Source organism: Mycolicibacterium arenosum (genome assembly GCF_024320865.1).
GTDB classification, from domain to species: domain Bacteria; phylum Actinomycetota; class Actinomycetes; order Mycobacteriales; family Mycobacteriaceae; genus Mycobacterium; species Mycobacterium arenosum.
Genome location: NZ_JANDBD010000006.1, coordinates 1 through 230,686, shown reverse-complemented (window position 1 = coordinate 230,686; position 230,686 = coordinate 1). Strand labels below are relative to the sequence as shown.

Sequence of the window (230,686 nt, the reverse complement as noted above, 5' to 3'; positions counted from 1 at the left end):
TTGCGTCCCTCGGCCACCGACGCGCCCACGGCGTAGGGAAGGCCGGTGCCGATGTGGCCGAAGTTCTGGTTCCAGACCACGTCGTGCGGCTTGGCCTGCGAGTAGGTCCACTGGAAGATCACCGTGGCGCCGCCGTCGCGAACCATGATGCCGTCGGACGGGAACGCCTTGGTGGCCTCGACGACGAACGTGGCGGTGTGCACCGGGGTGCCCGACGGCGCGTCCTCGGCGAGCTTCGCGATGCGCGCGGCGTCGTCGGAGATCCAGCCCGCCAGTTCGGCGCTGGCCTGCCGCGGCGAATCCTTGAGGGCGTCGACGAGTTGCGGTACGACGGCGCGCAGGTCGCCGACGAGTGGCACGTCGATGCGGCGGTTGACGCCGATGGCCGTCGGGTCCAGCTCGATGCTGATCCACTTGCGGTTGGCCTCGTTGTCCAGCCAGTGCCTGCCCTTGCCGTAGTGGACGGGCTCGCCGAGTTCGGTGCCGATCGACAACACCAGATCGGACTTCACCACGGCGTCGACGGCTGACGGCGAGAAGCCGTAGGGGAACGTGCGGTCCTCGAGGCCCTTGATGAACGACGTGCCGCCCGACGTCTGAATCACCGGGCAGTTCATCAGCTTCGCCAGGGCCTCAACGGATTCCCCTGCGCGGTTGGTGTGCACGGCGTGCCCGACGAGCAGGATCGGCTGCTGTGCCTTGCGGATCAGCTCGACGGCCTTCTCCACCATCTGCGCGCTGGCGCCCTGCTGCACCAGCCGGTACGCGTCCGGCGGCAGCGGGGCGGGAACGTCGAGTTCGGACTGGATGACGTGCGCCGGGTACTCGACGTAGCAGGGTCCCGGCGTGCCGGTCTGCGCGATGCGCAGAGCGTGCCGGATGATCTCGTCGGTCTGGTCGGCGTACTCGATGCTCGCGGAGTACTTGACCGACGCCTCGATCATCGGCGCCTGCTTAACGAACTGGATGCGGCCGCGGCGGACGCGCTGCTCGGTGATGCGCGCGCGCTGGCCGCCGAGGAAGATCACCGGCGAGTTCTCCACCTTGGCGCACTGGATCGCGCCCGCGAGGTTGGCGAGTCCCGGTCCGAGGGTGCCGATGGCGAGGCCCGGCCTGCCGGTCATCCGCGACACGGCCTCGGCCATCATGCCCGCGGCCTCTTCGTGGTGCGGTGCGACGACGCTCCAGCCGCGCTCCTCGGCGGCGTGGAACATGTGCACGAAGTTCGGGTCGGGAATTCCGAACAGCGTGTTGATGCCCTCGGCCTCGAACAACTGCAGGATTCGCTCGTACACCTTTACGGCCACTGTCGGTTCTCTCCCATGTCTCTAACCAATTGTCCGGACAAGACAACGGCGTGCATTACATTGAGAACATAGTTCTCCTACGATCAGCCGCACGTCAAGGCCGCCCCCTGAAACCGTCGGGGTTATTGTCTGGACTAATACGAGTTGCTATCGTCCGACCGGTGGCTCCCATGTCCTCCCCCGAAACCCGCAGCCGCTACCCCGGCAACCCGCAGGCCGAGGTCGCCGACGGCTGGCGGCTCGACCGACTGACCGCGCCCAGCCGACTGTTCGGAGCGAACGGTCTGCGGACCGGCCCGGACGGCCGCATCTACATCGCCCAGGTCACCGGCAGCCAGATCAGCGCGCTCGACGTCGATACCGGGGTCATCGAGACCATCAGCGCCAAGGGCGGCGACATCATCGCTCCCGACGACATCGCGTTCGACTCCCGCGGCAACATGGTCGCGACCGAGGTGATGGAGGGCCGGGTCAGCCTCCGCGACCCGGCCGGCCGCTCCAGGGTGCTGCGCGACGACATCCCGTCGGCCAACGGCATCACGTTCCATCAGGACCGACTGTTCATCAACGAGTGCCGCGACGGCGGTCGCCTCATGGAGTTCGACCTCGACGGCGGACCACCGCGCGTGCTGCTCGAGAACATGCCGTCGCCCAACGCGATGGAGGTGGGCCCCGACGGGATGCTCTACTTCCCCGTGATGACCGCCAACGAGATCTGGCGGATCGATCCCGACGCCGCGGAACCCGCGGTCGACGTCGTCGCCACCGGCCTCGGCGTGCCCGACTCGGTGAAGTTCGACGCCGAGGGACTCATCGTCTCGACCCAGGTGGCCAGCGGCCAGGTCCTTCAGATCGACCCGCGCACCGGTGAACAGCGGGTGATGGCACAGCTCACCCCCGGCCTCGACAACTGCACGTTCGTGGGCGGACGGCTGTTCGTCTCCAACTTCACCGGCGAGATCACCGAGATCGTCGGCGCGGGCCGCACGCGCACGACGCTGCCCGGCGCCCTGAACTGGCCGCTGGATCTCGCCGTGGGCGACGACGGCAGGCTGTACGTCGCCGACGGCACCTACCTCTACACGATCGCCGCCGACGGCTCACTCGAGACCGTCGCGATGCTGTTCTCCCCCGGCTACCCCGGCTTCCTGCGCGGGCTGGTGCCGTCCGGCACACCCGGTGAGTTCGTCGTCACCACGTCCGGCGGTCAGGTCGGCCGGTACCGCCCCGAATCCGGCGAAACCGACTATCTGGCAGACGGTTTCGATCAGCTGTACGGGGTGGCGGTGGGGCCGCGGGGCATCATCGCTGTGGAGCAGGGCACGGGCCGGGTCCTGGGCATCGGCCCCGGCGACGTCGAGGTGCTCGCCACCGGACTCGACACCCCCGTCGGCGTGACCGTCACCCCCGACGGCACCGTGCTCGTCTCGGAAGCCGGCCGGGTGGTGCGGCTCACCGGCTCGGGCACGGAGAGCGTCGTCGACGGACTGATCAGGCCTCAGGGGCTGCTCGCGACCGCTGAGGCGCTGTACATCGTCGACGCGGGCGCACAGGCGGTCCTCGCGGTGGATCCCGTGACGAACACCCGCACCACGCTGGCGTCCGGCCTGCCCATCGGGCCGCCGCCGGGCGTGGACCCCAAGCCGCTCAAGGGCATGCCGCCGTTCTCCGGACCGCAGGGGCCGTTCGCCGGGATCGCCGCGGGGCCGGACGGCACGCTCTACGTGTCCTGCGACGGCGATGGCAGCGTGCAGGCCCTGCGCAGGGTGGGCACGTGACTTCCCAGCGAGAAGCGAAGCGGGATCGCGCATGACCGTCGAGCGGGAGGCTCCCGCCGACCACCGCTATCTGCAGGTGGCGCGCACCCTGCGCAAGGAGATCGTGGAGGGCGTTTACCCGGTGGGCAGCCAACTGCCCACCGAGCACGATCTCTGCGAGCGTTTCGGGGTCAGCCGGTACACCGTGCGCGAGGCGCTGCGCCGGCTGCGCGACGACAACCTGGTCTCGTCGCGGCCGCGGGCGGGCACGCTGGTGGTCGCCCGCACCGCGTCGAATTCGTATGCGCAGGAAGTGATGTCGATCAACGACCTGCTGGCGTTCGCAGCGGGCGCGGAGTTCGCGATCGAGTCCAACACCATGGTGACTCTCGACGAGGACCTCGCCGCGCACACCGGCCTGCCCGCGGGTTCGGAGTGGCTCGTCGTGCGCGGCACCCGCACGGCGGAGGGTTCACCGGAACCCATCTGCCGGACCGAGTACTACGTCAACCGCACGTTCGCCGCGGTCGGCAGGCTCCTGCAGCGTCACAACGGGCCGATCTTCCCCCTGATCGAGGACCTGTTCGGTGTCAGCGTCGTCGAGGTGCACCAGGAGATCGCGGCGGTCGTCGCGTCACCGGGGTTGGCCGCCGACCTCAAGGTCGACGCGGGTACCGCCGCCCTGGAGATGCGTCGCACCTACACGACGTCCGACGGGGAGATCGCACAGGTCACGATCAACACCCACCCGGCGGCGCGGTTTCGCTACTCCATGACCATGCGCCGCGTGAAGGCATAGGCTGCGAGCGTGGATGCGATGACACCGACGACGGAGTCCGGACCGGCTGTCGGCCGGAAAATCGTTGAGGGACGGTCAATCCGGTGGGATGACGACCACGCTGCGGCCGCCTACCACGCCGGCCTGTGGGTCGACACGACGCTCGCCGACGCGTTGCGCGAGGCCGCCCGCGTCGCCCCCGACCGCGTGCTGGTGGTCGACGGCGACGTCGCGCTGACGTGCCGTGAACTGCACGCCCGCGCCACCGCCCTGGCCGCCGCCATGACGTCGCGGATGCCGACGGGCAGCGTCGTGTCGTTCATGCTGCCCAACTGGCACGAGGCCGCCGTCGTCTACCTCGGGGCGACGCTGGCGGGCATGGTGGTCAACCCGATCCTGCCGTCGCTGCGCGACCACGAACTGGGGTTCATCCTCGACGACTGCGACAGCCGGATGGTGTTCATCCCGAACGAGTTCCGCGGGCACGACTACGCCGCGATGCTCGGCAGGGTCACCGCGAACCTCGACACGCCGCCGGAGGTCGTGGTCGTGCGCGGGGAGGCGGGCGGGCACACCGGCTACCACGAACTGTTCGGCACGGCATCGGTACCCGGACCCGACCTGAACCCGGACGCGGTCCGCATGATCATGTACACGTCCGGCACCACCGGGCGCCCGAAGGGTGTTCTGCACAGCCACAATTCGCTGCACGCGCTGATCCGGCAGCTGGGCCAGCACTGGCGCATCGATCCCGGCGACACGTTTCTGGTGGCGTCGCCGATCGCGCACATCGGCGGATCCATCTACACCTTCGAGATCCCACTGCTGCTGGGGGCCCGCGCGGTGTTGATGGAGTCGTGGAACGCGGACGACGCCGTGACGCTGATGGGCGAGCACCGCTGCACCCACATGGCGGGCGCGACCCCGTTCCTGCAGCACCTCCTGGCGGCCGCCGAGCGCGCGGCCACCCGGCTACCCGATCTCAAGGTCTTCATCTGCGGCGGCGCGTCGGTGCCGCCGTCGCTGATCCGCACCGCCAACGACTACTTCGAGCGCGCCGTGGTCTCGCGCGTCTACGGTTCCACCGAGGTCCCCGTGACAACCGTTGGCGCACTTGACGATCCCGAGGCCGCGGCGGACACCGACGGCCGCCCCGGCATCGCCGACGTGTGGCTGGTGGCGCGTGATCCCGGCGGAATGGGCGGCCAGATCGGCGAGGTGTGCGCGCGCGGCGCACAGATGCTGGTCGGGTACCTGCACCCCGAGGACGAGGCCGACAGCTTCGATCGCGACGGGTACTTCCGGTCGGGTGATCTGGCGCGCTGGCAGGCCGGCGCACTGGTGGTGACGGGGCGCGCGAAGGACGTCATCATCCGCAACGGCGAGAACATCTCCCCCAAGGAGATCGAGGACGCGCTCGTCGGCCATCCCGGTATCGCGGAGGTGGCCGTCGTGGGTGTGCCCGACGCGCGCACCGGCGAACGGGCCTGCGCGGTGATCGTGCCCGCGGGTGACGCGGCGCCGGACGTCGCGATGCTGCGCGACTACCTTCAGGCACTCGGCATGGCCGTGTTCAAAGTGCCCGAACGGGTTGAACTGTGGGACGCGCTGCCCAAGAACGACGCGGGCAAGGTGCTGAAGCACCGCATCCGCGCGACACTGACTGACCAGGGCGAGCGAAGCGACGGGGAAGACAGAGGATAGGCAGATGCAGGTAGCGATCGTCACCGGAGCGAGCAGCGGGATCGGCTTCGGCACCGCGTTGAAGCTGGCGGAGGCGGGCATGTCGGTGCTCGGCACCGGACGCGACGAGGCACGCCTGGCCGATCTGGCCGCGCAGCATCCCGCAATCGCAACGCTCGCCGTCGACCTCACCGCCGACGACGGTCCCGCGCGGATCGTGGCCGCCGCTCTCGAGCGCTGGGGCCGGATCGACTTCCTGGTCAACAACGCGGGCATCGGCAGCCCGAAACCGTTGCACGAGACCGACGACGAGACCCTCGACCACTTCCTCGGCATCATGCTGCGGGCGCCGTTCCGGCTCGCGCGGGACGTCATCCCGCACATGCGGTCCGGGTCGGGCATCGTGAACATCACGTCGACGTTCGCCGTCGTCGGCGGTCTGCGCGGCGGCGCGTACTCGGCGGCCAAGGGCGGGCTGACCGCGCTGACGACCCACATCGCCGCGCAGTACGGGCCGCAGGGCATCCGCTGCAACGCGGTGGCGCCGGGGGTCACCGTCACGCCGATGGTCGAGAAGCGTCTCGACGACGACCGGTTCCGCAAGATCAACACCGAGATGACGCCGTATCCGCGACTGGGCCGCGTCGAGGACATCGCGAGCACGATCGCGTTCCTGTGCTCGGACGGCGGCAGTTTCATCAACGGGCAGACCATCGTCGTCGACGGGGGGTGGACCTCCACCAAGTACCTGTCCGATTTCGCGTTGAACTCGGAGTGGGTGCCGCGGTGAACCTCTTCGCGCTGCTGGACCAGGCCGCGAGCAGGCACGCCGACCGCGGCGCGGTGTTCGTCGGCACCCGGCAGTTGCACACGTGGGCGCAGGTGCGGGACCGCGCGCTGGCACTGGCCGCGACCCTGCGGGCCGCACACGAGCCGGGCACCCGCATCGCCGTCGCGAGCGAGAACCGCCCCGAGATCGTCGAGCTGATGTTCGCGACGTGGGCGGCCGAATGCGTCATCGTCCCGATCAATTACAAGCTGCACGCTCTCGAGATGAAGCAGATCCTCGACGACTCAGGTGCGGCAACGGTTTTCGCGTCACCCAAGATCGCGGCGGGGCTCACGGACGTTGCGGTGGAGGTACTGGACTCCGCGGAGTACACGGCACGGCTGGCAGCGGAGCCGTCGGCGCCGCCACGCGACACCGACCCCGACGCCCTCGCGTGGCTGTTCTACACAAGCGGCACCACCGGCAGGTCGAAGGGCGCGATGCTGTCGCACCGCAACCTGATGGCGATGACAGTGTCGCACCTGGCCGACTTCGACGATCCCGACGCCGACTGCAGCCTGGTGCACGGCGCCCCGATGTCACACGGCTCCGGCCTGTACATCGCACCGTACGTGTTACGCGGGGCGCGACAGGTGATTCCGGAGTCGGCGGCGTTCGAGCCCGATGAGTTCCTGGACCTGTGCGAGCAGCATCCGGGCTGCAGCAGCTTCCTGGCGCCGACGATGGTGCAGCGGCTGGTCGCGACCGGACGGCCGAGGCCGGCCAACCTGCGCACCGTGGTCTACGGCGGCGGCCCGATGTACGTCGACTCGCTCAAGAAGGCGATGGCCGCGTTCGGCCCGATCTTCGTGCAGTTGTACGGCCAGGGTGAGGCGCCGATGACGATCACCGGTCTGCGCCGTGCCGACCACCTGAATGCCGACGATGCGACGCTGGGCTCGGTCGGTTACGCACGGTCGGGGGTCGACGTCGCAGTGGTCGACGCCGACGGTGCTCCGGCCGCGGTCGACGAGATCGGCGAGATCGTCTGCCGCGGCGACGTGGTCATGTCGGGGTACTGGCGGAACCCGGACGCCACTGCGGCCACCCTGCGGAAGGGCTGGCTGCGGACCGGCGACATGGGCTCGTTCGACGCGCGTGGGTACCTGACGTTGCGCGACCGGTCCAAGGACGTGGTGATCAGCGGAGGCAGCAACATCTACCCGCGTGAGGTCGAGGAGGTGCTGATCACGCACCCGGAGGTGACCGAGGCGTGCGTCGTGGGGGCGCACGACGAGGAGTGGGGTGAAGTGGTCGTGGCGTTCATCGTGGGTACCGCGGACGCCGCGGAACTCGACGCGCATCTGCTGGAGCGGATCGCCCGGTTCAAGCGACCCAAGCGCTACCACCACGTCGACGAGCTGCCGAAGAACAGCTACGGCAAGGTGCTCAAACGGGCACTGCGGGAGCAGCTGGCCAGGTAGCCACCCCGCTCCATCCGCGAGCGTGCGTGTCTGCACGCCAACACGCGCGAGTTTCCGTCAGTCCACGCACGTTCGCCACCCGATCGGCTCACTCGCTTGGCCCGACTAAGTTCGACCGCATGGACATCGAAGGCAGCATCGCCGTCGTCACGGGCGCGGGTTCGGGAATCGGGCGGGCCCTGGCCACGGCGTTCGCCGCAGCGGGTGCGGCCGTCGTCGCGGGTGACGTCGACCAAGCGGGGCTCGCGGAGACGGTGCGGGGGCTGGACTCCGCGGTGGCGGTCACCACGGATGTCAGCACCACCGACGGCATCACCCGGCTCATCGACGCGGCTCCCGGTCCCGTCGATCTGTACATCGCGAACGCCGGCATCACCGGGGCGCCGGGGCTCGGCGACGACGAGTCCGACTGGGATCGCATCATCGACGTGAACCTGCGCGCGCACGTCCGGGCGGCCAAGCTCCTGGTACCCCAGTGGGAGGCGCGCGGACACGGGTACTTCGTGGCCGTGGCGTCGGCGGCCGGCTTGCTGACGCAGCTCGGCGCCGCGGGCTACGCCGTCACCAAGCACGCGGCGGTCGGCTTCGCCGAATGGTTGTCGATCACCTACGGCGCGAAGGGCATCGGGGTGTCGTGCGTGTGCCCGATGGGGGTGGACACCCCGCTGCTGAACGGCATGGTGTCATCGGACGACCCGGCGACGAAACTCGCGGCTGCCGCGGTTCGGCAGGCCGGCGAGGTGCTCGGTCCGGAGCGGGTGGCCGAGCTGACCGTGGAAGCCGTTCGCGCCGAGCGCTTCCTGGTCCTACCGCACCCGGTCGTGCTCGACATGTACCTGCAGAAGGGCTCCGACTACGAGCGCTGGATCGCGGGGATGCGGCGCTACCAGACCGCACTCGAGGGCTGAACCCGCAAGTGGGTGTCCGTTCGGCGCCGATGAAGGAGAATGGTGTGGTGCCGAATTCACCGCTATCCGAATCAGCCAGGGAAATGCTGAGCAAGGCCAATCCGGCGGTCATCTGCACCGTCCGCAAGGACGGGCAGCCCGTGTCGGCCGCTACCTGGTATCTGCTACGCGGCGACCAGGTGCTCGTCAACATGGACGAGGGCCGCGTCCGCCTGAACCATCTCCGGAACGATCCCCGCGTCTCGCTCACGGTCATCGACGACGGTGACTGGTACACCCATGTGACAGTCATCGGGCGGGTCACCGAGATGTACGACGACGAAGGCCTCGCCGACATCGACGCACTGTCCCGCCAGTACACCGGCGAACCCTACGGCAATCGCGACCGCGCTCGCGTCAGCGCGTTGATCACCGTCGACCGGGTCAGCGGATGGGGCGCGCAGAAGAACAACGACCAGGCGACGGGCCGGCCGACCGACTGACCGCCCTGACATAACCTGAGGGCATGACAGCCGATACGTCGGTCGCCGTCATCGGCCTCGGACCGATGGGGGCACCGATCGCCCGCAACCTCGTCACGGCCGGCTTCGACGTCGCGGTGTGGAACCGAACGCGTTCGGTGGCAACGGCGTTCGAGCCCGACGCCCGCGCGCCGGAACGTCTCGAGGACCTCGACTCGACCGTGATCCTCTCCGTGCTCCCCGACGTCGACCACCTCGAGTCCCTGGCGACGGCCAACGTGCTGACCACGTGGCAGACCGCGGGCACCCGCCGCCTGGCGATCATGAGCACCACCTCGCCGGACAAGGTGAAGCGCTTCGCGTCCACCGCAGCGCCGTACGGGATCGACGTCATCGACGCGCCGATGAGCGGCGGCGACAAGGGCGCTCGCGACGCGACGTTGAGCGTCATGCTCGGCTGTTCGGAGGAGGCCCTGGTTTCGATGGAGCCGATCCTGCGCGCGACGGCGCGGACCATCGAGCGGATGGGGGACGTCGGCGCGGGTGCGGTCGCGAAGCTCTGCAACCAGGTGATCGTCGCGTCGAACCTGGCGGCCATCGGTGAATCCCTGGCGATCGCACGAGCGTACGACCTCGACCTCGATAAGCTCGTGCGGATCTTCGACGGCGGACTCGCCGGAAGCACCGTGCTGACGCAGAAAGCCGACAAGTTCCTCGGGCGCAGCTATGACCTCGGTGGGAGCGCCGAGAACCAGCTCAAGGACCTCGGGTACGCACACAGCGCGGGAGACGCGGTCGGCGTCCGCAGCGACATGCTGGCGGTCGTGCACGACCTCTACGCGGAGGCGGTTCGTGCTGGCTTCGGCGATCGGGACCACTCGGTTGTTCAGGAGCTGTTCCTCGGCGAGTCGACTTAGTCGAGCAGCTCGCCGTCCCTGTCGCACGCATCGGCCCGCTCGATGAGTCGCGCCAGGATCGGCAGCGCCACCTCTGCAGCGAGCCACAGCGCCCTCCCCTCCTCCGGCGGCAACGTGTCGAGGAACTCGTCGAGACGGGCGCGGCGCACGTCCCTGCGGTCGTTGAGCAGGGCGGTTCCCGCGGCACTGACTGCGACGAGTGCCACCCGGCCGTCCTCCGGATCCTCATGGCGCACAACGAGACCCTGACGTTCGAGCCGCTGCACCAGCTGCGTCATCGACGGCTGACTGACGCCCTCCCGCGCGGCCAGCGTGGTGAGGCGGGCCGGGCCTTCGCGGTGCAGCCGGTTCATCGCGTAGGCCGCGGCCGTGCTGAGCCCCGCCCGGTCGGCGAGGTACCGGACGGTCAGGTCCGTCGCGTGATCCAATGCGTCACCGATGCGTTCGACGCGCTCTGAAGGCTTCCTCGTCATAGGTCCTTCAATGTAGGCGGCTACCGCGCGACGGGGGGCGCCGACGGCGACAGGAAGTGGTGGTCGCCGCGCGGATAGACGATCTGCGGCCACCAGAACCACCTGCCCAGCATGGTGGCGATCGAGGGCATCAGCAGCGACCGCACGATGAAGGTGTCGACGAGGAGGCCGATGGCGATGGTCGAGCCCATCTGAGCCAGCACGGTCAGATCGCTGAACATCATGCCCGCCATGGTGGCCGCGAACACCAGGCCTGCGGATGTGACGACACCGCCGGTGCCCGCCATGGATCGGATGTAGCCGGTCTTCAGGCCCGCGTGGATCTCGTCCCGGAACCGCGACACCAGGAGCAGGTTGTAGTCCGAGCCGACGGCCAACAGGATGATGACCGACATCAGCATGACGAGCCACTGCACCTGGATGCCGAGCAGGTCCTGCCAGATCAGCACCGAGATGCCGAACGACGCGGCGATCGAACTCCCGGCGGTGCCGACGATGACCAGCGACGCCACGGCGCTGCGCGTCAGGATCAGCATGATCATGAAGATCAGCGTCAGCGCCGACACCACGGCGATCATCAGGTCGTACCTGGCGCCGTCGGACATGTCCTTGTACGTCGCCGCGACGCCGCCGAGGTGGATCTTGGCGTTCGACAGCGAGGTCATCTTCAAGGCGTCCTGCGCTGCCTTGCGTTCGGACTCGACGCGCGCGATGCCGTCCACGGTCGCGGGGTCCGTCTCGTGGGTGATGAACATGCGCGCCGACTTGCCGTCCGGTGACAGGAACATCTTCAGGCCGCGTTCGAAGTCGGGGTTCGTGAAGGCCTCCGGCGGCAGATAGAACAGGTCGTCGTTCTTGGCGTCGTCGAAGGCCGCGCCCATCGCCAGCGCGGTGTTGTTGGACGCCTCCATCTGGTCGAGGAGCGTCTTCTGCGAGTTGTACGACGCCAGCGACATGTCCCTACTGGTCTTCATCGTCGCGATCGTCTGAGGCAGCAGCGCCGTGAGCTTCGGTGCGAGGTCCGCCAGCTGATCCGTATTCGTCTGCACGCCTTCGGTTTCGTTGGTCACCTCGTCGATGCTGTCGAGGGAGTCGAACAGTGACCGCCCGGCCGCGCACAGGGGGATGTCGAAGCAGTGCGGCTCCCAGTAGAAGTAGTTGCGCATGGGCCGGAACGTGTCGTCGACGTTGGCGATGTTGTCGCGCAACTGCTTCGTCGTCTCCAGCAGCGCCGCCGACTTGGCCGCCGAGTCCTGCGTGAGCTGGGTCTGCTGCAGCGACAGCTGGTACTGCTGCTCCATGATGGCGATCGACTGGTTGGTCGCGTCGATCATCTTGAGCTGAGTTGCCAGCTGATCCCGCTGGAACGGCAGGTTCAGGTTGCTCGTCTGCCCCTGCACGCTCGTCTGAAAGGGAATCGAGCTGTGCTGGATGGGGATTCCGAGCGGCCGCGTGATGTTCTGCACCATGGCGATGCCGTCGGTGTGCATGACGTTGCGTGCGATCGAGTTCAACACCAGCATGTCGCCGGGATTGCGCATGTCGTGGTCGGCCTCGACCATCAGGATGTCGGGATTCATCCGAGCCTGGGAGAAGTGCCGGTCGGCGGCCTCGAATCCGACGTTCACCGGCGCGCTGTCGGGCAGGTAGTAGCGGTCGTTGTAGGCCGGCTTGTAGCCGGGGATCGCCACGATGCCGATCAGCACGATGAACAGACTGGCCACGAAAATCGGTGCGGGCCAACGGACCACGGCGGTGCCGACCTTGCGCCAGAACCTGCTCTGCGGCGGCCGCTTCGATTCGTAGAGGCCGACCTTGCTGCCCAGGTACAGCACCGCGGGGCCGAGCGTGACCGCGATCAGGACCACGACGACCATACCGATCGCGACGGGTGCGCCCATGGTGCTGAAGTACGGCAGCCGGCAGAAGCTGAGGCAGAACGTCGCGCCGGCGATGGTCAGGCCGGAGCCGACGATGACGGGCGCCACGGATGTGAAGGTGGCGTAGTAGGAGTCGTCCCGGTCCAGCCCCATGCCGCGGTCTTCGCGATAACGGCCGAAGAGGAAGATGCCGTAGTCGGTCGCCGCGGCGATCGCGAGCATGGTGAGGATGTTCCCGGCGAACGTGGTGAGGCCGAAGGCGCCGTTCGTGGCCAGCACCGAGACCACGCCGCGTGCGGTGAGCAGCGCCAGGAACGTCAGGAACAGCTGGATCAGCGTCGTGACGATCGAGCGGTAGACCACCAGCAGCATCAGCGCGATCGCGGCCAGGGTGATGATCGTGATCTCGGCCAGGCTCTCGTTGCCGATGACGTGGAGGTCGTCGGTCAGCGCCGCCGGACCGGCGACGTACGCCTGCACGCCCGGTGGGGATGTCGTCTCCGCGATGACCTTGCGGACTGCGTCGACGCCCTCGTTGGCTAGCGTCATGCCCTGCTCGCCTGCCAGGTTGATCATCACGTAGGCGGCTTTGCCGTCGGCGCTCTGCGCTCCGGCCGCGGTCAGCGTGTCACCCCAGAAGTCCTGGATGTGCTGGATGTGTTCGGGGTCCTGATGCAGCTTTCTGATGATCTCGTCGTAGTACCGGTGCGCGTCCGGGCCCAGCGGCTGCTGGCCCTCCACCACGACCATGATCGTGCTGTTGGAGTTGAACTCCTGAAAGTTGCCGCCCATCAACTTCATGGCCTGCATCGACGGCGCGTCCTCGGGAGCCATTGGGGCCGCGTGCAACTCGCCGACGACCTCCAGTTGAGGGGCGACGACGTTGACGACAACGGCGAGGGCGATCCAGAAGATGACGATCGGGATCGACAGGATGCGCAGGAGGTGCGCGAAGTACGGCCGGTGGCCGCGGGCGGAGTCCGGCGCTGCGGTGTGGGTCATGCGGACTTCACCAGGCAGTACGTCTGGGCGTTGACCCCACTGGCCGACTGCTCTTCGCGGACGGTTCCGTTCACGGTGACGCGGCATCCGATCTGGTCACCGTCCGCCCGCGCCATCAGGCTGGCGAAAACGGTGGGCAGCGTGGTGGACACGGTCACCGTCCACGGCAGCGGAGCGCTGACCTCGTGCACCTTGGCGTCCGGGTCGAAGTAGCCGATCTGGGCGGTGTCCCCCTGTGCGCCGTACACCTCGTACGTCACGACTTTGGGGTTGAACTGCACGATCTCGATACCGGCACCGGCGTTGGCGTTGAGGTCCCGGGACGCGAACTCCCCGTGCAGTCGCGACACCACCAGGCCCGCCACCGCCAGCACCACGACGAGCACCAGCGGGATCCAGATCTTCGCGAGACCCGACAGGCCGCGTCCCGCCCATCGCCCCGCGGGCACCGATTTCACCCGCACACCAGGCCTATGCGCACCACGGGGATATCTATATCACTATGGCTATATACATGCCAAGACGGGCGCGCACCACGTCGTTCCCGCCGGAGCCCGCGCAACTCGCCTAATTCACAGCATCTTTCAAGGTTTCATCGAGCAGACTGACGGCCACCGTGCAGCTTCAGTGCATTGGTCGGTTTGTCCCATATGCATAAGCAACCGCATGCGATTGGCTAGCGTCGGCGCAGTGCGAGCCTGAATCCGTCGGGCATCAGGGTCAGCCGTTCGGCGACCTTCAGCTGATATCCGGGGTCGGCGAGCAGGTCGTAGCGGCGCACCAGGACCGCCAGCATGAGGATCGCCTCGTGAATCGCGAACTGCCGCCCGATGCACGACCTCGGACCGGTGCCGAACGGCTTGTACAGTCCGGCCGGCCGGGTGCGGACCCGCTCGGGCTCGAAGCGATCCGGGTCGAACTCGTCGGGATTCGTACCCCAGCGCGGGTCGCGGTGCAGCACCGGGGTCAACGCCAGCGCCCAGTCCCCTTTGCGCATCGGGTACCGGCCCGCCAGCAGGGTGTCCTCGCGGGCGCCGCGGTAGTACCCCGGCACCGTGGGCTGCAGTCGCAGCGCCTCGTCGAACACGCGCCGCACGTATCGCAGCTTCGTCACCTGCTCGAACGACGGCCGGGGCTCGTCACCCCACACGGTGTCGATCTCCGCCCTCGCCTTCTCCACCGCCTCCGGGTGTCGCGACAGGAAGTACAACGCGAACGACATTGCGCCCGAAGTGGTTTCGTGTCCCGCAACGAGGAAGTTCAGCAGCTGGTAGCGGATGTTCGCGAAGTCGAGTTCCGAATCCAGCATCAGATCGAGCAGGTCCGGCTCGGCGGCGTCCCGGCCGCGGGCGCGCTCGCGCAACCGGACGGCGATCACCTCGTCGGCCACCGCGGACATCGCCTGCGCGTGCCGTCGCACCGGAATCTCGGCCAGTCGGGCGAACGCCTTCGGCAGATAACTTCCCCGCAGCGCCCCGAGCCGGTCGCACCCCTTGAGCCCCTTGACCATGTGCCCGACGAAGGGGTGCATCTCACTGCGGGTGAGCGCATCGAAGGAGTACCCCGCCGCGCACCGCCCGATGGTCTCGAGGGTCACCCTGGTCGTGTCGGCGGAGACGTCCACCGTTGCGGTGCCGACGGAGCCGTCCCACAGCGCGGTGAACTCGTCGCCCACGTCGAGCATGGTGGCGTGGTAGCGGCGCATCGCGGATTGGCTGAAGGCGGGCATCAGAAGCTGATGTGCGACATGCCAGTTCGGCTCGTCGTTGTACGCGGTGAACAGACCGTCACCGCCGATGACGCGCAGCGCCTCGATGTCGGTGCCGAGGTGCTTGCAGAACCGCGTCTCGTCGTTGAGGTCGATGACGTACTCGGCGCCGGCGGCGACGACGTACCGAACCCCCAGCGCCTCCAGCTCGAACAGCGGACCGAGTTCGGCGGCCAACGCCACGGCCGATTGCGTCGGCGTGTCGAAGTCGAACGCGAAGAGATCGCCGATTACCGGAACCCGCCCGCGCGGATGAGGCAGCGGCGGACGCGTCGGGGCGCGCATCGTCATGACGCCAGCGTCCGCCCTTATTCCACATGTGTCAAGTAAGTGCGTGCCCCGCCTGAAGCGACCGCGCTCATCGATCCGCGGGGAAGTCGACGGGATACGGTTCGGCGAAGTCAGCCGACCTACCCACCTCGGCCCAGATGCGATCCTCGGCGAGCAGGGATTCGTCCTGGCGGATCGAGCCGTCGACGGCGTTGACGCCGAGCGGGAGGTGGTACGGCAGGTGCGTGCGCCGTGACATGCGGACCAGGATGTCGGCCGCGCGGGCCGGATCACCCGCGGCGACGGCATCGCTCGTCCGCACCGTGTTCATCGCGCCCACCGTGTCGGCGTAGATGTCGGGAACGTCGGCGATCTCCATGGACGAACCCGCCCAGTCGGTGGCGAAGCCACTGGGTTCGACGACGAGGACCCTGATCCCGAACGGCGCCGTCTCGGTTCGCAGGACGCGGGAGAAGCCGTCGATCGCGAACTTCGCCGCTTGGTAGGACGCGATGCCCGCCGATCCCCCGACCCGCCCGCCCATTGAGGAGAACTGAATGATCAAGCCGCCCTGCTGTTCTCGCAGCACGGGAATGGCGGCCTTCGAGACGTTGTAGACGCCCCAGAAGTTGGTCTCGAACTGCGCGCGGAAGTCCTCCTCGTCACCGGTTTCGATCGGCGCGACGTTCGCGTAGCCGGCGTTGTTGACGATGACGTCGATCCGGCCGAAGCGCTCCCGCGCCGCCAGGATCGCCGTACGGGCCGCAGCGGCGTCGGTGACATCGAGCTGCAGCGGCAGGATGAGATCCCCGTAGACGTCGGCCAGGTCCGCGAGCTGATCGGGGCGTCGTGCGGTCGCCGCGACCGCATCGCCCGCCTCCAGCGCGGCTCGGACCAGTTGGCGGCCGAATCCCCTAGTGGACCCCGTGATGAACCACACCTTGCTCATGTTCTCCTCCACTTCACTGTGCGACGGCGCGCTGGTGCGCGGCCGTGTATCGATCCCCGACGATGCGGCCGGGCGCGAACATCGAACTCAGGTAGGCGGTTTCGTCGGCACTGATCGCCACCGACGTGGCGGCGAGGTTCTCCCGGACGTACTCGACGCGCTTGGTCCCCGGAATCGGGACGACGTCCAGCGGCTGAGCCAACAGCCAGGCCAGCGCCAGTTGACCCGGCCGGCAACCCTTCTCGGCCGCCAGTTCGGCGAGCGCCTCGACCGGTTCGAGGTTCGTGGCGAGATTGTCAGCCGAGAACCGCGGATTGGTGGCGCGGAAGTCGTTCGCCGCGAACGTGTCACCGGGCTTGATCGCACCGGTGAGCGCCGAGCGGCTCAAGGGACTGAAAGGGACCAGGGTGATGCCCAGTTCGCGGCACGTGGCGGTGATCCCCTCTTCGACACGTCGTTCCCAGAGCGAGTACTCGCTCTGCAGCGCGGTGATCGGATGGACCGCGTGCGCCCGGCGGATCAGGTCGGACCCGACCTCGCTCAGTCCCAACGCACGCACCTTGCCCGCGGTGACCAGCTCGGCCATCGCCCCCACCGTGTCTTCGATGGGGACACCCGGATCGAGCCGGTGGCAGTAATACAGGTCGATGACGTCGGTGCCCAGGCGGCCCAAACTCGCCTCACACGCCGCACGGATGTACTCGGGGCGCCCGTCGAACGTCACGCCGTCACCACCGGCGTTGACCTTCGCACCGAACTTCGTGGCGAGCACGACGCGGTCACGGCGCCCCTTGATCGCCGTTCCGATCAACCGCTCGTTGTGCCCGAACCCCCGGACGTTGTCCGCCGTGCCGATGTCAGCGGCGCCGTAGACGTCGGAGGTGTCCAGGAAGTCCACGCCGAGGTCGATCGCCTCGCGAATCGTTCCGACGGACTCACGGTCATCGGCATCGCCGTAGAACTGCGACATCCCCATGCAGCCCAGACCGATCGGGCGCACCACCAGATCCGAATGCCCGAGGTGCACCCTGGCCGAGCCGTCGATCGCTGCGGACACCATGTCCACCACCATCCTCTCATAAGTGAGAGTTATACTCTCAGAAGAGTCAACCCGGAGGCGGGGCGCAACATTCCCGCACGCGATGACCAGGAGAAAGCGGGGCGAGGCGATGCGTCGTGATGCCGTGATCAACCGCGAACGGCTCGTCAGTGCCGCTGAAGCCGTGTTCGCCGACCGTGGGCCGGAGGCCACCCTCGACGACGTCGCCAAGGCAGCCGATGTGGCGCCCGCGACGCTCTACCGCCGGTTCGCCAACAAGGACGCCCTGGTTCGGGAAGTCCTCACCGGATTCTTCGGCCGATTGATCGGTGCCGCCGAGACCGCCGCTCTCGCACCGCCGGAAGCCGGCCTGCAGCTATTCCTGGAGACCGTGGGCGTCGAGCTGGCCGAGAAGGGCGGCCTCTCCGCGCCCCGATGGGGCGAACTCGCGCCGCGGCACCTCGTCGAACAGCTGCGAGACCTATCGACTGAGTTGCTCGTTCGCGCCCAGCGGCAAGGGTCGATACGCGACGACGTCACCCCCGACGACATCACCACCGCCGTGTGGGCGCTGCGCGGGGTCATTCACTCCGAACGCTCCGACCCGGAGCGACGCGGACGCGAGTTGTGGAGGCGCCACTTGGAGACGATCATGCGGGGCTTCCGTACCGCATCTCCAGCTGCGCCGACGACGTGACCGGGTGTCGGGATCCGAGCCGCAGATGCTTAGTTGAGGTAACGTTCAGGGGTGAATCTCGGTCCGTGGGGTGATCTCACGATTCTCGCCGCCGTGATGGAGGTCGTGTTCGCCACGTGTGTGTTCGTGTACATCGGTCGGCTGGACAGGCGAACCTCGCACCCGATGGGTGAGCAGGTCGGCGCCCACAAGGCGGTGCTGGCGAAAGTCCGCAGGCGCGAACCGCTTTCGCAGGACGAGTTCGACTACGCGTCGGAACTGGTCGCCGACGCCCGCTCACCACTCGCGTACGCCATCCCGGCGGCGCTGTTCACCATCGGCTTCTTCTACGTGGTCGGCTGCCTCTTCATGCTCCACCTCGACGGCGGCAACCCCTCGTTCCGGACCTTCATCGGCGGCATTCCGATGCTGACCTCGATGAACATGGCCGTCCAGCTGCGCAAGGTCGCCGCCTTGAAGGGCAAGCTGGCGCAGCCCTACCTCTGCGGTACCGGGCGCTGACGGACGTTCAGCGGCCACCAGAACCACCGGCCCATCAGTGCCGCCACCGCCGGGGTCATGAAGGACCGCACGATCAACGTGTCGAACAGCAGGCCGAGGGCGATCGTCGTGCCGATCTGTCCGAGGATCAGCAGGTCGGCGAAGATGAACGACGCCATGGTCGCCGCGAACACCAGACCCGCGGCAGTCACCACCGACCCGGAGCCCGCCATTGCGCGGATGATGCCGGTGTTCAGCCCGGCGCCGATCTCCTCCTTGAATCGGGAGATCAGCAGGAGGTTGTAGTCCGAACCCACCGCCAGTAGCAGGATGATGGCCAGTGCCAACACGATCCAGTACAGGTCGACGCCGATGATCTCCTGCCAGATGAGCACCGACAGCCCGAACGAGGCGCCGAGGGACAACGCCACGGTGCCGACGATGACGATCGCGGCGACGATGCTGCGGGTGATGAACATCATCACCAGAAGGATCAGGCTGAGTGCGGCGATCGCGGCGATCACGAGGTCGTACTCGGCGCCGTCCTGAATGTCCTTGTACGTGGCCGCGGTACCGGCGATGTAGAGCTTCGAGCCGGCGAGCGGCGTGCCCTTGACCGCTTCCTGCGCCGCGTGCCGAATGGGATCGATGTGCGAAATGCCCTCGGGCGTAGCCGGAATGCCCTCGTGGGTGATGATCATGCGCGCGGCCTTGCCGTCCGGCGACATGAACAGCTTGAGGCCGCGCTGGAACTCCGGGTTGGTGAACGCCTCCGGCGGCAGGTAGAACGAGTCGTCGGTCTTCGACGCGTCGTACGCCTGGCCCAGTGCCGTCGAGTTCTGCAGCGCCTTCTCGGTCTGGTCGTCGATCCCCGTCGTGGTGGCGTAGTTGGCCAGCAACAGGTCGCGGTTGACGTTCTGGAACCCCGACTGCGGCGGAATCAGCGCGACCAGCTTGGGTTGCAGCGCATCGAGTTTGGCGAAGGCGTCCGCGACGTTGCTCAGGTTGTCGGTCAGCGCGCTGATGCCGTCGAGGGCGTCGAACAGCGACCGCAGCGCCCAGCACGCCGGGATGTCGAAACAGTGCGGCTCCCAGTAGAAGTAGTTGCGCATCGGCCGGAAGAAGTCGTCGAAGTCGGCGATCTTGTTGCGGAGGTCCTGCGTCGTCGCGACGGTCTCCTGGAACGCCCTGGTCTGCTCGTCGATGACCGTGGCGGACTGCTGTTGCAGTGCCAGCTGCTGCCGCAGGATGTCGACCGAGCTGTTGATCACGTCCACCTGTTTGAGGAGGTCGGCGCCGCGGGCCTGTTGGAACGGCAGATTCTGGATCTGCGACGCGCTGCCCGCGCTGATCTGGAACGGGATCGACGTGTGGTCCAGCGGCGTGCCCAGCGGCCGGGTGATCGACTGCACCTGCGCGATGCCGTCGGTGTGGAAGACCGCCTTGGCGACCCGCTCCAGCAGGATCATGTCGGTGGAGTTGCGCAGATCGTGGTCGGCTTCGATCATCAGCAGTTCCGGGTTCAGCCGCGCCTCCGAGAAGTGGCGTTCGGCGGCCGCGTAGCCCACGTTCGCCGGAGCGCTGGCGGGCATGTAGGGCCTGGTGTCGTAACTGGTCTGGTACGCGGGCAGGGTGAGAAGGCCGATCACCGCGATCCCCACCGTCGCCACCAGGATCGGGCCCGGCCAGCGGACGATGGCGGTGCCGATGCGCCGCCACCCTCGGGTGCGCATCGGCCGGGCGGGCTCGAAGAGACCGAAGTGTCGCCCGATGACGAGCAGCGCCGGCGCCAGGGTGAGCGCCGCGATCACCGCGACGACGATGCCGATTCCGGCGGGCACCCCCAGACTGTTGAAGTACGGCAGCCGGGTGAAGGTCAGGCAGAGCACGGCTCCGGCGATGGTGAGCCCGGAGCCCAGGATGATGTGCGCGGTGCCGTGGTACATCGAGGTGAACGCCGAGACGCGGTCCTGCCCGGTGAGCCGCCCCTCGTGGAAGCGGCCGAGCAGGAAGATCGCATAGTCCGTGCCCGCGGCGATGACGAGCAGTGTCAGCAGGTTCGTCGAGTACGTCGACAGTTCGATGACGCCGGCGTTCGCGAGGACGGCGACGACGCCGCGGGACGCGGTCAGTTCGATCATCACCGTGAAGATCACCAGGAAGACCGTCGTGAGGCGCCGGTACAGCACGAACAGCATCACGGCGATCACCGCTAGTGTGATCAGCGTGGTTTTCAGCGTGCCCTGGCGGCCGACCTCGAACTGATCCGTGACAAGGGGCGCGGCACCGGTGACGTAGGCCCGCACGCCGGGAGGCGGCGGCGAGTCGTTGACGATGGCGCGCACGGAGTCGACGGATTCGTTCGCCAACGACTCACCCTGGTTGCCCGCGAGATACAACTGCACCAGCGCCGCTTTGCCGTCGGGACTTTGCGAGCCCGCGGCCGTCAGCGGATCACCCCAGAAGTTCTGGATGTGCTCGACGTGCGTGGTGTCCTTGGAGAGTCTGTCGACCAGGCCGTCGTAGTAGTGGTGTGCGTCGGCGCCGAGCGGTTCGTCGCCCTCCAGGACGATCATCGCCGAACTGTCGGAGTCGAACTCCTCGAACTTCCGGCCGATGTGCTTGCTGGCCTGCAGCGACGGCGCGTCCTGTGGGCTCAACGACACGTTGTGCGTTTCGGCGACGGTCTCCAACTGCGGCACGAAGACGTTCGTCACGACCGCCAGGCACAGCCAGAACAGCGCGATCAGGACCGCGAACCGCCGGATGACGTCCGGAACGCGGTGCATCCGTGACCCTTTCGTGCGGCGGCGTGCTGACCGAGTCGGCGATCCCGTTAGGAATGCTTATCAACTAGGTTGACGGTACGACACGTCACCCGCCGTCACAACACCGGCCGCTTTGCTGGGAGTCGGCTGTGATGCCAGGGCTCGCTAGCCGCCGCTGGTGATCGAGGAAACGTCCTTGGCCGGGATCGGCGCCGGCTGCCCGAGCTGGTCGACGACGAACTGAGCCGCCTGGTCGGCGGTCCCGTTGCTCGCGTAGGCACTGTGCGCGGCCCGGTTCAGCCCACCGGGCGAGCAGATCGGGTCACCGTCGTCGCACAGTTGGATGGTCTTCGCGGCGTAGGCGGCGCCGACGGTGATCGGCGGAGCGGAGTGATCCAGCAGTCCGAGGATGTAGGGCTGAGGCGTCCCGAACAGGACGACGGCGGCGATGTGTGAACCGACCGCGGCGGGAATCGGGCCCGAGATGCCCTGTGGCAGTGCGTATCCGGCGGGCACGTCGTCGGTGACCGTGTATCCCGCCACGGCGGCGCCCTGCGAGTACCCGCCGAGCACGATCTTGGTGTTCGGGCAACCGGCCGCGATCGACTCCACGCGATCGGTGGCGTCCACGACACCCTGCGCCGCGTCCGGAAACGACAGTGACGCCGGGTAATTCACGCCGTAGACGTCGACGCTCCGCCCCGGTACCCGAGCCTCGAGGGCGTTGACGAACGCCTGCCCGGTGACGCCGACGCCGGGCGCCTCGTTCGTGCCGCGTGCGAAGACCACCTCGATGTCGGAGCACGCCGGCGTCGTGTCGGCCGAGGCCACCCCGACGGCCTGCCATCCCGCGGCGGTCACGGACGCCAGGGCGGCTGTCGCCAGCGCCGCGCGGGTCAGGTTGCGGTTCATGTCGTGCCCCTTAATCGAGTCGTCAACTTGTGGCTCAAGCCTTTCGCGATCAACCCTCGGGCACATCGCTGCGGACCCCCACGGGCGGCTACCGGGTAGCAGGTACGGGCGTCGCGTCTTGACGTGCGCCCTTCGCGAAGCTTAGTGTGACCCCACTCACGAATTGAAACGTTTCAACGCAGGAGGTGGCCATGAGCGTGGCGGCGGGACCGCAGCGGGTGTGCTTCCTGCTGCATCTGCGGCCCGACCGCATCGAGGACTACCTCCGTGCGCACGACGTGGTCTGGCCCGAGATGCTCGACGCTCTGCGGGCCGCGGGCTGGCACAACTACTCGCTGTTCCTCCGACCCGATGACGGCCTGGTCGTCGGGTATCTCGAAACCGACGACTTCGCCGCCGCGCAGCAGCGCATGGCCGCCACCGACGTCAACGACCGCTGGCAGGCGGACATGGCGCAGTACTTCCGCAGCAAAGGCGCCACTCCCGATCAGCTGATGCAGCCGCTTGCCGAGTACTTCCATCTCGACTAGAACCAACCCACCGCTCAAAGGACTGTCATGAAAGTAGGGGCCCGCTCCACGACCGGCTGGCGCGCGACGATCGCGGTCGCCATGTCGAACTACATCGAGGCCGGATCGATCATCGCCATCGCGACCAGTCTGGCGTTCTGGCAGGCCGAATTCGGTCTCGGGAACTTCGCCGTCGGCCTGCTGGCAGCCCTGAGCGCCAACGCTTTCGGCGCGGCGATCGGCGCCATCCTCGGGGGCCCGCTCTGTGACCGCTTCGGCCGCAAGGCGATCTACACCTATGACCTGCTGGTCTACATGGTGGGCGTGCTGCTGGCCACGTTCGCCGTCAACTACACGATGCTGCTCGCGGCGTTCGTCATCACCGGGATCGCCGTCGGTGCCGGCGTCCCGGCGTCGTGGACCTACATCGCTGAGCAGGCGCCGTCGGAGGGACGAGCCAAGCACGTCGGCACCGCCCAGCTGGCCTGGTCGATCGGACCCCTGATCGGTTTCGGGCTCGCCGCCGCCCTGGCGCCGATGGGCCTGCTGGGGTCGCGGCTGATCTTCCTGCACCTGTTCGTCGTCGCCGCCGCGGTGTGGTGGGTCCGCCAGGGCCTGCAGGAATCGCAGATCTGGGCGGACGAGGCGAAGGGGAATGTCGACGTCACGTCCGCGGTCGGCCTGCGCGGCCTGAAAGGCCTGTTCTCCCGCAGGGTCAACATCACCGCGCTGCTGTTCCTCGGCGGCATCTACCTGTTCTGGAACACGGTCGCCGGCCAGGCCGGCATCTTCATGCCCCGCGTGTACGACACCGCAGGCCTGCACAGCCCCGTCGCGCAGAACCTGCTCCAGGTGCTGGTCTGGGGTTGTACCGTCGCGGCGACCTACTTCGGGTTCATGCGCTACGCCGACCGGGTGTCCCAGCGGTGGTTCTACGCGGGCGGCGCCGCGCTCGGCATCGCCGGGTGGGCCGTGCTCGTCGCGTTCACCGACGGCGGCGTCCCGACCATGCTGATCTTCGCCGTGCTGTGGGGCGTCTCCAGCGGCATTGGCGCACAAGCCTTCTACAGCCTGTGGGCCAGCGAGATGTTCGCGACGCCGTACCGGGCCAGCGCGCAGGGCGTCATGTTCTGCGTGGTGCGCACCTTCACCGGCCTGCTCAGCTACTTCTTCCCCACGCTCCTGGTCGCGATCGGCTTGACCGGCGTCGGCTTGCTGCTCATCGGCCTGCTCGCCGTCGCACTGGTGATCGGCGCGGTGTGGGCACCCTCGACGCGGGGAAAGACGCTGCGCCAGATCGAGATCGAGCGCTACGGTGAGACGATCGATTCCGCAGCCGCTCAGTCCAAGGCCGTCGCATGAGCCACTCCCTGCTCGACAATCTCAGGATCGAACTCCCGTCCTGGGCCTTCGGTAACTCGGGCACCCGGTTCAAGGTGTTCGGCACGCCCGGCACGCCGCGGACCGTCGAGGAGAAGATCGCCGACGCCGCCACCGTGCACCGGTTCACCGGCCTGGCGCCCACCGTCGCGCTGCACATCCCGTGGGACAGGGTCGACGACTACGCGGCCCTCGGCACCTACGCCGCCGACCACGGCGTGCGCCTGGGCACCATCAACTCCAACACCTTCCAGGACGACGACTACAAGTTCGGCAGCCTGACGCACACGGACAAGGCGGTGCGCCAGAAGGCGATCGACCACCACCTGGAATGCATCGAGATCATGGGCGCCACGGGATCGCGTGACCTCAAGATCTGGCTCGCCGACGGCACGAACTACCCCGGCCAGGGGGACATCCGCGGTCGGCAGGACCGCCTGGCGGAGTCGCTGGCCGCGATCTATCAGCACATCGGCGAGGGGCAGCGACTCGTCCTGGAGTACAAGTTCTTCGAGCCCGCGATGTACATGACCGACGTGCCGGACTGGGGCACGTCCTACGCCCAGGTCAGCGCCCTCGGTGAACGCGCCGCGGTGTGCCTGGACACCGGCCACCACGCCCCCGGCACCAACATCGAGTTCATCGTCGCTCAGCTGCTGAGGCTCGGGAAGCTCGGCTCGTTCGACTTCAACTCGCGGTTCTACGCCGACGACGACCTCATCGTCGGGGCGGCCGATCCGTTCCAGCTGTTCCGAATCATGTTCGAGGTGATCCGCGGCGGCGGCCTCGACGAGTCATCCGATGTCGCGCTGATGCTCGACCAGTGCCACAACGTCGAGGCCAAGATCCCCGGCCAGATCCGTTCGGTGCTCAACGTGCAGGAGATGACCGCCCGCGCGCTGGCGGTCGACACCGACGCGCTGGCCGTCGCTCAGGAAGCCGGAGACGTGTTGGGCGCCAACGACATCTTCATGAACGCCTTCTACACCGACATCCGCCCCGCGCTGGCGCAGTGGCGCACCGAGCGCGGACTACCGGCCGATCCGATGGCCGCCTTCGCCGCATCGGGATATCAGGACACCGTCAACGCCGAGCGAGTCGGCGGAACTCAATCGTCGTGGGGAGCATGACCGGCATGACCAACAAGACCGTGACCGACCTGATCGCCCGATCGAACCGACTCGGGTCGGATCCGAAGAACACCAACTACGCGGGCGGGAACACCTCGGCCAAGGGCACCGATGTCGACCCGGTGACCGGGAAGCCCGTGGAGTTGTTGTGGGTCAAGGGATCCGGTGGCGACCTCGGCACCCTGACCGAGAGCGGCCTGGCCGTCCTGCGGCTGGACCGGATGCGTTCGCTGGTCGACGTGTACCCCGGCGTCGAACGTGAGGACGAGATGGTCGCCGCGTTCGACTTCTGCCTGCACGGCCGTGGCGGCGCCGCACCGTCGATCGACACCGCGATGCACGGCCTCGTCGACGCCGCGCACGTCGACCACCTGCACCCCGATTCCGGGATCGCGCTCGCCACGTCGGCCGACGGTGAGGCGCTGACCAAGCAGATCTTCGGCGACCGCGTGGTGTGGATCCCGTGGCGACGGCCCGGTTTCCAGCTCGGACTGGACATCGCCGAGATCAAGCGGGGTAACCCGCAGGCCATCGGCACCATCCTCGGCGGCCACGGCATCACCGCATGGGGTGACACCTCCGACGAGGCCGAGGCGCGGTCTCTGGAGATCATCGACACCGCCCAGCGCTACATCGAGGCCAACGGCGCGTCGGCGCCCTTCGGTGCTCCGGTGGCCGGTTACGGCGCACTGCCGGAGGCGCAGCGCGTGAGCAGGGCCGCGGCGCTGGCCCCGTTCGTCCGGGGTCTGGCATCGGCGGACCGGCCACAGGTGGGCCACTTCACCGATGACCCACGTGTGCTCGAATTCCTTGCCTCCGAGAAGCATCCGCGCCTCGCCGCGCTGGGCACCAGCTGCCCCGACCACTTCCTGCGCATCAAGGTCAAGCCCCTGGTCCTGGATCTGCCCGCCGACGCGCCGATCGATGACGTGAAGGCGCGGCTGGCCGAGTTGCATCAGGCGTACCGCGCCGACTACCAGGCGTACTACGACCGGCACGCGAGCCCGGACAGCCCGGCCATTCGCGGCGCCGACCCGGCGATCGTCCTGATCCCCGGCGTCGGCATGTTCAGCTACGGCAAGGACAAGCAGACCGCGCGGGTGGCGGGCGAGTTCTACCTCAACGCCATCAACGTCATGCGCGGCGCCGAGGCCATCTCGACGTACGCACCGATCGAGGAGTCCGAGAAGTTCCGCATCGAGTACTGGGCGCTGGAGGAGGCCAAGCTGGCACGGATGCCCCAGCCCAAGCCGCTGGCGACCCGCATCGCGCTGGTCACGGGCGCCGCCTCCGGTATCGGCAAGGCCATCGCCACGCGCCTGGCGGCCGAGGGCGCGTGCGTCGTGATCGCGGACCTCGATGCCGCCAAAGCCCAGGCGGCTGCCGAGGAGATCGGCTCGACCGACGTCGCCGTCGGGATCGCCGCCGATGTCACCGACGAGCGGGCCGTGCAGGCGGCCGTCGACGCGACCGTACTGGTCTTCGGCGGCATCGACATCGTCGTGAACAACGCCGGACTGTCGCTGTCGAAGTCGCTGCTGGAGACCACGGCCGCCGATTGGGACCTGCAGCACAACGTCATGGCCCGCGGATCCTTCCTGGTGTCCAAGGCGGCCGCGCGGGCGCTGATCGACCAGAAGCTGGGCGGCGACATCATCTACATCTCGTCGAAGAACTCGGTGTTCGCCGGGCCCAACAACATCGCCTATTCGGCGACGAAAGCCGATCAGGCGCACCAGGTTCGGCTGCTGGCCGCCGAGCTCGGCGAACACGGCGTCAAGGTCAACGGCATCAATCCCGACGGCGTGGTCCGTGGGTCGGGCATCTTCGCGGGGGGTTGGGGCGCCAAGCGCGCCGCCGTGTACGGCGTGGACGAGGAGGATCTGGGCGAATTCTACGCGCAGCGCACACTCCTCAAACGCGAAGTGCTGCCGGAGAACATCGCCAACGCCGCGTTCGCGCTGTGCACGTCGGACTTCTCGCACACCACCGGTCTGCACGTGCCGGTCGACGCGGGCGTGGCGGCCGCGTTTCTGCGATGAGGGGTCACCTCGCGGCGGTCGACCTCGGTGCGACGAGCGGACGGGTCGTGGTGGCCGGTGTCGGTCCGGGAGCGCTCGGCATCCGGGCGGTGGCCAGGTTCGCCAACGATCCGGTGTACCTGTGGAACGGCCAGCGCTGCGCGATGCACTGGGATGTGCCGGGGCTGTTTCGCAACGTGTGCTCTGGCCTGGCCGAGGCGACGCGGCAGCATCCCGACCTCGTCGGCATCGGCGTCGACTCGTGGGCCGTCGACTACGGGCTGCTGCGGCGCGGGACGCTGGCGGGGCTCCCCCACCACTATCGCGACGCCCGCTGCGAGCAGAGCGCCGACCGCGTGCACGAGCGGATATCCCATCGGAGCCTGTACGCCCGCAACGGATTACAGTTCCTGCCGTTCAACACCCTCTACCAGTTGGCCGGCGACACCGCGCTGGACGCGGCGGATCAGGCGCTGCTGATCCCCGACCTGATCGGCTACTGGCTCACCGGGCGGGCGGTCACCGAACGGACCAACGCGTCCACCACCGGATTGCTCGGCGTCGACGGCCGCTGGGACGACGAGCTGATGGAGCTGCTCGACATCCCGGCCGGGCTGTTCCCCGGCGTCGTCGATCCCGGCACCGAACTGGGCCCGGTGCTGCCCGACCTCGCCGCGCTGACCGGCATCGCGGGCCGCCCGCACGTCAGCACCGTCGCGTCGCACGACACCGCCTCGGCGGTGGTGGCCGTGCCGATGGCCCCGGAGGCCGGCGTCTATATCTCGTGCGGAACGTGGGGACTCGTCGGCGTCGAACTGGACCGGCCCGTGCTCACCGAGGCGGCGCGGGCGGCCAACTTCACCAACGAGGTCGGCGCAGACGGCCGAATCCGATTCCTGCGCAACACCATGGGCCTGTGGTTGCTGAGCGAGTCGATCAAGTACTGGGAGCGCGACGGTGCCGCCATCGACCTCGCCGCTCTGCTCGAGCAGGCCGCCGCCGGCCCCGCCCCCGGCGACGTCTTCGACACCGACGACCCCGTGTTCGCGGCACCGGGAGACATGCCGGGTCGTATCGCGACGTGGTACACCACCCGCGGCTTGGCACCGCCGAGCACGCAGGTCGAAACGGTGCGCGCGATCATCGAGAGCCTCGCCACCGCCTTCGCCGACCGCGTCGCGACCGCATCGCTGCTGTCGGGCACACCCGCGCGCACCGTGCACATCGTCGGCGGCGGCGCGCAGAACCGATTGCTGTGCCAACTCATCGCCGACCGGGTGGGAGCCCCGGTCATCGCCGGGCCGGTCGAAGCCACCGCCCTCGGGAACGTTCTGCTCCAGGCGCGCACGCACGGGCTGTTGACTGGCAGTCTGGAGGCTCTGCGCGGAAACGTCACCGATGACCTGCTGGTCGGCCGGTACGCGCCTCGCGTGGCGTCGACAGGAAGGGTTCGAACATGAAACGCCGGATGCCGAAGGCCGCCGACCTCGCGCCGCTGATGCAGTTCAAGAAGCCGCAGCTGAACGCCAAGACGCGGCGGCTGGAGAAGGCCCTGACCATCGAGGACCTCCGCCGCATCGCCAGGCGGCGCACGCCCAAGGCGGCGTTCGACTACACCGACGGCTCGGCGGAAGCCGAGCTGTCGATTGCCAGGGCGCGACAGGCGTTCTCCGACATCGAGTTTCAGCCCGCGATTCTGCGCGACGTGTCGACGGTCAGGACCGGCTGGGAGGTGCTCGGCGGACCGGTCGCCCAGCCCTTCGGCATCGCGCCGACCGGATTCACCCGGATGATGCAGACCGAGGGCGAGATCGCCGGTGCGCACGCGGCGGGCCGGGCGGGCATTCCGTTCTCGCTGTCGACCATGGGCACGTCGTCCATCGAGGATGTCGCCGAAGCGAACCCGCAGGGCCGCAACTGGTTCCAGCTCTACATGTGGAAGGACCGGGACCGTTCGATGGCCCTGGTCGAGCGGGCGGCGGCCGCCGGCTTCGACACCCTGCTCGTCACGGTCGACGTCCCCGTGGCGGGAGCGCGGCTGCGGGACAAGCGAAACGGCATGTCGATCCCGCCCGCGCTCACCCTGGGCACCGTCGTCAACGCCCTGCCGCGGCCGCAGTGGTGGATCGACTTCCTGACCACCGAGCCACTGGCCTTCGCCTCGCTGGATCGCTGGTCGGGCACCGTCGCCGAACTGCTCGACACGATGTTCGACCCGACCGTCACCTTCGAGGATCTCAGCTGGATCACCGCGCAGTGGCCGGGCAAGGTCGTGGTCAAGGGCATCCAGACCGTGGCGGATGCGCGCCGGGTCGTCGACCTCGGCGTCGACGGCATCGTGCTGTCCAACCACGGCGGCCGCCAACTCGATCGCGCACCGGTGCCGTTCCACCTGCTGCCCGACGTGGTCGCCGAGGTCGGCAACGACACCGAGGTGCTATTGGACACGGGCATCATGTCGGGTGCCGACATCGTCGCGTCCATCGCGCTCGGAGCCCGGTTCACGCTGATCGGGCGGGCCTACCTGTACGGGCTGATGGCGGGCGGCGAAGCCGGCGTCGACCGGACGATCGCCATCCTCTCCGAACAGGTGGCCAGGACCATGCGACTGCTCGGCGTCACATGCCTCGAGGAGCTCACGCCCCAGCACGTCACCCAGCTCATCCGCCTCGCGCCCCGGCCCCGGCTGGTAAACCATCTGGTGAGATAGGACGCCGGACGAGCAGAGGGGGCGCAGATGGCAGCGGGGATCCGTGACGTCGCCGCCGCCGCGTCGGTATCGGTGGGGACCGTGTCCAACGTCCTGAACGCCCCGCACAAGGTCGCCCCGGCCACCGTCGAGCGCGTGCACGCCGCCATCGACAGGCTGGGCTTCGTCCGCAACGACGCGGCCAGGCAACTCCGGGCGCAACGGTCCCGCTGCGTGGCGCTCATCGTGCTCGACATCGGGAACCCCTTCTTCACCGACGTCGCCCGCGGCGCGGAACGCCGTGCCTCGGAACTCGATCTGACCGTGCTGTTCGGGACGTCCGACGACGACGCCGCGCGCGAACGCTCCTACCTCGACGCCTTCGACGAACAGCGGGTGTTCGGGCTGCTGGTCTCCCCCGTCAGCGAGGACCTGAGCCGGATGATCACGCTGCACGCCCGCGGAACCCCCGTCGTGCTGGTCGACAGGGACGCCGCGGGTACGCCGTTCTCCTCGGTCGCCGTCGACGACGTCGCCGGTGGTCGGCTCGCCGCGGAGCACCTCTGCTCGACGGGCCGGCGCCGACTGGCGTTCGTCGGCGGGCCGCGGACGCTGCGGCAGGTGCGCGATCGGCTGCAGGGCGCTCAGTCGGCGGTCGCCGAGTGCGCGGGCGCGAGCCTCGAGGTCATCGACACCGACGAGCTCAGCGTGCTCGCAGGCCGCTCGGCGGGAGAGGGGCTGCAGGCGCGGGCTCCCGAGGAGCGGCCGGACGCCGTGTTCTGCGCCAACGACCTCCTCGCCATCGGGGTCCTTCAGGCGCTGACGCTGATGGGCGACGTGCACGTGCCGCGCGACATCGCGCTGATCGGTTACGACGACATCGACTTCGCTCGCTCCGCGGTGGTGCCGCTCTCGTCGATTCGGCAGCCGAGCACGCAACTCGGCACGGCGGCAATCGATCTCCTCGCGGCGGTCTCCGAGGGCGCGGAGCCGCAACGCATCGTGTATCAGCCGGAGCTGGTCGTCAGGGCGTCGACGACGGTGCCGTAGCGCCGTTTCAGGTTCGGAGATCGGACGATCTCGTCGCCCCGCCGTTCGACCAGCCCGCGCTCCTCGAAGGCATCCAGCCAGCCGGTCATGGGCCACCTGCCCCACCGCCTGCGGAAGATCGCGGCGTTGCGCACGATCGCGTCGAGGTGTTCGACGGGCGGATCCGACACGGGGTGGTGTTGGTGGTACGCGTACGCGCCGCCGACCCACAGGAACGGGATTCCCGCGGCCGCGGCCGTCGCGGCGAAGTCGGTGTCCTCGGCTCCGTATCCGACGTAGTCCTCGCAGAATCCGCCGATCCGCTGCCACGTGCGGGCTCCGACCGCGAAAGACAGTGACCAGAACAGGTTGTAGTCGTCTGCGGGTAGCAGTGTTCCGGGTTCGGGGTCGGGACGCGCCGGGTGCGGCCGGCCGAGACCGGCCAGCGTCGCGAGCCGGTACCCGGACTCCGGGGCGGGCGGCAGGTAGGTGACGGGTCCGCTCAGGACCGCACCGAACCCGCTGTCGTGGTGGGCATCTCGGTAGCGGCTCAACAGCTCCGGGGCGGGTAGGCAGTCGACGTCGAGGAAGACCAGCAGCTGCGCACCTCGCTGCAGCGCCCAGTCGGCTCCCCTGTTCCGCGCCGCCGCCAGCGGTAGCCCGTCGGCGGTGCCCGCGTGATGCACTACCGCACAGCGGGTTCCGGCGGCCGCGGCTGCGTCCGCGTCGTCGATCGCCACCACGCAGCGCAGTTCGGGAGCGACGGTGGACAGCCGCCACGCCTCGGACTGCAGGGCCAGGTGCTGATGCCGGCCGTGGACGACGGTGATCACCGCCGTGCGCGGAACACTCACGCCGCCAGCACCTCGGCGGCGCGCGCCGCGGCACCGCGCACCTCCATCGACTCCCAGCGCCGGTCCAGGGCGAAGGCGCGTGCGACCACCGCGGGCCAGCGGTCGGCGGCCGGCCACTCGGGCAGCGTGACGGCGAGGCCGGCCCGGCCGATGGCGTCGGCGGTGGCGTGCTGCTCGCCGAACGGGCGGTCCTGAGCGATGACGACGGCGGCGGCCCCCGACAGCGCGACGTCCGCCAGCGCGCTCTGACCGGCATGCGTCACGACGACGTCGGCGGTGCTCAACATCGGCCACACGTCCTCGACCCACGCCGACCCGCCGCCGACGGCCTGCCACCGAAGGTCCGGTGTCGCCTGCCGAAGCTGATCCAGGGCGTCGTCCGGCATATCGGTTCCGCCGGCTCCGGCCAGGAGTAATCCGCCGCCGATCCGCTCCGCGTGGCGAGCGCGTCCGTCGAAGCGGCTGATGCTGCCGACGTAGTGGGTGCGGGTGTCGTGGCGGCTCAGCCAGCGCGGCTCGTACGTGCGCGCCGACCACGGTGCCAGGATCTGGTCGGCGACGTCGTAGCCCAACTGGTGGGCGGCGTCGTCTCGCCGACCGGGTTGCGCCACAACCGTCACCGGGAACCCGGCGAGTCGGCACAGCAGCGTGACCTCGACCGAGCAGTCCACGACAACCCTTCTCGGGGAGTGCTCGGCGAGCGCGTCGAGGATGCGTGACGACCTGTCCGCCAACCCTTTAACGTGCACCGGAGCCCAGTGCAGCCGACCGTTCGCGGTGACGTCGAGCGCGGAGTCGTCGACGTCCATCGGCAGTCGCACCCATCGGTCGACGTCCCTCAGGGCCTCGGGCGGCGGGAGCGAGGAGAGGAACACCACCGGTTCGTCCACCCGTTCGGCGATGGCCATCGCCCGCATCAGATGACCGCGGCCGTGGTGGTGCACGTAGTAGGCGATCACGCCAACTCCCTGCGCATCCGGCGGGCCGCCCACGTGTCGGTGAGTTCGCGGAGGAGTTGCTCGTAGCCGTCGAGCATCTGATTCCAGTGCAGTGTTCGGCGCGCGTGCGCCGCGACGAACGCCCGATCCACTCGCACCGCCTCGTCGACGGCGGCGGCGAGGCCCGCGGTCACGTCGCCGCCGGGGTCGACGAGCCTGCCGCCGGGTCCTGTGACGACCTCGGGCAGGCCGCCGCGGCGGATGCCGGCGACGGGGGTTCCGCACATCTGGGACTCGGCGGCGACCAGACAGAACGGCTCCTCCCAGCGCGGGGTGACCAGGGTAGCCGCACTGCTGCCGTAGAGCGCCGCGACGTCGGGCCCCGCCAGCGGGCCGAGGTAGCGCACGGTTCCGCCCAGCATCGGCCGGATCACGGCGTCGAACCAGTCGGGATCGCTGACGGGACCGGCCAATCGGAGTCCGCGGCCGGCGCGGTGCGCCGCCCGGATCGCCAGGTCGGCGCCCTTCTCGGGAGTGAGTCGCCCGACCCAGGCGAGATCGGGGCCTCCGGTCGACAGCGGCAGCGGCTCGGGGTCGACGCCGTTGAGGATGACGCGACTCGACACCCGGCCGGCCCACTGTGCTCGCAGCGCGTCGCTCACCGCGACGAAGTGGCCGCTGTCGGCGGCCAGCCAGGCGCCGAGTTCCATCCACGGGAACGGTGGCGTGTGCAGCGTGGTGAGCACCGGGACGTCCAGGACGGGACCGAACGCGAGCGGCAGCTGGTGCAGGCTCTCGTTGAGCACCGCGTCGACGTCGTCGCGGCGCACCAGATCGCGCATCGCCGCGAGGTAGACGAACTGGTCGTGCATGAACTGCGGCTCGGGGAGGTTGGGGTCGGCGGACGCCACGTCCGACAGCGGGGGCAGCCGGGGCATCGGGTGGAACCGGTCGGCGATCGACGCGTCGCTGCCCGTCAGGGCGTGCAACTCGACGTGGTGGCCGCGCATGCGCAGACCCCGCGTCAGATCGGCGGTGAAGCGTTCCAGTCCACCGGCGAACGGCTCGACGACGGGATGGTGTGAGGGGCCGAGGATCACGAGGCGCACGATGCGTCTCCTGTGTCGAGCCCCGCGATGTAGCTGGCGAATCCACCGTCCACCCGCGACGCGTCGCGACCCGACGTCGTCACCGACGTCCGATGAGTCGCCACCCACCTCGGGGTGATGGCCCGGACCCGCGTCACGATGTCGAGGTCCTCGTGCACCGCGACGTCCGCGAAGCCGCCTGCGGCCAGGTAGGTACTCAGCCGCAGTCCGAGATTCGCGCCGTGCACGTGCGAATGCCCCTCGCCCAGAACGTGATTGCGGTGCCACCGACTGTCACGGGCGGGATCCAGACCCGCTGGCGTCACGGTGCCGACCACCATGTCGACACCCGCCGCGGCGAAGCCCACCTGACCGGTCAGCCAGGTGTCGGGCACCTCGGTGTCGGCGTCGGTGTTGGCGAGCCACACGTCGCCGGCGGAGATCCCCCGTCGTCGGACGTGCCGGTGAGCCCGCAACGCCCCGAGGCGCCGCGCCGAACCGACCCGGCCCGCATCGCTGCGCAGGGTGGACGCACCGTGCGCCGACGCCACCGCAGCGGTGCCGTCCGTGCAGCGGTCCAGCACCACGAAGACGTCGGCGGTGACGTTCGGGTGATCGCGCTGCAAACGGTGCACCGCCGCGTCCAGACGCTGGAGGCACACCGCGATGGTCCGCTCCTCGTTGCGCGCCGGGACCACCACCGCAACGTGCCTGGGCACCCCGCTCACCGGTGCGCCCCGTACACCGAAACCGGTTGGCCCCACACGTCGATGACGAGGTCGACATCCTCGTAGTGCGCGCGCAGCGGTAGGTCGAGCATGGCCGCGGCCTGCTGCTGCACCGTCTCGCCGTCCAGTGGGATGTTCTCGGTCGGGCCGCGCCAGTTGGCCACGACGAGTTCGCCGTCGGGCCGCAGGCGCCTGCGCAGGGCACGCAGGGTCGTCAGCAGGTCGACGCCGTCGAGGAAGTAGCCGATTTCGGACATCACGATCAGGTCGTAGTCCCCGTCGGGGATGTCCCGTGGTGCGGCACCGAGCACCCAGCGCACGGCGTCGCTGCGCTCCTTCGCCACCCGCAGCGCCGCCGCACTCGCGTCGAGCGCGACGACCTCAGCAGCCCGATCGCACAGCCTTGTCGCCAGCTGACCTGTGGCGCAGCCGATCTCGAGCACGCGTCCGTAGCGTTCGCGTCCAAGGCAGGCCGCGACCAGCTCGAGTCGGCGCCGCTCGTACACCGAGCCGTCGAACTGCCACGGATCGTCGTCGCCGGTGTCGTACATCTCCTCGAAGGGGCGCGCCACCTCGCTTCTGCCCCGGCTCGACTCGGCGACGTCGTCGGCCACGCGGCCGGCCAGTCCGGGCGGAAGCGGGACGATCACGGTTTCGGCGACCCGCCGGGCACGCGCGAGGACGCCGGATCCGACGATGGGATGGCCGTCGGCGGAGACGAGTTGGCTTCGGTGGCAGTCGATCGCGTCGCGCTTGGCCTGCAGCGCTCGCAGTGACGGCGCGAGCGTGCGCAGTCGTGACCAGTCGAGGTCCGCCGGAGTGGCCCAGTGCCACAACCACACCGGATAGAGGAGCAGCGCCGCCGACCGGTCGAGCGCAACGGCCTCGGCGGCACGCGCCACCGCCTCGTGGTCGGAGTGCCCGTCGCACTCCACGGGGGCGAACAGCAGCGTCGACTCGTCCACCAGTTCCGCCAACCCGGCGCGCAACGCGTCCTGCGCGTCGGCCAGCCCGCCGTCGGGAAGATCCCACCAGATCACCTCGATGCGGGTGCTCAGCGTGCGTACCGCCCGGTCGCCCTCGCGGCGGCGCACCGTCCCGCCCGGTGATCCGCCTCCGTGGGTGGCCACCACCACAGTCACCGCGACGCCCGCGTCGGCGAGGTCGGCGAGCGTCGCGCCGAGTGCCAGGCTCTCGTCATCGGGATGTGGCGCGACCAGGACGACGCTGGCGTACCTGCGGAGCAGTGCCGCCGTGTCCAACCGCGGCACGTCGTCCCACTCGGCGCTCATCAGCCACGTCGGTTCATCGGTCCCACCGTCGCGGTGGGTGAACGGTCTGGCGCGCACAACAGCGTCCGGCAACGACGACATGGGACGACTCCGCTGGTCTCGGGTCGGTCACCCGCGGGGCTGGCGGGGGGTCCGAATGGCTTCGTGGTACCCCAGTCGGCGCGCTTGAATCCGCCGGCCGCGGCTGTCGGCTACTCGGCGGGTAGCTCGCCCGTCCCGGCGACGGTCTCGGCGATGTCCACCAACTTGCGGTTGTGCACCTGGGACGCCCGTTTGAGCACGTCGAAGGCCTGCTCGGCGGTGATGTGGTGACGGCACATCAGCACCCCCTTGGCCTGCCCGATCAGGTCCCGGCTCGCGATGGCGCGTTGCATCTGCTCGGCCCGCTGCGCCTCGAGCAGCGCGAGTGCCGCGTGGGTGGCGTACAACTCCGCCAGCCGACGCGCGTTCCCGTCGAACGCCGCGGGCGATCCCGCGTACAGGCTGAGCGATCCCAGCCGCCGCTCATCCACCCACAGCGGCACGCACAGCATGGAGTGGACTCCCAGTTCCACCGCAGCATGCGCGAACTCGGGCCAACGGGTGTCCGTCCGCATGTCGGTCACCTCGATCGTGTCCTGCTCGCGGGAGGCGTCGATACACGGGCCGGTGCCGTTGCGCTGTTGCAGCGCGTCCAGCTTCGGCGGGGCAGCGCCGATGGTGGCCTGCGGCTGAAAGTTTCTTCCTATCAACAGGTTCAGTCCGGCGTGGTCGGCCGCGGGCACGGCCACCGTGGCCGAGGTCAGGATGGCCTCGAGCGTGACGGCCAGGCTCGGATCGTTGACGTGCAGGGCGCGGCACAGCACGTGCAGCGCTCCGAAGGTCACGTCGTCGAGCACGTCGAGACCGTCCAACTCCGACAGCGCGGCGACCATGTGCTGATCCTCGTACTCCATCTGAGTCATCGCCGCCTCACCCGGCGTACAACCGGGCCGGCGGCAACGCCTGCAACCCGCCCCCGCAGTTCGACGCGGCGAATCGCAGAGCGGCGTCCTCGGTCTCATCGCCGAGGATCAGCCGACCGATGTCGGTGAATCGCGAGACCGCGCTGGCGATGAGGAAGTCCACTCGGTCGCCGGACGCCACGTCCGCGTCGGACTCGGCGACGCGCGCCCCGAACACCACCGGTTTCACCCCCGCGAGGTAGAGCCAGAGCGACGAGTACAGCCCGCCCTGCGCCGAGCGGGAGACGACGGCGTGATGCCACGGGATCCCGTCGAGCGAGGACGCCAGCAGGAAGTCCTGGTCCTCGTCGGGACCGTAGGCGTCCGGCACCTTGATCGACACCGTCCGTGCGACGTCCTCGCCAGCGGGCGGCCCGAAGCGGACGAGCGCGGGCACGACGCGGCCGGCCTGCAGCAGCGTGGCGCCACTCGGTACCGGCGCACCCGCGTCGATGACCAGTTCGGCCTCGAACAGGCGTCCCGGACCGCGGAACAGGTCCCCGGTGATTCCGCAGGCGGCCTCTATCGACGATCTCACCGATGACAACACGTTCGCGGCATTCACGGCTTCGGTAGTTCCCAGCCGAGACGAAACCCAATCAGCACCGTCTCGGTGGGGTGAATCTGACCGACTGGTGACGTCACGGCGATTCGCCTGGCACGAGGTGGTGCGGCGCTGTCGTGACGCGCATGCTGGCCATAGGTTTGGAGGAGTAGCCCACATGAGCTCGAGTTCGCCCTCGATCGCGGCCCGCCAGGGCAACGCGATCGACTCCCGGTATCACCCGTCGGCGGCAGTACGTCGACAGCTGAACAAGGTCTTCCCGACGCACTGGTCCTTCCTGCTCGGCGAGGTCGCGCTGTACAGCTTCATCGTGTTGCTGATCACCGGCGTCTACCTGACCCTGTTCTTCGACCCGTCGATGGCCGAGGTCACTTATCACGGTGTCTATCAGCCGCTTAACGGTGTGCAGATGTCGAAGGCCTACGCCTCGACACTCGACATCAGCTTCGAGGTGCGCGGCGGCCTGTTCGTTCGCCAGGTCCACCACTGGGCGGCGCTGCTGTTCGCGGCGTCGATCATGGTGCACCTCGCGCGCATCTTCTTCACCGGCGCGTTCCGACGACCGCGAGAGGCCAACTGGGTCATCGGCTCGCTGCTGCTGATCCTGGCGATGTTCGAGGGCTTCTTCGGCTACTCGCTTCCCGACGACCTGCTGTCGGGCACCGGAATCCGGGCGGCGCTGTCGTCGATCACCCTCGGCATTCCCGTCGTGGGCACGTGGCTGCACTGGGCGCTGTTCGGCGGCGAGTTCCCCTGTGGCGATCTCGGCAACCAGTGCTCCGAAGCGGGTTATCTGATGCCGCGCCTCTACGCGCTGCACATCCTGCTGATCCCCGGGATCATCCTGGCGCTGATCGGCGCACACCTCGCGCTCGTCTGGTTCCAGAAGCACACCCAGTTCCCCGGCCCCGGCCGCACCGAGCACAACGTCGTCGGCGTCCGCGTGATGCCGGTGTTCGCCGTGAAATCGGGTGCCTTCTTCGCGATGACCCTCGGCGTGCTCGGCCTGATGGGCGGCCTGCTCCAGATCAACCCGATCTGGCAGTTGGGTCCGTACAAGCCGTCTCAGGTGTCCGCGGGAAGCCAACCGGACTTCTACATGATGTGGACCGACGGGCTGATCCGGCTGTGGCCGGCGTGGGAGCTCTACATCGGCAACTACACCGTCCCGGCGGCGGTGGCCGTCGCGCTCATCATGGGCCTGGTTTTCACGCTGCTCATCGCGTGGCCGTTCATGGAGAAGAAGTTCACCGGCGACGACGCCCACCACAATCTCCTGCAACGGCCGCGTGACGCACCGGTCAGGACCGGGATCGGCGCCATGGCGATCTCGTTCTACATCGTGCTCACCTTCAGCGCGATGAACGACATCATCGCCTACAAGTTCCACGTGTCCTTGAATGCGACGACCTGGATCGGCCGCATCGGCATGGTGGTGCTGCCCGCGATCGTCTACTACATCACCTACCGGTGGGCTATCGCCCTGCAGCGCAGCGACCGCGCGGTGCTCGAGCACGGCATCGAGACCGGCATTCTGAAGCGGCTGCCGCACGGTGCCTACATCGAGCTGCACCAGCCGCTCGGCCCGGTCGACGAGCACGGCCATCCGATCCCCCTGGACTACCAGGGTGCGGCGCTGCCGAAGCGGATGAACAAGCTGGGCTCAGGCGGTACGACCGGTACCGGCAGCTTCCTGTTCGCCGATCCCGCGACCGAGAGCGATGCGTTGAGTGAGGCCGCGCACGCCGCCGAGCGCAGGGCGATCGTCGCTCTGAAGGAGTATCAGGACGGCGAAAGCTCGAACGGCAACGGGTCCAACGGCAACGGCCACAACGGGAACGGGTCGAACGGGAACAGGTCGAACGGGTCTCACTGACCGCGAGGGAGGGCGGCCTCGGCCACCATGCCGCGATGCATGGTGCGCCGGCCGACCACTCCCGAGTGATCGGCCCTGTGCATGACGCATCTGTTGTCCCACATCACGACGTCACCGGGGGCCCACTTGTGGGCGAGGACGTTGTCGGGACGAGTCGAGTGCTCGAACAGGTAGTGGATCACCGCCCGTGCCTGCCGCTCCCCCAGCCCGCTCACCGACGCACAGCGGTCGGGCGTGGTCAGATACAGCGACGTGCGGCCGGTGATCGGGTGGTCGCGGAACACCGGATGCCGCGCCGACCTCTCGTCGCCGGCGTCCAGCTCGACACCGGTGACGACGTGTTCGATGCACCGACCGACGAGGTCCCGCCAGAGTTCGTCGGACAGCGTGTCGTGCGCCCGGTACTGGTTCGAGAAGAGCGTGCGGCCACCGCGTTCGGGCACCTCCACGGCACGCAACGCCGTGTAGGCCGGCGGTTTTCGGACATAGCTGGTGTCCACGTGGAACGACGACCGCGGAGGTGTCGTGCGGCCGACGTTCGTGACGAGGTTCAGATCCGGATGGCCGTCGACAGGCGTCTCGCCCTTGGTGAAGACGAGATCACCGAAGCTCCGCAGGAATCTGGTGAAGGCCTCGTCGTCGACGTGCTGGCCGCGCATGACGAGCACTCCGTGCTCAGCGAGAAGACACTGCAACTCCCGCACTCGTCGCCGGGGCAACTCGTCGACGGTCACTCCGTCGACGGTCGCACCGAGTGGTTTCAGTGGTGTGACGCGCACGCCGGGGTTCCCTCCTCCGAATCCAGTTCAGCCAGCGCATCGGCGAACAGCCGATCCACCGGAGTTCCTGCCGCCGCAGCCATCACGGCGATGACGCTCGACGCGGAAAACGAGCAGTACAGGCCGGCCTCGAGGAACCACGGGTTCCCCGCCGGGTCGATGCGGAAGTCGAAGAGACTGTAGTGCCTGCACCCGAGCGCGACGTGGCACCTCCGGGCCAACGCCCAGACGCGTTCGGTCACGGGATCGTCGGCAGGGACGATCCACGCGTGCTCGGCGTCCTTGGCGACCAGGTAGAGGTCATCGGCGGCGGAGCGGGCCAGTTTGTCGTCGCGACCGCGAATGGGCTTGGTCGCAGGGTCGATCGCGTACTCCTCCAGCGGCAGGCATATCAGCTCACCGTGCCGAACGACGATGCCGCAACGGACTTCCCGGCCGGCCTCGACGTAGGTTTCGACGAGGGCGGCCGAACTGAAGGCCAACGCGCGTCGAACCGCGTCACCGTACTCCGCGGCATCGCGCACCAGCGAGACGCCGTCGGAGTTGTCGGCGTCCGACGGTTTCACCACGACGGGGTACGGCACGTCGATGGGACGGTCATCGCGAACGGTCCTGCCCGCGGGGACGGGAACGCCTGCCGCAGCGACGATGTCGCGCGTCCTCGCCTTGTCGGCGGTCGCGGCCATCACCGATCCGCGGTTGCCCACGTAGGGGATCTCCAGCGCGTCGAACATCGATCGGTACGTCGTCATCCCCGGCAGACAGAACATCTGCGGCACCACCACGTCGACACCGAGTGCCGCGATCCGCGACATCGCCTCGGACGCGTCCATCGGCGGCGCCGCCGTCAGCGCCGCTGCGGAGAGATCGGCGGGGAATCGCCACTGCCCGTCCGGAGACACGTACGCCACCGTGGTCCGGTAGCGCATCGGATCACGTACTGCGGACAGGCAACCGTCGGCGTACAGCCGAGACAGTTCGGCGTGGAACTCGTCGACGGGAGACCCGACGAGGTGGAGGACGGAACGCAGCCGGGCCGACACGTCAGTCCCCGCCCGACTCGACGAGTTTGCCGATGTTGAAGTCGATTCGCGTCCAAGTGCCGCCGCGCCGCAGGTTGCGCCACAGCAGCGACGGAATCTGCAGATGGTGAACGGCGAGGAACGGCAGCGGATCCCACCGGCTGAAGATCGCGTCGGTGCCGCGCACGATCGTGGCGATCCGGCGGCGCCGGTTCGGCTGCGTCACGAGTCGCCACAGTTCGTGGTAGATCCAGTACGTCGGCCGTGCCGACGGAGTCGGCGTGATCATCCGGTGGCCGTCCTCCAGGTAGGCCGCGGCAACCTCGGGATGGTCGTAGAACATGGTGATCGCGGAGTGCGTTCGCGGATTGCACTCGATCGCGTACGGGTGCCCGTCGTCGCCTTCGATGAAGTCGAACGACAGCTGGCCGGTGACGGGGAAGCCGGCGACGAAACGCTGTACCCAGTCCAGGATCTCGGGCTTGTCGATCTGCTCGTAGTTGATCTGGAACGCCGAGGACTCGCAGCACGCGTAGACCTGCAGCCGACCCTCGCGCACCGTCCCGTGCGTGCAGTACTCCTGGCCGGCGATGAACTCCTGAAGTATCCACGGGTCGTCGGCGGTCATGCCCAGCGTCCGCGCGAACGCGACGTTGCGCTCCGGGGTATCCCTCGACAGCGGGGTCAGGTCCATCCGACCCACCGGGTTGTACGCGATGCGCTTGAGGATGTAGCTTCGCCCTTCTGGGAAGTCGAACTCCTCGATCTGCCTCGGATCGGTGATGCGGTGCGAGTCGGGTACCCGCAGTCCCAATGACCGTGCCATGTCGGAGAACTCGGCCTTGTCGTCGAGCCTGCGAACCGTCGCGGCGTCGACGTGCACCACCTCGCACACCCCGTCCAGGAGCCGGCCGGCGTCGGCGTCGGGCACGCTGGACGCCGGGCTGGAGACGGGCACGTAGACGTTGGCGCGCTCAGCACGCGCGATCTCGAGCAGCGCCTCGCCGTAGCCCGGCGCGGTGGGTTCCGGCACGACGTGGAAGGCGTCGACGGCGCGGGAGAAACGGTGGCCGGTGAACCGGTACTTGGCCGACTCGACGAGGACGACGCGGTGGCCGGCGGAGTGGAACGACCGAGCGAGTTGCAGTGCCTTGGTCATCTTGCCGCCGCTGATGAGCACGGTGCGCCTCGCCGACGGCGCGCGACTCCAGGCGGGCTCCGGTGTCGTGGCCGCCTGTGCGATCGCCACCGCCGCGAGGTTGATCGGGGCGGCGACGCAGAGTCCGGCGAGCGCCAGCAGCGTACGCCCGGCGGCGAGTTTCACGGCGATGCGCGTCGGATCAGCGTGACACCGTCGCGCAGCGGCAACAGGACCTGTTCGACGCGGGGATCGTCGGCGACCGCCGTGTTGAATGCGGCGATGGCCGCGCCGTTTCCCGTTACGCCCTCACCCGTGTACGGCTGCCCCTGCATCAGCGTGTTGTCCACGGCGATCACCGCATCCGGCGCGAGTAACGCGCTGTTCAGCAGCAGGTCGAGATAGCCCGCGTAGCCGGCCTTGTCCGCGTCGATGAAGACGAAGTCGAACGGCGGCGTCTCGGGATCCGACGCCAGCCTGCGCAGCGTGTCCAGTGCCGGGCCGACCTCGATGCGGATGCGGTCACCCGCCGGTGAGTCGTCGAAGCAACCCCGAGCGAACGCCGCAACCTCCGGATCGATCTCGCAGGCCGTCACCGTGCCGCCCTCGGGGACCGCCTCGGCCATGGCCAGTGCGGAGTAGCCGGTGAACATCCCCACCTCGAGGACCCGGCGGGCCCCCGCGAGTCGGATCAGGAACTTCAGCGCCTGACCTTCGACGTGGCCGGACAACATCTCCTGTTCCAGGGTGCCCGACGAGTGCGTGACCCAGTCGGTGTCGCGCGTGCGCTGCGCCAGCCGGGCGAGTGCCGGCGATTCGCTCGTGGTGCACCGATCGAGGTAGGGGTCGAGGCCCCCGGCGAGGTCGCGCGCCCGCCGCAACTTGTCCAGCAGCGTTGCGGGCACACCTCCCCACGCCTCGAGTTCAGCGCAGACGTCGACGAGTTCGGCGGCCACGATGGTCGTCGGCGTCACCGGGCGCGGTGGTGGCAGTCGCGTCGCCTGCCGGCCTGCGGCCTCAGGCATGACCGTCGGCGGGTGTCACGGGAGCGAACACGTCGACGCCGTCACCACCGCGGTCGAATTCGAGACACACCTTCTTGTGCAGTGTCAACGCGTCCGCGAGTTCCTCCACGGTGACGTCGTTGAGGAACCGGCATCGCCCGATGGGATCCGGCACGGCCGCGCGCAGCAGTCCGTCGCGCGTCTTGAGAATGGACGCGGTGGCATCGGCCAGCAGGTCCGCCGTCAGGTAGTCGCTGTCAAGGGACAGCCCGAGTGCGCTCATCACGTTCAGCACCCGATCCCGGTCCCCCACCGACAGCAGCCCGCGCTGCTCGGCGAGCGTCGTCGACAACGCCATGTCGATGCTTATCGCGTGGCCGTGGAAGAACGGCGCGGGCGGGGTCAGCTCCAGCGTCGGACTCCAGGTGTGGCCGAACGCGATGACCCGGTCGAGGTCGATCTCGTGCAGGTTGGGTGACTCGAGCTCGAGCATGGTCGCGATCGCCTGGTACGTCAGCCGGTCCGCGACCCGGCGCAGCTCGTCGGACCCGTCGAGGTGCCCGAACCTGGTCCGCAGCAGATCGGGTCCGTGTGCTTCGAGCAGGCCGAAGATCTCGGAGTTACCGACCACGGCGATCTTGATCAGCTCCGCCATCCCGTTGCGCACCTGATCCTCGGGGAGGGTGCCCAGGAAGGAGAAGTCGAGGAACACCTTCTGCGACGCGTGGTAGGCGCCGAGGCGGTTCTTGTGCTTCCCGTAGTTGACGGCGACCTTGATCGACACGCTGGCGTCGATCAGTCCGATCAACGTGGTGGGGATCCTGATGTACGGAGTGTTCCTGCGGTAGCTCGCACAGGCGTAACCCGCGACGTCCGTGGTCAATCCGCCGCCGACGACGAGGACCGGTTCGGTCCGCACCAGACCGAACGCGTCGAACTCGCCGACGATCCGTTCGAACGTCTCCAGCGACTTCGCGGTCTCGCGAATCTGGATCGGCACCACCGTCAGCGCGATGTCGTGGTGTCGGAAGTAGGCGCGAATCGAGTTGCCGTAGATCTCGTACACGGTCTCGTCGACGACCATCAGGGCTCGTCCGTAGGGTCGGTAGCAGTCGGCGAGTGCGCTTTCGCCGATGTCGAAGATCCCTTCGACATAGAGCAGGTCGTAGTCGATCCTCTCGTACCCCTCGACGTGAAATGCTCTGTCGTACTGGGTCACACGGGCTTGCATGGTGCTCATCGGTGGTCTCCTGGAGGTTCGGGGTCAGGACCGGGACAGCTCGACGACGTGATCGGCGTCGAGTGCCTCGACGGTCTCGACCGCGGCACTGAAGTCGCCGGAGGAGGTGTTCTGGTTCGGGAAGGCGATGCAGGTGATGCCGGCCTCGACCGCTGCCGTCACACCGCCCACGTTGTCCTCGATCGCGACGGCGGTGCCGGCATCCTCTCCGAGTCGCTCGAGCGCGAACAGGTACGAGGCGGGCGCGGGCTTCGGCTCGTCGACCGACGAGCTGTCCACGACGACGTCGAACTCACCGGCGTCGATGTTCAGCGCCGTGAGCAGTGCGGCGACGTTGGCGGTGGACGTCGTGGTGACGAGACCGAGTTTCCCTCCGTCCCGCTTGGCACGCGCCATGGTGTCGACGACCCCCGGCCGGGGCGTGACCCCCTGGTCGGCCAGTAGGTCCTGGAAGATCGCGGACTTGGTGGCGTGGATCTGCGCCGCGTCGACGTCGTCACCGCGGGACGCGGCGAAGTCGGCGACACGCTGCGCGCCGCCGTTTGAGCCGAGCATCTTGGTGTAGTCCGCACGCGACCACTCCCAGTCGAGGCCGTGTGCCGCGAAGGCCTCGTTGAAGGCACGTCGTTGCAGCTCAGAGGTGTCGGCGAGGGTGCTTATGGAGCCGAAGAGGATTGCGGGCACGGGATGACCTTTCGGGAGCGGGGGGCTGGTAGGGCGCCGAATCCCCCGTTCAGTAGTGGTCTAAACGCACATTTTTGCACTTTACTGACACTATTGAACCAGATGTTCATTAGATAACTTCTGATGCGTTGACGGCCCGCGACGGTGAGGAGGTGCCGATGTGACACCTCCCGACCGTTCGGAGGACGCGACAGAGGACGCCCGTGTCGGCCGCACCCGCGCCGACGTGTCACGCGCGGCGTTCCAGATCCTCACCACCGAAGGCGCGGACGCCCTGACGCATGCCCACGTCGCCGAGGTCGCGGGCTACTCCAAGACGACGCTGTACACCCACTGGCCGGCACGGGTGGAACTGCTCATCCTGGCCCTGGACGGCCTCGGCGACATGCCACACCGAGAGCCCACCGGCGACCTGCGCGCCGACTTGATCGGCGAACTGCAGATGTTCCGGCAGGCGGTGACCGAGTTCCGCCTGGACCAGATCCTCTCGGTGATGGCGCAGTGGGCTTCCGTCGACGAGATGGCGCAGATCCGCGACCGCATCAACACCGACGCACAGCGGCCGATTCGCGGCATGCTCAGTACGGCGTTCGCCGGCCCGGAACTGGAGGCCGCCGTCTCCATGCTCGCCGGTTCCGTCGCCTGCCCGACGCTGATGTTCGGGTCGCTTCCGGACGACGACGTCCTCGCCGCCGCGGTGGATGTGCTCTTACGAGGTGTGCCGTCGAAGCGAGGGCGATCCACGCGGCCCGATTCCAAAACCGCCGAGACGTAAGGAATTCGTCATCATTCGGTAGCTCCCCGGTGCGACTTGCGACTCCACTGGCGGTCGCTGGATTGCGTGTTACTTTCAAATCTGAAGGGACTCCTTCGACCTCAGGACGAGGAAGGGCAGGCGCGTGGACGTACGAGCGCAGTTGTCACAGATGGATACCGAGACGCGACAGGCCCTCGCGGAAAGCATCAAGCGCCGCCTGGCCGAATCGACGCCGCCGGAGGTCGCCACCGATCACGACGTCAGCATCGTCGGCGGTGGCGTCGCCGCGATGACCCTCGCGCTGGAACTGCACCGCGCACGCCCCGGCACGCGGATCCAGATCATCGACCCCAATCCCCACCCCGTGGCCGAGGTCACGCACACGGTCGGCGAGTCGACCGTTGAGGTCTCCGCGATGTACCTCGGGGAGCGACTCGGCCTGACCGATCATCTGCAGACTGCCCAGCTCCGCAAAATGGGTCTGCGAATGTTCTTCTCACACAACGGGAATACCGACATCGCCCAGCGGGTGGAGCTCGGGGGCTCGGTGTTCGTCCCCCAGCCCACCTACCAGATCGACCGCGGCAGGTTGGAGAACGAACTGCACCGGCGCTGTGTCGCCGCCGGTGTCGACGTCGTCACCGGACGCGTCAGGTCGGTGGACCTCGGTGCTCGAGACGGCGAGCACACCCTCTCGATTCAGCGCGGGGAGGACGTGACGCACACGACGGCCCGCTGGGTGGTCGACGCGTCCGGCCGGAACCGCACGCTGCCACGCGAACTCGACCTCAAGCGGGCCAACGGCCATGACTGCAATGCCGCCTGGCTACGGATCGCGACCGAGATCGACGTGGGCCGCTGGACCGATGATCCGGCCTGGCACTCGCGTCTGGTCGAGGGCGACCGGGCCTTCTCCACCAATCACCTGATGGGCGAGGGCTACTGGGTGTGGCTCATCCGGCTCGCGTCCGGCGCGACGAGCGTCGGCATCGTCGCCGACCCGAAGTTCCACGCCTTCAACGACTTCAACACTCTGGAACGCGCCAGAGCGTGGCTTCGCAAGCACGAACCGCAGTGCGCCGACGTGCTCGACGCGCACGAGGACCTGATCCGGGACTTCCGGGTCATGAAGCGGTACAGCCACACCGCGGCGCAGGTGTACGACGGCGACCGGCGCTGGTGCGTGACGGGTGATGCGGGCATCTTCCTCGACCCGCTGTACTCCTCCGGGCTGGATCTCGTCGCGATCGGGAACGGACTCATCACCGATCTGGTCATCCGCGACCTCGACGGCGAGAACGTCACCGCCCGTGCCGGAATCAGCGACTCGCTCTTCCGATCGCTGACCGACATGTGGGTCGCCATCTACCGCGACCAGTACGTCCTGATGGGCTCGCCCACGGTCATGTCGGCCAAGGTCATCTGGGACATCGCCTTCTACTGGGGCTTCGTGGGTTTCCTGTACAGCAACGATCGGTTCGTCACCGTCGCCGACGATCCCCAGGTGGTGCCCCACCTGCAGGGACTCATCGACCTCAGCAATCGCATGCAGGCGTTCTTCCGCGAATGGGCCGCGGTCGACGTGGACGACTCCTCGGGTCGTTTCGTCGACCTGTTCGCGCCGCTGAACTTCATGATGACGCTGCACGTCGCGATGATGGGACGGTCGGACACGTTCACCGAGCAGTTCGAGGCGAATGCGCGGCTGTTGCGCCAGATCGCCGGCCAGGTGATCGAGACGGTCCTGGCCGATAAGTCGTCGAACTTCTCAGACGACGACGTCATCCGGCAGGTTCAGGCGTGGCAACGGGATTCGCTGTTGCGGGACCTCCGCTCGATCTACCGCAACGAGCAGTCGACCAATCCCATCACCGAGGATTGGATCCTGAGTCCAGTACCGGCGCAGTGAGTCCGATGACTGGCCGCGAGCCGTTGGCGATCGTCGGTATCGGCTGCCGCCTACCCGGTGACGTCACGTCGGCGGACGACTACTGGGACCTGCTGTGCAGCGCGACCGATGCGACCAGGACGGTCCCCGAAACCCGATGGAATGCCGAACGATTCCACGACCCCGGTGCGAGCAAGGCCGGCAAGATGTCGACTCGTCGCGGCGGATACCTCTCCGAGATCGACACGTTCGACGCGCAGTTCTTCGGCATCTCGCCGCGCGAGGCGAACCTGCTGGACCCACAGCAACGCCTCCTGCTGCACACCACGTGGGAGGCTCTGGAGGACGGCGGCCTGCCCGCCGACGAGCTGGCGGGTACCGAGGTCGGCGTGTTCATCGGCGGCTTCACGCTCGACTACCAACTGTTGCAGAATCAAGGGCGTACGAGTCGTTTCCGGTTCAAGACGCACTCCGCCACCGGAATGATGATGACGATGCTGGCGAATCGCGTCTCGTTCGCCTTCGACTTCCGCGGGCCGAGCATGGCGATCGACACGGCGTGCTCCAGTTCGCTCGTCGCAGTTCACCTGGCCGCACAGAGCATCTGGAACGGCGAGTGCGCGCTGGCGCTGGCGGGCGGGGTGAACGTCATCGTCGGGCCGAACACCGCCATCGCCGAATCCAAGAGCGGGTTCCTCAGCCCCGACGGCCGATGCAAGGCCTTCGACGAATCCGCTGACGGTTACGCCCGCGCGGAAGGCGGCGCCGTCGTCGTCATCAAGCCGGTGTCGCAGGCGCTGCGTGACGGTGATCGGATCTACGCCCAGATTCTGGGCTCGGCGGTGACCCAGGACGGGCACACCGACGGCATCACGGTGCCCAGCGAGGACGCGCAGAAGTCGGCGATCGTCGAGGCGCTGCGAAAGGCCGGGGTGTCCGCGACCGAGGTCGGCTACGTCGAGGCGCACGGCACCGGAACGCCGGTGGGTGACCCGATCGAGGTGCGCGCACTCGCGGGCGCACTGGCGGCCGATCGTCCCGCCACCGCCCCCCTGCTCATCGGGTCGGTGAAGACGAACATCGGTCACCTCGAGGCGGGCGCCGGGGTCGCCGGTCTGATCAAGGCGGCGTTGGTGCTGAAACACGGGCACATCCCCGCGCACCTGAATCTCGAGAACCCCAGCAGCCGAATCCCCTTCGCGGAGCTCAACGTCGACGTCCCGCGCACCGGACGTCCCTTCCCCGGTGTGGGACGTCGGATCGCGGGAGTCAACTCCTTCGGCTTCGGCGGGACCAACGCTCACGTCGTGCTCGCCGAGCCGCCCGCGCCCGCCGAGGGCCCCCGGTCACCGTCCGAGCCGCCGCTCGCGCTCCTGCCCATCTCGGCGCGAAGCGAGGAGGCCCTGGTCGCGGTCGCGCAGCAGCTGGTCGAGCACGTGGGCACCCACGATGAGCTCACCCTCCCCGATCTGGCGTACAACCTCAGCCAGCGTCGCGCGCATCTCAACCACCGGCGCACCCTCGTCGCGACGAGCCTCGACGACGCACGGGAGCAACTCGAATCCCTTGCCGCCGGCGCCGGGCAGGTGTCCGCGGGCCGCTTGACGGGCACCGGCACGAAGCTCGCGTTCGTGTGCACCGGCATGGGCCCGCAGTGGTGGCGGATGTGCCGGGGTCTGCTGGACGCGTATCCAGCCTTCACGGAGAGCATTCAGCGCAGCGATCGCGAGTTGTCCCGCTACGCGGACTGGTCGCTACTCGACGAACTCACCCGCGACGAGGCGAGCTCACGCATGGCGGAAACGGAGATCGCGCAGCCCGCCAACTTCGCCGTCCAGGTCGCGCTGGCCGAGCAGCTGGCGCACTACGGCATCGCCCCCGACGCCGTCATCGGGCACAGCGCGGGCGAGGTGGCCGCACATCACCTGGCCGGACTGCTGACGTTCGAGCAGGCGATTCACGTGATCTACCACCGCAGCCGGCTGCAGCAGCGAACGAGCGGCATGGGACGGATGCTCGCGGTCGGACTCAATTCCGAAACGCTGATGCGGACCATCGACCGCGGATCTCTCGACGAGTTCGGCCGACGGGTGTCCGTCGCGGCGATCAACAGCCCCAACGCGGTGACGATCGCCGGCGACGGCGACGTGCTCGACGACATCGCCCGCCAGTTGGACGAAGCGGACGTCTTCAACCGCTACCTCGTCGGCAAGGTCCCGTACCACACGCACTACATGGATCTCGTGAAGGACGACCTGCACACCGCATTCGCGGGGCTGTCGTCGTCGGCGGCGAAACTCCCGCTGTACTCCACCGTGACCGGTGAGCAGCTGACCGGATACCCCGACGGGGCCGCGTACTGGTGGCAGAACACCCGTGCCACGGTGCTTTTCGAACCCGCTGTCCGCCGGATGCTGGAGGACGGCTACACGCACTTCGTGGAGTTGGGCCCGCATCCCGTACTGGCGCCGTCGATTCTCGAGACCGCCGGCTCGCAGACCGTGACGGTCGTGCCGGCGCAGCGCCGCAACGACGACGACAGCCGCACGCTGCTGAATTGCGTTGGCACATTGCACAGCAACGGGTTCGACGTCGACTGGCGGACGTTGAATCCGCGAACCGAACTGGTCGCGCTCCCGTCGTACCCCTGGCAGGCCAAGCGGTTCTGGAACGAACCGCCCGAGGCGACAGAGGATCTGCACTACCACCCCGTCCATCCGCTGCTGGGGCAACCGGTGAGCGGCGTCCACCTCGCCTGGGAGGTCGAGCTCAGCACGACGGCGATTCCGTTTCTGGCCGACCACCGGGTCCAGGGCAGCGTCGTGGTACCGGGAGCCGTGTTCCTCGAGATGGCCATGGCCGCTGCCACGGAGACCTACGGATCGCGCCACGGTGTCGCCGACCTGGTGCTGCACCGCGCCCTGATCCTCGACGACACCTGCGACCCCATCGTGCGGACCACCCTCAACGAGGACAGGGGCACCGTGGAGTTCGCTGCCTTCACCCCGACGGGTGACGGGGACTTCGCCTGGACGCTGACGGCGACGGCGGAACTGACCACGCTCCCACCGATACCGAACCGGCCCGCCGCTCCGACGGATTCGACGTCAGCGAGTTCGATGCACGGCGAGGACTTCTACAGCCGCACTCGCGACATCGGCTTCGATTACGGTGATGCCTTCCAGACCGTCTCCCGCATCGTCGCCGGAAGCGGTTGGGCGACAGCTGAAATCACCGTTCCCGTCGCGATCGTGGACGACCTCGGCGACTTCGGCTTCCACCCGGCGCTCATCGACGGCGCCTTCCAGACGCTGTTCGGCACGACCTTCACCGACGACGGCGGGGGTGCCGGCACCTACGTGCCCAGCAGGATCCGGCATGTCGCGGTGTACGGCCCGCCCGAGAAGGACATGACCGTCCACGTCACGGTCGGGTCGGCCACCGCGGAGCAGATCGAGTGCGATATCAGCATCGCGAATGAACTCGGCGAACCGCTCGTCATCATCGACGGCTTCACGGTGCAATCGCTGAGCGCCACCTCGGCGCTGTCGACTCAGCGAATCGACAAGGGCCTCTACGAGATGCAGTGGATCAGCCAGCCCGACGTCGAGCGGGAAGCACCCGAGAACGGTGCCGAGAGCCGGGCCTGGCTGGTGCTCGCCGACAGTGCCGGATTCGGCCATCTCGTCGCGACACAGTTGCGCAGCCGCGGCCACCGCGTCGAGGAGGTGACCCACGAGACCGTCGATTCGCCCGGGCCCGAGTGGTTTCGGCATCGGCTCGAGTCGCTCCTGCAGACCGAAGGCGACCTCGCAGGCATCGTCGACTGTTGGCCCCTCGACATCGCCGAAGCCGGGGACCGAGTCGGTGTGTTCGCGATCCTGAACCTGGTCAAGGCGCTCGTCGACCTCGACGCCAAGTCTCGACTGCACCTGGTCACCGCGAACGCGCAACCCGCGCTCGCCACCGAGTCGTGCGCGGCGGACCAGTCCGCCGTATGGGGGCTGGGCCGCGTCATCGGCCATCAGGAGTTCGCCGACTGCTGGGGTGGGCTCATCGACATCGACGGCGCCGACGATCTCGCCCGGACAGCGGACCGCGTCAGCAGACACGTTCTCGACGAGTTCGCCGAGGACCAGATCGCCATCCGCGGCGATGAGACGCTGGTTCCACGCCTCCGGCCGTGCGCGGGCTTGACCAAGGCGTTCCCCACCAAGCTCACCGCCAACGCGACCTACGTCGTAACCGGTGGAACCGGCGCGCTGGGTCGCACGGTCGTCAGCTACCTGGCCGAGCGCGGTGCGCGGAACATCGCGCTCCTGAGCAGGCGCGCCGTACCGCCGAGATCCGAATGGGGACAGCTGGATCCGGCGCACCCGCACTACGCGACCGTGCAGACGATCGAGAGGGCGGAGCGCCTCGGCGCCGACGTCGTCTGCGCCAGTGTCGACGTCACCGACGCCGGGCAGGTCCGGGCCTGGGTGGAGGACCACTCCCGAAACGGGCGTCGCCCGATCCGCGGCGTCATCCACACCGCCGGATCCGTCGACGACCGGCTGCTCCTCAACATGAGCGAGGACGACTTCACCGCGGTGATGGGCCCTAAGATCACCGGCACCCGAGCACTGCACGACGCCCTCGCCGGGCACGCCCTCGAGTTCTTCGTCATGTTCGGGTCCGCCGGGTCGGTCGTCGCCTCGCCCGGCCAGGGCAACTACGCGGCCGCCAACGCCTTCCTCGACGCCTTCGCGCACTACCGTCGCGCGCACGGGCTGCCCGCCCTCACCATCGGGTGGGGTCCGTGGTCCGTCGGCATGGTCGAGGAGCTCAAGCTCGAGCGGATCTACGCGCAGCGGGGAATCGAGCTGATCACGCCCAGCGCGGGCGCGCGGATCCTCGACCGGTTGATCAACCAGAGCACCCCGGCGGTCGTCGCCATCACCGCCGATTGGGGCCGCGCGCGCCAGATGGGGCTGGCCGGCCAGCTGCCGCCGATGTTCTCCGAACTCGAGACCAACGAGGCGGCGGACGGCGGTACCGAATCGGGGACGTCGATACTCGACGCGCTCAGGGCCACTCCGGAAGCGGACAGGCTCGCCGCGATCGCGGGTCACCTGCTCACCACCGTCGCAACGATCTTCGACTGCGCTGTGACCGATGTCGATCCCGACGAGACTCTCGACGACGTCGGTTTGGACTCCCTGATGGCGATGGAGTTCAGGGTGCGGATCAACGCCATGTTCGGCATCGACCTGCCGGTGCTCGAGATCCTCAGGGGGGTCAGCGTCAACTCACTGGCTGCTCGGGTGCTCGCCGAGATCACGCTGCCCGACGAGGACGCGACGGTCGACCCCGAGAGCTCGGCGTTCGACGGCGATGCCGACGTCGACCGACTCATCGAGCAGATGTCGGAGACCGATTTGCGAAAGCTGCTCGCCGAACTCGAGGGACAGTGACGGGCGTACCGCAGTCGGCCGTCCACGTCCGCGGCCTGTGCAAGTCCTACGGACCATTACAGGCTGTTCGCGGGCTGGATCTCGACGTCGGCTACGGCGAGGTCGTCGCGATCCTCGGGCCCAACGGCGCGGGCAAGTCGACGACGATCGAGATCCTGGAGGGACACCGCAGGCGCGACACCGGAGACGTGCACGTCCTGGGCGAGGATCCGGGGACGGCGGACCGCCGATGGCGAGCGAGGATCGGCATCGTGCTGCAGGAGGCCAGCGATTTCGGGATGCTGACGGTGGCCGAGACCGTGCGGATGTTCTCGAAATGCTATGGCAGGACCCGAGACACCGAGCAGCTGCTCGAACTCGTCGGCCTCTCGTCGACGTCCCGTTCGCGGGTGCGCACGCTGTCCGGTGGACAACGCCGACGGCTCGACGTCGCTCTCGGCATCATCGCCGTGCCCGAATTGCTCTTCATGGACGAACCGACCACGGGGTTCGATCCCGAGGCCAGACGGCAGTTCTGGGATCTCATCAGGCTGCTGGCGAACGACGGCACGACGATTCTCCTCACGACGCACTACCTGGACGAGGCAGCCGCGTTGGCCGACCGCGTCGTCGTCATCGCCGATGGCCGAGTGGTGGCCGTGGATTCACCGGAAAGGCTGACCGCACAGGCGGCGTCGGTGGCGACGGTCCGCTGGGTGGAGGGCGGCGAAGCCCACGTGGAGCAGACCGAGCACCCCACCGAGTTGATCAGGCGGCGGTCGGCGGACGGGAGGGAGATGACCGACCTGACGGTCACCCGCCCCACCCTCGAGGATGCCTACCTGCGGCTGATCGGTAGCGCATGATGGCCACCGACGCCGTGGCGGCCCGGCACCGCACCGACTCGTCGGCGCTGCCCTCCGCACTGCGCATCGGGTTGTCGCGGGTGGTCCCCGAACTGAAGATGTTCTATCGGCGACCCGAACAGTTGATCATGACCTTCTCGTTGCCCGCGATCATCTGCATACTGCTCGGGTCGATCTTCTCGGACCGACTCCCCGGTAGTCCCACCAGCACCGGTGCCGTGATCGCGGCGAGCATGCTCGCCTACGGCATCCTCTCCACCTCGTTCATCAACCTCGGCATCAGCGTCGCGGCCGACCGCGAAACCGGTGCGCTGCGGCGCCTTCGGGGCACGCCGGCGACCGCGACGTCCTACTTCGTCGGCAAGATCGCGTTGGTCGCGATCGTCAGCCTCGCCGAGGCGATCCTGCTGCTGGTGGTCGGCGTGTGGATGTTCGATCTGCGGCTGCCCACCGGCGCCTTCGAATGGTGGACGCTCACATGGGTGTTCGCCCTGGGCATCGTGAGCTGCTCGCTGCTGGGCATTCTCATCAGCAACGTCGCGAGCAACGCGGTGTCGGCTGCCGCACTGACCAACGGGCCCGCGGTGGGGCTGCAGTTCGTGTCGGGCACGTACGTGCCGCTCGTGGTGCTGCCGGCCTGGATGCTGGCCATCGGCTCCGTCTTTCCCGTCAAGTGGATGGCTCAGGGGTTCCGATCGGTGTTGTTGCCACCGCAGATGGTGGCGTTCGAACCGGCGGGCAGCTGGGAACACTGGCGGATCTTCCTGGTGCTGTCCGCGTGGATCGTCGGCGGATTGATCGCGTGCCTCAGTGTGTTCCGCTGGTCGGATAGGAGTTGATCCCGTGCCCCCGCTACTCACCATCGCCTACCACTTCTTCCTGCAGATCGCCGTCATCCTGCTGACCTACCGGCTGCTATGGCCGCTGTTCCGCCGGCTCGGTCAGGTGCAGGTGGTCGCGATCATGGTGGCCGGATTCCTGCTCGGCCCTTCGGTTCTGGGCTGGGTCTGGCCCGCCGCGCAGCAGTGGCTGTTCCCGTCGAAGCTGACCATCGGTGCCGAGACGTTCACCCATCCGAACCTCACGGTCATCTACGTCGTCGGCCAACTCGGGCTGGTGCTCTACATGTTCCTCGTCGGCGCCTCGTTCAAGCTCGACATCCTCAGCGCGCACACCCGACAGGCCGGTGCCACCTCGGCGGCGGGTATCGGTATCCCGTTGATCCTCGGCGGTGCCGTCGGATGGTGGATGGTGGGTCTCGGCGGCTACTTCACCGACAAGGTGGAGCACTGGCAGGGCGGGCTGTTCGTCGCGGCCGCCGTCGCGATCACGGCCTTCCCGATGCTGGCGTGGATCGTCTACGACTCCGGGCTGCTCAACACCCGGCTGGGCACGATGTCGCTGTCGTGCGCCGCCGTCGACGACGCGTGCGCCTGGGTGCTGCTGGCGACCGTGGTGGCGACGTCCAAAGGCAGCCTCTTCGGCGCGTTCCTGGCCATCGGCGGCGGACTGATCTACCTGCTGTTCATGGTGTACGTGGGCCGTCGACTGCTCGCGAAGCTGAACACCTGGACACCACGGCGCGCCGATGTCGAACAGACCGGCGGTGTCCCGATCACCCAACTGAGCATCATCCTGCTGGTGGTTCTGACAGCCAGTTGGTTCACCGATCTCGTCGGAATCTATTCGGTCTTCGGTGCTTTCGTGGCCGGCGCGGTGATGCCGCGGGGCGCGCTACTGGATACGATCCGCGATCGTCTCGAACCGTTGACCGCCTACCTGCTGCTGCCGGCGTTCTTCATCTACTCGGGGCTGAACACCCAGCTCAGCCTGATCCTCGACGGGCCGACGCTGGCCATGGCCGCGGTCGTGATGGCCGTGTCGTTCGCGGCGAAGTTCGGCGCCGTCGGGCTGGCGGCGCGCTGGCAGGGCATGAGTTGGTACGAGGCCGGGTCCATGGGTGCACTGGCCAACGCCCGCGGCCTGATGGAACTCATCCTGCTCAACATCGGGCTCGAGGCGGGCCTGATATCGGGGAAGCTCTACACCATCCTCGCGCTGATGGCCATCGTCACGACGTTCGCCGCGACTCCCCTGCAGAGGGCGATTCAGCGCCGGCTCAGGAACACGGGATCGAAGTTCGGGCCGACGGGTGTCGAGCCGCTCGACGACGTCCCCGAGAGGTCGCCGGCGACCTAACCCGCTGCGCCGGACACCAACGTGTCGGCGGCACCGGCCATGTGGTCGAAGACGGCTGCAGCGGCCTTCTGATCGTCGCCGGACTCGATGGCGTCGACGATGTCGTGGTGTCGTTTGGCGTTCATGTTCTTGATGGCCCGGTCGACACCGGCGAACATGATCGACATCCGGATGCTGCCTTCCAGAGACGTCCACTGGTGCAGCAGGGTGACGTTGCCGGTGAGTTGGCACATGGTGCGGTGGAAGCGCAGGTCGGCCTCGATGCGGTCCTCGAGATTGGATGCCGCCCAACGATCCATCTCGTCGACCGCACTTCGCAGCGCGCTGACGACGTCGGCGCGGTCGGGCTTCAACGCCAATTCGCGGGCGGCCAACGACTCCAGGGCGGCACGAACATCGAAGATGTCACGGATCTCCTTGGTGTCGAGGTGCCGCACGGACAGCCGCCCCCGCGCCCCGGCCGAGATGAGGCCCTCCTGCTGCAGTTGGCGCATCGCCTCCCGCAGGGTGCCCCTGCTGATCTGCAAGGCCTCCGACAGCTCCGTTTCGACCAGGTGCGTCCCCGGCCGCAACTGTCCCGAGGTGATGGCTTTGCGCAGCGCGGTCAGGGCCTGCTCGCGGAGGCTCGTCTTCTCCAGTCGCAGCAGCGAGGTCGGCTCGACCGACATGGAGCGCTCCTTGATTGTCGACATTCGCTTGTCAACAGCCAACCCTACAGCCGGTCCAGCACGGTGGCGACGATCCGCGCCGTCGACAGGCCGTAGCGTTCGTGCAGCGTCGGCAGGGCGCCGGCGGCGAGGAACTCGTCGGGAAGCCCGATCGGCGTGATCTGCTTGGCGACTCCGCGTCGCACGGCTGCCGAGGCGACGGTCTCGAACAACCCGCCGACCACCGTGTGGTTCTCGAGTGTCACCACGAGCCGATCCGTATCCACCTGTCCGAGGACGGTTTCCGCGTCGAACGGTTTGATGGTCGGGGTGTGGACGACCGCGACGTCGACGTTGTGCGCGCTCAGCGCGTCGGCGGCCTGCAACGCCCGCATCGTCATCAGGCCCGACGAGATCAGCACGACGTCGTTGCCACCGCGAAGCACCTTGGCCCTGCCGAGTTCGAACGTGTAGTCGTACTCATCAAGAACACAGGGCACCTGCCCTCTGAGTAGGCGGAGGTACGTCGGCCCCGGATGCTCGGCCAACTGCGGGACCGCCTGCTCGATGTCCACCGAATCACACGGGTCGACGATCGTCAGGTTCGGCATGCCTCGGAAGATCGCGAGATCCTCCGTCGCCTGGTGCGACGGTCCGTATCCCGTCGTCAGTCCCGGCAGTCCGCCGACGACGTTCACGTTGAGGTTCGGCTCGGCGATGTCGAGGCAGATGAAGTCGTACGCGCGCCGGGCGGCGAACACCGAGTAGGTGGACGCGAACGGCACCAGGCCGGTTTCGGCCATCCCCGCGGCGGCGCCGAAGAGCAGCTGCTCGGCCATCCCCATCTGGAAGAACCGGTCGGGGAACTCCTTGGCGAAGATGTGCATGTCGGTGTACTTGCCGAGGTCGGCCGTGAGCCCGACGATGCGCGGGTCGGCCTGCGCGGCACTCACCAACGCGTGCCCGAAGGGCGCGGGCGACGTCTTCTGGCCCGGGTCGGCGAACGATGCGATCATCGCCGACGTCTTCAGTGGCGCAACGGATGTCATACCAGTACTCCTTCACGGCCCGCGGTGAGCTGATCGCGACAGATCTGCCACTCGTCGGCGTCGATGCGCATGAAGTGCGCCTTCTCGCGGTTCTCCAACATCGGCACACCCCGACCGACCCTGGTGTCGCACAGGATGACCGACGGCGCACCGACCGGCTCCGAGCACACGTTGTCGAACGCGTCCAGCAGTGCGTCGACGTCGTTGCCGTCGACACGCTGGGTGTGCCAACCGCATGCGGTCCACTTGTCGGCAACGGGCTCGGTGCGCAGCACGCCGACGGTGGGGCCGTCGGCCTGCAGCGCGTTGATGTCGACCATCGCGATCAGGTTGCCCAGCTGATGGTGCGATGCGCCCATGGCCGCCTCCCACGTCGAGCCCTCGTCGAGTTCGCCGTCGGACAGGAAGTTGATGACGCGGGAGCCGGACCCCTGGTGCCGCAAACCGAGGGCCATGCCGACCGCCACCGTCAGGCCGTGACCCAGTGATCCGCCCGAGATCTCCATTCCCGGTGTGTAGCTGGCCATTCCGGACATCGGGAGACGAGACTCGTCGGAGCCGTAGCTGTCCAGTTCGGCCACCTCGATGATGCCGGCTTCGGCCAGCGCGGAATAGAGCGCGATGGCGTAGTGGCCCGTCGACAGAAGGAACCGATCGCGGTCGGCCCAGTGCGGGTCGTCGGCGCGATAGCGCAACTGGTCGGCGTAGACCGCGGCCAGCATGTCGGCCGCACCCAGCGCCTGCCCGACGTAACCCTGCCCCTGCGCCTCACCCATGTTCAGCGCATGGTGGCGCATCCGGTAGGCCGCTGCGGTGACCTTCTCACTGCGCGTCACGCCGCCACCCCGTGCGCCGCAGGGGTTTCGGCCGACGCGCGGTCCGCGAGCTCGCGCTCCCTGGCACCCCAGGTTTCGCGGGTGAGAAGCGCCGCGATCAGACCGATGGCCATGTAGGTGCTGAACAGCAGGGCCGGGCCCCACCATCCGTAGGCCTCGTACAGCAGCGTGGTGATGAAGGGCGTGAATCCCGATGCGATGGCCGAGATCTGGTACGCCAGCGACGCACCCGAGGAACGCGTGTTGGCGTTGAACAGTTCAGGGAACCAACCGCCCTGGGACGCCGCCAGCGCGTTCTGGAACACCCCGTACGCGATGACGAACGTGGCGAGGATGAGGAGGAACACCCCGGTGTTCACCGTGACGAACATCAGCACGCCGAAGGGAATGCCCAGCGCGCACACCCATAGGTACAGCGGGCGACGACCGATCCTGTCCGTGAGCTTGGCCCAGGCGAAGGTGGCGAAGATGCCGATGGCCGATGCGACGCAGAGTGCGCCGATTGTCTGCGACCTGGTCGCCAGCTCGGCGCTCTTCAGGTAGGACAGCATGTAGGTGATGGACACGGCGTAACCGGCGGTCTCGGCGATGCGAAGGCCGATGCCGCGCAGAATGTTTCGCCAATCCGTCTTGACCACCTCGACGATCGGCGATTTGACGATGTTGCCCTGTTCCTTGACGTCCTCGAATACCGGGGACTCGGGCACCTTGGCGCGGATGATCAGACCGACGATGACGAGGACGGCGCTTGCGAGGAAAGGCACCCGCCACGCCCAGTCGCCACCGAGGTGGATGCTGAAGAAGAACACCAGGTTGGCCATGAGCAATCCGACGGGGAAGCCGGCCTGGACGATGCCGGTGTAGCGACCCTTCTTCTTCCACGGGGCGTGCTCGTAGCTCATCAGGATGGCGCCGCCCCACTCGGCGCCGAAGGCGAGACCCTGGATTATGCGCACGGTCACCAGCAGGATCGGCGCTAGCACGCCGACGGTCGCGTAGGTCGGCAGCAGTCCGATGGCGAACGTGGCCAGACCCATGAGGATCAGCGACGCAACCAGGACCGGCTTGCGCCCGACCTTGTCGCCGAGGTGACCGCCGATGACGCCGCCGAGCGGCCGCGCGACGAACCCGACGCCGAGCGTCGCGAAGGCCAGCAGGGTGCCGGTCACCGGACTGGAGTTCGGGAAGAACGCGGTGCCGAAGTAGAGCGCGGCCGCGGTACCGAACCCGATGAAGTCGTACGTCTCGATGACAGCCCCGACACCGGAGCCGATCGCTACTCGCTTGGCGTCCTTGGTGCCGTGCACCGGACCCCGCATCGTCAGAGCGTCGTCGCTCATGGTGGCCATCCTTTCAAATGAGGATCTAGCTGGGCAATCCACATCACTGTCGACGGTTGACAGTGCGTTGCGTCACCCAGTGTGACGCCGCGCACACGCTATGTCAACAGTCGACATCAATTGACCGTTACCCGTTGACTGTTAACAGTCGAATAGTTAATGTGGTCGTCATCACGAGGCGCAAGGGAGGCGAGCGGATGCTGCACTACGACAGCCGACTGGGCTGCTCAACCATCAGCTTCAGACATCAGCCGCTGTCCGAAGCGCTGGCCACGATCGCCGGACTCGGGTTCGCCGAGATCGACCTCGGCGCGCTGCCGGGCGTATGCGACCACGTCCCCTACGTCCTCGACATGCACGCCGTGGAGGACGTTGCGCGCACCGTTGTCGCGTCGGGCCTGCGGGTCCGCTCCATCAACGGCGACATCGGCAACCTCAACGCGAACCTCGCCGACGAGGCTCGCGCCGAGCGTCGTCGCCACCTGGACATGCTGGTCGCGCTTGCCGTCGCCACCGATGCCCGCGCACTGGTTCTTCCGTGCGGCGCGATCGACCACACGCCGTTCGAGACCCTCGAGGCGGACGTGACACGGGTCGCCGACGAGCTCGCTCAAGCAGCAGACGTGGCCGCCTCACGCGGCGTGCGGCTGTGGACCGAGTCGCTGCACCTGCATCGCCTCTGCTGGAATCTCGAGCGCGCGCAGTTACTCACCGACCGTCTCGCCGACGTGGTCGGAATCGTCATGGACTTCAGCCACATCGTCGCCTCCGAAGCCGACCCCGTCGAGTTCGTCACCCGATTCGGACCGCGTATCGAACACGTTCACATCCGTGACGCGGTGCCGGGGAACATCAACCTCTCCGTCGGCCGAGGCACCGTCGACTTCGCCGAGGGGCTGAAGGCACTCGCCGACGACGGATTCGCGGGCCACTTCTCGCTCGAACTCGAGACCCGCGACATCACTCACGAGCAACGGCCCGCAGCGGCCGCCGCAGCCGGCCGGCTGATTTCCTCGCTGATCTAAAAGGAGAACCATGAGCACCACCCGAACCGCCGTCCTGACCGGAGCCACCTCCGATCGCGGTATCGGCATGACCACCGCCCAGCGCTACGCCCGAGAGGGCTGGGCCATCGTGATCCTCGACCTCGACGGCGAGAAGTCGGCGAAGGTCGCCGCCGACATCGGAAACCAGTTCGCCGTGCCGGCTTTCGGTTACGCGCTCGACGTCACGTCCGAGGAGTCGGTCACCGCGGCGCAAACCGCCGTCGCCGCGGAGGTCGCCGCAGGAAATCTGCCCCCGGTCGGTGCACTCGCGAACATCGCGGGCATCACCTCACCGGTGCCGTTCCTCGACACCACCCTCGAGCTCTGGAACACGGTCATGGCGGTCAACGCCACCGGCACCTACCTCGTGACCAAGGCCTTCCTGCCCGCGATGCTGGAGAACGGCTTCGGGCGCATCGTCAACATGTCGTCGGTGTCCGCGCAACGCGGTGGCGGCGTCTTCGGCAAGGTCCCCTACTCGTCGGCGAAGGCCGCCATCCTCGGATTCACGAAGGCGCTGGCGCGCGAGATCGCCGACAGCGGAGTCACCGTCAACGCCATCACTCCCGGCGCGGTCGACACCAACATCAGGGTCGGCGCCACGGCGGAGTCCGAGGCCGCACTGGCGGCGGGTATCCCGATCGGGCGGACCGCCACCACCGAAGAGGTGGCCGCCGTCATCACCTTCCTCTCGAGCGACGACGCGAGCTACCTCACCGGAACGACCGTGGACATCAACGGCGGCAGTCACATGCACTGACTTGTGCGGACTTCTCGTCTCCCGGAGGGGGACCGGACGATGACGAGAAAGGGAAGCAGGCCAGCGATCCGATCACTGGCCTGCTTCTTCTTATGCAGCTGCGCCGACACGAAGCGTGACCGTGCGCGGAACGGGTACTGCAGGCACATGGCCGACATCATCGAACTCGTCTACGCCGACCACGATTGGCTGCGGCGCCAGTTCTTCCTCCTCGACGACGCGAAGACGAGCGTGGAACAGGCAGCGATCTGGGATCAACTCAGCACGCGACTGGACGCCCACGCCGACGCCGAGGAGACCGTCTTCTACCCCGCTCTGCTGAAGCACGGCGGGCGCGACGTTCCCGGTAACCCCGAAGCCGACCCGGAGGACGAGACCGAGGACGCGATCACCGACCACAACGCGATCCGCGACGCGATCCGCCGGTCCCGCCAGCTCGAGCCGGGCAGCGAGCAGTGGTTCGAGGCCGTCATCGAGGCGCGCAAGGAGAACGGCGAGCATCTCGAGGAGGAGGAGCGAGAGGCGTTGCCGGACTTCATCAAGAGCGCGTCGCTGGAACTCCGTCATGAACTGGGCATGCGCTGGTTGCAGTTCTACGCCGAGCACGACACGACCCAGGGCATCGACAACAGGGACAAGGACGCCGAGGACTACATCGAGGAGCACGGCAGCGGCGACTAGGCGGTGAGCGCGTAGAGTCGCATCATCGGGACCAGCCAGGCCCCCTTTACAGTGAGGGCAGGCAATGGCAGACAAGTCGCCTCGTCAGGGTATGACCAAGAAGTCCGGTAAGTCGCTCAAGGAGAAACGCGCCGACAAGCGCGCGGCCGGGAACACCGCCTCGGGCACCGAGACGTTGATGAACGGCAAGAAGAAGCACTAACCGCCACGACTACGGCACCGCCCCGGCCAGGTGGCGGAGACCGCGAAAGACAATCTGGTCGTTGATCCGTGGATCCTGCGGCGGGCTCGCGACGACGGGCACATCCGTTCGGTTCCCGACAACCGCCGCGCGACATCCGATGCGGAATACCCGCCGACGAACTCACGTTGCCGTGGCGAGGGTCGAGAACTCTCACACGGAGGCGATGCATGAAGATCGGAATCATCGGAGCAGGGCAGATCGGTGGAACGCTGACGCGCCGACTACGCGCACTCGGCCACGAGGTGGCCGTGTCGAACTCTCGCTCACCGGAAACACTCTCCGATCTGGTGAAGGAGACCGGCGCAACGGCCGTGTGGGCGAAGGACGCCGCGGCCGATGCCGACCTCGTCATCGTGAGCATCCCGCAGAAGAACGTGCCCGACCTCGCCGACGGGATCGTCGACGCGCGAAAGCCCGACGCCCCGGTGATCGAGACCAACAACTACTACCCGCAGCAGCGGGACGGCGAGATCGCGGGAATCGAAGACGGTCAGGTCGAGAGCGCATGGGTCGCCGAGCAGATCGGCGCACCGGTGTTCAAGGTGTTCAACGGGATCTGGTGGAAGCACCTGCTCGAGAAGGGCACACCGAGCGGCACCCCCGGCCGCATCGCCCTTCCGATCGCCGGGGCGGACGGGCCGGGCCGAGCGCTGGTCAGCGACGTCGTCGACGAACTGGGATTCGAGCCCGTCGACAGCGGACCGATCTCCGAGTCGTGGCGTCAGCAGCCGGGAACGCCCTTGTACGGCAAGGACTTCGACGCGGAGAAGACACGCGAGGCGCTCGCCGAGGCGTCGCCCGAGCGAACAGCGGAATGGACCGCGCGCTCGGCCTAGCCCGCCGCCACTCCCCCATGCGAGCGGGTGATCACTGACCGTCGAGGCCGTCGAGGAGCGGTGACAACGTCTCCCAGTTCTGCCGGGTCGCCTCCGCCGCGGCGTCCGCGTCGCGTCCGCGGCAGAGCTGGATGATCCGTCGGTGCTGCGCTATCGAGTGACGGCCGGAAAGTGAAGAGAAGCGCAGGAACTCGACTCGGCGAAGCACCGGAGTGACCTGTTCGAGAACCACCGGGATCGCGTTGTTCCGGCTGGCCTCGACGGCTACGCCGTGGAACCGATCGTCGGCGCGGATGGCGGATTCGGGGTCGCCCGCGGATAACGCGTCGGCGAACTCCTTGTTCGCCGTCACCATCGCGGCGAAATCGGGCTTACCCATCAGCGGAACCGCGACACGGACCGCCAACGCGTGCATGGCCGCCGCAACGGCCTGCGCGTCGAGTACCGCATCGCGCTCTATGGTCGAGACCACCGTCGAGCGACCGGGCAGGGTGCGCACCAGTCCAGCGGTCTCCAGACGCGCGATCGCCTCCCGGATCGGAGTGCGGCTGATGCCCAGCCACTGCTCGAGTTCGGGGTCGCGCAACGTCTCGCCCGGTGCCAGCGTTCCGTTGACGATGGCATCCCTGATCGACTCGTATGCCTGCTCGCGCAACAGCGATCGTCGATGTCTTCCGCTCTCCTCCGGCACCGGCATGCGGAATATCGTATGTCAGCCGGCGCCTGACCTCGGTCAAAGCGATCGCCCGCGGATGAGGTCGGCGGCGCCTTCTCACCGATCATGATCGTCGCTGCGTTGGTGTTCACGGCGACGATCCTGGGCATGACGGACGCGTCGGCGACCCGTACGCCGGTCAACCCGTGCACCCGCAACTCGGGATCGACCACCGCCTCGAGCCCCGTGCCCATCGCGCAGCTACCGACGGGGTGGTAGTACGTGCCGGTGCTGCGCGCAACGAACGAACGCAACGCCGCGTCGTCCGTGACGCCGGGTCCGGGGAGCACCTCGCGGGCGCGCCATGGCGCGAACGGTGCGGTGGCCGCGATGTCGCGGGCCACGTGGACGCCGTGGATCATTCGTCGCACGTCGGACTCCGCTCCGAGGTAATCGGGATCGATCAGGGGCGGTGTCGACGGGTTCGGCCCGGCGAGGCGGATCGAGCCGCGGGCCTCGGGAACCGCGGCGATCGCGAAGGTGAAGGCGTTGGCCGGGGCCGCCAGGTGCGGCGGGTGGAACGGTACGTGGATGAACATCAACTGCATGTCCGGCCCCGCGAGCGACTCGTCGCTGCACCACAGCATCGACGCTTCGGCCAGATTGGTCCGGCCGGCGGGGATCGGCTGCGCCGCCTCGTAGACCACACCGCACAGCGGGTGATCGTGCAGATTGCGGCCCACGCCGGGCAGGTGGTGCACGACGGCGACGCCGGCCGCTTCGAGCTCCTCGGCAGGACCCACCCCGGACAGGAGCAGGAGCCGGGGTGAGTCCACCGCACCTGCGCTGAGCACCACCTCGGCATCCGCGTACGCGGTCACCGGCACGCCGTCACGCTCGAAATCAACTCCGATGCAACGGGTCCCGTCGATGCGAAGCCTCGCCGCCCTGGACCGGGTGAGGACCGTGAGATTGGGTCGGCGACCGCTTACCGGGTGCAGATAGGCGGCGGCGGTGCTCTGCCGGGTCCCCTGCGAGATCGAGAGGTCGTGCCAACCGGCCCCTTCGCTGCGGGGTCCGTTGAAATCGTCGGTGACCGGGAACCCCGCCGCGGCGGCGCCGTCGAGGAAGACCCTGGACAGGGGGTTGGCGACCTCACTCGACGCGGGAGCGGGGCGCATCGGTCCGTCGCTACCGCGGTAGTGCGGATCCCGGTCGCCGACCGTCTCCATGCGACGGAAGTAGGGCAGCACGGACTCGTAGTCCCAGCCCGTGCAGCCGTCCTTGGCCCAGGTGTCGAAGTCGTTCGGGTGGCCGCGCAGGAACACCATCGCGTTGATGCTGCTGCTGCCGCCGAGCGTGTGGCCGCGAGGCCAGTTGTGCACGAGGCCCACCGTATTCGCCTGCGAGACGGTCACATAGCCGTAGTCGACGTCGGTACCCCACAGCGCCGGCCAGGCGGGTGGCGTGGCGATCTCGGGTGTCGAGTCGGCCGATCCGGACTCGAGCAGCAGCACACGAACGGTCGGATCCTCGGACAGCCGGGCGGCCAGCACACAGCCCGCCGATCCGGCGCCGATGACCACGTAGTCGTAGTTCCGGGTTGTCACGTCGCGCATCTCCTCTTCGCGGTTGGTGGTCAGGTGCGCGTCGCGTCCGCCGCCTGAACGATCAGGTCGGCCACCGCCCCCGGCTGGGAGACGGTGACGGCGTGGGACGCCTCGATCTCCACCGTGTGGGCGTCCGCTCGGTCCCCCATGAAACGCATCGACTCCGCGGGGATGGCGAGATCCTCGGTGGTGACCATGTTCCAGGACGGGATGTTCTTCCACGCGGCCTTGGTGGCCGGTTCCTCCAGTGCGGCAGCGGCGATGGGTCGCTGAGTAGCGGCCATCAGCGCGCTGACGTCCTCGGGCACATCGGCGGCGAACACGCGGTGGAACTCGTCCTGCTTGATGTAGAGGTCGTCTCCCGAGCCGCCGCCCGACAGCGGGAACGACACGGTGTCGAGGGCGGCTCCGAGTTCGGCGCCGGGGAACTTGGCCGCCAGCTGCCCCGTGCTCTCCCCCGACTCGAGAAGGAAGCTGGCGATGTACACCAGGGCCTTGACGTTGGGAAGCCCGTCGACGGCCTGACTCATCACCGAGCCGCCGTAGGAGTGCCCGGCCAGCACCACAGGCCCGGACACTCCGTCCACCACACTGCGCACGTACGCGGCGTCACTGGCAAGGCCCCGCAGTGGATTGGCGACGGCGACCACCGGATACCCGTCGGCCTCCAACTCCTCGATCACGCCGTTCCAGCTCGACGAGTCCGCGAACGCTCCGTGGACGAGAACCACCGTGGGCCGCTCCGCCGCAGTGCGCGGCTCCGCGACCGCACCCGCACAGCCCGCCGAGAGTCCCGCCACGGCAAGGCCCGCCGTCATCGTCGTGAACACAGAGTTGACCATCAGCCACGCCTCCGGATAGGGACGGCGCACCCCTGGGCACCGTCGGATTGTGATACCGCAATATATTGCATATCGAATACCGCGACTGTCAAACGGCGCTCTCGCGACTCGCATTGTCGATGCCGCCGACGCGCTCCTCGGCGCAGCGCACGGCGGCCTGCACAGCGCCGGGATCGGTGACGCCCGGGGGTACGGCGTGGACTCGGGCGCCGCAATCGACTGCCCGGGTGGTCAGCTCCTGCTGATCAATTCGTCATCCACGGCGAACCGGTAGTGCAGGTCGGCCACCCCGCCGGGGAAGTCGCCCTCGAGTCGTTGGAGGACGTCGACGGTGAGCCAGGCCTCGATCTGCTCACGGCCCACGCGGTGGTGGCCCTAGTCGGTGACGAGGGCGTCGATAGCGCATCCCGCGACGTCGGCGTGTTCTTGCTCTGATGAGGTGTCATGACCCCACCGTGCAGTCTCCCGCAGGGGGAGAGTCAAGCGTCCGATCGAGCTAGCCGGTCAGCTCGACATCGATCCGGTCGGCCAGCGACGCCACGCTGGCACCGAACGTCTCGAGCACCCGGACGGCGCCTTCGCCGTCGGGGTCGATCTCGAAGATCGCCTGATCGGTGTAGACGCGGCTGACGCAGCGCAACCCGGTGAGCGGATAGGTGCAGTCGCGGACGAGTTTGGCGGTGCCGTCCTTCGCGAACAGCGTCATCATGACGAACACGCGCTTCGCGCCGATCGCGAGGTCCATGGCACCGCCCACGGCGGGGATCGCGTCGGGTGCGCCGGTATGCCAGTTCGCGAGGTCGCCGCGCCGACTGACCTGGAACGCGCCGAGCACGCAGACGTCGAGGTGGCCGCCGCGCATCATGGCGAAGGAGTCGGCGTGATGGAAGTAGGACGCGCCCGGTGTTTCGGTCACAGGAATCTTGCCGGCGTTGGTGAGGTCCGCGTCGATGGCGTCGCCGACGGCTTCGCCGCCCATCCCGAGCATGCCGTTCTCGGTGTGCAGCACGATCTCGGACTCCGGGCTCAGGTAGTCGGCGACCGTAGTCGGTTGTCCGATACCGAGATTGACGTAGGAGCCGGCCGGGATGTCGCGGGCGATCATGGCGGCCAGTTCGCGTTTGTCGAGCGGTCCCCGATCGACGTGCTCGACGACGGTTCCGCTCGGTGTGCTGAGCGTCATGATGCGGCCTCCGTTCGGGTGGCGGGTCGCGCGGACAGGTCCAGGATGCGGTCGACGAAGATGCCCGGCGTCACGACGTGCTCCGGGTCGATGTGACCGGCGTCGACCACCGACGACACCTCGGCGATGGTGAGTTCGGCCGCGGTGGCCATCACCGGGCCGAAGTTGCGGGCGGTCTTGCGGTACAGCAGATTTCCCGCCCGGTCGCCGACGTGCGCCCCGATGAGCGCGACGTCGCCCCGGATCGGGTACTCGAGCACGTAGTCGCGACCGTCGATGGTGCGAGTCTCCTTGCCCTCGGCCAACGGGGTGCCGACGCCGGTGGGGCAGAAGAACGCGCCGATACCCGCGCCCGCGGCCCTGATCCGTTCGGCCAGGTTGCCCTGCGGGACGACCTCGAGGTCGACCCTGCCCGCTCGGTACAGCTCGTCGAAGACGTAGGAGTCGGCCTGGCGCGGGAACGAGCAGATCACCTTGGCGACACGGCCGGCGGCCAGCAGTGCGGCCAGTCCGGTGTCGCCGTTGCCCGCGTTGTTGCTGACGATGGTCAGGCCCGTAGCGCCCTGGTCGATGAGCGCGTCGATCAGGGCGGTGGGCATCCCGGCCATCCCGAATCCCCCGACCAGAATCGTTGCGCCGTCGGCGATTCCGGACACCGCGGCACCGGCGTCGACGCAGATCGTGGTGCGGCTCACGACGGCGCTCCGCCGTCGTAGTCGGATAGCACGTCGGCGGCGATGCGGAAGGCCGTGTTGGCGTCCGGCACCCCGCAGTAGATGGCGGTCTGCATCAGTAGTTCCTTGATCTCGTCGTTCGTCAGCCCGTTGCGGCGTGCCGCGCGCAGGTGCATGGCGAGTTCCTCGTGGTGACCCCGCGCGACCAGTGCGGTGAGCGTGACGAGCGAGCGGCTGCGCCGGTCCAGGCCGGGGCGCGTCCAGATGGTCCCCCAGGCGTATTCGGTGATCATGTGCTGGAAGTCTTCGGTCAGGTCGGTGGTCGCGGCCACCGCTCGATCGACGTGCGCGTCGCCGAGCACCTCGCGGCGCACGGTCATGCCCGCGGCGTACACCTCGGCGGTGGTGATCGGCTCGGCCGACACGCCGACGTGCTCGCCGATCAGCCGGGCCACGCGGTCCGGCGCCTCGGCGGGGGCCAGGTGGCCGACGCCGTCGAGCACGACGATTCTGCCGTCCTTGACCCCGGACGCGATGCGCTGCAACGACTCCGGCGGGGTCGCGGCGTCGTCGGCACCCGCGACAGCCAGGACCGGCGCGACGATGTCGGCCAGCCGTCCGGTGACGTCGAAGCCCGCCAGTGCCTCGCACGTGCGCGCGTAGGACTCGGCGTCGGCGTGCCGGAGGGCGTCGAAGAGGGCGGCGCTGACACCCGGCCGCCGGTCGGTGAGGCCGGGGGCGAACCAGCGTTGCGCGGCGCCCGCCAGCATGGTCTCGGTACCGCCGGTTCGGACGGTCGCGGCGCGTTCGCGCCAGCCGTCGGGCGTCCCGATCACCGCGCCGGTGCACAGTACGGTGGCCGACGCGACCCGCTGCGGGGCGTCGAGCAGCAGTTGCAGGCCCACGCAGCCGCCGACGGAATCGCCTGCGTAGTGGAATCGTTCGACTCCGAGTCCGTCCGCCAGGGCCAGCACCGCGGCGGCGAGGTCGGCGACGGTGAACGGCTCGGATGGAGCACCCGCACCGTGGCCGGGCAGGTCCCAGCCGACGACCCGAACGCGCTGTGTGAGCCGCTCGGCGACACCGCTCCACAGCGTCGCAGCCGATGTGCCGAGCGACGGGCCGACGAGCAGCAGTGGGCCGTTGGCGGGTCCGCCGAAGTCGACCGGGGCGAGTGCGATCACGGGATCTCCTTGGCGAAGCGGCGGGCCCGCTCGAGCGTGGCGTCGACGAGCCTATCGGCGGCTCCCAGATAGTCGGGACGGGCTGCACGCCCTGTTAATTCGGTCATCGCGCGCTGCTCCGCTCCGAGCCCCTGGGCGGCTGCGAGATTCGCCGCGGCGCGTGCGGTGTCGACCCGCAGCCCCGAGACGAGCTGTGAGCAGTGCGCGGCGGCGACGACGCTCTGCCGGGCCAGGGTGCGCACGGTGGCCCACTCGGCGTGCCAGGCTCCGTCGGAGCGTTCGTCGACGCTGGTGGCCGACGCGGTGTGCAGGGTCGACGCCAGCGGGCCCGCCGTGAGCGCGGCCCGGCGGATCAGCACCGAGCGCACCGGGTTGGCCTTGTGCGGCATGGTCGACGATCCGCCGCCGCTGCCCTCCGCCAGTTCGCCTATCTCCGTGCGGCTTCCGGTCGCCACGTCGGCCGCGAGGTGCCCCCAGGCGTCGCAGCACGTGACCAGCGCATCGCCGATGCGGGTGACGGTCGAGCGGGTGGTGTGCCACGGCGGGGCCGGCGCGAGGCTCAGCGCGGCGGCCAGTGCATCGCTCAGCGCGATCGCGCCGTCGACGGTGCCGGCCAGTTCGGTGCTGGCGGCCAGCGTTCCGACGGCGCCGCCGACCTGCACGGGCAACTGCGCCCGCAGCCCCGCCAGCGGCTCGGCGGCGTCGAGCAGACCGGTGAGCCAGCGGGCGAACTTGACGCCGAGGGTGCTGGGCAGTGCGGCTTGGGTGAGGGTGCGGGCGAGGGCCGGTGCGTTGCGGTGCTTGTCGGTGAGGTCGGTCAGCGCCCGGACCTGGGTGTCGAACTCGGCGCCGAGCCGCACCAGGACGTCGCGGACGCCCAGCATCAGCGCGGTGTCGACGGCGTCCTGACTGGTTAGGCCGCGGTGCAGCCAGCGCGCCGTCGCCTCGGGGGTGCGTTGCCGCAGCAGCGCGACGAGCCACGTGACGGGGTTGCCGTCGGCGTCGGCACCGCGGGCGATCGTCTCCAGGTCACCGTCGGCGAGAAAGCCGGTCAGGTCGGTGGCCGCCCGCGACGGGGCGATGCCCGCGGCGACGAGTCCGTCCAGCCAGGCCTGCTCGACCTCGATCAGCGCGCCGAGGAAGGCCTCGTCGCTCATCAGGGTGCCGGCCAGGTGATCGCCGGGCCAGAACAGGTCCGTCATCGCTGCTGCCCCGGATACCGCAGGAAGACCGTTTCCGGTGTCGTTGGGCTGCTCTGCAATTGGATGTCGAAGCGCAGCCCGTGTTCGTCGGGGGTGGCGATCAACGTCTCGCGGCGCTCGGCGGGCAACGAGGCCAGCAGCGGGTCGGCGGCCAGCGCGTCCGACGGCACGTAGGCGCGGGTGAACACCCGGTTCAGCAGGCCGCGCGCGAACACCGTCACCATGACGAACGCGGCCCGGCCGGGCGCCGTCGGCCCCGGCACGACCGTGGTGAAGCAGTAGTGACCGGCGTCGTCGGTGCCGGCCCGGCCCCACCCCGTGAAGGTCCACCCGTCGCGGCGCAGGGAGCCCGCCGCAGTGGGCACGTTGCCGTCGGCGTCGGCCTGCCAGATCTCCAGCAGCGCATCGGGAACGGGCCGGCCGTCTCCGTCGGCGACGACGCCGGTCAGCCGTATCGCACCCGGTGTGCCGGGCGGGACGAGTTCGTGTCCGCGCTCGAACGGCAGGGCGTAGCCGTAGAACGGGCCGACGGTCTGCCCTGGAGTGGCGGTCAGCAACGTGCTCATCAGTGGTGCGCTCCGTGATCGTCGGACTCGGTCGGGGTACGCGCCGCGCCCGTCAGCACGATGTCCCATCGGTATCCGGTGGCCCACTCGTGCGTGGTGACGTCGTGGTCGTAGGTGGCGACGAGCCGGTCCCGCGCCTTCTGATCGGTGATCGCCTGGTAGATCGGGTCCAGGGCGAACAGCGGATCACCGGGGAAGTACATCTGCGTGACCATTCGCTGCGTGAATTCGGTTCCGAACAGCGAGAAGTGGATGTGCGCGGGACGCCACGCGTTGTGGTGGTTCTTCCACGGGTACGGGCCGGGCTTGATGGTGGTGAAGCGGTAGAGCCCGTCGTCGTCGGTCAGGCACCGGCCGACCCCGGTGAAGTTGGGGTCGATGGGCGACGGGTGCTGGTCGCGCTTGTGAACGTAGCGCCCACCCGCGTTGGCCTGCCAGATCTCGACGAGTTGACGCCGCACCGGCCGCCCGTTGCCGTCGACGATGCGACCGGTCACCACCATCCGCTCCCCGATCGGCGCTCCACCGTGCTGGATGGTCAGATCGGCCTCCAGCGGATGCACGTCGCGCTCGGAGAAGCACGGCGTCCACAGTTCCACCCCCTCGGGATCCGCGTGCACGAGGTCCTTGGTGGGATGGCGCAGCAGGCTGCTGCGGTAGGGCGAGTAGTCCAGCCGCGGTTGCGTCTCCTCGACACCCGCCCGCTGGTAAGCGGATTCGATCGCACCGATCTCGGCGCTGACGGACGCCTGGCTGGCGGCTGCGGCGTCGGGGTTGGTGTCGACTGGCGCTGTCATGGTGTGCCCCTTCATCGCTCAGTGATCGACGAGTTCCCGCGGCGACCTCGGCGAGGCGCCGCCGAGCTCTGCGGTCGGCACGTCCTTCGTCTCCTTCGCCGTCAGCGCGGCCAGTGTCGCGATCACGCAGACGACGGCGGTGAAGACGCTGATGACCACCCATCCGCCGTCCGGCACGCCACCGAGCGCGGTGACGATGGCGGGCGCGAAGCCGGCGACGAGGAAGCCCAGTTGCGTGCCGATCGCCAGGCCCGAGAAGCGCACGCTGGTGGAGAACATCTCGCCGTAGAAGGACGGCCAGACGGCGTTGGCGGCGGCGTATCCGAAGGAGAACGTGGCGATCGCCAGCGCGAACATCAGCACGTCGTTGCCGCTCGTCATCGACAGCAGGTACAGCGGCATCAGCGCAGCTGAGGACAGTGCCCCGTAGATGAACACGGGTTTGCGACCGATGCGGTCGGCGAGCTTGCCGAACAGCGGTTGGGTGCCGAGGGCCACGATGTTCGCGATGACGACGAGCCACAGCGTCTCGTCCGCTTCGAGGCCCATCTTCTTGCCGTAGGCGATGGCCAGGTTGGCGAAGACCGTGGAGACCGCGGCGATGAAGGCGCAGAAGATGACTCGGATCACGTCGCGCCAGTGGTTGCGCATCAGCGGCATCAGCGGCATCCGGGCGATGGTGCCGGTGGCCTTGGCCTCTTCGAACTCGGGCGTCTCGTCGAGCCGGCGACGGATGAAGTAGGCGACGACCACGACGACGGCGCTGAGCCAGAACGGCACCCGCCAACCCCAGGAGTACAGCGCCTCGTCGGGCAGCGCCACGATCGGGATGACGACGAGCGAGGCCAGGATCAGCCCGCCCTGCGTGCCGGTCAGCGTCCACGAGGTGTAGAACGCCCGCTGGTTGTCCGGCGAGTGCTCCAGTGTCAGCGAGCTCGCACCCGCCTGCTCACCCGCGGCCGAGAAGCCCTGCAGGAGGCGGCATGTCACCAGCAGAACGGGGGCCAGCACCCCGACCGCGTCGTACGTCGGCAGGCAGCCGATCGCGAAGGTCGACGCGCCCATGAGGAGCAGCGTGAACATCAGCACGTTGCGGCGCCCGATCCGATCGCCGAAGTGTCCGATCACGAACGCCCCGACCGGGCGGGCGATGTAGGCGACGCCGAGCGTGGCGAACGACTGCGCGAGCGCTACGGTCTCGTCACCGGCGGGGAAGAAGATCTTCGGAAAGACCAGCGCGGCAACGAAGCCGAAGACGAAGAAGTCGTAGTACTCGACGGCGCTGCCCATGAAGCTGGCCAGCGCGGCCTTCTTCGGCGTCCGTGCCGGAGTGGCTGCCGCCCCCCGGTCGGGTGGATTGTTGTCGATGACGCTCATGGGTTCCTCCTAGTGTGCTTCTGACGTGCGTTCTGTGAGTTGAGTTGAGTAAAGGGGCGCGATTTCACCCTGCGAGCGTGCGGAAGTGCCGCGACATGCGGTCGGCGTCCGGGGTGATCCCGGTGATGAGTTCGAATGCGGTGGTGGCCTGGTGCACGGCCATGTGTCCGCCGTCCAGCGTGCGGCAGCCCGCGGTGCGGGCGGCCGCCAGCAGGGCGGTGTTCAGCGGTCGGTAGACGATGTCCGCGACCCACAGTCCGGGATGGAGCAGGGCCGCGTCGAAGGGGATGCCCGGATGGTCCGCCATACCGGTCGGGGTGCAGTGCACGATGCCGTCGCTGCCGGGAAGCAGCACCGACAGCTTGTCGAACGCGCTCGCGTCGACCCGTGCATTGGGATGCCTGCCGGCCAGATCGTGGGCGAGCACGGCCGCGCGGTCCACGTCCAGGTCGACCACGGCCAGGTGCTCGACACCGAGGTCCAGCAGGGCGTGGCCGACGGCGGCGCCCGCTCCCCCGGCACCGAGCAGGACCACGTTGGCGACGTCGGCTCCCGGCAGTCCCTCGGCGAATCCCGTGGCGAAGCCGGGTGCGTCGGTGTTGTAGCCGACCGTCTTGTCAGCCCCGAAGATCACGGTGTTGACCGCGCCCAGCGCCGCAGCGGCGTCGTCCAGGTCGTCGAGGTGCGGGATCACCAACTGCTTGCACGGATGCGTCACGTTCAGTGCGTCATAGCCGAGGGCCCGGGCCCACTCGAGGATCTCCCCGATCCGCTCGGGAGCCACGCCGATGACGTTCAGGTCGATCGTGCGATACAGGTAGTCGAGGCCGTGGGCGCGCCCCTCCGCCATGTGCAGCGCGGGCGTCAGAGACGGGCCGACGCCCTGTCCGACCAGCCCCACCAGATAGGGATTGGATGCCACGCTCCACCGTCCTCGTTAATGTACTAACTAGTACGTACCTGAGAAGTAGAGCACTGTGTCCCAGGTCTCGTCAAGAGGTGGGTGTGAGCCGGTTCGCTTATCGGGTGGTGAGCCAGCCGACGACGACGTCGCCGATCATCCGGCGCATGTGCGCCCGCTGGCCGAGTTCGGTGAAGTCCACGTCGAAGAGAAAGCCGAACGTGTACCGGTTGGCCACCTGGAACACGCAGTACGAACTGATCACGATGTGGACGTCCAGGGCTTCGACGTCGGTCCTGAACACGCCCTTCTCCCGCCCGCGGGCCAGGATCTCGTCGAGCACCGAGGTAGCCGGTCTCGACAGCGTGCGCAGGGAGTCGAGTCGGCCGATGTACTCGCCGCGGTGGATGTTCTCGATCGACACCAGGCGGATGAAGGCCTGGTGGTCGAGGTGATGGTCGAAGGTCAGCTCCGCCAGCCTGCGCATGGCGACGACCGGATCGACGTGGTCGACCTGCAGCCGCTGTTCCGCCTCCCGGATCCCGCGGTAGGCGTTCTCGAGGACGGCCATGTAGAGCTGCTCTTTGCCGCCGAAGTAGTAGTAGATCATCCGCTTGGTGGTCCGGGTGCGCTCGGCGATCTCGTCGACTCGCGCGCCGGAGTAACCGGACTCGGCGAACACCTCCGTGGCCACGGCGAGCAACTCGGCGCGGGTCCGCTCCGCGTCGCGCTGCATGTCGGGACGTGGCTGGGTGGTCACCCCGCTGAGCTTAGTGGCGACGGGCCCGATTCCCGCGCGACTCTTCCGGAATAAGTAACCATTTGGTACATTACCGATCGAAAGGGGGCGCTCATGTTGACGTCCATCGCCACCGTTTCGATCAGTGGAGCCCTCACCGAGAAGCTGCACGCGTGCGCCGCCGCCGGTTTCGACGGAGTCGAGATCTTCGAACCCGACGTCATCGCCAGCGATCACAGCCCGGAGGAGATCCGCGCCCTCGCGCAGCGTCTCGGCCTCTCGCTGGACCTCTACCAACCGCTGCGCGACATCGAGGGCGTCGACGAGCAGACCTTCGCCGAGAACCTGCGCCGCGCGGAGGCGACGTTCAGGACGGCCAGCCGGCTCGGCATCGGGACCATCCTGGTGTGCAGCAACGTCGCGACGGCGACCGTCGACTCCGACGAGGTGTCCGCCGACCAGTTGCGCCGGCTCGGCGACCTGGCGGCGACGTACGACATCCGGGTCGCCTTCGAGGCACTGGCCTGGGGCCGGTTCATCGACGACTACCGCCGGTCCTGGACGATCGTCGAGCGAGCGAATCACCCGAAAGTCGGTCTGTGCTTGGACAGCTTCCACGTCCTGTCCCGCGGCCATGACCCCGCGGCCATCCGGGACATTCCCGGCGACAAGATCTTCTATCTGCAGCTCGCCGACGCACCGGCCCTCACCATGGACGTGCTGTCCTGGAGCCGGCATCACCGGCTGTTCCCCGGCGAGGGCAGCTTCGACCTGGCCGGGTTCGTCGACCATGTGCTGGCCACCGGCTTCGACGGTCCGCTGTCCCTCGAGGTGTTCAACGACACCTTCCGGCAGACCGATCCCGACCGGACCGCGGTGCACGCGCTGCGCTCGCTGGTGTGGTTGCAGGACAAGGTCGCCGCGCTGCAACCGGAACTCGCCCGCGGCCGACTGCATGCGGTGGCGGAGGCCAAGCCGCCCAACGGTTTCGACTTCGTCGAGCTCAAGGCCGAGGACACCAGCGACATCGAGATCCTGCTCGAGCAACTCGGCTTCACGCCCAGCGGACGGCACCGCACGAAGCCGGTGACGCTGTGGGTGGCGGGTGACGCGCGGGTCGTCCTCAACGAGCAGCAGGCTCGCGATCTGCGCCCTCACGTGTCGGCGATCGGCTTCTCGGTGCCCGACGCCGCAGCGACCTCTCACCGTGCGGCGGACCTGATGGCTCCGATCGCCTACCGTCGCACCTACGCAGACGAACAGGAACTCTCGGGCGTGGTGGCCCCTGACGGGACCGAGATGTACTGGGTGACCGCCACGGGAGGTCAGCCGCCAGGGTGGATCGCCGAGTTCCACAACGGCATGCCCGCGGCAGCGTCGCCGGTCCGCGGCATCGACCACGTCAATCTGCTGCAGCCGTGGCAGACGGCCGACGAGGCGGTGCTGTTCCTCACCAGCGTGTTCGGCCTCAGCGCCGACGCGCCCGCCGAGGTTCCGGGTCCCACCGGGCTGGTGCGCAGCCAGGTCATGCGCACCGCCGACGGTTCGATTCGGTTGCCGCTCAACGTCGCTCCACACGTTCTCGACGGCTCGTCCGTACCGCAGCACATCGCCTTCGCGTGCCGCGACGTCGTCGCCCTGGCGCGCGCCGCACGTGCGCGCGGCCTCGACTTCCTACCGGTGCCGGACAACTACTACGACTACGTGGCGGGCCGCTTCGGGGTGGACGCGGACACGGTGGCGGAACTGCGCGAGTTCAACCTCCTGTACGACAGGAGCCCCGAGGGCGAGTTCGTACACTTCTACACCCGGACCGTGGGTTCGGTGTTCTTCGAATTCGTCGAGCGCCGAGGTCATTACGACGGTTACGGTACGGACAACGCGCCGATTCGACTGGCCGCCCAGCGCCAGCGTCAGACCGAGCGGGTCAGATCCCGGGTGGCGGGCCCCTCGAGGAGAGTGCCGTCGGGCGCGAACCTCGAGCCGTGAAGTGGGCACTCCCACGCGTCGTCGGCGTCGTTCCAGTTGACGATGCCGCCCAGGTGCGGGCACACCGGTGACACCACATGCTCCACGCCGCCGACGGTGCTCCTGGCCTGGAGATGCCAGGGCGGCCCGCTGACCACACCGCAGCCTTCGGGAGCGGGGTCGGACGACGCGGCCACCGGAGTCACCCATCCCTTCGCGAGGTTGAAGCCGACCTCGAGATTCGCATGCGCCGCCGTGGCCAGGCCGGAGAGCTCGTGCGGGCTCCAACTGGCGAAGGCGTCGGCCCAGTCCATCCGTCCGCCGAGGATGCGACTGCTCAACGCCAGCGCGGCAGCGGGCCCGTTCGACATCCCCCACTTGTCGAAACCGGTTGCGACGCAGATGCTGTCGAAGCCGGGAAGGATCGGACCCACGTAGGGCAGTCCATCGGCGGGTGAGTAGTCCTGCGCCGACCAGTAGTGCGTTCGAGTCGCGCCGGGATAGTGCAACGTCGCCCACTTCGCGAGTTCTTCGACCGCCGCGGCCGGACTCTTCTCCCGACCCACCGGGTGACCCGCGCCCCCGACGATCAGCACGTCACCGTGGTCGGTCGGCGCATAGCGCACCGATCGGGTTGGCGAGTCGGTCGAGATGTACATCCCCCGCGTGACATCGCCCGGCACGTCGAAGGCCATGCAGTACGACCGCTGCGCTTCGACCCGCGCGAAGAATCCGCCGCGGTCGAGAATCGGAACACCCGTCGCAAGCACGAGTTGCGTTGTCCGAACCGTGATCTCGTCGGTGTCGGCGCCTCGGACTCGCAAGCGCAGCACCCTGCCGAGACGCGAAACGCGCTGGACGCGCGAGTCCTCCCAGATCCGTCCGCCGTGTTCCAGGAGTTCGACGACCAGGCTGTCCAGCAGTGCCATCGGGTCCAGTTGAGCTTGGTCGCGCAACCGCACTCCGCCGCTGAACGGGAAGGGGACGTCCGCCTCGTCGACCCAGTCGACGCCGAGGCCCGCCGACCTGGCCGCGTCGAACTCGCGCCGCGCCGTCTCGACCCCGTCAGCCGACTGCGCATAGGTGAACGCGTCCTCGCGTTGCACGTCGATGCCACGACTCTCGCAATGACGCAACACCCACGCCTGCCCCTCGCGGTTGCCCTCGAGATACTTCGCGGTGAGATCGGGCCCGTGTTTGCCGCCCACCTTGGACAACTTGCTGCCCTGCAGCAGACTCAGCTTGGCGGTGGTGTTGCCCGTGGCCCCCGCTCCGACGAAGCGCGACTCCAGGACTAGAACGTCCTTCCCCGCTCGGGCCAGCAACACGGCCGCGATCAATCCGGTGATACCGGCGCCGACCACCACGACGTCCGCCGACGGTTCGCCGCTGATGGAATGTCGAGAAGTCGGGGTTCGAGCCCTGTCGGCTAGCCACAGTGAGGTCATTTCGCGGCGATACCCTCGCACGATCCGGCAAAACGAACGCCGCCACCGGCCGGCCTCCCACGCCGCTCCAGGCACCTGCTGACGCCTCGCTGACCGCGGCGTCACGTGGTTGCCGATCCGTCGGCGACGTATCAAAATGTGGAACGTGGAAGAGGGAGACCACAGCGACCCACCTGGCGGAGGACGCCTGCACGAAGCGCTCGAACAGCTGGTCAGCCTGCAGCGCGACGGCGTTCAGCCCGAGGACGCGCTTCGCGAACTGATCCACTCGGCGGCCTCGTCGGTACCGGGCTCTCAGTACGCGGGTATCACGCTGGTCGACGACGCAGGCAAGATCACCTCGGTCGCGGCCACGCACGATTACGCGATAGTGCTCGACGAGATCCAGAGCCAGGTGACCGAGGGGCCGTGCCTGTCGGCCGCCTGGGAGAACCACACCATCCTGGTGAACGACCTGGAATCCGACGATCGGTGGCCGCAGTACCGAACGGCGGTCCTCGAACGGACGCCGGTACGAGCGATCGCGTCCTTTCAGCTCCACACCGAGGGCCGGAGTCTGGCGGCGTTGAACTTCTACGCCGAGGCCCCCAACGCCTTCGCTTCGGACGCAGTGGAGATGGGCTTGATCTACGCGGCTCACACGACGGTCGCGTGGAACTCGGTGAGGCGCGAGCAGCAGTTCCGCACCGCGCTGTCCAGTCGCGATGTCATCGGACAGGCGAAGGGCATGCTGATGGAGCGGTTCAACATCGACGCGGTCGCCGCGTTCGAACTGCTCCGGCGACTGTCGCAGGATGCCAACGTCAAGCTCGCGCAGGTCGCTGAGCGCGTGGTCGCGGAGGGAAACGACAGCACGTAGCCGCTGCGCCGACGCATTGCGTCCCTCACACCGTCCGAGCCGGGCGATTAGGCTGGGGCAACCGGCGGGTCCAGCGTTGACCCCGCCCTCTTCCGATTCTGCGCTAGGAGAGTTATGCGTCGGCGGCTGCCGCAATGGGCGATGACGAGTACGGCGATCGTCGGTGTCGCGCTGCTCCTCAACGGGTGTGAGGCACAGGTCTGGGGCGCGCCACCCAGTGCCGAGGCGCCCCCGCAGGCGACGATCGTCGCACCGCAGGCCCCGCTTCCCGCGCCGCCCGAAGCCCCGCCCGGCCGGTCGGCGGCACCGTTCGACGGACTCGACGCCCGGATCCGGCAGGCCACCGCCACCGCGGGCGACTCCGGGGCTGACATCGAGACCGTGGTGATGGATCGCACCACCGGCCAGATCGCGTCCAACGGGGACAACAGGTCCTTCCCCATCGCGTCCGTGGTCAAGCTGTTCATCGCCGACGACCTGCTGCTGCAGGAGTCGGAGGGCAAGACGAAACTCTCCGCCGCCGACCGCCAGTCGCTGGACGTCATGCTGCGTTCCTCCGACGACAGCGCGGCCCAGAACTTCTGGGACCGAAGCGGCGGGAACGCCGTCATCGCCCGCATCAAGGCACGGTACGGCTTGGCGGGTACTACGGCGCCCTACAACAGCCACTGGGACGTAACCACAAGCACCGCAAGCGATCTCGTTCGCTACTACAACATGCTGCTGAACGGCGGCGGAGGCCTGCCGGCCGCACAGGCCAACATCATCATCGGCAACCTCGCGCAGTCCACCCCGACGGGAACCGACGGTTACCCGCAGCGGTTCGGCATCCCCGAGGGCCTGTACGCCGAGCCGGTCGCGGTCAAGCAGGGCTGGTTCTGCTGCTGGAGCGGTGCCAATCAGTTGCACGTGTCCACCGGCATCATCGGACCCGACCGCCGCTACGTGATGGCGATCAGCTCGCTGGACCCCACCGATGACGCCACCGCCCGCGCGAACATCACTGCGGCCGTGAAGACGATGTTCCCCGGCGGCAGGATCTGATCGCCGGTCGGAAATTTGCCGTGGCCGAGCAATATCCTGCTCCAGCTGTTTGACGGGCGGATCGACGAATAGCTAGATTCGACGGTGGGCGACGAGTGGAGCGCTACGGGTCCCACTCCTGAATGCTGAGGCCGAGCGATGTCCGCCAGTACATGCCGAGTGGCCCTGCTGGGGGTCGGGTGCGTCGGCGTCGTCTGGCTCCTCGGCGGATGGGGCGGGCCGCGGGTCACCGAGGTGGTCAGCGCGGGCGCGTTCTTCGTACTCGGAGTCAGCGCCCTCGCGGTATCCGGTGTCGCCGCTCGTCGGTCGCATGGTCGGCGCCGCATCGCGATGGTCCTGCTCGCGGCGGGTCTGGCCGGCTGGGTCATCGGCGACGCGGTGTCGAACTACCAACGCCTGTGGCTGCAGGATGTGCTGCCCTTTCCGTCGCTGGCCGATGCCGGCTACCTCGCCTTGCCGATCGCCGTGGGTGCGGCCGTCCTCGTCCTGCCGATCGGGCACGCCGGCACGTTCCGGACGCGCCTGCTGCTGGACGGCGTGATCGTCGCGGGGTCGGTGTTCCTGGTGTCGTGGGTCGTCGTGCTGCGGCGCGCGGCCGACGGTGAACGGGTCGGCCTGCTCGCCGAAGCCGCCGCACTCGCGTACCCACTGCTGGACGTCGCCGTCGTCACCATCATCATCGTGCTGCTGATCGTCGCCCGACCCGGACGCCGTGCGACGTTGGCCCTCCTTCTCGCCGGCATTCTGCTCATGGCGGCGTCCAACATCGTGCTGTTCTACTTGATGGTGCGGAACGCGTACGAGCGAGGCGATGCGCTCGACGCCGGTTGGGTGGCGTCGCTGGTGTGCTTCGGGCTCGCAGCGACGTACAACTGGGGTCACTCGCCGGCGGATTCCGATGTCCTGGAGGCGCCCTCACGTCTGGGCACCTGGTTGCCGTACGTCCCGCTCGTGCTGGCCGCCGTGGCCGGGTCGGTCTACCTGTTCGATTCCACTGCCGCCGTGGTGCTCGTCGTCGCGTTCGGACTCGTCGCCGCGATCCTCAGTCGACAGTTCCTGGCGCTGAACCAGAACCGGCAACTCGCCACAGCGTTGGCTCAGCAGGTCAGCCGGGACGGCCTGACCGGTCTTCTCAATCGGCGACGGTTGGTGGACCGAATCGACGAAGCGCTCCACGCGAACCGGCGGCCCTCGTCGCTGGCGGTTCTCTCGATCAGCGTGGACCATTTCCGGCTCGTCAACGACGATCTCGGCCGGTCGGTTGGCGACGCGGTACTGATCCAGATCGCCGAGCGGCTGACCTCCTGCGTTCCGGTCGCCGACTGCGTTGCGCGGTTGGACGGTGACGAGTTCGCCGTCTTCGTCGAAGATCTCGGCACCACACCCGATGCCGCGGCGCGAAAAGTGTTGGAGGCCTTCGACTCTCCGTTCACCGTCGGCGATGTCGACGTCACGCTTCGTCCCAGCATCGGCGTGGGCATCGCATCGCAGGCCGGCGATCTCGACGGCGAAGCCCTTCTCAACCGGGCCGACACCGCCATGCGCATCGCGAAGGCGGAGCGAGTCAGTGCGATTCGGATCTGCGACACCGCTTCGGCGTCACCGTCGGGTGATCGACCTCAGCAGGTGGTGGTCGATCAGCCGGGGCCGGAGGGCGACCTCGTACCCGCACAGGCGATCGGACTGCTGCGCAGAGCCATCGAGCAGGACGCTCTCACCGTCGTCTACCAACCCCAGTTCAGCCTGCCGGAGCACCGGATCACCGGCGTGGAGGCCCTGGTGCGCTGGCCCCAACCGGACGGCACCGTACTGCTCCCGGACCGGTTCCTGCCGTTGGCGCGACGACACGGACTGATGTCGGCACTCGGCGACGTCGTCGTCCGACGAGCACTCAACGACGCGGAGCTCTGGCACCGGTTCGGTTTCGACGTACCCGTCGCGGTCAACACTCCGGCGACGTCGCTAACCGATGCCCACTTCGGCTCGCGACTGGCATCGACCGTCGAGGCCCACGGCCTGCCTGCCTCGGCATTCGTCGTCGAACTGACCGAAGACTTCGCACTCACCGACATGGATCGAGTGCACACCGTCCTGAATCTGCTCAGAGACAAGGGCATTCGCGTGTCGATCGACGACTTCGGCACCGCGTACTCCGCGTTGAACTACTTGCGAGATCTTCCGTTCGACGAGCTGAAACTGGACCAGACGTTCATCTCGCCGTTGGTGCGGGAACCGCGTGCCGCCGCCATCGTGGAAGCCGTCATCGCCTTGGCACACCAACTCGGCGTGGCCGTGGTCGCCGAGGGAGTCGAAGACGCCGACACGGCACAGCGCCTCACCGAGTACGGGTGCGACACTGCGCAGGGGTACTTCTTCAGCCCTCCGCTGGGCTTCGACCAGCTCCTCGCGTTCCTCGCCGAGAACAGGCAACTCGCGCGCGACGGCGTCGATCTCGCCACCCCGACTCACTAGCTCGAACGTGTCGTCCCGTCCTGGGCAGCGCCGAGGTCGCCCATCCAGATCGGCTCGGTCAGATCTTCGAACATCAGCACCAGGGTGTCGGATCCGGCACCGAGAACGAGCGGCTGGCTGATGTGGGCATAGGCGAGCGGGGCTGTCGCGTGGGAGATGGCCACGGTGCGACCAGCCAACCGCTGCCACCCCCTCAGCGAGCCCGCGTTCGGGTCGATGTCGTCGAGGATCAGCCAGTCGGCGCGCCGCCCCAGCATCTCGTCCACCGTGAAGCCCGTCATGTCGCTCATCGCCGCGTTGGCCGCCACGATGACACCGGCGACGTCGATGGCCAGAAGTGGCACCGGCAGTTGTTCGAAGAGCGCCGACGCCGGAACGAACCCGAGAAGAGCGTCGGATCGGCGGGCACCTTCGTCGTCGTTCATCTCGCATAACCTCCCTCGCACACCATGTCGGTCGGTGCGAGCCGGGTAAACCGAACGCCGGATCGAGAGGTTTTCTGAAGATGCCGCTACACACACCGGCCCCCACTGGCGGATGCCAGTGGGGGCCGGTGTGGTCGTGTCGGGTACTACTCAGCAGCCTTCTGGCGAGCTTCTGCGGCACTTGCTGCAGCGCGTGACGCCTCCGCCTCGGCTTCCTTCTTGGCGACGTCGCGCTCCGCTTCGGCCTTGTCCTGCTGGGCCTCACCGGCTTCTTTCAGGCCGTCGTTGCCGGTCACGATGCCGGCCACTTCCTTCGCCTTGCCCACGACGTCTTCCACGACGCCCTTGACGGCGTTCTCAGGTCCGCTGTCGCTCATGACGACTCCCTTCACTCATTGGTGGCCTCCAAGTACCCGATGCGCACCCGAGACAACCCCGCAGTGGCGAGCGTCACGCGGTCGGGATCGGCGCTGGCGGTGCGGGCTGCTCGGCGCGACCGCGGTCCGGTCCGGGTCGATCCTGTGGGCCTTCCGGCGCTCCCGGTGCTCCCGGCGGCGCGCCCTCGGCCGGCGGACGGGGGCCGGATCCGGGTCCGCGCTCGCCGGGCGGCGGAGGCGGCCCGGCCGGGCCGGGGCCGCGTTCGCCGTCCCCGTGTTCGTGCGGTGCGGGGGGCGGTGCCGCCCCTGGACCCGGCGACTGCGTGGCGTACGGCGCCGTACCGACGGTCAGCGACATCATCGGGTGGGCGTCGATCGCGATTCCGCCGAGCAGGCCCACCACCAGCCCGACGCCGGCGGCACCGAGCGCAGCTCCGATCGGATGACGCTTCGCGGGTTCGCGCAGCCCGCTCCACCGGCCGCGCCGCAGCTCGGCGTTCGCCGCCGGCGGCTCGGTGGCGTTCAGCGGCTCGGTCGGTGAAGCGGACTCCATCGGCTCCGGTAGGGGTCGTTCTTCTGATGACATCAGGTGCTCCTCGTCGAATGCGGTGTGACCCGGCCGACGCTAAAGCCGCGGCGTGAAGCCAACCTGAAGACGATCGGCGACACTCGTCTTCTTCAGGCCCACTTCAGGGACCGACGGTCAGAATGGGTGGTGTGTCACCGAAGCCGACGATGCAACCCGCCCCGCGGGTGCTGGTGATCGAGGACTCCGACACCATTCGCGAGATGGTTGTCGAGGCCTTGAACGGAGCGGGTTTCGCAGCGGTCGGCCGCGCTGACGGCAGTGCCCTCGAAGACGTCCTGGACGGGCACCGGCCGGACGCCGTCATTCTGGATGTGATGATCCCCGGACGGGACGGGTTCGCTCTCATCGACGTGGTGCGCGCGTGGGGCGACGTCGGTGTCCTCATGCTGACCGCCCGCGACGCCCTGCCGGACCGGCTCCGCGGACTCGACAGCGGGGCAGACGACTACATCGTCAAGCCCTTCGAGATGACCGAGTTGATCTCGCGCATCGGAGCGGTCCTCCGGCGACGCGGACACGTGGCGGCAACCGTCGAGGTCGGTGACCTCCTCGTCGACCGAACCGCGGGCGTCGCAACTCGCGCAGGTCACCAGTTGTCCTTGACCGCAACGGAACTCAAGGTTCTCGATTTCCTCCTCGATCAACGCGGACGAATCGTCAACGCCGCCCAGATCCTCACCGCGGTCTGGGGCTACACGGCGTACGACGACAATCTCGTGCACGTGCACATCAGCAGTCTGCGGCGCAAGCTGGAGGCTCACGGGCCGCGGATCGTGCACACCGTTCGAGGTATCGGATACCGGCTGCAGGCGACTGCGTAGTGAGCGAGAGCACCCCGACGCCGACCCCCTCGCTTCGGCTCCGCGTGGTCGTCGCAGCCGTCGGCCTGCTCGCCGTGTTGCTCGTCGTCCTGGGGGTGGCGATCGATCAGCTGGTCGGCCTGCAGGCTCGCCGCGACCTGCACGACCGCCTCATGGCGACGGCGACCCGTGCCGACGCGCTGGTGACCTCGGGCGAGCCACCGTCGCAGCTGGTGGCCGAGGTCCAAGGTGGTGGCATTCGAGCCCAGGTCATCGATCCCGACGGCATCAGCTACGGCGACGCCACGCTGCCCCCGACACCCCCCGGCGAGGTTCCCCCGCCGCCGTCGCGGCCACCCCGTGACGCCCCGCGTCCAGCCGGTCCACCCGATCCACCGGGTCCGCCGCCCGAAGACGGCCCGGCGCCCCCGCGCCCACCGCCACCGCCGGAACCGACGTCGACGCGGGTCGAGCACCGGCTCCCCGACGGCGGTCGACTCGTTCTCGTCGCCGACACCACCGCGACCACCGCACTGCTGGGACAGTTGCGCACGATTCTGGTGGTGTCCGCCGTGGCGGTGCTGCTGATTGCCACCGTCGGTCTGATCGTGCTGGTTCAGGTCGCGATGAGACCGCTTCGTCGACTTGCCGGTGTAGCGGAATCCATCACGTCCGGAAACCGCGGGCGACGCGTGTGCGCTGATCGGCCCGGCACGGAACTCGGCCGTGCCGCAACGGCATTCGATATGATGCTCGATGCCTTGGAGCATTCGGAGCGTCGCTCTCAGCGCGCCGCCGACGATGCCGAACGCGCCGAGGCCGCAACCAGGAGCTTCCTCGCCGACGCCGCTCACGAACTCCGCACCCCGATCGCGGGCATTCACGCCGGAGCGGAGCAGATCGTCAGCGCCGCATCGCAGCGCTTCGACGATCCGACCGAGCGTGCCCAGCGGCACCGCGCGGAACTCGTCCTCGCCGACGCCCGTCGCGCCGGCCGGCTGGTCGCCGACATGCTCGACCTCAGCCGAATCGACGCGGGCCTTCAGCTGGACACGCTCGCCTGCGATCTGGTGGTGCTCGCCGAATCCGAACGCGAGCGGACCGCGATGCTCGCGCCGTCGCTCGTCGTGACCCGGACGGGTGTCACCGCGTTAACCCTGACCGTCGATCCCGTCCGCATCGGCCAGATCCTGAGCAATCTCGCCGACAACTCACGTCGCCACACCCGCGCCGGTGGGTCGATCAACATCGACGTTCAACGATCGGATACCACCGCCACCCTCGTCGTCACCGATACCGGCGTCGGTGTCCCCGCGGCCCAGCGGGAACGGATCTTCGAACGTCTCGTGCGGCTAGACGACGCGCGCTCCCGCGACCACGGCGGTGCCGGTCTCGGCCTGCCCATCGCCCGAGCGCTGGCCCGCGCGCACTCCGGGGACCTCGTCTGCACCGAATCGGCTACCGGAGCGCGCTTCGTGCTCACGCTGCCCGTCACCGTCCGGTCGGCTGGCGGCAGCCGCTAGACGCACCCGCACGAGTTGCGGTGGTGGAACGTCGTCGGCACCCGAATCCGCTGCGGCGTCGCCTCCTCACCCCTGATGCGGCGCAGTAGCAGCTCCACCGCGGTCGCGCCGATCGTCTCGACGTCCTGCGCCGCGGCGGTGAGCTTGGGCTCGAACAGATCCGACCACTCGAAGTCGTCGTAACACACGAAGGCGACGTCTGCCGGAATGGACAAGCCCAGACTGCGAACAGCTTTGAGCGCTCCGATCGTCATGGCGTTGTTCAACGACACCAGCGCGGTGGGCCGGTCCTCACCCGACATCAGCGCGCGCACCTCGTGTTCCGCCACGTCGGTGTTGGAGTCGCCGTCGAGGACCAGGGCCGCGTCGACGGCGATGCCGCGGTCGGCCAGTGCCGCCACGTAGCCGTCGAATCGCTCGGTGGTGGAGGATATCCCGGCGAGTCCGCGTACCACGCCGATCCGCCGGTGTCCGAGATCGAGAAGGTGCTCGGTCAGCGACCTCGCCGATGCGGAGTTCTCGGGGCCGACCTGGTCGCAGCCGATATCGACGCCGCGGTCGATCAGGACCAGAGGTGTTCGTGTACGGCGGATTTCGGGGAGGGTGGCCCGTTCCGAGCCTGCCGCGGGCGCCACGATCATCCCGTCGACCTTCCGATCGAGCAGCGAGTCCGTGACCCGTTTCTCGGATGTGACGTCGTCGTGGGAGTCTCCGACGATCAGCACGTAGCCGGCGTCCGACAGCGCCCGCTCGACGGCGTGCACGAGGCTGCCGAAGTACGGATTCGTCAACGCGGAGATCGAGAGACCGACGGTGTGCGTGCGTCCGGCGGCGAGCGACCGGGCGACGACGTTGCGGCGATAGCCGGTCTCCTTGATGGCGGCCTCGACACGCGAGCGGGTCGAGGCGTCGACCTTGCGAGTGCCGTTGATGACGTGCGAGACGGTGGACGTGGAGACTCCGGCGATGCGCGCGACGTCGCCCATCGTGGTCACGGGAGACGCACGATCCGGTCCGCGCGACCGGCGGTCGACTCGATGAGCTCGGCGTTGCGCTCATCGGACCCGAGGGCCCAGAACCTCGCCTCCTCCGGCGACCTGCCGTACGCCTCGTGTCGGCTCAGCAACCGGGTGTGGCGAACCTCGTTGTCGGGGGCCAGAAACCAGACCTCGTCGATGGCCGACCGCGCTGCGGGCCACGCCCCGGATTCCAGCAGAAGGTAATTTCCCTCGGTGACGACCAGCGGCACCGTGGGCGGAACGGGGATGGCCGACCCGATCGACTCCTCGATCTCGCGATGGAAGCGCGGAGCGTACACCACCGCGTCGTCCGCGCGCTGCGCCCGAAGGCAGGTGATGAGCCGCGCGTACCCGCCGTCGTCGAACGTGTCGTGGGCCCCTTTGCGATCCCGGCGGCCCAGGTCGATCAGGACGTCGTTGGCCAGATGAAAGCCGTCCATGGGTACCAGCACGGCGGTGTCCGGACCCAGGGCCGTGACGAGTTGCTCTGCGATGGTGGACTTCCCGGCTCCCGGAGCACCCGTGAGACCGATGATGCGGCGCGCGCCCGGAACCACCAGCGCCCTGGCCCACTGGACCAACTGGGCGAGTGTGACGTCCTGCACGTCGCGCTCGATCGTCACCGTTCCCGCCTCTGCTCACTACCGAGTCGGCTCAGCCACGCCCTCGGCCCGACCACCGAACACCGAAGTCCCGCCACGCCGGCGGAGCGTTCGATGCGCTCGGCGACACCACTGCGGTGCCGAGTCGAGAAGTACGAGTATGCACCGTGGAACGCATCGCCGGCCCCCAGAGTGTCCACCACCACCACGGGATCCACCGGGACGGAGCCGGAGTCGCCGTCCGACCACCATTGCACGGGATCGCCGCCGCGCGTCACGACGACGGTGCGGACCCCGCGGTCCATCATCGCTGCGGCCATCCCCCCCGTGCTGTCGGTGCCGGGCATGCGGAAGTCGTTGGAGCACACCATGTCGGTGGCACACGGGATGAGGTCGGTCATCACCGGTTTCCAGCGGCCGGCATCGACGACGAGCGTGGTGGATCGTGCTGCGGCGGACCGGGCCGCGGCACGGGCGATCACCGGGTGGTGGCCGTCGACGAGCACGACGGCGGCATCCGCCATCAGATCGTCGAGATCCCCCGGTGGTGACGCGGTGGAGTGCACCGCGTCCAGCGAGACGACCGATCGGTCGCCCGTGGATTCGAGCACCGACACCGCGGATACGGGGACCTGCGGGCTGGTGCCCGCCGCCGCGTCGACGACGCGGACGCCGAACGCGGCGAGGTCGGCTCGGACGAGGTCGGCAACGGGATCGTCGCCCAGTGCGGTCACCAGGATCGCGTCGCCGCCCAGGGCCGCGAAGGTGACGGCCGCGTTGGCGGCGGGTCCGCCCGCGGCCACGAACTGTGCGGCCGCGGTGCTCTTCTGGTTCGCCCCCGGTACTTCGGCGACGCGGTGGATCACGTCGAGGGTCGCCAACCCGACGAAGACTCCGACCGGAGTCTTCTCAAAGACCGGCGCGTTCCTCATCGGTCGGCTCCTCCGCACCGGTCATCAGCGCCACCACCTCGGACATCGACCGAGTCTTCGGATCGACCACGCCCGCGCGCTGCCCGAGTCGGTGGATGTGGATCCGGTCGGCCACCTCGAACACGTGCGGCATGTCGTGACTGATGAGCACCACCGGGACACCGCGGTCGCGGATGGACCGGATCAAGTCGATCACCTGTCCCGACTCCCGGACGCCGAGAGCAGCGGTCGGCTCATCCATGATGATCACGCCACGGCCGAACGCGGCGGCCCGCGCCACCGCGACGCCCTGCCGCTGCCCACCGGACAGCGTCTCCACCGCCTGGTTCACCGACTTGATGCCGATCTTGAGGTCGGCGAGGTGCTGAGCCGCCTCCTCGCGCATCCTCGGCATGTCCAGCCGGCGGAACAGGCTGCCCGCGATGCCTTTTCGTCGAATCTCGCGACCGAGGTAGAGATTCGACGCGATGTCGAGTGCCGGTACCACGGCGAGGTCCTGGTACACCGTCTCGATTCCGGCCGCCCTGGCGTCTCGAGTGTTCTTGAACGACACCGGCGTTCCGTTCATCAGGATCTCGCCCGAGTCGGGGATCACAGCACCTGCCAATACCTTGATCAGGCTGGACTTCCCGGCGCCGTTGTCACCGATGACCGCCAGCACCTCACCGTCGCGCAACTCGAAGTCGGCCCCGTTGATCGCGGTGACGTTGCCGTACTTCTTGACCAGCCCGCGTGCCTCGAGAACGGGTGCGTCGCTCATCGCGACCTCCTGCGGGTGAACTGATCCACCGCCACCGCGACGATCACCAGGATTCCGGTTGCGATGTTCTGATAGAGGCTGTCGACGCCCGCCTGAGTGAGACCGTTGCGCAGCACGCCGACGATCAGCGTGCCCACCAGCGTTCCGCCGACGCCACCCCGCCCACCGAACAGGCTGGTGCCGCCGATGACCACCGCGGTGATCGTCTCGAGATTGGCGTTCTGGTAGGCGTTCGGGTCGGCGTTCGGGATGCGACCGAGAGCAGCCCACGCCGCGATGGCCGCGATCACCCCCGTGGCGAGGTAGACCGAGAGCAGCACCCGCCCGGACTTGATACCCGACAGATCCGACGCCTGCGGATTCCCACCGACGGCGTAAATGTGTTTGCCCCAGGCTGTTTGGGACAGGGCGTACCACGTCACCAGGTAGACCAGCAGCATCGCGACCACGCCGTAGGTGGTCGAGAACGATCCCACCCGGAACGACGTGCCCAGGAAGGTGAGCGGCCCCTGCTCCACCCGGTAGGTCTCAGAGCCGGCGAGCAGCCGGGTGGCGGCCAGTATCGCGGTGAACGTTCCGAGGGTGACGATGAACGGCGGCAGTCGCAGGACCGTCACCAGCCCGCCGTTGATCGCACCGAACACGACGCACACCAGCAGCGTCAACCCCAGTGCTACAACCGGCCCGTTGGCGCCCGCGCTCTGCGCCATCACGATGGTCCCGAAGACGGCGACCGCGCCGATCGAGAGGTCGATGCCGGAGGTGAGGATGATCAGCGTCTGCCCCACCGCGAGGATGCCGACCACTACCGACTGCTGAAGGATCAGCGACACGTTCTGCGGATTGAGGAACGAATCCGCGATGGAACTGAAGATGATGACGGCGACGACGAGCGCGACCAGCGGGCCGAGCAGCGGTTCACGCAGGAGGTTGCCTACGTTGAGCCGGCTCGACACCGATGGCTTCGCCGTCGACGGCGACGTTGCGGGAGTGCCCGTGGCCATGGAACTAGCTCACCAGCAGTTCTGCTCGCCCCATGCGGTGTCCTTCGACTCGATGCCGGGGAAGGGCTTGTCCGTGACGAGCATCGAACCCGTGTCGTTGAAACCGCTCGGCTTGGTGCCGTCCTTCGCGAACTGAACCACCGCCTGCACTCCCAGCTCCGCCATCTTCGCCGGGAACTGCAGCACTGTGCCGCCGACCTTCCCGGACTTCACGTCCGCGATGCCGGTGCAGCTGCCGTCGATCGAGCCGATGGTGATCTGCGCGGTGCGGTTGGCCGACGAAATCGCCTGGTACGCACCGGCGGCCGCCGGCTCGTTGATCGTGTAGAGCGCGTTGATGCTCGGAGCTCGCGACAGGATGTTCTCCATCGCGGTCTGCGCCTTGGTCTGGTCGCCGTTGGTGTTCTCCTGGCCGACGATCTCCGGCGAGTCGTTCGTGATGCCGAAGCCCTCGAGGAAACCGTCGTGACGGAAGGTGTCGACGGTGCCACCGGGGGTTCCGTCCAGCATCACGACCTGGGGCGGTTTCCCGCCGAGAGCGGCTCTCACCCACTTGCCCTGGCTGACACCCGCGGCCTTGTTGTCGGTCGCGAACGTCGCGTCGACGGCGTCCTCGGGGTCGGTCGCGGTGTCGAGGGCGATGACCACGACACCGGCGTCGCGCGCCTTCTTGATCGCGTCGAGTACGCCGGTGGACGAGTTCGGGGTGATCAGGATGCCCTTCACGCCCTGGCCGACCATGTTCTCGATGGCCGCGACCTGGCCCTCGTTGTCGCCATCAAAAGCTCCTGCAAGCGCCACCAATTCGGCACCGTCCTTGTCGGCCTGAGCCTTGGCGGCCTCGCGGATCTTCACGAAGAACGGATTCGAATCGGTCTTCGTGATCAACCCGACCTTGACGCTGTCCGAACTCGAGCCACCGCAGGCGGTCATGCCGAGCACCACGGAGCCCACCATCAGGATCGCCCCAACCGCTCGGATGCTTGCGCGCTTGTCCAACATCTGGACTCCCTTGTCCCGATGCGACGCCGCTTGCGCCGCGTGTTCTTCGGACACTAGGACCGCGCAAGCGCTTGCGCATGCGCTTTCGCGAAAGAAATCCGAAAGCATGCGTCAGGGTGAACCGATTCACCACCGCACTCAGCTCAGGGCCACGCCCAGCTCCTGGGCGAACACGCGGATCATGTGCTGCACACCGATCTCGTTGCGGCCGATGATCATGTGGTCGTGCTGGCCGCGGCGGACGCCCTCTCCGCACTGCGGCAGCATCACGAAGTCCTCGTCGCGCACCGCAGCGTGGACGGCGTTGAAGATCATGTCGTAGCCGGCGCGGGTGGCATCGTCAGGCGCGGGCACGCGGGCCAACCAGCTGTGCCGCACGGTGCACCGCGTGGGCGAACCGGCGGGCAGGATGTCGATGACCTCGACCCCTACATTGCTGTTGGCCAGCACCAGATTCGGATAGATCCAGTAGATGACGCCCATGTTGTCGCGGACGTCCCAGGAGGCGCTTTCGTCGGACTGCAGATTGGCGATCCAGTTGAACGGAAAGCCCATCCGATGATGCTTGCCGTAGCCGTCGTGGATCGACGTGTTCGCCAGCGCGTTCTGCCCGATCAGGCTCTCGCCGTGAACGAATGGAAAGTGGTAGCTCTCGGCGAAGGCTTCCAGCGCCCCCTTCCAGGACACCTCGGACTCGAACTCCCGGACGTCGTGATAGCCGAACGACGCGTAGTCCAGTGCCGCCAGATCCGGCCCGAGGGGCCCGAGATGTTCGTCGACGTCGATGTCCGCATCGGCGGTCAGCACCGCCCAGATGAACCCGTGCCGCTCCTGATTGGGCAGCTCTACCAGTCCGTAGTCGGCCTTGTCGACCCCCGCGAAACCCGTGGCGCCCGGCACCGTGAACAACGTCCCGTCGTTCCTGTAGGTCCACGCGTGATACGGACACGTGAAACGCGTCGAGTTGCCCGACCCGCACGCCGGCATGGCGCCGCGGTGCCGGCAGTAGTTCAGGAAGACGTGACTCCGACCGTCCTTGTCGCGGGTGACCAGAAGTGAATCGCCCAGCACCGTGCGCACCACGTAGTCGCCTGCGCTGGCGACTTGGGCGCTCGAGACGATCGCCAACGGGGTCCGCCGCAGAATCTGCTGTTCCTCGATCTCGGTGATCTTGGGGTCGCGGTAGTAGTGCAGCGGCACCCTGAGAACGTCATCGGCCATCTCGGTGGTCTTGCCGAGAACCAACTGCAGAGCCCGCCTGGTCAGCTCGATGTCCGCCACTCCCGTTCGCACGGGCCCGTCAATGGTCACTGCCACTCCCTCGTCGCCGCCACACGCTGACCATACACTTGTCACTGTATGGATGGTCGAGATATCCAGTGGTCGGCGACGGTAGCGTTTTGGACCATGCACTCCAGGGATTCCGATCACTGATGCGCACGCACGGGTGGTCGGGGGCCAAGCCGGCTGACGACGAGGAGGCGATCGCACGCATCCTCGCCGCCGCCAAACGCCGAATCGACCGGCAGGGCAAGGAATTCGGCGTCTCCGATGTGGCCAAGGACGTCGGCGTCACCAGGCAGACGGTGTATCGCTACTTCCCCAGCACCGAGGCCCTGCTGTTCGCCACCTCCGTGTCCGAGGTCGGCCCCTTCCTGGACGCGCTGGCCGAACACGTCCGCGGGATCCACGATCCGGCCGACGCCGTCGTGGAGGGCCTCGCCCACACGCTCGAACGACTTCCCCACGAGAAGTACCTGGGGCTGTTGCTGACCCCTGGAAAGGCCAGCGCCTTCTCCGCGGGGGTCACCTCCGACATGGCCATGTCCTTCGGGCGTTCGCTCCTCGAACGGTTCAACGTGGACTGGAGCACGGTCGGCATGGTCGACGACGATCTCGACGGACTCGTCGAGTTCATGCTGCGGATGTTCCAGTCGCTGATCATCGATCCCGGACGCCCGCCACACGAAGGCGAGGAGTTGCGCGCGTTCCTGCACCGCTGGGTTGCGCCCGCGATCTCCGAAGCAGCTGCTGGGACCGCTCAGCGACCGGCGGGCGGACGGTAGGCCCGCCGGCCTGGCGTGGCCCTGCGCCTTTTACGTCAGCGGGTTCCGTTCTTCGCGTACTCGGCGATGGCGTCGATGTTCGACGAGTCGATGAACGCCGGCCCGGTCAGCGTCGGCATACCGCCGCCGATCGTGTTGCGGTTGTTGAGGAACAGCCATAGCGAATCGATGGCGAGGTAGCCCTGCAGGAACGGCTGCTGATCGACTGCCCACTGCACGTCGCCGCCCTTGATCGCATCGACGAGTGCGGCGTTCGTGTCGAAGGTCGCGATCTTTGCGTTGCTTCCCGCGTTGTCCACCGATTCGACGGCGGCGAGCGCGATCGGTGCGCCCAACGTGATGACGGTGTCGACGCTCGGATCCTGCTGGAGTTTGGCGGTGATGGTCGACTGGACCGACGGCATGTCGGTCCCGTTCACGTTCAGGATCTCCATCCCGCTGCCGCCCAATCCGGAAGCAACACCGGCACAGCGTGATTCGAGTGACACGTTGCCCTGGTCCTGGATGACGCAGACGACCTTCTTGGCCCCCTCCGTCGCGAGCCGCTGGCCCGCGGCTTCGCCGGAGATCCGCTCGTCCTGGCCGAAGTACGCCTTGACACCCATCGCCTTCCAGGAGTCGATTCCCGCGTTGAGTCCGACCACCGGGATGCCCGCGTCGACCGCGGCCCGCACGGACGGCTCCATCGCCTCCGGCCGGGCGAGGGTGACCGCTATAGCGGCGACGTCGCTGTCGATTGCGGACTGCACCAGAGTGGACTGCTCCGGCCCGGACAACGCCGACGAGTACTTCAGGTCGATGTTGTCCTTGACCGCGGCGGTTTCCGCACCCTTGCGGATCAGATCCCAGAACGTGTCACCGGGCGGGCCGTGGGTGATCATCGCGACGGTGAACCGGGGAGTGTCGGCCTGGCCGGCGTCCATTCCGCCGCCGGTGCTCCGCGGCTTACCCCCGGTGGCGGAGCACGCCGTCAAAACCAGTAGTGCGCTGACCGCGACCACCGCGATGCGGACACTGCCTCGCGTACGTTGAGTATTCATCTTCGTCTCTTTCGGTTAGCCGACGCTGGCTGAATTGGCGGTCTTGAGTGTTTCGGCGGCGACCTTCAGGCCCTCCAGCGGCCCGAATGCCACGTCCTCGTGCTCGATGTTGACCCACATGTCCGGGTCGACGGCTTCCAGCGCCTGGAGGAAGCGCGCCCAGAACCGAGTGTCGTGTCCCTGGCCGACGGCCACGAAGTCCCACGCGGAGTCCTCGGGCCACTTGTTCACGACGTGCCGTCCACCGAGCCCGGTCGGGTTCTGCTCCAACGGGATTCGGGTGAAGCGGTCGTCGAGCACACCGTAGATCTTGCAGTTGTCGTTGATCCGGGTGTCCTTAGCCGCGGCGTGGAAGACCAGCGGACCCAGCCACTCGATCGCCGCGACGGGGTCGATGCCCTGCCAGAAAAGATGGGACGGATCCATCTCCGCGCCAACGTGCGTTGCTCCCGTCTTCTCGACGAGGCGCTTCATCGTCGGCGGATTGAAGACGAGGTTCTGCGGGTGCATCTCGATGGCGACCTTCACCCCGTTCTCGCGGGCGAGTGCGTCGATCTCGGTCCAGAACGGGACGGCGACGTCGTCCCACTGGTAGTCGAGCGAGTCGAGGTAGCCGGAGTCCCAGGTGTTGACATGCCACGCCGGCCACTGTCCGCCGCGGTGCGCCTGCGGTAGACCGGACATCGTGACCACCCGATCCACCCCGAGCAGGCCTGCGACGCGGATCGCGTTGCGCAGATCGTCGGCGTCCTCGGACCCCACCTCGGGATCGGGGTGCAGCGGGTTGCCATTGCAGTTCAGTCCGGCGATCGAGACCCCGGTGCCGTCGAAGGTCGACAGGTATTGACGCGGCGTGAGCTCACCGGACAGCAGGTCCCTGACCGGCAGATGCGGGGTCGGCAGGAATCCGCCTGCATTGATCTCCGCGCCGGAGAGCCCGAGTGAGGCGATCACCTCCAGGGCTTCACGCAGTGGCTTGTCGTGCAGGATCGCGGTGTAGACACCGAGCTTCATCGTTCTGATTCCTCTCTCGTCAAACGACTTTGACAGTGGCGCCGCCCGACTGGGCGGACTCGGCGATGGCGGCGACGACACGTAGACCGTGCAGTCCGGCGTCGAAGTCGGGCAGTGGACCCATGTCACCGATGCCCGCGATCTGGTCGAGGAAGGCGCGGGTCTGGTACACGAACAGGTCCGCGACCCCGTGTCCGACACCGCCGGCGTCCATCGGCAGGCCTCCGCGGATGTACGGGTGGTCGGGTCCGACGATCACCCGTCGCGGGCCGCCGAGTTCGGCGCGGCCCTCGACGGTGGAGATCTCGAATTCGCCCGGCCGGTGCAGATTCCACGCCGCGGAACCCGTGGAAGCGAATAGTTCGAAGCCCAAGCCGTCGGGGAGGCTGTGCGCGACACGCGATGCCGAGAACGTCCCGACCGCGCCGTTCGCGAACGTCGCCGTGAAGGTCGCCACGTCCTCGTTCTCGACGGGTGCCAACTCGTCGCTCACCGCACCCTTGGTGTGTCCGTACGTGACACCGAGTGGCAACGGCCGCTCCCTGATGACGGTGGCAAACGCCGCACCGCCCACCTCGGTGATCGGTCCGCAGACGAACTCGCCGAGGTCGATCAGGTGACTGCCGACGTCGGCGAGGGCACCGGTGCCGGGCCCACCGCGGTATCGCCAGGTGATCGGCGACGTCGGGTCGAGGGCGTAGTCGCACCAGTAGTGCCCGTTGAAGTGCACCAGTTCGCCGATCGTGCCAGCGGCGAGCTCGCGGCGGATCTGCTCGACAGCCGGCGAGCGCCGGTAGGTGTACCCGACGGCCGTGACCCGGTCGGATCCCTCGGCCGCGGTCACCATGGCCTCCGCGTCGGCGAGTGATCCAGCCAGTGGCTTCTCGCACAGCACGTGCTTGCCGGCGGCGAGCAGTCCTTCGACGATCTCGCGGTGCAGGTGATTGGCGACGACGACGCTGACGGCGTCGATGTCGGACGCCTCGGCGATCGAACGCCAGTCGTACTCGGCTCGCTCGTACCCGTACCGCCGTGCGGTGTCGTCGGCGACGGCCTCGTTGGTATCGGCGATGGCCACCAGTCGGACGTTGGGCCGGTCGGTACCGAAGACGGTGGTGGCGGAACGGTAACCGGCGGCGTGCGCCCGCCCGGCCATTCCTCCACCGATGACGGCGACTCCGATCGATGGCTTTGTCACTCGCACTGCTCCTTGTCATGTCGGGAGGTGAGCCCTTTGTGGACTCCTCCAGCGGATGCGTGTTGTCCGGTCTATTAGACCGGTCTAGTTCCGCTACTATGAGCGCTGTCACACCCGGCTGTCAACCCCCCGCCGGCGTGAACCGGAGGAGGCGCAGGTGCCCAGGAATCGCGATCGGCCGACCATGCAGGACATCGCCGACAAGGTCGGTGTGTCCAAAGCCCTGGTATCGCTGGTGTTCCGCAACGCTTCCGGTCCCAGCGCTGAGACCCGCCAACGCGTCCTGGCGGCTGCGGACGAGCTCGGCTACCGGGTGAATCGGAACGCCGCACTGATGACCGCCCGCCGCACGCACCACATCGGTGTCACGATCAACATTCGCAACAGCTTCCACACCGAGATCGCCGAGCACATCGTCGCTGCCGCCGATCGCGCCGGCTACGAAGTGGTGCTCGGCGCCGTCACTCCTACGCACGGCGAGGCAAAGGTGATCGATACCCTCCTCGACTTCCGTTGCGAGGGAATACTTCTGATCGGAACCGAGCTACCGGCGGGCGAGTTGAACGACCTGGGAGGGAAGGTGCCGTCGGTCGTCATCGGACGACGTATTCGAAGCGACGCACTGGACGTCGTCCGCACCGCGGACGGCCGCGGCATCGCCTCGGTGGTGGACTACCTCGTCGGGCTGGGCCACCGCCGCGTGGTACACGTGTCGGGCGGCTCGGGTGTCATCGCCACCGATCGCCGCACCGGCTACCTGCGCGCGATGCGCAGGCACGGTCTGGAGAACACCGCCGAAGTCATCGACGGCGACTTCACGGAGTCTGCGGGAATGGCCGCAGCGCAACGACTGCTGTCGGGAGACCTCCCCACCGCAGTCGTCTGCGCCAACGACCGGCTCGCGGCCGGCGTTCTGGACGCGCTGCGACGTGCTGGGGTCGACGTCCCCGGACGGGTCTCGATTACCGGGTACGACGACAGCATGCTGGCGCGTCTCGGTCACATCGACTTGACCACGGTCAGCCAGCAGCCCCTGCAGCAGGCCGACCACGCGGTGGCGGCCGTGATCGACCGCCTCGACAGCGAGCGCACGGAACCACGATCCTCAGTCCTCACCCCGGAACTCATCGTGAGAGCCACTACCGCTCCGCCGCGCTGAGTCCTTCGCCGCGACGAGTAGTCAGGATGTTCCAGCGGACTCGGCGAGGTCGTGGAGGTCCGCGTAGTGCTCGTAGAAGGTCGACCGGCTGCGCCCGGCGGCACGGAGGCCGTCGGCGATCGACAGCGTAGCCTTCACCTGTCGGATGGAAGGGGCGTCACTGTGGACATGCCGGATCGCGATCTGACCGCACTGACGGCGCGGGTGCGCCGCCTTGAGGACGAGTCGGCGATCACCCGACTGATCATGTCCTACGGTCCCGCAGCCGACGCCGGGCTGACCGCGTTCGCCGGCCAGCTGTGGACTGAGGACGGCGAATACGACTGGGACGCAAACGGTACGCCCCACCATGGCGGTGCCGGCGTCGATGCGATGCTGCAGAGCGACGGCCACCAGAACCTCATCGCCGCCGGCGTCGCGCACTTCGCCGGACCCCTGCTGATCGATGTGGACGGCGACGCCGCCACCGCACTCAACTATTCGCTGATCATGCGGCGCGACGGTGGTCGCTTCTACCTCTGGCGCGTCAGCGCGGTCCGATGGGACCTCGTCCGGCTGGATACGGGATGGCGGGTGCAGCGTCGCACCAATCGGCTGCTCGACGAGACCGGCGCCGGCCGGGAGTTGTTTTGCCACAGCCTGACCGAGCTCTTCGCCGGGGCGGCGGGGACATGAGTCACGGCCGACTGGCGGGCAAGGTCGCCATCATCACCGGCGCCAGCACGGGACTCGGACCCGTGATGGCGAGGATGTTCGTCCGCGAGGGCGCCCGCGTGCTGCTCGCCGCACGCCGCGAGGAACTGGTGCAGCAGGCTGCGCTCGATGCCGGCGAAGGCGCCATCGCGATGCGCGCCGACGTCACCGACGAGGATGACGTCGCGGCGATGGTCACCCGCGCGATCGACGAGTTCGGCTACGTCGACGTCATGTGCAACAACGCCGCCGCACCGGGTGAGGACCTCTACATCTGGGAGCAGACGCTGGAGAACTGGAACTCCACCATCGCGATCGACGTCACCGCAGCGATGCTCTGCACCCGTGAGGTGGTGAAGCGGTCGATGCTGGAGCGACGCTCCGGGGTCATTCTGAACTTCTCCTCGACCGCGGGCTATCAGGGCGTCCCTCGCAAGACCCACTACGTCACCGCGAAGGCGTCGCTGCGGGCGTTCACCAAGGCCGTCGCACTCGAGGTCGGCGAGTACGGGATCCGGTGCAACTGCATCGTGCCCGGAGGAATCGACACCGAACTGTGGCGCAACTGGGTCAGGCGCACCGCGGCGGAGCGGAACGTCGATTACGAGACGCACCGCGCACACATCCTGAAAGGCGTGGCACTGCGCGACATCTCCACCGCGGAGGACATCGCCAACACGGCGCTGTTCCTCGCCAGCGACGAGAGCCGAACGATCACCGGACAGTCGATACCCGTCGACGCCGGCGGATTCATGCAGGGCTGAGCGCGACGATGGTGAAGCTCTCGATATCGAGTCCCGTCGTCACCCTCAATCCCGGCGCGCACGGACCGTGGGAATTGAACGCCACGATCGACGACCTCGTACGGGTCGCCGAGACCGCCGACCGTCTCGGGTACCACCACCTCACCTGCAGCGAACACGTGGCGCTCCCGGCAGCGGAACTGGATCGCCGGGGGGCCCGCTACTGGGATCCGTTGTCCACGCTCGGTTACCTCGCGGCGCGTACCGAACGCATCCGGCTCGCCACCCACGTCCTGGTGCTCGCCTACCACCACCCGCTGGAGATCGCGAAGCGTTACGGCACTTTGGATCTGATCAGCAACGGCCGTCTGATCCTCGGAGTGGGAGTCGGGACGCTCAAGGAGGAGTTCGACCTCATCGGCGCCCCCTACGACGACCGCGGGCCCCGCGGCGACGATGCGATGCGAGCCCTGCGCGCCTCGCTGTCGCAGCCCCAACCGGCGTATCACGGCGAGTTCTACGATTTCGAGGGCATGGTCGTGGACCCGTGCGCCGTACAGGATCGGGTTCCGATCTGGACCGGCGGACGTACGCTGCGGTCGCTGCGTCGGGCTGCTGCACTCGCCGACGGCTGGACACCGTTCGCGGTGTCACCCGATCAAGCGAACCGATGGCTCGGCCAGGTGGAGCTGCCGGAGCCCTTCGACGTCGTGCTACCGCCCGTTGCGCCACTGGACCCGATCGCGGAACCCGCTCGGGCGCAGGACATCCTGGCGGCTACCGAGAAGGCGGGAGCGACGATCATCTCCGTCGGCCGGGTCCACGACACGCTCGCGGAGTATCTCGAGTACCTCGAGGCGCTCGCGACCGTCGCGTCCGCCTGAGCACCTGCCGCTTTACAATTATCTGATACTTTGTAATGCTGATGCGATTCGGGGCCGTCCCGACCGAGGGAGGTGGACATGTCGCCGGACGTGACGCCGTTCCTCGGCTTGGCCGCACATCTGGGCCGTGGCTTCCGGCGGTTGGCGACCGATACCGTGACCGGCGCCCGTCGGGCGTTCCCGAGACGCGTGGGCGACCTCGACGCGGCGGCACTCTCGAAGGTCATGGGCCGCGCCGTGACGTCGGTGACGGTCCTGGACGGCTCGGCGGGGACGTCGTCGCGTGCCCGGCTCGCCCTCACCGGTGACGACGTCCCCGACTCCGTGTTCGTGAAGATGTCCGCGGAGTCCTCGGCTATCCGAATGCTCGGGGAGCTCGCGAATCTCGGCGAGAACGAAGCACGCTTCTACAGTCAACTGGCGCCGGAGCTCTCCGGGGTTCCCACCGCGTTCGGCTCGGCGTTCGACCCGCTCACCGGACGGTTCGTGATCGTGCTCGAGGACATGGCGAACGACTCGTGCGACTTCTACGACACGCTGCGCCCCATCGACAGGGACGGCGCAGCCCAACTCGTCGAACTGCTCGCCCACGTGCACGGCACCTTCTGGGGTCGCCTGCCCGCCGCGCGAGGGACCGGACCACTGGGGTGGCTGACCGCCACCTCCGATGAGCGCAGTCTCCCGATCTCCCGACCGCTCATGCGGCTCTCGGCGAAGCGTCTCGCGGACAAGACCGACATCCCGATCGAGACCGGCCGGTTCGTCATCGAGAACTACCCGGCGGCCGTGCGACTCATCGACGACGGCCCCCACACCGTCCTGCACGGTGACTCCCATCCCGGAAACGTCTTCTTCCGCGACGGAAGGGCCGGCCTGCTCGACTGGCAGGTGGTCAAGCGCGGTCACCCGACGCGCGATCTCGCCTACAGCCTGGTGACCGGCATGACCACGGAGGAGCGCCGCGCGAATCAGCGTGACCTGCTCGACGTCTACCGCCGGGCGCTCGCAGCCGAAGGGGGTCCCGATCTCGACGGGGACGAGCTGTGGGACCGGTACCGGCAGTCGGCCGTTCAGCCGTTCCTCGCATCGCTGACCACAGCCGGGTTGGGCGGCATGCAGTCGGAGCAGATCGCCTACGAGGGCCTGCGCCGAGCCGTCGACGCGTTCGAGGACCTCGAAACCGTTGCGGTGCTGCAGAAGTCCCTGTGACCTGCCATGTCGACCAACACCGACACCTCGACCAGGGATCGCATCCTGGCAGCCACCGCGGAAGTGCTCAGCCGTAGCGGCTCCAAACTGAGCCTCTCGGAAGTTGCGATGGAGGCGGGACTGTCACGTCCCACGCTCTACCGGTGGTTCGCATCCAAGGAGGAGCTTCTCAGTGCGGTCACAGAGCACGAGCGCACGCTGTTCAGCACCGGCATCAGCAACGTGACAGCCGGCCTTCGAGGAGCCGAAAAGCTCGACGCCGCACTGCAGTTCATAGTCACCTATCAGCAGTCCTACTCGGGTGTGCGGGTTGTGGACGTCGAACCCGAGATCTCGCTGGAACAGCTCTCGAAGGCGATGCCGCCCATGCGCGAAAGCCTGCAGCGCTTGTTACCCGGACCGAACGGCGCCGTGAAGGCGGCCGCTGCCGTCCGGGTGGCGATCTCGCATTACATCGTCCGAAGCGACGACGCCGACCAGTTCCTCGCGCAGCTGCGGCACGCGGTGGGAATCACCTCGGCGCTGGCCACCGATCCGACGTGAAGCGCCCGACTACTTCGCTCGAACGACGTCACCACAGCACGTGGTCGTCCAGCGCGACGCTCCTGGTCATCTGCCAGTAGTCCACCAGTCGCCACGGGCACAGTACGTACACGTTTCCGTCGGCGGCCTTGTACCAGGAGTGCTCTATCGAGGGGTGTCCCCACATCAAGGTCGCGACTTCGGCGAGCAGGTCGTCGCGGTAGCGCTCGTAGGCGGCCGCGGTGGGCTCGATCGAGCGGTGGCCGCCCTCGATCAACGTGCGCAACGCCTCTCCGATGTAACGCATTTCGCATTCGGACATGGCGATCACGCTGCCGGCGTGGGCGAGCCCGGTGCCGGGGCCCGACATGATGAAGAAGTTGGGGAATCCGGCTACCGACACCCCGTTGTAGGCGGCCGGCTTGCCGTCCCACACGTCGGCGATGGACACTCCCCCGCGGCCGACGATCTCCATGGGCCACAACACCTCGCTGGCCCGGAATCCGGTGGCCAACACGATGACATCGGCCTCGAAACGTCTGTCTGCCGTACTCACCGCCGACTCCCCGATGTCGGTGATCCCGTCGGTGACGAGTTGCACGTGTGGACGCTTGAGGCAGCGCAACCAACTTCCGTCGTCCTGCAGCATCCGCTTGGCCATCGGCGGATAGCTCGGGGTGACCTTCGCGATCAACTCCGCGTCGTCTCCGAGTTGACTCTCGATCCACGTAGCGAAAAGCTCTCGGCGCGCTGCACTCTGGGCGTTCGCGGTGCGGGGGAAGTCGTGCCACTCGGGGTCGGCGCGCACCATCTCCAGCAGTTTGTCGCTGGACTGGAACATCAGCATGAAACGGAACCAGCGCGAGTACCCCGGCAGGTTCCTCATCGCCCACCGCTCCCCCTCCTTCAGCGACGCCCGGTAGCGCGGATTCGGGGCCATCCACTGCGGGGTGCGCTGGAACACCGTCAGCGCCGCGACATCGTCGACGATCGCCGGGCCGATCTGAAAACCGCTGGCCCCGGCCCCGATCAGCGCGACGCGCTTACCCTTCAGGTCCACCGAGTGGTCCCACTGCGCGGCGTGAAACACCGGCCCGGCGAACCGATCCAGGTTCGGCAGATCGGGGATGTAGGGGCGGCTGAGGATGCCGACACCGGAGATCACCGCGTTCGCCGAGCGCGTCCGAATCGCGCCGTCCGCGCCGCGCGTCGTGACACGCCACAGCCCGGCGTCCTCATCCCACTGCGCGCGCTGGACCTCCTGCTGCCACGAGACGGACTCACCGATGCCGTGGCGCTCCATGATGTCGCGGAGGTACCGGTACAGCTCGGGCTGCTGGGTGTAGTACTGAGTGAAGTGATCGTTGGGCTCGAACGAGTACGAGTAGTAGTGGCTGGCGACGTCGACCCGGCAGCCGGGATAGCTGTTCTCCAGCCACGTCCCGCCGACGTCGGCGTTCTTCTCCACGATCTCGAACGGAATCCCCGCTTCCTTGAGGCGGATACCCGCGAGCAGCCCGGACTCGCCCAGCCCGATGATCAGAACCGAGAACCGTTCACCGTCAACCGATCTGCGTAGCGGCGGAATGGCACGGGGATTCGAGCGGTCGAGATCCATCTCCTCGACGTACATGGCGGCGTAGTCGTCCGGTATGTGCTCACACGCGATCCAGTCCATCGCCTCGCGCACGACGTCCGTGCTCAGCGGTTGTGGCGGCGGACTTCCCGCATCACGCCACCCGCAGATCGCCTTGAGCGCGTCGCGGCGGAGTTGAGCCTGCTCGTCGGCGTCGAGCGTGCCCTGAAACTCGTTCTGAACGAACTGGCGAGGGCGGATCGGACCCCGGAGGTATGACGCGTCACCGGTGATCTGGACCACCGAGGCGATCAGTGCCGACACCGAAAGATCCTCCAGGGCGAGCGCGATCGTCTCGTCGTCGTCCGTGATCGACGCCGTCTGCGCACGCTCACCGGCCATCGTCGACACCTCCTCGGCCACGCGCCCGTCGCATGACACTCATGAGTGTCATGAATGGCACTCATGAGTGTCAACCGCTAGTCTGATCTTGTGGTGGAGCAGATGCTGAATCCGGTCACCGAGGCGAAACGCCAAGCAGGCATCGACCACATGCTGAAGGCGGCCAGGCGCTTCGTCATGGCCAACGGGCTCGACGCCACGATGGATCAGTTGGCCGAAGCCACCGGCGTCAGCCGCCGCACCTTGTTCCGTCACTTCACCAGTCGTGAGAAACTGCTCGCGGCCGCCTTCGCGACGGGCATGGACGATTACCGCCACCGGTTGCCGGATTATGACGGCGACCTTGACGGCTGGCTGCGCGAGACGTGCCAAGCCGCGCACCGGATGAACGCGGTTATCGGCCCCGGCTTCTTCGAACTCGCCTCACGATCCGACCTGCCGACCGACCTCGCCGACGTCGAGCACCGGCGTCGCCGCGAGTTCCGCGACGCCATGAGCGACATAGCCCGCACAGCCTGGGCGGCCGCGGGCCATCGAGGCAGACCACCGAAATCCTTCACCGGCACCGTCACCGCACACCTGAGCCCGCACTTCACCGCCGCACTCGTCATCGATGCCGGCGAAACATGGCAGACGGCAGCCGAACTCGCCTACGCCGCGATCATCGCGGCGCTCGAGGTGCCAGCGCTCTAGTGATCGGGCGTCGCCAGACCGCGCCCCACAGTTCGCGTAACCCCCTTGGACAGTTCCGCAGCCGAGACGTCGCGGGCCGTTGAGAACGCCATCATCGCGGTGCCCCGCAACAACCCGATGATCCACACCGCTGTCGAATTCGCGTCCACCCTCGGCGCGATCGATCCGTCGGCTATCCCGTCTCGGATGTGCTGCGCGACGAAATCCCGAAACGACGCGTCGCGCTCGGCGAACAACGGGGCCAGTGACGGGCCCGCCCCGCTCGACTCGGACCACAACTTCAGGAACGCCTCCGAGCGCGGCGACCGCCGGTGCATCCCACCCAGGTAGGCCTCGATGAACTGGGTCAGTCGACCCAACCCGGTCGGCGAATCGGTCGGCACGTCGAACTGCTGCGTGTATTTGATGAGTTCTTCGAGCAGTCGCGCCTTACTGCCGAAGTGGTGGTTGACGATGCCGCGGCTGTAACCGGCAGCCTCGCCGACGGCGGCCAGGGAAACCGCGCGCGACCCGTGCGCGGCGACCAGATCGGTCGCGGCGTCGAGTACTCGGCGCCGCGTCTCCGCTCGGCGTTCGACCTGGGTGCGGCGCACCGGCTGCGGGTTGGTCATGGCGGTCATTGTCCTTCGAGGGGGAATTGTCGTTGCGTCCCGCTATGTTGCGTGACGTACAGCAAGTATCCACGAAAGGAACGTCCCATGTCCTTCCTCGATCCCTCCGACCTCGAGCGTTTCGTCGCCGCCGACCCGACCGGACCGGTGGTGATGCTTAATCTGATGAGGTTCGCGCCGGGCGGCGACTCGAAGTACATGCAGTACATCGAGCGCTTCTCCAGTTCGGGGGTCAACGAACGGTACGGGGTGACCATCGTCTACGGCGGAACCGGACACGCGTCGCTCGTCGCAGCGGACGGGGGCGACTGGGACATGGTGGCCCTGGTGAGCTACCCCAGTCGGCGGCACTTCGTCGACATGGTCAACGACCCCGACTATCAGGCGTTCGAGCACCTGCGGGCCGAGGCGGTCGCGACTGCGGTGCTTCAGCCCACCACCCCGGCCATCTGAGCGCGGTTCGCCCGACGACGCGACAACGTCGTCGGGCGAACGGGTCCGCAGATGTCAGCGAACCGCTCGCCGCAAGCGGATTGCCGCGCTGACGATCAGAGCGATCACGGCACCGACAACCGCTGCGCCGAGCAACGAAACACCCTGTGCCAGATCGAAGTTCCACGCAAGGAAGTTGATCGTCGTGTGCACGGTGTTCTGCAGTACGAACACGACCAGGGCCGTGAGGAGAACGATAGCGACGATCAGCGACAACGTGCTGATGAAGCCGCCCGATCGACGGGTCGGGGTGCGGTCGGAGGTCGATTCGGTGATCATGGTCCTGCTTTCTCGAAGAGTGAGTTCGGTAGACGGGTGTCGGTGCCGGCTGGTCATCGGCTGCGCTTCGCGCTCATGATGTGTCCTGCTTTCTGACGCGTACCGATGTGACATCAGGTGGACGCTGGGTTCGCGGGAAACCGCACTCGCGCTTCGAGTGATGTGTCGCACACGGCAATCACGCGCGCGGCGGCGGACGAATTTACCGGCCGTCAACCCTGTTGGGCGTCGGCGGGTTCGTCGTCCGGATCCCACCAGCGCTCGTTCGAACCGTAGGCGTCGACCCCTTTGGCGCACCCGAAGAGAAATCCCTGTGCCCGTTCGAATCCGACATCGGCGAGCACGTGCATCTGCCGGCGGGTTTCCACCCCCTCCACGGTGACGGGCAGCGCTAGCGCCCTCGCCATCGCCGCGACCGCCCGCAGCAGTGCCGGAGTCTCGTCACTCGACGGTCGAACGGAATCCGTGATGGACTTGTCCAGCTTGAGCATGTCGACAGGGAGAGCCTGCAGTCTGCTCAGCGACGAGTAACCCGTGCCGAAATCATCGACCGCGATCCGAACACCCCGAGTTCGCAACCGACGCAGCGTCTCCACGACGGCTCCGCCCCTGAGATCCAACATCTCCTCGGTGATCTCGATCGTGAGTTGCTCTGCAGGCCAGTCGGTGTCGGACAGCGTCGAGTCGATCCTCGCGACGAGGTCGCCGTCCACCAGACTGATCGCCGACAGGTTCACATTCAGCATCAACTCGGCATCGAGCATGCGCTGGATCGCTCCCGCGTCGCGACACGCCCTGCTGAGGACGTAAACGTCCAGCGCAGCAGCCACACCGCTCCGCTCGGCGACGTGCACCGTCTCCGTCGGCGACAGCGCCGGTCGGACCGCGTCGGGCCAACGGAGCAGCGCCTCGATCGCAACCAGCGGATGGCCCGGCACGTTCGCGACGATGGGCTGGTACCCGATCTCCAGAACGCCGTCCGCCAACGCGCGCCTCAGCAGGCTCGCGTCGGAATCGACGTCGGCTACGTCCGCGACGGTACGACCGTTGCCCGCCAGTTTCGCGCGCAACAGTGCCGCTTCGGCTCGAGCGATCAACCGGGCGGCCGAGTCTCCCTCACGCACCGTTGTCAGACCTGCTGCGCAGTCGGCCGTTGTGACCCCGCGCAACCGATCGACGAGCGCGTGCGCCTGGCGGCCGGTCGTCCCCGGCTGGAAAATCGCTATCTGGTCCGCATCGCGTCTACCCAACCTCTCTCCGCTGTTGAGAAAGGGACGCCAGGAGTCGAGCACCGCGATGAGCGTGGCATCGGCATCGATCGACACGCCACGGTCGGCCGGAGTCACCGCGCTGACCAGGATGAGGGCCGTGCCGTCAACCGCCTGCGCGCGGGCGAGCCACGATGCGAGGTGACGGTCGAACCCCCGCCGGTTCGGCAGACCGGTGAGTGCGTCGAATTCGGCTTCGACGGCCATGTCCAGGAACAACTTGTTGATCACGGTCAGTGCGGCGACGAACGAGGCGATCGCCGCACCGGTCTGCCACGGAACGGCGGGATGCGCCGCCATGGCCGTGATCATGCAGATCGCGACGAAACCCACGTGGCCGGCGAGTTGGGGCCAGGCGAAGAAGAACGCTGCGACGGCGACGAACACGGATAGCGTCGCCAGCAGGATGGCCGCGAACGGATCGGTTGCGACGATCGCCTCAGCGGCGATCAGGAGCGTCGCGAACACGAGTAGCCCGTGCAGCAACAACGGCGAGAGCCGCCCTCGACGCAGGACGAGCCACAGCCCGGTCGCGGCCGACGCTGCGGCGAGAGCCACACCGGCGGCGAACGATCCGGGCGAGTCCCCGACCAGCACGACGATGTTCACCGCTCCGCCGAAGAGGAACAGAGTACCGGCCGTTCGGCTCATCAACGCATCCCGCGCCAGCACGGACGACCCGCGGGCACCGACGGCCCGGTCGCGCTTCGATCGCCGCGGCATCACCGTAGAAATGTATCTAGCAAACGCCGGTTGCACGCGAGAACCGGGAATGAACTGCTGCAATACGTGACGCCCACGTGAGAGGTTACGGCGGGTTCATTGCGGGGCGGGTGAGTATCAGCGCGTGACGCCGGGCCGAATGCGGCACGGGACCCCGTTGACGACGTGCGTATTGCTCGGCACGTCAAGGACATTCACGGGATTGAGCAGATTGGAGTTGATCCCCGGATGCGCGTTGGCCACCCCGAGCCGCGTTCCCGGCAGGCCGTGTCCCCAGCCGTGCGGCAGGGAGACCACCCCCGGCATCATCTCGGCGGTGATCTTCACCAGCACGTCGACCGAGCCGGCGTCCGTCTCGACGGTGGCCATCTCCGCGTCGGCCAGACCCAGCGCACCGGCGTCGGCGGGATGGACGAGCAGCGTGCAGCGGTCCCTGCCCCGCATGAGTGTGGGCACGTTGTGCATCCAGGAGTTGTTCGAGCGAAGCTGCCGTCTGCTGGTGAGGAGAAGCGGCTGCGACTCCCGCTCCATCCGCGCGGCGAGCCGTGGAATGTCGGACACGATGTGCGGGTGGATCAACTCGATGCACCCCGACGGCGTCGATACGGCATCGGTCAGCCGCCCCTCCTCCAGGTCGGCCAGCCGGAGACCGTCCGGGTGCCGTCTGACCTCCTCTAGCGTCAATCCCCCTGGGCGAGAGCCCAAGTCGTCACCCCACGGACCCAACCGGATTCCGAGGTCCACCAGGCGCTCGGGCCCGCGACCGGCGAGGGCGGTGAAAGCGGCGCCCGCGTCGCGGCCGGTGAGCGGCGTTCCCTCGGTCGCGCACACGGTGGCGAGCAGGCCCTGCACGTAGAGGTCGTCCATGGCCGTCACGTCGACGTCGGGAACCGGTGTTCCCAGCGCCGCACCGGCGATGCGCAGCAGCAGTTCCCATTCACCTGGCCGGTCGGACGCGCTCGCGAACAGCGGCTCGGACCACTTGATGCACGACGCGATCGCGTACATCCAGTACAGATCGTCGGCGTGCGCCCGCTCCAGCGGTGACAGTCCGGGCAGGATGACGTGGGCGTGCCGGGTCGTCTCGTTGAGCCAGTTGTCGATGCAGATCATCGCGTCCAGTTGCGGCAGCGCCTCGTCCAGTCGCCGCGCTCCGGGGGCGGAGATGACGGGGTTTCCCGCCACCGAGATCAGCGCACTGATCCGGCCCTCTCCCGGCGTGTCGATCTCCTCGGCGAGGCAGCCGAGCGGGAACTGGCTGAGGACTTCCGGTGCTCCGCTGACGCGGCTGCGGAATCGTCCGAACTCCCATCCCGCTCCGGTCTGGTCCGGGGGCTTCATGAACATCGGGGACGACACGGCGGGTTTCGGGAACAGCGCGCCGCCCAGTCGGTCGACGGCGCCGAGCGCGACGTTGACGACGAACACCAACCAGGTCGCCAGGGTGCCGAACTCCTGGGTGCACACGCCGATTCGGCTGTACAGCACGGGATTCCCTGCCGACGCGAGGTCGATGGCGAGCCTGCGGATCGTTGCGGCGTCGATTCCGGTCGCCGCGCTGACCCGTTCCGGGCTGAAGGGCTCCGCGAGGGCGATCGCCTCGTCGAGGCCCAGAACCCTGCCGTCCAAGTGCGCTGGGCGCGAGACCAACCCCTCCTCGGCCAGCGTCCGCAGCAGCGCGAACAGCAACAGGGCGTCCGTTCCCGGCCGGATCGGCACCCACTCCGACGCGCGCGCCGCGGTCTCGGTGCGCCGCGGATCGACCACCACCACCCTGCCGCCCCGCCGCGTGATCGCGGTCAAGCGACCCGTCACGTCCGGAGCCGACAGCATGGAGCCCTGGGAGACCGCCGGATTGGCGCCGAGGATGACGAGGTGATCGGTTCGATCCAGGTCGGGAATCGGCGCGTTCCACATTCCGCCGAACACCAGGGTGCTCACCACGTTCAGTGGCCACTGATCGACGGTGCCCGGTGAGTAGTACGCCTGCATCCCCGCGGCACCGGCCATTCCGACGAGCGCACCGATGTACGAGGCGAGTCCGAGGTTGTGGGCCACCGGATTTCCGACGTACACCGTCATCGCCCCTGCGCCGTGCTGGTCGAGCACCGGGCGCAGCACCCGTTCGACTTCCTCGTAGGCCTCCGTCCAGCTGACCTCCCGGAACGTTCCGTTCGCCGTTCGCACCAACGGCACCCGCAGGCGGTCCGGATCGTCGTGCAGGTGACCGAGCGTGGTGCCCTTCGGGCAGAGGTGACCTTGCGACCACGCATCGTCGGGATTGCCGCGGATACCGGCGACCCGACCCTGCTCGACCGTCACGCGGAGACCGCACATCGCCTCGCACAGCGGGCATGTCACTCGATGCTCGTCGGGGGCACTCACCGAGTCACCCAATCCTGCTCACCGTACCGAATCACGCCACGAATGAGTTTGCCTTCCAACATGTCCCGAAATCCGTCGTTGATCTCGTCCAGCCGGTACTCCCGCGTCACCATGCCGTCGAGATCGAGTTTGCCCGCCAGGTACATCGACGCGAGCAGCGGGATGTCGTGGTGCGGATCACCGCCACCCAGCAGGCTGCCCTGCAGTCGCTTCTGCAACAGGATGTTGATCGCCAGGTTGGCGGTCACGTCGGTGGCGGTCGCGTCACCCAGAGCGGCCAGCACGCACGCACCTCCTTTGGCTGTCAGTATCAACCAGGTGTCGACGTCCTTGCCGTCGACGTGCCCGACGGCCACGACCACCTTGGTCGCCATCAACCCCTGCGTGACATCGGCCATGCCCACCATCGCCGACTGCGTGTCCGGGTACACGTGGGTCGCACCGAAGGTCAGCGCTCTGTCGCGTTTCCACTCGACGGGATCGATCGCGAAGACGTGCCGTGCTCCGGCGCGGGCCGCGCCCTGCACCGCCGACATGCCGACGCCACCGAGACCGATCACGGCGACGTCGTCACCCGGCCGCACCCCCGCTGACCGGGTCGCCGCGCCGTGTCCGGTGAGCACTGCACACCCGAGCAGACACGCGACCGTCGACGGAACGGTCGAATCGACGGTGACCACCGACCTCTCGTTCACCACCGCGAACGGTGCGAAGGTGCCGAGCGGCGGCGGGTAAGCGTTCCCGGACCCACCGGGCGTCAGCACGACGTGGTCTCCAACGGAGACCCTTTCGACGCCCGGACCGACGGCGGTGATGGTCCCCGCGCCCTCGTGACCGCCGAGTACGGGGAAGCCGGCCGACGGCAGGCAGCCCGTCAGCAGATGATGATCGGAACGGCACAGGCCTGCCGCCTCCAACTTCACCGCCACCTCGCCCGTCAGCGGCTCGCCGATCTCGACGTCTTCGACTGACCACGGCCGACCGACGCCCCGCAGCAGAGCACCTCTGGTCCTCACCGGGCGCCTCCACTGCGTCGCAGGCGTCGGCGGAACGCGGTCAGCTGGAGGTCCACCAGTCGGCCGTCCCGACGACCGAAGGGCGGCGCCATCATTCGGGCCAGGCTGACCGGCCACCGGGAGAAGGCCACCCCGCGGGCGTGGGTGAAGGTGTCGAAGCCGGCGCGTCCCCGGTAGGCCCCGGTACCGCTGCGTCCCACTCCGCCGAAAGGCAGCTCACTGCCGATGAAGTTGAGCGTGAAGTCGTTGGCGTTGACCGACCCGGAGCGGGTGGCGTCCTGCAGTCGGTGGAAGCGGTCGTTGTCGGCGCCGTACCAGTAGACGGTGAGCGGATGCGGCGATGCGTTCACGTAATCGACGGCGTCGGACAGCGTCTGGTACGGATGAATCACGAGCACCGGACCGAAGATCTCCTCCCGGTTCACCCTGGCGTCAGACGGAACGCCGGTGAGGATGGTGGGCGCGATCTTGCGGGTCCCGCGGTCCGGAAGTGTCTCACCGTGGGGGATGTGCTGTCTACGTTCGGCGCCGCGGGCGACGGCGTCGTCGACGAGGCCGACGACGTGGTCGAAATGACGTTCACTGATGACCGAGGTGTAGTCACCGTTGTCCACGATCCGCGGAAAGGCACTGCGCCACTGGCTCATCACCTCGTCGACGAAGGTGTCGAGACCCTCCTCCTGCACCAGCACGTAGTCCGGGCACATGCACACCTGTCCGCCGTTGACCATCCGCGACGCGGCGATCCGCGCAGCCGCCTTCGGCAGATCGGCGCTGCGATCCACCACCGCCGGATTCTTGCCGCCCAGTTCCAGCGTCACCGGTACCAGATTGGCACCCGCGGCCTGCGCGACGCGCGCACCGACAGTGGGCGACCCGGTGAAGAACAGGTGGTCGAACGGCTGCGCCGCGAACGTCGGCCCGTCTGCCTGTTCGTCGGTGAGTACCGTGAGCTCTTCGACCGGGAAGTACTGCTTGGCGAGATCGGCCAGCAATGCGGTTGTGACTGCTGTTATCTCGGATGGCCGCACCATCACCCGGTTTCCCGCTGCCAGCGCCGTTCCCGCGGGGAGCATCGTCAGTTGCACCGGGAAGTTCCACGGACCCATCACCCCGACCACGCCGAGCGGGTCGCGCCGGATCTGTTGCCGCAGCCCGGAGCCGCTCAGCAGTCGGCCGCGGGAGCGGGTTCGCATCCAGGACCGCAGATGCTTCTTCTGATACTCCAGATCACCCATGCACCCGATGACGTCGGCGAGCATCGACACCTCGCGCGCCCTGGTACCGAAGTCCTCCGCCAGCGCCGCGACGAGTTCCTCCGCGTGATCGAGCACCATCGCCTGAAGCCGACGGACTCGGTCGATGCGGGTGGCGGCGTCGGGGATGCCGTCCGTGACGAAGGCGGTGCGCTGACTGTCGAGGATCTCCTCCACCGTCGCTCCCGCCACCGTCGTCACGACGAGGTCCCCGACAGCACCGCCGGCGCGTAGGTGGTGCCGCGGTCCTCGCGCGCCCACAGGGCGCCGTCACCACCCGAGACCCCCTCGGTGATCAGAGTGCGCTTGAGCACCTTATTGGTCGCGGTCTGCGGGAGCACGCGGTTGATGCGCACGTATGTGGGCCAGGCCTTCGGGGACAGGTCCGGTTGTGCGGTAAGGAAGTCGGTCAGCTCGGCGGGTGTCAGCGTCTGCCCTGCGTTGAGAACGAGGGCCGCCATCACCTGATCCCCCACCTGTGGATCGGGCACCGCGTACACGGCGGCCTGGTTCAGGCTGTCGTGGCGCAGCAGGATGCGCTCGATCGGGGCCGCAGCGAGGTTCTCGCCGTCGACGCGCATCCAGTCGCTTGTGCGGCCGGCCAGGTAAATCCAGCCGTCGGCGTCGCGGTAGGCGAGGTCTCCCGACCAGTACATGCCGTGGCGCATGCGCTCGTTGGTCGCGTCGGGATCGTTGTAGTAGCCACCGAACGCGCCGCCGCCCGTCGTGTTGACCAGTTCACCGACGGCGTCGTCGAAGTTGGCGAGGGCACCGGTCTCGTCGAACTCCGCTCTGGCGCACTCGGTCAGGGTCTCGGCGTCGTAGACGGCGACACCGTCCCAGCCCTTGCCGATCGAGCCCGGCGGGGTGCCGTCCTCGCGGACGACGATCACCGCGAACTCACTCGAGCCGAATCCGTCCATGACGCGGCAACCGAATCGGCGGGCGAACTCGTCGATGTCGCGGTCGGCGGCCTCGTTGCCGAACGCGACACGCAACGGGTTGTCGGCGTCGCCCTGTTGTTCCGGTGTGCCCAGCACCAACGCCAACGGCTTGCCGACGTAGTTCATGTAGGTCGCTCCGTGGCGCCGGACGTCGTCGAGGAAGCGCGACGCGGAGAACTTCGCGGGCACCATCGTCGCCCCGCTGCAGACGGCGACCGACCAGCCGCCCGCCACACCGTTTGAGTGGAACAGGGGCATCGACAGGTAGCACACGTCGTCCGGGGTGACGTCGAGTTGCAGCACCAGACTGCTTCCGCTGAGCACCGCCATCACGTGCGCGAACGGAACAGCCTTGGGGTTGCCGGTGGTGCCCGAGGTGAAGATCAGCATCAGCGGGTCGGTGGCGACCACCTCGCGGTGCGGCACCAGCGCCTGCGCGGACGTCACCGCCTGGAGATAGCCCGGCGATGTCACGTCCAGCACCGTCACGCCCGAGAGATCGAGCCCGTCCAGCAGCGCTCGATGATCCGGATTGACCAGCAGCAGTTGGCAATCCGAGCGACGGATGTCGGCGAGCAGCCCCGCGCCGCGACGGGTGGTGTTGATGCCGCACAGGACGTAGCCGCCCAGCGCCGCCGCCGCCATGGATCGCAGCATGGCCGGCGTGTTGCCCAGCAGCACGCCGACGTGCAACGGCCTTGTGGGGTCGGCCATCCCGATGAGCGCCGACGCCTCCGCGGCGGCCTCGGCCAGGTGTTCGCGCCAGGTCCACGTCTGGTCGTCGTACCGCACGGCAACGGTGTCGTCGTGTACGCGATCACGCAGGACCTGCTGAATGGTCTCGTGCACCGGGCGCCTCCTTCTGTGTCGATGTGGTCATGCGGTCGCACCGCCGTCGACGACGAACTCCGCGCCGGTGCAGTAACCGGCGGCGTCACCGGCGAGGAATGCGACCACCCGCGCGATCTCCTGCGGCTGAGCGGCACGTGGGATCGGAAGGTGCGAGAGGTCGAGGGCGTCGGCGTCGATCATCGGGGTGTCGACCGCACCGGGTACCACGCAGTTCACCCGGATGCGCGGTGCGAGTTCGATGGCCGCCGACCGGCTGGCACCCCGAAGGCCCCACTTGGACGACGCATACGGCAGCGCTCCGCCGAAACCGCGCATCGCGGCGGTGGAGGCCACGTTCACGATGACTCCGCCGCCGGGCATGACCGGGCTGACGGTCTGCATGCCGAGGATGGGCCCGACGAGGTTGACGTCGAACATCGTGCGGATCTGCTCAGCCGTCCAGTCTTCCAACGGCGCTCGCCGGTAGACGCCGGCGTTGTTGATGAGGACGTCGATCCGACCGTGCTCGGCGACCACCTCGTCGACCACAGCGGCCCAGTTCCGCGACTCGGTGACGTCGAGGTGGCGGTACCGGACGGTGTCGCCGAGCCGGTCGGCGAGTGCGGCGCCATCCGTGTCGAGCACGTCGCACGCGATGACACGGGCGCCCGACTCCGCCATCACCTTCGCTTCTGCTGCGCCCTGGCCGCGCGCCGCGCCGGTGATGAGGACGACCTTGCCGTCGAGGCCGTAGGAAGTCATCTCGACGTGAACACCAGACCCGCGTAGTCGTTCTCGGCCACGTCGTCGCAGTGGGTGCGATAGGTTCCGAACCCGCCGACGTAGGGCATGAACACCCGCTTCTTGCCGTCGATGTTGGCGCCCAGGTACCACGACGAGTCCGCGCGGACGAACAGCGTGTGCTCGGCGACCTCCGCGACGTGCCGGGTCCACGCATCAGCGGCATCCGGGCGCGCCTCGACCTGCGTGGCCCCTTCGGCACGCGCCGCGGCGATGAGCGCGAACACCCAGTCGACCTGAATCTCCGCGTGCAACACCATGTTGGCCAACACCGACGGGCTGCCCGGCCCGCTGAGACTGAACAGGTTCGGCAAGTGGGGGATCATCAGCCCGAGGAAGGTCACGGGGCCGTCCGCCCACAGGTGACTGAGCCGGTCGCCGTCGGGGCCGACGGGATCGATGCGGGTGAGCGCCCCCGTCATCGCGTCGAACCCGGTCGCGAACACCAGTGCATCGCAGGGATACTCGGCAATCGTCGTGCGAACCGAATCGGCGGTGACGCCGATGATCGGCTCGCGGCGCAGGTTAACCAAGCTCACGTGGTCGCGATTGAACGTCTGGTAGTACCCGGTGTCGGTGCAGATGCGCTTAGTGCCGATCGGATGGTCCACCGGGATCAGGTCCTCGGCGACCACCGGATCGACGACCAGTTCCCTGATGCGCGCCTCCGCGAACTCCCGCGCGACGTCGTTGGCGGCCAGATCGGTCAGCTGGTCGGGAAAGGTCTTGCTGAACAGCACGCCACCCTGAGACCATCGCTGCCGCAACGCTTCCGCGCGCTCATGGGGATCGACTTCGGCGGCGGGCTTCGTCTGACTGGTGTGCGGGGTGCCCGCCGGCGCGTAGGCCGATCGGCGGCGGCGCTCCGCGTAGCCGGCCTTGAGCCGTCGGATCTCGTCGTCGGTCCACGGCCGATTCGGCATCGGCACGCTGTAATTCGGCGACCGCTGGAACACGGTCAGCGATGCCGCCGAGTCGGCCAGCAGCGGTGCCACTTGGATGCCGGATGAACCGGTGCCGACGAGTCCGACGTGCTTCCCCGTGAAGTCCGGCGCCTCGTCCGGCCAGGCGGCGGTGTAGTACACCTCGCCCGCGAACTCCTCGATACCCGGCAGGGCAGGCCGGTTGACCGCGGAGAGACAGCCGGTGGCGCACAGCAGGAAGTCCGCCCGATGCCGCATGCCGGTCGAGGTGTGCACCTCCCACGTCCCCGAGTCTGCGTCGAACGCGGCGGAGGTGACCGAGGTGCCGAACGCGTAGTGGCGGCGAAGGTCGAAGCGGTCGGCGACGTGTTCGAGGTAGGCCAGAATCTCGGGCTGCGCCGCGAAGCGCTCGGTCCAGGTCCACTCCCGCTGGAGGTCGTCGTCGAACGAGTAGGAGTAGTCGACGCTTTCGACGTCGCACCGCGCTCCCGGATACCTGTTCCAGTACCAGGTTCCGCCGACGCCGGCCGCGGCGTCGATGCCGAGGACGGTCAGCCCTGCGGTCACGGCGCGATGCATCGCGTACAGGCCCGCGAAGCCCGCACCGATGACGATCACGTCGTGCCGCATCGCCGCCGTCACGACGCCACCGCCGCAGTCCGCGCCGACAGCGCTCGACGCATGTCCGACCACAACAGGTCGCGGACGGTGATCGCGGGCGGAAAGTCGAGCATGGTGAGGAAGCCGTGGAAGAGGCCGCGGACGTCGCGGTGCACGACCGGCACACCATCAGAACGCAGCCGTCGCGCATAGGCCACACCCTCGTCGTGCAGCGGGTCGAGCGTGGCGGTCACGACGATCGCCTGCGGCAGTCCGGCGAGAGTGTCGGCGCGGCACGGCGCGACGAGGTGGGCGGGCTCGGGCAGCTCCGTGCCGCCGAGGTACTGACGCCAATACCATTGCAGCGCCGCGTGGGTGGTGAAGTACCCGGTGGCCCGTCGTCGGTGACTGACGGTGTCGCACGCCGGATCGATCACCGGGTAGAGCAGGATCTGGGCGACCGGCGGGACCGTGCCCCGCTCCCGGCACAGTATCGACGCCACCGCAGCGAGGTTGCCGCCGGCGCTGTCCCCCGCGACCGCGATGCGCTGTGGGTCCACGCCGAGCTCGCCCGCGTTGCGGACGACCCAGTCGAAGGCAGCGTGCGCGTCCTCCGCAGCGGCCGGCGCCGGGTGCTCGGGTGCGAGCCGGTAGCCGACCGAGACGACGACCGAGGACGTGCGCGCCGCCATCCTCCGGCAGAAGCCGTCGTGGCTGTCGATGTCGCACAGCACGAAACCGCCGCCGTGCAGGAACACCACCCCGGGAGCAGCGGTGCCGCCGATCCCGCGGGGCCGATAGACGCGCACGGTGATGGGCCCGACGGCGTTGTCGACGACCCGGTCCTCGGCCGTCGCGTCGTCGAGGTTGGATACGGGCATTCGGCGCGCGGCGACCGCTGCGCGCGCCTCCTGCGCGGCCATCCGCTCGACCGCCGGAAAGGCGTCGTTGAGCGTCTGCAACATCGCCGCTACACCGTCGTCCATGGGCTCCTCGTGGCTGGTGATCTGTTTCTATCAGGAATAGAGACGCGGTCGCACGGTATTGCCGGCATCGAATCCCCGCTGTTCTAGTGTGTCGCCATGGCCGACGATCGAGCGGACCCGCAGACGCGCCTGCGGCCGACGAGCTACGCGGTGCTGGGCTTACTGTCCTTCGGTCAGGAACTGTCCGGGTTCGACATGAAACGCTGGGCGGACTGGAGTCTGAAGTTCTTCTACTGGGCACCGTCGTTCAGTCAGATCTACGGCGAGCTGCACAAGCTGGAGACGCTGGGGCTCGTCGAGTCGCGGTTGGACGAGAACAAGCGCCCGCAGCGCAAGCGGGGCGAGCGCGAGAAGCGGGTCTACCGCATCACCGAAGAGGGTGAGCGGGCGGTGACCGAATGGACCACGGAGGCGGAGCCGGAGCCCGCCGTGCTCAAGCACGGCATCATGCTGCGAACGTGGTTGGGCCACACGGCGGATCCGGCCAAACTACGCGAGATGGTGCTGGCGCACCGCGCGCAGTCGGAACGCATGCGGGTGCTGGCCCTCGATCACGCCGAGGGCGCGGCACCCGTTGAAGAGTGGGCGTATCCCGTCGCGGTGCTGAACTGGTCGGCCCAGTACTACGCCGACGAGTGCGCACGCGCGGACACCCTGCTGGCCGAGCTGGATCGCCTGGGCGCGCAACGCAAGCGGAAGAAGAAGCGCAAGACGTGACAGTCAGGCGGGCCGGTAGCGCAACAGTGTGACGTCTTCGCCCGGCACGTCGTGGAACACGGGGGCGACGCGCATTCCGATGCGGATGTCGTCGGGCGCCACCTCGACCAGTTCGGTGCTCACGCGGGGGCCGACGTCCCACTCGACGACCGCGAGCAACTGGGGCAGCGCCCCGGCCCACGGGGGTCCCGTCGGCCGTTCGGCGACGGTGTAGGTGAACAACGTTCCCGCGCCGTCGATCTCGCGCCATTCCAGATCGTCCGCAAGCGTGCCGGGAGCGAGCGTCCTCGGGTAGAACACGTAGCGTTCCGACGACGGGCTGTACTGGATCTCGATGCGGTGCTGCCGCAGTGCCCGCCAGAACGGTGCGGACACCGGCGTCGGCTCGGGCAGTGGCATGGGTTCGGCTGTCTCAGAGGTCATGTCACTCGCCCTCCAGTACCAGTGCGACTTGCTCGCTCATGATGCCGCCGGTGCCGGTCACGAACGCCACATCGCAGTCGGTTACCTGAGCCGCCGCGGCGCGCCCCATCACCTGGCGGGCGGCGTCGACCACGTGGTGCATGCCGCCGGCCATCCCGGCCTGCCCGAAGGACAGCTGGCCGCCTGCGGTGTTGAGCGGGAAGTCGCCGCCGAAGGTCAGGTCGCGATCGTGGATCCAGGCGGCACCCCCGCCCTTGGGGCAGAAGCCCGCGTCCTCGAGGCTCATCAGGACGGTGATCGTGTAGCAGTCGTAGATGGATGCGACGTCGACGTCGGACGGGGTGAGGCCGGCCATCGCGAACGCACGCGCGGATGACCTCGCGACCGGGGTGACCATCAGATCCTCGGCGTAGGTGGGCGTCTTGAACGAGATGTGCTCCCCGAACCCCTTGACCCGCACCGGACGATGCCGCGACCGGGCCGCCAGGTCGGCGTTCGCGATCAACACGCCCGCGCCGCCCTGCACGCGCATCACGGTCTCCAGCATGTGGATGGGGTCGGCGATCATCGGGCTGGCGAGGACGTCGTCGACGGTCAGCGGCCTGCCGTGGAACACCGCGTCGGGATGGGCGCACGCGTTGGTGCGCTGATCGACGGCGATCTTGGCCAGCGCGCTCGGGTCGTAGCCGTACAGCGCGCCGTACCGCTGGGCGATCTGCGCGTAGGGCGCGTTCTGTCCGACGTTGCCGTACGGGATCTCGTACTCGGCCTGGGGTGAGCCGAACCTGTTGCTCGACGCGCCGTACCACGCAGGCGGTGTCGCAGGTCGGCGCTGCGACTTGGGCAGCGTCGTGGAACCCGGCACGACCGCGAGTACCGCGTTGCAGAGCCCCATTTCGACCGCGACCGCAGCCCGCCACACCATGCCCGCCGACGTCGCGCCGCCGAGATCGACCCGTTCGCCGAAGTCGATCGGCAGGCCGAGGTACTCGCTCAGGGTGGCGGGCGCGAACATCTCGGACTCCGCCACGCCGTGACAGATCAGACCGTCGATCACCGACGCGTCGAGGCCCGCGTCGGCGATCGCCGTCGCGGCGAGCGCGGCGTACTGATCGATGGTGAACAGCGCCGGGCGGGTCTGCTTGCGTTGGGCGGGCAGTTCGGCGATGCCGACGATCGCGGCGGTGCCGCGCAGCGACATCAGGGCACCCGGGTTCGGGTCGGCAGTGCGACCGTCGCGGTCCCCGGCATCAGCACGGTGTCGCCGCGGCGTCCGGCGATATCGACGTCGACCAGCCCGACGCCGTCCTCCATCCGGGTGGCGGTGACCACGCCGGAGAACGTCAGCTCCTCACCGGGGTAGGCCACCGCCCGGTTCTGCACGGAGTATTGGATGAGCCGTCCGCGCCCACCGACCCAGTCGGTGACCGCGCGGGCCAGCAGCGCCGACTGCAGTGGACCCTGCACCAGCACGTCGTCGTACCCCTCCACCGTCGTGGCCCAGTCCTTGTCGTAGTGAATCCGGTGGCCGTTATAGGTGGCGGCGCTGAAGAAGAACATCTGCGTCACGTCGACGGTGACGAGCAGCGGAGGAATCTCGTCGCCGGGGTGCACGTCGTCGTAGTACACCTGCGTGGTCACGGATGCCTCCTCACGGTCGGGCGATCATCGACGTCGTGGCCTCGGCCACTAGCTCAGCGCGCTGATTCCGATAGGTCGTGTGCCACGTCACCAACACGAAACGGCCTGACCTGCCATGCTTCTCGACGATCGAGGAGATGGTGCGCACCATCTCCACCTCGTCGCGGTGATAGGAGGGCAGGTGGAAGGTGGTCGACTCACCACCGGCCATGCGCCGCGGTGCACGCGGGAACGCCAGCCCACCGGACACCGCCCCGGACGAGCCGTCAGGGCGCAGACCCTCCAGCGACGCGACACCGAGCACCGCGTACTGAAGGTAGAGCGGTGGGCAGATCACGTCGTCGTAGTCGCTGGCCCGAGCGTAGTCGGCGTCGAACCAGAGCGGATTGTGATCGCCGACCGCCGCGGCCCAGCGCTGCCACTGGAGTCGATCCACGTCGCCGGTCGCCCTCGCCGCCACACTTCCCACACGGGCGGCGGAGTCGGCGTCGATCAGACTGTCGTCGGTCATCCATCCATCTCCAGCCAGGTCGCGGCGATGTCCGCGCCGCCGCCGAGTGTCGAAAGCACCCGCGCGCGTTCGGAATACCTGTGAAGATCGGTGTCGACCACGTAGCCCATGCCGCCGTGCAGTTGGTGCGCGTCGAGCGTGATCAGCTTCGCGGCGCCGGCCGAGCGCATGCGGGCGACCGCCGTCTCACGCGTTGCGACCTCGCCCGTCTCCAGCACCGACACCGCAGCCCGCGCCGCCAGCCGAGCAGCGGCCAGCGCGATGTGCATGTTCGCGACGAGATGCTGCGCCGCCTGAAACGACGCGATCGGGCGGCCGAACTGCTGGCGCATCACCGTGTAGTCGACCGTCCGCTGCAACGCCGCCTCACCGACCCCGACGAGGTCCAGTGACAGCAGCGTCGTCGCGGTGTTGGCGAGCCACCGCAGCCGTTCGTCGGAAACCCCGTGGTCGGCACCCAGGACGAGGCTCTGGTCGACGGTGACGCCGTCGAAGTGCAGGCGGGCCGCGGTCTGGCCGCCCATCAGGGTGACCGGGTCGGCGCGCAGCCCGCGCGAGTCCGCGGGCACCACGGCCACGAGGTGGTGCCCGGTGGCGGTGTCGCCGGCCGAGACCACGACGGCGTCAGCGCTGTCGGCGTCGAGCACGAAGTCGACGCAGCCGCTGAGCACCCAGGCGGCTCCGGTCGGTTCGGCCCGTAGCGTGGGCGTGATGCGGCTCGCGTCCACCGGCGACCACAGCGCGGTTGTGGCTCTTGACTTTCCGGATGCGAGGGCGGGTAGCAGGTTCGTCCGCTGCTCGGCGGTACCCAGTGCGTCGATGGCCATGCCCGCCTGGATGGTGCCGTGGACCAGCGTCGGGCACAGACCGCGCCCGGCCTCGACGAAGAAGACCCCTAGATCACGGAGACGCCCTCCCGAGCCGCCGTGACACTCCGGCAGTACGAGACCGAGCACGCCGGCCTCGGCCAGGGAGTTCCACACACCCGTGTCGTCCCGGTCGACCGCGAACAACCGGCGCAGGGTCGCCGCGAAGTCTCGCTCGTCGTCGTCGGGCAGCAGTTGCACGGAGGTCACCGCCCGTAGGAGGGCATGCCGTGGCCCCGTCGGGCGATGACGTCGCGGAGGACCTCGTTGGTTCCGCCGCCGAACCTCATCAGCGGAGCGGCGCGGTACAGCCGCTCGAAGACGCCGTCGGCGGGGGCTCCCGTCGACCGGTGCGCCAGCAGACCGTCGGGTCCGAGCAGGTCGATGGCGAGGTCGGCGATCCGCTGCCGCAGTTCGCTGGTGAAGATCTTCTCGACGCTGACCTCCACCGTCGGGACGATTCCCGTGTCGAGCAGCGACGCGGCCTCCACCCCCATCAGCATCGCGACGTCGACGTCGGCCTCGGCCTGTGCGAGGCGACGGGCGAAGGACGGGTTGTCGAGGGGAGCCGAGCCGTCCCGTCGCGACGTCCGGGCCAGGTTCTGCAGTTCGTCGAGCGCGCGCCGCAGATCACCGGCGTTGGTCAGGGCGCCGCGTTCGAGATCCAGCGCTCCGGTGATGTAGGTCCACCCGCGGTTCTCCTCACCGATCAGATTCGTTGCGGGAACACGGACGTCGCGGAAGAACACCTCGTTGGTGCGGTAGCCCGACCACGCCGTCAGCGGGCGGATCTCGATGCCTGCGGACTCCAACGGCACGATGATCACCGAGATGCCGCGGTGGCGTCTGGCGTCGGGATCGGTGCGCACGCAGAGCCATTCGTGGGTGCTCCGCTGCGCGCCGCTGTTCCAGATCTTCGCCCCGTTGATGACCCACTCGTCGCCGTCACGAACCGCACGGGTCCGCAGGCTCGCCAGGTCCGTTCCGGCATCCGGCTCCGAATAGCCGACCGCACAGGTCAACTCACCCGCGGCGATCGGGGGTAGGAACTCTCGCTTGTTCTGTTCGGTACCGTGCCGCATGATCATGGGCGCCACCGACGTGACGGTGAGGTCGGGCCCCGGAACGCCGCGGTATTCGAACTCCCGCGTCAACAGGTGCTGGTGCATCGCACTGAGACCGAGCCCGCCGTACTCCTCGGGCCAGGTGACGCCGAACCAACCCTTCTCGCCCACCCGGCGCCGAAACGCCGACACCTCGCCGCCGATGCGCTCGAGGCCGTGTTCGGCAAGCTCGGCCTCGAGGGCCGGGGTCACGGTGTCAGCCAGGAACGCCCGCACCTCGTCGACCCAGGCCCGTTGAGCCGCGTCGAGACCGACATCCACGAACGCTGAGCTTAATCCCGGCGCCGTACCCGCGGACTATTTCGAAAAGAAAGAGTTCTTGCCGAAAGTCACCACGGCGGGTGCACGGGGATGTGATCCTGTGCGAAGCACGTGCACGAGGAGCTCCGATGGTCGCACCAGAACTGCCTGCGGGTTTCGATTTCACCGACCCCGACATCTACGCCGACCGGTTGCCCGTCGACGAACTCGCCGAGTTGCGGCGCACGGCGCCCGTCTGGTGGAACCGCCAGGCGACCGGTGCCGAGGCGTTCGGAGACGACGGCTACTGGCTGCTCACTCGCCACCGCGACGTGCGTGAAGCGTCGCTGCGCGACGACGTGTTCTCGAGCGCCGCGAACTGCATCGTGCCGCGTTACCCGGACGCGGAGTCGGGCCGCGGCCAGATCGAGGCGGGCCGGTTCTCGATGATCAACATGGACGCACCGCAGCACAGTCGCCTGCGCAAGATCATCTCCCGCGGATTCACACCGCGCGCGGTCGAGCGACTGCGCGACGGACTGCGTGACGCGGCACGTGACATCGTGGCGAGGGCCGCGGCGGCGGGGACCGGCGACTTCGTGCAGCAGGTCGCCTCCGAGCTGCCCATGCACGCCATCACCAATCTGCTCGGCGTCCCCGACGAGGACCGCATGAAGCTGTTTCACTGGACCAACGAGATGGTCGGCGACGAGGATCCGGAGTTCGCGGAATCGCAGGCGCTGATGTCGGCAGGCGAATTGGTGTTCTACGGAATGCGTTTGGCCGCATACAAAGCCGACCACCCTGGCGACGACATCGTCACCAAGCTCATCGAGGCGGACGTCGACGGCCAGAAGCTCTCCGACGAGGAGTTCGGGTTGTTCATGATCACCCTGACCGTGGCCGGTAACGAGACCACCCGGAACTCGATCACTCAGGGCATGATGGCGTTCCTCGATCACCCCGACCAGTGGGAGCTGTTCAAGACGGACCGGCCCCAGACAGCAGCCGACGAGATCATCCGGTGGGCGACTCCGGTCACGTCGTTTCAGCGGACGGCGCTGATCGACGTGGAACTCGGTGGGGTGCAGATCAAGAGGGGCCAGCGAGTCGTGCTCGCCTACCGATCGGCCAACTTCGACGACGAGGTCTTCGTGGATCCGCTCCGGTTCGACATCATGCGAAGCCCCAACCCGCACGTGAGCTTCGGCGGGACCGGTGCGCACTACTGCGTCGGCGCGAGCCTGGCCCGGCTGACCATCAACCTGGTGTTCGCGGCACTGGCCGACGCGGCGCCCGATCTGAAGGCGCTCGCCGAACCGGAGCGGTTGCGGTCGGGCTGGTTGAACGGCATCAAGCACTGGCAGGTCGACTACTCGGGCGGTCTGTGATCTGCGTGTCGCAACCCGCGCTCACCGCGGATTTCGACACGCAGCAGCTAGGAATCCCTCGAATAGATCCGCGCGTCCCAGCCCACGAGGTCGAGGATCGCCGACGTGGAGGTGGTCGGGGTCCCCAGTAGGTTGCCGAGCAGCAGTGCGGACCCGATCCAGTCCGGGCAGATCTCCATGCTGCGGGGTTCGCGTCCGCAGTTGGCGACGACGAGCAACTCCCGCTCCGGGAGGGTTCTCGTGTACACCCAGAGCTGCGGATCGTCCTCCAGCAGCGGGGTGAAGACACCGTCCCGCAGGATGGGCAGGTCGTGTCGAAGCCGGATGAGGTCCCGGTAGTGGGCGAAGACGGAATCCGTTGTCCCGACTTGCTCTTCGGCGTTCAACCAGGTGTGATTCGGATTGACCGGAAGCCACGGCGTACCGGCGCTGAACCCCCCGTTCGGCCCGCCGTCCCACTGCATCGGGGTGCGGGCGTTGTCACGACTCATCGCGGCCAACCCGGCCAGGGCCGCTTGCGCGTCGCCGCTCGCCGCGACGACGTCGTCGTAGTGGTTCACGGCCTCGAGATCCGCGTGATCCTGCGGAGTTCGGAAGGGGTAGTTCGTCATTCCGAGTTCTTCGCCCTGATACACGAACGGGGTGCCGCGCATGCCGTGCAGGATCGTCGCGAGCGCCTTCGCCGAGGCGGCCCAGTACGCCGGGTCGTCGTCGCCGAACCGAGATACGACCCGCGGCTGGTCGTGGTTGTTCCAGTAGAGGCTGTTCCACCCGGTATCGGCGAGTGCGGCCTGCCACCGGTGCAGCGCCTTCTTCAGCACGACGAGATCGAGGCCGCGGTAGTCGAACTTGCCCCCGGCGCCGTGGTCGACGGACACGTGCTCGAACTGGAAGACCATGTCGAGCTCACCGCGTTCCGGGTCGGTGTAGAGCCGGGCCTGTTCGGGCGTCACACCGGGCATCTCGCCGACGGTCATGAAGTCGCCCGCCCGGTTACCGAAGACCGCGAGGGTCGTCTCGGCCAGGTAGTCGTGCACGCGCGGCCCGTCGGCGAACTCCGCGAAGGCGACGACGAAGCGCCTCCCTGGGATCGCCGGCGCGTCCGGCAGTCCCGACGTCTTGGAGATGAAGTTGATGACGTCCATCCGGAAGCCGTCGACACCGCGGTCCAGCCACCAGGACATGATGTCCTGCACTGCCTTTCGCACCGGCGGGTGTTCCCAGTTCAGGTCCGGTTGTTTGCGGTCGAACAGGTGCAGATAGTACTGCTCGGTCGCCTCGTCCCATTCCCACGCCGAGCCGCTGAACAGCGACCCCCAGTTGTTCGGCTCGGCACCGTCGCGGGTGTCTCGCCAGATGTACCAGTCCCGCTTGGGACTGTCGCGCGACGAACGCGATTCGACGAACCAGGGATGTTCATCCGAGGTGTGGTTGACGACGAGGTCCATCACCAGCTTCATCCCGCGGTCGTGCACCTCGGCGAGCAGCGCGTCGAAGTCGGCGAGGGTACCGAACAGCGGATCCACGTCGCGGTAGTCGCTGATGTCGTAGCCGTTGTCGACCTGTGGCGACGGGTAGATCGGCGACAACCAGAGCACGTCCACCCCGAGCGCAGCGAGATGGTCGAGCCGTCCGATGATCCCCCGCAGGTCGCCGATCCCGTCGCCGTCCGCGTCGGCGAAGCTGCGCGGATAGATCTGATACACCACGGCGGACTGCCACCACGGCGGATCATGTTGCGGTGTCATGTATTCCATCCGATGACGTCGCGATACACGTCGACGTACTTGTCGACCATCGCGGAGATCGTGAACCGTTCGCCGGCGATCCCGGCGATCCGGGCCCTGTCCAGCGTGCCGGCGGCGGCGACCGCGGCCACCGCCGAATCGACGTCGTCGACCAGGAATCCGGTCACCCGGTCGTCGATCAACTCGTGCATCGAGCCTCGCGCGTTCGCGATCACCGGCGTGCCGCACGCCATCGCCTCGACGACGCTGTAGCCGAACGGTTCGTCGAAGTCGATCAGGTGCAGCAGCGCGTGCGCACCCCCCAGCACCTCGGCCCGACCCGCGGCGTCGACGGCGCCGAGGTAGCGCACGTGCTCGCCGTCGACGTGCGGCGCCACCTGCTCGCGGAAGTAGTCCTCGTCCTGGATAATCCCGGCGATGTCGAGTCGCCGGCCGCACCGACCGGCGACCTCGATGGCCTGGGCCGTGCCCTTATCGGGGTGGATCCGGCCGAAGAACAGCAGGTGCTCGCCGGGGCTGGGGTGCACCGCGAAACCGGCGACGTCGATCCCGTGGTGGATGGTGGCGGCGTAGTGCAATGCCGGATGCCGGTCCGCGTCGCTGATCGACACGTACGCGGTGCTGCCGTCGTAGCGCTGGTACACGGGCACGATCCGGTCCGACGAGAACCCGTGGATCGTGGTGACCACCGGCGTGGAGACCAGGTCGCTGTACGTCAGTGGCAGGAAATCGAATCCGTTGTGGATGACGTCGAACTCGTCGGCGCGCTCGAACACCGACGCGATGTGCAGGCACTCCGCGACCTTGGGGTCGATGGTCGGGTCCTCCGACCAGCCGCACGGTGCGGTGGCGTGCAGCCGGGCCGCGGTGATCGAGTCCGCGGTGGCGAACAACGTGACGTCGTGGCCGGCCGCGACCAGGCCCTCGGTGAGCAGCGACGCGAACTGCTCCCACGGACCGTAGTGCCGGGGCGGCGTCCTCCACGCGATCGGCGCGAGCACCGCCACGCGGATGGGGGCACCAGCCTGAATGGGAATGAGTTCAGGCTAGCCCGGGCGCGTACGCCGCGGAGCGAGGCGTGTCACGGTTTCAACCACCGCCACTGGCCTGACAGCCACCCGTGCGCGTCGGGCAGTTCGTCGCCTACCGCGGCGACGACACCCGGCCAGATGAGACTGTCGTAGTCGTCGCCGGACAGCCAGCCGCCCGGCCGGACCTTGGGCGCCCACGCCCTGATGTCGTCGACGACGCTGTCGTAGTCGTGCCGGGCGTCCAGGTGCACCCACGCCACGGACTCGTCGGCGAAGAAGCCCGCCGCCCTCGGCGAGGAGCTGATGAGGACGTCGACGACGTCGGCGAACCCGCATGCGATCACGTTGCGGTGCAACAACCCTGCGAACGTCCCGCCGCCGTATTCGACCGCGTGACCGTGTGCGTCCTCGTTCGACAGTCCCTCCGCGCCACTCCCCCGGCACGTGTCGACGCTGACGATCGTGTAGTCCCGCCCCGACGTGCGAACGACGTCGGCGAGTGAACACAGACTGCGGCCCAGATACGAACCGACCTCGACGAACACGCTGCCATCGCCGAACACCGTAACGGCCTCCTCCTGGCCCGCACGCCAGTGAAACCAGCCGGGGATGTCCGACCACTGCGCCACTTCCGCTGAGAACGTCTCCTGCGATGGCGAATTCACCACTCTGCTCCTCTCGTCGTCGCCGGTCACGCGCTCATCTCGTGCGCCTCGCCGACCGAGTCCCCGAGCGCGCAGCGGTACAGCGCGAGCGTCGCGGCGCGCACCCGCCGCCGTTGCTCGACCCGGTGCGCACGCCGGTGCTCGTCCACGGCGGTCGACGCGTCCCGCGCCGACTGGACCGCCGCAGACACGGCGTCGATGAACCCGTCGGCATCGAAACGATCTGTGCCGTAGCCGAACACGGGTAGTGGATGCTGTTCGTGGAAGTATCCGCAGTCGGGGACGACCGCCTGGACGCCCGCGTCGTGGCAGGCCTCGACCCAGCCCGAGTGCGAACCGTGCCGATAGGGCAGTACGAGAACGTCGACGTCGGTGAGGTAGTCGGTGAGTTCGTCGTCGCTGAACGGACGGTGCACGCGGACGTCGACACCCGCTCGACGGTACCGGTCGAGTCGCTCCGGACGGGCCTCGTCCGCGCGGGGGGCGTCCAGCACCTGGTCGTCGAGGTCGAGCCGCAACCGCCAGTCGGTGCCGTGCTGGTCGGCTAGCCGGTCGAGCAGCGGCCACGGGTCGACGTTCGCACGGAGGCTCTTCGCGTGGATGGCGACGACGGGACGGGTTCGTGCCGCTCGCGCCGCACCGATCGCGTCGACCGGCAGAACGTGCGGATGCGGCAGCACTGTCGCCCGTCGGCCCCACCGCCGCTCGATCTCGGCCGCCGCGCCGTCCGTCAGCGTGACGACCGCCGACGCCGCGGCCAGCAGCACGCCGAGCCGTTCCGCGTGGGCGGACTGAGCGGTGAAGTGCGGGTTGTCCAGATCGTGCACCGTCACGATGAGCGGAACGCGGCGCGCGTCGAGTATTTCGGCGACCTCGGCGAGGTCCGTGGGCGTGTTCGTGTCGAAGCCGAAGTGGACGTGCAACAGGTCCAGCCCCGCGACTCGGTGCCGCAGGTAATCCGGTTCGAGCAGCCGCGGCGGCCACCATTGGCCGGGTTGACTCACACAGCGGGGAACGGGGTCGGGGAGCAGCGTGACCGCTCGGGGGTCGACGACCGCACCGACGTAGGGGTGGGCGGCGGGAACGGACGCGACGAACAATACTCACCTGCCTGTCGAAGACGTTGTGGGCAACCGGCATCGCCGGTAGGCGAAAGAGGTTGCGCGCCGCACATACCCGCGATGCCGGCGTCTACGCTCGCGGGAGTGAGTGATTCGGGCCGCATCCGCCACTACGCCGACTTCTACGGACGCGAGGCGGACGCCGCACCGCACCTACCGCTGTGGCTGGTGATCGGCAACTGCCAAGCCGAAGCGCTGCGCAGCGCTTTGGACACGGTCCCCGACTCGCCCTACCGCACCGTCCGCGTGCCGCCCGTGCACGAACTCGAGTCCGCCGACCTGCCCTACCTCGCCGCGCTGCTGAGCCGAACGTCGCTGCTGCTCAGCCAGCCGATCAGGGACGACTACCGCGGGCTGCCGGTCGGCACCGCACAGCTGGCCGAGCGACTGCCGGCCGGAGCCGCGGTGCTGCGCTGGCCGGTGATCAGGTACGCCGGCCTGTACCCCTTCCACGTGATCGTTCGCCGTCCCACCGACCGCTCCGTGGTCCCGCCGGTGGTGCCCTATCACGACCTGCGAACGGTTGCCGCGGCGCTGCACGGATTCTCGCCGCTGGATCCGTGGGACGTCGAGGTCACGCCGGCCGCGTTCCGCGCGGTGGCCGAGTCGAGCATCGCCGCGCTGGCGGAACGGGAGCTCCGCGACTCCGACGTTGCGGTGTCGGACGTGTTCGCGACGGCCGGCCGGGATGCGGCCCACGCGATCAACCATCCCGGCAACACGGTGCTCACCGTCCTCGCCGACCGCATCCTCGAGGCACGCGCGGTTGCGGGCCGCGTCCGGCTCGACGGAACTCCCCTGCTCGGTTCCGTGTACGCCCCGCTCGAGCAACGCGTACTCGACGCGTTGGAGATCGCCGGCGAGGCGCGTGACACGTGGTGTTTCCACGGTGAGTCGATCGACCCCGAACGGGTACATCGCGTGCACATGGAGTGGTATCGACACAACGACGACTTCCCGGTGCTCGCCGTGCAGCGGCACGGCCCGACCTTGGAGCAGCTGGGTTTACCGCGGTGAGCGACCCGATCGCGCACGTCGTGGTGGGGCCGGCGCGGCACGGTGTCGTGCGGTTCGGCGTCGCACTTGATCAACGGCTGCGTAGCAACGGGTTTCCGATCGAGTTGCGTAGCGCTCTGGGCCGTACGGCTCAGGGGCGGGGCGTACACGTGCAGTTCACCGACCGATTGTTCGGCGCCGATGCCGTGCAGGCCGCGGTCGCCGTCTCGGAGTTCGCGGCGATGGTGCACTGCAGTGGGGCGCGGATCTCGGCAACCCTGCACGATCTCCCGCAACCGTCGGACGGTGAGCACTACTCGACCCGCGCACACGCCTACGCCTCACTCGCCTCGACGTTGGACGCCGTCGTCGTGAGCAGCGATCACGAGCGTGAACTGTTGTCGACCATCGGATTTCGCGGTCGGACGTCCGTCATCCCGCTGCCCGTCACCCCACCGGTGCACGGTCCGTCCCCGTCGTCGCACCCACCGTCGGTCGGGATGTTCGGCTTCGTCTATCCGGGCAAGGGCCACGCGGAGGTGCTGGACGCCATGGAGCGCCTGCCGCCCGGAGTCGCCATGACGGTGATCGGCGAACCGTCAGCGGGGCACGAGGACCTCATCGAGCACCTCGCCGCGACGGCCCGCGCGCAAGGGCGGCGATTCGAGGTGACGGGGCACGTGACCGACGGTGCAGTGAACCCACTGCTGCACGGCGTGTCCGTGCCCGTCGTCCATCACCGGCACGTGTCGGCGTCGGGATCGTTGAACTCGTGGCTGACGGCGGGGCGGCGACCGCTGGTGGCGTCCACCAGGTACACCCGCGAGATCGCAATCCGCAATCCCGGTGGACTACTGCTGTACGAGGACGACCCCGACAGCCTGGCCGCGGCGCTGCGGGCGGCCCTCGACGAACCCGAGTCCACCTGGCTGCCGCCCGGCTTCGCGTGCTCGCCGACACCCGACCAGGTCGCACGCTGCTACGCGCGGTTCCTCCGTGGGGTGCACCGGTGAGCGACACCACGCGGGCGTTCCCGCTCACGGACGGTCGGTTCGCGGTTCCGGGCAATCGGTGGGATCTGCTGAATGATGCGGACTTTCGACCTGCTCCTGTCGCCGTTGTCATCCCCCACTACGAGCAGCCGGGTCAGCTGGCGCTGGTGCTGCGCGCCATCGAACTGCAGGATTTCCCCGCCGACCTCGTTGAGGTGGTGGTCGCCGATGACGGTTCGACGGTCGCGCCGGACGTGACGGCCTCGCGACTGAACGTCACCGTGGTGCGGCAGGAGGACAGGGGCTTTCGGGCCGCGGCCGCGCGCAATCTCGGCGCGGCCGCCACCACCGCCGAGGTGCTGTGCTTCCTGGATGCCGACACCGTTCCCGAACCCGGCTACCTCCGCCACCTCACCCGCCTGCCGGCCCGGCTGCCCGACGCCGTCGTCGTCGGCCGTCGCCGCCACGCCGACCTGTCCTGCTGGCGTCCGGACATGCTCGAGGACTGGTGGTTCGGGGCGACGGCGCCGCCCGTGCTGGCCGAGCCGCGCTGGCTGCGAGACGCCTACGATGCCAGTGCGGATCTGCTGCATATCGACCAACGGTCCTACCGCCATGTCATCAGCGCCGTGATGTGTTGTAGCCGAGAGCTGTTCGACGACATCGGGGGGTTCGATGAGTCCTTCCGCGGCTACGGCGGCGAGGACTGGGAGTTCACGCACCGAGCCGTGGTCGGCGGAGCCGTGCTGCACCATGCACGGCAGGCGGTGGCGTGGCACGACGGTCCCGACTGGGCGGACCGTCCGGTCGCCGACCGGCTCGCGGTCAAGAACCGCGAGGCGCTGGCCCTGGCACGGTTGATCCCCGATCCGAACGCGCGCCGGTCGGGACTGCGTTACGCCGTGCCGGCGGTGGTCGTCGAGCTCGATACGAAAGAGCACGACGCCGCCTCCCTGACCACGACGCTCGGCTGCTTCCTTCACGAAGACGTCGGCGTCTGGCTGCACGGGGCGCGCAGTGCGGACCTGCTCGCCGAACTGGGCGTCGACGACCCCCGTGTGCGCGTCGGTCCGGTGCCCGACCTCGTCGCGCGAAGATGCCATTCGACGGTGGTCGGCACCGGGCGTCCCGCGCTGCCCGCGAAGTCCTTCACCGAGTTGCTGCGGCGCTGCGGCGACGACGGCGTGGCCACGGTGCGGGTCGCGGGGACGGGCGCAGGCCTCGTCGTGTGCGCGTCGTGGGCGACGAACCGGCTGCGGCGCTGGACGCGAGGACGTGTCGTGTTCGCGAAACCCGCTGACGCGCAGCGCATCGGGGAGGTGCTCGAGGTTCCGGCGGACTCGGTGGAACTGCGGTGCGTGGAACCCGACGTCGATCTGTCCTGGTGAGGACGGACACCGGTGCGTTTCGGCTCCGCTCGAAGGGGGTAGTGCGGGCGGTTGGACCGATGAGGAGGGCCGATGACCGAACACCCGCCTGAAGCAGACAGCGCCTTGACCGTGAAGCGCGACACCACCGCCACCCGCGCACAGGTGTGGGCCGTGCTGGCCGACGGCTGGACCTACTCGCAGTGGGTGGTCGGCAACAGCCGGATGCGTGCCGTCTCCCCCGACTGGCCGACCGCCGGCGCCACCATTCACCACTCGGTCGGTGTGTGGCCGTTGCTGCTGAACGACGTGACCGTCGTGGACTCCGTTGTGCCACAAGAGCAATTGGTCCTTCTCGCTAAGGGCCGACCCTTCGGAAAGGCCCGAATCACGCTGCGGCTGTTCGACATCGACGACGGCGGCTGCCGAATCGAGATGGCCGAGACACCCGTCGGTGCCCCGATGGGATGGGTACCCGATCGGCTGGCCCTCGCCGCGGCGATCCCCCGCAACCGCGAGTGCACCCTGAGGCTTGCTGCGATAGCCGAACGCCGGGAATCAGAAGGAGCCGAGTAGGCCGGGTGGGCGAGGGCGCATCAGGAGTCCTCACCACGGGTGCGGCGTAATCGGCCGGCCCGCTTGATGTCCTTGGCCTCGGCGGCCTCGTTCTTCTCGATCACTCGCGTATCGCGCGGCGGGAGTTGGAGCTCACGTTCGGCGGGAAGCCCGGCCTGAAGCTGCCGTCCTCGTTCGAGCTCGGCGTCGAGCTCCGCGCCGAACAGCAACGCCAGGTTGGTGATCCAGAGCCACAGCAGGAACACGACCACGCCGGCCAACGCACCGTAAGTCTTGTTGTAGCTGCCGAAGTTCGACACGTAGACCGCGAACCCCACTGAGACGACGATCCACGTGATGATGGCCAGCCCCGCGCCGATGCTGATCCAACGGAACTTCGGCTGCTTGACGTTGGGGGTGGCGTAGTACAGCATCGCTACCGCCAGGACGACGGCCAGCAGGACCAACGGCCAGCGGATCACGTTCCACGCCGTCAATGCGACGTCGCCGAGCCCGATAGCGTCACCGATCGCACTGGCGACGGGACCCGACACCGCCAGCAGGAACGCCACGACGGCGGCGAGGATCAGCCCCACGAAGGTCAGCAGCAGTTGAAGCGGACGCAGTTTCCACACGGGTCTGCCCTCGTCGATCTCGTACATCCGATTCATCGCCCGACCGAAGGCGCCGACGTAACCGGAAGCCGACCACAGTGCGGTGGCCAAGCCGAGCACCAGGGCGAAGCCGGCCGAAGGGGTGTTGACGAGCTGTTCGATCGTGGGTCGCAGCGAATCGACTGCCGATGACGGGGCGACGTCGTCGACTATGTCCAGGACCGCATCGGTGGTGCGCCGCCCCTGCCCGAACACCCCGAGTAGGGACACCATCGCCAGCAGGGCCGGAAAAAGCGACAGAACCGCGTAGTACGTCAACGCGGCGGCGAGGTCGGTGCACTCGTCGCGGCTGAACTCGCGGGCCGTCTTGCGCACCACGAACAGCAGGGACGGTTTCGTGAGGTCGCCCGGCGATTCCGGCTTTCGCGGGTCGTCGGGATCAGGCGCCTGACGCCGGGCGGCGTCGTCCCGATAGTCCGAGAGATCTCCGTCAACGCTCATCATCCAGCCGTACCCTCCGCGGCGACCACGAAACGACGCCGATCGGCAGCGCCGGCAGACGACAACCCCGGCTACGCGCCCGTCTTCGCGTCCTCCACCTTGGCCGGATCTGGGATCGTCTGGGTGTCGCCGTCGAGGGTCGAGGTGATGTAACCCGTCACCGATTGGGTGGGCAGGAGGGTGAACAGGGCGTTGGCGTCCAGGCTGCCCCTGTCGGCTCCGCTGGCGTCGGTGACGTCCACGTCGGCGAGGTAGGTGACACTGAGTTGGCTCGGGCCGTAGATTCCCGTTTCGGTGCCGTTGAGAATCAACCCGTCCTCGTTGACGTAGTTGGTGTACTGCACCGTGCGGGTCGTTTGGAACGTCGCCGGGTTCATCACCTCGGTAACCACTGCGGTGCCACCGCCTACGCCGTTGTACGTTCCGGTCGGCGGCAGCGGGGTCGTCTTGGCGACGTAGGTTCCCAGCGCCGGGAACGCCGACGGATCGATAACCGTCGTCGTATCCCCCACCGGCCCAACGCTCGTCGTGTACTTCAGATTTGCGATGACCAGTCGTGATTGCGTCGGCGCGATTCCGTGCTCGTCGCCGTTACCCGACTCCCAGAACGTGACTGCGGTGCCGTCGGGATTCCAGCTGGGCATGCTTCGGGAAATCCAACCGTCGCCCTCGTCCACCCCTGCGGTGGTCGGGTCGTCCTGAACGAAGAGCGGGATCCCGTTCTCGCGGTTGAGGTCGTCCTCGATGGCGACCGCCCAGTTCTGGTTCGAAATGTTGCGCACCTGCCCGTCCGCGTACTGGTCGTAGATCGCCGCGCCGACGTAGATCGGCAGGAAGTTCTGCCGCACGATGCGGGTCATCGGCGTGAGCGCCTCGAGGCCGCGCGTGCTTCCCACCGTGATCCACTGCATGTTGGGTGACATGTCGATGTCCTCGTCGTAGTCGAGGTTGCCGGTCACTCGAGTGCCGCGGAACGTGCTGCCGGGGTAGAGGTATTCGCCTGTCTGGCCGGACAGGTCGACCACGATGTCGTCGACGTTGCCACCCTCGATGGCGCCGCCCTGGATGATCACACCCTTGCCGTCGGGAGTCCACTGCTTGCTCTCGCCGGTGGGCCAGACGACCCGTGCATCGGTGACGTCGTAGTGATCACCGCTCGGCGTCAACGCGCCCACGATCGGAAGGGCCTGGAAGTTACCGGTTTGACCGAAGACGATACGGGTGAACAACACGTGCGTCCCGTCGGGCGACGGCCTCATCTCACGCTCCCGATTCAGGACTCCGCCGGGGGGCAGGCCGGGCAGGGTCGCGCCGCCGCCGTCGGGGGTGATCACGTTCACGATCCGTGCCGCCGAACCGACGCCGTTGTAGCCGGCGGGCTCGAAGATCGCGTAGCGAGGTTCCGGATTGTTGAGCAGCACCACGATCCGCCCGGTCCCGTCGTAGAACGGAACCGGCTTCTGAATGTTGATCGGCAATGCGGGATTCGTCCCCGCAACGGTGGGGGCGGCGAGGCCGCAGGTGAGGCACTTCGCGTCGGTCCCGTCGATGTCGATCTGATAGATCTCCTGGCGACCACCCGCGGTCGGGGTACCGGCGAACAGAATGGACTGGCCGCCTTCCGCATAGCGCGGATTGACCGGCTTCGTGATCCCGGCGGGCATGTCGAGGATCACGCGCTCGACCGCGGGATTAAGCACGGTGACCTCGGTACTCGCCTGGACGCCGTGCGACACTCCCAACAGACTCAGCAGGTTGGCTTTGCCGTCGGTCACCGATACGGTGAACGAATCGAGTTGTGCGGCATCGTAATCGATGTCATCGGGGGTGTAGGTGAAGTTGCCGGTGGCCTGATCGATCGTCACCGTCCCGCGCTCCGGGCCCCTGGTCACGGTGTAGGTCAACGTGTCGCCCTCGGCGTCCGCCGCGCCGATGTTGCCGGTGACGGTCTGGCCGGTCTGCACCGTGGTGGCGGGGTCGTAGGAGACGGTGGGAGCCTCGTTGAAGAAGTTGCGCCGCACGAACGCCAGGACGGCCCACACCACCGGGGTGAGCGGATCGGGCGTGTTGGGTGCGGGCGCGAGGAACGGGTTAAGCAGGTTCGTGACGACCGCGTTCAGGAATCCCGCCACCCCGGCGATCGGCGACACCGCCTGCGTCGGCGCGACGACCGCCGCGCCGGACTGCGTGGTGTTCGTGGTGCTCGTCGATCGAGCAGAGCTAGCGGAGAAGGTCTGTGGTGCATCCGCACTCGCTGCTGTCGTGGCGGTGGGCGCGGTGGCGACGATCTGCACGGCATCGACCGATGCGACGGGCGCCGCCGGGGCGACGACGGGAGATGACGGTGACGAGTTCGCCTCGGCGGCGGTGATTGTCGGCCGCTCCACCACCGGTGCCGGGCTAGCGGATGGCGCGCTGGTCGAGCCACTTGTCGTCTCGATCGGCTCCGGCGGTTCGGATGCTTCGGCTGGCGCGGACGGCTCCTCCGCGTCGGGCGTCGCGGCGTCGGGCGAGTTCGACTCCGACGTGCTCGTGTGCGCTCCACCGCTGCTGCTGACGGCCACACCGGGCGCGACGTGCTCGGTTGACGACGTCGTGCCTGTCGGCGTGCCCGTCACCTCGGTGCCCGCGTTCACCGAACCGCCACCGGCCGAGGCGGATTCGGGACCATCGGTGTTCGCCGCCGGAGTAGCGGCGTCCGATTCGGCGGACGAGGCATCGGAGGATGCCGTGCTCGACGAGGCCGCAGACGACTCGGACGACGTCCCCGTGGTGTCGGCGGCGGCGCATCCGTAACCCGTGGCGACGGCGGTGATCAACCAGGCCGCCACGGCCATTCCGCCGTAGCCACCGAACTTCACCGCACGGTGGGCGGCCCTGCGGGACGGCGCAGGCACCGCGGAGTTCGTCGGCGTCGCGAGAAGTGGGTTGACGTGGGAACTGCTGGTGGTCATGGCGGGCTCCGATGCCTTCGAGTTGATGTCCGGGTTGGAAGTCGGTATTCAGTTGGTCCTATTCAGTTGTGCTCATTGACTTGAGAACGGCCCGACGATTCCGGGCAGACGAGCAGGCGGCTACTTGAGCATGCTTCCGGCATCCACCGTCATGGTGAGACCGGTGATGTAGCGCGCCTCGTCCGAGGCGAGGAACAACACGGCGTTGCTGATGTCGACGGGCTCCACCCAGCCGACCGGAAGCACGTGCATGAACTGCGCGGCGACGGCGAGGTCGTCCTGGCCCGGACTCTCGAGATCGGGCCGGAACAGTTTCATCGTGCCCTCGTTCATGAACAACGGGGTGTTGACGTTGGTCGGATGCACCGAGTTGACCCGGATGGAGTGCTGCCCGAGTTCGACCGCGAAGGTGCGCATCAGGCCGACCACGCCGTGCTTGGCGGCGATGTAGTGACCGGTGTGCGGATAGGCCTTCAACCCGCCGACCGAACTGGTGAGGATGATCGAGCCACCCTGCCCCTGCGAGATCAGATGCGGGACAGCAGCTTTGACCGTTTTCCACACACCGGAGAGGTTGACGTCGATCATGTCGGTCCAGTCGGCTTCGCTGGTGCGATCCAGCGTCTGGCCGCCGTTGCCGATGCCGGCGTTGGCGCAGATGACGTCCAACCGACCGAGCTGTTCGACTCCGCTGTCGACCGCGGCCTTGAGGGCGTCGTAGTCGCGCACGTCCACCTCGGCGGTGACGATGCGACGGTTCAGTCGCTTGACGAGGTCCGCCGTCTCGAGAAGGTCATCGCGGGTGGCGGGCTCGATCTGAGTATTGCTGCTCACCGGACCGCAGACGTCCACGGCGATGATGTCGGCGCCCTCCTCGGCGAGCCGGACCGCGTGACTGCGGCCCTGTCCGCGCGCCGCCCCGGTGATGAAGGCGACCCTGCCCTCGACCCGTCCTGTCATGGCCACACTCCGTCCGCCGTCGAATTTGATCGATCGATCAGGAACTGTGGCATGCGTCACCCCGGCTGTCAAGGGCGCGCCGCGCGATCGGCTCACGGAACCGGGTCACCGAGACGGCACCGCACCCCGCTGGCGCACTCGGCGTGCGCCGGACCCGGTTCGGCTACGCCTTAGCTGCGGACCGCCGCGGAGGGGTTGGAGAGCAGAGCGAGATGCCGCTCGACGAGGGCGCGGAACTCCTCGTGCCCTTCGGTGACGCCGACCGCGAGCTCGTTGCCCAGACTGCGTGCTGTCTGCGCGATGAGCATGGCGATCGCGACCGGCGGGTAGGCGTCCAGATCGATGCCACTGGCCCGCATCACCATCGTCACCGCGGCCGTCTCGATGTCGCGGACGCGCTCGGCGTAGGCCTTCAGCTCGGCACCGATCACTTTGCGGTGGTTGGCAAGTGCCATGAACTCGGTGTTGAGGACCGTTCTGCGGGGATCGATGTTGATCTGCCAGAGAGCCCGTATCGGGTCGTCCGCGGTCAACGCCTTGCGCATCTGCGCGAGCGCTACATCGGCGCCGACTTTGAGAACCTCGAGGAACAGGTCGTCCATGGTCGGGAAGTAGTAGTAGACCAGCGCCTGCTTGACGCCCGCTTTAGCGGCGATCTGTCTCGACGTGGCAGCGGCGTAGCCGTCGTCGTACATGATCTGCGCCGTCGCCTCGATGAGCCGGCGGCGGGTTCCGCCGTCGTCGGCCTTCGACTTCCTCGGCGTCGCCACTCAGCAGCACCGCCGACGATTGCTTGACCGGTCTTTACGGCGCGTGGTAAGCATGCAGCACCTTACCATTTTGATCGATCGATCAGTTTAGGAGCGCGATGGCCGGCCCCCGAGCGGTGTACGTCGACCCGCGGCTGTGCGAGGCACACGCACTGTGCGTCGAACTGGCCCCCGCGGTCTTCGACCTCGGCGACGACATCGCCACGTGTGACGAGTCGCCGGCCGCGTCGCACCGGGACGACGTCGACGCAGCCATCGCGGCCTGCCCCCGTCAGGCCATCGGCTGGGTCGACGCCCCGCCGACCACCATTCCGAAAGGGTCCATCGCATGACCGAGTTGGCTGAGATCGACTACTTCACCAACTCCGACATCGCGCAGGATCCCTACGCCTATTGGGAGCACCTGCGCAGCCAGGGCCCCGTGACGCGCGAACCCCACTACGGCGTCGTCGCGGTCACCGGCTACCAGGAGGTGCACGCGGCGTTCAAGGACGTCGATGCGTTCTCCGCCGTCAACGCGATCGGCGGACCCTTCCCGCCACTGCCTTTCACGCCCGAGGGCGACGACATCAGCGAGCTGATCGAAGCGCATCGCCACGAGTTCCCCATCTTCGAGCACATGGTCGTGATGGATCCGCCCCACCACGAGAAGGCGCGGTCCCTGCTGGGCCGGCTGCTGACGCCCCGCCGTCTTCAGGAGAACGAGGAGTACATCTGGCGGTTGGCCGACGATCAGTTCGACGAGTTCATCGACAACGGTCGCTGCGAGTTCCTGTCCGAGTTCGCGAAACCCTATGCGACGTTGGCGATCGCGGATCTGCTCGGAGTGCCCGATGAGGACCGCCCGAAGTTGCGACGGAACCTCGGCGCGGGCAGCGCGCCCGACTACCACGTCGGCTCCCTCGATTCGACGCCCGTGGGTAGCAACCCGCTGCGGTACCTGGACGACCTGTTCAGCGGGTACATCGCCGATCGTCGGGAGAACCCGCGCGACGACGTCCTCACCGGCCTGGCCACCGCGACCTATCCCGATGGTTCGACTCCTCCGCTGCTCGAAGTCGTCCGTCCCGCAACGTTTCTCTTCGGCGCCGGCCAGGAGACCGTCGTCAAGCTGCTCAGCTCGGCGATTCAAGTCCTCGGCGACCGGCCGGAACTGCAGGCGACGTTGCGCGCCGACCGATCGCTGATCCCGGCGTTCATCGAGGAGTCGTTGCGGTTCGAGAGCCCGACCAAGGTCGACTTCCGGCTCGCCAGGAAGTCCACCACGCTCGGCGGCGTCCCCATCAAGGCCGGCACCGTTCTCATGCTCTGCCTGGGTGCCGCCAATCGGGACCCGCGGAAGTTCGACAACCCGGACGAGTTCCACCTCGATCGCAGGAACGTGCGCGAGCACATCGCGTTCGGCCGCGGCATCCACACGTGCGCCGGTGCCCCGTTGGCTCGGGTCGAGGGCCGAGTGACGATCAACCGGATGCTGGATCGGCTGAGCGAGATTCGGATCAGCCAGGCCCAGCACGGGCCGCTCGATCGTCGCGACTACCGCTACGAGCCGACGTTCCTGCTGCGCGGGCTGACCGATCTGCACATCGAGTTCGACGCCTCGTCATGACGCAGTCCTCCCGACGCGTCCTTCTGACGACGGGCAGCGCCCTGCTCACGGTGTGGGCGCTGTCGTCGGTACCCACGGCCCATGCGACGGGAATGCGGGTGGGGAACTACGAGGTGATGACGGACCGGTGGAACGACCACTCGTGGGTCTGGTCGGTGACGCACTCCTGCGGGGCGCCCGATTGCGGCACCTGGTTGGTGGACCCCGTCGTGAATCCCGCAACCGACACCCTGAACGTCATCGCCATTCCCCGCCCACCGAAGAGTCAACGCTTCCAGCAGTCCGCGTTCTTCGCCGACGGCAGATACACCTTGACGGTGGACGTACCGGACGGAGTTCGGTGCATCGGTTACAACCTGCCCTCACACGACGTGTACTCCTGGGACGCGGGAACGCTCACCGGCACCGTCGACTCCACGTACGGTGCCGGCTGCTACGGAAGTCCCGGTGGCACGAGCACGTACGCCTTTCGGCTGCAAAGGTTCTGATACCCGAGGAGCGGGCTGTCAGCCCATTCCGATCCGGATGTTCTTGACCCGGGTGAACTCGTGGAGTCCGTCGAGCCCGCCGGTGCGGCCGAACCCGCTGTTCTTGTAACCGCCGTAGGGGCCCTGCGGGGACATCAGGCTGATCTGGTTGATCCACACCGACCCCGCCTCCAGCTGACGGGCGACGCGATGTGCCCGAGTGAGGTCACGGGTGTGGACGAACGCGTTCAGACCGTAGGGCGTGTCGTTGGCGATCCGCATCGCGTCGCCCTCGTCGCGAAACCTGATGAGCGACACCACCGGGCCGAAGGTCTCGACCTGTGCGAGCGCCGATCCGTTGTCGACGTCACCGAACACGGTGGGCTCGACGAAGAAGCCGCCTGCGAGCTCACCTCCGACCCGATTGCCGCCCACCAGCAACTCACCCGCCTGTTGGCTGACCGCGTCGGCGACGACGCCCAGGATCCGGTTCGCGGATTCCTCGCTGATGACGGGACCGAACACCACGGTCGGATCAAGCGGGTCACCGACCGTGGCACCGCCGATGGTGTTCAGGAACTTATCGACGAATGCGTCGTAGACCGATTCGTGCACCAGGACGCGGCTCGCGCAGGCGCAGCTCTGACCCGATTGCATCAGCGGACCCTGATGGGCCGCCATCGCCGCGGCGACATCGAGATCGGCATCCTCGAACACGACGTTGGCGGACTTGCCACCCAGTTCGGCCACCACCGGTGTCAGGTCGAGAGCCGCCGCGGCGAGCACCCGACGAGCGGTGGCCTCGCCTCCGGTGAAGTGGATCTTGCGGATTCCCGTGTGGCGCACCAACGCCTCACCGCCCTCGGCGGCGGCGGGTACGACGTTGACCAGTCCGGGCGGCAGACCCGCCTCGATGCAGAGCTCCCCGAATCTCAAGGCGGCCAACGGTGCCAGTTCCGAGGGCTTGAGGACGACGGCGTTGCCCGCCGCCAGCGCTGGCGCCACACACGACGCTGCGACGGCCAGCGCACCGTTCCACGGCGTGATGACACCGACCACGCCGTACGGTTCCCGCTCGATGAGGTTGACGTCGAACGACGCGTTGACCGGTGAGCTGATCCCGTGCGGCTTGTCGACGTATCCGGCGAAGTGGCGCAGGAACCACTCGAGCATGTGCCCGGTTCCCGCGAAGGAGATCGGCACCGCGTAGTCGTGCACGTTGAGCAGCGCGAGTTCGTCGAGGCGGTCGTGCACGACGTCGGCCAGGTCGATGAGCATGTCGCGTCGACGATCGACCGTCAGCGACATCCAGGCCCGCTGCGCATCTCGGGCGGAGTGGACGGCGTCTTCGATGTCCGATGCACCAGCGAGCGGAACGGTGAAGTCGGGTTGCCCGGTGGCGGGTTGGACGTGCTGATGCAGCCCGCCCGCGGCGCGCGTGGTCAGCTCTCCGCCGATGAGCAGCCCGGCCGACAGTGTCACCGCGGTGCTCACTGGGACGCCTCGGTACGCCACTCGTCGAGCACGCGTTCCTTCTGTCGCCCGATCTCGTCGTTCAACGTCGTCGCCTTCGCACAACCGTAGTACGCCGCGAAATGCAGAGCTAATTCGTCCATTTCGTCGAACGAGACGTCTCGGCTCTTCAACGCCGCGTACACGTGGCTCAGGATCGGATAGGGCGCGTCCTGGAACGCCACGCACGCCACCGTGACGAGACGCCGTTCCTTCATCCCGAGTCCCGGCCGCAGCCACATCTCGCCGAACACGAAGTTGAGGATGCCCGCCCCCGAGTACGGGTTATCGCGCGTCGGAACGTAGGGCACGCAGTTGACATCGCGGAACGCCTGCTCGCCGGTGAGCAGGCGGTCCTCCGGATCGCTGGGGGTGACCAGCGGTAGGAGCGGATCGGGCTCGGGGACCGCCTGGCCGCGCTCGCTCTGGATGCGCTCCCACTGCTCGTCGACCGTCATGTTGAATCGTGACGCCTTGGGCCACCCGCTGTAGACCGCGAAATGCAGTACGGTCTCGCGCATCTCGGTGATCGTCACGTCGCCGCTGTTGAGCGCCGCGTAGACGTGATCCCTCAGCGGCGCCTCCGCGTCGGCCGCCGCAACGCACGGCAGCGTGACGAAGCGCCGGTCGCGGCGGCTGAGCCCCGGCCGCTGCCACACCTCGGCGAAGACGAAGTCGAGGAGCGCGGCGTCGGTCGGGCCGGGGGCCTCCGGGGCCGGGAACGTCATCACATCGGCGAAGGCGCGTCTGCCCTCGGTGGCGCGTTCGCTGTCGATGGCGGTCATCTAGATCCGTTCCCTCTACTCATCGCAGGGTGACGCCTGCGTCGACTTTGAATTCCAGCCCGGTGACGTATCGGGATTCGTCCGACACCAGGAAGAGCACCGCGTTGCTGATGTCGACGGCCTCGGCCATCACGATCGGCATGGCGTTGAGGAAGATCGGCACCAGATCCGGCCGTTGCTCGGCGAGCAGACCGTGCAGTGACGCGGGTTGCATGCCCGTTTCAACGCCGGTGGGATGGACCGTGTTCACCCGAACACTCTGAGCGGCAAGCTCGTTGGCGAGAGCCCGGCTCAATCCCACGACCCCGTGTTTCGACGCGGTGTACGGGGTGTGCAGGGGCGTGCCCTTCAGTCCGGCCGCGGAACTGATGTTGACCAGGCTCCCTCCCCGTTCGACCAGATGGGGCAGCGCGGCGGCGCAGGTGTTCCACGTCCCGATCAGGTTGACGTCGAGCACGGTTCGCCACTGCTCGGGGGTCGTGGTGTCCCAGGTGCCGACCGTCAGCACGCCGGCGTTGGCCACCGACGCGTCCAGCCCACCCAGTTCGGCGACGCCTGCGTCCACCGCGGCGGAAAGCGCGGCAGCATCACGCACGTCGACGACGTGGACGCTCGCGCGCCTGCCGTGTTCCTCCACGAGTCGTGCGGTCTCCGCGAGATCCTCCCGTGAGGCGAGTGGATACTCCACCTCGGGCAGCGACTCGCAGATGTCGACCAGGATCAGGTCGGCACCCTCCTCGGCCAATCGAACGGCGTGGCTACGGCCCATTCCCCGCGCAGCGCCGGTGACGAGGACCCGCTTGCCGGCGGCCCGCCCGACCGATGCGCTCACAGCTTGTTGCAGAAGCCGGCGTCGACCGGGAACGTGACCCCGGTGACGTATCTCCCCGCATCGGAGACCAGGTAGGCGATGGCGGCGCTGACGTCCTCGGGCTCCAGCAGACCCACGGGCATCGGGTTCTGCAGATGCGGCCCGACACCGCCCGGATAGTTCTCCAGGAACGACGTCATGGCCGGGTTGACGGCCATCATGGTGTTCACCGCGGTCGGGTGGACCGTGTTGACCCGGATGCTCTCGGGGGCAAGGGCATTCGCGAGGGTGCGCATCAGCCCGACGATGCCGTGCTTCGACGCGGCGTACGCGAGTCCCCCGCCCTGGAGTCCGCCGAACCCGCGCAGCCCCGCCGTCGAACTGGTGAAGACGATCGAGCCACCGCGCCCGCCTGCCAGCAGGTGCGGGATCGCCGCCTTCGCGGTGTGAAACGCACCGACGAGGTTGACGTCGAGCACGTCGGTCCACTGTTCGAGCTCTTCGTCGATGGTCAGTTCGCGGAACGCCATCGTCGCGATGCCCGCGTTGGCGCAGACGATGTCGAGGCGTCCGAAGTGCTCGACGCCTGCACTCAGTGCCGCGTTCACCGCCGCGAAGTCGCGAACGTCGGCCACCGATCCGAGCATCTTGCCGCCCGCTTGCTCGACCAGCGCAATCGTCTCGTCGAGTTCGGCGCGACTAGCCATGGCATAGCCGTTGGACGGGATGTCGGCGCAGATGTCGACACCGATGACGTCGGCGCCGTCGGCCGCGAGGCGGATCGCATGGCTGCGCCCCTGCCCCCTGGCCACGCCGGTGATGAAGGCGACCTTGCCGTCGAGTGAACCCATCGATCCTCGCTTCGTTGCGCTTGGTCACATTCGTGCGATGCGACCGGAGTAACCGTGTTACTGCCGGTACAGTAACCGTGTTACTGAATCTGGACAAGGGGGTGTGCGTGCTGGCGACCAACGCGAAGACGTCGACCGTCGAGGACCAGCGGCGCGGGCAGGACCGCATCCTCGCCATCGTCGCCGAACTCCTGGAATCAGAGGGCTACGACGCCGTTCAACTCCGGGAAGTCGCCAAGCGCAGCAGGACCTCGCTCGCGACGATCTACAAGCGGTACGCGAACCGTGACGAACTCATCCTCGCGGCCCTACACGAGTGGATGGCCGAGAACCGCTACTCCGGGCTGGCGGATCAGACCGTCGAGCCCGGTGAAACGCTCTACGACGGCATGATGCGCGTCCTGCGCACGATCTTCGAACCGTGGGAGCAACATCCCGCGATGCTGACGGCCTTCTTCCGCGCACGCGCCGCACCCGGCGGGCAGGAGATCTTCCGGCGCGGTCTCGACACCACGGCTCCGGCGTTCATGCAGGTACTCAGCGGTGTCGACGAGACGTTCATCCGCGACCTCGACACCATCCTCAGCACCGTGATCTACGGATTGCTCGGCCGCTTCGCGGCAGGCGAACTCGCGATCAAGGACATCGTTCCCAGCCTCGACCGCACGGTCTACTGGCTGGCCGCCGGCTACGAAGCGGCCGGACGGACGGAGGCACGAGACTAAGCCTCGCGTTCGAGCGCGACCGCGGAAACGATCGCCCGCAAAACCCGTTCGAACCGTTCCGGATCGGCGAGGGTTCGGTCACCCGCCGCGAAACTCGCCAGGGCGACGCCCCGCGCCGCAAACGCTCTGGCCTTCTCGGCGAGTTCGGGATCACGCACGGCCGACAGCACCAACTCCATCCGCGCCCAGTTGAGCAGCAGTCCGTCCCCGTCGGCCTGCATGACGACGAGTTGAGCTGGTCGTGCAAAAGGTGTTCGAGTCCTTGCGGATTCGTCGGCCACCGATTCGATGTTCGCCATGTCGATGTCGGCGACCCGTTGCCCAACGCCCCGCAGCAGCGCCGCCCGCGTGCGGTATCGCGCTTCGTGGTGTGGGGATGGTCAAGAGTCTAGCGATCAGCGCAGGACGGTTCCGCCGTAGGTGTCGGTGGCCGCGGTGATCAGGGCGGCGACCCCATCGGGCTCGGCGCCGTGCTGGCATTCAGATCGGTTGGCGTCGCACACATCCCGGTCGTCGACATCCTGGCAGCTCGGCTCGAGAAGGCGCTGACGATCGGAGCCGACGCGGTCTTCGACTCGTCCACCGACGACGTCGTCGCCCGTCTCATCGAGCTGCACGGTGAGGGCGAGTCGATGTTCGGCGGAAAAGCGGGAACCGACGTCTATTTCGACGCCGCTGGAGCGCGACCCGTGGTCGACACCGCGCTCGCGGCGGGAAAGCGGGGTGCCACGTTCTGCATCGTCGGCGTCCACAAGGAACCGGTGCCGATCGAGTTGGTGTCGGTGATGAGCAACGAGCTCACCATCGTCGGCTCCATGGCTACCCCGACGAGATCTTTGAGGTGACAGCCGATCTCGTCGCGAACTGGGAGAAGTACGCACTCATCGTCAGCCACACCGTCCCCTTCGCCGAGCTCGATGACGCGCTGCGCCTCGCATCCACCCCCGGCGCCGCCGACAAAGTGGTCGTCACGTTCGCCTAGCGACGACTGCGCTCAGTGGTGCAGGGCTCGCCGGATGTGCCGATCGGATGGGACGGGTGGCACCTCGATGTCGGTCGCGGACGACATCAGGCCGGCCAGCCACAGCGAGACCAAACGGGCGCTGGAGCGCGGAGCATCGTCGATGGTGCGGCGGGTGAGGCCGGCGTTCGCGATCAAGAGGACTGCGAGATCGGCTGGGGCGGCGTCGGCACGGATCTTGCCGGTGTGTACCGCACGCTTGAACACCGTGGCGATAGCGCGGTAGTGGCGGGTCCGGAGTTCTTCGACGCGAGGCGACAACGGTTGCAGCGATGCCAGGAGATCGGCCAGACCTCGGTTGGTGGCCTGTAACGCGCAGGTCGCGATGACGCAGTCACGTAGGGCGATGACGGGATCGTCTGATCGCGCCGCCTCTTCGGCAATCGCACAGTAGCGCTCGAGGTGACCCGTGTAGACCTCGGCGAGCAATGCCTCACGGGTTGGAAAGTGCCGGTAGAGAGTCGCGTTGCCGGTCTTCGCGCGACGGGCGATCTCGTTCAGAGACACGTCGACGCCCTGTTCGGCGTACACGACCTCGGCAGCGGCCAGCACGGCCATCCGATTGCGTTGAGCATCGGCACGCATACGGAACCTCCACGGACCGAGGGCGGAATTTCCGGGGATGGTTCCCCGGTTAGACTCTAGACAATCTAACTGGGGATACTTCCCCGAATAGGAGGACATGCCGTGAAGGCAGTCGTTGTCACCGAGTACGGCGGCCCGGAGGTTCTGCAGCAGATGGACATCGAGGAGCCCCATGCCGGGCCCGGCCGACTCCGCATACGGGTGCACGCCGCCACCGTCAATCCCGCCGATGCGCTGCTCCGCGTAGGCGATATCGACGACGCGTTGCGCGCGAGCACGCTGACGCCGCCGTACCGTCCGGGCATGGAGGTCGCCGGCGTTGTCGACGAGATCGGGCCGGACACCTCCACCCACGTCGGGATCGGCGACCGGGTCATTGCGATCATGATGCCGATCGACGACTCCGGCGGCGGGTACGCCGAGTACGTCGTCGTCGATGCGGACCAGGTCGCCGCCGCTCCTGCCGGAAGCAGCCACGCCGAGGCGGCCACGTTGCCGATGAACGGCCTCACCGCTCGGCGGGCGCTCGACGTGTTGAACCTGGCGCCGGGGCAGACCCTCGCCGTCACCGGGTCCGCCGGCGCGGTCGGCGGTTACGTCGTACAGCTGGCCAAAGCCGACGGGCTCCGGGTGGTCGCCGATGCTGCGCCCGCCGACGAGCATCTCGTCTCCGCCCTCGGAGCCGACGAGATCGTCCCGCGCGGACACGATGTGGGAGAACGGATTCGGCGACTGCACCCCGAAGGGGTGGCGGCCGTCGTCGATGCCGCTCTGCAGGGCGACGAGGTACTGCCCGCGTTACGCGACGGCGGTCAGGTCGCCGTCGTTCGTCGGCCCGGCGAGCGGGGCGCCTCCACGCTTCATCCCGAGCGCGGCATCACCATCCGGGACGTGTTCGTGCCCGACTACCTCCACAGGACCGACAAGCTCGACGACCTTCGAGTGCTGGCCGAGGACGGCACGGTGACTTTGCGTGTGGCGCAGACGTTTCGCGCAGCGGATGCCGCCGCGGCGCACCGCGCCATGGAACGGGGCGGTGTTCGCGGTCGCCTCGTCCTCACCTTCGACGAGAAGTAGGAGACCACCGAGATGAAAGTCGCTGGAGCCGGCGGCTAACTGAATGCACGGCTGTACTGCGGTGGATGGTTCAGGGTCGCTCCGAGGTGGTCGGCCGCCTGACGAATCCACGTCGGGTTGCGCAGCAGTTCCCGCGCCAGGAACACCGCATCGGCCTGCTCACCGGCGACGATGTCCTCGGCCTGGTCCGCGTCGGTGATCATTCCCACGGCGGCAGTGGGTATTTCGGCTTCCTTGCGGACCCGTGCGGCGAAGGGCACCTGATAGCCGGGGCCGACGGGAATCCGGGCGTCCGGTGCCGAGCCACCGCTGGAGACGTCCATCAGATCGACGCCACGCGCCTTGAGCCGCGTCGCCAGGTCCACGGTGTCGTCGACGGTCCAGCCGGGACGTTCGTCCTCGGTGTCGCCGCCCAGCCAGTCGGTGGCCGATACGCGGAAGAACAGCGGCAGCTCGTCGGGCCAGCTTCGCCGGACGGCGGTCACCACGTCGAGGGCGAACCGCAGCCTATTCGTCAGCGACCCGCCGTACTCGTCGGTGCGAGTGTTGGAGTGCGGCGACAGGAACTGGTGGATGAGATAGCCGTGCGCACCGTGCAATTCGAGAACTCTGAACCCCGCGGCGGCCGCGCGCTGCGCCGCGGCGGCGAACGCCTCGACGATGAGACCGATCTCGTCGACGCTCAACTCGGCGGGGCTGGGCAGCCGCCCGAACGGCACGGCGCTAGCGCCCACGGTGGCCCAGCTCTCCCCCGGCTCCGCCCAGGGCCGCCCGGTGGACCCCTTGCGGCCGGCGTGCACCAGTTGGATGCCCGGCACCGAGCCCTGCGCGGCGACGAAGTCGGTGATCCGTCGAAACGCTTCCGCCTGGCGGTCATTCCACAGGCCCAGGTCGTGCACGCTGCTCCGACCGATCGGATCGACGGCGGTGGCCTCGACCATCACCAGCGCGGCGCCGGCCACTGCGCGCGACCCGAGGTGCTGCAGATGCCAGTCCGACGGCGAGCCCTCGCTCTCCCCCTCGGAGACGGCGGCGAACTGCATCATCGGCGACATCCAGGCCCGGTGCGCGAACGTGACCTCGCGCAGCGTCAACGGGGAGAACAGGTGAGACATCAGGCCTCCTCTTCGGGCAGGCCGAGATAGGCCAGCGCCGCGGTGATCAGCGCGGCTCGGCCCGGTCCGTGGTCGTCGGCGAAGCGGGCCGGCTCCGACTCCGCCATGTCGAATGGATAGTCACTGCCGCAGACGACCTTGTCGGCACCGGCGAGCTCACACAGGAGCTTGAGCTGATGAGGGTCGTGGGTGACCGTGTCGAAGTAGAGCTCGCCGAACGCTTCCGCCGGTGGCCGGGTGGCCGCGCGTCGGACGTCGGCTCGCATCGTCCAGCCGTGGGTCCAGCGACCGAGAAGTCCCGGTGCGCAGCCGCCGCCGTGAACGAAGCAGATCCGCAGTCCCGGCAGGGCGTCCTTGATGCCGCTGAGGATCAGCGACGCGACGGCGGTGGCGGATTCGACGGGATTGCCGATCAGGTTCGTCAGGTAGTACTCGGACCACTCCGGCCGTGGTAGCTGCATGGGGTGGACCAGCACCGCCAGGTCCAGCCGCGCGGCTTCGCTGAGCACGTGATGCAGCGCCGGACCGTCGAGCGACCGGCCGTTCGCCATCGGCGGGATCGCCACGCCCGCCATGCCCTCGATCTGCGCCAACTCCTCCATCTGGGCGGTCGCCGACGTGGAATCCTCGAGCGTGACCATCCCCAGCCCGAGCAGCGCTCCGTCGGCGTCGGCCACGACGTCCGTCAGCGCGGCGTTGAACGCCCTGACGTAAGCGTCTGCCTCGGAACCGGATTCGAGGGGGAACGCGAACGGCGGGGCGGACAGGACGCGAACCCCGACGTCGGCGCGCGCCATGTCGGCGCGAATGGCCGACACGTCGCTCATCGAACTCGTCGCGATCGACAGCGGGAGGTCCCCGAGATACAGCTCACCATCGCGGTCGTGCATCTCCCCGTGCGGTCCGGTGCCGGGAAGGCCGAAGAGCTCCCTCGGAATCCAGTGCGCGTGGACGTCGATCACGCCGTCGGCCAGCGGGGTTGTGATCACAGCGCCGCATCCCGCGAGATCGGCAGCGGCGCATTGGCACTGTCGAGGTGCTCCACGGTGGTGAAGATCAGCTCGCCAGTGCCGATGTTCTCGATGTCGTGCAGCAGGTATTCGCCTGCACCGAAACGGAAGTGGCGGGTTTCACCAGCCGCGTACGACACCTCCCGCACGGTGCCGTCGTGGGTGTGCTGACGGCTGGTGCCGGCGTTGATCGCGGTCCAGAAGTAGTCCAGCACGTGCCGGTGGGCGTGCCAACGCTCGCCGGGGGCGAGCCGGATCTCCCAGACGCGGACCCGCCCGTCCTCGCTGAGCAGACGCGAGCCGACCTCGCCGTCGAACGCGTGGTCGGTGAACTCGGTTCTGAGCCAGTCCGGCCAGGTGTCGAAGTCGGATGCGACGAGATCGCCGGCCAGTGGCAGGTCGGTCAGGAAGCTGTTGTCGGTCATGATGATTCCTTTCGCACGCGGTGAGTTAGCGGCCCGGTCCGTAGAGGCCGAAGCGGAGGTCGGGATCGCCCGGCGTCCACGTGTTGGTGAACTGGGACCGTTCACCCATCGACACGACGCGCCGCAGGAGCGAGTCGCTCAGTTGCAGCTGCGCCGGCTCCCACTTGGTCAGGGCGGCCCGGATGTCGCCACCGGCATCCCCCAGTGCCGCAGCCAGTGCCCAGCCGTCGGCGGCAGCCTTCGCCGTCCCGGCTGCGGCGTGCGGGCGCGCCGCGCAGGCGGCATCGCCGATCAGCGCGACCCGACCCATGGCCATCCGCGACGACCTGGCATCGGAAACCACCTGCACGTAGGGCGTTTTCGTGGCCGTTACCACCGCGGCCACCGCGGGAGCCAGCAGCTCGGCGGCGTCCCGCTTCATCTCCGCGACGTAGCGGTCCTGGACCTGACCGGGGTGTACGGACACCGAGCCGGGGATTCCCCGCTTGTCGATGCACATCTCGGTGAGTTCGGGGCCGGCGGGGACGTTGCGGTACCAGACGTAGTTCATCAGCTGGTCGTCGAGATCGAGACCACCCTCGCCGGGAATCGGGTACATCGTGATGTGCGAGTTGGGGACGACGTCGTAGGTGATGGCGTCCTGCAGTACCTCGCGCGTCTTCTCGTCGAGGTCGCGTACCGGCAGGGTGCCGCGCCAGCCGATGTAGCCGGAGTAGCGCAGCCCGGCGTCGGCGTCGAACCGCTCCCGCGCCACCGAGGTGACGCCGTCGGCGAACACCACCAGGTCGGCGGATTCCACCCTGCCGCTGACGAACCGCACCGTCGCGGAATCTTCGTATTGATCGAAGCCGCAGGCGTATTCGCCGTAGTGGTAGTGCTCTGTACCGAAGTCGGCGAGCAGGGCCCGGTAGAAGGTCCCCCACGACGTGTAGGTCCACGTGCACTTCTCGCGGAACACCAGGTCGCCGCTGCGGTCGAGGTACTGCACGTAGGAGGTCGACGTGCTCAGGTCGGCCAGGTTCTGCGTGCTGCGCTCGGTGAACCAGCGGACGGTGTCGGGCTGCAGGACGATGCCGCTGCCCCGGCCGTCCAGCGCGGTGGCGGTGCGCTCGTACACGTCCACCGTGAACCCGAGGTCGCGCAGTAACAGCGCCGTGGTGAGGCCTCCGATCGAGCCACCGATGACAATGGCGGATGCTCCTGTGTACTCGGTCATGACTCGCTCTTCTCGGTGCGGTGAACAGTGGGAACTTCGGGATCAGCGGGCATGGGTTCACCGCGTGTTTCGCGGGCGAACGCCAGTCCGACAACGGCGATCAACCCGAGCGCGGTCACCGAGGCGGTGGCCAGTCCGAGGTCGCCGTCGAACCAGGAGGTGGCGATCGCCCCGGCGGCCAGTGGGCCGAGCGCGGTCACGTAGCGGCCGACGCTGTTGCACACCGCGAGAGCGGTCGCCCGCACGCTCGGCGGGAACAATTCAGGGGCGTAGATGAACGTGCCCGACAGCGCGCCGAACAATCCGAAACCGAGGAACGGCAGCGCGATCAGATACTCGGTGTAGCTGCGGTCGAAGGGGAAGACCCACGCCACGGCGACAGCGGATACGGCGAAGCTGAGCAGGAACGCCCTGCGGCGTCCGACGGCGTCGGCGACGAATCCCCAGGAGGCGTAACCGACGATGCCGCCGGCGTTGAACAGCATCGCGGCCACAGCCACTCGATGGTCGGCGATCGCGTTCGGCAGCTCATCTGCCGCGGTGATCTGGCGGATGATCTGGGGGTACCAGGTGGTGACGCTCCAGAAGGCGATCAGAGCACCGGTGGCGAGTGCCGTGCAGATGAGCATCGGCCGCCGCAGCGGAGCTTCGATCAGTCGCCGGAGTGCGAATCGGTCGTGAGCGGCCATGGTGCCCAGCCGTTTCCGCTCACGGCGCGCCTCCAGGTGGGCCGAGATCTCGGGCGGCTCCGGGACGTAACGACGAATGAACCAGACGAGGAGCGCGGGCAACCCGGCCAGCGCCAGCATGAACCGCCAGCCGTGTTCGCCCAGCAGAGCGTATGCGGCGGCGGCCGCGAAGAATCCGAACGCGTACCCGGACATCATGATCCCGCCCGCGCGGGCCCGGAAGCGATTGCGCCAGGTCTCGGCGATCAGTGCGGCGCCGACTGGCGCTTCGACACCGGAGCCGAGTCCGGCGATGAACCGCAGTATGCCCAGTTGCCACCAGGTGTCGGCGAACGCCGCCAGCGCGCTGAAGATCGCGTAGGTCAGGATGCCGACGGAGAGCACCCTAGTGCGTCCGAATCGGTCGGCGAGGACGCCGAACAGGATGCCTCCGGTTGCCCAGCCGATCAGGAACAGCGCCACGGTCATGCCGCCGTAGTAGCCGATGGTCGCGGGGCCGGCTTGCAGACCGCTGTTCGGCAGCAGTTCGCCCATCGCCGGCCCGAGGACCAGGATGTAGAGGCTGCCTGCGAAGCCGTCGAGGCCCCATCCCAGCGTCGTGCCGGCGAGCACCAGCCACTGAGTTCTGGTGATTTCGGCGCGGAAACCGCGGCTGTGCGCCGAATTCCGCGCCGAAGTCGATCTTTCGATACTCATCAGTTCAACCGTCCCTGTTCGCGGCCGCCGTACCAGTCGACGGGCTCGGACGCGGTCCGAGTGACGATGGTCTTGATCCAGGAGAAGTCGTCGAAGGACTCGGAGCCCGCGTCCTTGCCGACACCGGACTCCTTCACCCCGCCCCACGGCAGGGATGGTTCGAGTCGGTGGTGGTCGTTGATCCACACCATGCCGGCGACGATGCGCGCGGCGACGCGGTGCGCGCGGCCGATGTCGGTGGTCCACACCCCTGCACCGAGGCCGTAGCGGTTGTCATTCGCCATCCGGACGGCGTCGTCCTCGTCGTCGAAGGGGATGACGACGGCCACCGGGCCGAAGATCTCCTCCCGCGCCACCGTCATCTCCATGGTGGCGTCGGCGAGCACGGTCGGTTGCAGAAAGAAGCCCGCTCGCAAGGGTTCTGGCAGGTCCGGTTGGCGCCCGCCCGCGGCGAGCCGGGCGCCCTCGGCGATGCCGGTCTCGATGAGCCCGCGCACCTTGTCCCGCTGTCGGGCGCTGATGAGTGGGCCCATCTGGGTGTCGGGCTGGGTCGGATCACCGATGCGGATGTCCCTCGCGCGGGCTGCCAGCGCTGTAACGAACGCGTCGTAGTTGGCCCGCTGCACCAGGAATCGGGAACCGGCGACGCAGGACTGGCCCGCGGCGACGAATGCCGCGAAGGCGGCGCCCTCCGCGGCGGCCACCGGGTCGACGTCGTCGAAGACGAGGACAGGAGTCTTGCCGCCTAGTTCCGCTGTGACCCTGGCGAATCGGGCGGCGGTGGCCAGGGCTGCGGCGCGGCCGGCCTCGGTGCCGCCGGTCAGCGTGATCTTGGCGACGTCGGGGTGCTGGGTCAGCCGGATGCCGGCATCACGGCCTCCGGTCACGACGTTGACGACGCCGTCGGGCAGGCCCGCGCCGCTCATGATGTCCAGCAACGCGAGGGTGGTCAGCGGGGTCAACTCCGAGGGCTTCACAACGACGGTGTTGCCGTTGGCCAGCGCGGCGGACAGGCTGCGCGCCAGGATGAGCAGTGGGTGGTTGAACGGCGTGATGATGCCGCACACGCCGAGGGGCAGGCGCTGCTGATAGGTCAGGTACGGACCATCGCCGGGCAGCACGGACTGACGCTGGGAAGCGAGCAGGCCCGCGTTGTAGCGGAACCACTCCGGCACCCGCGAGAGTTGCGCGCGGGTCTCGGTGATCGGCCGACCGTTGTTGAGGGCTTCGAGCGTGTACAACCGCTCCGAGTCGGCGTCGATCGCGTCGGCGATGCGGAGCAGCAGTCCGGCCCGCTCGCTGCGGACCATCGCCGGCCAGACGCCGCCCTCGAAAGCCGCGAGCGCCGAGGCGACGGCTGTGTCCACGGCGTCCGGTCCCTGCTCGGGAACGGCGTCGATGACGGCGCCGGTGGCGGGATTGACGATGCTGCGACGACCAACTGGTGCGAGCGCTCTCATGTCGGTGGCTGTCTGGGTCATGGATATGAGTGTCGTCACACCGCCGCGCCGCCTCAATGTTCGTGGCCACACTGTTTCCCGCGAAGCATGTCGTCGACGACACCCGTCGTGGGATGGTGAGTGCGTGACGACGGTGGACTCGGGCCGACAGCCAGGGGCGGAGCTCCTCACCTGGCTGAGTGCGTTGCGAGCGTTGAGCTCGGCGGCGACGTCGGCGGCAGACCTCCAGCACGTCCTGGACCAGGTGGCGGATACCGCGCGGACGCTGCTCGGCTTCGACTTCTGCGGCGTGCTCACCCCCGATCCCGCCGGCGAGAGCCTGGTGATCACCGGCTGGAGCGGCCTGTCGGCGGACTACGTCGAGCACGTCAACACCGACCGGCCCGTCCGCCTCGACGGTGGTTCGCCCTCGAAGCAGGCGTTCCAGAGCGGCCGGCCCGTCGCCATCCGCGACATCGCGGGAGAACCCGAGTTCACCCCGTGGGGCGGCGTCGCACGGGAGCAGGGCTACCGCGCGATCGTCTGCGTGCCGTTGATCGCCGGTGCCGAGGTGCTGGGAACACTGAACGGCTACTACACGCCGGTGCACACGTTCACCGACTACGAGATCGAACGCCTCGCGCTCCTGGCCAACCACGCCGCCATCGCGCTGACCTCGGCCAGAAGACTGGACCAGCTCCGTCAGCTCAACGAGTCGCTGCGGGAGCAGCGCGACGCGCTCACCCGGTCGGAGCAGATTCACGAACGCCTACTGGCCGTGACCCTGCGGTCGGGCGGGCTCAGCGGTGTCGCCGCGGTGCTGGCCGAGTTGATCGGCCGGCCGGTGCTGATCGACGACGCCCGCAATGTCGTGCTGGCGATCGCCGGTGACGACGCCGCGTTGCCGAACGCGACGTGGCGCGCCGCGGCCGTCGTCGAGCCGCCGACTTCGTCGGCGCCCGTCCCGGTGACCGGACCCGATGACGACGCGCGGTACTGCGTGTCGATCGCCAGGCTCGGCGACGACGCCACGGCCGCCCGAATCTGGTTCCCCGCAACGGAATCGGAGCTCGACGCCATGAGTGTCCGCGCGGTGGAGCACGCCTCGATGGTCATCTCGCTGGAATTGCTGCGGATGCGCACCGCGGCCGAGGTCGAGCACCGTCTGCGCGGCGAGTTGCTGGCCGATCTCCTGGGCGGTGGTTCGGTGATCTCCGAGCAGGTGCTTCAGCGCGCACAGCGGCTCGGCCACGATCTCACGCGACCCCACGTCTTGATCGTCGGTGCACTCAGCATCGCGGGCGAACCCGCTGAGTCCCGCATCTATCAGAGGTCACTGTCACTCGTCGGAGACCTCGTCCGCCCCTATGCGCCGCGTCCGCTGTCGGCCATGCACCGAGGCAACATCGTCACCATGTGGCCGATCACGGAGGACGAACCGGGCCGGGCGATCGGGTCGGGCGACGCGGCGGCGGCTCTGGTCCAGCGCGCCATGGGCTCGGTGGCGAGGAACGTCGACGCGACCGTCACGGTGTCCGCGGATCCCGTCGACAGCACACCGTCCTACGCCGAGGCGTACCGGACCGCCAAGGGCGCGCTGGACATCGCACTGCGTGCCGGTCGGACGAATACCGTTGTGCAGCTTGCCGATCTGGGCGTCGTCGGACTACTGCTCCAGCTCGAAGACTCGTCGCAACTGGCGGCCTTCGCCCGGCGGACACTGGGCCCGCTGCTCGACTACGACTCATCCCACCACACCGATCTCCTCGACACGCTGCGCACCTACTTCGCGTGCAGGAACGACAGGAATCGGACGGCGAGCGCGCTGCACATCCACCCCAACACGGTGACGCAGCGCCTTCGCCGGGTGGAGCAGCTGTGCGGCGTGGAGTTGGCCGAGCCGTCGACGACCCTGCAGTTCAGTGCCGCCCTGACCGTGCACGACGTGGCCACCGCCGGATAGCGACATGTCCTGGCGGACATTCGATTCGCCGATGTGTGTTCGGCAGGACATTGTGGCGGGTGGTCGCGCGGGGACAAGGTGATGCCTGTCAGTGACAGCGATCACAACCGAAAGCGAGACGAACCTCGTGCGTCCACAACACATGAACCGACCGATGGGTGTGCTGACCGCACTCGTCACCGTCGGTGCGATGCTCGCCGGCGCGACCGGCTGCGCCGCCGGACTGGGCGGTCCCGCATCGTCGCGCGCCGCCCGTGACGGCGTCATCCGCTTCACCTTCGCTCCCGATCCGATCTGGGACTACATGCACGACGAGGGCATCGTCGACGAGTTCGAGCGGGACACGGGCATCAGTATCGAGACGTCCGCGACGTGGGACGAGTTCGGCCTCTTCGCGGGCGGACACGCCGACATCATCTCGTCGGCGTCGTTCGAAGTGCCCGGCCTCGAGGAGCAGACCGAACGCGAGACCGTCGTCATCGGGCGCTACAACACCGAGCGCAGTCGGATCATGGTCCGGGCCGACGACCCCGCCGCGTCCGTCGCCGATCTCGCGGGCAAGAAGATAGGGGTCTTCACCACCGTCTCCGGCACGCTGGTCTGGAGTGCTCTGGTCAAGCAGATGCACGATCTGGATCTGACCGGCGGTCAGGACTTCGACCTGGTCGTCGCCGACATCCAGAACCTGTCCGGACTCCTGGCCCGAAACGAGATCGACGCCTGCATCTGCTATCCCGACCTCTCGGTCAACGAGCTGCGGGCCGGAAGCGTCCGCCCCCTCTACGACGGCAAGTCATCGGCAGACCTGTTCGCCGAACTGAACGCACCGGGCCACGACGGTCCGATGGGCAACGTCTTCGTCGCCCGCAAGGACTGGGCTGAGGCTCATCCCACGGAGGTCTCCGCGTTCCTCGACCTCTGGGATCGCGGGCTGACGGAATGGCGGGCCCACCGCGACGAGATCATCGAGCGCTACCCCCAGCACTTCGCGGTCGCCACACCGGAAGACGTCGACTTCATCAAATCCTATGTCGACGACCACGACTGGGTGGTGGACGACGTCCGCTTCGACCGGAAGTGGGCCGACGACGAGGCGTCCATCTTCGACCTGATGCGACGGACCCACGTCATCGAAGGCGACGTTGCCGACCCGCGCTTCCTACCCGCAGAGAGGGCCGACTCGTGAGCACGAACACCGTTGTGCTACAGGCGCAACCAGCAGTCACGACCCCAGGGCCCCGCAATCGGCGAAACGTCCGGTGGATCATCTCGCTGGGCACGCTGGCCTCGGTCGTGGCGGCGTGGGCGTTGGTGGCAGCCGTGATCGACGACAACATCGTGCCCCGCCCGCTGGAGGTCTTCGCACGAGTAGTCGACATCGTCGCCTCGGGTGAAGCAGCCGGGAACTTCGCGACCACCCTCGCCAAAATCGGCGCCGGCTTCGCACTCGCGGTGGCGGCCGGCCTTCCACTCGGGTTCCTCATGGGTCGCAGCGCATTCATGAACTCCTATCTCTCGCTACCGATGTTCGTCCTCGGCAACGTCCCCGGTCTCACCTACGCCGTGTTCGCTCTGGTGATCTTCGGGGTGGGTCCGGGCGGACCGATCGTCGTGTCCGCATTGGTGGCAGTGCCCTTCATCGCGATCAACGTCGCCGAGGGGGTTCACTCGGTTGACGGAGACCTGCTGCGGATGTGCGAGGCGTTCGAACGCTCGCCCCGAGACGTCCTGCGGCACGTGTACCTTCCGGCCGTCAGCGCCTTCCTCCTGGTCGGCGTGCGGTACGGGTTCGCGATGGCGTGGAAGGTCGAGGCGCTGACCGAGGTCTTCGGCGCCCAGAACGGCGTCGGGTTCATGATCCGCAAGGCCTATCAGGAGTTTCAGGTAGACGACATGCTGTCCTGGACAATGCTTTTCGTCATCGTGATGATCCTGATCGAGCGCGGCCTCGTAGCCCTCGAGCACCGTGTGTTCGCGTGGAGAAAGGAACTGGCATGACCCTCATCACTCCGGAGGTCGCCCAGCCGGCGTGGCGGCGGCAGCTTCAGTCCCAGTTGACCTCCGCCGTCGCGTGGACCGCATCGGTGGTGACCATGCTGGCGGTTTGGCAGCTCGCCGCCGTCTTCGGTCACCGCGTCCCGTCGATGGCGGACACCTTCAGCCGACTCGGCTCCGAAAGTGCCGACGGACAGCTGTGGGCCAACCTCGCGGTGAGCATGAACCGCTTCCTGCTCGGTCTCGCAGCGGCACTGCTGGTCGGCGCGGCTCTCGGCGTCGCGATGGGACTGTCACGGTTCGCTGACTACGCGCTCACCGATGTGACGATGGCGGGACTGGCTATACCGGCCGTCATCTGGGCTCTACTGACCACGATGTGGTTCGGATTCGGTTGGCTCACACCGGTAACCACGGTCTTCCTGTGCGGGCTGCCCTTCGTGGTCGTCAACATCGCCAAGGCCGTCCGAGCGATCCCAGCGGAGACGATGCTGATGGCCCGCGCGTTCGGGGTGGGCCGCATAGAGGTGCTCCGGAACATCATCGCGCCGGCGGTGGCCGGTTCGACGATCGCCGCGGTGCGCTTCGCGATCATGAGCGCCTGGAACGGACTGCTGCTCGCCGAATGGTTCGGCGCGACCTCCGGGGTCGGGTGGCGGGCCCGCTACTGGTACGACGCCAACCAGCTCGACGGCTTCCTCGCCTGGGTGTTGCTGTTCATCGCCTTCCTGATCATCGTCAACCAGGTGCTGGGGTGGGTGGAGAACCGCGTAACCCGCTGGCGCCGAGCCTAATCAGTCCCACCCGATGTCCAACCTCTGAAAGGAATCAACCATGGCCTCCATCGTCATCGACGGGCTCGTCAAGACCTATCACGATCATCGCGGCACCCGGACCCGTGTGCTCGACGGGATCGACCTCACCATCGCCGGCGACCAGTTCGTCTCCATCGTCGGGCCGTCCGGCAGCGGTAAGAGCACCCTGCTCAACATCGTCGCGGGTATCGAATCGCACTCGGGCGGTTCGGTCGCACTGACCGAAGGAGATCGAAAGGCGAAGGTGGGTTACGTCTTCCAGGACCCGCGGCTGCTGCCCTGGCGCACCGTCATGCAGAACCTCGGTTTCGTGCAGCGGGAACGCAGCGGCTGGGAGAAGCGGGCGCTGCACTATCTGGATCTGGTCGGCCTGGCGCACGTGGCCGACCGCTTCCCCTCGCAGCTCTCGGGCGGCCAGCAGCAGCGCATCGGCATCGCCCGCGCCTTCGCCGTCGAACCGGACGTGCTGCTGATGGATGAACCGTTCAGCCATCTCGATGCGATGACCTCGCGCAACCTGCGGGAGCACCTCGAGCGGATCTGGCTCGAGTCGCGGCGCACGGTGATGTTCGTGACCCACGACGTGACCGAGGCGGTCCAGCTGTCCGACCGGATCGTCGTCCTAGCGCCCGGCGGTCGCATCCACGAGACCATCGACGTCGACCTGCCCCGTCCCCGAAGGGCGTCCGACCCGGACGTCGCTCTGCTGCAGGCGCAGGTGCTGGCTCGATTCGAGACGTTGGAGAAGGCGGCGGCGTGAGCTCCCCTCCCGGCACTGCGCTAGTGATCGGCGGTTCGGTCGGCGGGTTGGCCGCCGCCCACGAGCTCATCTCCATCGGCCTGGAGGTGACCGTCTTCGAGCGATCCGTGGATCGCACGCAGCCGCGCGGTGCCGGGATCGTCATGCAACCCGAGGTGGAATCGCTGCTGAGCCGGCTCGGTCGATCGGTGCCGTCGGTCAGCGTGCTGCTTCGCGAGCGTCAACAACTGCCCCGGGACGGCAGTCTCAGCCGCTACGACGCGCCCCAGTGGATGACCGCCTGGGACACCCTGTACGCCGCGCTGCGGAAGCCGCTTCCCGAGGGGTGTTACCGCCTGGACAGCGAGTTGGCGTCGATGCGGGTTCACGGCGACGACGTGACGGTCACGTTCAGCAGCGGGTCCGATGCGGTCGGCAACGTCGTCGTGGGCGCCGACGGGATCGGGTCGACGGTGCGCTCCCTGCTGATGATGCCCGGCGCAGCGGCCTATTCGGGCTACGTCGCCTTCCGCGGGCTCGAACCGGAGGCCGGGCTGCCGTCGCACCTCGTCGAACTGCTGGCCGAGCGCTTCACCATGTTCGCGGTGCCCGGACTGCAGTTGCTGTGCTATCTGGTGCCCGGCGCCGATGGCGAACTCGAGCCGGGATCGCGGCGGATCAACTGGGTCTGGTACGTCAACACCCCGGAGTCCAGCCTGCCGTGGTTACTCACGGGCACGTCCGGGAGGCGGTTCGACCACTTCGTCCCGCCGGGAGAGCTGACCGCAGACGCGATCGGTCGGCTGCAGGCGCTGGGCCGCGAGAAGCTGCCATCCCGGTTCGCCGAGTTGGTCGAGCACTCAACGGTGTTCATGCAGCCGGTGTTCGACGTAGCGCCGGCGGCGATGACGGGTGACCACGCGGTGCTGATCGGCGACGCCGCGGGCACGGTACGGCCGCACACGGCATCGGGGACCTCGAAGGCGTTCGGCGACGCCGCCGACCTGGCGCGCGCACTCGACGGCGCGGACTCCTATGGCGATCCACCACGAATACTGAAACAGTGGGAAGCGCGTCGCCTCGCCCACCTCACCGCGGTGGCGCGACACGGGATCGGGCTCGCGGCCCGCTCCTCGCTCGGTGTCGCCGGGCCACAGTTTCTCTCCGAGAGCCGGAAGGCGGACCTACCATGACGACGGCGACCGACGATGCGGGTCGCTCGGTGAATCGGGTGGAGGGCCGCCAGAAGGTCACCGGTGCAGCGCAATACGCGGCCGACACCGTGATCGCCGGCGTGACCCACGCGACCATCGTGCAGTCGGAGATTCCGCACGGCGTCGTCACCCGCGAATCACTCGAGCTGAGCGCGGCGCGCGCGTCGTCCGCACCGGGTGTGCTCACCGTGCTGACCCCGCTGAACTGCCCGCCACTGCACGCCCCGCCGCACGACCTGACCTACGACCTGCCGCTGGAACGCCGGCCCCCGCTGTCGGACCTGACGGTCCAGCACGTGGGTCAGCACATGGCCGTGGTGGTTGCGGACACCCTGGAGCACGCCGTGTTCGCGGCGTCGCTCTTCGAGCTGGCCTACGAGACGCTGCCGGCTCAGCTGTCCGCGAGCGAGGTGCTGGAGCAACCGGTGCCACCCGACGAGAAGGGCGGCCAGATTTGCCACGGCAGTTATCGGCCGGATCACTTCGTCAAACTCGATGAGGAGAAGCTGCAGGACCGCCGCGGCGCGAAAGACGAACCACTAGGTGCAACAAGAGTTTCCGCGAGGTACACCACACCGGAGAATGCGCACTATCCGATCGAACTGTCGTCGACGCTGACGCACTGGGACGGCGACGTCCTCACCGTGCACGACAGCACCCGGTGGATCACCGGCGAGCGCACCGCACTTGCAGCCTATCTGGGGCTGGCCGAGGAGAACGTGCGCATCCTGGCGCCGCTGGTGGGCGGGGCCTTCGGCTCCAAGAGCTTCCTCTGGATGCACGTCGCGCTCTGCGCCGTTGCGGCCCGCGAGGTGCAACGCCCGGTCAAATTGGTGTTGACCAGGAATCAGATGTTCTCCTCCACTGGCCACCGGCCGCGCACCGAGCAGCACCTGAGCCTGGTGGCCGACGAGGACGCACGGATCGTCAGCACCGAACAGCACACGTTGACCGAGACGTCCACGGTGGCACACTTCTGTGAACCCGTCGGCCTCTCGGCCCGGTTCCTGTACGAGTCGCCGCGGTTGGTGACATCGCATACGGTCGCCCGGATCAACACGCCCACACCGTGTTTCATGCGCGGTCCCGGTGAGGCACCCGGCCTGTTCGCGTTGGAGGTCGCGATGGACGAGCTCGCCTATGCGGCAGACGTCGATCCGCTGGAGCTGCGACTGCGCAACGACCCGGACGTCGACCAGGCCAGCGGCCGAGCCTGGTCGGGCAAGCACCTACGGGAGTGCTATCAGCAGGGCGCGGAGCGGTTCGGCTGGCGCGAACGACCGATGGCGCCGCGCTCGCTGACCCGCGGCGACGTCCGGATCGGGTGGGGCATGGCCACGGCAACGTATCCCGGCCGGCGGATGCCCGCGGGCTGCCGGGTCAGAACCGATGCCACCGGAACGGTCGGATTCGCCTCCGCCACTCACGAAGTCGGCAACGGCGTGCGCACCGTGATGACCCAGGTGGCCGCCGAGTCGGCGGGTCTGCTCCTGGAGCAGGTCACCTTCGACTCCGGTGACTCGCTGTTCCCCGACGCACCGTACAGCGGCGCCTCGCAGACAACGGCGACCGTCGGCTCCGCGGTCTATCAGGCGGCTCTCGAATGGCGGTCACGGTTCCTGGACCTCCTGGTGGAGCAGTCCGAATCGCCCTTCTTCGGAATGAATCCCGCGGCCCTGACGGTATCGGCTGGCCGCGTTTGCGCTGTCGACGGGCCCGCGGAGTCGGTCGCCGACTGCCTGCGGTCGTTGCCTCTCGAGGGTCTCACCTTCACGGTCACCAGCTCCGGCGCTGCCGCCGACGGTCCGGTGTCCCAGTCCTTCGGCGCCCACTTCTGCGAGGTCGAGGTGGACGAGGCCATCGGACGCGCCAGCGTGGTGCGGTGGGTGGCCGTCATGGACTGCGGCCGAGTGCTGAACCCCAAGCTGGCCCGCAACCAGGTGATGGGCGGCATCACGTTCGGCGTGGGAATGGCTCTTCTCGAGCAGGTGCCCTACGACCGGCACACCGCCCAGCTGATCGGCGAGTACTACCTGCCCACCCACGCCGACCGCCCCGAGTTCGACATCGGCTTCGTCGACGTGCCCGACTACGCGCTGGACCCCATGGGCGTGCGCGGCATCGGCGAGATCGGGACCTGCGGGGTACCCGCCGCGATCAGCAATGCGATCTTCCACGCCACCGGTAAACGACTGCGGGACTTGCCGATCACCCTGGAGAACCTGATGGCACCGTTCGACGAGGAGGGCTCCCGATGAGCGAGCACGTCGTCACCCTGCACGTCAACGGGGAGGCCCGCACGGTGACCGCCGATATCCGGTCGACGCTGCTGGATCTCCTGCGCGAGCGACTGCACCTGACCGGCACCAAGAAGGGCTGCGACCACGGGCTGTGCGGCGCGTGCACCGTCTCGGTCGACGGCGAGCGCGTCGTCAGCTGCCTGACGTTGGCGGCCTCGATCGACGGCTGTGAGGTACTGACCATCGAGGGTATCGGCACCGAGGCCGACCTCGACCCCCTGCAGGCGGCGTTCGTCGAGCACGACGGATTCCAGTGCGGCTACTGCACATCCGGGCAGATCTCCTCAGCGCACGCGATGCTGCGGGAACACGCCCGCGGTGACCTGTCGACGGTGTCGTTCGGTTGCGGACGCGAGACCGTGTGCAATGGACCCGCGACGCTGTCCGACGACGAGATTCGAGAACGCATGGCCGGCAACATCTGTCGATGCGGCGCCTACGCCAACATCGTCGAGGCCATCGCCTCCCTAGTGGACGGGGGCACGGCGTGAAGACCTTCGAATTCGCGCACGCCGCCACCGTCGAGGAGGCCATCAGCAGCGTGGTCTCGTCCGGCGGTAAGTACTACGCGGGCGGAACCAATCTGCTGGATCTGATGAAGGGCGGCGTCGAGGCACCACCGGCACTCGTCGACCTCCGCCGGCTGGGCCTGACGAACATCGTCGCGACCGACGCCGGCGGGGTGCTCATCGAATCGGGTGTCAGCAACAGCGCGATCGCCAACCATCCGCTGATACGCACTGGGTATCCGGTGCTGTCGCAGGCGATCCTGTCCGGCGCCACCACTCAGCTGCGGAACATGGCCACCGCCGGCGGGAACCTGCTGCAGCGCACCCGCTGCCCGTACTTCATGGACACCGCCTTCGCACGGTGCAACAAACGGGTTCCCGGTTCGGGGTGTGCAGCGACGGACGGCTTCAACCGCGAGCACGCCCTCTTCGGCGCCAGCGACACCTGTGTCGCGATCCACCCGTCGGACATGGCCGTAGCGTTGGCGATCCTCAACGCGAGCGTCCTCGTGCAGGGACCCGATGGCGCGCGCACGGTTCCCATCGCCGAGTTCTTCCGGTTGCCCGGTGACGAGCCCGAGCGCGACAACACCCTGCATCCCCACGAGCTGATCGTCGGTATCGAACTGCCGCCGTCGCCGTACGCCGAGCACTCCTGGTATCTCAAGGTCCGCGACCGGCACAGTTACGCATTCGCCCTGGTGTCGGTGGCGGCGGGCCTGCACATCGTCGAGGGCGCGATCCGGGCCGCGGCGATCGGTATGGGTGGCGTCGCCGCGATGCCCCGGCGCGTCGCCGAAGCCGAAGACAGCCTGCTCGGCCAGCAGGCAGGCGAGGCGGCGTTCCGACGGGCAGCGCGACTCGCCATGGCAGGGGCGCGACCGTTGAGCCAGAACGGTTTCAAGGTCGACCTCGGGATGCACAGCGTGGTGCGGGCGTTGACGATGGCGAGTAGGTGATCAGTCAACCTCGTTCGCGTCGCCGGGGTGAGGCACGTTGTCCTCGTCCACGTAGGCGGCGTGCTCTGTATCGACGTTCTCGTGGTCGCGTGGACCCTCGTTGGAGCCGTGGGTCTCGACCGCGTCGGCAGCGTCACTGGGCATCGTCATCGGCACGTCCTCGTTGTCATCCGCCGGGCTTGTCCCGACGAGGTGTGAATCGACCTAAGGGTTCCCGTCCTTGTGTTGTTGAATCGGCGTTCGCGCACGAGCCCCTTCCACCTCATTCATCCCGCCTGGAGTTGCGTCAATCTGCAGTGGAGCGGGCATCCATCTCGCGTGTCAGACCTGTCGCAGTGGTTCCTCACGGCCGCCGAGCGCGGAAATCCGCGCTCCCGGCTGCCCGCCTGGTCTGAAGGCAGCCGGGCGGAGCCACTCATTCACGGCGCGACGTACTTCGACCGTCTCTGCACCGAGGTGGAGTCGCTCGACGCGGGCGATCACCTGTTCTTCACCGACTGGCGGGGCGATCCAGATGAGTTGGTACGCGACGGCGGACCGACGATCGCCGAACTGTTCTCTCGTGCTGCCGAACGCGGCGTCGTGGTGCGAGGGCTGATGTGGCGCTCGCACCTCGACAGCATGCAGTACAGCGAGGAGGAGAACCGGCACCTGGGAGAGGCGATCGAGGCTGCCGGTGGACAGGTGCTGCTCGATCAGCGCGTGCGGTTCGGCGGTTCGCACCACCAGAAGTTCGTCGTGCTCCGGCACCGAGGAGCGCCGCAGCGGGACGTGGCGTTCGCAGGCGGAATCGACCTGTGTCATTCGCGCCGCGACGACGAATCCCATCTCGGGGACGGACAGGCAGTGCAGATGGCGAAGCGCTACGGCGAGCACCCGCCGTGGCACGATGCGCAACTACTCCTGCAGAGCCCCGTGGTCGGCGCGCTCGACGCCGCGTTCCGTGAACGCTGGAACGACCCCGCGCCGCTCGACACGTTGAGTCCCATCGCCTGGCTTCGGGACAAACTGCGGCACGCGGACCTCACCCCCGACCCCCTGCCGGAGCAACAGCCGGACCCGCCGGAATGCGGCTCCTGCACTGTTCAGGTGCTGCGCACCTACCCCAACGCGCATTTCGAGTACGACTTCGCACCCGACGGCGAGTACAGCATCGCCCGCGGTTACACGAAGGCGGTGAGACGGGCGCGCCGACTGATCTACTTGGAGGACCAGTATCTATGGTCTGCGGAGGTGGCCGATCTGTTCGCCCGCGCGCTGGCCGACAATCCGGACCTGCATCTGATCGCGGTGGTCCCCCGGTTCCCGGACGTCGACGGCAAGCTCGCACTGCCGCCGAATCTCGTCGGCCGCCGCAAGGCGATCGATGCGTGCCGTGCGACGAGCCCGGACCGCGTGCACATCTTCGACGTCGAGAACCACCGCGGCACACCGGTGTACGTGCACGCCAAGGTGTGCGTGATAGACGACGTCTGGGCCAGTGTCGGCAGCGACAACTTCAACAGGAGGTCCTGGACTCACGACAGCGAACTGTCCTGCGCCGTGCTCGACGCCACTCCCGACCCACGGGAACCGCGCGACCCCGCGGGCGACGGCGATGGCGCCAGGGCGTTTGCACGTCAGCTCCGGCTGCGCCTCATGCGCGAGCACCTCGACCGCGACACGGACGACGGGCTCGTCGACCCCGGCGACGCCGTTCGCCAATTCCGCCGGACCGCGGACCAATTGGACCATTGGCACGCCACCGGCCGACGCGGGCCACGTCCGCCCGGACGGATACGAGAGCACCGGGCGGAGAGACTCGGCTGGGCCACGCGGCTGTGGGCATCCCCCGTGTACCGGATGATCTACGACCCCGATGGCCGGCCCCTACGCGCCCGCTGGAGCGGCACGTGGTGATCATGATGTCCGGACCACCTGCAGCCCTTGCTGATTGACACTGAAGGCGCGGGGCCGCAGGTATGTCCACCGCGGCCCCGCGGGGAAGAACCTACCCAACCCTGAACGCGCGCGCTCGCCGAAGCTCGCGTCGCCGGCCACCCGGCGGCGTGCGGATTGCACCCGTCACCGCCGCGCCCCTTCGAGCAACTCGACGAACTCGGCGTCGGCGTCATAACAGTCGATCCACGCGCGAACCGCGGACGCCGATGCCGCGGACAGAGTCTTACCCTGTGCACCAACGGATTTCAGGACTCGTCTGATGGCCGCGAGATACTCACCGATCCCGAGGTCGACGAAGACCGCCGTGCACTCCTCGGCCGTCAGAAGGTCTCGGTGTTCCTCGACGAGTCGCCAGGCGAGGTCGTCTTCGCGTTGAAGAGCCATGTCGTCCCACCTCACCGCCTGCCGGCCGGGTGCGCTGCCATCGACACCGCCGCGCCACGAACGCACCCCAATACCGCTACTGCAGAACGGGAAGCTGAAGAGTTCATTGTCGACGTCGAATCGGCTCAGGTGGGTATGAGGCTGCTTCTCGCTGGCGTGGTGCTCAACCGGCCGAGAGTCGTGGGACTTCCGTGAGCGTAACCCGCGGCGAGCGCGTTCGCGACACGTGCGACGCCCGTTGTTCTCCGCCACGCGAATACGCTGCGGCCACGGCCGGACGATCCCAGCCGTGGCCGCAGAGGACACCGATCGTCGATTTCTCGACAGTCACTCGTCCTTCGGGGGGCTGCGCTGGACGGCGAGGACGTCGCCGACGGGCGAGGTCCACCGTCGCCGCGTCCTCATCGAGGTCCGACCAGCCGGCCGGGGTCCGCGCAGGACGCACCCGGCCGCTGGTGGCGCCGGTGGCCGACGGGGCGAGCAGGCAGCAGCCGCCGCACACAGGATGGCGTCGACTTCGGCGAACAGCACGGTCACCGAGGGGTCGTCATCCGGCAGCAGCCCGCACTGCTGTCGTGTCGCCTCCTCGGGTGTTTGCGGCGCCGGCGCCGCCACCGTGTAGTGCCTCATCACCGTCCTTCCCTCCGTCAGCTTTCCCGGCCGATCAAGCGTTTCTCACGTGGTGTCGAACCCCTTCGCTCCATTTCTTTTCCCTGTGGTACAGATCATCTATGTCTGATGACATAGTTTTTATAACTCTCGGATAGCATCACCGCAAGCACATCCCGAGAAATTTCCGATCCGGAGGACACACCGCAGATGAGCGATGGCGACGACGGGACGAATCCGACACGGAGCCAGGCCGTCTACGCCATCTCCGTCGCATCCGAACTGTCCGGGGCGGCCATCCAATCCATTCGGCTGTGGGAACGGCACGGACTGCTCAGCCCGGCCCGCACCACGGGAGGTACACGGCGATACAGCGCCGACGACCTCAACCGCATCGCCCGAATCACCGCCCTCGTCGCCGATGGCGTCAACATCGCGGGAATCTCGCGCATCCTCGACCTCGAGGACGACAACACCGCCCTGCGGGCGAAGCATCGGCGATAGCAGCCCGACGCGATCCGGCGCGGCTCGTCGCTGCACCGGTCGACGTCGCGCGCCTGCAGCGACATGAATGTCGTCGAGGTGGGTATGACGCCGACGTGTCGCACCCCGCCGGAGTCGCAATCCGATGACGCTCCCCCCACCGATCCCAGACGATCTGCGCCGGCTGGCCGCCGCCCACGGGGTGGCCACCTCCTACCGGAACGAACGACGCGAGCCGGTGGACGTCGCCGCCGACGTCGTGATCAACGTCCTCGGCCTCCTGGACGTCGATGCCGCCACCGAATCGGCCCGTGGCGCCGAGTTGGCGAAGCTGGCCGAGCGGCAGCGCGCGGGGGTACTCGCGCCGACGATCGCGATCCGGGTGGGTGGACTCCCGCGGCCGGTTCCGGGCGCCGTCGCCCTGGTGGCGGAGAACGGTGAACGCACCGATCTGCGCGACGAACTGCCCGGCGACCTCACCCCCGGCTGGTATCGACTGCGCACCGCGGACGGTCAGCAGGCCACGGTGATCGCGGCCCCACCCCGACTTCCGGTCGCGGCGCCGACGTGGGGATGGATGCTGCAGCTCTACGCGCTGAGGTCGGCGCGCTCGTGGGGCATCGGCGACCTCGGCGATCTGCAGCGGTTCGTGACCTGGACCGCTCGCGAGCACGGTGCCGGAGCGGTGCTGCTCAATCCCCTACACGCTCCGGGGCCCACCCATCCCGTGCAGCCCTCGCCGTACACGCCGTCCAGCCGGCGCTTCGCGAACCCCCTGGCGCTGCGCATCGAGGACGTCGAGGCGTACGGCCGAGCCGACACCGACACCCGCGCCGAGGTCGACGCACTGCGCGTGTCGGCGACCACCGACCGCATCGACCACGATCTGGTGTGGGCCGCCAAACGCGATGCGCTGGAACTGCTCTGGCGTGCGGATGGTCGGCCCGACCCGCTCGCCGATCCGAGTACGCCGGACGCGCTTCGGAACTGGGCGACCTACTGCGCGCTCGCCGAGCGGCACGGCGGCCGGTGGTCGCGGTGGCCCGAACCGCTTCGCGACGTCACCGGTTCGGCCGTCGCGTCCGCGCAGCGGGAACTGGCCCCGCGGATGGCGTTCCACGCCTGGGTGCAGCAGCAGTGCGCGGAGCAGCTCACGGCCGTTCGCGCCGCAGCGCACACCGCCGGCATGTCGCTCGGCGTGCTGCACGACCTCGCCGTCGGCGTCGATGCGGACGGTGCCGACGCGTGGGCGCTGGCCGACGTCCTCGCCTCCGGTGTCAAGGTCGGTGCACCGCCGGACAACTTCACTCCCCGCGGGCAGGACTGGGGTCTGCCACCGTGGCGCCCGGACCGCCTCGCCGCGACGGGTTACGCCGCGCTGCGGGACATGCTGCGCGCGGTCCTCGCCCACGCCGACGGCCTGCGCATCGACCACGTGGCGGGTCTGTGGCGGTTGTGGTGGATCCCGCCGGGTGACACCCCCGACCGCGGAACGTACGTCCACTACGACGCCGAGACGATGCTGGCGGTGCTCGCGGTCGAGGCGCATCGCGCCGGCGCGGTCGTGGTCGGTGAGGATCTCGGCACCGTCGAACCCGAGGTGACCGAAGCTCTCGCCGACAGCGAGATGCTGGGGTGCGCGGTGGGGTGGTTCACTCGCGACGTATCGGCTCCCGGCGAGCCCCTGCTACCTGCGGCCCGGTGGCCGACCCGAGCCGCCGCCAGCCTGTCGACACACGACCTCCCGACGGCGGCGGGATTCCTCCGCGGCGAACACGTGCGGGCGCGTGCCGACTTGGGCCTGCTCGACGACGTCGCCGCGGAGCGGGCCCGCGCGCAGGACGAACGCGCCGAATGGCTGAGCCTGCTGCGCTCGGAGGGTTTCCTGCCCGACGACGGTGTGCAACCGGACGACGCCGCGATCATCCACGCGATGCACCGACTGCTGGCCGCCGCACCAAGCCGGTTGAAGCTGATCTCCCCCTACGACGTCCTGGGCGGAACACGTCAGCCGAACCTGCCCGGCACCGTCGACGAGTACCCGAACTGGCGGCTCCCACTGCCGGTCGGTCTCGAACAGCTGCAGGACGATCCGCGCGTCGCCGCCGTCACCGAGGTGTTTCGCGGTCGTCCCCAATAACGCAGACGATCGCCGGTCCCCGCGAAAACTGGTGCGTCGACGGGGTCCGCGCACCAGGCAAGATGGTCGACGGCAACGCTCGACTCGAGAGGCGGATTTGTGACCTATCCACCGTCGTGGAACTCCGGCCAGGGCTTTCCCCCTCACGGCGGCTACGGTTACCCCCCGCCACCGGGAACGCCTCCGCCGTACGGCAAGCCGCCTCGCGGCAACCTGCCGTGGATTCTCACCTCGGTCGCCGCGATGCTGGTCGTGGTGGTCGCCGTCGGTGTGATCGTGTGGACACTCGTCGGGAGCGACGACGAGCAACAGGCGGCGCCGACCACCACGACGTCCATGACGAAGGCCACCCCGCGCTCGACCACCCCTAGCCGGACCACGTCGACCAGGACGTCCACTCCGGCACCGGCACCGGCGGACTGCGACGGCCGCGTCGGCACCCCCGGTCCGCAGACCCCTGCGGGGTGGAAACAGGTCGTCAGCCCGAGAGGGTTGATCTACGACGTACCGCCCGAATGGGAGGTGCTGACGTGCACCACCCTCGTCGGCTGGGAAAAGGAGTGCCCGGAGTCGCCCGAGAGCCCGTTCGGGGTTTGTCCCATTCGAACCATGAGCGGAGCGGCCGAACTGCCGAACTCCTCCTGCCCGGACGGTAATTCGCTTGCGGTCTCGGGAGTTCCGGGCGCCAAGAGCACCCCCGACATCAACCAGGCCGTCGAGTACGAGACCGCCACCGTCAAGGACATCTACACCTCGGAGAGCGGCGTCGTCCCCGACGTCTCACTGAGCCCTCCCCGCGATCTCACGGTCGCGGGAGCGCCCGCCGTCGAGGTCGTCGCCACCGTCACCGGCATCGCACCCGAGAACTGCAACTCACCGAACGCCCTGCACGTCATGATCGCTACCACCGTTGCAGGACAACCGGGCTCGGTGATGTTCGTCGTGTCGACGGGTTATCGGGGTGCCCCCGACACCGGCGTGATCGACAGGATGGTCGGATCCCTGCGGCTGGCGGGCTAGCGGCGCGGGCGGACGCCCTTCGTCAAGGAAGGATCCTCGTCACCATGAGCCCCATGGGCGGCCGGTGGGGATCCCCCGTCCGCTCGGCGGGGTAGCGAGAACGCCGACACGCGGCGCCGACCAACGACACCGACCCCGGACACCACATGGTCGTCAGCCCCTTACTCGTTCCGACCTGATGACCTGCATGCAGCGCACCCTCATCCTCACGACGTCGGCCGGAGCAGTCCCAGTGGCAACGACGATTGGCCAGGTTCCGCTAGCCGCCGCAAGGGGAAATCATCACGCGCCATCGTCTGCATCGGTCCTTAAATCACACTGGGGACAATGTGATTCGAAGCTGACACAGGTCATCTCGCTCAAGATCCTCGAACTGAAATGGAAGGTCCGTACTTATCCGGACAGGGCATGCGCGCCCTCGGTCAACTTACCGATGCACCCGGAACTACCCGAATGCGCGCTACCGTGATCTCGGTTTGGGAAGGTCTCGGTGACTCCAGCCGCCTGACGTGTGCGTCGATCGAGACGCAAACCCTTCGTGGCCGGCTCCGTCACGGCGTCTCGATCGGCTTGCCGTCAGGGCAGGTGAATTTCCTTCAGTTGTCGGCGGGAGGTGATGCCGAGTTTTCGGAAGATGTTTCTCAAGTGCGCTTCGATCGTGCGCGGGCTCAGGAAGAGCTGTTGCCCGACCTCACGGGAGGTGGCGCCGGTCGCAACGAGTCTCGCGATCGTCAGCTCTTGCGCGGTGAGCGCGTCGCTGGGTCGGGAGGTCCGCTTGCGTGCACGCTCGCCGGTGGCGCGTAGCTCGCGGGCGGCTCGAGCCGCGAAGGCCTCAGCGCCCATGTCGGCTAGCAGCGCGTGAGCGGTGCGGAGTTGTTCACGTGCATCGGTGCGGCGACCTTCCCGGCGTAGCCACTCACCGAACACGAGGTGGGTGCGAGCGAGGAACGCGTCCATTCGGCAGTGCTGCAGCCGCGTGATCGATTCGCGGTAGTGGCCTTCTGCTTCCACACCGGTGCTGGTCAGCGCTCGTGAGCGCGCAGCAATACCGAACGCCCATTCGGTATCGCAGACCATCGCTCTCCGGCTGAGTTCTTCCATTGCGCGAGAGGCCGATTCAGTATCGCCGGCGCGGCTGGCCGCCTCGACGAGCTCGTAAAGCGCCTGCCACTTGATCGCAGGTTCGTACGCGTCACTGGCGTAGGCAGCGGCCTTCTGCGCAACAGGGTAGTTGCCGCTACCGTTGTGACGCACCGCGCTCGCCAACATGGCTATCGTGGCGTCGGCACCCCGCGAGCGTTCCGTCGCCTCGCAGGCACCGCCGTCGTAGCCAGCGGTGGCCTCCGCATCATCTCCACGCCAGGCATCCAACAACGTTCTCGCGTAGCTCAGAGGCATCGCGCCGGACACGTTCGCTATCGCGGCAGCCTCGTCCGCGAACTCGGCGGCGCGCGACAGATCACCGGCGTAGATCCGTGTACACGTCGCAGTGACCAGCGCACCGGGCAGCGCGGCGAGGGCACCGGCGTCGCGTGCTGATCGCACGTAGCGATCAGCCAACACAATGAGCAGCTCGTCGTCGAACAACGCCGACGCCGTCCGCGTAGCCAACCACAGCCAGTTACCCGCATCGCCCGCTCGGACGGTCTCGACCGGGAACACGCCTTCACGGAACGCGTCCAGGGCGTGCTTGAGGATGGGCGCCCCGGATTCGAATCCGGTTGTGTGCACAGCGACCAACCCGTCAAGCAAGTGGTCCGCCGGTCCTGGCGGCTCGGGCGGCGGGGGTGCGGCCCTGACAGCTTCGGCGATCTCCGCCAGGCCGGGTTCGCGACCCGAATCCCCGGTGATGGTCGCCGCGTCGAACGCCTGCAGGTAGGTTTCCCGAGCGAGCGAGGGATCCAGGGGAGCCAACATCCGAGCGGCGCCCAGCAGCATCCTCAGAACCTCGCTGCCCTGGGTGAGGTGGAAGGTGATCTGCGCGCGGAGCAGTTCCAGGCGGGCGCGGTGCAACGCGTCCAGCCGCCCGGCGTCGACACTGTCCAGCAGGGCCAGGGCGGCTTCGGGCGCACCGGCACAGTGCTTGGCGCTGGCGGCATCCAGTGCGCGTCTCGCCCGATGAGCGGGCTCCGGCGTCAAGTCGGTCGCGCGCTCGAGAAACGCAGCCGCGGCACAGAACCCACCGCGGGCCAACGCACGATCGGCCGACCGCTCCAGTTCCGCGGCGGCCTCTTCGTCGGTACCCAGCACCGACTGCGCGCGATGCCACGCGCGGCGGTCCGGCTCGGCCTGTGGGTCGGTGGCGGCAGCCAGGACGTAGTGGGCCCGACGGTGCTCCGGTGCGGTGGCGGCACGGTAAACCGCCGAGCGCACCAGCGGATGACGGAACCGAACTCGGGTGTCGATCTCGAGCAGCCCTGCGGTTTCCGCGGGCGCGGCCGCCTCGCGGTCGATACCCAGGTGATCGGCGGCGCGCCACAGCAGTGCCGCGTCGCCGGTCGGCTCGGAGGCCGCCACCAACAACAGCTGCTGCGTCTCGGCCGGAAGGCTCTTCGAGCGCCGCGCGAAGTTCTCCTCGATTCGGCGCGGGACGCTCGTGGCGTCGGGGAGTCCGAAGCCACCAGCCAACTGCATGCTGGTTGGAAGCTCCAGCAACGCCAACGGGTTACCGCGCGCCTCGGCGACGATGCGGTCGCGGACCCGTTCGTCGAGCGGTGCGCACACAGTCGTGGTCAGCAGCGTCCGAGCATCGCCATCCTCCAGCCCGCTGAGGCGCAACTCGGGTAACCCGGCCAGCGGATCCCCTGCGCTGTTAAGGGGGTCTCGCATTGCGAACATCAGCAGCAGCCGTTCGGCCTCCACCCGCCGCGCCACGAACGCGAGAACCTGCGCGGAGGCCTGGTCCAGCCACTGCGCGTCGTCGATGAGGCACAGCATCGGGCCCGACTCCGCGAGGAGGTTGAGGACGGCCAGCCCGACCAGGAACCGATCCGGCGCGGCGCCGGCCCGGCGGCCCAACGCGACGCCGAGGGCGTTCTGCTGCGGGTCCGGCAACGTGTCGAAGCCGTCGAGTAACGGCGCGCACAGCTGGTGCAGGCCGGCGAAGGCGAACTGGGTCTCGGCTTCGACCCCGACCGAGGACTCGACTCGAAACCCCGATGAGAGTGCGGCGTCGCGGGCGTGCTGCAGCAGCGCAGACTTTCCGATGCCGGCTTCCCCCCGTACGACGAGCACCCCGCTGCGCCCCGCCGACGCCTCGGCCAGGAGGCGGCCGATCGCGGCAGATTCCGCGCGTCGACCGAGCAGCCCCGCGCCTCTCCCCTCAATCCGGAGCCGGACGACTTCGTCTGGATCGACCAGTTCGATGGACACGGGCGCACTTCCCTTCCCGAGGTGGCGCGAATCCGTTCTGACCACTGCGATCAACGCCTCGGTTCGGAGCGCCGCGCCGGCTACCCAGACGAAGTGAAACGACACGCAATGCGTCAATACGAAACGTACCGTATTGATTCGGCATCCGCTCGTCTACGGTGTGCCATGTGCCTGCCAGCCGCAACGAGCAATCTCGCCGCGCCATCCTCGACGCGGCCATCTCGATGATCGGTGAGCTCGGGTACGACCACATCTCGATTGAAGCGATCGCCAGGCAGGCGGGCGTGGGCAAGCAGACGATCTACCGCTGGTGGCCGTCCAAGGGTGCGGTGATCCTCGAAGCCGCGACCGAAAGCCTCAGCGCCGTCGTAGCGCTCCCCGACACCGGCGACTTCGTCGCCGACATCCGGACCCAGCTGGCGGCGATCCTGGAGTTGATCACGACCACCGGCTTCGGCCCGGCATATCGGTGTCTGATCGCCGCCGGCCAATCCGACCCCGACCTCCTGCGCGCTCTCTTCGACCGGATCATCGCACCCAATATCGAGGACTTCCGCGCCCGCACCGCCCGGGCACAGCAGCGCGGTGAGATGCGCGCCGACGCCGACTGGCAGACCATGCGCGACCTGCTGTACGGGGTCGTCGAGTACCGGCTGATCCACGCGATGCCACTCGAACCCGAGTACCTCGACGGCGTTCTGGAGATCGTCTTCCAGGGAGTGCGCTGACGACGACGGTGCCCGCGGCTACGTAAGGGACTCTCACCGACGCGAAGGTGGCGCCTGTGGTGTGACCCTGATGGCACGGAAGATGCCGGTTCCGCCGGCTCGAGTCGCAGCACACTGACACATTGCGAGACCCGGACGGAGAGTCGACGACTGTGGATGAGATTCCAGCGGGATTATCGGCGTTCCTGGCGGCCGTGCAGGCACGCGATGCCGCAAGCGCAGCAGCTCAACTCGCCGAGTACGTGATTCTCGAAAGCCCCATCGACGTCGAGCCGCTCGTCGGCCGCGAACAGGTCGCCATGGCGGTCACACAGATCCTGGATGTCGCCGATTCCTTCACGGTCAACGACATCATCGTCGGCGATGGACATTTCGCGGTGGTGACGAACATCATGATCGGCACCACGGAGATGGACGGCATCGAACTCATCGGCGTCAACGCCGCGGGCAAGGTCGCCTCGCTGTCAATCCACCTGCGGCCGATGCGAGCCGTTGTCGCACTTCACAATCGCCTCGCATCCGTCAGCGGGAAGCCGGTGCTCACGCTCACCGAGGAGCGCTAGTAGATCGTCATGATCAACCTCGAAGCCGCCGCCGCGAAACCCCAGGACGCAGTCGTCATGACCAGAGCGCGACCTTCGCCATCCGCTGCCGTGCAACCGAAATCCCACCTGACGCGCCGCCCGCTGTACGCGATGGCCGTCGGCGCGGTGGTGGCCGCACTGTTCGTCGGCGCCTCCCCCGGCCAGGCCAACGGGGAGGAGACGGCCTTCCCGATGGTCGACTGCGCCGACGTGGAGGTCGTCTTCGCTCGCGGCACCTTCGAGGGTCCGGGCGTGGGCAAGGTCGGTGAGCCCGTCATAGACGCACTGCACCAACGGCTACCCGAGCGCACCGTGGGAGTCCATGCCGTGAACTACCCGGCGTCCTTGCAATTCGATCGTGTCGTCGACGGCATCCAGGATGTCGGCAACCGCCTGCGCGATCTGACGGCCGACTGCCCCACCACGGACATCGTCGTCGGCGGCTACTCCCAGGGCGCGGCCGTCAGCGGGTACTTCACCAGCGAGACCGCTCCCGCCGGATACGCCCTCGACCCACTGACTTCAGACGTCGCCGAGCGAATCACCGCGGTCGTCCTGTTCGGTAAACCCTCACCGGACGTCGTGAGACTTCTGCGGCACGAGGCGCCTCCCATCGAGATCGGCCCCGCCTTCACCGACAGGACCATCGACCTCTGCGCCCGGGGGGATCCGATCTGCCAAGGGGGCGGCCTCGATCGCGGGGCACACAGCGCGTACGCCGTCAACGGAATGGCAGAAGCGGCCGCCGAATTCGTCATCGCCCGGCTGGGGAGCCGCTAACGGAAACACCACGTCCGCCGCCTACGTCCTCACAACCCCACGAACACGCCGACCGACAGGACACACACCATGCCAGCCGTCACCGCGGACACGCTCACCCTGCCCCGCGTCCCCGTCCCCGATCGCACCACTGCGACGCAACGGCCGGTACGTTCGGTCACCACCGCACCGGTCGGATTCGAGGGCGACGGGTTCCCCGTGCGACGCGGATTCGCGGGGGTGTCGCTGACCGACCTGGACCCGTTCGTACACATGGACCAGATGGGCGAGATCGATTGGGCACCAGGTGAACCCCAGGGCACCCCGTGGCATCCCCATCGGGGGTTCGAGACCGTCACCTACATCATCGACGGCACGATCGAGCACAACGATTCTCACGGCGGCGGTGGAACCATCACCAATGGCGATACCCAGTGGATGACCGCCGGCAGCGGGATCCTGCACATCGAGAAGCCGCCGGAACAGCTGGTCGTCTCCGGTGGGATATTCCACGGCGTCCAGCTGTGGGTCAACCTGCCGCGCGTCAGTAAGTTCGTCACACCGCGCTACCAGGACATCCGCGCCAGGCAAGCCCGGCTGGTGTCCTCGGCCGACGGCGGTGCGCTTCTACGGGTCATCGCCGGAGACGTCGCCGGGTACACCGGGCCGGGGACCACCCACACGCCGATCACCGTCGTGCACGCAACGGTGAACCCCGGTGCCCGCCTCGAACTGCCATGGCGGGCTGACTTCAACTCGCTGGCTTACGTGCTCTCCGGAAGCGGCACCGTTGGTACGGCGGCACAACCCATCAACGAGGGCCAACTCGCCCTGTTCGGCACCGGGGACGCACTGACTCTGGCCGCCCGGCGAAGCCCATCCGCCAGGGAGCCCCAGCTGGAGGTTCTGCTCCTCGGGGGCCGGCCGATCCGAGAACCTGTGGTTCAATCCGGGCCCTTCGTGATGAACACCCGCGAGGAGATCGTCCAAGCCTACGAGGACTACCAGGCGGGTCGATTCGGCAACATCCCCACCGAACGCGTGCCCCACTCCGGATGATCCCCACGGCGGAACGGGCGTGAAGCGATACTTGACACCGACGGCACCGCTACCGGGCGCCGATTCGATTGCGACAACAGGGAGGTTCGAATGACCGAGGTGCGAGCCGGCCGGGGCTGGCCGGCGCTCCGCGTCGACGACTGGGAACCGACGCGCAGATCCCTGCACATGTGGAGCCAGATCGTGGGCAAGGTGAGACTGGCCCACGCGCCGCTGCTCAACCACTGGTGGCAGGTGCCGCTCTACGTCTCACCGCGGGGACTGACCACCTCGGCGATCCCCGTGGGTACTGAGTCCTTCGACATGGAGTTCGACTTCGTCAACCACGCACTCGCGGTGCGGGTCAGTGACGGCGGCGCGGCCGCGATCGATCTACGGGACACCTCCGTAGCGCGGTTCCACCGAGCGGTGCTCGACACCCTCGGCGATCTCGGCATCGACGCCGACATCTCCAACGGGCCCAACGAGGTGGATCCCGCCATCCCGTTCGCCGAGGACACCCACGCCGGCTACGACCCCGCCGCCGCCGACGCCTTCTGGCGGCAGCTGGTGCAGGCCGACCGGGTGATCAACCGGTTCCGCTCCCGGTTCATCGGCAAGGTCAGTCCCGTCCACTTCTTCTGGGGCTCCTTCGATCTGGCCTGCACCCGGTTCTCCGGCGACATCGCGCCGCGCCATCCCGGAGGCGCGCCCAACTGCGGTGACTGGGTGATGGAGGAGGGCTACTCCCACCAACTGAGCAGTTGCGGGTTCTGGCCCGGCGGCGCCGACGAGGGGGCTTTCTACTCCTACGCCTATCCCGAACCGGACGGCTTCGCCGACGCCACGGGTCGGCCCGACGGCGTCTTCTACGACACTGCGTTGCGACAGTTCCTGTTGCCCTACGAGGTCGCCCGCGAGGCGAAGGACCCCGACGGCGCGGTGATGGACTTCCTCGAGTTCACCTACGCCGCGGCCGCCGATCTGATGGGTTGGGACCGGCGCGCCCTGGAAACCGACCCGAACCGCTGGACGCACAAGGGGTCGCCGTGACGATCGGTTCGACGAGTGCGCTCAGAGTGGCGTCCTTCGACGAGCTGGTGCCCTTCCGCCCCCATCCCGTCTCGGTCGCCGGCGTGGACATCGTCCTCATCCGCCGCGGCACCGGCGTGTCCGCCCTCTACGGACGCTGCCCGCATCGGGGCGCGCTGCTGAGTGACGGTCGTGTCGAGGGCGACCACGTCGTGTGCGGGGTGCACGGCTGGCGCTACGACTCGGAGACGGGCGTGTCCCCCGTGAATCCCTCGGTCGCGCTCAACAAGTTCCCCGCGTGGGTATCGGATGGCGTTGTGTACGTGGACGAGTCGTCCATCAGGATGTTCACCCGCGCCAATCCCGTCACCTACGACGATGACGGATACCAGGGCCACTGGATCAAGCCGGCCGACTCCGCCGACGAGCCGTTCGTCACGCACATCCACGAGCTCGCCGCACACGGTCTGGACCGTGTCGGCCACCACGGACCGATGGCGGCCATGGGCGTGCCCAGGGATCAGCTGCCCACGTGGGAGTCGATCCAGCTGTTGACCGGGCAACTGGCGCGATTACCGCTGCTGGACGACGAACCGGTCACCACCGAGACGGTGATCGGTCCGGCGGCCGGACGTCCTCTGGTGCTGGACATTCCGCTGTTCGTCAGCGACATGAGCTTCGGAGCGCTCTCCGAGGAGGCCAAAGTCGCCCTGTCCGCGGGGGCGCAGATGGCCGGTACCGGAATCTGCTCCGGCGAAGGCGGCATGCTTCCCGAAGAGCAGCAGCACAATTCGCGATACTTCTATGAGCTCGCCTCGGCCCGCTTCGGGTGGAATCTCGAGCATCTGCAGAAAGTTCAGGCCTTTCACTTCAAGGGCGGCCAGGGCGCCAAGACCGGCACCGGCGGCCATCTGCCCGGAAACAAGGTGACCGGCAGGATCGCCGAGGTGCGTGGTCTTGCGGAGGGTACCGCCGCGATCTCCCCCGCCAGGTTTCCCGATTGGACCTCGCTCGACCAGTTCCGCGATTTCGCCGCTCAGGTGCGAGAGGTATCCGGGGGGATTCCCGTCGGGTACAAGATGAGTGCGCAGCACATCGAACGCGACATCGACGCGGCGCTCACGATAGGCGTCGACTACCTCATCCTCGACGGACGCGGCGGTGGAACAGGCGCGGCGCCAACGCTGTTCCGCGACAACATCTCCGTTCCGACGATCCCGGCGCTAGCCAGAGCACGGCGGCACCTCACAGCGTCCGCGGCCCACCACGTCACGCTTGCCGTCACCGGGGGGATTCGTACCGCAGCGGACATGGTCAAGGCGCTGGCGCTGGGCGCGGACGCCGTCGGGCTGTCCAATTCGGCGCTTCAGGCCATCGGATGCGTCGGGATGCGTGCGTGCAACAGCAACTCCTGTCCGGTGGGGATCGCCACTCAGCAGCCTCACCTGCGCGACCGGCTGCCCGTCGAACTCGCTGCGCAGCGCCTGCACCGCTTTCTGCGCTCCACTGTCAAGCTGATGGTGATTCTCGCCAGGGCGTGCGGTCACCGAAGGCTCGCCGACTTCGAGCTCGACGATCTCGTCACCTTCGACCGCGACTTCGCCTATCTCAGCGGAGTCCCCTACGCAGGAGTGGTGCCGCTGTGAGTTCCGAAACGCCCGACCACGACGATAACCTGCAGTGGCACAGGGCGATCGACGGCGATTCACTCGAGGACGGCGAGGTGAGAGTGTGCCCCGTCGGCGTCAAGTCCGTAGCGCTCACCAAACTGCGCGGCGAGTACGGCGCCATCGACAACCGCTGCCCCCACCAAGGCGGGCCGCTGGGGCAGGGCACCGTGGAGAACGGCAAGATCCGGTGCCCCTGGCACGGCTTCGATTTCGATCCGTTCACCGGTGAAGCCGCGGGCGGACCCGATTTCGACGTCCCGACCTACCCCGTCGACGTTCGCGCAGACGGCGTCTACGTGGCCACCCCCGCGCCGGCAGCACGCGTTCGCACGGTGAGCGACGTGCTGGTCGAGACGATGACCAACTGGGGAGTCGACACGGTGTTCGGGATGGTCGGACACTCGAATCTCGGTATGGCGGAGGCGATGCACCGCGCCGAGACCGAGGGCAAGCTGCGCTACTTCGGCATTCGGCACGAGGGGGCGGCGGCCTTCGCGGCATCGGCCTACGGCAAGCTGACGGGTAGGCCCGCCGCGTGCTTCGGCATCGCGGGGCCCGGTTCCACGAACCTGCTGACAGGGCTCTACGACGCGAAGGCCGATCGCGCACCGGTGTTGGCGCTCTCAGGCAACGTGGATTCATCCGTCGCAGGCAAGGGCGCTTTTCAGGACATCGACCTACTCGCCGCATTCGCGGACGTCTCCACCTACTCGGCCCTGATCCGCTCCGGATCCGACCACGCCGAACTCATGACGATGGCACTCAAACACGCCATCCTCAACCGCGGCGTCGGGCACCTCGTCCTTCCCGACGAGGTTCAGGTGCTCCCGGCGCCCGACCACGCCGCCTCCGGCCCCACCGGGCGGATGCCCGACCTGCGCGTTGGACCACCCGCCCAGGCTCTCCGCGAGGCACTCGGCCACATCGCGGCCGCCACCCGACCGGTGGTTGTGGTCGGTGCCGGCGCTAAAGCCGATATGGCACAGGTTGTTTCACTCGCCGAACGGTTGAACGCCCCCGTCCTCACCACGTTCAAGGCCAAGGGGCAGATCTCGGACCGACACCCGCTGGCCTGCGGCGTCCTCGGCCGATCGGGGACCCCTGTCGCGTCCTGGATGATGAACAAGGCCGACCTCCTGCTGGTGTTCGGCGCGTCGTTCTCCAACCACAGCGGCATCTCGCCCTATAAGCCGACGGTGCAGGTGGACACCGATCCGCTGATGCTGGGCCGATTCGTGCCCGTGACGGTGCCGGTGCTCGGCGACGTGGGTGTCACCGCCCGCGCACTGACGGAGTCGCTGCGCAGCAACGCGGCGATCGTCGACCAACGCACGGAGGTCGCGGAACGCTGGGCGGTGTGGCGCGCGGAGAAGGCGCGACGGGCGGCTGCGGTGTCGGGCAGCGGGCGGGTGTCCGCCGCGACGGTCTTCCGCGCGCTGAACGAACTCGCACCCGAGAACGCCGTCATGACAGTCGACGTCGGCAACCACGCCTACTCGTTCGGGCGGTACTTCGAACCCACGTCGCAGGCGGTTCTCATGTCGGGCTACCTGGGTTCAATCGGTTTCGGCTTCCCCGCCGCGTTGGGAGCATGGGCGGCGGCCCCGGACCGTCCCGTCATCGCCGTCACCGGAGACGGTGGATTCGGCCAGTACCTCGCCGAATTCACCACGGCGGTGAAGTACGACATGAACATCACCCACATCCTGCTCAACAACGGCGAACTCGCCAAGATCAGCGAAGAACAGCGCAGCGCCGAGTACGCGGTCTGGCAGACGTCGCTGCTGAACCCCGACTTCTCCGCGCTGGCCCGTGACTGCGGCGCCTACGGCAGGCGTGTCAGCGATCCGGCCGACGTCGAGTCCGTGATCGGAGAAGCGCTCACCTACCCGGGACCGGCCATGGTCGAGATCATGACCGACCCACGATCGCACTAGCGGGATGCAACGCGATCCCGTCGACAAGCGTCTCGCATCCAGAACCACGATGAGGAACACCGATATGAACGACACCATGAAAGCCGTTGTCCTCGAACGCTTCGGCGGTACCGACGTGTTCGAGCTGCGGGACGTCCCCGTGCCGAAGGTCGGACCCCGCCAGGTACGGGTGCGCGTTCATGCGACCGCCGTCAACCCGCTCGACTATCAGATCCGTCGCGGAGACTACGCAGATCTGGTGCCGCTCCCGGCGATCATCGGGCATGACATCTCCGGCGTGATCGAAGAGGTCGGAACGCACGTGACCGAGTTCCACGCCGGCGATGCGGTGTACTACACGCCCCAGATCTTCGGCGGCCCCGGCTCCTACGCCGAGCAGCACGTCGCCGACGTCGATCTCGTCGGCCGGAAGCCGGAGAACATCAGTCACCTGGAGGCGGCGAGCCTGACGCTCGTCGGCGGAACGGTCTGGGAGGCCCTGGTGACGCGGGCTCAGCTCACCGTGGGGGAGACGATCCTCATCCACGGCGGCACGGGCGGCGTCGGCACGATCGCAATCCAGATCGCGAACGCGATCGGCGCACGGGTGCTCACCACGGCGAAAGCAGCAGACCACGAGTTCGTGCGCTCGCTCGGAGCGGACGCGGCGATCGACTACACCTCGACCGACTACGTCGACGCCGTGGCCGAGATGACGCGAGGCGAGGGGGTCGACGTCGTCTTCGACACGATCGGCGGCGACGCGCTCACCCGAAGCCCGCTGGCGCTGGCCGACTCCGGACGCGTCGTCAGCATCGTCGACATCGCGCAGCCACAGAACCTCATCGAGGCGTGGGGTAGAAACGCCGCCTACCACTTCGTGTTCACCCGACAGAACCGCGGCAAGCTGGACGCGCTCACCACCCTGGTCGAGCGCGGTCTCGTGCGACCGGTGATCGGCGCGACTCTTCCGCTCGCGCGAACGGGCGAGGCCCACGAACTCCTGGAGAACCGACGGTCGTACGCCCTGCGCGGCAAGGTCGCGATCGACGTGGCGGGCGACACCGTCGCCCTGCCCACTCGCGTCTAGCGTCGATCACGTCGGCCAACTCCGGTTAGTCGCCGGGCCCGCGGTCGTAGCGGTGGTAGGTGGCCGACATCGCGCGGTCCGGATCGAGGCGACTGAGGATGGCTTCGGCGATGTCGGTGAGCTGACCCACCTGCTCGCCGGTCAACGCATCGATGACGTTGTCCCGAACCGTGGCCGCGTGTCCGGGCGCTGCCTGGCGGACCTTGCGCCAACCTGCGGCTGTCAGGCGTGCGTTGGTCGCCCTCGCGTTCTCCGGGCACGGAAGACGTTCGACCAGCCCGCGGTCCTCGAGCCGCTTCACGACGTGGGACAGGCGAGGAGGAGTCGAGTTCGTCTGTGCTGCGAGCGCGCTCATCCGCAGGGTCCGCCTGGGCGCTTCGGACAGCATCGCGAGCACGAAGTACTCGAAGTGCATGAGCCCCGCATCGCGACGTAATTGCGCATCCAGCACATTGGGCAGCAACTCGAGAATCGAGGCAAGCCGCACCCATGCCGCCTGCTCGCCTCGATCCAGCGGTTCGGAAGTCACCCGACCATCCTACTCGTACGGTTGTAGCTACAACAATCTCCCGTTAGGGTTCTTTGTTGTAGCTACAACCATGTGTACACGAGGAGCAACCGTCATGGCCGTCTCACCCGTCCGCTTGAACCACGCCGTGCTCTTCGTCGCCGACGTCGATCGCTCCGTGCGCTTCTACACCGAGGTGTTCGGCATGCAACTCGTCGGCCGCGAGGCACGGCTCGCGGGCGCCTTCCTGCGTCTGCCCCGGTCGGGGAATCACCACGACCTCGGGTTGTTCGGCGTGGCCGAAGCGGTTCCCCAGCCCGCTCGATCCGTCGGTCTCTACCACCTGGGGTGGCAGCTGGACACCGTCGACGAGTTGGTCGAGATGCGCCGGGTCCTGCTCGACGCCGGTGCCTACACCGGCGAATCGAGCCACGGTGCCACCAAGAGCATCTACGGCGCCGACCCCGACGGCAACCAGTTCGAGCTGATGTGGATGCTCCCCCGCGACCAGTGGGGCATCTACGAGAACGCCGCCGTCGTCGAGCGGCTCGATCTGGCAGAGGAATTCGAGACCTGGTCGGGACTTCCCACCGCCGGTGCACTCGTCCACGACCACCCCGTGGGGGGCGTCGCCCAACCCCACGCCGTGAACCCATCGAAGGAGAACTGACCGATGACCAATCCGATCCAGAAGCTCGACGCCAGGCTCAGCCCGCACGCGCCGACCGTACTAAGCATCTTCCGCGTGGTCGTCGGGCTGCTGTTCCTCTGCCACGCCACGTCACACCTCTTCGGCTGGCCGGTACCCGAACAGCAAGCACCAGTGGGCGTCTGGCCGTTCTTCTACGCCGGCGTACTCGAACTGATCACGGCGCTTCTGATCATCGTCGGGCTGTTCACCCGCATCGCCGCCTTCGTCGCCTCCGGTGTCATGGCGTTCGCGTTCTTCAGCCAGCACCTCCCCACCGGTGTCATCCCGATGACCAACGGCGGCGAACTCGCGGTCCTGTACTGCTTCGCGTTCTTCCTACTCGTCTTCACCGGCGGCGGTTCCATTGCACTCGACGCACGCACCGGGCACCACGTGTAGGCCTTGCCGAACAATGACGCGAGGGCCCCTCCTGCCCTGTCCAACACATGTGGAGTAATACCCTGGCTTCATGGCCGACCGCAGGCGGCTGTCCCCCGAGGACCGCCGCAACGAACTCCTCGCCCTCGGTGCCGAGGTGTTCGGTCAGCGTCCCTACGACGAGGTCCGCATCGACGAGATCGCCGAGCGCGCAGGCGTCTCGCGCGCACTCATGTACCACTACTTCCCCGACAAGCGCGCCTTCTTCGCGGCCGTCGTGCGCAACGAGGGCGAGAAGCTGTTCGAGGCCACCAACACGCCGCCCGACGCCGATGCCAGCCTGTTCGAGCAGCTCAAAGCAGGCGTGCTCGAGTACCTGCGGTACGACGAGGCCCACCCGCACGGCGCCTGGGCCGCCTACATGGGGATGGGCCGAAGCGACCCGGTGCTACGCGGCATCGACGACGTCGACAACGACCGCCAGGCCAACCGCATCATGACGCGCCTGCTCGACGCGATGGGCGAGGTCGACTCCAAGCTCGAGCGCGACCTGCGCGTCCTGGTCTACGGCTGGCTCTCATTCACCTTCGAGATGTGCCGCCAGCGGATCATCGACCCCTCGATCGACGCCGACTACGTGGCCGACTCCTGCGCCCACGCCCTGCTCGACGCCGTCGCGCGCGTGCCGGGCGTCCCCACACTCCGGTGACTCGCATGTCGAAACCCGCGGTCAGCGCGGGTAGGGACACGCGAATCGCGTAGTTGTCGGACCCTGCGGGCACCATGGGACGGTGGCCCGTAGAACAGCCGATCCGCTCGCTCGCTTCAGCGACCTGACGCGCGAGTGGTTCGCGGGCACCTTCCCCGCCCCGACGTCCGCACAGGCCGACGCCTGGGCCGCCATCGCGAACGGCGACAACACGCTGGTCATCGCCCCGACCGGGTCGGGTAAGACGCTCGCGGCGTTCCTCTGGGCGATCGATCAACTCGCCGGATCGGAGCCGCGCGCCCCCAAGGCCGGCACCCGTGTCCTGTACGTGTCGCCGCTCAAGGCGCTCGCGGTCGACGTCGAGCGCAACCTGTCAACGCCGCTCACCGGGATCGCACGCGTCGCCGACCGACTGGACCAACCCGCACCCAGCATCACGGTCGGCGTGCGCTCCGGCGACACCCCACCCAACCGCCGCCGCGAACTCATCGCCAAGCCGCCCGACATCCTCATCACGACGCCGGAATCGCTGTTCCTGATGCTGACGTCGGCGGCCCGCGACACGCTCGCCGAGGTCGACACCGTGATCATCGACGAGGTGCACGCCGTCGCGGCCACCAAGCGCGGCGCGCACCTGGCCCTGTCGCTCGAACGTCTCGACGCGCTGCTGGAGAAGCCCGCCCAGCGCATCGGCCTGTCGGCCACCGTGCGCCCGGCCGAGGAGGTCGCCCGCTTCCTCGGCGGCCAGACGCCCACCACGATCGTCGCCCCCAAATCGGAGAAGGTCTTCGACCTGTCCGTGCGGGTACCGGTGCCCGATATGGCCGACCTCGAGAACAACACCATCTGGCCCGACGTCGAGCAGCAGATCGTCGACCTCATCGAGACGCACGAGTCATCGATCGTGTTCGCCAACTCCCGACGGTTGGCTGAGCGACTCACCGCCCGGCTCAACGAGATTCACGCCGAACGACTGGGCATCGAATCCGAGGAGAAGCGCAACGACAAGGTCGGCGGCGGTGCACCGGCCTACGTCATGGGCAGCGGGCAGTCGTTCGGCGCCGAACCCCTGCTGGCCCGCGCGCACCACGGGTCGGTCAGCAAGGAGCAGCGCGCCATCGTCGAGGAGGAGCTCAAGAGCGGGCGCCTCAAGGCCGTCGTCGCGACGTCCAGCCTCGAGCTCGGCATCGACATGGGCGCAGTCGATCTGGTGATCCAGGTCGAGGCGCCCCCGTCGGTGGCCAGCGGCCTGCAGCGCATCGGCCGCGCGGGCCACCAGGTCGGCGAGGTGTCGCAGGGCGTGCTGTTCCCGAAGCACCGCACCGATCTGATCGACTGCGCCGTGACCGTGCAGCGCATGCTCGCCGGTCGCATCGAAACCATGCGGGTGCCGACCAATCCGCTCGACGTGCTGGCGCAGCACACCGTCGCGGCGGCCGCTCTGGAACCGCTCGACGCCGACCGCTGGTTCGACACCGTGCGCCGCAGCGCGCCGTTCGCGACGCTGCCGCGCAGCGCCTTCGAAGCGACGCTCGATCTGCTGGCCGGCAAGTACCCATCGACCGAGTTCGCCGAACTGCGGCCCCGCCTGGTCTACGACCGCGACGCGGGTGAGCTCACCGCCCGACCGGGTGCGCAGCGGCTCGCCGTCACCTCCGGCGGCGCCATTCCCGACCGCGGCCTGTTCACCGTCTATCTCGCGACCAACGCCGACACCGAGAAGCCCTCGCGCGTCGGCGAACTCGACGAGGAGATGGTCTACGAGTCGCGGCCCGGCGACGTGATCGCCCTCGGCGCCACCAGCTGGCGCATCACCGAGATCACCCACGACCGGGTCCTCGTCATCCCCGCCCCCGGCGAGCCCGCCCGGCTGCCGTTCTGGCGGGGCGACGCCGCGGGCCGGCCCGCCGAACTCGGCGAGGCCATCGGCGCGTTCACGGGCAAGCTGTCGACGATCTCCGCCGACGAGTTCACCGCGCAGTGTGATGCCATGGGGTTCAACGACTTCGCGACGGCCAACCTGCGCCAGCTGCTCGACGAGCAGAAGCAGGCCACCGGCACCGTGCCCACCGACACCACGTTCGTCGTCGAGCGGTTCCGCGACGAACTCGGCGACTGGCGCGTCATCCTGCACTCCCCCTACGGCCTGCGCGTGCACGGCCCGCTCGCGCTCGCGGTGTCGCGGCGGCTGCGCGAGCGCTACGGCATCGACGAGAAGCCCACCGCCTCCGACGACGGCATCATCGTCCGGCTACCCGACACCGAGGACACCGCGCCCGGTGCCGACATCTTCGTCTTCGACGCCGACGAGATCGATCCCATCGTCACCGATGAGGTCGGTGGCTCAGCGCTTTTCGCGTCGCGCTTCCGCGAGTGCGCCGCCCGCGCGCTGCTGCTGCCGCGCCGCCACCCAGGCAAGCGCTCGCCGCTGTGGCACCAGCGTCAGCGCGCCGCGCAACTTCTCGACGTGGCGCGCAAGTATCCGGACTTCCCGATCGTGCTGGAGACCGTCCGCGAATGTCTGCAGGACGTGTACGACGTGCCGATGCTGCGCGAGCTGATGGGCCGGATCGCGCAGCGCCGCATCCGGCTGGTCGAAGTCGAAACGGAGCGGCCGTCGCCGTTCGCCGCGTCGCTGCTGTTCGGGTACGTCGGCGCGTTCATGTACGAGGGCGACAGCCCGCTGGCCGAGCGACGGGCCGCCGCCCTGTCGCTGGACCCCACGCTGCTGGCCGAGCTGCTGGGCAAGGTCGAGCTGCGCGAGCTGCTGGACCCTCAGGTCATCGCCTCCACCATCGCCCAGCTGCAGCACCTCACCCCCGAGCGCGCCGCGCGGGACGCCGAGGCCGTCGCCGACCTGCTGCGCCTACTCGGCCCGCTGACGGAAGCCGAAGTGGCGCAACGCTCGACGGCCGACGACGTGGGCGGCTGGCTCGACGGGCTGCGCGCCGCGAAGCGCGCACTGACGGTGTCGTTCGCCGGCCGGACGTGGTGGGTGCCCGTCGAGGACATCGGCCTGCTGCGCGACGGTGTCGGCATCGCCGTGCCGATGGGCGTGCCCGCGAGCTTCACCGGGTCGGTCGCCGATCCGCTCGGCGAACTGCTCGGCCGCTACGCCCGCACCAACGGTCCGTTCACCACGCAGGAGGCAGCCGACCGGTTCGGGCTGGGCCTGCGCGTCACCGCCGACGTGCTGGGCCGGATGGCCGCCGATCACAAGCTGGTCCGCGGTGAGTTCACCCACGAGGCCGAACAGTGGTGCGACGCCGAGGTTCTCAAGATCCTGCGCCGCCGCTCACTCGCAGCAATGCGGGCACAGATCGAGCCCGTCAGCACCGCCGCGTTCGGCCGGTTCCTACCCGCGTGGCAACAGGTCGGCTCGTCGCGCAACTCGGGGATCGACGGGTTGCTGACCGTCGTCGAACAGCTGGCCGGTGTCGCGGTGCCGGCGTCGGCGATCGAGCCGCTGATCTTCGGGCAGCGCGTCCGCGACTATCAACCCGCGATGCTCGACGAACTGCTGGCGTCCGGCGACGTGACGTGGTCCGGCGTCGGGCAGCTCGGCACCGGGGACGGCTGGATCGCCTTCCACACCGCGGACACGGCGCCGCTGACCCTGGCGGTACCCGGTGAGCTGGAGTTCACCGACGTGCACAGGGCCGTGCTGGACATCCTCGGCCACGGCGGCGGCTACTTCTTCCGCCAGCTGTCCGACGCCGGTTCGGACGAGGCCGTGAAACAGGCGCTGTGGGAACTGATCTGGGCGGGCCGCGTCACCGGTGACACCTTCTCGCCGGTGCGCACGATGCTCGCGGGCACCGGCAAGCGCGGCGGCGCGCACCGGCAGAAGCAGCGGGCGCCACGGCTGTCGAGCTACCGCGTCATGCACGGGCAGACGCGCACCAGCGATCCGACCGTCGCGGGCCGGTGGTCGGCACTGCCGCTGCCCGAGCCGGATTCGACGCTGCGCGCGCACTTCCAGGCCGAGCTGCTGCTCAACCGCTACGGCGTGCTGACCCGGGGCGCCGCCGACGGTGTACCCGGCGGTTTCGCGATGCTCTACAAGGTGCTGACCGCGCTCGAGGACGCCGGTCGATGCCAGCGCGGGTACTTCGTCGAATCGCTCGGCGGCGCCCAGTTCGCGACCGCGTCGACCGTCGACCGGCTGCGCACCTACCTCGACGGCGTCGACGACCGCCGCGATTACAAGGCCGTCGTCCTCGCCGCGACCGACCCCGCCAACCCGTACGGCGCCGCGTTGCCCTGGCCGGGCGCACCCGAGGGGCACCGGCCCGGCCGCAAGGCGGGCGCCCTGGTGGTGCTCGTCGACGGCGAACTGACGTGGTTCCTCGAGCGCGGGGGCCGCTCGCTGCTGGCGTTCGCGGACAACACAGCGGACACCGACACCCACGTCGTCGCCGCAGCGGCGTTGGCCGACCTGGTCGGCAGGGGCACGCTGCGCGGCCTGCTGGTCGAGCGAGTCAACGGCGTCGCGGTGCTCGACCCGACCGTCGACGCGCTGCGCGACACGGTGCAGACCGCGCTGACGAACAACGGCTTCTCCCGAACCCCGCGGGGCCTGCGACTCCGCTGACTTTGTCAAAAGTGACAAAACTTGCCGCGGGCTCGCCGATACTGGCGGCATGGTCTCGCTCATCGTTCATCTGGTTCTGGGCATCGGGTGCATCGCCTGGATCGTCCGCGCCAACCGCCACGTGTTCGCCCGGCCCGCCACCGGCCCGATGTTCTCGCCGCTGGAAATCGCCTTCTACGTGATCGGCGTCGCGTCGATCGCGCTGGGCTACTACTTCAACCACCAGTTCGTCGTGGACTACGCCGGACCCGGCACCAATCCGATCTGGGGACCGGGCAGCTGGCAGCAGTTCATTCAACTCGGCTACGTCAACTCGGCGGCCGCGTCGCAGGTGCAGGACTACACGATCATCAACGTCCTGCTGCTCCCGTTGTTCACGATCGTCGACGGGTACCGCCGCGGAATCCGCAGGCCCTGGCTGTTCTTCGTGGCCAGCCTGTTCACCAGCTGCGCCTTCTCCTACGCGTTCTACTTCGCCGTGCTCGACCGGCTGCACCGCCAGGACAAGGCGGCCAAGGCACTGGAGAGCGTGCCTGCATAGAGTTGGTGCATGGGGGTTCGCACCGCACTGACCGACCTGCTCGGCATCGAGCATCCGATCGTCCTCGCGCCGATGGGCGGTGTCGCGGGCGGCGAGCTCGCGGGCGCCGTCTCCGAAGCCGGGGGCCTCGGCCTGCTGGGGGCGGGTGGCGGCCAGCGCGACTGGCTCGAACGCGAGATCGACATCCTGCGAGCCCGTACCGAAAAGCCCTGGGGCGTCGGACTACTCGCGTGGGCGCTGGAGCTGCCGACGCTCGAGTGGGTGATCGCACAGCGACCGTCGATGATCATGGTGTCGTTCGGCGACCCCGCGCCGTTCGTTCAGTCCGTGCGTGCCGCCAATATTCCGCTCGCCGTTCAGGTGACGACGCTGTCCGACGCGCGGCAGGCTCTCGAACTGGGCGCCGACGTCGTGGTGGCGCAGGGGGCCGAAGCGGGCGGGCACGGAGAGGGCCGCGGCACGCTGCCGTTCGTCCCTGCGGTGGTCGACGTCGCCGGTGACACCCCGGTGCTGGCGGCCGGTGGTATCGCCGACGGTCGCGGACTGGCGGCCGCCCTGGTGCTCGGTGCGGCCGGCGCCGTCATCGGCACCCGTTTCGAGGCGACGCCGGAGGCACTGCTCAGCGCCGAGGAGACGGCCGCGATCGTCGCTGCGAACGCCTCGGGCACCACGCGCGACCGGGTACTCGACGTCGCGCAGGACTCCGCCTGGCCCCGTCGCTTCACGGCGCGCACGCTGCGCAACAGGTTCACCGACACCTGGCACGACAAGGAGGACGCGCTGAGGTTCGACTCCATCGCCAAGGAGGAGTTCACGGCGGGCGTCGACCGCGGCGACATGGACTATCTGCCGATCTGGGCGGGCGAGGCCGTCGACCTCATCGCGGGTGTGGAGCCGGCGGCGGCGGTCGTCGAGCGCATCGCCGACGAGGCGCGGTGGGCACTGAACAGTGTCCGGACGAATCCGGGAACACCACCCGACTGAGCGGCGTTACACGTCGTCGTGAGCCAATCCCTGATCACCACGCCGTTCGGAGCCGACTCGACCGCCGCGGAGGTGATCGACGGCGTCGACCTCACCGGTAAGCGCGCCATCGTCACCGGCGCCGCGTCCGGGATCGGCGTCGAGACGGCGCGAGCCCTGGTCAACGCGGGTGCCGAGGTAACGCTGGCCGTCCGCGACGTGGACGCGGGACGCCGGGTGGCGGCCGAACTCGGCGGCATGACGTCGGTGGCGCCCCTGGATCTGTCCAACCTCACCAGCGTCGACGAGTTCGTCGCCGCCTGGCAGGGACCGCTGCACATCCTGGTCAACAACGCGGGCGTGATGGCCGTGCAGGAGCGCACGATCTCGCACAGCGGCTTCGAACTCCAGTTCGCGACCAACCACCTGGGCCACTTCGCGCTGGCGGTGTGCCTGCACGAATCGCTCGCCGCGGCCGAGGGCGCCCGCATCGTCTCGGTGAGCTCCAGCGGGCACCTGCGCTCACCGGTCGTGTTCGACGACATCGACTTCGCGTTCCGCGAGTACGACCCGTTCGCCGCCTACGGGCAGTCCAAGACCGCGAATGTGCTCTTCGCCGTGGAGGTTTCGCGACGATGGGCCGACGACGGCATCGTCGCCAACGCCCTGATGCCAGGTGGCATCCTGACGGCACTGCAGCGACACCTCGATCCTGCGTTCGGCGCGGAGTCGGAAGAACGCTTCCGCGCCGCGGGCAGCAGGCTCAAGACCCCTCAGCAGGGCGCCGCCACCTCGGTGCTGCTGGCGGCGTCGCCACTGGTGGACGGCGTCGCGGGCCGCTACTTCGAGGACTGTCGGGAGGCCGCCGTCGTCGACCATCGCGACGACTTCGGTATACACGGCGTCGCGCCGTACGCCCTCGACCCCGACAACGCCGAGCGGCTGTGGGATCTCTCCCTGAAGCTGATCGGCTAGCCGATCTCGACCGGGTCGCCGACGCGGATGATGCCCGAGCCCATCACTCGGCAGACGGAGCCGCCGCGCCCCTGCAACGCGTCCATCGCGCCGCGGCCGATGTCGTCGTCGAGTAACCGGCACGGCGGCATGATCCGAACCACGTGCAGTTCCGCTTCGCCGATCCGTATCGGGGTGCCGAGCTTGGTAGGGATGTCCCCGGAGTCCACGGTGATGTTGCGTCGCGTCGCCCCGACGTCGAAGTCGCGACCGAGTTCCTTCGCCGCCAGGTGCACGAGTTCACGCGACTGAATGGTGACGTGCCGGTACGTGGTGCCGTGGTAGCGGTCGCCCACCAGGCCCTTACCCTCCTCGGCGACAACCGAATTCACCGAGCGCACGGGAATCCGCCGCCCCGGCGCGATGTGGATGGCGACGACCCGCACACCGTGACCTTAATGCGCTACCCCCTGCTGTGCGGCGTCGGACTCTGCGGCGAGTCCCACTTCGACTCGAGGGTGCGCGTCACGGTCGTCCCCGATACCAGTTCGATGTCCATGGTCTCGCCGCCGCCGTCGGGTTCGACGGTGACCAGGAATCCGGTCTCGGTCGGGTCGACGTGCACGACGCGATACGGCCCGCCGTCCGTCAGCGTGATGACGTCACCGGCGGACACGTCGTCTATCCGGTCTTGATCGGTCGGTTCGGGCATGGGAGGGGCGTTGCCCGAACGGCGCTCCTCGAAACCTCCCCCACTCGTGCGCGAACAGCGCCGCGATGTGTGGTCGAGTGGGCCAGCGGGACGATCCTCACGCCGTGCTCGCGGGTACCTTGGCCCCATGCCCGAAGGCGACACCGTCTACCGCACGGCGGCCAAGTTGCGCGACGCGCTGGAAGGCAGGACGCTGACCCGCTGCGACGTGCGGGTTCCGAAGTTCGCCACCGTCGACCTGACGGGCTGCGTCGTCGACGAGGTGCTCAGCCGGGGCAAGCACCTGTTCATCCGCGTCGGTGATGCCAGCATCCACTCCCACCTGAAGATGGACGGCGCCTGGCTCGTCGGGGGCCAGATCCGTCGCGTTCCCGAGTACAAGGTGCGGATCCTGCTGGAAACGGCCGACTCTCGCGCAGCGGGGATCGACCTCGGGGTGCTCGAGATCCTGCCGCGTTCGGAGGACATGGAGGCCGTCGCGCACCTCGGGCCGGATCTTCTCGACGACTCCTGGGAGCCACGGGTGGCCGCCGTCAACCTCGCCGCCGACCCGGAGCGTCCGCTGTCGGAGGCGCTGCTGGATCAGCGGGTGATGGCCGGTGTCGGCAACGTCTACGCCAACGAGCTCTGCTTCGTCATGGGCCGGCTACCCACCTCGCCCGTCGGCTCGCTGAAGGATCCGCTGCGCGTGGTGCAGCGCGCACGGGACATGTTGTGGCTCAACCGGTCCAGGGTCAACCGCACCACAACGGGAAACACCCGATCCGGCCAGGACCTGTGGGTCTACGGCCGGGTCGGGCGTCCGTGTCGACGGTGCGGGACGACGGTGCTGTCGGATCGGGCTGACGTGACGGGCACCGAGCGGATCAGCTTCTGGTGCCCGAACTGCCAGACCTGAGCGGTTTGCGTGTCAGCTCCCGCGCTGGTCGCGGGTTCCAACACGCAAACCGCCAGGAACTAGCTCGGCTTGAAGCCCAGCTTCCAGATCTTCTTGATCACGGTCATGAACTGCTGGGGCAGCGGGCCCTTGTTGTAGGGCACGCCGTAGCGCTCGCAGATCTCCTGCACTTCCTGCGAGATCTCCGAGTGGCGGTGCGCCGGGATGTCGGGGAACAGGTGGTGCTCGATCTGGAACGACAGGTTGCCGCTCATGATGTGGAACCACTTGCCGCCGGTGAGGTTCGCCGATCCCAGGATCTGGCGGAAGTACCACATCCCGCGCGACTCGTTCTCGATCTCCTCGGGGGTGAACTCCTGGGTGCCCTCGGGGAAGTGGCCGCAGAAGATGATCGAGTACGACCACACGTTGCGAATCAGGTTGGCGGTCATGTTGCCCGCGAACGTGAACGGCGCGAACGGGCCGGACAGCAGCGGGAAGGCCACGTAGTCCTTGAGCGTCTGCTTCTTGACCTTGCCCCAGATGCCCTTGAGCGTGTCCTTCTTGTCGGCCACGCTGATCTCGCCGGAGCGGATGCGCTCGGTCTCGAGTTCGTGCAGCGCGACGCCGTACTGGAACAGCACCATCAGCAGGAAGGCGTACAGCGCGTTGCCGCGGTAGTAGGGCACCCACCGCTGGTCCTCGCTCATGCGCAGAATGCCGTAGCCGATGTCGCGGTCCATGTCGAGGACGTTGGTGTAGGTGTGGTGCATGTAGTTGTGCGAGTGCCGCCACTGATCGCTGGGGCAGGCCGAGTCCCACTCGAAGTTGCGACCCTGCAGCGCCGGGTCGCCCATCCAGTCGTACTGGCCGTGCATGACGTTGTGGCCGATCTCCATGTTGTCGAGGATCTTCGACGCGGCCAGCATCGCGGTGCCGGCGAGCCATGCGGGCGGCAGCACGCCGGCCCAGAGCAGCGCGCGGCCGCCGACTTCGAGCGTGCGCTGTGCCTTGATGATCTTGCGGATGTAGGTCGCGTCGCGCTCACCGAGGTCGGCGATGACGCGCTCGCGGATGGCGTCGAGCTCGGCACCGAACGCGTCGGCCTGCTCGGGGGTCATGGTGACGGTCTTGTCGCCGACGGTCTTGGTGATGGTCTTGCGCTTCGGGGCCTCGATGACCTCGACGGCGTCCTCGGAAGTGGTGGGGCGTTCGAGCATGGCAGTCATGGCTGTTCCTCTCTCGTACGGGTGGGTGGGCTAGAGCGCGAGTTGGACGTCGCCGACGGGGGCGGTGACGCAGATCTGCACGTCCTCCTCGTCGGCGGTGGAGACGGCGCCGGTGATCAGGTTCTTCACCGCACCGCTCTTCTTGGTTCGGGTGCAGGTGTGGCAGATGCCCATGCGGCATCCGCTCTCCGGCGTGAGGCCCGCGGCCTCGGCCTGATCGAGAATCGAGCGGCCGTCGTCGACGACGTCGATACCGCTGTCGGCGAAGGCGACGGTGCCTCCCGTTGCCTCGGCGAGGGCGAACACCGGCGGGACGAAGCTCTCCGAGACGGCGACCGGGCACTGTTCGCGGACCGCGTCGACCAGGGCCGGCGGGCCGCAGACGAAGATCGCGTCCGGGTTCGCCATCGCGGCGGTGAGGTGCGACTCGTCGAAGCGGCCCTGCAGGTCGCCGACGCCGCGACGGGTGTAGCCGTGCAGCACCTTCACGCCCGGAATGCGACCGAGCTCGATCCGATAGCAGGCCTCGGCGGGGGTCCGGGCGTAGTGCACGAAGGCGATCTCCCCGTCGTAACCCTCTTCGACCAGCGTGCGGAGCATGGACATCACCGGGGTGATGCCACTGCCGCCGGATACGAACAGGATGCGACGCGGGCGCTCGGCGGGCAGGACGAAGTCGCCGCCGACGGAGTCGAGGCCGACGATCATGCCGGGCTTCGCGTTGTCGCACAGATAGGTGGAGACCAGCCCGCCGTCGTGGCGGCCGATCGTCAGCTCGATGAGGCGGTCGTTCTCGGCGCTGGCCGGCGAGTAGCAGCGAGTCCGGCGGCGGCCGTTGATCTCGACGGTCAGGTTGATGTGCTGGCCTGCCGAGAATCCGGTGAACGCGCGATTCGGTTCGAGGATCAGCGTGACGCTGCGGGGCGTCTGCCGTCGCACTGCGACGACCTTGGCGCGGGCATCGCCACGCGTCCAGGTGGGGTCGACCAGCTCGGTGTAGCGGTCGACGCCATGGGGACCGGTGAGCAGGTCCAGCAGGGCGGACCGTCGCACCTTCTTGGTCAAAGTTTCGGTGAACATGTGTACACCATCCGCCCTCGACGTCCTGATGGTCAATGGTTTTCGCCAGGTTGTGGTAGGTTTCACAAACGGTGAACAGTCGTACTCCTAGATCACACTCGACGCGTTCCAGGGACTCGTCGCGCTCGTCGCGGCCCAAGGACGGAATGACGCGCGAGGAGCGCAAAGAGGTCACTCGCCGCGCGATCGTCGACGCCGCCCTGCATCTGCTCGAGGAGCAGAGCTTCAGCGCCCTGAGCCTGCGCGAGGTCACCCGCGAGGCGGGGATCGTGCCCGCGGCGTTCTATCGGCACTTCGAGTCGATGGACGCCTTGGGACTGGTGCTCATCGACGAGTCGTTCCGGTCCTTACGCGACATGCTGCGCGGCGCCCGTGCGGGCAAGCTCGACCCGAACCGGTTCATCGAGTCGTCGGTCGACATCCTGATCGCCGGCGTCAACGAACGGCGCGAGCACTGGCGCTTCATCGGCCGCGAGCGCAACAGCGGCGTGACCGTACTCCGCTACGCCATCCGCACCGAGATCCGGCTCATCACGTCCGAACTGGCCATCGACCTGGCACGGTTCCCCGGACTCAACACCTGGAGCGCCGAGGACCTCAACATCCTCGCGACGCTGATCGTGAACGCGATGATCTCGATCGCCGAGGCGATAGAAGACGCCAACGACCCCGCGGCGATCGAGGAGATCCGCCGAACCGCGGTCAAGCAGTTGCGGATGATCATCGTCGGCATGGCGGGCTGGCACAGCAGCGACTGAGGCTAGGGTCGGCTGCATGTCGCACCTCGACATCAGCCGCCCGCGTCCGGATATCAGCGTCATCACGTTGAACCGCCCGGAGAAGCTCAACGCGCTCGACCGCGACCTGGTCGAGGACCTGCACGGCGCACTCGACGACATCGGCCGCGACGACGAGTGCCGAGTCGTCGTGCTGACCGGCGCGGGACGAGGCTTCTGCTCGGGTCTGGACCTGACGGCGCCCTCCCCGATCGACGCCTCGACACTGGGGATGCCGCGGGCGGGCATGCGCTGGCAGGAACGCATCGCCGATCTCACGACGAAGCTGATCCGACTGCGTCAGCCGGTGATCGCCGCCGTCAACGGACCGGCCTACGGCGGTGGCTTCGCGCTGGCGCTGGCATCCGACATCCGAATCGCGTCGACGAACGCCCGGTTCTGTACGCAGTTCATCAAACTCGGACTGGGTGGCTGCGACATCGGCGTGAGTTACACCCTGCCGCCGATCGTCGGCGCGGGGCAGGCGTTCGACCTGATCCTGACCGCGCGCACCGTCGAGGCCGACGAGGCGCTCCGCATCGGGCTGGTGTCGCGGCTGTCAGAGGGATCGGTCCTCGATGACGCCGTGGCGATCGCCGAGACCCTCTGCGGCTACGGCAAATTCGGCGTCGAGTCCACCAAACAAGTGCTGTGGACGAACCTGCACGCATCGGGTATCGAGGCGGCGCTGCACGTCGAGAACCGCAGCCAGATCCTGGCGTCGACCAGCGGTGAGATGCGTGCGGCCGCCGCCGCTTTCGCCAATCGGAGGAAGAGCTGACGGGTTCTGATCGATTAACGCGGCGTGCCGCCGCCGTCGACGATCACGACCGTCCCCGTCATGTAACTGCCTGCGTCCGAACACAACAGCAGCGCCGCACCGACCATCTCGTCGGGTGAGGCGAGCCGCTTCATCAGCGTGCCGCCGACCATGTGCGTGATCGCCTCGTCCGGATTGTTGCGCATCATGTCGGTGTCGACGGGTCCCGGCGCGAGCGCGTTGACGCGGATGCCGGCGGGCGCGAACTCGGCGGCCATCGACCGGGTGAACGACATCAGCGCCGCCTTGCCCGCGGCGTAGATCGACATCGTCGCCGCGAAGTTGAACGCGCCGACGGACACCATGTTGAGCACGGCGGCGTGCTTGCTCTGCTTCAGGTGCGGCAGGGCCGCCTGCACCAGGAAGACGGGGCCGCGGACGTTGACCTCGTTGGACTTCGCCCACGCCTCTACGGTCATGCCGCCCAGCGGTTGCGCGAGAGCGTTGGCGGCGTTGTTCACCAGGACGTCGATACCGCCGAACTCCTCGACCGTGCGGGCGACGAGCGCGTCGAACCCCTCGATGTCACCCGCATGGACCGGTACGCCGATCGCCTGCCCGCCCAGACCGCGCAGGTGGGCGGCCGCCGCGTCGCAGGCGTCGGCCTTGCGGCTGGCGACGACGACGCGTGCACCCGCCAGCACGAAGCCCTCGGCGAGCGCGAGCCCGATGCCGCGGGTGCCGCCCGTCACGATGACGGTGCGATCGGACATGTCGAAGAGGCTGTCGAAGCCGGCGCGATCCATGCGGGGAGTCTAGAACTCCGCCGGAACAGCGTTGACGGCTGTCAACCGTGTCGAATGACGACCAGGAATGCTATTCCGGCGACAGGGGAGTCAGTCGGCCAGCGTCCACATTGACGTGGCGATGAGGTCGCCGTGCTCCAGCGCCGCCGCGCGATGCTCGTGCACCTTGAGGTACTCCGGATCGCCGATCATGTCCAGAAAGGCCTGCGGCGTAGGGTATTCGACGATGAGGATGGCGTCCCAGCCGGGCTGCTCGCCGTCCCCGATCACGGTGGTCGGCGCCGTGCCCGCGTAGTGAATGGTCGCGCCGACGCGCTGCAGGTGCGGCACCACCTCCTCGGCGTACCGGAGATAGCGCTGGCGGCCGCCGTCCTGCGTGAACGTCAGCAGGTTGACCATCACGACGGGCAGGTCGGGCGGCCGAGCCGCGAGCGTGGCGAGTTGTTCGGCGGTGGGCTCCAGGCGGCCGGTCATCCATCAATCGTGCGCCCGGCAGGTTCGCAGAACACCCGTTTCCGAGAACTCCACAATCTGTGGATGTCCGCGCGCAGGCACGCAGGTAGTCCACTACTCGTTTAGCGAAAGTCGGCGGAAAGCGCTTCCCTTTCCGCCGTAACCGCTCCTATAGTTTGCTCATCCCGTGGGGGGACCCTCAGCGTTGAGGCTGAGGGGAGAGAGATCTGGGGGGATCTCATGGCTACTGCCTTCAATCGTCGTGCCCGTAAGCACCGCAGGGCCGCTCGCGCCTGCGACTCGCAGGCGGTGTATCCGACGTTCACAGTGGGCTCGGTGCCCGCCTCGACGCCGATGCCGCACTACGCGCGGTTCATCGGCCGAGTCGGCGCTCTCGCAGTCGCACTGGGTGTCGGCGCCGCCGTGGCCACCGGCACCGGCGTGCCCATTGCACGTGCCGATGACACGACCGAGAACCCACCCGCCGATCAGCCGGCTGACAACCAGCCCGCTGCGCCTCAGGGCGGAGAGGTCGACGACCCGCCCGGTGCGGGCGCCGATACGCAGACACCGACGGTCGTCATCAACGGTGAACCTCTGAGCGGGGCGTCGACGTTCATCTCGGGCACCGTGCCACCGCCGGGAGCGGTGACGAAGACGCCGACGCACCGCCCGTCGGGGCCGCTGCCCGGAGTGTCGTTCCCGGGGTGGAGCGTCGACCACCATCAACGGAACGATCGGACAACCGCCGACGCAGGCACCCGCCGGGCCGTCGGGTGATCCGACACCGCCGGCCCCGCCGAGCCCGACGCCGGCACCGCCACCACCGGCAGTGCCGAAGGCACAACCGCAAACGCAGCCAGCCGCGAGTGCCAAGCAGCCTGTCGGACAACCCGATTCCACCGCACAGCCGGTCGGCAAGGCCGATGCCGGCGTCCGCGACATCGGCGACGACGTCCCCGCCGGTAGTTTCTCCGCGGTCCGCACGACCGAGTCCGCCGACCGGACGCTGACGGCCGCCACCGCCGCGCCGTCGGCGCCGCAGCCACCGAATCCCATTCACACGCTCTTGGCGGCACCGATCGCCGTCGCCAACATCATCACCACCGCAGCGACGACGTTCCTGGCGTCGCTGTTCGCCCCCGGTCCGTCAACCCCACCTCCACCGCTGATGCTGTTCGCCGTGCTGGGTTGGGTGCAGCGCGAGCTACAGCGCACGTTCTCCAACCAAAGCCCCACCGCCATAGCAGATTCCATCACCACGGCCGAGGACACGGAGGTGACCATCCCGGTACTCGCGAATGACACCGATCCCGATACGGCCGCCGGCGACGTGCTGACGGTGACGAGCTACAGTCAGCCGGCCAACGGCCAGGTGACGCTGAACCCCGGCGGTACCTTCACGTACACACCCGAGCGGGGTTTCAGCGGCGTCGACACCTTCACCTACACCGTCTCCGACGAAACAGGTCCGTGGCATCTCCACGGCCAGGGCACTGGGCACACCTCGAGCGCCACCGTGTCGATCACGGTCACCGCCGTCGACGACGCTCCCCGTGTCACCACATCGGCGACCGCGCCCGATGCGGTAACCGGCAACCTCACCGTTACCGTCGTCGCCAGCGCCGCCGACGGTGGTGCCGTGACGATCGCCCCGCCCGTCGTGACCGCTGCGACCCTGGCTCCCGTTGCCACCCTGACCGAAAACGGCGTCACCACAGCGACGTACAGCTTCACCCCGGGCGCCGTCGCACGCGATGCAGCCGTCACCACGCCGGGTGTCGACCAGCTCACCCTGACCTTCACGGCAACCGACGCTTCCGGCCGGACCGCCACCGCCGACGTGCTGGTGACCGTCGCCCCCACGTGGGATGACGGCGTCCTGGGCGATCCGATCATGTTGGCCGGCAGGCCGACGTACCTGGAGACGACTCCCGACGGTAGCCGCGTGTTCCAGTTCAGCGAGGTGACCGATCCCGTGACCGGCGCCCGGTCGACGGCCATTCAGGTCATCGATCCCTCGACCGGCACCGAGGCCGGAGCCCCGATTTCGCTGAGCGGCCAACCGTATTCGACCTCTCTGCAGTTCAGCGACGACGGCACGCGCGCATTCGTCACCGCACGCAGCTACGAGAACGACGTTTACACATCCACATACGCCGTCCTCGACGCGCGCAGCGGTGCCCTCCTCGGCGCCCCGGTGACACTGTCCGGCAGCTACCTGTATCCGACCTACAACGACGACGAGACCCGGGTGTACCTCTTCGGCCAGAACGGCAGCGGCGCCACCGACTTCGTCATCGTGGACGCCACCACCGGCACCGTCGTCGGTGAGCGGCTGGCCATCGCCGGAAGCGCCTATCCGGGGTTCAGCGACGACTGGACGCGGGCCGTCTTCCGCGGCTACTCATCCGATTACGACACGGCGACCATCACCGTCGTCGACTTGGCGACCGGATCGACCGTCGGCCAACCCGTCTCGCTCACCGCCGACGGCACCGACGCCTACCTCGAGATCCGGTCGACGGACGACGGCAAGCGGGTGCTGCTCATCGCACGGGAGGGCTACTACACGACCGTCCCGGCCAAACTGCGGATCGTCGACGTCGAGACCGGCACCGCACTGGGCGACGACGTGGTTGGAGACACACCTTTCCAGCGGATCGACTTCACCGCGGACTACGGCAGGGCCTTCCTAGTGTCGACCCCGGAGACCGGAAGCGGTGACCGTACGTTCACCGTCCTCGACACGGCCACGGGAGCCGTTGTCGGTGAACCGATCTCACTACGAGGAAACCTGTACTACCAGCCGGCCTACAACGCCGACCGGAGTCGCGCGATCCTCGTCTCCTCCGACAGGAGCGAGGATTACACCGACACCACGACGGTGACGGTGGTCGACACGGCCACGGGCCGAGTTCTCGGGGAGACCGCGACCGCACCCGGCTACCTCTCCGGTTCAGCCGTGTTCAACGAGGCCGGAACTCGAGCCTTCGTCGTCACCCAGCACTACGCGAACACCACCTCCGTCACCTCGCTGACGACCGTCGACGTCGAGACCGGTGACCCCGTGGGCCAGCGCGTCGACGTCGACAGCGGCAACTACTCGGACCTGCGGGTGGTCGGCGGATACGCCTATCTGGTGACGAACCGCGGGTACTCCGATACGGCGCACGCGACGCTCGTGATCGTCGACGCGGAGACCGGCAACCAGGTCGGTCAGCCGACGGCGCTCGACGGCTACTACAGCGGCTACGACGGGGCCATTCGCTTCATCGGGAACCGCGGGTACTTCACCGCGCGAAGCTATACGCAGAACTACGACTACACCACGTCCGTAGTGGTGATCGACACCGACAACGGCGTCGTCCTCGGCGACCCGACCGTCGTCAACGGCTATCTACCCGCCGAGTTCGACTTCAGCGCCGACGGGAAACGGCTCTTCCTCCGCGGTCGCAACGCCTATGGGTCGGTGACGAACCAGTTGCGTATCGTCGACGTCGAAACCGGTGCGCGAATCGGAGACGCCACCCTGGCCGGGAAGACCTTCAGCTACCTCAGTCGCAACGACGACGCGACCCGCGTCTACCTCACCTCGAGTTCCTCCGGCACCTCGCCCTCGGCGACGTTCACCGTGCTCAACGCCGTGGACGGCAGCGTCGTCGGAACGCCGATCGAAATCGCAGGCGATTACGTGACGACCCAGCAGGACGGAATGTCGCGAGCGTATCTGATCATGAACGCGTACGACCAACCGAACGCGCAGTGGGACACCACGATCGGTGTCATCGATACGGACACCGGCACTCTGGTCAACACGCCGTTGTCGATCGACGGCAGCTACAGCAGCTACTACACCGGCCTGCGTTTCAACGGCGACGGCAGCCGGGTGGTGTACTCGACGGCAACCTACGAGATCGACCCCGCGACCCAGACGCCCGTGTCCGTGCGACAGGTCGGCCTCATCGACGGGCTGCACGGCACCCTCCTCGGTGCGCCCGCAACGATCTCGGGGGACGACAACTACTACTACGCCGACTTCAACGACGAGGCCGGACGCGTCCACGTCACCGCCACCGACCAAGTGACCATCTACGGGCCGAACTGGAGTTCGTCGTTCTCCAGGGCGGCCGGCATCGCGACGTTCGACAGTGAGACCGGTGCACTCATCGGACCCGTGATCGATCTCGATCTGGACCAGCAGGATGCCAACGTCGAGTTCAACGACGACGGAACCCTCGCCTTCGTCACGATCGGCGACAGGCAGGCACACACCGCGAGCTTCGTTGCCTACAACATCGATACCGGCACCGCGGGAACGTCTTTCACCGCCCCGGCCGAATACGGCTACTTCGACACCCAGACATGGCTGACCGACCGGAGTCGGCTCATCCTCGTCGCCGTCTCACCCGCCACCGACGGCACCAGGCAGGCCACCGCCGCGATCATCGACACCGGCACCGGCGAAGTCCTCGGCGCGCCCGTCGTGCTCAGCGGCACACCGGAGTATCGGTCGCCCAGGCTGAGCGATGACGAATCTCAACTCATCCTGACGGCCACCGACCACACGTCGTCGGAATACGTGTACCGGCAGGTCGTGATCGACACGCTGACGGGTGACAGCGCGGTCACGAACACCACCTCGAACACGTACCGATCACCCACCGGCCACACCATCGAGGTGTCCACCCGCGGCGACTCCGACCCGTCGACCCTGGAGACGCTGTTCACCGTCGACGGCAGCATGAACCCCGTGGTGATCAAAGGCTACTGGTCGGGTTCACCGATCTACAGCGCGGACGGCGGCACGCTTCACGTGTTCACCGTCGATGGCACGTACTACAGCGACGAATCGGCTGATCCGGCGGACAGCAGAACCCGTTACGTGGCCATCGATCTGGCCACCGCAACCGCGCTGGGCGACGGAGTGGTCGAAGTCGGCGGTGGGCCCGTGTACAACTACTGGGGCGGCGGAGGGCCCGGCGGCGAAGACGGCCTCAGCGGGAATCTCATCATGCGTACCGCTCAGTACGGTCCGGACGGCACGGTGACGGCCACGAGGATGATCTTCCTCGACCGCACCACCGGCCAACTGAGCTTCGTCGAGACCGACGGCGCCCCTCAGAGCGGCTACTCGCTGCGCACGCTCTGGCCGAGCACCAACGCGATTCAGTCCACGCTGGTGATCTCGCCGTCCGGCCCGATCACCCACCTCACCGTCGTCGACCTGGCGACCGGAAGCGTCGTCGGAACGCCGATCGTGTTGACCGGCACCGAAACCGATTGGGCCTACGGCTATCAGAGCACCCGCTACCTGACGTTCATCAGTTCCACGGCCGACGACGGCACCACCACGACGCTTTTCCACACCGTCGACTCGACGACGTCGACGCTGGTCGGCAATCCCGTGACGATGACCGGCACACCCTACAGTTTCACTTACAACACGGACCGCACGAAGTTCTACATGACCACCGAGGTGGTCAACGCCGACGGCACCTCGACCTACCTGTTCCACGTCGTACCGGTAGGGGACTCCGATGCGGGCGAGGACGAATTAGTGGCCTAAGCCCCGCGCGCTCACATCGCGGTAACCGATCGGGCACTGACGTAAGACTGAAGATCGTCCGTCGATCACCCGGACCTTCGCGCGTGACAATATTCGCCACTGCGCCACGCCCCTCACGCCAGAATGACCGTTCTTGCGGTGACCAAGCCAGTAGATGCGGCTCTGGAGTTTATTTTTCAGCTTTTTCCCAGCATTGCTCGCCTTCGAGTGATGTTTAGTTCTATAGTTCGCTGAGACCGTCCGGTGGGCTCGGGGCGGTGAGGCAGAACTGGGGGGGCCAACGATGGCTGCTGCACGGAATCATCACATTCGAATCACTCGCAGAACGCAGCGCGGATGCGTTCGGCAGGCGGTGTATCCAACCTTCACCCTGACCGCCGTACCCTTGGCCGCCGACCGTTCGGGATACGCACGCTTCGTCGGTCGAATAGGGGCGCTGGCGGTCGCGCTAGGCGTCGGCGCCGCGGTCGCGACCGGCCACGGCGTGCCGATCGCGCATGCGGACGACACCAATCAGGAGTCTCCGGCAGGCGAGCAGCCCGGCGACGTGCAGCCCGACGACGGCCCCGGCACGGCGCAGACCGAACCCGATTCGGCACCGGTCGTGACCGTCAACGGTGAACCCACCGACGGCAACCCGATGCCGGCTGAGAATCCGGGCGGCAGCGTGGTCCCGGAGATGAACGTCGATTCCTCCGGGGGCTACCTCGAGGGCGAACACGGCGAAGACGACGAAACCCCCACGACGGGCGGGACCACGACGATCGTCGGCTCGATCGGCGAAACCTCCACGCTGACAACACCGCCCGACACTGGCCCGGCTGAGACCCCGGCTGCACCCGCTCCGCCGGCGGAGCCCGCCGCGCCGACTGGCAACACCGCGCCGACCCCCACCACCGAGCAACCGAACAGACCCGTCAAGCCCGAACACAACGATCCGCAGAACGACCTCGGGGAGCTGACCGTCATCAACGACGGCCGTAACACGCCTGCGGACGCCGGGGCGCGACTCACGACCTTCCAACCCGATGCCGCTGCGACTCAAAGCTTCTCGACATTGATCGCGCCACAGCCCAACATCATCGAACCCGAACAGCCCAGCCTCCTTGCGGGACTGCTCACGGTACCGGGGGTGGCTCTGCGGTTGGCGGCCACGGTCGCCATCGGCGTCCTCGCACCCTTCCTCGCGCCGGGGCCCGTGCTGCCACCGCAGCCACCGGTCCTATGGGCGGTCCTGGCGTGGGTGCGACGCGAGATCCAGCGCACGCTCTGGAACCAGACACCGCATGCCGTCGACAACTCGGTCACCACGAGCGAGGACGCAGCGGTCACCATCGATGCGCTGGCCAACGACACCGACTTCGACGAAGACGGCCTCGCGATATCCGACTACACCCAACCCGCCAACGGCAGCGTCGTACTCAATCCCGACGGCACGTTCACCTACACTCCCGACGCGGACTTCAACGGCGTCGACTCGTTCCAGTACGCGGTTGTCGACACCGATTCCCTTCCGCATTTCCACGGGATCCTCCGGGGCCTGTTCAACCTCGGCCACCAGGACGTCGCGACCGTCACGATCACGGTGAACGCGGTGGAGGACAACATCGGGCCACCCGTCGCCGACGACGACGCCGCCACCGTCGCCGAAGGCGGCACCGTCGCCATCGACGTCCTGACCGGCGACACCGACCCCGACGGCAACACCACCCTCGACCCCACCTCGGTGGTCGTGGTGACCCCACCCGCCAACGGCACCGTCACCGTCGACCCCGTCACCGGCGTCATCACCTACACCCACAACGGAACCGAAACCCTCACCGACACCTTCACCTACACCGTCGAGGACACCACCGGCGCACTCTCCAACACCGCCACCGTCACCATCACCGTCACCCCCGTCAACGACGGCGCACCCGTCGCGGACAATGACGCCGTCACAACGGACGAGGACACCCCAGTCGACATCAACGTACTGGGCGACGACTCCGACGCCGAAGGTTCCATTCCCGCCTCAAACGTCAGCGTTGTCGACGGCCCATCTAACGGAACCGCAAGCGTCAACGCGGACGGCACTGTCAAGTACACCCCTGCGGCCGATTACAACGGCCCCGACTCCTTCACCTACACCCTCGACGACGGGGATCCGACCACGGTCGATCCGACTGCCACCGTGAACATCTCCGTCGCCCCCGTCAACGACGCACCGACCGTTGTCACCAGCACGAGCACCGACAACACCACCGGTAAGGTGACGATCACCGTGGTGGTCACCGACCCCGACGTCGGCGACGCGCAAACCATCACGCTCTCGCCGCCGGCGAACGGAACGGGAAGCGTGGGGGCCGTTACCGGGCCCACCTACGACCCGATCGCCCAGACCTACACGTACACAGCGGTTTACACGCCTAGCCCGCAAGCCAGGGTCAATGCGTACAACACCGCCGTTGACCCCGACGTCGACAGCATCACCGTCACCGTATCGGACGGCGTCGCCCCCGATGTGACGACGCCGGTCAGCGTGACGATCAGCCCGCTCGCGGCCGCAAACGGTGGCACGATCGCGACAGGGGGTTACCCCGTCGGCATCGCCATCAGCGCCGACGGAGAACGTGCCTACGTCGCCAACCTGACCGGCACTACCGTCACGGTGATCGACATCGACCCCACCAGTCCGACGTACAACCAGGTGGTCGACACGAACCTCGTCACCCCCGGCGTTCAGAACATCGCGGTCGGTAACGGTCCCGCGTACGCGGCGATCACGCCCGATGGCACGCGGCTCTACGTCACCAACGGAAACAGCGCTTCGGTGTCCGTCGTCGACATCGCGCCGGGCAGCCCCAACCGGTATCGAGCGATCGACACGGACGGCAACGCGGCCAACGGCGTGACGAACATCCCGGTGGGCAACACACCGCGAGAGATCGCGATCAGCCCCGATGGCACCCGCGCGTACGTTGTGAACGCGGGCAGCCACACGGTCTCGGTGATCGACATCGATCCGACCAGCGTCAATTACAACAAGGTGGTAGACGTCGATCCGTCGACTGGCGGCATCGACAACGTTCCGGTGGGAACCGGACCGTACGCAGTCGCGATCACGCCTGATGGAAAGCGCCTGTTCGTCACCAGCATCACCAGCACGACCGTAACGGTCATCAACGTAGACGCCGCGAGTCCCACCCGTTATCAGGTCATCGACGCCAACGGGGCGGCGGCCGGCAACAACATCGCACTCTCACCCAGCGCCAACCCGAACGGCATTGCGATCTCGCCAGACGGAACCCGCGCGTACATCACCAACACGAATCTCGATTCCGTGACCGTGCTCGACATCCAGCCCGGCAGTCCGACTCAGTACCAGATTCTCGACACCAACGGCGCCGCAGCGGGAGTCAACATCCCCGTCGGCGACGCCCCGGTCGGCATCAAGCTCAACGCGGACGGCACCCGCGCGTATCTCGTGAACTCGCTGGGAAGCACGATGACGGTCATCGACATCGCACCCGGCAGCCCCACCCGTTACCAGGTGATCGATACCAACCCGACGACGGCAGGTCTGGACGCGGTGGCGGTAGCCAATCCACTGGCGCTCGCGCTGACTCCCGACGGCACCCGCGCCTACGTCTCGAACACCTCGGCGGGCACCGTGACGGTCATCTACCTCGCCGGTGCCGCAGACGACGGTGTCGCGGCAACGACCCCGATCAGCTACGTCGGCGCCAGTCCATTCGCGGCATTGGCTCACGAGGGTCGCATTTACGTCGCAAACAATGACGACGACACGGTAACCGTTATCGATGCGACGACGAACACCATCGTCGACTCGGACGCGGCGACGAACGGCGTCCAGAACATCACCGTCGGCGCCTCGCCCTACGCCCTGGCCGCCAGTGGATCTCGGGTGTACGTTGCGAACTCAGTCGGGAACTCGGTGACGGTGATCGATACCGACACCAACACCGTGATACACACCATCACCAACGCTGGAGGCATGCCGTCCGGCCTATCGGTTAGCGGCAATCGGCTCTACATCAGTAATTCCGCCGGTACCGTCACGGTCGTCAACACCGACGACTACTCGGTCATCGACACCGATGGCAGCACTCCGGGCGACCAGCCGATCGGTCTCGGCGCGGGCCCGCACATGGTGTTCGACAACGAGGTCGTCGGCAGCCGCCTCTATATCGCCGACTTCGCCGGCTCTGGTGGTAACGGTTCCGTGAAGGTTATCGACACGGTGAGCAACACCGTGATTGACAGCATTCCCTTGGGACAGAATCCGTTTCAGCTGCTGGCCCGCGGTAACCGGCTCTACGTCACCAATATCTCAGGCGACACGGTGACGGTGATCAACACCGACACCAACACCGTCGTCGATACCGTCCCCGTCGGCCAGGAACCGACGTACATGGCGATCCGCGGCAACCGGCTCTACGTCAGCAATTTCGTGGACGACACCGTGACGGTGATCAACACCGACACCAACACCGTCGTCGACACAAACGGATCCCTCCCTGGTGACCAGCCGTTGACTGTCAGCGACGCACCGGCGGCCATGGGGATCGTCGGAGGCACGCTGTACGTCTTCCACTTCCTCAGCGACACGGTTACGGTCATCGACCTCAATACCGTGAGCGTCCTTTAGAACACTCGCCCACTCTCGAACACCCGCTTCACCCCACTCACCGGATCATCGAACTCCAACCGCTGCGCCAACAACTGCAGCGGTGTCGAGAAGTCGTCGGGCGCCACCTCGATGACGTCGGGGTACAGCGGGTCGCCGAGAATGGGCAACCCCAGAGACGCCATGTGCACCCGCAGCTGATGCGTCCGCCCCGTCCGCGGAGCCAGCCGGTAGAGACCGTCGCCGACATACTCCACGTACGTCTCGGCGTTCGGCTCACCTGGCTCCTCATATGCCTGTAACCGACCACGCTGCTTGATGATCCGGCTCTTCACCACACGCGGAAACTCCAGAGCAGACATCGCAGCCCGCGCGAGATACGTCTTGCGCACGCCGCCGCGGGCGAACATCGTCTGATAGGCGCCGCGTACCTCCGGGCGCACCGTGAACAGCAGCACCCCCGCCGTCAGCCGGTCCAGCCGATGCGCGGGCGACAACTCCGGCAGCTCAAGAGATCGCCGTAGCCGCACCAGCGCGGTTTGGGCGACGTGTCCGCCGCGCGGCATCGTCGCCAGGAAGTGCGGCTTGTCGACCACCACGATGTCGTCGTCGCGATACAGCACCGGAACGTCGAACGGGACCTCGACCTCGTCGGGCAGGTCGCGATACAGCCACACGTGGGAGAACGGCGGCAACACGGTCGACGCGGTCACCGCGGTACCGTCAGCGCAGTACACCTCGCCCGCAAGCACTTTGGCGGCAGCTCCCTCGCCGAAGCGCGAGGCCATCTCGACCAGAACCGCGCCCCCGCGCAGACGTACCCGCGTCGGCCCGATGCCCTCGAAGCCAGGCGGCACCGGCAACGTCACTTCAGCGGCACCGGTTCCAGGATCTCGGCCCGCGCCTCGGGGGCGGCGGCACGCAGTGCATCGGCCGACTCGTCGTCGGCCTGAGACTGGCTCATCACCTCGGCCTCGACGCGCGCCAGGTAGGTGTCGACCTCGCGGTCGATGTCGGTGGCGCTCCAACCCAGCACGGGCGCAACGATTTCGGCGACCTCGTGGGCGCAGTCGACCCCGCGGTGCGGGTACTCGATCGAGATGCGCATGCGCCGCGCCAGGATGTCCTCGAGATGCAGGGCGCCTTCGGCCGCTACCGCGTACAGCGCCTCCACCTTCAGGTAGACCGGCGCGTCGGTGATCGGGGTCAGCAGTTCCGGATCGGCTTCGGCCATGTCCAGCACCTCGCCGATCTGAGAACCGTAGCGGTCCAACAGATGTCGGACCCGGTAGGGGTGCAGACCGTAGTGCTTGCCGACGTGCTGGGTCTGATTGACCAACGCGAAGTATCCGTCGGCGCCCATCAGCGGCACCTTCTCGGTGATCGACGGCGCCACCCGCGTCGGCACGAACTCCGCCGCCGCGTCGATGGCGTCCTCACCCATCACGCGGTAGGTGGTGTACTTGCCGCCCGCGATCGCCACCAACCCCGGCGCGGGCACAGCGACGGCGTGCTCGCGCGACAGCTTGGACGTCGACTCGCTCTCCCCCGCCAGCAGCGGGCGCAGACCGGCGTACACCCCGTCGATGTCGTCGTGCGTCAACGGCGTCGCCAGCACCGTGTTCACGGTCTTCAGGATGTAGTCGATGTCGGCCTTCGTCGCCGCCGGGTGCGCGAGGTCGAGGTTCCAGTCGGTGTCGGTGGTGCCGATGATCCAGTGCGTGCCCCACGGGATGACGAACAGCACCGACTTCTCGGTACGCAGGATGATCGCGACCTCGCTGACCACGCGGTCGCGCGGAACCACGATGTGCACGCCCTTGGATGCCCGAACCCGGAACCGCCCGCGCTGCTTGGACAGCGCCTGGATCTCATCGGTCCACACACCCGTCGCGTTGACCACGACGTGGCCCTTCACGTCGGTGACGGCACCGTCCTCGGAGTCGCGCACCCGCACGCCGGTGACCCGGTCGCCCTCGCGCAGCAGTGCGACCACCTGCGTCGAGGTGCGCACCACGGCGCCGTAGTGCGCGGCGGTGCGCGCGACGGTCATGGTGTGCCGGGCGTCGTCGACGACCGTGTCGTAGTACCGGATTCCGCCGATCAGCGAGCTCCGCTTGAGTCCCGGCGCCAGCCGCAGCGCCCCCGCCTTGAACAGATGCTTCTGCGCGGGAACGGATTTCGCGCCGCCAAGCTGGTCGTAGAGGAAGATGCCCGCCGCGACGTAGGGTCGCTCCCACAGTCGTTTCGTCAACGGGAAGAGGAACGGCAGCGGCTTGACCAGATGCGGTGCCAGCGTCGTCAGCGAAAGCTCACGTTCGTGCAGCGCCTCGCGTACCAGGCCGAACTCCAACTGCTCGAGGTACCGCAGCCCGCCGTGGAACATCTTTGACGAGCGGCTCGACGTACCCGACGCGAAATCTCGCGCCTCGACGAGCGCGACCTTCAGCCCGCGCGTCGCCGCGTCCAGGGCCGCCCCCGCGCCGACCACGCCGCCGCCGATCACCACGACGTCGAACTGCTCGCTGCCCAGCCGCTGCCAGGCGGTGGCGCGCTGGTGGGGCCCCAGAAGGGTCTGCCCGTTACCCGGACCGGGGATCGGATCGACCGGGCGGATGGTTCGCTCGCCAGCTTCGCTCACGGTCCTGGGATCTCCTTGTTACTCGTCAGTACGCATCCAGGTTAGCCGCATTACTCCAGATCGTCGTGCGCCATGAGTCTCCGCGCGGCCTCGACGGTCGACCCGGACAGCGACGGATACACCGACAGCGTCTGCGCCAGATCGGTCACCGTCAGGTTGTTCTGCACGGCGAGCGCGATGGGCAGGATCAGTTCCGAGGCGATCGGCGCGACTACGACGCCGCCGATCACCACACCAGTCGCCGGACGGCAGAAGATCTTGACGAAGCCGCGCCGCAGCAACGACATCTTCGCGCGCGCGTTGGTGGTGAGCGGCAGCATCAAGGTGCGGGCCGGTATCTCACCCTTGTCGATCATGGTCTGCGGAACGCCGACCGCCGCGATCTCCGGCCTGGTGAACACCGCGGCGGCCACCGTGCGCAGGCGGATCGGCGTCACACCCTCACCGAGCGCGTGGTACATCGCGATGCGGCCCTGCATCGCGGCGACGGACGCCAGCGGCAGCAGGCCCGTGCAGTCACCCGCGGCGTAGATGCCGGGCGCCGCGGTGCGCGAAACCCGGTCCACCGAAAGGTAATTGCCCGGCCCGAGCTCGATGCCGACCCTCTCCAGCCCCAAGCCCGACGTGTTCGGCACCGAACCGACCGTCATCAGCGCGTGGCTGCCCTCCACGCTGCGACCGTCGGCCATCTTCACCACCACGCCGGTCTCGGTTCGGGTCACCGAGTCGGCGCGGGCGTTCTTGACCAGCGAGACGCCGCGCTCGGCGAAGGCCTCCTCCAGCACAGCGGCGGCGTCGGAGTCCTCGTGCGGCAGGATCTGGTCTCGGCTCGCCACCACCGTCACCTTGACGCCCAGCTCGGTGTAGGCGCTGCAGAACTCCGCGCCCGTGACGCCGGAGCCGACGATGACCAGATGCTCGGGCAACTCGGTGAGATCGTAGAGCTGACGCCAGTTGAGGATGCGCTCCCCGTCCGGTGCGGCGTTGGGCAGCACCCGCGGGCTGGCACCCGTCGCGATCAGCACGACGTCGGCCTTCAGCACACCGATCTTGCCGTCGGCCGTGGTGACCTTCACCCGGTGGTGCGCCATCCCCGGCACGTCGTCGACCAGCTCACCGCGGCCCGCCACCACGGTCACGCCCTCGCGCAGCAGGTTGCTGCCGATGTCCGCGGACTGCGACCTCGCGAGCGTCTTGACCCGGTTGTGAATCTGCTCCAGCGAGATCTTGGCGTCCTCGATCGCGATGTCGAAGCCCAGGCCGTTGGCCCGGCGCAGCTCGGTGCGCACCCCGGTCGACGCGATGAACGTCTTGGACGGCACGCAATCCCACAGCACGCACGCACCGCCTATGCCGTCCGAGTCGACGACGGTGACCTGCGCGACGGCGGGTCCCCTGCCGGCGGCGACGAGAGCCGCCTCGTAACCGGCGGGACCGCCGCCGATGATGACGATGCGCGTAACCACGCCACATAACCTAGTCGCTGGTGACCTACCTAACCCGCCGGTTGGGCGCGCACTCCCCGAGCCACCCCTTAGGCTTGCCCCCGTGCCGATCTACGCCGCCTACGGATCGAACATGCATCCGGAGCAGATGCTGCAGCGTGCACCCCATTCGCCGATGGCGGGCACGGGGTGGCTGTACGGGTGGCGGCTGACCTTCGGAGGCGCCGACATCGGCTGGGAGGGCGCGCTCGCCACGCTCGTCGAGGATCCCGACGAGAAGGTCTTCGTCGTGCTCTACGACATGACCAAGGAGGACGAGGCCAACCTCGACCGCTGGGAGGGCTCCGAGCTCGGCTTCCACAAGAAGATCCGCTGCCGCGTGCACCGGTTGTCGTCGGACACCGACACCGAGCCCGTGCTCGCCTGGCTCTACGTGGTCGACGCCTGGGAGGGTGGCATTCCTTCCGCGCGCTACCTCGGCGTGATGGCCGACGCCGCCGAAATCGCCGGTGCACCAGCCGAATACGTCCACGATCTGCGCACCAGGCCCGCGGGCAACGTCGGCCCCGGCGCGTAGCGGCTACTCGGCTTCGAGCCTGATCAACGATTCGAGCTTGTCGACGACGTAGACGCTGCCGTCGTCACCGACCGCGATGTTGTATGGGGACTCCAGATTCTCGAACGGCAACTCGTCCCATTCGCCGGTGGCCACTGTCAGGCGCGTCACGGACCCTGCGAGGCCGTCGACCACGTACAGGTTGCCCGCCCTGTCGCAGGCGATGTTGGTGGCGGGCGGTCCGCCCTCGACGGCGGTGGCCTCCTCGGCTCCCGCAGCGACGCGCACGATGCCGGTCTGCTGCATGACGTAGAGGTTCCCGGCGGGGTCGGCCGCCATGGCGCCCGGCCGCGACAGACCCTCCACGCGCATCTCGACGGATTCACTGGCGCCGTCCTCGAGCATCAGAATGCGGTCGTTGATCGTGTCCGTGACGTACACGGTGCCGTCGCCGTCGACCGCCATCCCGCCGGGTTGCTTCATCGTCTCGAACGGCAGCGTCGTCCCCCTGTTCGCGCCCGGCGCGATGACCCTGACGGTTCCGTCCAGGTTCAGCATGTACAGCATGTCGTCGTACACGGACATCGCGGTCGGCGACGTGTCGTCGGCCAGGCGCACGGCCGTCGGCGTCGTGGCGCGTTCGGGCAACTCGAAGTACGCCAGGATGCTGCCGACGTAGACGGTGTTGTCCGGACCGACCGCGACGTTCATCAACGTTCCGTAGTCGAACGGCAGCGTCGTCTGCCTCCCCGACTGCAGCGGCACCGACGGCCCCGCCTGGCCGGTGCGAGGGCTGTCGACGCGCCGGTCGTCGTCGTCCGACGACCCCGAGGTGGCGACCACGATGACGGCCACCACCACCGCGATAACGGCGATCAGCACGACCACGAGGGCCGCGGCCCTGCTCTGCCACCACGGCGGACGCGGCGGCCGCATCGGGTAGTACGGCACGTGCGGTGCCGCGGGCCCGCGCTGCGGAACCCGCGGCGGCAGGTGGTCGGTGCGCTGCGCATCGAGGCGCGGCTGAATGGGAGCGGGCCGGGTCGGCGGGGCCGGGGGCAGCGGCGCCGGCCGCAGTGTCTCCGTCGATTCGGGGACAGGCGCGCGCAGCGCCGCCCGCGCGGCGTCGGCCAGTTCGATCGTGCTCTGGTAGCGCCGATCCGGGTCCTTCGCCATGCCGCGGGCGATCACCGCGTCCAAAGCCGGTGTCACACCCCGCCTTTCACGTGACGGCTGCGGAGGCGGATCGTTGACGTGAGCCGAGCTCTTCTTCTTGAGATCGCCGGGGAACGGCACGCGCCCGGTGAGCGCTTCGAACAGCACGCACGTCAGCGCATACACATCCGAGCGCACGTCGGCCACCCCCGAGGTGAACTGCTCGGGCGCCATGTAGGAGACGGTGCCCATCGTCATGCCGCTGGCGGTGAGCGTCTCCTCCTCCGAGGCGCGCACGATGCCGAAGTCGATGAGATACGCGAAGTCGGTGTCGGTCACCAGGATGTTCGACGGCTTCACGTCGCGGTGCACCAGCCCGGCGCGGTGCGCGGCGTGCAGGGCCTCGGCGACCTGCCCGACGAGCGTGACGGCGCGCTTCTGCTCGATGCCGAAGTGGTGGGTCCGGCGCAGGATCTGGCCGAGGTCCTCTCCCTCGATGAGCCGCATGTCCACGTACAGCTGCCCGTCGATCTCGCCGTAGTGGTGGATCGGCACGACGTGCGGCTCGCTCAGCCGGGCCGCCGCGTGCGCCTCCCGGCGGAAGCGCTCCTTGAACTTCGCGTCGAGCGCGAGCTGCGGCGGCAGGACCTTCACCGCCACGACGCGGTCGGTCTCGGTGTCGTAGGCGCGGAAGACCTGACCCATCCCGCCCTTGCCCAGCGGGGCGATCAGGCGATAGCGGCCGAACGGCGCGCCCTCCTCGCTCAGGTCCGCCATCGGCTCAGTATCCGGCGGCCTGCTCGACGATGTTGACCAGCACGCGCACGCCGACGGCGAGGGCCCGCTCGTCGAGGTCGAAGGTGGGCTGATGGAGATCGAGTTGCGGGCCGCGGCCGGACCAGACGCCAAGCCTGGCCATGGCACCGGGCACCTCCTCGAGGTACCAGGAGAAGTCCTCGCCGCCACCGGACTGATGGGTGTCGGCGAGGACGTCCTCGCCGACCGACTCGATGGCGTGGGTGAGGATCCGCGTGGCGGTCTCGTCGTTCACCACCGGCGGCACCCCGCGGCGGTAGTGCACGCTGAACTCCACGTTCAGCGGGGCCAGCAGTGCCGCGACGATCTCGCCGACCAGGTCCTCCATGGCCACCCAGGCCTCCCGGCTGGCGGTGCGGATGGTGCCCGCCAGCGTGCCGGTCTGCGGGATCGCGTTGGCCGCGACGCCGGCGTTGACCGCGCCCCACACCATCACCGTGCCGTTGCGCGGGTCGACACGACGCGACAGCACCCCCGGCACCCCGGTGATCAGCGTGCCGAGCGCGTACACCAGGTCGCCCGTCAGATGCGGCCGCGAGGTGTGACCGCCCGGCGAGAGCACGGTGATCTCGACCTGGTCGGCCGCCGACGTGATCGGGCCGGGTTTGGTGGCGACCCTGCCGACCGCCAGCCGCGGATCGCAGTGCAGGGCGAAGATGCTCGACACGCCGGTCAGCGCCCCCGCGGTGACCGCGTCGATCGCGCCGCCGGGCATCAGTTCCTCGGCGGGCTGGAAGATCAGCCGCACACCGACGGGCAGTTCGGGCACCGAGGCGAGCGCCAGGGCCGCGCCCAGCAGCACCGCGGTGTGGCCGTCGTGTCCGCACGCGTGCGCCACACCGGGCACCGTCGACGCGTACGGCGCGCCGGTGCGCTCGGGCATCGGCAGCGCGTCCATGTCGGCGCGCAGCGCGACCATCGGGCCGTGCTCGGGCCCGATGTCACACGTCAGGCCCGTTCCGCCGGGAAGCACCTTGGGGTTGAGGCCGGCGTCGGCGAGGTGGGCCGCGACGAACTGGGTGGTGGCGAACTCCTGTCGCCCGAGTTCGGGGTGGGCGTGGATGTGCCGGCGCCAGGCGATCAGGTCGTCGTGGTGCGCGGTGAGCCACGCCTCGGTGTGCTCCTGCAGGCTCATGACGCCGCCCTTCGCGCGTGCAGTTCGAGCACGCGATCTCGCTCGGCGGGCGTCTCGGCAAGGCCGACGACGGTGCGCGCCAACATGATCGCGCCTTCGATGACCGCGGTGTCCGCGCTGGGCCCGGCCGCCGCCGCGGCGAACCCCGGCTGGTGCACCGACGAGCCGTCGGCGTCGATGCCGACGATCGGGTGGATGCCGGGCATCACCTGGGTGACGTTGCCCATGTCGGTACTGCCCAGCGGGAGGAGCGCCTCGACGTCGGTACCGACCGGCGTGCGACCCATGCGGACCATCTCGCTGCGGAACGTCTCGGCCAGCCAGGTGTCCGGCGTGAGTTCGTGGTACGCCGGTTCGGTCTCGCTGACGTCGTGATCGCACCCCGTCGCGATGGCGCCGGCGAGGAAGCAGTCGGCCATCCTGCTCTCGAGCGTGCGCAGCGACCCGGCGTCGTTGGCGCGCATCGTGTACTCCATCTGCGCCCGACGGGGGATCACGTTGGTGGCCTGGCCGCCCTCGGTGACGATGCCATGGGCCATGTGACCGGGTTCCATCTGCTGGCGCAGCAGACCGATCGCCACCTGCGCGACGGTGATCGCGTCGGCGGCGTTGAGGCCGAGATACGGTGCGACGGCGGCGTGCGCCTCGCGTCCGGTGTAGGTGACGGCGACCTGGGACAGCGCCAGCGAGCGGGCGCGGGCGATGTCCAGCGGACCCGCGTGCAGCATGACCGTCGCGGCGATGTCGTCGAAGACACCGGCGTCCAGCATGAGCACTTTGCCGCCGCCCGCCTCCTCGGCCGGGGTCCCGAGCAGCACCACCGTCAGGTCGAGGGCGTCGGCCACCTCCGCTAGCGCGAGTGCGGTGCCGACAGCCGACGCGGCGATGATGTTGTGGCCGCAGGCGTGGCCGATGCCGGGCAGCGCGTCGTACTCCGCGCACACGCCGACGACCAGAGCGCCGCTGCCGAAGCTGGCGCGGAAGGCGGTGTCGAGGCCCGCTGGGGCGTCGGTGACCGCGAAGCCGCGTTCGGCGACGAGGGCCTTGGTCTTGGCGCAGCTGCGGTGCTCGTCGAACGCGAGCTCCGGCTCGGCGTGAATCGAATGCGACAGCTCGATCAGCTCGGAACGCCTGCGGGCCACCGCGTCCTCAACGATCGCCGATGCGGTTGCTGAAGCCATTGAGGCAGTATCTCACCGCGGGTGGACGGGGCGCGCGCGCCGTACGCTCGCTCACTGTGACTGATCCGCAGGCTCTCGCAGCGCAGGCCGCCACGGAACTCCTCGCCCGCACCGGCGTGGATCGGTTCGACGTCGCCGTGGTGCTCGGGTCCGGGTGGGCCCCCGCCGCCGAACAGCTGGGTGAGCCGTCGGCGGTGGTGCCGATGGCCGACCTGCCGGGGTTCACCCCGCCGACCGCGGCCGGGCACGGTGGCCAGGTGCTGGCACTGACGGTCGGCGGCCGCCAGGTGCTGGTGCTCATCGGCCGGATCCACGCCTACGAGGGGCACGACCTGCGCCATGTGGTGCACCCGGTGCGGACGGCCTGCGCGGCGGGCACGTCGACGGTGGTCCTGACGAACGCCGCGGGCGGACTGCGCGAGGACTTCACGGTCGGACAGCCCGTGCTCATCTCCGATCATCTGAACCTGACCGCGCGTTCGCCGCTCGTCGGCGCGCAGTTCGTCGACCTGGTCGACGCGTACTCGCCGCGCTTGCGGGCGCTGGCCCGCGAGGTGGACCCCTCGCTGGCGGAAGGGGTGTACGCGGGGCTGCCCGGTCCGCACTACGAGACGCCCGCGGAGATCAGGATGCTGCGCACGCTCGGTGCCGATCTGGTCGGCATGTCGACGGTGCACGAGACGATCGCGGCGCGCGCGGCGGGCGCGGACGTGCTCGGGGTGTCGATGGTGACCAATCTGGCGGCGGGGATGACCGGCGAGCCGTTGAGCCACGCCGAGGTGCTGGAGGCCGGCCGTCAGTCGGCGACGCGGATGGGCTCCCTGCTGGTCGAGGTGCTCTGCAGGCTCTGAGCCCGCCTGCGTCCGACGCACTGGCTGAGCGCGGCGAAACCGCGTGCCATCAGCGGAGCCACGAACAGCATCAGCAGAACCCGGACCACCTGCGCGGCGACGATGAACGTGACGTTCGAGCCGGTTTCGACGGCGGTCGCGAGCACGGCGTAGATGCCGCCGGGGCTGGTGGCCAGGTATCCCTCCAGGGGCGTGAGCCCGGCGGACTCGGCCAGCAGGATGCCGAGGCCGGCGCAGGCCACGTTGAGCACCACGATCAACCCGAGCGCGGCGGGCAGCGCACGGCCGATCGCCTTGATGGATTCGCGGGTGAACGCCACCCCGGCCTGCCAGCCGATGACGGCATAGCCGAGTTGGACGAGCATCAGCGGGACGGCGAGTCCGAAGCCGAAGCCGGTCAGTTCGAGGGTGATCGTCAGCGCCATCGGGCCGAGCAGCCCCGCGCCGGGCAGTCGAATAAGCCTGCCGACTCCCGCGCCGATCACCACCAGCACGACGAGGATGGCGACGCTGAGATACCAAGGCGCCGTTGGCCCTTCGGTGGGCATCGCGGTGTTTCCGGTCTTCTCCGCGTGGTAGATCAGCGTCACCACGACGGGCATCGACGCGGTGATCACCGCGACGCGCAGGTACTGCACGACGGCGACCACCCGATCGTCGCCGCCGAGTTCACGGGCGATCGCGACGAGACCCGAGGCGCCCCCGGCCACCAGCGCCAGCGAACCGGTGAGCGGGCTGACGTCGCGTTGCAGCCCGAGCAACGCGCCGGCGATGACGCTGAGCAGCAGCGTAGCCACGGCGACGCCGAGCACGATCGGCCAGTCACCACCGAGTGCGGCGAGCGCGTCGCTGTGGACCATCGTGCCGATGTAGACACCGAGCACACCCTGGGCGGCGAGACCCGCCCTGCGGGGAACGGTCCTCGGCGCCCACGTCAGCAGCGCCAGTGCGATGCCGACGAGCAGGGCCGCGAAGAGGGCGGCCGATGGTACGCCGAGCAGTTCCAGTGGCACGGTCACCGCGACCGTCGTCACCGCTAACAGGAGCCACTTCCACACAATGACAAGTATGCGCTTGCTAATTGGATTCTTCAAACTGATGTTAAGCCGATGATTACCAAGGTATAACTTGGTAATGCGTTCGAACACCGCCAATGCGACCGAACTGCGGGAGGCGATCATGGCCCTGACCCGCCAACTTCGTCGGCACCGCTCCGACAACGGCCTGACGCTCAGCCAGCAGCAGCTGCTCGGCGAAGTCGGCCGGGCCGGCGTCACCACTCCCGCCGAGCTCGCGGTGCGCATGCACGTGCGCGTGCAGTCGCTGACCGACGGCATCAACCACCTCGAGGCGCGGGGGCTGGTGGCCCGCCGGACCGACCCCGACGACCGCAGGCGCCAGCTGATCGAGAGCACGCCCGCGGGCACGGCGCTCCTGGAGGCCGACCGCGCCGAACGCGACGAGTGGCTGAACACCGCGATGCGCGACACGCTCACCGATCTGGAATTCGACCTGCTGATGCTCGTCGCGCCCGTGCTGCGAAAGTTGGCCGACGGCGAGTAAACGCGCGTGCATACCCCCGCCGAACGTTGGTTACCGCCACGCCGGATCGCGATTTCGCGTGGCGGTAACCAACGTTCGCCGGGGAGGGGCACGCACAATGGGCGCATGACGGAAGCCCCATTGACGTTCGGAACGGCGGGCCTGCGCGGCCCCATGCGCGAGGGGCCCGGCGGGATGAACGTCGACACCGTGACCCGCGCGACGTGGGCGGTGGCGAAGGTCCTCAAGGACCGCTGTCTGGGCGGCTCGACGGTCGTCGTCGGCCGAGATGCGCGACACCACTCCGACGACTTCGCCCTCGCCGCCGCGGAAGTGCTTGCCGCCGAGGGCTTCACGGTACTGCTGTTCCCGGATCCGGTGCCGACGCCGGTCGTCGCCTACGCGGTACGGCATCGCGGCGCGGCGGCCGGAGTGCAGATCACCGCGTCACACAACCCGCCACAGGACAACGGCTACAAGGTCTACCTCGACGGCGGCTTGCAGATCGTGCCGCCCACCGACGGTGAGATCGAAGCGGCGATGGCGCAGGCGCCGGACGACATCGCCCGAGAACGGGTCGACGCGTGCGGCCTCGAACTCGTCGAGGGGTACCGGACGCGGGCGGCCTCGTTGCGGCACACCGACGACGGCGTCCGAGTGGCGCTGACCCCGATGCACGGGGTCGGCGGCGAGACCGCGGTGCTGACGCTGGCCGAAGCCGGCGTGACCGACGTCCACGTCGTCACCGAGCAGTTCTCCCCCGACCCCGACTTCCCCACCGTCGAGTTTCCCAACCCCGAGGAGCCCGGCGCCACCGACCTGCTGCTGTCACTGGCGGCGTACGCCGACGCCGAGATCGCCATCGCACTCGACCCCGACGCCGATCGCTGCGCCGTCGGCATCCCGACCCCCGACGGTTGGCGGATGTTGAGTGGCGACGAAACCGGTTGGCTGTTAGGCGATTACGTGCTGTCGCAGCTCGACTCCGACATCGCGGCGAGCACCGTCGTCGCGAGCACCGTCGTGTCGTCGCGGATGCTGGCGAGCATCGCCGCGGCACACGGGGCCACCCACGTGGAGACGCTGACCGGTTTCAAGTGGCTGGCTCGCGCCGACGCCGGCCGACCGGGCAGCACGCTGGTCTACGCCTACGAGGAGGCCATCGGCCACTGCGTCGACCCGTCCGCCGTTCGCGATAAGGACGGCATCAGCGCGGCGGTGCTGGCATGCGACCTGGTGGTCGCGCTGCGGGCGGCGGACCGCTCGGTCTACGACGCGCTGAACGATCTGGCCCGCGTGCACGGCGTCCACGACACGACGGCGCTGTCGATCCCCGCCGACACCACCACCATGCGGCGAGTGCGCGACGCGCCGCCGACCCGACTGGCGGGGTTCGACGTCACCGTCGACGACCTCGCCGAGCGACGCGGGCAGTCGCGCACCGACGCGTTGGTGTTCTCCGGCGGCGGCGACGGGGCGACCGTCAGAGTGGTCGTCCGGCCGTCGGGAACCGAGCCGAAGCTCAAGTCCTACTTCGAGGTTCGGCTCGCCCCCGGCGACGATCTCGCGGCCGACCGCGAGCGGGCCGACGCTCTGCTCGGCGACCTCGTCACGGATTTTCGGACGGTGCTGGGCTGACCTCGTCGGCGGCGATGGTGATGCCGATCCACCTGGCCGCGTTGCGGATTCGCTCGAACACGGCCCCTGCTATCTGGGCCCGAACTGCCGATCACCGGCGTCGCCGAGACCCGGCACGATGTAGGCCACGTCGTTGAGCCCGTCGTCGATGGTCGCCGTGACGAGGCGGGCGTCCGGCGCGACGCGCTCGATCGCGGCGATGCCCTCCGGCGCGCACACCACGCACACGGCGGTGATGTCGGTCGCGTTTCGCGCGAGGAGCAGTTTCAGCGTGTGCGCCATCGATCCGCCGGTGGCCAGCATCGGGTCGAGCACCATCACCGGCTGACCGCTCAGATCCTCTGGCAGCGACTCCAGGTACTGCATCGGCTGCGCCGTCTCCTCGTCGCGGGCGATGCCGACGAAGCCTACGTGCGCCTCGGGGATCAGCGCGTGGGCCTGGTCGACCATGCCGAGGCCGGCGCGCAGCACCGGAACCAGCAGCGGCGGTGCGGCCAGCCTGACGCCCTCGGTCTCGGCGAGCGGGGTGCGCACCGTGATCGTCACGCGGGCGGCGTCCCGGGTGGCCTCGTAGACCAGCATCAGCGTGAGGTCGCGCAGCGCGGCGCGGAAGGCCGCGTTGTCCGTTCGCTCATCCCGCAGGGCGGTCAGTCTCGCCGCGGCCAGGGGGTGGTCGACTACGCGCACATCCATGCGCGCAAACCTAACGGAACCGATGCGTCCCGGCCTGCGTCCTAAGTACATGCTCGCTGACACGCCCTCGATTCGTGCCTTCGGTGACGCGCAGGCCGGCCATGCGGCAGCGCTCGACGCCGTGCGGGTGATCCTGGCGTCCGCGCAACCGACGCCCGACGCGCTGGGTCCCGCGGGCGCCGGCTTCACCCGCGCGCTCGGTACCGCAGTGCGTCTGCACGCCGAACGGGTGGCCCGGCTGAGCGGGATCGCCTCCGACAGGGGTGCGACGGCGCACGCCAACGCCGCCGCCTACATCGCCGCCGACGCTCGGAACCGCCGATCGATCACCGAAGTCGAGGCCTAGGGTGCCGAGCGCGTTAACGGCGGCGCTCAGCGCGCGGATTCGCGAGATCGCCGACACGGTGGGACCGGGCTGGCCGGCGGGCGAGGGACCGATCGCGGTTCTCGACGACGCGGGAGCCCGGTTGGCGGACCTGTCGGCACAAACGACCGCGGCGTGGCGCGCGACGAAGTCGACGTGGTCGGGCCAGGCGGCGGACCGGGCCGGTGCCGTGACGGCCCAGACCGTCGCCGCGATCGACGACCTCGCCGCCGATCTCGACCGGATGCGCACGGCGACAGTGCGGGCCGGCGAGGCCGTCGCGCAGGCGCGCGCCCGGCTGGAGGCCATCGCCGCCGAGTTCGAGCAGCGGGCCGCGGCGTTGGAGGCAGCACTCGATGAACCCGAGGCGGAACGCGCGGTGGCGGCCGAGGGGCGCAGGGCAATCGACGAGGCGAACGCGGTGGTCGACGAGCTGAAGGCCGAACTCGACGGGCAGGCCGCTGCGGTGCAGTCGCCCGCGGTCACGATTCCGCAGTCGTCCGCGCCGGGCGGGTTCAGCCCGCCCGCGATGCCCGGCGTCGGGTCGGGTTCGGGTGGCGGCGGCACGCCGATGCAGGCGGGGTGGTCCGGCCTCGGCGACGGTGTGTTCGGCGAAGCGGTCGGACGCGGAGGTGCCACGCCCGAGGCGGGCGACTTCGGCAGCGGCGTCTCCGTCGCGCTGCCCGACGGCACCACGTCGACCGCGCCGAACGCCGTCGCCGCGAGCGCCGTCCGCCACGCGCTCACCCAACTCGGCGTCCCGTACGACTGGGGTGGCACCACGCCGGGCGTGGGCCTCGACTGCAGCGGACTGACGCAGTGGGCGTATCACCAAGCGGGACTGGACCTTCCGCGGCTGGCCCAGGAACAGGACGTGGGCACTGCGATCAGTCAGGGGTCACTGCGGCCGGGCGACCTCGCGGTATGGGACGGCCACGTCGCGATGGTCGTGGGTAACGGGATGATGATCGAAGCGGGTGATCCGGTGCAGCTGTCGCCGATCCGCACCACGAACGCGGGCCAGGGTTTCCAGGGGTTCTGGCGGCCGACGGCATGAGCAGAAGGTGTGACCGCAGCAATTTCTCGACCCGGCCGTCAATTAGTCCGCCGTGGTCGCGGACGGTCAGTTATGCTCCGCGTGTTTGATGTTGCTGCCACAGCCTCGCATGCCGTCTACCAGATTATTTGATCTTGTTCTGCGTTGCCGTGACGACACGAACACGTTCGCCACGACAGGAGCAGCACGATGGGATACGCCCAGCACATAGGTCGGGTCGGCGCCTTGGCAGTCGCCTTGGGCGTGGGGGCTGCGGTCGCCACGGGACAGGGCATGGGACTCGCTCTAGCCGACGAGCCAGACTCCGCCGGTTCGTCGGCGGCGGACACTGCACCCACGGGCTCGTCCACACCTGAGCCGGCGACGCCGCAGGCACCCTCGCCCGGCCCGACATCCCCTGGCACCGTCAACGGCACGTCGCCGTACCAAAAGGTGACGACGCCCCCAACCATGGACTACTCCAGCTCAGGCGCATCGGACACCTCGACCAACGACGAGGGCCAGCACACCGACGTCACGGCGCCGCCGATCCCCGAGATGTCCGCCCCGGCCGAGCACGAGCCGCTGCCCGTGCTGACGACGCCGGCCACGACACCAGGTACGCCACAGAGCCCGTCGACCCCCGTGGAGACGCCGCCCGCTGTCCAGCCGCCGCCCGCCCACGCGACCACCGAGTCAGCCAAGTCAGCCGACCGGCATGAGGACGATTCTGAACACGAACGTGCAACGCCATCAACGACTTTCGATAATTCATTAGCTGCCGTCTCCGCGCCGTCGCCGACTGAAGTGCAGGACGACCGCGCCGCTGACTTGCGATCGTTTGCCGCGGGAGCCACCTCACTTCATCTCCAGAGTCTGGTTTCACCTCCGGTTGATCCCATCGCAGGCCTCCTCGCGCAGCCATCGGGACCGGTGGACGTGATATTCGGTCTGCCCGGCGTCGCGGTGAAGGTGGTCACAACAGTCGTCGCCACGCTGCTGTCCCCGTTCCTGGCGCCCGGCCCCGCCGGCCCAGCGCAGCCACCGGTGGTGCTGTTCGCGGTGCTGGACTGGGTTCGGCGCGAGATCTCGCGCACCTTCTTCAACAACTCACCCCACGCGGTTGTCGACGCGGTCACCACGTCCGAAGACGTGTCCACGACGATCCGGGTGCTAGCCAACGATTCCGACGCCGACACCGGTGACATCGTGACCGTCACCGGTGTCACCCAACCGGGCAACGGCACCGCACTGCTCAACTCCGACGGCACGTTGACCTACACCCCTGCACCCAACTTCTCGGGCGTCGACAGTTTTGAATACACCATCTCCGACGCGGCCAGTCCCTGGCACGTTCACGGACTCGCCGGCTTCTTCACCGGCGGTGGGCACACTGACACCATCACCGTGAACGTCGTCGTCACACCGATCAACGACCCGCCGGTGGCAGTCGACGACACCGCATCGACTTCCGAGGAACATGCGTCCGTCGGCAATGTTCTGGTCAACGACACCGACGTCGACACCCCGGCCAGCGGTCTGTCAGCCGTGCTTGCCACGGGCCCTGCCAACGGCACTGCCACCATCGGCCCCACCGGGGCCTACGTCTATACACCGAACGCCGATTTCACCGGGACGGATTCGTTCACCTACGTGGTCTCCGATGGCGCCCTCAGTGACACCGGGAAAGTGACGGTCACCGTCACCCCGATCAACGACCCACCGATCGCCGTCAACGACACCATCAGCGTCGACGAAGATTCCATCGCCAACCCAATCAACGTGCTAGCCAACGACACCGACCCCGACACCGGCGACACCAGAACCGTCGACCAGATCACCCAGGGCGCCCACGGCACCGTCCTCAAAAGCGGCAACTCCGTGCTCTACACGCCCAACGCCAACTTCAACGGCACCGACACCTTCACCTACACGGTCAGCGACCGAGACGGCGCTACCGCCACCGCAACGGTGACGATCACCGTCACCCCGATCAACGACCCACCGATCGCCGTCAACGACACCATCAGCGTCGACGAAGATTCCATCGCCAACCCAATCAACGTGCTAGCCAACGACACCGACCCCGACACCGGCGACACCAGAACCGTCGACCAGATCACCCAGGGCGCCCACGGCACCGTCCTCAAAAGCGGCAACTCCGTGCTCTACACGCCCAACGCCAACTTCAACGGCACCGACACCTTCACCTACACCATCAGCGACCGAGACGGCGCTACCGCCACCGCAACGGTGACGATCACCGTCACCCCGATCAACGACACCCCCACGGCCAACCCCGACACCATCACCACCGACGAAGACACCCCGGTGCTGATCGACGCGCTGCGCAACGACACCGACCCCGACGGCGACACCCTCGATCGCAACCTGGTCACCGCGCCCACCAACGGCACCCTCACCGAGATCAACGACGGACCCGACGCCGGTGCGTGGACCTACACCCCCAACCCCGGCTTCCACGGCACCGACACCTTCACCTACACCGCCACCGACGGCGTGGGTGTGAGCACCACTGCGACCGTCACCATCAACGTCACACCCGTCAACGACGCTCCGGTGGCCAACCCCGACGAATACTCCACACTCGAAGACACCCCACTCACCGTCTCAATCCCCAACGGCGTCACCGGAAACGACAGCTACCCCGACGACGACACCGCCCTCACAACCACCGTCGTCGACCCCCCAGTCCACGGCACCCTGAACCTCAACACCAACGGCACCTTCACCTACACCCCCGCCACCAACTTCAACGGCACCGACACCTTCACCTACACCATCAGCGACCGAGACGGCGCTACCGCCACCGCAACGGTGACGATCACCGTCACCCCGATCAACGACACCCCCACGGCCAACCCCGACACCATCACCACCGACGAAGACACCCCGGTGCTGATCGACGCGCTGCGCAACGACACCGACCCCGACGGCGACACCCTCGATCGCAACCTGGTCACCGCGCCCACCAACGGCACCCTCACCGAGATCAACGACGGACCCGACGCCGGTGCGTGGACCTACACCCCCAACCCCGACTTCCACGGCACCGACACCTTCACCTACACCGCCACCGACGGCGTGGGTGTGAGCACCACTGCGACCGTCACCATCAACGTCACACCCGTCAACGACGCTCCGGTGGCCAACCCCGACGAATACTCCACACTCGAAGACACCCCACTCACCGTCTCAATCCCCAACGGCGTCACCGGAAACGACAGCGACCCCGACGACGACACCGCCCTCACAACCACCGTCGTCGACCCCCCAGTCCACGGCACCCTGAACCTCAACACCAACGGCACCTTCACCTACACCCCCGCCACCAACTTCAACGGCACCGACACCTTCACCTACCGCGTCACCGACGGCGCTTTCGACAGCAACCCCACCACCGTCACCATCACCGTCACCGCCGTCAACGACATCCCCGTCGCCAACCCCGACACCTATATGGCAACGGAGGACACCGCTACTTCGCTCAATGTGACGAGCAACGACGTCGACGGGGACGGCGACTTGCTATTCATCGCCACAGTGAGCGAACCTGCCCACGGCACGTTGACACAGCAGATCGGGTCTCTCACCTACACGCCGGACGCCCAGTTCAACGGCACCGATTCGTTCACCTACACCGTCACTGACGGCTTCGGGTTCAGCAACACCGCGACGGTCACCATCAACGTCACACCGGTCAACGACGCTCCGGTGGCCAACCCCGACGAATACTCGACATTGGCAGGCACCCCGCTCACCGTCTCAATCCCCAACGGCGTCACCGGAAACGACAGCGACCCCGACGACGACACCGCCCTCACAGCCACCGTCGTCGATCCCCCAGTCCACGGCACCCTGAACCTCAACACCAACGGCACCTTCACCTACACCCCCGCCACCAACTTCAACGGCACCGACACCTTCACCTACCGCGTCACCGACGGCGCACTCGACAGCAACCCCACCACCGTCACCGTGACGGTGATCAGTCCGATCATCGCGGCCGACGACTCCTACACCGTGCTGATGGACACCTCGACGGTGTTGTTCCCGACGCCCACCGCCAACGACAGCACCTACCCCGGCACCCGGCTGGACCTCGGCGCGATCACCGTCGTCACCGCACCCACCCACGGCATGATCACCCAAACCGGTGACACCGTGACCTACCGGCCGTTCAACGGCTACCGCGGCAC

Annotated in this window: 205 protein-coding genes and 2 pseudogenes (1 of these 207 cut by a window edge); 97 read left to right on the top strand and 110 right to left on the bottom strand. The window is 68.1% G+C overall.

Annotation, left to right across the window (positions count from 1 at the left end; genetic code table 11):
* Positions 1–1,307, bottom strand: the 5' portion of a protein-coding gene (locus tag NM203_RS16340; protein ID WP_255061060.1) for a thiamine pyrophosphate-binding protein. 397 nt of this gene lie to the left of the window's left edge; the window shows 1,307 of its 1,704 coding nt (coding positions 1–1,307); it begins with the start codon at positions 1,305–1,307; its stop codon lies off the left edge, out of view.
* Between the two features lie 170 nt (positions 1,308–1,477).
* Here NM203_RS16340 and NM203_RS16335 point away from each other — a divergent pair, with 170 nt between their 5' ends.
* The 8 genes from NM203_RS16335 to NM203_RS16300 all read left to right on the top strand — a co-directional run bounded on the left by NM203_RS16335 (position 1,478) and on the right by NM203_RS16300 (position 10,064).
* Entirely contained in the window at positions 1,478–3,085 is a 1,608-nt protein-coding gene (locus NM203_RS16335) for an SMP-30/gluconolactonase/LRE family protein (RefSeq protein ID WP_255061242.1), read from the top strand.
* 31 nt (positions 3,086–3,116) lie between these two features.
* A complete protein-coding gene (locus NM203_RS16330) occupies positions 3,117–3,863 on the top strand; it encodes a GntR family transcriptional regulator (RefSeq protein WP_255061058.1) in 747 nt (248 codons plus the stop codon).
* Between the two features lie 18 nt (positions 3,864–3,881).
* Positions 3,882–5,546, top strand: a complete 1,665-nt coding sequence (locus NM203_RS16325) for an AMP-binding protein (RefSeq protein ID WP_255061241.1) — start codon at positions 3,882–3,884, stop codon at positions 5,544–5,546.
* A gap of 4 nt (positions 5,547–5,550) precedes the next feature.
* Complete coding sequence (locus NM203_RS16320; protein WP_255061057.1) at positions 5,551–6,315, top strand: SDR family NAD(P)-dependent oxidoreductase; 765 nt, start codon at positions 5,551–5,553, stop codon at positions 6,313–6,315.
* Positions 6,312–7,778 carry an AMP-binding protein gene (locus NM203_RS16315; protein WP_255061056.1) on the top strand — a complete coding sequence of 489 codons (1,467 nt, stop codon included), beginning with the start codon at positions 6,312–6,314 and terminating at the stop codon, positions 7,776–7,778. The genes NM203_RS16320 and NM203_RS16315 overlap by 4 nt, the downstream gene beginning before the upstream one ends.
* A 119-nt stretch (positions 7,779–7,897) precedes the next feature.
* The gene (locus NM203_RS16310; RefSeq protein ID WP_255061055.1) at positions 7,898–8,686 is read left to right on the top strand and encodes an SDR family oxidoreductase; all 789 of its coding nucleotides are present in this window, start codon (positions 7,898–7,900) and stop codon (positions 8,684–8,686) included.
* Positions 8,687–8,733: 47 nt separating this feature from the next.
* Positions 8,734–9,168 (top strand): PPOX class F420-dependent oxidoreductase, encoded by a 435-nt coding sequence (locus NM203_RS16305; protein WP_255061240.1) that lies wholly within the window; start codon positions 8,734–8,736, stop codon positions 9,166–9,168.
* 23 nt (positions 9,169–9,191) lie between these two features.
* Entirely contained in the window at positions 9,192–10,064 is an 873-nt protein-coding gene (locus NM203_RS16300) for an NAD(P)-dependent oxidoreductase (RefSeq protein WP_255061054.1), read from the top strand.
* Here NM203_RS16300 and NM203_RS16295 read toward each other — a convergent pair.
* The 6 genes from NM203_RS16295 to NM203_RS16270 all read right to left on the bottom strand — a co-directional run bounded on the left by NM203_RS16295 (position 10,061) and on the right by NM203_RS16270 (position 17,466).
* The gene (locus NM203_RS16295; RefSeq protein WP_255061053.1) at positions 10,061–10,537 is read right to left on the bottom strand and encodes a MarR family winged helix-turn-helix transcriptional regulator; all 477 of its coding nucleotides are present in this window, start codon (positions 10,535–10,537) and stop codon (positions 10,061–10,063) included. The two genes, NM203_RS16300 and NM203_RS16295, sit on opposite strands and share 4 nt — an antisense overlap.
* A 20-nt stretch (positions 10,538–10,557) precedes the next feature.
* Complete coding sequence (locus NM203_RS16290; RefSeq protein WP_255061052.1) at positions 10,558–13,419, bottom strand: MMPL/RND family transporter; 2,862 nt, start codon at positions 13,417–13,419, stop codon at positions 10,558–10,560.
* Positions 13,416–13,877 carry an MmpS family transport accessory protein gene (locus NM203_RS16285; protein ID WP_408633363.1) on the bottom strand — a complete coding sequence of 154 codons (462 nt, stop codon included), beginning with the start codon at positions 13,875–13,877 and terminating at the stop codon, positions 13,416–13,418. The genes NM203_RS16290 and NM203_RS16285 overlap by 4 nt, the downstream gene beginning before the upstream one ends.
* Positions 13,878–14,095: 218 nt before the next feature.
* Positions 14,096–15,478: a cytochrome P450 gene (locus NM203_RS16280; protein WP_255061050.1), complete on the bottom strand. Its 1,383-nt coding sequence runs from the start codon at positions 15,476–15,478 to the stop codon at positions 14,096–14,098.
* Positions 15,479–15,545: 67 nt separating this feature from the next.
* Positions 15,546–16,406 carry an SDR family NAD(P)-dependent oxidoreductase gene (locus tag NM203_RS16275; protein ID WP_255061049.1) on the bottom strand — a complete coding sequence of 287 codons (861 nt, stop codon included), beginning with the start codon at positions 16,404–16,406 and terminating at the stop codon, positions 15,546–15,548.
* A gap of 13 nt (positions 16,407–16,419) precedes the next feature.
* A complete protein-coding gene (locus tag NM203_RS16270; RefSeq protein WP_255061048.1) occupies positions 16,420–17,466 on the bottom strand; it encodes an aldo/keto reductase in 1,047 nt (348 codons plus the stop codon).
* A gap of 82 nt (positions 17,467–17,548) precedes the next feature.
* Here NM203_RS16270 and NM203_RS16265 point away from each other — a divergent pair, with 82 nt between their 5' ends.
* Together NM203_RS16265 and NM203_RS16260 are read left to right on the top strand one after the other, a co-directional pair.
* A complete protein-coding gene (locus NM203_RS16265) occupies positions 17,549–18,142 on the top strand; it encodes a TetR/AcrR family transcriptional regulator (RefSeq protein ID WP_255061047.1) in 594 nt (197 codons plus the stop codon).
* A gap of 51 nt (positions 18,143–18,193) precedes the next feature.
* A complete protein-coding gene (locus NM203_RS16260; RefSeq protein ID WP_255061046.1) occupies positions 18,194–18,643 on the top strand; it encodes a hypothetical protein in 450 nt (149 codons plus the stop codon).
* Here the strand turns inward: NM203_RS16260 and NM203_RS16255 are convergent.
* Together NM203_RS16255 and NM203_RS16250 are read right to left on the bottom strand one after the other, a co-directional pair.
* On the bottom strand, positions 18,619–21,411 hold the full coding sequence (locus NM203_RS16255) for an MMPL/RND family transporter (protein ID WP_255061045.1): 2,793 nt from the start codon (positions 21,409–21,411) through the stop codon (positions 18,619–18,621). The two genes, NM203_RS16260 and NM203_RS16255, sit on opposite strands and share 25 nt — an antisense overlap.
* 144 nt (positions 21,412–21,555) lie before the next feature.
* Entirely contained in the window at positions 21,556–22,302 is a 747-nt protein-coding gene (locus tag NM203_RS16250) for a cutinase family protein (RefSeq protein ID WP_255061044.1), read from the bottom strand.
* 191 nt (positions 22,303–22,493) lie between these two features.
* Between NM203_RS16250 and NM203_RS16245 the strand changes: the two genes are divergently transcribed.
* From NM203_RS16245 to NM203_RS16215, 7 genes are read left to right on the top strand one after another with little or no spacing between them, the layout of a single operon-like run.
* Positions 22,494–22,832, top strand: coding sequence for an L-rhamnose mutarotase (locus NM203_RS16245; protein ID WP_255061043.1), 339 nt, complete (start codon positions 22,494–22,496; stop codon positions 22,830–22,832).
* 27 nt (positions 22,833–22,859) lie between these two features.
* Positions 22,860–24,173: an MFS transporter gene (locus NM203_RS16240; RefSeq protein ID WP_255061042.1), complete on the top strand. Its 1,314-nt coding sequence runs from the start codon at positions 22,860–22,862 to the stop codon at positions 24,171–24,173.
* Positions 24,170–25,321 carry an L-rhamnose isomerase gene (rhaI, locus tag NM203_RS16235; RefSeq protein WP_255061041.1) on the top strand — a complete coding sequence of 384 codons (1,152 nt, stop codon included), beginning with the start codon at positions 24,170–24,172 and terminating at the stop codon, positions 25,319–25,321. The genes NM203_RS16240 and rhaI overlap by 4 nt, the downstream gene beginning before the upstream one ends.
* Before the next feature lie 5 nt (positions 25,322–25,326).
* Positions 25,327–27,363 carry a bifunctional aldolase/short-chain dehydrogenase gene (locus tag NM203_RS16230; RefSeq protein ID WP_255061040.1) on the top strand — a complete coding sequence of 679 codons (2,037 nt, stop codon included), beginning with the start codon at positions 25,327–25,329 and terminating at the stop codon, positions 27,361–27,363.
* Entirely contained in the window at positions 27,360–28,802 is a 1,443-nt protein-coding gene (locus NM203_RS16225) for a rhamnulokinase (RefSeq protein WP_255061039.1), read from the top strand. Before NM203_RS16230 ends, NM203_RS16225 begins: the two co-directional genes overlap by 4 nt.
* Positions 28,799–30,052, top strand: a complete 1,254-nt coding sequence (locus tag NM203_RS16220; protein ID WP_255061038.1) for an alpha-hydroxy acid oxidase — start codon at positions 28,799–28,801, stop codon at positions 30,050–30,052. The genes NM203_RS16225 and NM203_RS16220 overlap by 4 nt, the downstream gene beginning before the upstream one ends.
* A 27-nt stretch (positions 30,053–30,079) precedes the next feature.
* Positions 30,080–31,081, top strand: coding sequence for a LacI family DNA-binding transcriptional regulator (locus NM203_RS16215; RefSeq protein WP_255061037.1), 1,002 nt, complete (start codon positions 30,080–30,082; stop codon positions 31,079–31,081).
* On the opposite strand, the gene NM203_RS16210 is transcribed toward NM203_RS16215, so the two are convergent.
* The 7 genes from NM203_RS16210 to NM203_RS16180 form a co-directional block, all read right to left on the bottom strand.
* Positions 31,039–31,914: a glycosyltransferase family 2 protein gene (locus NM203_RS16210; RefSeq protein ID WP_255061036.1), complete on the bottom strand. Its 876-nt coding sequence runs from the start codon at positions 31,912–31,914 to the stop codon at positions 31,039–31,041. The two genes, NM203_RS16215 and NM203_RS16210, sit on opposite strands and share 43 nt — an antisense overlap.
* A complete protein-coding gene (locus NM203_RS16205) occupies positions 31,911–32,873 on the bottom strand; it encodes a glycosyltransferase (RefSeq protein WP_255061035.1) in 963 nt (320 codons plus the stop codon). The genes NM203_RS16210 and NM203_RS16205 overlap by 4 nt, the downstream gene beginning before the upstream one ends.
* Positions 32,870–33,961, bottom strand: coding sequence for a glycosyltransferase (locus NM203_RS16200; RefSeq protein WP_255061034.1), 1,092 nt, complete (start codon positions 33,959–33,961; stop codon positions 32,870–32,872). Before NM203_RS16200 ends, NM203_RS16205 begins: the two co-directional genes overlap by 4 nt.
* On the bottom strand, positions 33,949–34,659 hold the full coding sequence (locus NM203_RS16195) for a glycosyltransferase family 2 protein (RefSeq protein ID WP_255061033.1): 711 nt from the start codon (positions 34,657–34,659) through the stop codon (positions 33,949–33,951). Before NM203_RS16195 ends, NM203_RS16200 begins: the two co-directional genes overlap by 13 nt.
* A 5-nt stretch (positions 34,660–34,664) precedes the next feature.
* A complete protein-coding gene (locus NM203_RS16190) occupies positions 34,665–36,041 on the bottom strand; it encodes a PIG-L family deacetylase (RefSeq protein WP_255061032.1) in 1,377 nt (458 codons plus the stop codon).
* A 110-nt stretch (positions 36,042–36,151) separates the two neighbouring features.
* Positions 36,152–36,904, bottom strand: a complete 753-nt coding sequence (locus NM203_RS16185) for an ANTAR domain-containing response regulator (RefSeq protein WP_255061031.1) — start codon at positions 36,902–36,904, stop codon at positions 36,152–36,154.
* A gap of 7 nt (positions 36,905–36,911) precedes the next feature.
* Positions 36,912–37,481, bottom strand: a complete 570-nt coding sequence (locus NM203_RS16180; protein ID WP_255061030.1) for a hypothetical protein — start codon at positions 37,479–37,481, stop codon at positions 36,912–36,914.
* 184 nt (positions 37,482–37,665) lie between these two features.
* Between NM203_RS16180 and qcrB the strand changes: the two genes are divergently transcribed.
* Positions 37,666–39,384 carry a cytochrome bc1 complex cytochrome b subunit gene (gene qcrB / locus NM203_RS16175; RefSeq protein WP_255061029.1) on the top strand — a complete coding sequence of 573 codons (1,719 nt, stop codon included), beginning with the start codon at positions 37,666–37,668 and terminating at the stop codon, positions 39,382–39,384.
* Here the strand turns inward: qcrB and NM203_RS16170 are convergent.
* Genes NM203_RS16170 through NM203_RS16145 form a run of 6 tightly spaced genes read right to left on the bottom strand, consistent with a single transcriptional unit; the run spans position 39,378 to position 45,251 of the window.
* On the bottom strand, positions 39,378–40,163 hold the full coding sequence (locus NM203_RS16170; protein ID WP_255061028.1) for a TauD/TfdA dioxygenase family protein: 786 nt from the start codon (positions 40,161–40,163) through the stop codon (positions 39,378–39,380). The two genes, qcrB and NM203_RS16170, sit on opposite strands and share 7 nt — an antisense overlap.
* A complete protein-coding gene (locus NM203_RS16165) occupies positions 40,145–41,206 on the bottom strand; it encodes a D-alanine--D-alanine ligase family protein (protein WP_255061027.1) in 1,062 nt (353 codons plus the stop codon). Before NM203_RS16165 ends, NM203_RS16170 begins: the two co-directional genes overlap by 19 nt.
* Before the next feature lies 1 nt (position 41,207).
* A complete protein-coding gene (locus NM203_RS16160; protein ID WP_255061026.1) occupies positions 41,208–42,509 on the bottom strand; it encodes an ATP-grasp domain-containing protein in 1,302 nt (433 codons plus the stop codon).
* Entirely contained in the window at positions 42,506–43,348 is an 843-nt protein-coding gene (locus tag NM203_RS16155) for an O-methyltransferase (protein ID WP_255061025.1), read from the bottom strand. The genes NM203_RS16160 and NM203_RS16155 overlap by 4 nt, the downstream gene beginning before the upstream one ends.
* Positions 43,341–44,567, bottom strand: a complete 1,227-nt coding sequence (locus tag NM203_RS16150; RefSeq protein WP_255061024.1) for a sedoheptulose 7-phosphate cyclase — start codon at positions 44,565–44,567, stop codon at positions 43,341–43,343. Before NM203_RS16150 ends, NM203_RS16155 begins: the two co-directional genes overlap by 8 nt.
* Positions 44,568–44,591: 24 nt before the next feature.
* On the bottom strand, positions 44,592–45,251 hold the full coding sequence (locus NM203_RS16145) for an HAD family hydrolase (protein WP_255061023.1): 660 nt from the start codon (positions 45,249–45,251) through the stop codon (positions 44,592–44,594).
* Between the two features lie 160 nt (positions 45,252–45,411).
* Between NM203_RS16145 and NM203_RS16140 the strand changes: the two genes are divergently transcribed.
* The 6 genes from NM203_RS16140 to NM203_RS16115 all read left to right on the top strand — a co-directional run bounded on the left by NM203_RS16140 (position 45,412) and on the right by NM203_RS16115 (position 56,396).
* A complete protein-coding gene (locus NM203_RS16140) occupies positions 45,412–46,026 on the top strand; it encodes a TetR/AcrR family transcriptional regulator (RefSeq protein ID WP_255061022.1) in 615 nt (204 codons plus the stop codon).
* Positions 46,027–46,177: 151 nt separating this feature from the next.
* Positions 46,178–47,917, top strand: coding sequence for an NAD(P)/FAD-dependent oxidoreductase (locus tag NM203_RS16135; RefSeq protein ID WP_255061021.1), 1,740 nt, complete (start codon positions 46,178–46,180; stop codon positions 47,915–47,917).
* Positions 47,918–47,922: 5 nt separating this feature from the next.
* Entirely contained in the window at positions 47,923–53,352 is a 5,430-nt protein-coding gene (locus NM203_RS16130; RefSeq protein WP_255061020.1) for a type I polyketide synthase, read from the top strand.
* Positions 53,349–54,197 (top strand): ABC transporter ATP-binding protein, encoded by an 849-nt coding sequence (locus NM203_RS16125; RefSeq protein ID WP_255061019.1) that lies wholly within the window; start codon positions 53,349–53,351, stop codon positions 54,195–54,197. The genes NM203_RS16130 and NM203_RS16125 overlap by 4 nt, the downstream gene beginning before the upstream one ends.
* Positions 54,194–55,036, top strand: coding sequence for an ABC transporter permease (locus tag NM203_RS16120; protein ID WP_255061018.1), 843 nt, complete (start codon positions 54,194–54,196; stop codon positions 55,034–55,036). The genes NM203_RS16125 and NM203_RS16120 overlap by 4 nt, the downstream gene beginning before the upstream one ends.
* A 4-nt stretch (positions 55,037–55,040) precedes the next feature.
* A complete protein-coding gene (locus NM203_RS16115) occupies positions 55,041–56,396 on the top strand; it encodes a cation:proton antiporter (RefSeq protein WP_255061017.1) in 1,356 nt (451 codons plus the stop codon).
* Here NM203_RS16115 and NM203_RS16110 read toward each other — a convergent pair.
* Genes NM203_RS16110 through NM203_RS16095 form a run of 4 tightly spaced genes read right to left on the bottom strand, consistent with a single transcriptional unit; the run spans position 56,393 to position 60,268 of the window.
* Entirely contained in the window at positions 56,393–57,064 is a 672-nt protein-coding gene (locus NM203_RS16110; RefSeq protein WP_255061016.1) for a GntR family transcriptional regulator, read from the bottom strand. The genes NM203_RS16115 and NM203_RS16110 overlap by 4 nt on opposite strands.
* A gap of 44 nt (positions 57,065–57,108) precedes the next feature.
* Positions 57,109–58,092: a transketolase family protein gene (locus NM203_RS16105; RefSeq protein WP_255061015.1), complete on the bottom strand. Its 984-nt coding sequence runs from the start codon at positions 58,090–58,092 to the stop codon at positions 57,109–57,111.
* On the bottom strand, positions 58,089–58,889 hold the full coding sequence (locus NM203_RS16100) for a transketolase (protein WP_255061239.1): 801 nt from the start codon (positions 58,887–58,889) through the stop codon (positions 58,089–58,091). Before NM203_RS16100 ends, NM203_RS16105 begins: the two co-directional genes overlap by 4 nt.
* Positions 58,890–58,924: 35 nt before the next feature.
* On the bottom strand, positions 58,925–60,268 hold the full coding sequence (locus tag NM203_RS16095) for an MFS transporter (RefSeq protein WP_255061014.1): 1,344 nt from the start codon (positions 60,266–60,268) through the stop codon (positions 58,925–58,927).
* Positions 60,269–60,465: 197 nt separating this feature from the next.
* Here NM203_RS16095 and NM203_RS16090 point away from each other — a divergent pair, with 197 nt between their 5' ends.
* From NM203_RS16090 to NM203_RS16075, 4 genes are all read left to right on the top strand, one after another.
* A complete protein-coding gene (locus NM203_RS16090) occupies positions 60,466–61,293 on the top strand; it encodes a sugar phosphate isomerase/epimerase family protein (RefSeq protein ID WP_255061238.1) in 828 nt (275 codons plus the stop codon).
* Positions 61,294–61,303: 10 nt separating this feature from the next.
* Positions 61,304–62,074 (top strand): SDR family NAD(P)-dependent oxidoreductase, encoded by a 771-nt coding sequence (locus NM203_RS16085; protein ID WP_255061013.1) that lies wholly within the window; start codon positions 61,304–61,306, stop codon positions 62,072–62,074.
* A 147-nt stretch (positions 62,075–62,221) separates the two neighbouring features.
* Complete coding sequence (locus NM203_RS16080; protein WP_255061012.1) at positions 62,222–62,755, top strand: hemerythrin domain-containing protein; 534 nt, start codon at positions 62,222–62,224, stop codon at positions 62,753–62,755.
* Between the two features lie 369 nt (positions 62,756–63,124).
* Positions 63,125–63,835 carry an NADPH-dependent F420 reductase gene (locus NM203_RS16075; protein WP_255061237.1) on the top strand — a complete coding sequence of 237 codons (711 nt, stop codon included), beginning with the start codon at positions 63,125–63,127 and terminating at the stop codon, positions 63,833–63,835.
* 31 nt (positions 63,836–63,866) lie between these two features.
* Here the strand turns inward: NM203_RS16075 and NM203_RS16070 are convergent, their stop codons facing one another.
* The 13 genes and pseudogenes from NM203_RS16070 to NM203_RS16010 all read right to left on the bottom strand — a co-directional run bounded on the left by NM203_RS16070 (position 63,867) and on the right by NM203_RS16010 (position 75,562).
* Positions 63,867–64,532 (bottom strand): GntR family transcriptional regulator, encoded by a 666-nt coding sequence (locus NM203_RS16070; protein WP_255061011.1) that lies wholly within the window; start codon positions 64,530–64,532, stop codon positions 63,867–63,869.
* Between the two features lie 137 nt (positions 64,533–64,669).
* Positions 64,670–66,109, bottom strand: a pseudogene (locus NM203_RS16065) (GMC family oxidoreductase); the annotation flags it as partial.
* Positions 66,110–66,129: 20 nt separating this feature from the next.
* Positions 66,130–66,972, bottom strand: a complete 843-nt coding sequence (locus tag NM203_RS16060) for an alpha/beta fold hydrolase (protein ID WP_255061010.1) — start codon at positions 66,970–66,972, stop codon at positions 66,130–66,132.
* A 201-nt stretch (positions 66,973–67,173) separates the two neighbouring features.
* Entirely contained in the window at positions 67,174–67,305 is a 132-nt protein-coding gene (locus NM203_RS33130) for a hypothetical protein (protein ID WP_308212834.1), read from the bottom strand.
* A gap of 133 nt (positions 67,306–67,438) precedes the next feature.
* A complete protein-coding gene (locus tag NM203_RS16050) occupies positions 67,439–68,125 on the bottom strand; it encodes a 3-oxoacid CoA-transferase subunit B (protein ID WP_255061009.1) in 687 nt (228 codons plus the stop codon).
* Complete coding sequence (locus NM203_RS16045) at positions 68,122–68,820, bottom strand: 3-oxoacid CoA-transferase subunit A (RefSeq protein ID WP_255061008.1); 699 nt, start codon at positions 68,818–68,820, stop codon at positions 68,122–68,124. The genes NM203_RS16050 and NM203_RS16045 overlap by 4 nt, the downstream gene beginning before the upstream one ends.
* Entirely contained in the window at positions 68,817–69,983 is a 1,167-nt protein-coding gene (pcaDC, locus tag NM203_RS16040; RefSeq protein ID WP_255061007.1) for a bifunctional 3-oxoadipate enol-lactonase/4-carboxymuconolactone decarboxylase PcaDC, read from the bottom strand. The genes NM203_RS16045 and pcaDC overlap by 4 nt, the downstream gene beginning before the upstream one ends.
* The gene (locus NM203_RS16035; RefSeq protein ID WP_255061006.1) at positions 69,980–71,185 is read right to left on the bottom strand and encodes a lyase family protein; all 1,206 of its coding nucleotides are present in this window, start codon (positions 71,183–71,185) and stop codon (positions 69,980–69,982) included. The genes pcaDC and NM203_RS16035 overlap by 4 nt, the downstream gene beginning before the upstream one ends.
* On the bottom strand, positions 71,182–71,751 hold the full coding sequence (pcaG, locus tag NM203_RS16030; protein ID WP_255061005.1) for a protocatechuate 3,4-dioxygenase subunit alpha: 570 nt from the start codon (positions 71,749–71,751) through the stop codon (positions 71,182–71,184). The genes NM203_RS16035 and pcaG overlap by 4 nt, the downstream gene beginning before the upstream one ends.
* Positions 71,751–72,548, bottom strand: a complete 798-nt coding sequence (gene pcaH, locus NM203_RS16025) for a protocatechuate 3,4-dioxygenase subunit beta (protein ID WP_255061004.1) — start codon at positions 72,546–72,548, stop codon at positions 71,751–71,753. Before pcaH ends, pcaG begins: the two co-directional genes overlap by 1 nt.
* A gap of 18 nt (positions 72,549–72,566) precedes the next feature.
* Entirely contained in the window at positions 72,567–73,925 is a 1,359-nt protein-coding gene (locus NM203_RS16020) for an MFS transporter (protein WP_255061003.1), read from the bottom strand.
* A gap of 64 nt (positions 73,926–73,989) precedes the next feature.
* On the bottom strand, positions 73,990–74,847 hold the full coding sequence (locus NM203_RS16015) for a shikimate dehydrogenase (RefSeq protein ID WP_255061002.1): 858 nt from the start codon (positions 74,845–74,847) through the stop codon (positions 73,990–73,992).
* A 97-nt stretch (positions 74,848–74,944) separates the two neighbouring features.
* A complete protein-coding gene (locus tag NM203_RS16010) occupies positions 74,945–75,562 on the bottom strand; it encodes a TetR/AcrR family transcriptional regulator (protein WP_303624747.1) in 618 nt (205 codons plus the stop codon).
* Between the two features lie 117 nt (positions 75,563–75,679).
* Between NM203_RS16010 and NM203_RS16005 the strand changes: the two genes are divergently transcribed.
* Positions 75,680–77,554 (top strand): bifunctional sugar phosphate isomerase/epimerase/4-hydroxyphenylpyruvate dioxygenase family protein, encoded by a 1,875-nt coding sequence (locus NM203_RS16005; RefSeq protein ID WP_255061000.1) that lies wholly within the window; start codon positions 75,680–75,682, stop codon positions 77,552–77,554.
* On the opposite strand, the gene NM203_RS16000 is transcribed toward NM203_RS16005, so the two are convergent.
* Complete coding sequence (locus NM203_RS16000) at positions 77,479–78,981, bottom strand: FAD-dependent oxidoreductase (RefSeq protein ID WP_255060999.1); 1,503 nt, start codon at positions 78,979–78,981, stop codon at positions 77,479–77,481. The genes NM203_RS16005 and NM203_RS16000 overlap by 76 nt on opposite strands.
* 145 nt (positions 78,982–79,126) lie before the next feature.
* Between NM203_RS16000 and NM203_RS15995 the strand changes: the two genes are divergently transcribed.
* From NM203_RS15995 to NM203_RS15985, 3 genes are all read left to right on the top strand, one after another.
* Complete coding sequence (locus tag NM203_RS15995) at positions 79,127–79,840, top strand: GAF and ANTAR domain-containing protein (protein ID WP_255060998.1); 714 nt, start codon at positions 79,127–79,129, stop codon at positions 79,838–79,840.
* Positions 79,841–79,954: 114 nt separating this feature from the next.
* Positions 79,955–80,884 carry a serine hydrolase gene (locus NM203_RS15990; protein WP_255060997.1) on the top strand — a complete coding sequence of 310 codons (930 nt, stop codon included), beginning with the start codon at positions 79,955–79,957 and terminating at the stop codon, positions 80,882–80,884.
* A gap of 138 nt (positions 80,885–81,022) precedes the next feature.
* Positions 81,023–83,356, top strand: a complete 2,334-nt coding sequence (locus tag NM203_RS15985; RefSeq protein ID WP_255060996.1) for a putative bifunctional diguanylate cyclase/phosphodiesterase — start codon at positions 81,023–81,025, stop codon at positions 83,354–83,356.
* Here the strand turns inward: NM203_RS15985 and NM203_RS15980 are convergent.
* The 3 genes from NM203_RS15980 to NM203_RS15970 form a co-directional block, all read right to left on the bottom strand.
* Complete coding sequence (locus tag NM203_RS15980; RefSeq protein WP_255060995.1) at positions 83,353–83,781, bottom strand: PAS domain-containing protein; 429 nt, start codon at positions 83,779–83,781, stop codon at positions 83,353–83,355. The genes NM203_RS15985 and NM203_RS15980 overlap by 4 nt on opposite strands.
* A 146-nt stretch (positions 83,782–83,927) precedes the next feature.
* Complete coding sequence (mbp1, locus tag NM203_RS15975; RefSeq protein WP_255060994.1) at positions 83,928–84,158, bottom strand: microaggregate-binding protein 1; 231 nt, start codon at positions 84,156–84,158, stop codon at positions 83,928–83,930.
* A 73-nt stretch (positions 84,159–84,231) separates the two neighbouring features.
* The gene (locus NM203_RS15970; protein ID WP_255060993.1) at positions 84,232–84,744 is read right to left on the bottom strand and encodes a hypothetical protein; all 513 of its coding nucleotides are present in this window, start codon (positions 84,742–84,744) and stop codon (positions 84,232–84,234) included.
* Between the two features lie 149 nt (positions 84,745–84,893).
* Between NM203_RS15970 and NM203_RS15965 the strand changes: the two genes are divergently transcribed.
* Complete coding sequence (locus NM203_RS15965) at positions 84,894–85,568, top strand: response regulator transcription factor (RefSeq protein WP_255061236.1); 675 nt, start codon at positions 84,894–84,896, stop codon at positions 85,566–85,568.
* Positions 85,568–87,070 carry a sensor histidine kinase gene (locus NM203_RS15960; RefSeq protein WP_255060992.1) on the top strand — a complete coding sequence of 501 codons (1,503 nt, stop codon included), beginning with the start codon at positions 85,568–85,570 and terminating at the stop codon, positions 87,068–87,070. The genes NM203_RS15965 and NM203_RS15960 overlap by 1 nt, the downstream gene beginning before the upstream one ends.
* On the opposite strand, the gene NM203_RS15955 is transcribed toward NM203_RS15960, so the two are convergent.
* The 7 genes from NM203_RS15955 to NM203_RS15925 form a co-directional block, all read right to left on the bottom strand.
* On the bottom strand, positions 87,067–88,056 hold the full coding sequence (locus NM203_RS15955; RefSeq protein ID WP_255061235.1) for a LacI family DNA-binding transcriptional regulator: 990 nt from the start codon (positions 88,054–88,056) through the stop codon (positions 87,067–87,069). The genes NM203_RS15960 and NM203_RS15955 overlap by 4 nt on opposite strands.
* 5 nt (positions 88,057–88,061) lie before the next feature.
* Positions 88,062–88,712: a nucleoside/nucleotide kinase family protein gene (locus NM203_RS15950; RefSeq protein WP_255060991.1), complete on the bottom strand. Its 651-nt coding sequence runs from the start codon at positions 88,710–88,712 to the stop codon at positions 88,062–88,064.
* The gene (locus tag NM203_RS15945) at positions 88,709–89,623 is read right to left on the bottom strand and encodes a PfkB family carbohydrate kinase (RefSeq protein ID WP_255060990.1); all 915 of its coding nucleotides are present in this window, start codon (positions 89,621–89,623) and stop codon (positions 88,709–88,711) included. Before NM203_RS15945 ends, NM203_RS15950 begins: the two co-directional genes overlap by 4 nt.
* On the bottom strand, positions 89,601–90,383 hold the full coding sequence (locus NM203_RS15940) for an ATP-binding cassette domain-containing protein (protein ID WP_255060989.1): 783 nt from the start codon (positions 90,381–90,383) through the stop codon (positions 89,601–89,603). The genes NM203_RS15945 and NM203_RS15940 overlap by 23 nt, the downstream gene beginning before the upstream one ends.
* The gene (locus tag NM203_RS15935; RefSeq protein ID WP_255060988.1) at positions 90,380–91,387 is read right to left on the bottom strand and encodes an ABC transporter permease; all 1,008 of its coding nucleotides are present in this window, start codon (positions 91,385–91,387) and stop codon (positions 90,380–90,382) included. The genes NM203_RS15940 and NM203_RS15935 overlap by 4 nt, the downstream gene beginning before the upstream one ends.
* A 9-nt stretch (positions 91,388–91,396) precedes the next feature.
* Positions 91,397–92,389, bottom strand: a complete 993-nt coding sequence (locus NM203_RS15930) for a substrate-binding domain-containing protein (protein WP_255060987.1) — start codon at positions 92,387–92,389, stop codon at positions 91,397–91,399.
* Positions 92,390–92,527: 138 nt separating this feature from the next.
* Positions 92,528–93,700, bottom strand: a complete 1,173-nt coding sequence (locus NM203_RS15925) for an aromatic ring-hydroxylating oxygenase subunit alpha (RefSeq protein ID WP_408633362.1) — start codon at positions 93,698–93,700, stop codon at positions 92,528–92,530.
* 122 nt (positions 93,701–93,822) lie between these two features.
* Between NM203_RS15925 and NM203_RS15920 the strand changes: the two genes are divergently transcribed.
* Positions 93,823–94,455 (top strand): TetR/AcrR family transcriptional regulator, encoded by a 633-nt coding sequence (locus tag NM203_RS15920; RefSeq protein ID WP_255060986.1) that lies wholly within the window; start codon positions 93,823–93,825, stop codon positions 94,453–94,455.
* 35 nt (positions 94,456–94,490) lie between these two features.
* Here the strand turns inward: NM203_RS15920 and NM203_RS15915 are convergent, their stop codons facing one another.
* From NM203_RS15915 to NM203_RS15905, 3 genes are read right to left on the bottom strand one after another with little or no spacing between them, the layout of a single operon-like run.
* Complete coding sequence (locus NM203_RS15915) at positions 94,491–95,495, bottom strand: substrate-binding domain-containing protein (protein ID WP_255060985.1); 1,005 nt, start codon at positions 95,493–95,495, stop codon at positions 94,491–94,493.
* A 15-nt stretch (positions 95,496–95,510) separates the two neighbouring features.
* On the bottom strand, positions 95,511–96,509 hold the full coding sequence (locus NM203_RS15910; protein WP_255060984.1) for a sugar phosphate isomerase/epimerase family protein: 999 nt from the start codon (positions 96,507–96,509) through the stop codon (positions 95,511–95,513).
* Positions 96,510–96,528: 19 nt separating this feature from the next.
* The gene (locus tag NM203_RS15905) at positions 96,529–97,707 is read right to left on the bottom strand and encodes a Gfo/Idh/MocA family protein (RefSeq protein WP_255060983.1); all 1,179 of its coding nucleotides are present in this window, start codon (positions 97,705–97,707) and stop codon (positions 96,529–96,531) included.
* A 157-nt stretch (positions 97,708–97,864) separates the two neighbouring features.
* On the opposite strand from NM203_RS15905, the gene NM203_RS15900 reads away from it, so the two are divergent.
* The 6 genes from NM203_RS15900 to NM203_RS15875 all read left to right on the top strand — a co-directional run bounded on the left by NM203_RS15900 (position 97,865) and on the right by NM203_RS15875 (position 102,938).
* On the top strand, positions 97,865–98,866 hold the full coding sequence (locus NM203_RS15900; RefSeq protein ID WP_255060982.1) for a LacI family DNA-binding transcriptional regulator: 1,002 nt from the start codon (positions 97,865–97,867) through the stop codon (positions 98,864–98,866).
* A 168-nt stretch (positions 98,867–99,034) separates the two neighbouring features.
* Complete coding sequence (locus NM203_RS15895; RefSeq protein WP_255061233.1) at positions 99,035–99,541, top strand: nuclear transport factor 2 family protein; 507 nt, start codon at positions 99,035–99,037, stop codon at positions 99,539–99,541.
* Positions 99,538–100,323: an SDR family NAD(P)-dependent oxidoreductase gene (locus NM203_RS15890; RefSeq protein ID WP_255060981.1), complete on the top strand. Its 786-nt coding sequence runs from the start codon at positions 99,538–99,540 to the stop codon at positions 100,321–100,323. The genes NM203_RS15895 and NM203_RS15890 overlap by 4 nt, the downstream gene beginning before the upstream one ends.
* A gap of 8 nt (positions 100,324–100,331) precedes the next feature.
* The gene (locus NM203_RS15885; RefSeq protein ID WP_255060980.1) at positions 100,332–101,186 is read left to right on the top strand and encodes an LLM class F420-dependent oxidoreductase; all 855 of its coding nucleotides are present in this window, start codon (positions 100,332–100,334) and stop codon (positions 101,184–101,186) included.
* Between the two features lie 78 nt (positions 101,187–101,264).
* A complete protein-coding gene (locus NM203_RS15880) occupies positions 101,265–102,395 on the top strand; it encodes a phosphotransferase (protein WP_255060979.1) in 1,131 nt (376 codons plus the stop codon).
* A gap of 6 nt (positions 102,396–102,401) precedes the next feature.
* A complete protein-coding gene (locus NM203_RS15875; RefSeq protein ID WP_255060978.1) occupies positions 102,402–102,938 on the top strand; it encodes a TetR/AcrR family transcriptional regulator in 537 nt (178 codons plus the stop codon).
* 28 nt (positions 102,939–102,966) lie between these two features.
* On the opposite strand, the gene NM203_RS15870 is transcribed toward NM203_RS15875, so the two are convergent.
* Positions 102,967–104,895 carry a flavin-containing monooxygenase gene (locus tag NM203_RS15870; protein WP_255060977.1) on the bottom strand — a complete coding sequence of 643 codons (1,929 nt, stop codon included), beginning with the start codon at positions 104,893–104,895 and terminating at the stop codon, positions 102,967–102,969.
* Between the two features lie 90 nt (positions 104,896–104,985).
* On the opposite strand from NM203_RS15870, the gene NM203_RS15865 reads away from it, so the two are divergent.
* The gene (locus NM203_RS15865; protein WP_255060976.1) at positions 104,986–105,588 is read left to right on the top strand and encodes a TetR/AcrR family transcriptional regulator; all 603 of its coding nucleotides are present in this window, start codon (positions 104,986–104,988) and stop codon (positions 105,586–105,588) included.
* Here the strand turns inward: NM203_RS15865 and NM203_RS15860 are convergent.
* On the bottom strand, positions 105,585–106,199 hold the full coding sequence (locus tag NM203_RS15860) for a TetR/AcrR family transcriptional regulator (protein WP_255060975.1): 615 nt from the start codon (positions 106,197–106,199) through the stop codon (positions 105,585–105,587). The genes NM203_RS15865 and NM203_RS15860 overlap by 4 nt on opposite strands.
* An 87-nt stretch (positions 106,200–106,286) precedes the next feature.
* Here NM203_RS15860 and NM203_RS15855 point away from each other — a divergent pair, with 87 nt between their 5' ends.
* Positions 106,287–106,652 (top strand): DUF1330 domain-containing protein, encoded by a 366-nt coding sequence (locus NM203_RS15855; RefSeq protein WP_255060974.1) that lies wholly within the window; start codon positions 106,287–106,289, stop codon positions 106,650–106,652.
* 54 nt (positions 106,653–106,706) lie between these two features.
* Here the strand turns inward: NM203_RS15855 and NM203_RS15850 are convergent, their stop codons facing one another.
* From NM203_RS15850 to NM203_RS15810, 9 genes are all read right to left on the bottom strand, one after another.
* Entirely contained in the window at positions 106,707–106,970 is a 264-nt protein-coding gene (locus NM203_RS15850) for a LapA family protein (protein WP_255060973.1), read from the bottom strand.
* 212 nt (positions 106,971–107,182) lie between these two features.
* On the bottom strand, positions 107,183–109,024 hold the full coding sequence (locus tag NM203_RS15845) for a GGDEF domain-containing phosphodiesterase (RefSeq protein WP_255060972.1): 1,842 nt from the start codon (positions 109,022–109,024) through the stop codon (positions 107,183–107,185).
* Positions 109,025–109,078: 54 nt separating this feature from the next.
* Positions 109,079–111,346 (bottom strand): molybdopterin-dependent oxidoreductase, encoded by a 2,268-nt coding sequence (locus NM203_RS15840; RefSeq protein WP_255060971.1) that lies wholly within the window; start codon positions 111,344–111,346, stop codon positions 109,079–109,081.
* The gene (locus NM203_RS15835; RefSeq protein ID WP_255060970.1) at positions 111,343–112,362 is read right to left on the bottom strand and encodes an alcohol dehydrogenase catalytic domain-containing protein; all 1,020 of its coding nucleotides are present in this window, start codon (positions 112,360–112,362) and stop codon (positions 111,343–111,345) included. Before NM203_RS15835 ends, NM203_RS15840 begins: the two co-directional genes overlap by 4 nt.
* Complete coding sequence (locus NM203_RS15830; protein ID WP_255060969.1) at positions 112,359–113,819, bottom strand: aldehyde dehydrogenase family protein; 1,461 nt, start codon at positions 113,817–113,819, stop codon at positions 112,359–112,361. The genes NM203_RS15835 and NM203_RS15830 overlap by 4 nt, the downstream gene beginning before the upstream one ends.
* Positions 113,816–115,411, bottom strand: a complete 1,596-nt coding sequence (fadD1, locus tag NM203_RS15825; RefSeq protein WP_255060968.1) for a fatty-acid--CoA ligase FadD1 — start codon at positions 115,409–115,411, stop codon at positions 113,816–113,818. Before fadD1 ends, NM203_RS15830 begins: the two co-directional genes overlap by 4 nt.
* Positions 115,412–115,438: 27 nt before the next feature.
* Entirely contained in the window at positions 115,439–116,155 is a 717-nt protein-coding gene (locus NM203_RS15820; protein WP_255060967.1) for an SDR family NAD(P)-dependent oxidoreductase, read from the bottom strand.
* Positions 116,152–117,747, bottom strand: coding sequence for a flavin-containing monooxygenase (locus NM203_RS15815; protein ID WP_255061232.1), 1,596 nt, complete (start codon positions 117,745–117,747; stop codon positions 116,152–116,154). The genes NM203_RS15820 and NM203_RS15815 overlap by 4 nt, the downstream gene beginning before the upstream one ends.
* An 8-nt stretch (positions 117,748–117,755) precedes the next feature.
* The gene (locus NM203_RS15810; protein ID WP_255060966.1) at positions 117,756–118,703 is read right to left on the bottom strand and encodes an alpha/beta hydrolase; all 948 of its coding nucleotides are present in this window, start codon (positions 118,701–118,703) and stop codon (positions 117,756–117,758) included.
* Between the two features lie 96 nt (positions 118,704–118,799).
* Between NM203_RS15810 and NM203_RS15805 the strand changes: the two genes are divergently transcribed.
* Entirely contained in the window at positions 118,800–119,420 is a 621-nt protein-coding gene (locus NM203_RS15805; protein ID WP_255060965.1) for a PadR family transcriptional regulator, read from the top strand.
* Positions 119,421–119,423: 3 nt separating this feature from the next.
* Here NM203_RS15805 and NM203_RS15800 read toward each other — a convergent pair whose 3' ends face one another.
* Genes NM203_RS15800 through NM203_RS15775 form a run of 6 tightly spaced genes read right to left on the bottom strand, consistent with a single transcriptional unit; the run spans position 119,424 to position 124,246 of the window.
* On the bottom strand, positions 119,424–119,843 hold the full coding sequence (locus NM203_RS15800) for a Zn-ribbon domain-containing OB-fold protein (protein WP_255060964.1): 420 nt from the start codon (positions 119,841–119,843) through the stop codon (positions 119,424–119,426).
* A 1-nt stretch (position 119,844) separates the two neighbouring features.
* The gene (locus NM203_RS15795) at positions 119,845–121,047 is read right to left on the bottom strand and encodes a thiolase family protein (protein ID WP_255061231.1); all 1,203 of its coding nucleotides are present in this window, start codon (positions 121,045–121,047) and stop codon (positions 119,845–119,847) included.
* Positions 121,044–121,484: a hotdog family protein gene (locus NM203_RS15790; RefSeq protein WP_255060963.1), complete on the bottom strand. Its 441-nt coding sequence runs from the start codon at positions 121,482–121,484 to the stop codon at positions 121,044–121,046. The genes NM203_RS15795 and NM203_RS15790 overlap by 4 nt, the downstream gene beginning before the upstream one ends.
* A gap of 10 nt (positions 121,485–121,494) precedes the next feature.
* Positions 121,495–121,995, bottom strand: a complete 501-nt coding sequence (locus tag NM203_RS15785; protein ID WP_255060962.1) for a MaoC family dehydratase — start codon at positions 121,993–121,995, stop codon at positions 121,495–121,497.
* Positions 121,992–123,062, bottom strand: coding sequence for an acyl-CoA dehydrogenase family protein (locus NM203_RS15780; RefSeq protein WP_255061230.1), 1,071 nt, complete (start codon positions 123,060–123,062; stop codon positions 121,992–121,994). Before NM203_RS15780 ends, NM203_RS15785 begins: the two co-directional genes overlap by 4 nt.
* A gap of 5 nt (positions 123,063–123,067) precedes the next feature.
* The gene (locus NM203_RS15775; RefSeq protein ID WP_255060961.1) at positions 123,068–124,246 is read right to left on the bottom strand and encodes an acyl-CoA dehydrogenase family protein; all 1,179 of its coding nucleotides are present in this window, start codon (positions 124,244–124,246) and stop codon (positions 123,068–123,070) included.
* A 128-nt stretch (positions 124,247–124,374) separates the two neighbouring features.
* On the opposite strand from NM203_RS15775, the gene NM203_RS15770 reads away from it, so the two are divergent.
* Positions 124,375–125,616 (top strand): cytochrome P450, encoded by a 1,242-nt coding sequence (locus NM203_RS15770; protein ID WP_255060960.1) that lies wholly within the window; start codon positions 124,375–124,377, stop codon positions 125,614–125,616.
* Between the two features lie 47 nt (positions 125,617–125,663).
* Here the strand turns inward: NM203_RS15770 and NM203_RS15765 are convergent, their stop codons facing one another.
* The 4 genes from NM203_RS15765 to NM203_RS15750 form a co-directional block, all read right to left on the bottom strand.
* Positions 125,664–127,364 (bottom strand): glycoside hydrolase family 13 protein, encoded by a 1,701-nt coding sequence (locus tag NM203_RS15765; RefSeq protein ID WP_255060959.1) that lies wholly within the window; start codon positions 127,362–127,364, stop codon positions 125,664–125,666.
* Positions 127,361–128,371 carry a glycosyltransferase family 4 protein gene (locus NM203_RS33325; protein WP_255060958.1) on the bottom strand — a complete coding sequence of 337 codons (1,011 nt, stop codon included), beginning with the start codon at positions 128,369–128,371 and terminating at the stop codon, positions 127,361–127,363. Before NM203_RS33325 ends, NM203_RS15765 begins: the two co-directional genes overlap by 4 nt.
* A gap of 74 nt (positions 128,372–128,445) precedes the next feature.
* Positions 128,446–129,060 carry a class I SAM-dependent methyltransferase gene (locus tag NM203_RS15755; RefSeq protein ID WP_255060957.1) on the bottom strand — a complete coding sequence of 205 codons (615 nt, stop codon included), beginning with the start codon at positions 129,058–129,060 and terminating at the stop codon, positions 128,446–128,448.
* Positions 129,061–129,086: 26 nt separating this feature from the next.
* Complete coding sequence (locus NM203_RS15750) at positions 129,087–130,160, bottom strand: glycosyltransferase family protein (protein ID WP_255060956.1); 1,074 nt, start codon at positions 130,158–130,160, stop codon at positions 129,087–129,089.
* A gap of 105 nt (positions 130,161–130,265) precedes the next feature.
* Between NM203_RS15750 and NM203_RS15745 the strand changes: the two genes are divergently transcribed.
* From NM203_RS15745 to NM203_RS15730, 4 genes are all read left to right on the top strand, one after another.
* On the top strand, positions 130,266–131,198 hold the full coding sequence (locus NM203_RS15745; protein WP_255060955.1) for a WcbI family polysaccharide biosynthesis putative acetyltransferase: 933 nt from the start codon (positions 130,266–130,268) through the stop codon (positions 131,196–131,198).
* Positions 131,195–132,190: a glycosyltransferase gene (locus NM203_RS15740; protein WP_255060954.1), complete on the top strand. Its 996-nt coding sequence runs from the start codon at positions 131,195–131,197 to the stop codon at positions 132,188–132,190. Before NM203_RS15745 ends, NM203_RS15740 begins: the two co-directional genes overlap by 4 nt.
* Positions 132,187–133,557 carry a glycosyltransferase family 2 protein gene (locus tag NM203_RS15735; RefSeq protein WP_255060953.1) on the top strand — a complete coding sequence of 457 codons (1,371 nt, stop codon included), beginning with the start codon at positions 132,187–132,189 and terminating at the stop codon, positions 133,555–133,557. Before NM203_RS15740 ends, NM203_RS15735 begins: the two co-directional genes overlap by 4 nt.
* Before the next feature lie 72 nt (positions 133,558–133,629).
* Entirely contained in the window at positions 133,630–134,112 is a 483-nt protein-coding gene (locus NM203_RS15730) for an SRPBCC family protein (RefSeq protein ID WP_255060952.1), read from the top strand.
* 20 nt (positions 134,113–134,132) lie between these two features.
* Here NM203_RS15730 and NM203_RS15725 read toward each other — a convergent pair whose 3' ends face one another.
* Positions 134,133–135,206 carry a YihY/virulence factor BrkB family protein gene (locus NM203_RS15725; RefSeq protein WP_255061229.1) on the bottom strand — a complete coding sequence of 358 codons (1,074 nt, stop codon included), beginning with the start codon at positions 135,204–135,206 and terminating at the stop codon, positions 134,133–134,135.
* A gap of 71 nt (positions 135,207–135,277) precedes the next feature.
* On the bottom strand, positions 135,278–137,338 hold the full coding sequence (locus tag NM203_RS15720) for an Ig-like domain-containing protein (RefSeq protein WP_255060951.1): 2,061 nt from the start codon (positions 137,336–137,338) through the stop codon (positions 135,278–135,280).
* On the opposite strand from NM203_RS15720, the gene NM203_RS15715 reads away from it, so the two are divergent.
* Entirely contained in the window at positions 137,310–138,002 is a 693-nt protein-coding gene (locus NM203_RS15715) for a hypothetical protein (RefSeq protein ID WP_255060950.1), read from the top strand. The genes NM203_RS15720 and NM203_RS15715 overlap by 29 nt on opposite strands.
* A gap of 278 nt (positions 138,003–138,280) precedes the next feature.
* Here the strand turns inward: NM203_RS15715 and NM203_RS15710 are convergent, their stop codons facing one another.
* Both NM203_RS15710 and NM203_RS15705 read right to left on the bottom strand, forming a co-directional pair.
* A complete protein-coding gene (locus NM203_RS15710; protein ID WP_255060949.1) occupies positions 138,281–139,120 on the bottom strand; it encodes a mycofactocin-coupled SDR family oxidoreductase in 840 nt (279 codons plus the stop codon).
* 170 nt (positions 139,121–139,290) lie between these two features.
* Positions 139,291–139,890, bottom strand: coding sequence for a TetR/AcrR family transcriptional regulator (locus tag NM203_RS15705; protein WP_255060948.1), 600 nt, complete (start codon positions 139,888–139,890; stop codon positions 139,291–139,293).
* Positions 139,891–139,988: 98 nt separating this feature from the next.
* Here NM203_RS15705 and NM203_RS15700 point away from each other — a divergent pair, with 98 nt between their 5' ends.
* The 3 genes from NM203_RS15700 to NM203_RS15690 are packed head-to-tail and all read left to right on the top strand — an operon-like array spanning position 139,989 to position 141,987.
* Complete coding sequence (locus NM203_RS15700) at positions 139,989–140,222, top strand: ferredoxin (RefSeq protein WP_255060947.1); 234 nt, start codon at positions 139,989–139,991, stop codon at positions 140,220–140,222.
* Positions 140,219–141,499, top strand: coding sequence for a cytochrome P450 (locus tag NM203_RS15695; RefSeq protein ID WP_255060946.1), 1,281 nt, complete (start codon positions 140,219–140,221; stop codon positions 141,497–141,499). Before NM203_RS15700 ends, NM203_RS15695 begins: the two co-directional genes overlap by 4 nt.
* Positions 141,496–141,987: a hypothetical protein gene (locus tag NM203_RS15690; protein WP_255060945.1), complete on the top strand. Its 492-nt coding sequence runs from the start codon at positions 141,496–141,498 to the stop codon at positions 141,985–141,987. The genes NM203_RS15695 and NM203_RS15690 overlap by 4 nt, the downstream gene beginning before the upstream one ends.
* Before the next feature lie 18 nt (positions 141,988–142,005).
* On the opposite strand, the gene NM203_RS15685 is transcribed toward NM203_RS15690, so the two are convergent.
* Genes NM203_RS15685 through NM203_RS15670 form a run of 4 tightly spaced genes read right to left on the bottom strand, consistent with a single transcriptional unit; the run spans position 142,006 to position 145,925 of the window.
* Positions 142,006–143,460, bottom strand: coding sequence for an aldehyde dehydrogenase family protein (locus NM203_RS15685; RefSeq protein ID WP_255060944.1), 1,455 nt, complete (start codon positions 143,458–143,460; stop codon positions 142,006–142,008).
* On the bottom strand, positions 143,457–144,263 hold the full coding sequence (locus NM203_RS15680; protein WP_255060943.1) for a carboxymuconolactone decarboxylase family protein: 807 nt from the start codon (positions 144,261–144,263) through the stop codon (positions 143,457–143,459). Before NM203_RS15680 ends, NM203_RS15685 begins: the two co-directional genes overlap by 4 nt.
* Positions 144,264–144,282: 19 nt before the next feature.
* Complete coding sequence (locus NM203_RS15675) at positions 144,283–145,095, bottom strand: mycofactocin-coupled SDR family oxidoreductase (protein WP_255060942.1); 813 nt, start codon at positions 145,093–145,095, stop codon at positions 144,283–144,285.
* Positions 145,092–145,925: a mycofactocin-coupled SDR family oxidoreductase gene (locus NM203_RS15670; protein WP_255060941.1), complete on the bottom strand. Its 834-nt coding sequence runs from the start codon at positions 145,923–145,925 to the stop codon at positions 145,092–145,094. Before NM203_RS15670 ends, NM203_RS15675 begins: the two co-directional genes overlap by 4 nt.
* 110 nt (positions 145,926–146,035) lie before the next feature.
* Between NM203_RS15670 and NM203_RS15665 the strand changes: the two genes are divergently transcribed.
* Positions 146,036–146,650: a TetR/AcrR family transcriptional regulator gene (locus NM203_RS15665; protein ID WP_255061228.1), complete on the top strand. Its 615-nt coding sequence runs from the start codon at positions 146,036–146,038 to the stop codon at positions 146,648–146,650.
* Here the strand turns inward: NM203_RS15665 and NM203_RS15660 are convergent.
* Positions 146,647–146,871 (bottom strand): hypothetical protein, encoded by a 225-nt coding sequence (locus NM203_RS15660; protein ID WP_255060940.1) that lies wholly within the window; start codon positions 146,869–146,871, stop codon positions 146,647–146,649. The two genes, NM203_RS15665 and NM203_RS15660, sit on opposite strands and share 4 nt — an antisense overlap.
* Positions 146,872–147,093: 222 nt before the next feature.
* Between NM203_RS15660 and NM203_RS15655 the strand changes: the two are divergent.
* Positions 147,094–147,632 (top strand): annotated as a pseudogene (locus tag NM203_RS15655) (zinc-binding dehydrogenase); the annotation flags it as partial.
* Positions 147,633–147,644: 12 nt separating this feature from the next.
* Here the strand turns inward: NM203_RS15655 and NM203_RS15650 are convergent.
* A complete protein-coding gene (locus NM203_RS15650) occupies positions 147,645–148,256 on the bottom strand; it encodes a TetR/AcrR family transcriptional regulator (RefSeq protein WP_255060939.1) in 612 nt (203 codons plus the stop codon).
* Positions 148,257–148,358: 102 nt separating this feature from the next.
* Here NM203_RS15650 and NM203_RS15645 point away from each other — a divergent pair, with 102 nt between their 5' ends.
* On the top strand, positions 148,359–149,333 hold the full coding sequence (locus tag NM203_RS15645; RefSeq protein WP_255060938.1) for an NADP-dependent oxidoreductase: 975 nt from the start codon (positions 148,359–148,361) through the stop codon (positions 149,331–149,333).
* Between the two features lie 35 nt (positions 149,334–149,368).
* Here NM203_RS15645 and NM203_RS15640 read toward each other — a convergent pair whose 3' ends face one another.
* The 6 genes from NM203_RS15640 to NM203_RS15615 are packed head-to-tail and all read right to left on the bottom strand — an operon-like array spanning position 149,369 to position 155,965.
* Entirely contained in the window at positions 149,369–150,448 is a 1,080-nt protein-coding gene (locus NM203_RS15640) for an NADH:flavin oxidoreductase/NADH oxidase (RefSeq protein ID WP_255060937.1), read from the bottom strand.
* Positions 150,448–151,437 (bottom strand): amidohydrolase family protein, encoded by a 990-nt coding sequence (locus NM203_RS15635; RefSeq protein ID WP_255060936.1) that lies wholly within the window; start codon positions 151,435–151,437, stop codon positions 150,448–150,450. The genes NM203_RS15640 and NM203_RS15635 overlap by 1 nt, the downstream gene beginning before the upstream one ends.
* Entirely contained in the window at positions 151,434–151,883 is a 450-nt protein-coding gene (locus NM203_RS15630; RefSeq protein WP_255060935.1) for a cupin domain-containing protein, read from the bottom strand. The genes NM203_RS15635 and NM203_RS15630 overlap by 4 nt, the downstream gene beginning before the upstream one ends.
* 25 nt (positions 151,884–151,908) lie before the next feature.
* The gene (locus NM203_RS15625) at positions 151,909–153,099 is read right to left on the bottom strand and encodes an FAD binding domain-containing protein (protein ID WP_255060934.1); all 1,191 of its coding nucleotides are present in this window, start codon (positions 153,097–153,099) and stop codon (positions 151,909–151,911) included.
* Positions 153,096–154,484: an MFS transporter gene (locus NM203_RS15620; RefSeq protein WP_255060933.1), complete on the bottom strand. Its 1,389-nt coding sequence runs from the start codon at positions 154,482–154,484 to the stop codon at positions 153,096–153,098. The genes NM203_RS15625 and NM203_RS15620 overlap by 4 nt, the downstream gene beginning before the upstream one ends.
* Entirely contained in the window at positions 154,484–155,965 is a 1,482-nt protein-coding gene (locus NM203_RS15615; RefSeq protein ID WP_255060932.1) for an aldehyde dehydrogenase family protein, read from the bottom strand. The genes NM203_RS15620 and NM203_RS15615 overlap by 1 nt, the downstream gene beginning before the upstream one ends.
* A gap of 103 nt (positions 155,966–156,068) precedes the next feature.
* On the opposite strand from NM203_RS15615, the gene NM203_RS15610 reads away from it, so the two are divergent.
* The 9 genes from NM203_RS15610 to NM203_RS15570 all read left to right on the top strand — a co-directional run bounded on the left by NM203_RS15610 (position 156,069) and on the right by NM203_RS15570 (position 166,417).
* Positions 156,069–157,886, top strand: a complete 1,818-nt coding sequence (locus tag NM203_RS15610; protein WP_255060931.1) for a helix-turn-helix domain-containing protein — start codon at positions 156,069–156,071, stop codon at positions 157,884–157,886.
* A gap of 91 nt (positions 157,887–157,977) precedes the next feature.
* Entirely contained in the window at positions 157,978–159,072 is a 1,095-nt protein-coding gene (locus NM203_RS15605) for an ABC transporter substrate-binding protein (protein ID WP_255060930.1), read from the top strand.
* The gene (locus NM203_RS15600) at positions 159,069–159,884 is read left to right on the top strand and encodes an ABC transporter permease (protein ID WP_255060929.1); all 816 of its coding nucleotides are present in this window, start codon (positions 159,069–159,071) and stop codon (positions 159,882–159,884) included. The genes NM203_RS15605 and NM203_RS15600 overlap by 4 nt, the downstream gene beginning before the upstream one ends.
* Positions 159,881–160,675 (top strand): ABC transporter permease, encoded by a 795-nt coding sequence (locus NM203_RS15595; protein ID WP_255060928.1) that lies wholly within the window; start codon positions 159,881–159,883, stop codon positions 160,673–160,675. The genes NM203_RS15600 and NM203_RS15595 overlap by 4 nt, the downstream gene beginning before the upstream one ends.
* A gap of 40 nt (positions 160,676–160,715) precedes the next feature.
* A complete protein-coding gene (locus NM203_RS15590) occupies positions 160,716–161,456 on the top strand; it encodes an ABC transporter ATP-binding protein (protein ID WP_255060927.1) in 741 nt (246 codons plus the stop codon).
* On the top strand, positions 161,453–162,628 hold the full coding sequence (locus NM203_RS15585) for an FAD binding domain-containing protein (protein WP_255060926.1): 1,176 nt from the start codon (positions 161,453–161,455) through the stop codon (positions 162,626–162,628). Before NM203_RS15590 ends, NM203_RS15585 begins: the two co-directional genes overlap by 4 nt.
* Positions 162,625–164,907 (top strand): xanthine dehydrogenase family protein molybdopterin-binding subunit, encoded by a 2,283-nt coding sequence (locus NM203_RS15580; RefSeq protein ID WP_255060925.1) that lies wholly within the window; start codon positions 162,625–162,627, stop codon positions 164,905–164,907. The genes NM203_RS15585 and NM203_RS15580 overlap by 4 nt, the downstream gene beginning before the upstream one ends.
* Positions 164,904–165,440, top strand: coding sequence for a (2Fe-2S)-binding protein (locus NM203_RS15575; RefSeq protein WP_255060924.1), 537 nt, complete (start codon positions 164,904–164,906; stop codon positions 165,438–165,440). Before NM203_RS15580 ends, NM203_RS15575 begins: the two co-directional genes overlap by 4 nt.
* Positions 165,437–166,417 (top strand): FAD binding domain-containing protein, encoded by a 981-nt coding sequence (locus NM203_RS15570; RefSeq protein ID WP_255060923.1) that lies wholly within the window; start codon positions 165,437–165,439, stop codon positions 166,415–166,417. Before NM203_RS15575 ends, NM203_RS15570 begins: the two co-directional genes overlap by 4 nt.
* Here NM203_RS15570 and NM203_RS15565 read toward each other — a convergent pair whose 3' ends face one another.
* Positions 166,418–166,567, bottom strand: coding sequence for a hypothetical protein (locus NM203_RS15565; protein WP_255060922.1), 150 nt, complete (start codon positions 166,565–166,567; stop codon positions 166,418–166,420). It lies immediately after the preceding gene.
* Between the two features lie 168 nt (positions 166,568–166,735).
* On the opposite strand from NM203_RS15565, the gene NM203_RS15560 reads away from it, so the two are divergent.
* A complete protein-coding gene (locus tag NM203_RS15560) occupies positions 166,736–168,316 on the top strand; it encodes a phospholipase D family protein (RefSeq protein ID WP_255060921.1) in 1,581 nt (526 codons plus the stop codon).
* Positions 168,317–168,481: 165 nt separating this feature from the next.
* Here the strand turns inward: NM203_RS15560 and NM203_RS15555 are convergent, their stop codons facing one another.
* Together NM203_RS15555 and NM203_RS15550 are read right to left on the bottom strand one after the other, a co-directional pair.
* Positions 168,482–168,742: a hypothetical protein gene (locus tag NM203_RS15555; protein ID WP_255060920.1), complete on the bottom strand. Its 261-nt coding sequence runs from the start codon at positions 168,740–168,742 to the stop codon at positions 168,482–168,484.
* Between the two features lie 327 nt (positions 168,743–169,069).
* On the bottom strand, positions 169,070–169,375 hold the full coding sequence (locus tag NM203_RS15550) for a hypothetical protein (protein ID WP_255060919.1): 306 nt from the start codon (positions 169,373–169,375) through the stop codon (positions 169,070–169,072).
* A gap of 186 nt (positions 169,376–169,561) precedes the next feature.
* Here NM203_RS15550 and NM203_RS15545 point away from each other — a divergent pair, with 186 nt between their 5' ends.
* The 3 genes from NM203_RS15545 to NM203_RS15535 all read left to right on the top strand — a co-directional run bounded on the left by NM203_RS15545 (position 169,562) and on the right by NM203_RS15535 (position 172,994).
* Positions 169,562–169,855, top strand: a complete 294-nt coding sequence (locus tag NM203_RS15545) for a MerR family transcriptional regulator (RefSeq protein ID WP_255060918.1) — start codon at positions 169,562–169,564, stop codon at positions 169,853–169,855.
* A 124-nt stretch (positions 169,856–169,979) separates the two neighbouring features.
* The gene (locus NM203_RS15540; protein ID WP_255060917.1) at positions 169,980–171,974 is read left to right on the top strand and encodes a 4-alpha-glucanotransferase; all 1,995 of its coding nucleotides are present in this window, start codon (positions 169,980–169,982) and stop codon (positions 171,972–171,974) included.
* A 99-nt stretch (positions 171,975–172,073) separates the two neighbouring features.
* The gene (locus tag NM203_RS15535) at positions 172,074–172,994 is read left to right on the top strand and encodes a DUF8017 domain-containing protein (RefSeq protein ID WP_255060916.1); all 921 of its coding nucleotides are present in this window, start codon (positions 172,074–172,076) and stop codon (positions 172,992–172,994) included.
* A gap of 576 nt (positions 172,995–173,570) precedes the next feature.
* On the opposite strand, the gene NM203_RS15530 is transcribed toward NM203_RS15535, so the two are convergent.
* Complete coding sequence (locus NM203_RS15530) at positions 173,571–176,366, bottom strand: ATP-binding protein (RefSeq protein ID WP_255060915.1); 2,796 nt, start codon at positions 176,364–176,366, stop codon at positions 173,571–173,573.
* Positions 176,367–176,533: 167 nt separating this feature from the next.
* Here NM203_RS15530 and NM203_RS15525 point away from each other — a divergent pair, with 167 nt between their 5' ends.
* From NM203_RS15525 to NM203_RS15490, 8 genes are all read left to right on the top strand, one after another.
* Positions 176,534–177,094: a TetR/AcrR family transcriptional regulator gene (locus NM203_RS15525; RefSeq protein WP_255060914.1), complete on the top strand. Its 561-nt coding sequence runs from the start codon at positions 176,534–176,536 to the stop codon at positions 177,092–177,094.
* Between the two features lie 152 nt (positions 177,095–177,246).
* Positions 177,247–177,657, top strand: a complete 411-nt coding sequence (locus tag NM203_RS15520) for a nuclear transport factor 2 family protein (protein WP_255060913.1) — start codon at positions 177,247–177,249, stop codon at positions 177,655–177,657.
* 9 nt (positions 177,658–177,666) lie between these two features.
* Complete coding sequence (locus NM203_RS15515; protein ID WP_255060912.1) at positions 177,667–178,458, top strand: cutinase family protein; 792 nt, start codon at positions 177,667–177,669, stop codon at positions 178,456–178,458.
* Between the two features lie 69 nt (positions 178,459–178,527).
* Complete coding sequence (locus tag NM203_RS15510) at positions 178,528–179,496, top strand: pirin family protein (protein WP_255060911.1); 969 nt, start codon at positions 178,528–178,530, stop codon at positions 179,494–179,496.
* A gap of 90 nt (positions 179,497–179,586) precedes the next feature.
* Positions 179,587–180,528, top strand: coding sequence for a DUF5996 family protein (locus NM203_RS15505; RefSeq protein ID WP_255060910.1), 942 nt, complete (start codon positions 179,587–179,589; stop codon positions 180,526–180,528).
* Positions 180,525–182,153 carry a glutamate synthase-related protein gene (locus tag NM203_RS15500; protein WP_255060909.1) on the top strand — a complete coding sequence of 543 codons (1,629 nt, stop codon included), beginning with the start codon at positions 180,525–180,527 and terminating at the stop codon, positions 182,151–182,153. Before NM203_RS15505 ends, NM203_RS15500 begins: the two co-directional genes overlap by 4 nt.
* Positions 182,150–184,114, top strand: a complete 1,965-nt coding sequence (locus tag NM203_RS15495) for a thiamine pyrophosphate-dependent enzyme (protein WP_255060908.1) — start codon at positions 182,150–182,152, stop codon at positions 184,112–184,114. The genes NM203_RS15500 and NM203_RS15495 overlap by 4 nt, the downstream gene beginning before the upstream one ends.
* 64 nt (positions 184,115–184,178) lie before the next feature.
* Entirely contained in the window at positions 184,179–185,183 is a 1,005-nt protein-coding gene (locus NM203_RS15490; protein WP_255060907.1) for a zinc-dependent alcohol dehydrogenase family protein, read from the top strand.
* Positions 185,184–185,208: 25 nt separating this feature from the next.
* On the opposite strand, the gene NM203_RS15485 is transcribed toward NM203_RS15490, so the two are convergent.
* Positions 185,209–185,712, bottom strand: coding sequence for a MarR family winged helix-turn-helix transcriptional regulator (locus NM203_RS15485; protein ID WP_255060906.1), 504 nt, complete (start codon positions 185,710–185,712; stop codon positions 185,209–185,211).
* Positions 185,713–185,806: 94 nt separating this feature from the next.
* On the opposite strand from NM203_RS15485, the gene NM203_RS15480 reads away from it, so the two are divergent.
* The 7 genes from NM203_RS15480 to NM203_RS15450 all read left to right on the top strand — a co-directional run bounded on the left by NM203_RS15480 (position 185,807) and on the right by NM203_RS15450 (position 194,542).
* Positions 185,807–186,361 carry a VOC family protein gene (locus tag NM203_RS15480; RefSeq protein ID WP_255060905.1) on the top strand — a complete coding sequence of 185 codons (555 nt, stop codon included), beginning with the start codon at positions 185,807–185,809 and terminating at the stop codon, positions 186,359–186,361.
* A gap of 3 nt (positions 186,362–186,364) precedes the next feature.
* Positions 186,365–186,781: a DoxX family protein gene (locus NM203_RS15475; protein ID WP_255060904.1), complete on the top strand. Its 417-nt coding sequence runs from the start codon at positions 186,365–186,367 to the stop codon at positions 186,779–186,781.
* Positions 186,782–186,851: 70 nt separating this feature from the next.
* Positions 186,852–187,469 (top strand): TetR/AcrR family transcriptional regulator, encoded by a 618-nt coding sequence (locus NM203_RS15470; RefSeq protein ID WP_255060903.1) that lies wholly within the window; start codon positions 186,852–186,854, stop codon positions 187,467–187,469.
* Between the two features lie 82 nt (positions 187,470–187,551).
* On the top strand, positions 187,552–192,063 hold the full coding sequence (locus tag NM203_RS15465) for an ATP-dependent helicase (RefSeq protein ID WP_255060902.1): 4,512 nt from the start codon (positions 187,552–187,554) through the stop codon (positions 192,061–192,063).
* Positions 192,064–192,112: 49 nt separating this feature from the next.
* The gene (locus NM203_RS15460; RefSeq protein WP_255060901.1) at positions 192,113–192,604 is read left to right on the top strand and encodes a DUF2834 domain-containing protein; all 492 of its coding nucleotides are present in this window, start codon (positions 192,113–192,115) and stop codon (positions 192,602–192,604) included.
* Positions 192,605–192,613: 9 nt separating this feature from the next.
* A complete protein-coding gene (locus NM203_RS15455; RefSeq protein ID WP_255060900.1) occupies positions 192,614–193,588 on the top strand; it encodes an NAD(P)H-dependent flavin oxidoreductase in 975 nt (324 codons plus the stop codon).
* 18 nt (positions 193,589–193,606) lie between these two features.
* A complete protein-coding gene (locus NM203_RS15450; RefSeq protein WP_255060899.1) occupies positions 193,607–194,542 on the top strand; it encodes an SDR family NAD(P)-dependent oxidoreductase in 936 nt (311 codons plus the stop codon).
* Here the strand turns inward: NM203_RS15450 and NM203_RS15445 are convergent.
* Together NM203_RS15445 and NM203_RS15440 are read right to left on the bottom strand one after the other, a co-directional pair.
* Complete coding sequence (locus NM203_RS15445; RefSeq protein ID WP_255060898.1) at positions 194,539–194,967, bottom strand: MOSC domain-containing protein; 429 nt, start codon at positions 194,965–194,967, stop codon at positions 194,539–194,541. The genes NM203_RS15450 and NM203_RS15445 overlap by 4 nt on opposite strands.
* A gap of 17 nt (positions 194,968–194,984) precedes the next feature.
* Positions 194,985–195,233, bottom strand: a complete 249-nt coding sequence (locus NM203_RS15440) for a hypothetical protein (protein WP_255060897.1) — start codon at positions 195,231–195,233, stop codon at positions 194,985–194,987.
* Positions 195,234–195,360: 127 nt separating this feature from the next.
* Here NM203_RS15440 and nei2 point away from each other — a divergent pair, with 127 nt between their 5' ends.
* The gene (gene nei2, locus NM203_RS15435; RefSeq protein ID WP_255060896.1) at positions 195,361–196,131 is read left to right on the top strand and encodes an endonuclease VIII Nei2; all 771 of its coding nucleotides are present in this window, start codon (positions 195,361–195,363) and stop codon (positions 196,129–196,131) included.
* A 59-nt stretch (positions 196,132–196,190) separates the two neighbouring features.
* Here nei2 and NM203_RS15430 read toward each other — a convergent pair whose 3' ends face one another.
* Together NM203_RS15430 and NM203_RS15425 are read right to left on the bottom strand one after the other, a co-directional pair.
* Positions 196,191–197,339 carry a fatty acid desaturase family protein gene (locus tag NM203_RS15430; RefSeq protein WP_408633361.1) on the bottom strand — a complete coding sequence of 383 codons (1,149 nt, stop codon included), beginning with the start codon at positions 197,337–197,339 and terminating at the stop codon, positions 196,191–196,193.
* A 30-nt stretch (positions 197,340–197,369) separates the two neighbouring features.
* Complete coding sequence (locus NM203_RS15425; protein WP_255060895.1) at positions 197,370–198,419, bottom strand: ferredoxin reductase; 1,050 nt, start codon at positions 198,417–198,419, stop codon at positions 197,370–197,372.
* Between the two features lie 71 nt (positions 198,420–198,490).
* On the opposite strand from NM203_RS15425, the gene NM203_RS15420 reads away from it, so the two are divergent.
* Together NM203_RS15420 and NM203_RS15415 are read left to right on the top strand one after the other, a co-directional pair.
* Complete coding sequence (locus tag NM203_RS15420) at positions 198,491–199,177, top strand: TetR family transcriptional regulator (RefSeq protein ID WP_255060894.1); 687 nt, start codon at positions 198,491–198,493, stop codon at positions 199,175–199,177.
* A 16-nt stretch (positions 199,178–199,193) separates the two neighbouring features.
* Positions 199,194–199,976, top strand: a complete 783-nt coding sequence (locus NM203_RS15415) for an enoyl-CoA hydratase/isomerase family protein (protein ID WP_255060892.1) — start codon at positions 199,194–199,196, stop codon at positions 199,974–199,976.
* A 14-nt stretch (positions 199,977–199,990) separates the two neighbouring features.
* Here the strand turns inward: NM203_RS15415 and NM203_RS15410 are convergent, their stop codons facing one another.
* Positions 199,991–200,761: an SDR family NAD(P)-dependent oxidoreductase gene (locus NM203_RS15410; protein WP_255060891.1), complete on the bottom strand. Its 771-nt coding sequence runs from the start codon at positions 200,759–200,761 to the stop codon at positions 199,991–199,993.
* 90 nt (positions 200,762–200,851) lie between these two features.
* Positions 200,852–201,235: a DUF1330 domain-containing protein gene (locus NM203_RS15405; protein WP_255060889.1), complete on the bottom strand. Its 384-nt coding sequence runs from the start codon at positions 201,233–201,235 to the stop codon at positions 200,852–200,854.
* 219 nt (positions 201,236–201,454) lie between these two features.
* Here NM203_RS15405 and NM203_RS15400 point away from each other — a divergent pair, with 219 nt between their 5' ends.
* The 3 genes from NM203_RS15400 (at position 201,455) to NM203_RS15390 (ending at position 211,434) form a co-directional block, all read left to right on the top strand.
* A complete protein-coding gene (locus NM203_RS15400; protein WP_255060888.1) occupies positions 201,455–201,994 on the top strand; it encodes a hypothetical protein in 540 nt (179 codons plus the stop codon).
* A 52-nt stretch (positions 201,995–202,046) separates the two neighbouring features.
* Entirely contained in the window at positions 202,047–206,783 is a 4,737-nt protein-coding gene (locus NM203_RS15395; protein WP_255060887.1) for a cadherin-like domain-containing protein, read from the top strand.
* A 352-nt stretch (positions 206,784–207,135) separates the two neighbouring features.
* Positions 207,136–211,434 carry a tandem-95 repeat protein gene (locus NM203_RS15390; RefSeq protein ID WP_255060885.1) on the top strand — a complete coding sequence of 1,433 codons (4,299 nt, stop codon included), beginning with the start codon at positions 207,136–207,138 and terminating at the stop codon, positions 211,432–211,434.
* On the opposite strand, the gene NM203_RS15385 is transcribed toward NM203_RS15390, so the two are convergent.
* The 3 genes from NM203_RS15385 to NM203_RS15375 all read right to left on the bottom strand — a co-directional run bounded on the left by NM203_RS15385 (position 211,431) and on the right by NM203_RS15375 (position 215,520).
* Complete coding sequence (locus NM203_RS15385) at positions 211,431–212,201, bottom strand: pseudouridine synthase (protein ID WP_255061226.1); 771 nt, start codon at positions 212,199–212,201, stop codon at positions 211,431–211,433. The two genes, NM203_RS15390 and NM203_RS15385, sit on opposite strands and share 4 nt — an antisense overlap.
* Positions 212,202–212,278: 77 nt before the next feature.
* On the bottom strand, positions 212,279–214,054 hold the full coding sequence (glpD, locus tag NM203_RS15380; RefSeq protein WP_255060884.1) for a glycerol-3-phosphate dehydrogenase: 1,776 nt from the start codon (positions 214,052–214,054) through the stop codon (positions 212,279–212,281).
* 50 nt (positions 214,055–214,104) lie between these two features.
* A complete protein-coding gene (locus NM203_RS15375) occupies positions 214,105–215,520 on the bottom strand; it encodes an NAD(P)H-quinone dehydrogenase (protein ID WP_255060883.1) in 1,416 nt (471 codons plus the stop codon).
* Positions 215,521–215,602: 82 nt separating this feature from the next.
* Here NM203_RS15375 and NM203_RS15370 point away from each other — a divergent pair, with 82 nt between their 5' ends.
* Complete coding sequence (locus NM203_RS15370) at positions 215,603–216,076, top strand: gamma-glutamylcyclotransferase family protein (protein WP_255060882.1); 474 nt, start codon at positions 215,603–215,605, stop codon at positions 216,074–216,076.
* Between the two features lie 3 nt (positions 216,077–216,079).
* Here the strand turns inward: NM203_RS15370 and NM203_RS15365 are convergent, their stop codons facing one another.
* From NM203_RS15365 to NM203_RS15355, 3 genes are read right to left on the bottom strand one after another with little or no spacing between them, the layout of a single operon-like run.
* Complete coding sequence (locus NM203_RS15365) at positions 216,080–217,987, bottom strand: serine/threonine-protein kinase (protein WP_255060881.1); 1,908 nt, start codon at positions 217,985–217,987, stop codon at positions 216,080–216,082.
* Between the two features lie 4 nt (positions 217,988–217,991).
* Positions 217,992–219,161, bottom strand: coding sequence for an amidohydrolase (locus NM203_RS15360; RefSeq protein WP_255060880.1), 1,170 nt, complete (start codon positions 219,159–219,161; stop codon positions 217,992–217,994).
* Positions 219,158–220,342, bottom strand: coding sequence for a M20 family metallopeptidase (locus tag NM203_RS15355; protein WP_255060879.1), 1,185 nt, complete (start codon positions 220,340–220,342; stop codon positions 219,158–219,160). Before NM203_RS15355 ends, NM203_RS15360 begins: the two co-directional genes overlap by 4 nt.
* Positions 220,343–220,398: 56 nt before the next feature.
* On the opposite strand from NM203_RS15355, the gene NM203_RS15350 reads away from it, so the two are divergent.
* Positions 220,399–221,193 carry a purine-nucleoside phosphorylase gene (locus NM203_RS15350; RefSeq protein WP_255060878.1) on the top strand — a complete coding sequence of 265 codons (795 nt, stop codon included), beginning with the start codon at positions 220,399–220,401 and terminating at the stop codon, positions 221,191–221,193.
* Here the strand turns inward: NM203_RS15350 and NM203_RS15345 are convergent.
* Complete coding sequence (locus NM203_RS15345; RefSeq protein WP_255060876.1) at positions 221,139–222,251, bottom strand: AbrB family protein; 1,113 nt, start codon at positions 222,249–222,251, stop codon at positions 221,139–221,141. The two genes, NM203_RS15350 and NM203_RS15345, sit on opposite strands and share 55 nt — an antisense overlap.
* A gap of 76 nt (positions 222,252–222,327) precedes the next feature.
* On the opposite strand from NM203_RS15345, the gene NM203_RS15340 reads away from it, so the two are divergent.
* A complete protein-coding gene (locus NM203_RS15340; RefSeq protein ID WP_255060875.1) occupies positions 222,328–222,756 on the top strand; it encodes a MarR family winged helix-turn-helix transcriptional regulator in 429 nt (142 codons plus the stop codon).
* A gap of 105 nt (positions 222,757–222,861) precedes the next feature.
* Complete coding sequence (locus NM203_RS15335) at positions 222,862–224,373, top strand: phospho-sugar mutase (protein ID WP_255060874.1); 1,512 nt, start codon at positions 222,862–222,864, stop codon at positions 224,371–224,373.
* A gap of 69 nt (positions 224,374–224,442) precedes the next feature.
* Here NM203_RS15335 and upp read toward each other — a convergent pair whose 3' ends face one another.
* Entirely contained in the window at positions 224,443–225,066 is a 624-nt protein-coding gene (upp, locus tag NM203_RS15330) for a uracil phosphoribosyltransferase (RefSeq protein ID WP_255060873.1), read from the bottom strand.
* Between the two features lie 49 nt (positions 225,067–225,115).
* Between upp and NM203_RS15325 the strand changes: the two genes are divergently transcribed.
* Together NM203_RS15325 and NM203_RS15320 are read left to right on the top strand one after the other, a co-directional pair.
* On the top strand, positions 225,116–225,412 hold the full coding sequence (locus NM203_RS15325; RefSeq protein WP_255060872.1) for a hypothetical protein: 297 nt from the start codon (positions 225,116–225,118) through the stop codon (positions 225,410–225,412).
* A 1-nt stretch (position 225,413) separates the two neighbouring features.
* Positions 225,414–226,487 carry a C40 family peptidase gene (locus tag NM203_RS15320; RefSeq protein ID WP_255060871.1) on the top strand — a complete coding sequence of 358 codons (1,074 nt, stop codon included), beginning with the start codon at positions 225,414–225,416 and terminating at the stop codon, positions 226,485–226,487.
* 455 nt (positions 226,488–226,942) lie between these two features.
* Here the strand turns inward: NM203_RS15320 and NM203_RS15315 are convergent, their stop codons facing one another.
* Entirely contained in the window at positions 226,943–227,170 is a 228-nt protein-coding gene (locus tag NM203_RS15315; RefSeq protein ID WP_255060870.1) for a hypothetical protein, read from the bottom strand.
* A 235-nt stretch (positions 227,171–227,405) separates the two neighbouring features.
* Between NM203_RS15315 and NM203_RS15310 the strand changes: the two genes are divergently transcribed.
* Positions 227,406–230,686, top strand: a 3,281-nt coding sequence (locus NM203_RS15310) for an Ig-like domain-containing protein (RefSeq protein ID WP_255060869.1), incomplete at its 3' end; no start/stop codon positions are given.

Excerpts from the sequence above, each read along its gene's own strand:
- NM203_RS16335 (WP_255061242.1), top strand. The coding sequence starts at position 1,478 with ATGTCCTCCCCCGAAACCCGCAGCCGCTACCCCGGCAACCCGCAGGCC.
- NM203_RS16330 (WP_255061058.1), top strand. The coding sequence starts at position 3,117 with ATGACCGTCGAGCGGGAGGCTCCCGCCGACCACCGCTATCTGCAGGTG.
- NM203_RS16325 (WP_255061241.1), top strand. The coding sequence starts at position 3,882 with ATGACACCGACGACGGAGTCCGGACCGGCTGTCGGCCGGAAAATCGTT.
- NM203_RS16320 (WP_255061057.1), top strand. The coding sequence starts at position 5,551 with ATGCAGGTAGCGATCGTCACCGGAGCGAGCAGCGGGATCGGCTTCGGC.
- NM203_RS16310 (WP_255061055.1), top strand. The coding sequence starts at position 7,898 with ATGGACATCGAAGGCAGCATCGCCGTCGTCACGGGCGCGGGTTCGGGA.
- NM203_RS16300 (WP_255061054.1), top strand. The coding sequence starts at position 9,192 with ATGACAGCCGATACGTCGGTCGCCGTCATCGGCCTCGGACCGATGGGG.
- NM203_RS16295 (WP_255061053.1), bottom strand. The coding sequence starts at position 10,537 with ATGACGAGGAAGCCTTCAGAGCGCGTCGAACGCATCGGTGACGCATTG.
- NM203_RS16290 (WP_255061052.1), bottom strand. The coding sequence starts at position 13,419 with ATGACCCACACCGCAGCGCCGGACTCCGCCCGCGGCCACCGGCCGTAC.
- NM203_RS16280 (WP_255061050.1), bottom strand. The coding sequence starts at position 15,478 with ATGACGATGCGCGCCCCGACGCGTCCGCCGCTGCCTCATCCGCGCGGG.
- NM203_RS16275 (WP_255061049.1), bottom strand. The coding sequence starts at position 16,406 with ATGAGCAAGGTGTGGTTCATCACGGGGTCCACTAGGGGATTCGGCCGC.
- NM203_RS16270 (WP_255061048.1), bottom strand. The coding sequence starts at position 17,466 with ATGGTGTCCGCAGCGATCGACGGCTCGGCCAGGGTGCACCTCGGGCAT.
- NM203_RS16265 (WP_255061047.1), top strand. The coding sequence starts at position 17,549 with ATGACCAGGAGAAAGCGGGGCGAGGCGATGCGTCGTGATGCCGTGATC.
- NM203_RS16255 (WP_255061045.1), bottom strand. The coding sequence starts at position 21,411 with ATGCACCGCGTTCCGGACGTCATCCGGCGGTTCGCGGTCCTGATCGCG.
- NM203_RS16250 (WP_255061044.1), bottom strand. The coding sequence starts at position 22,302 with ATGAACCGCAACCTGACCCGCGCGGCGCTGGCGACAGCCGCCCTGGCG.
- NM203_RS16245 (WP_255061043.1), top strand. The coding sequence starts at position 22,494 with ATGAGCGTGGCGGCGGGACCGCAGCGGGTGTGCTTCCTGCTGCATCTG.
- NM203_RS16240 (WP_255061042.1), top strand. The coding sequence starts at position 22,860 with ATGAAAGTAGGGGCCCGCTCCACGACCGGCTGGCGCGCGACGATCGCG.
- rhaI (WP_255061041.1), top strand. The coding sequence starts at position 24,170 with ATGAGCCACTCCCTGCTCGACAATCTCAGGATCGAACTCCCGTCCTGG.
- NM203_RS16230 (WP_255061040.1), top strand. The coding sequence starts at position 25,327 with ATGACCAACAAGACCGTGACCGACCTGATCGCCCGATCGAACCGACTC.
- NM203_RS16225 (WP_255061039.1), top strand. The coding sequence starts at position 27,360 with ATGAGGGGTCACCTCGCGGCGGTCGACCTCGGTGCGACGAGCGGACGG.
- NM203_RS16220 (WP_255061038.1), top strand. The coding sequence starts at position 28,799 with ATGAAACGCCGGATGCCGAAGGCCGCCGACCTCGCGCCGCTGATGCAG.
- NM203_RS16215 (WP_255061037.1), top strand. The coding sequence starts at position 30,080 with ATGGCAGCGGGGATCCGTGACGTCGCCGCCGCCGCGTCGGTATCGGTG.
- NM203_RS16190 (WP_255061032.1), bottom strand. The coding sequence starts at position 36,041 with ATGTCGTCGTTGCCGGACGCTGTTGTGCGCGCCAGACCGTTCACCCAC.
- NM203_RS16185 (WP_255061031.1), bottom strand. The coding sequence starts at position 36,904 with ATGACTCAGATGGAGTACGAGGATCAGCACATGGTCGCCGCGCTGTCG.
- qcrB (WP_255061029.1), top strand. The coding sequence starts at position 37,666 with ATGAGCTCGAGTTCGCCCTCGATCGCGGCCCGCCAGGGCAACGCGATC.
- NM203_RS16155 (WP_255061025.1), bottom strand. The coding sequence starts at position 43,348 with ATGCCTGAGGCCGCAGGCCGGCAGGCGACGCGACTGCCACCACCGCGC.
- NM203_RS16150 (WP_255061024.1), bottom strand. The coding sequence starts at position 44,567 with ATGAGCACCATGCAAGCCCGTGTGACCCAGTACGACAGAGCATTTCAC.
- NM203_RS16135 (WP_255061021.1), top strand. The coding sequence starts at position 46,178 with ATGGATACCGAGACGCGACAGGCCCTCGCGGAAAGCATCAAGCGCCGC.
- NM203_RS16130 (WP_255061020.1), top strand. The coding sequence starts at position 47,923 with ATGACTGGCCGCGAGCCGTTGGCGATCGTCGGTATCGGCTGCCGCCTA.
- NM203_RS16120 (WP_255061018.1), top strand. The coding sequence starts at position 54,194 with ATGATGGCCACCGACGCCGTGGCGGCCCGGCACCGCACCGACTCGTCG.
- NM203_RS16110 (WP_255061016.1), bottom strand. The coding sequence starts at position 57,064 with ATGTCGGTCGAGCCGACCTCGCTGCTGCGACTGGAGAAGACGAGCCTC.
- NM203_RS16105 (WP_255061015.1), bottom strand. The coding sequence starts at position 58,092 with ATGACATCCGTTGCGCCACTGAAGACGTCGGCGATGATCGCATCGTTC.
- NM203_RS16100 (WP_255061239.1), bottom strand. The coding sequence starts at position 58,889 with ATGCGCCACCATGCGCTGAACATGGGTGAGGCGCAGGGGCAGGGTTAC.
- NM203_RS16095 (WP_255061014.1), bottom strand. The coding sequence starts at position 60,268 with ATGAGCGACGACGCTCTGACGATGCGGGGTCCGGTGCACGGCACCAAG.
- NM203_RS16090 (WP_255061238.1), top strand. The coding sequence starts at position 60,466 with ATGCTGCACTACGACAGCCGACTGGGCTGCTCAACCATCAGCTTCAGA.
- NM203_RS16085 (WP_255061013.1), top strand. The coding sequence starts at position 61,304 with ATGAGCACCACCCGAACCGCCGTCCTGACCGGAGCCACCTCCGATCGC.
- NM203_RS16080 (WP_255061012.1), top strand. The coding sequence starts at position 62,222 with ATGGCCGACATCATCGAACTCGTCTACGCCGACCACGATTGGCTGCGG.
- NM203_RS16070 (WP_255061011.1), bottom strand. The coding sequence starts at position 64,532 with ATGCCGGTGCCGGAGGAGAGCGGAAGACATCGACGATCGCTGTTGCGC.
- NM203_RS16050 (WP_255061009.1), bottom strand. The coding sequence starts at position 68,125 with ATGACGCTCAGCACACCGAGCGGAACCGTCGTCGAGCACGTCGATCGG.
- NM203_RS16035 (WP_255061006.1), bottom strand. The coding sequence starts at position 71,185 with ATGACGGACCTGTTCTGGCCCGGCGATCACCTGGCCGGCACCCTGATG.
- pcaG (WP_255061005.1), bottom strand. The coding sequence starts at position 71,751 with ATGAGCACGTTGCTGACCGCCACTCCAGGGCAGACCGTCGGCCCGTTC.
- pcaH (WP_255061004.1), bottom strand. The coding sequence starts at position 72,548 with ATGACAGCGCCAGTCGACACCAACCCCGACGCCGCAGCCGCCAGCCAG.
- NM203_RS16020 (WP_255061003.1), bottom strand. The coding sequence starts at position 73,925 with ATGAGCGTCATCGACAACAATCCACCCGACCGGGGGGCGGCAGCCACT.
- NM203_RS16010 (WP_303624747.1), bottom strand. The coding sequence starts at position 75,562 with ATGCAGCGCGACGCGGAGCGGACCCGCGCCGAGTTGCTCGCCGTGGCC.
- NM203_RS16005 (WP_255061000.1), top strand. The coding sequence starts at position 75,680 with ATGTTGACGTCCATCGCCACCGTTTCGATCAGTGGAGCCCTCACCGAG.
- NM203_RS16000 (WP_255060999.1), bottom strand. The coding sequence starts at position 78,981 with ATGACCTCACTGTGGCTAGCCGACAGGGCTCGAACCCCGACTTCTCGA.
- NM203_RS15990 (WP_255060997.1), top strand. The coding sequence starts at position 79,955 with ATGCGTCGGCGGCTGCCGCAATGGGCGATGACGAGTACGGCGATCGTC.
- NM203_RS15985 (WP_255060996.1), top strand. The coding sequence starts at position 81,023 with ATGTCCGCCAGTACATGCCGAGTGGCCCTGCTGGGGGTCGGGTGCGTC.
- NM203_RS15980 (WP_255060995.1), bottom strand. The coding sequence starts at position 83,781 with ATGAACGACGACGAAGGTGCCCGCCGATCCGACGCTCTTCTCGGGTTC.
- mbp1 (WP_255060994.1), bottom strand. The coding sequence starts at position 84,158 with ATGAGCGACAGCGGACCTGAGAACGCCGTCAAGGGCGTCGTGGAAGAC.
- NM203_RS15970 (WP_255060993.1), bottom strand. The coding sequence starts at position 84,744 with ATGTCATCAGAAGAACGACCCCTACCGGAGCCGATGGAGTCCGCTTCA.
- NM203_RS15965 (WP_255061236.1), top strand. The coding sequence starts at position 84,894 with ATGCAACCCGCCCCGCGGGTGCTGGTGATCGAGGACTCCGACACCATT.
- NM203_RS15955 (WP_255061235.1), bottom strand. The coding sequence starts at position 88,056 with ATGGGCGACGTCGCGCGCATCGCCGGAGTCTCCACGTCCACCGTCTCG.
- NM203_RS15945 (WP_255060990.1), bottom strand. The coding sequence starts at position 89,623 with ATGAGGAACGCGCCGGTCTTTGAGAAGACTCCGGTCGGAGTCTTCGTC.
- NM203_RS15940 (WP_255060989.1), bottom strand. The coding sequence starts at position 90,383 with ATGAGCGACGCACCCGTTCTCGAGGCACGCGGGCTGGTCAAGAAGTAC.
- NM203_RS15935 (WP_255060988.1), bottom strand. The coding sequence starts at position 91,387 with ATGGCCACGGGCACTCCCGCAACGTCGCCGTCGACGGCGAAGCCATCG.
- NM203_RS15930 (WP_255060987.1), bottom strand. The coding sequence starts at position 92,389 with ATGTTGGACAAGCGCGCAAGCATCCGAGCGGTTGGGGCGATCCTGATG.
- NM203_RS15920 (WP_255060986.1), top strand. The coding sequence starts at position 93,823 with ATGCGCACGCACGGGTGGTCGGGGGCCAAGCCGGCTGACGACGAGGAG.
- NM203_RS15915 (WP_255060985.1), bottom strand. The coding sequence starts at position 95,495 with ATGAATACTCAACGTACGCGAGGCAGTGTCCGCATCGCGGTGGTCGCG.
- NM203_RS15910 (WP_255060984.1), bottom strand. The coding sequence starts at position 96,509 with ATGAAGCTCGGTGTCTACACCGCGATCCTGCACGACAAGCCACTGCGT.
- NM203_RS15895 (WP_255061233.1), top strand. The coding sequence starts at position 99,035 with ATGCCGGATCGCGATCTGACCGCACTGACGGCGCGGGTGCGCCGCCTT.
- NM203_RS15890 (WP_255060981.1), top strand. The coding sequence starts at position 99,538 with ATGAGTCACGGCCGACTGGCGGGCAAGGTCGCCATCATCACCGGCGCC.
- NM203_RS15885 (WP_255060980.1), top strand. The coding sequence starts at position 100,332 with ATGGTGAAGCTCTCGATATCGAGTCCCGTCGTCACCCTCAATCCCGGC.
- NM203_RS15880 (WP_255060979.1), top strand. The coding sequence starts at position 101,265 with ATGTCGCCGGACGTGACGCCGTTCCTCGGCTTGGCCGCACATCTGGGC.
- NM203_RS15875 (WP_255060978.1), top strand. The coding sequence starts at position 102,402 with ATGTCGACCAACACCGACACCTCGACCAGGGATCGCATCCTGGCAGCC.
- NM203_RS15870 (WP_255060977.1), bottom strand. The coding sequence starts at position 104,895 with ATGGCCGGTGAGCGTGCGCAGACGGCGTCGATCACGGACGACGACGAG.
- NM203_RS15860 (WP_255060975.1), bottom strand. The coding sequence starts at position 106,199 with ATGACCAACCCGCAGCCGGTGCGCCGCACCCAGGTCGAACGCCGAGCG.
- NM203_RS15855 (WP_255060974.1), top strand. The coding sequence starts at position 106,287 with ATGTCCTTCCTCGATCCCTCCGACCTCGAGCGTTTCGTCGCCGCCGAC.
- NM203_RS15850 (WP_255060973.1), bottom strand. The coding sequence starts at position 106,970 with ATGATCACCGAATCGACCTCCGACCGCACCCCGACCCGTCGATCGGGC.
- NM203_RS15820 (WP_255060967.1), bottom strand. The coding sequence starts at position 116,155 with ATGACTTCCTACGGCCTCGACGGCAAGGTCGTCCTCATCACCGGCGCG.
- NM203_RS15815 (WP_255061232.1), bottom strand. The coding sequence starts at position 117,747 with ATGCGGCACGACGTGATCGTCATCGGTGCGGGCTTCGCGGGCCTGTAC.
- NM203_RS15810 (WP_255060966.1), bottom strand. The coding sequence starts at position 118,703 with ATGGACGACGGTGTAGCGGCGATGTTGCAGACGCTCAACGACGCCTTT.
- NM203_RS15805 (WP_255060965.1), top strand. The coding sequence starts at position 118,800 with ATGGCCGACGATCGAGCGGACCCGCAGACGCGCCTGCGGCCGACGAGC.
- NM203_RS15800 (WP_255060964.1), bottom strand. The coding sequence starts at position 119,843 with ATGACCTCTGAGACAGCCGAACCCATGCCACTGCCCGAGCCGACGCCG.
- NM203_RS15785 (WP_255060962.1), bottom strand. The coding sequence starts at position 121,995 with ATGACCGACGACAGTCTGATCGACGCCGACTCCGCCGCCCGTGTGGGA.
- NM203_RS15770 (WP_255060960.1), top strand. The coding sequence starts at position 124,375 with ATGGTCGCACCAGAACTGCCTGCGGGTTTCGATTTCACCGACCCCGAC.
- NM203_RS15765 (WP_255060959.1), bottom strand. The coding sequence starts at position 127,364 with ATGACACCGCAACATGATCCGCCGTGGTGGCAGTCCGCCGTGGTGTAT.
- NM203_RS15730 (WP_255060952.1), top strand. The coding sequence starts at position 133,630 with ATGACCGAACACCCGCCTGAAGCAGACAGCGCCTTGACCGTGAAGCGC.
- NM203_RS15725 (WP_255061229.1), bottom strand. The coding sequence starts at position 135,206 with ATGAGCGTTGACGGAGATCTCTCGGACTATCGGGACGACGCCGCCCGG.
- NM203_RS15710 (WP_255060949.1), bottom strand. The coding sequence starts at position 139,120 with ATGACAGGACGGGTCGAGGGCAGGGTCGCCTTCATCACCGGGGCGGCG.
- NM203_RS15700 (WP_255060947.1), top strand. The coding sequence starts at position 139,989 with ATGGCCGGCCCCCGAGCGGTGTACGTCGACCCGCGGCTGTGCGAGGCA.
- NM203_RS15695 (WP_255060946.1), top strand. The coding sequence starts at position 140,219 with ATGACCGAGTTGGCTGAGATCGACTACTTCACCAACTCCGACATCGCG.
- NM203_RS15690 (WP_255060945.1), top strand. The coding sequence starts at position 141,496 with ATGACGCAGTCCTCCCGACGCGTCCTTCTGACGACGGGCAGCGCCCTG.
- NM203_RS15680 (WP_255060943.1), bottom strand. The coding sequence starts at position 144,263 with ATGACCGCCATCGACAGCGAACGCGCCACCGAGGGCAGACGCGCCTTC.
- NM203_RS15670 (WP_255060941.1), bottom strand. The coding sequence starts at position 145,925 with ATGGGTTCACTCGACGGCAAGGTCGCCTTCATCACCGGCGTGGCCAGG.
- NM203_RS15660 (WP_255060940.1), bottom strand. The coding sequence starts at position 146,871 with ATGCAGGCCGACGGGGACGGACTGCTGCTCAACTGGGCGCGGATGGAG.
- NM203_RS15650 (WP_255060939.1), bottom strand. The coding sequence starts at position 148,256 with ATGCGTGCCGATGCTCAACGCAATCGGATGGCCGTGCTGGCCGCTGCC.
- NM203_RS15640 (WP_255060937.1), bottom strand. The coding sequence starts at position 150,448 with ATGTCTCACCTGTTCTCCCCGTTGACGCTGCGCGAGGTCACGTTCGCG.
- NM203_RS15630 (WP_255060935.1), bottom strand. The coding sequence starts at position 151,883 with ATGACCGACAACAGCTTCCTGACCGACCTGCCACTGGCCGGCGATCTC.
- NM203_RS15625 (WP_255060934.1), bottom strand. The coding sequence starts at position 153,099 with ATGACCGAGTACACAGGAGCATCCGCCATTGTCATCGGTGGCTCGATC.
- NM203_RS15620 (WP_255060933.1), bottom strand. The coding sequence starts at position 154,484 with ATGAGTATCGAAAGATCGACTTCGGCGCGGAATTCGGCGCACAGCCGC.
- NM203_RS15615 (WP_255060932.1), bottom strand. The coding sequence starts at position 155,965 with ATGACCCAGACAGCCACCGACATGAGAGCGCTCGCACCAGTTGGTCGT.
- NM203_RS15595 (WP_255060928.1), top strand. The coding sequence starts at position 159,881 with ATGACCCTCATCACTCCGGAGGTCGCCCAGCCGGCGTGGCGGCGGCAG.
- NM203_RS15590 (WP_255060927.1), top strand. The coding sequence starts at position 160,716 with ATGGCCTCCATCGTCATCGACGGGCTCGTCAAGACCTATCACGATCAT.
- NM203_RS15580 (WP_255060925.1), top strand. The coding sequence starts at position 162,625 with ATGACGACGGCGACCGACGATGCGGGTCGCTCGGTGAATCGGGTGGAG.
- NM203_RS15575 (WP_255060924.1), top strand. The coding sequence starts at position 164,904 with ATGAGCGAGCACGTCGTCACCCTGCACGTCAACGGGGAGGCCCGCACG.
- NM203_RS15565 (WP_255060922.1), bottom strand. The coding sequence starts at position 166,567 with ATGACGATGCCCAGTGACGCTGCCGACGCGGTCGAGACCCACGGCTCC.
- NM203_RS15555 (WP_255060920.1), bottom strand. The coding sequence starts at position 168,742 with ATGGCTCTTCAACGCGAAGACGACCTCGCCTGGCGACTCGTCGAGGAA.
- NM203_RS15545 (WP_255060918.1), top strand. The coding sequence starts at position 169,562 with ATGAGCGATGGCGACGACGGGACGAATCCGACACGGAGCCAGGCCGTC.
- NM203_RS15540 (WP_255060917.1), top strand. The coding sequence starts at position 169,980 with ATGACGCTCCCCCCACCGATCCCAGACGATCTGCGCCGGCTGGCCGCC.
- NM203_RS15515 (WP_255060912.1), top strand. The coding sequence starts at position 177,667 with ATGATCAACCTCGAAGCCGCCGCCGCGAAACCCCAGGACGCAGTCGTC.
- NM203_RS15510 (WP_255060911.1), top strand. The coding sequence starts at position 178,528 with ATGCCAGCCGTCACCGCGGACACGCTCACCCTGCCCCGCGTCCCCGTC.
- NM203_RS15505 (WP_255060910.1), top strand. The coding sequence starts at position 179,587 with ATGACCGAGGTGCGAGCCGGCCGGGGCTGGCCGGCGCTCCGCGTCGAC.
- NM203_RS15490 (WP_255060907.1), top strand. The coding sequence starts at position 184,179 with ATGAACGACACCATGAAAGCCGTTGTCCTCGAACGCTTCGGCGGTACC.
- NM203_RS15480 (WP_255060905.1), top strand. The coding sequence starts at position 185,807 with ATGGCCGTCTCACCCGTCCGCTTGAACCACGCCGTGCTCTTCGTCGCC.
- NM203_RS15475 (WP_255060904.1), top strand. The coding sequence starts at position 186,365 with ATGACCAATCCGATCCAGAAGCTCGACGCCAGGCTCAGCCCGCACGCG.
- NM203_RS15470 (WP_255060903.1), top strand. The coding sequence starts at position 186,852 with ATGGCCGACCGCAGGCGGCTGTCCCCCGAGGACCGCCGCAACGAACTC.
- NM203_RS15460 (WP_255060901.1), top strand. The coding sequence starts at position 192,113 with ATGGTCTCGCTCATCGTTCATCTGGTTCTGGGCATCGGGTGCATCGCC.
- NM203_RS15455 (WP_255060900.1), top strand. The coding sequence starts at position 192,614 with ATGGGGGTTCGCACCGCACTGACCGACCTGCTCGGCATCGAGCATCCG.
- NM203_RS15440 (WP_255060897.1), bottom strand. The coding sequence starts at position 195,233 with ATGCCCGAACCGACCGATCAAGACCGGATAGACGACGTGTCCGCCGGT.
- nei2 (WP_255060896.1), top strand. The coding sequence starts at position 195,361 with ATGCCCGAAGGCGACACCGTCTACCGCACGGCGGCCAAGTTGCGCGAC.
- NM203_RS15430 (WP_408633361.1), bottom strand. The coding sequence starts at position 197,339 with ATGACTGCCATGCTCGAACGCCCCACCACTTCCGAGGACGCCGTCGAG.
- NM203_RS15425 (WP_255060895.1), bottom strand. The coding sequence starts at position 198,419 with ATGTTCACCGAAACTTTGACCAAGAAGGTGCGACGGTCCGCCCTGCTG.
- NM203_RS15415 (WP_255060892.1), top strand. The coding sequence starts at position 199,194 with ATGTCGCACCTCGACATCAGCCGCCCGCGTCCGGATATCAGCGTCATC.
- NM203_RS15410 (WP_255060891.1), bottom strand. The coding sequence starts at position 200,761 with ATGGATCGCGCCGGCTTCGACAGCCTCTTCGACATGTCCGATCGCACC.
- NM203_RS15405 (WP_255060889.1), bottom strand. The coding sequence starts at position 201,235 with ATGACCGGCCGCCTGGAGCCCACCGCCGAACAACTCGCCACGCTCGCG.
- NM203_RS15400 (WP_255060888.1), top strand. The coding sequence starts at position 201,455 with ATGGCTACTGCCTTCAATCGTCGTGCCCGTAAGCACCGCAGGGCCGCT.
- NM203_RS15385 (WP_255061226.1), bottom strand. The coding sequence starts at position 212,201 with ATGGCCTCGCGCTTCGGCGAGGGAGCTGCCGCCAAAGTGCTTGCGGGC.
- NM203_RS15365 (WP_255060881.1), bottom strand. The coding sequence starts at position 217,987 with ATGGCGGACCTGAGCGAGGAGGGCGCGCCGTTCGGCCGCTATCGCCTG.
- NM203_RS15360 (WP_255060880.1), bottom strand. The coding sequence starts at position 219,161 with ATGAGCCTGCAGGAGCACACCGAGGCGTGGCTCACCGCGCACCACGAC.
- NM203_RS15355 (WP_255060879.1), bottom strand. The coding sequence starts at position 220,342 with ATGGCTTCAGCAACCGCATCGGCGATCGTTGAGGACGCGGTGGCCCGC.
- NM203_RS15340 (WP_255060875.1), top strand. The coding sequence starts at position 222,328 with ATGCGTTCGAACACCGCCAATGCGACCGAACTGCGGGAGGCGATCATG.
- NM203_RS15335 (WP_255060874.1), top strand. The coding sequence starts at position 222,862 with ATGACGGAAGCCCCATTGACGTTCGGAACGGCGGGCCTGCGCGGCCCC.
- upp (WP_255060873.1), bottom strand. The coding sequence starts at position 225,066 with ATGGATGTGCGCGTAGTCGACCACCCCCTGGCCGCGGCGAGACTGACC.
- NM203_RS15325 (WP_255060872.1), top strand. The coding sequence starts at position 225,116 with ATGCTCGCTGACACGCCCTCGATTCGTGCCTTCGGTGACGCGCAGGCC.